Here is a 227,640-nt window from a genome sequence, read left to right on the forward strand (position 1 = left end):
AGACCTGGAGGAGCCACGACAAGGCAATATGGCGATTATGTGCTGAGCTGGATCGAAAACCCACATCTCAAGGAAGAATGGAAAAGGGCTTATGAGTCATTCATAGCAAAAGCGAGATCGGAGGGAAAATAAATGGTATACACTTCAAAGGGTAAACTATTTAGGGATGCTCTCCAGAGGCCTGGGCTGCTTTTCAGGCCGTGTGCCTATGATGCTCTCTCTGCTATATTGATAGAAAGAGCTGGCTTTGAAGTTATAGGAACCACTGGCTATGGGATAGCAGCAAGTTTGATTGGACAGCCAGATATAGGGCTAGTAAGCTATGGAGAGATGGTGGAGAGAGTTAGAACAATAATAGCTGCAGTATCTAAGCCTGTTGATGTTGATGCAGACACAGGCTATGGAAATGCGCTCAATGTATATTGGGCCGTATACAATTTCTCTCTAATGGGTGCAGGAGGGGTCAGAATAGAAGACCAAGTTTGGCCAAAAAGATGCGGACACATGGCAGGGAAGCAGATAATAGCGAAGGACGAAATGGTTCAAAAGATCAAAGCTGCAGTCAAAGCAAAAAACGAGGTGGATCCTGAAATTGTTATTGGAGCCAGAACTGATGCGAGAAGCGTTGCTGGTCTGAGTGCAGTTATTGAGCGAGGAAAAGCCTATGCTGAGGCTGGAGCAGATTACGTATATGTTGAGGCTCCTCAGTCGCTTGAAGAGCTAAAGCTTATTGTTAAGAGCATACCTGCTCCAATAGCTCTGAACATAATTCCTGGGGGGAGAACTCCACCGTTTACAGTTGAACAGCTGGAGGAGGCTGGAGTAAAATATCTTTCAATACCGATGATTGCCCTCTATCCAGCAACGAAAGCCATAATTGATGCTCTCAAGGTCTTCAGAGAAACGAAAGATCTCATGAAGCTAGCATCAATGGGAGTCAGCTGGAGCGAGTTCAATGAGATTGTGGGAATGAAAAAATGGAGGAGCATGGAGCTGGAGTTCTCAACGAAGGAAGATCTCATAGCAAGGTATGGAACTGACAATCTGGAAGAAATAATGAGAAGAGAAATGCTGGAAACTGAGTCAAAATGGAAGAAGTCAGAGAAGGGGAGCAACAGCACCTGAAAAGAGCAAGAGAGAGAAGAATAAGTATCCAATAAAGATCCCTGTAGCGAGGGGGACTCCAAAGCTGGCAATGATGTAGGAGTCATCTATTTTGTATTTTTCTGGATAGAGGGGATCGATTTCCACATTAGCATGGAGCCTCCTAATGCTAGAAGAAACAAGAGGGAAATAGAATTTTTTCCTGAAAAATTCCTCCTTGCTCATAACCTCTCCAAAAATGAAGTAGTAGGCCTTCCTCAAGCTCGTCATTCCAGATGTGAGGTTATTGAACAGCTGCTTTCTTCTAAAATTAATGATAATGTTCCTCATGATTATGAAAAGGGGGAGGAAGAAGGAAAAGGCAGTTGCAATGAAGCCAGGAAAAATTGGTATTCCGAAGAATAAGATTGGGAATGGATTAAGCAAAAATACATAGGATACAATGAAAGCATCACCTCTTCCCATGAGTCCAAGAGCTGAAAGCACGAATATCATTATGAAAGATATGAGGCCCACTGCAAGGTTAACTAGAGTTGGGAGGGGGTTTAACTCATAATATATGAAATTCACAGCTGCTGTTATAGGAATCATTAGATAGAAAGCCTTCGAGGATATTTCCCTTGTTTTCCAATCCTCATAGGATAAGTAAGAATAGTAAACTAGAGTAACAGCTAGAGAGATGAATATGAGCTGATTCATCTAACATCACTATTGCCTATACATTGTTGCAAATATCTGCTTGTCTTCGCATGAGATCCCCAGAACTACTTTCAAGCTCTTTTCCGGAATTTCCAATTCCTTCGAGAATCCCATGATGCCATCGTCCAGAACCCATCCAATTTTGCCGAGCTCATGAATAACAGCTCTGTCTGAAGTGTTGCATTTCTCGGATACCGTTTTCAGCTCTCTCTCTAAAAAAGGATTCTGCTTGCTGATCAGCTCTGCAGCTGCATTTGCTTCTTTTTCTGTGACTGGATGAACGATCACAACTTCTACATTCATCTTCAATATGGTAGCGTTGAATCTTTTTATAAAGAATCTGCTCATATTCTCCATATATTTCTCCCTACAGATAATAATAGGCAAAGGCCCAGTATTTATTTTCTATTTGTATAAGGAAAACCAACACTTCCTGATATTGACTGCTTGGTGAAACATTTATGAGTGTGAAGGGAGCTGATTGAAAGTCTATTTTGAAGAGCCCAATATTGCTGTTTCCCAGCCACAGATCCAGAGAATAGTAAGAGGAATCAGATGAGTATATTGGCTGAATCATTATGCTTGAGCTTGGAACTCTGACAAGTGGAGGGAGAACCCACTGAGCGCTATCGCTTATGTTTATGTAGGGATTTCCTAGATAAGGTATTCTTATTGTATCCTGAGTGCTGTAGAGAAATGAGCTTCCTTTTACCCCCAAGATCAGCGCGTAAATTGTGGAATTGGATTTGTATGTTACTTGGTAGATGAAATATTCCTGAGAGGGGTCAGCAGAAATTTTCAACAAGTTAAGCTGAGTGGAGCTCTCGGATATCATGCTCTGGATCTGCTGCTGGTTCCTCAAATTAGATGTCGAGGACTGTGCATATATCCAAAGGGCAGCACTCATTCCGAGAACTGCTGCCACAAGAATTATTGTAGATATGAGCTCGCTAGATCCCCTCATTCGTTCTTATCCCCTCGCATATAGCTGAAAGCCTATGAACTCCAGACCAAGTGTAACTTCATCGTTGTTCTTACCAGAACTACTATCGAATGTATATGGATCCCAAAAAGCCACTGCAACCATGTAGAGGTGAGGGATGTTGGGGACTCCAAGAGCCACGTTTATGGAAAATGAGGAAGTGCTCGGGGGCCATGTAGATTTCAGAGATGCTAGGTCCTGATATGTGAAGTTCTTCGAACTAACCACAGAATAGCTATTGTTCGCATCGAGAACCATGATTGAAAGCAGGGATCTATCAACAGCAGTTATTGTTTCGAGCTCATTGGCATCATAGACGCTATCGTGGAAGTATAGCGAAGCAACAACATTCACTCCAAGGTACTGAGTACCATTTATGGCAACTTGTGAGAGAATGATAACGAATGGAGTTGTTGTGTAGTCAACTGCTACGTAGGTTGGATTTTGGTTTACAGTAGTTGTGTCTCCATTTAAGTATGTGTCTGCTATTGTATATCCAATTTTTTGATTTCCTCCACCAGTACTTTTGTATGAAAAAGAAAGATCTTCAGTAGTGAAAATTAGCTCCGGATAACCATTTCCATCTGTGTCTGCTATTAAGAGGTATGGATCATATGTGCTTGGCTTTCCGGCAAGGGAGGTATCTATTCCGTAAAACTTCACGCTGTTCGCTGTGCCCTCAAGAATAATGGTTGTTGCTGGAGTTATGGCATAAAGACCTATATTGCTATCTACTTCATCAATGTTCCCGTAGTAGTATTTTCCTATTGCTTGAGTTCCATTTCTCCATGAATATGAAAAAGTTCCGCTGTACTGATTGTATGTGTAGTATTTAACTGAAATTTTTGTTGCATTGAGCCCATCTATCTTCACCCTCCACGCTGAATTATTAGCATTCCCATTGAGCCAGCTCGCCAGAAAATTATTGCTTCCAGAAGAGAGGACCCACGAACTTGTGTAAGTTATGTTGAAATTGCATCCAGTAGAGCTTATATTGAAGTATCCCCTCCCGTCATCAAGCTTGTCGGCCTTGGCTGCTGCAAGAAGAATATTAAATACTGGATACTGCTGATTTCTGTTAGGGTCATTTTCCCATTCCGGCTGATACCCTATGTAAGCATTTCCAGTTAAGTTCAATCTTATTGAAATTGTCACATTATCGCATTGAGCGTAAAGCACCATAGGATAAGCTGTATTGGAGCTCAAAGAGTTAAGCCTGAATACACCTCCTGAGAGAGCTCCACTTGAAATGAATGATCTTGTGGGAGTATTGATAAGGTTCAAGTCTATTTTTATTTTTCCACTGTTTATCTCGTCCTGCAAATTAGAGGTGAAAAATGTTACTGGGTTCAAAAGATAGCTCGTTCCATACTGATAATTGTTGGTGAAAGAGGAAACGATGCTCTGGGTTTCCTGCACGTATGCTATGGCTCCATCAACAGTGACCAAAGCTACTGGATAGTAGAGATACAGGGGAAATTTTAGCGTTATAGAGGAACCAGGGGAAATTGTTGTGTAAAGATCTCCTGTTAGGACACTCCCAGTGTATGAGGGAGAGAATTGAGAGAGAAAAGAAATTCCTGAGGAATTCATTGGAACCAAAATGAGATTGCCAGAGGAATTGAGAATCAAGTAAGATAATCTCTCAGCTGATGTGCCACCATTGTTTATTATAAGCGTTCCATCGGAGTAAAGGGTAAGCACCAGTGCCTTATTTATCCTGGTCATAGCGCTTCCAAGCATCTGATTTATGTTGGAAGCAAGACGCGTGGATGAAGTTATATAACTTTCCATGAGGGGGAATATAAGTGTTATGAGGATCACAACGAAAATTATTCCAGCTATTATATTGGCACTTGATTTCAAGGCTTCTTCCTCTAGTTATATATTTAAAAAAATATAAATTAAATTTAGCGCTGTTTCAGGAAACGACTGTGGGAGTTAATTCAATGAAATAGCTTCCCCCAGCATCAGTATATACAGTTATCTTGTACGACTTTCCTGGAGGGAAGTTTCCTGAGGGGGTTATCGTCAAATAGATGTCACTGCCAGCTTTCACTGTAATTGGAAGGCTTGTTGTAGTAGTTCCCAGAGCATATGTTCCGGCAATGTTTGTTGTATCTACTCTTACTGATATTATCTTAGAGTCAATGCTTCCCGCATTCTTTATATGTAAGTATATAACAGCATTACTTCCTGTTGAACTTACATTCATGTAGCTATCCGGCATTATCTGCAACTGCTCTCTTGAACCTGCTCCCCCTATCAGGCCTGACATCCACAGCGCCACTCCAACTGCTAGTGCTATAGTTACAGCCACTAGTATTACCGTTGCTATTATTGGTGAAATTGCCCTTTCCTTCAAGTTCTCACCTTTCTAAACTTATTCTAATTTAAATGGTAGGTTTAAAAAATGCCATGCGTATCATATTCTTTTTATATTTTTTGTCAATTTAATCATAATAAATTTATTTCTTTTCTTTCTTATCTAATCTTGTTTCTGATTGTAATATCTAATGTAACATTCATCTTGGAATTGAAAATAGAGGAATTAGCAAAATATTTATTGTTATGAGTGCTACTGCAACACTCGCAGCCGCCAAGATAGCAGAGTGCTTGAACCCGCCAGCCACTGATGTAGTTACAGACTTTCCAACCAGCAGACCTGCTAACCAAGAATTCAGAATAAGGCTCAAGAGCAGCTGAAAGGTTAATGTAGAAAGGTATATTGGATTTATTGCCATGGAAGATCCCACAGCACCTCCTGGACCCATAGGCTGCATTATGCTGATGGAGCTAACCATTAGATATATTATCATTACTGTTGACACTATGTTCAAAATCGATCCCAAGTATGGAAGAAAGGTATCGGTCCTCAGAGCTGATTTAAGCTGTGTCTCGAAGTCAGAGAGCCTTCTGCCATAAGAAGCTATTGTATCAAGAAGCTGCGGGGTTCCACCTCCATATTCTATAATATCAACTAGCATTCTCATTATTGTTCTCATGAACCAGTTCTTATATCCGAGAATTGCAAGCCTTACCGATCTCTTTATGTTTAATCCTATTTGAAGAGATGCGGAGAGCTTTTTCAGCACTGGGTTAAAGCTACCATAGTCCCTTGAGCTAAGATAGATTATGCTCTTTTCTGGATTGAGTCCTGCTTTTCTTATCTCTGATAAATCTGTAAGGAAGGAGCCAAGGTATCTCACTACCCCTCTTTCCCTTGTATCTATCCTTTTCCATTCAAGCATTGGGGGTATTGATGCTGCAATGAAGAAAAAGCCAATAGCGGAAATTGCTATCGTCATGTTTGTTCTATCTGGAGTAATGAAGGCTTTGTAGCCTCCCATAGCCATCAATATGGAGAAAATGAGTGCTCCTGAGGGAACAGATATAAAAAGCGAAAGATACGGCTCCAGGTAGGATACGTGATATTTCGGTAACGTTCCTCCAACAATCGCTATCATGAATATTGTCAACATGGGCATGAGTATAAAGTTGAACATTATTATCATTAGAGTGACATTTGTTGAAGTTCCAATGAATTTAGCCAGACCAGCCCCCTGTATTGCTATTACAATGTTTATCGTGAGCCCCACAAGAACGTAGATTATCATGTAGGTGCTCAATATTAGGCTAACTTTTTCCACAAGCTTGTCCATATCTCTCTCCTTTTCCTTGAAGTATGCTTCTGTCTTCAGCTGCAAGTAGTGGGAAACATCGCCTCCCCCTCTTATTGTGGAAGTATAGCCCATCATGAACTCTCTGAATTCTCTGCTGGGATGATTTTTGGCAACCATTTCTATAGCACTCAACGCATCCAGTCCAAGCACTCTCATGTTCCTCCTTATTAATTGAGCTTCTTTCTTTATTGCATGGAAGAGATCGGAATCAGCAACTGTTTCTATTACTCTTTCCGGGCTTATGCCGGAAACAACCATCGATGTTACATAGGAAGCGAAGAGGGGAAGCTCCGATTCAACCTCGTGAGCTCTTGAGGAGATGGCTGAACTGAGAAGTGCTATCTTAATTATAAAGAAGAGAGCAGGTACAAAGAGAACCAGGACGGGGAGAATGACCCCTAGCACTCCTAGAGAAGAATATAAGAGATTGTATCTTGCGAAGAGAACAATGGCTGCTATGATGGAAAAAAATCCAACTATAGTGGTGTCCATCAGCAGCTTTGAAGCATAAACCACCGGATGCGTGAATATCATAGCCTTGCTTAGCTTATCCTCCAGCTCGTAGGCTTTGGCAAGCCTCTTTCCCAAATTACCGAAGTAAACGAGAGAGAGCCTCTCATAGACAAGAGAAAAGGTAATTTTCCTTTCCTTTTTCTTAGGCTCCTCCAAGTTCTCCCCCTTCTTCTCTGCTTTTGAAAGAGAGAAGCCTCTCGTTTACCTCACGCATAAGCTCCTCGGGCTTCTGATAATATGTTCTCACAACTTTGGCTATATCAAGATAGAACCTCTTGTTCTCAATCCTCAAGTACTTTAGTACTCTCTTCCTCTTCTCGATCTCACCCATGATCCATTCCCAGTCCTTGCCTCTCAATTCGGCAATTTTCTTCAGCATTGTGCTTTTGGAGAAATCTGCTCTATGCTCATCCTTGTTTGGATCCCATCTGAAAATTTCCACATAGTCTCCATATTCAAGAATTTCCCACAGGTTCGTTATTCTTCTCACTATTTGGAGAGAGCCTTCTGGAGAGATAAGCATGTGCCTCTTGGTTACAAGAGCAAAGTTCAGGAAAGGTATGAAGCTTTTCGGCGTGTTCATTGGCTCGCTGGTTAGCCTGTTTATTGCCTGAACAACGTTCTCAGCATGAAGAGTTGTCAATCCCCCATGTCCAGTAGCAACTGCCTGCATGAGGGCATATGCCTCTTCTCCCCTCACCTCTCCAACAATTATGTAGTCTGGCCTGTACCTCAAGCTGACCTTAATTAGATCGAATAAATTGATTTCTCCAATTTTCTCTGTTCCAATTCCGTAGCTCTGCCTTGTCACAAGCTGGACCCAATTCTCCAGTGGAAGCCTGAGCTCAGGTGTATCCTCAATTGTTACGACTTTCATTGATGGTCTTATTAAGGAGGCTATGGCATTTAGAGCTGTAGTTTTTCCTGAACCCGTCACTCCTAGGACTAAACCTGTCATCTTGTGCTCTAGCATTATCCATAGATAAGCGGCCATTTCCTCTGGAAGGTTCTTCCAGCCTATCATGTCCACTAGGGTTATTGGATCCTCCCTGAATTTTCTGATTGTGAATGTGGATCCCTTCGTGGTTACTTCCTTTTTGAACGTTCCAGCCAACCTATGACCCCCGGGAAGTATAGCATCAACAATTGGAAAAGCTACGCTGATGTGCGCTCCTGCTAAGTGCGATAGCCTTACTAGAAAGCTGTCAAGAGCTTCCTCATCGTCAATTCTAATGTTTGTGGGGAGGCTCTCATAGTTTCTATGCCATACATATATGGGCTTCCCTACTCCATCACAGGAGATGTCTTCTATGTAGGGATCCCTCATTAATGGATCTACGTATCCATAGCCAATAACATCTCTTTCAATATAGTACATCATTTTAGCCCACGAAACTCCTGGAGTTTTGCCCAAGCGGATTGCATACTTCCTGAGAATTTCCCTTGCTTTTTCTCTGAAGTATGCCATTGTGTCTATTCCACTTGGTGGTGGCTGAAGCTCATGTATCATTATGTTTATCAATATACCATAGATCTTTCTCTCAAGCGGAGAAAGAGAAACCTCGTCTACCACATATAAATATGTTCCATCTTCCTTGTTGAACATTATCCTAGCATAGGCCCAAGGAGGATTCAATGGATATCTCTCTATTTCTTTGTAGCTCCCAGAAATCTCTATGAAAGCAGCTCCTCCTGCTCTCTGCATGTGATATAGTGTTACCCCTTCCTCAAATAGCTTCTCGAAGAATAAGGAGTCGTCTCCTATCTTATTGCTCGATGAAGGAGTTTCGCCTTTTTTCTTAATTTTGAGGGAAGGCAGTTCAGAACACCTCCTCCTCCAGCTCTTTCTGAGCTAGAAGGTCAAGCCTTCTCCTCACATACCTCCTCATGTACAGAATTAGGATTGCTGATACTGCAATAATGAGCATATATATCCCATATGCTTTAAAATATCCCAGCAGTGTGTAGCTCATTCTAATCTCGACAGTTTGCGGAGAAGTTGAGGATACATTCCACACTTGGACCTGGGGAACATAATCTGCCGCTCTGACTGTTATTTTGTATAGACCAAGAGGAAGATTCACTGTTATTTCCCCCGTATAATCAGAGATAAAGGTATATGAGTTGACATTGTCTATACCATCTATGTTTATAATGGCATTAGAAATTGGTGTTCCTCCTGACTGAAGAATCCTTACAGTTAATGTACCAACGATTCTCCTAACCCCTATTGTAATGCTGCTGTTATCATATAGAGAGATTGTTCTCTGAGTGGGGACATAGATTCCTCCCTGAACTGTCGCTACATATGTATTCGCAGGAAGCTCGAATACATACGTTCCATTGGCACCAACAACTCTTGTATAAGAAGATATTTTTACTGTGATTCCTGAAGCGGGTATGTTTGTGTCGAGATCTATAATGCTTATAGTTAAGGTATAGTTTCTTCTTACTAAGCTGAATTGCTTGACCATCTGAGAGTCTATATAATAGCTCGTCGCTAATTCATAGAAAGTTTTTGAAGTTATTTCATCTGCTGGAGAAATCAGAATGCTCATGTTCCCAACATCATTCAGGGTTACATATGCTATTGAATTGAAGTCGGTAGTTCCTTGATGAACGTTTCCAAGCGTGTCAATTATCTCAACTTTGAACGCTCCAGAAGCTGGAGAATTTGTTAATGAATCTATCACTTGTACTCCGAAAAGATAGCTCAGCCTAGCTATGTTCAAAATAATGTTTAGATTCTCTGGAACGCTGAAGGAATAGGAAATTGTAGGATAAATTGAGGAAAATTGGGGTGTGAGGGCTATCGTATATAATCCATATGTTATATTGAGCTTCAGATCCCCTTTTGAAGGTTCCCAGGAACCAATAGTAGCATTTCCTCTTTGAGGAACAAGATTGTAGCTGAAGTTCCCCTTAGGAGGCCCCCCAGTTAGGTTGTCAATCAGTTCAAAGGTAACAGTGAAAACGTGAAGAGGGAGGGAAATGTTGAACGTTCCATCTCCAGTTACTGAAAGCTTCACTGAAAGAGAATCATAGATATTTTGAGATGGAATAACTGTAAGAGTATAGTTGTCAGGTAGAACGTTTCTGAAGATCAGCGGCTTTTCACCTGTAGCATTTGAGACATACGTTATTTTTCCCTTCAGGATTGCTGAGAAGGACGTGGGTATGCTTCCATCCTCACCAAGAACGTTTATCTTTATGGTGCTGAGCGTTCTAGTTCTCAAATCCAGTGTATTGTAGGCAAAGATTTCCTTAATGCCATCGAGAACGAATGTCCGTGAAGGAGAAAAGAATATGAGTGTTTCATCGGTCCCGAACAGGGCTAAAGAGCCTTCTCCTACATAATATCCGAAGGAATCAGAAGTTCTGAGGATTGGCCAAAAAGTGTAGTTGCTCTGTGAATAAATGAGCGCACTCAAGTAATTTCCATCATAGGTGATAATAGATAGAGGAGACGTGGAAATTACCTTTACGAGGGTTGGAGATGAAGTTAGTTTATAACTATGAAAAACGTTATAGCCTTGCTGTGTCAGCTTCAATGCTACAAGAGTCCCGTCAGTGAAGCCAAGAAGAAGGTAGTTTCCTGAAGAATCGGAATCAAAGGCAGAGAGCTCAGTGCGAGAGTAAGTATCTCTTCCCAATAGGATTAGAGAGGGAGAAAGCCTATCTATGCTGAGGTAGCCACCTCTGGAAAGCAATAGAAGATATTTGAAGCCCAAGCTACCATCTTCAACCAGTAATCCCTTCACAGAGTCTGCCGTGAAGGAAATGCTGTTAATAACTTTTAGACCTGAGGGAGAGGGGGTTGCAAGGTAGAGCATGTAGTTTGTGCTTACATATGAAAGGTATATCAAAGGGAGAGATTGTGGAGGATAGGAAATTACATTCATTTTATTCAGCAGATCGCCTAGAGTTGAAGTATATAAATAGAAGAAATTTGGCTTTGATGAAGATATGTATATTGAAACTTGAGATGATGGAGTTTCTCCAGGAGGAACCCCGAATTGAACTAATCCATTTTCATCGGTTGTTCCAGTTAGGAGAAAGCCTGTATCTGTGAAGTTCAGGATTATCTTTATTCCAGAAATAGAAGTTTCGTTTGTTGCAGGAGACAGCTGTATGTATATTTTCCCCACGGGGCTATATATTGGGGAGCATAAAAGTAGGAGGTTCCCCCCATCTTTCCAGATATCCAAAACTTGATACTGCTGAACGTTTTCGGAGGTAGTGGAATATGAAAATGGTCTATAGGTGATCCATGAATCACTCATAGAATCGTATTGAATGAGAGAGCCGTCAGAGAAGAGAGCATATACATATCTGCTGGATAGTGCAAGCACTTTTGTGACTGAACCAAAGGATCCTTCAAACTTCTTTACAGTATAGTTCAACGATTCATCTATGAAGATGACCTCTCCTTTGCTTGTACCGATAGCTAGCAGAGGATAGCTTTCATCCACTGATGTGACTATTCCATTTATGGAATAGGTGAATTTTATTGCATTGTTGAAGTAATCGTATATTTGAATGTGGTCAGAGTCTGGCTGATAGAGAAAGGAAGAACCTCTGTTTACTATCCAGGGATTTGGAAAAGAGGCATCTATTCCATAAATGAATGGCTTTCCAACTGTTTTTTCCAGTTCATTTAGGCTTATTGATTCTATACTCTGCGATGAAGCTGTAATAGTAAAAAACGATAGAAGGAAAAAGATTGAAATGAGAATGAACACACGAGTAGTAAATGTCAAATTGTACAACCTATTTCGATGTTTTTATAATTATGTACTTTGGAATGTCGTTCTCGAGTATGAGAGATGCTGATACTTGAAGCTCAGGCGATGAAGGTATTTTCGAGAGGGCATTCTTCAAATTCCTATATGCTGTTAGTTTCCTGTTCAAGTTCTCTGAAAGAGACTCATAGAGATTGACCAAGGTCTCGGAAGGAGGATCAACCATTAGAAATATGTCTCCACCAAGATTGATTCCCTCATATGGCTTTTCCTGCGGCTTTATATTGAGAACTTCGTAGAACTTCTTTTTAACTTCAAGAGTTCCATGCATTAGATCAATCCTTCTCAGAATCTCTCCGAGCTCAGCGCTGATCTCTGCGATCTTTTTATCGGTGAATTGTTTTAGCTTGTCCAAGTTGTCAAATTCAATGAGTGTCGATGATGTGCTCAATTCTAACACCTCTTTCCCATTTATCAAGAAGGAGATCGTTCCATTCTTATTTAAATCTATTCATGATCAGTCTACGGGAGATGAGGAAGCCTTCTTGAATATTAGTGCTGAAGCTGCAGCGAGAATGCTCGCAATAAGAGAAGTATAAATTATGCCGAATTCGGAAATAACGCTGGCAAGGAAGGACCCAAGAATTGCTCCCAAGCTCGTCATTGCATTCATTTTACTGACTGATTCACCTTTCTTTTCAGGAGAAGCATGCATCATTGATATTACAGGGAGTGACGCAGATATGCCAGCCCAGGTTGCTCCAACAGCAATGTAGAGAACAGGAAATATGATTATGGGGTGAACAAAGTAGGTTAAAAGAGGAAGGAGAAATAGAAAAGGCCTTGTAGAGACCGAGAGAACGAGAACTTTCCATGTGTCATTCCAACTACCAACCTTCCCCTTTATGAAATCATATAGCAGTAGCGTTGTAAAGTTGCTAAGCAAGTACAAAGCGTATATTTCCTTATCGTTGTACTTGAAAATTTTCAGATATGCTGGCATTGGAGTGAAAAAAGTATTGATTGCTGTAAACAGGGCAACAGTGCCAATTAGTGTAAGCGTTGAGGCCCTTCCTATTTTTATTCTCAGCATTTTTCTCATTTCTCTTCCCGCTTCTCCGAATGATATGAGCTTCTCCCAATGCACGATTTCGCTGGGAAAGGATCTCACTCTTCCGACAAGATGGGAAAGCATCGGTGCAAGGGCAATTTTTTCCTGCATTTTTACCTTGAATTTTGGAGGGAGAAAAGCAGGAAGAGGGGTGAAGAAGAGCAGAATTGCCCCATTGAAGATGAGAATATACGATGAGGGGAGAGCTCCCATGAAGGCTGCTGTTAAATAGCCAAATATTGTTCCCAAGCTAACAAGTATATTATACCTCGTTACTGCAATGCTGTCCTTCATGAGGTAGCTGACGAGAGCTGCTGTAAGTGTGGGAGAACCAATAGCTGCGCCTGCTCCGAAGAAAGCATTCATGGATATCACAGCATAGGGATCAGGGATGATTCCCATAAGTAATGATGTAAGACCGATAGTGGAGAAGGATGTAATTAATAGCTCTACTTGAGATAGCCTTCTATAGGCTATTTTTCCATAATAGTAGCTCGTGATTGTGTAGAGTACGTTATAAACAAGCGTAGTTAGAGAGAGAAGTGAAGGTGAATGAGATAGAGAATAGACTCTCAGTCCAGAGGTCAGATTTATGACAGCAGTGGTGAAACTGAATGCGAATACGCTTGCTGATATTATCCACAGTGGCTTCTCCATATATATTGCTCACCGCTCTCATGGTCTCTCTGCTTCTTTCTAATGTTTGCGGTAGTTCCTAGCTTTGTTTGTTTCAGAAAGTTAATATTGGTTATCCGACATTCAGAGAGATGCTATTGAAGAACCGAGAAAGCAATTCCTCAGAAAACATGCGGCAGAAGGATGAAATAGTAGATTATTGTGAAAAATATGACAGATAGTGCTGCTGGTAACATGTATTTGTAGCTACTTGTGACTCCTCTATTAAAGTAATTTGCGGTGTAAATTAGGCACAGATGGGTTGGAGAAACAGTGTATGAAATATAGCTGCTTGTATATATTAATGAGGCCTCATAAATTGATAGAGGATGCATGGACGAGAGGATTGGAGCCATAGTTATTATTCCTGTGATGGGAGAAGATGTTAGAGCAGAAAGAATGCCTGGAAAGACTGTTTCAAGAACTATTGTTGGAATAGAGCTATTGTTTATGGTAGAGGAAATTGCCTTGGAGGCATCAGTGCTCATTATAGAGTGCTGCAAAAGCATTATCGAGAAGGAAGAGATTGTAAGAGAGACAACCATCTTGCTCTTCAGTGAGGCTATGAGATCGCGTTTTCCCTGTTTAAGTAGATAGATCAATAGCAGTATTCCTATTGAAATCCCAATTGGAATCCCAAAATTTCCAATCAGTTGATTCAGTGCGAGAGAGGCTACTATTGCACTCAGCATAGGGGTGCCGCTCCTCCAGAGGCTCACGGATGATGCATTGCTGCTTTTATAATCACCCTTATAGCCTCTGGTAAAAATGAGTCCATAGATTGCCATGAAGAGAGCAATTGGTATTTGAAGGACTGCCAATGCTATGGGACTTATTCCCATCGTAGCCGAAGCGACTATCAAAGTTTGTCCCATAGGATAGAAGAGAAAGAGGAAGTGTCTGAACCATACATTGAGGAAAATCATGAGCTCGTTGCTCATTCCCAAATTCTCTCCTATTGCTCCCACAATAGGTGCTGACATAAGTGCTCCTCCAGCTATTGGAAGCAAGCCAAGGACTGAAGGAATAAGAATCAATATTCCTCTTGGGCTTCTTATCTTAGAGGCAAGCGACCTACTGAGCTCAGTTATACCTCCAGATCTTCTATATAGCTCAGCTAGCAGAGAGATTGTGAGAGATGTTGCCAGAAGAAAAATTGTCCTGCTATCTGTTAGGGTTTCTGCTATTACCCTATAGAAGTTCATTCCAGCAAAATAAGCCAATAGGATTACAGATCCAGTAAGCAATGCAATGTTGATGTCCTTCCTCATTGCTACCAGCAATATTATGGTTGCAAAGGAAAATGCTATTATCGCTAATTCTATCATGATACCTTCATCTTTTACCTTCTAATTAAGAAAAAGAAAAAGGTTGCTGTTGGTTAAAAGCTTTTATGAGAAATCATGGAAGAAGCCTATGACCCATTTGAACTTGGGAAAAAAGTTGAAAGTGCAGTTTCAAGGAAAGTGAAAGATAGTGTGCTGAGAAAGTACTACAGATTCAGGGGAGGTTCATGGTATGGAGGAATAGCTACAGCAGATGTAATTGGATGCAACCTGAGATGCAGTTTCTGTTGGGGCTGGAGAGAAAGAGAGAGATATGAGTTCATAGGAGAAATGATGTCCCCCGAGGATGTTGTCAAGAGGCTATTGAGCATCTCTGAGAAGAGAGGATATGAAAGGATGAGAGTAAGTGGAGGAGAACCTACTCTGGTTTTTGAGCACTTGGTTCAGGTACTAGATGCTCTGAAAAAAGCATCCTCGAGCTATATTTTTATATTGGAGACAAACGGCCTCCTTCTGGGAAGGTTTCCTGAGTATGCTTCACTTCTCTCTCAATATTCATTTCTACATGTTAGGGTTTCAATAAAAGGATGCAATGATGAAGATTTTGAAGTTTTAACTGGAGCAAGAAGGGATTTCTTTCGATATCAGCTTCAGGCTCTGAAGAATCTCAGGGATTCGAATGTGAGCGTCCATCCAGCAATCATGATCAGCTTCAGCAAAAAAGAAGAATGTGAAAGGCTAAAGGATTTAATATATGAGATAGATGAAGCTTTTATTGGCAACATAGAAGAGGAAATTGTGATCCTCTATCCACATGTGAGAGAGTTGCTTAGAGTAAAAGGTCTCAGGCCAAGGATCTACACTGAACCATAAATGAAGATTCCGTGAATAGATTAAGAAATGCTAATTAGATTGGGGAACATTGGCTTGATATCAAGAAACAACTAATAAATTTCTGCTTGTGATTGAAATCCTTTGAAGAGAGGACGAGAAGTGCTTTAGTTTTTTTGAAAAGCTCGAGGATAAAATCTTTATTTTCCTGAAAAAGAATTATGATTGCGAGCATCTCTCGTAATTGGGCGGGGGTGCCCGAGCATGGTCAAAGGGGTCGGATTCAGGCTCCGATGGAGGAGTCCTGCGTGGGTTCAAATCCCACCCCCCGCACTCCTAAGAAATTGAGAGAATGTATGCAGCCGGGAAGCAGAGTCAAGATGTGCTTGGAGAATTTATATGTTGAAATGGCTTGAGAGCTGTGTTTTCTTAAAAGAGAAAGCTTGTTTTTATCATTTCTTCAAAAATTTCTCTATTTCAGCTCTTGTTGGAGATGATGACGAACCTGAGTGAAGGGATTTCAAGCTTCCAGCGGCAACTGCTAGCTCTAGACAGTCTCCCAGTCTTCCTCTTTCGATATAGCACCCATTGAAGACAGCATCAAATGCGTCTCCTGCTCCAGTGGTATCTACAGGTTTAATAATAGGGGCTTCTCTTGAAAAGGATTCTCCAGCAGTTATTACGGAGCCGCCTCTTGAGCCCTTCTTCAGGACCAATATAAAATTCTCCCTTTCAATTTTTTCTCTCAAGTAATTTTCTGTATTTGTTCCTATTACGCGCTTTGCCTCCTTTTCATTTAGAAAAACTATATCTGCTAATTCCATTGTTTTTCTTATTTCCTCTTCGTTCCCCAAAGTTTCTGTTCCTGGATCATATGATATTACCATTTTCTCCCTCTGGATTCCCAGAAGGTCTAGGGTATGTTTGAACAATTTGGGAGAGACGCTAGCAAAATGGACCACGTTGGGGATTGGCTCTGCCAATATGCCTTTCGCTGCTACTGCTGGAGAGAGAGATGAATTTGCTCCCCTGTAAGTTATAAGCCTTCTTTGCTCCCCTTCTACATTTATTATGGTAGAAAAGCCTGGAAGCTCATCCCTCATGAGAAAAATTGAGGAGATGTCGACCCCCTCAGATCTGAGCTCTTCCTGAAAACCTAGGTCAAAAAATAGCTTACCTGCTACACCGACTAGCCTCGAATGATGCCCAAATCTAGCTGCTGCAACAGAATAATTAAGCGCCCCTCCTCCCTTGCCTAGAGAAAAAGAATTAGCCTTGATAGCGTCATCTGGATCAGGCAACTTGCTCAGATGAATTGTGAGATCAATATTGATGTTTCCAACAGCAGCATGCAGGAAGTCTTTTCTTCCATTCATATATCTCACTTCAGTATTGATGGAAAGAACATTCTCTTTCCCTTTTGCTTCTTAATTTCATCCCATTCGCTGAGAATCTTAATAGCTTCGTTAGCGACTCTTATGGCACTGTCGATTCCTTTTCCGGGAGTAAATTCATTCGTTGCCCTCTGCGCAATAGCAGCACAGACAGCTCCTCCTCTTGCTCCATAGATGTTAGAAAGCGTCAAGATTGTTGAGGATTCCATTTCGAAGTTCAAAACATTTGCCATTCTCATATCTTCAATTATGTTTTTAGCAAAGGAGGGGAAATATCCTTTATAGCCTGGCCTGCTCTGTCCGAGATAAAAGCTGTCTGTTGAAGCTGTAATCCCCACCCAGTATTTGATCCCTAGAGCTTCAGCAGCCTCCACTAAGGCTAGGACTACTTCTGGGCTGGCTGATGCTGGATATTCAGGTATTACATATTGCTTGCTGGTCCCTTCGAGCCTCACAGCAGCTGTTGTGATAATTAGATCTCCTGTCTCAATATAAGGTTGGATTGCTCCTGTTGTGCCAACTCTTATGAATGTATCAGCACCAACTCTCAATAGCTCTTCCACGGCAATAGCTGTGCTAGGAGCTCCTATTCCAGTTGATGTAACGGAAATCTGTATGCCTTTATACTTTCCCGTGTATGTTGTATATTCTCTGTGTCTAGCTATCAATCTGCTCTCATCCCATGTTTGAGCAATCTTGTCAGCTCTAGCAGGGTCTCCTGGGAGAAGAACATATCTTGAGATCTCACCTGGGGCGACAGATATGTGATACATCCTGTTACTAACCGTTGGAGAATCAGCTCTCCCTCCGCTCAAGCGCATCACCATTAAGGCTGTAATTTTACATAACTTTTCTTAAAAGAGTTTTCATCCTCGTAGTAAACAACTACCTCTTTGATTACCTCCCTAGGCAGCTTTGTGTAATATCTAATTGATTGACCGGAATGAAGCTCAATTTTCTTGTCAACGGATTCGGTAATCAATCTTCTACCGCTCCTATCTTCCTCATTTTTCTTGAGGGGGGAGGTATAGATGTAGTAAGTGAACTCTATTTTCCATATAGTAACAGGTTTGTCCCCGCTATTTGTTAGATTGAGAAAGCCCTTATCATCAACCTCTATTACTATCAATGATCATTACCTCGCTCCAACCGGAAAACTCTTTATAATATGTTTATTGGGCATGGTTCTTATAAATTTAGGGAAAGACTTTCAGGAGCATTGTTCCAATTTCCATTTCCTTAACACTATTCGCAAAAGCGAGAGCATCGGATAGCCTCTTTGAGGATGAGGAGTAGATAGTGTAAAGGGGATCCCCTGCCCTAACTCTGTTCCCTATTTTCACGTAGAGTTTCACACCAGCGGATTTATCAAGGGGAGCACCAGCAAGCCTCGCAATTATTGTGAAGGCGCGGTTATCTATGAAAGTCACCGCTCCGCTTTTCTTTGAATAAATTGTTTCTTTGTAATCTCCAAGAGGTATATCTTCGGGTTTTTTGTTCGGATCCCCACCCTGGCACTCAACGATCTTCTTGAAAGCTTCATATGACTTTCCAGATACAAAAGCTTCCCTAGCATAGCTCTCTCCCTCACCGACATTGGCTTTTCCCGCAAGCTCGTAAATTGCTCCTGCTATATGCATAGCTTTATCCATTAGACTGGGAGATGCCTCTCTCTTTATTAAAGCTGTTAGAGCTTCCATAGCTTCGAGATTTGGACCAATTGTATATCCAATAGGCTCTCCTCCAAAAGTAATCAGAGCCTTCACATTCATGTTGAATTTTCCTCCTTGACGAACAAAAATGGAAGCAAGATTTTCAGCCTCCCTCTCTGTTTGAAGCTTAGCTCCATTTCCCACTGGAAGGTCTACAACGAGTCCCGTTATTCCCAGAGAGACTTTCTTTGAGAGGATGCTGGCAACAACCTGGGAAGGAGGATCAAGGAGGAGCCTTCTCTCAACCCTAACCATTATATCATCAGCTGGGGCCAAATTTAGCTGTCCAGTCCAAGCAATAGTTCCACCAGCTTTTTCCAGAGCCCTTTTTATTTCCTCCGTAGTGAGTGTGACGTTCGCAAGTGCTTCCATAGTATCTGCTGTACCGCTCGGAGAAGTGATTGCCCTGCTGCTTGTTTTTGGAACTTTGAGGCCAAGGGAAACTGCTGTTGGAACTGCCAACATGGCTACTTTGCTGTTCCCCGGGACACCCCCTATGCTGTGTTCGTCATACACAGGAAAGGGAAAGGTAATGCTGCTCCCTGTTTCCACCATAGCCCTTATGAGCTCATATGTTTCATCATCATCCATTCCAACAGTTGATTGGAGCGTCACAAATTCGGCTATCGCTGAATCGTCGAGCACTCCAGTTACCATGTCGAATATGAGCTTTCTGATTTCGGCAGCTTCGAGCTTCTTTCCGTTCATCTTTCTTTGGAGAATTGAGATGCTTTCCGATGCGTTAACCCCTTCTACAAGAACCTCTTCTCCATCCCCCAACTTGAGGATTTTAGCTGTTTCCCTAGGTATCCCTATCTCTCCTCTTGCTACAAGCTCCGAAGTTATCATTGGAGAGAATGCCATTATGGCTGCTCCATTCTGCTTTATGAGCAATCTAGATTCAATATCAATGCCGAGAGATTTAGCATCCTCTTGATGAATCAGAGCAACATTGCTAACAAATGAGAGATCCACTAGTCTGATTCTCATTTTTCTCAGCCCTAAGGGGTAGTATTTTGAAATATTAACAATTATAAAAGGTTTTCTCCTGCTTTTTCACTGAGTTCAGCAATGGCAATTTTAAGAGCTCTATTAAGAGCCTCAAGAGGCTCTCTGCCCTCTTCAACTATCAGCCTGTGGAGAATGCTATAGTGCTTTTTCAGCTCCTCCATGTAGATTTCTGCTTCGTTTTTATCGATTTGCCTATCTCCATCTCTATTTACACCGGGACATTCTTCGTCTATAGCAACCTTGTCCAACGAGAGCTTGAACAGAATCACAGGATAAAGCCTGCACTTCATTGGACGGCTATCATATACCTTGCAAAAAGTTTTTTCATTTCTGTCGAATCCTAAAAAGACGCATCTTCCCTTTGCATCCCCCTGGAGAAGCATGACAGGCATCATATCAGCGACAATAACTTTCACATATGTTCTCAAAAAGTCCTCAATATTCACGTCAACTTTCTTTGCTAACCTAACAGCATCATAGATTGTTAACGAAACATTTGGACCTGTCCCGCAGCAGAGATCGCAGCGAATGCATTCAAACTTGATTTTTTCTCCAATTCCTACTATCCTTAGCTTACCCAAATGTTCTCTTCATCTCCAAGAGAGAGAAAGAAGAAAGGGGAATATAAAAGATGAGAAGCATTCAATGGAGGGGCATTTCCCTTGCTACCCTCAGTATCAAAGGCAAGATTAGCTCTGATTCCTCCCACTTTCTCGCTCCGTATTCCCTATTTTTCTCATAGAGAGCTTCAGCATTGGCTCCTATGAATTTTAGGACAGAAAGAACAACAGCATCGGAATCAATGTTTGGCACCTCACTGTAAACAGCATCAAGAAGGCGAAGTGCCTTCTCCTCTGCTTCTCTATCTAAGTTCAATTTTCTCAGTTCATCTATTAGCTTTGATCTTGCCTCGATGTTATAAAAGCACATTTTGATAACCTAATGATCGATCGGAAAAATGTGTTAAGAATATATTGGCTGAATTGAAGAAAAATAAAGAGAAAAAGGATAATACTCCCGTCGGTAGAAAAAAGGAGAACTTTAAAAAATGAGCTTTCTCTGATTTCTGTAAATAGAGCTTTTGGGGAATACTCAATGCTTTCAGGCAATAAGGAGAAGAATGCAGTACTCTCTATGCTGCAGTCTTACACAGCAGAATGGGTAAAGGAAGTATTCGGTGAGCTCACAGAGCCGCAGGTTAAGGCCATACCCCTTATAAAAAGTGGAATGAATGTCTTAATATCAAGTCCGACAGGAACTGGAAAAACGCTAGCAGCATTTCTCGGCCTGATTGATGATTTATTTAGGGCTGCCCAAGAAGGTAAGCTGGAAGAAAAAATCTACGCCGTTTATGTTTCCCCTCTCAGAGCACTGAACAATGATATAAAGAGAAATCTGATGGAGCCGATTGAAGGAATTAAAAAAATAGCAAAGGAAAAGTTTGGGATAAATCTGCCTGATCTGAGAGTTTCCGTGCGGACGGGTGATACAACACAGAGCGAGAGACAGGCAATGCTGAAGAAACCCCCCCACTTTTTGATTACAACTCCAGAATCGCTTTCCTTGGTTCTCGTTTCTCCAAAGTTCAGAGAAAAGCTCAGAGGAATAAGATGGATAATTGTAGATGAAATTCATGAGATGGCAACATCGAAGAGGGGATCTAGTCTATCTTTAATGCTAGAGAGGCTCGAATGGCTAGCTGCTAGGCCAGTACAGCGAATAGGACTAAGTGCTACAATAGCTCCTCTGACTGAAGTAGCTAGGTTTCTAGGAGGCTACAATGATGATGGCTCACCCAGACCTGTGAAGATAGTGGATGCAAGATTTAGAAAGCCATTTGATATAAAGGTAATAGTTCCCGTGAAAAATCTAATTAGAGCATCTGCTGAGGAGCTCAATGATGCCATTTATGCGAAGATAGCAGAGCTCATAACACAGCATAGGACAACCTTGGTTTTCACTAACACGAGAAGCGCCACGGAGAGAGTTGTCTACAAGTTGAAAGCAATCATGAGCAACAGCTCAATGATAAGCATGGATGATATTGAAGCTCACCACAGCAGCTTGAGCAGAAACATAAGATTGGATGTAGAGGAAAAGCTGAAGAAAGGAGAGCTGAAAGTTGTCGTTTCTTCAACATCGCTCGAGATGGGCATAGACATCGGATATATAGATCTTGTTTTGATGCTGAGCAGCCCCAAAAGCGTCAGCAGGCTTCTGCAGAGGGTTGGCAGAGCTGGACATAGGCTCACAAATGTGAGCAAGGGAAGGATCATCGTTGTTGATAGAGATGATCTTGTGGAGTGCACGGTGTTGGCAAAGGCAGCGAAGGATAGAAAGATCGATAGGGCCTCGATACCTATTAAGCCTTTGGATGTTCTCGCTCAGAACATCGTTGCCATGAGCCTTGAGAGCAGGTGGAAAGTAGAAGATGCATATAGGTTAGTCAAGAGAGCCTATCCTTATCATGATCTCACGGAGGAGGAGTTCAGAGCAGTTTTGAATTATCTTGGAGGAGAGGAGAAAAGGCTCGAGGAGAACAATGTCTATAGAAAAATTTGGTACGATCCAAATGAGGGAGAATTTGGAAGAAAGAAAGGGGCAAGGATGATATACTATTTGAATCAGGGAACAATTCCAGATGAAGCGAAAATGAGGGTCTACCTGAAGGGAAAATTCTACATAGGAGATCTAGATGAGGGTTTTGTTCAGATTCTCTCTCCAGGTGATGTATTTGTTCTAGGAGGAAAAACTTACAAATTCAAGAAGATGAAAGGAAACAGAATTTATGTTGAGGATGCCAAAGGAGAGAGACCTACAGTTCCTTCTTGGTACAGTGAAATGCTTCCTCTCGCTTTTGATTCTGCCCTACTTGTTGGCGAATTTAGGAGAAGGGTTGCTGAAGCCCTTGAGAAAAATGGAATGGATGTGGAGAGAGCAGCAGCACTTGTCTCTGAGGAAATGGATGTGGACCTGGATGCAGCGAGGGATATAGTGGAATATATAAAGGAGCAATATCTGTTCACAGGAGGAATAATAGCAAGCGATAAAACCATTCACTTGGAAATATATGATGATGAGAGGGGGAGAAATTTAATTTTTCATACCTTATTTGGTAGGAGAACAAACGATGCGCTTTCTAGAGCATATGCATTTGTGCTTTCCGAGATGCTAAGGGTTCCTGTGAGAGTAACTGTTAGTGATAACGCATTTATGCTCTCTATTGCGGAAAAGGCTGATGTGGATTTTGACAAGCTATTGGGCAGCGTAGATTCAGAAAACATTGAGGAGATCTTGAAGAGAGCCCTATCCAATACCGAGCTTCTGAAAAGGAGATTCAGGCATTGTGCACAGAGGGCTCTCATGATATTGAGAAACTACAAAGGATGGGAGAGATCTCCTCATAGAATGCAGCTGAGCGCTCAGACAATACTGGAGGCTATAAAGAATGATCATTCTAATGTGGTCTTGAGAGAGGCTTACAGAGAAGTGATGGAGGACTACATGGATGTCAGGTCTGCAAAGCTCATAGTGGAGAGGATTAGGAAAGGAGATATTGAAGTTAAGATAACTGGGCCAAGTGATTTGCCGAGCCCGTTTTCCCACCATATAATAGCTATTGGCTATCAGGATATAGTGCTCATGGAAGATAGGAGAAAGCTGCTTCTGAGTCTTCACGAAAGAGTCGTTAGAAAGCTCAAGGAAAGAGGAATTATGTAGCCTTTTCTTCTGAGCTTGTCCTTTCCTCTGCATGAGGAGACTTGGAGGATGCCCCCATTTTTCCTATGCTAACTTCCAATATAGACAGCAAATAGCCTAAGAAAGAGCCGAGGAGAAATGTGTAGAGAAGAAAGTATGAATTGTTGTAGTAGTTGTAGAGAAGTGATGCAATTATTCCAGCTCCAACATATGAGGCTACGAAGACAAACGAGGCGAAAAATACCCTGGAAAGCCAGCTGAGAAGCATTACGGCAATTGTTGCCAGTATCAAGCTTGAAGTCTCGGAAATCCTTCCGCTGGTGATCTGCTTGATGAGAAATATGAATGTAGAGTATACTAATCCTAGCAGAGCTCCTCCTGCAAAGTCGCCTCCTTTTTCAGTGAGTATTTCCCTTCTTTTTTCAAGCACATCTTCAGTCAAGACGCAAGCACCCGATGATTCTTTTGCAGTTATTAAGGCTTCTCTGTATGGTTCATCAACTCTGTTTTGTGAGAATTTTGTTCAATATATTTTTATATTCATTATGCTATCAACCTTTTCCGCAATGGGAAGTATCTACATAAGCGCGCTGAAAGCCCTTAAACTTAACTTAGCTGATGGAGAAAATAAATTGATTTTCTAAGAGTATAGCAATTTTGATTTTTATCAATTCATTTATTGGCGTGTATTTAACTCAAGTTTATAATTTTTTCATTACATTGAAAAGAGATTGAGATGGGGGATCAGTTGTGAGGGTAGGAATAATAGGTTTTGGAAACATGGGGAGTGCAATAGCAAAAAGGCTCGTGCAACAGGGATATACAGTAGCAGGATGGAACAGAACGAAGGATAAAGTAACAAAAATTGAGGGCGTTGCTCCTCTTTCCTCTCAATGGGAAGTTTTGAAGAGCTCGGATATAACTCTAGTAGTATTGAGTGATGATGAGGCTGTCGAAAGTGTGATCCTTGAAAATGGGGAAATGTTGAGCAGTTTGCCGATGGGAACTGTTATAGCAAATGTTTCTACAATAACTCCATATATGAGCATGAGGCTTTACAGGGAGCTGAAAAGAAGAGGGTTGAAGTACATAGAGGCTCCAGTTCTCGGAGGTCCTCAGGCAGCTCTCTCAGGTTCCCTAATATCTTTGATAGGTGGAGAAAGGGAGATGCTGAATGTAGCTAGAGAGGTTTTCAGGGCTGTAGCCAGAGAGATCTTCTATGCAGGAGAAGTCCCAAAGGCTGCTGCTTTGAAGCTGGTGTTTAACTCTGGCACGTTCACGGCTGTTGAATTAATTGGTGAAATGCTTTCCCTAGCATCTGCTTGGGAGATAGATACAGAGCTGGTGAAAGAAATAGCCTCAAAGACTGTCCTATCTCAACTTTTCTCCACATATTTGGAAAGAGGACTAGATCAAAAATTCCCGCCGGGATTCTATCTCGATCTTGTAGCAAAAGATCTCTCATATGCATTATTGTCGAGCAGAAAAGGAAGCAGCTTTATTCCATCCATAGCTGGGGCCTATGAAGCATATATATCTGCTGCTAGATCTGGCTTTGGAAAAAAGGATTATGCTTCCATTATAAGGTATCTTATGAGGGGGGCTAGTGAGCAATGAGCTCTGAAGATGAACTCAAGAACATTCTCAACAAGCTCATATCAGAACTTCTTTCTAGAGCATCATCTGAAAATGAGGCTTTCATATATGAGGTTAATCCGACTTCTCCCAACGGTATATATTTTTTAAACGATGGGCATTGGAAACTCTATAGAGTTGACGGGCTTCCTCTTCATCCTGGCGAGCAGGGGGATGGAATATATGCTTTCTATTTTGATAACACCAAATGTGGCGCCTGCAGGAGATTTGATAGAGAGTGGTTCCCATTTGTTGAGAAGAACGCCACAAAGGCAAAGTTCTTCATAATCCTGTGCGATTGGTTTGCAAGGGAGTGCTCAAGCAAAGCTGCTTCATTGACATTCACTCTGAATGAAGTGAGGGCTTCTCCCACGACTATCTTCTTTAAGGTTTTAGGAGGGGAAATAAAAGAACAGGAGAGGATCGAGGGGGTAGTTCAGAGACAGAAGCTGGAAGAAGTTCTGGAAAGGCTGATCAGCAAGTAGTGGATCACTCTTTGGCTCTGGATGTGAGGAGGAATGCCATTCCTACTATAGCAACGAACATTCCAGCAGCAATTGGATATGTTATGTTCTGGTTAACAATGAAATAGCTAAGGATTGTAGCACCAATCGGTTCTCCAAGTGCTATTGAGGATACAATCGAAGCTTTTTCCATTTTAAGAAGATAGTTCATAACTGTGTGCCCTCCAATCATTGGAATGATTGCCAGGAGTAGAAGATATTCCCAGCTTTTCTCACCAACAGAGAAAAAAGATATTCCATACATTTTGCCTATTATGAATACTGTGGCTGAAGCGAAGAGATAAGTGGGTACAGTATATGAGCTTAGGCTCACGTTCTTCTTCCTTGCTATCCTTCCAAGGAAGAAGTAGCCTGCTGCCATAACAGATGCTGTTCCTGAAAGGAGGCTCCCTTCAATCAATTGAAAATTGAATGGAGAAAGAAAGGGATCCATCATTATAACAATTCCAGAAAATGCTATTAGCATACCGATTATTTCCCTCAATCTCAGAAGCTCCCTAAGAAAAACTCTCTCCATTACAGCAATTACTGCAGGATATGTTACAACTATTGTAGTGCTGAGTGATACTGGAATGAGAAAGAGAGATGTCATCCAAAGCAGGAAGTGCAACCCAAGAAATGCCCCGGAGAGAAGTGAGAAGAGGGAGAAGCTGAATGGGTTATTCCTCTCAATTACGATCGAATATAATGCTATTATAGCTGAAGATATGAAAAGTCTCCAGAAAGCAGCATGAAATGCTGTGACTCCTGATAATAGAACAAGAACTGAGGCTGAAGATATGCTGAGCCAGGCTATAAAGAGAAGTGCCGTTGTCTTTCCAACTTCCCTCTGCTTCATTCTTTTTCCCACAGAGCATAACTTTACAATTGCTTTAGAATTCAGAAAACAGTATAATTGAATAACTATAGTGAAAAATAAATAAATCGATCTACCATTCAATAACGATATAGCGGGGGTGCCCGAGCATGGTCAAAGGGGTCGGACTTAGGCTCCGATGGAGGAGTCCTGCGTGGGTTCAAATCCCACCCCCCGCACTCAATATAGTAGAGGATTACCGTTCATGAGAATGAAGAAGAATTAGAACTCCCTTGCTCCAAATGTTATTAATTTGTTTGAAATCAATGTTGAAACCAGAGGTATATTTGGAAATGAGAGAAAGCTGTGAGGGTGCTGCAGTTTTTATAAATCCTGAAAGCAATGAAGCAGTTGCTTCTCTGGAGATTCTTTGGAAGGAAGCAAAAGAAATTGATTTGAATCTTTTTGTCGCAGAGGAAAGCCTGAACGGTAGAGAAAAAGAGATCAACTTACCTGTTTTTCCGTTAGAAAAGATTAAGCCCTGCTGGAGCATTATAGTTGGGGGGGATGGTACTCTTCTCAAAGCAGTGCGATTCGATAGAATAAGAAATTCTGTTATAGCAACTGTGGGCTCCGGCAGGAGGTGCTATTACTTTGATATAACAACAAGAGAAATTGAGGGTCTTTTGAAGAGATTGGTGAAGAGAAATTTCATCGAGCAACATCTTTGGATGCTGGAAGCTAAAGGAGATGGGTTTAGAGAGAACTTCCTGAACGAAATAGTGATACATGGGGGAAGCATTAAAGTAATAGAGCTCAGAATATCAATAAATGGGGATGAGCTCTACAGACTTGCAGGAGATGGGGTAATAATAGCAACATCTTCTGGTTCTACAGCCTACAGTTTAAGTGCAGGGGGACCAATAGTAGATCCCCTTCTTTCTTCAATTGTAATCACTCCTCTCAGCTCCATGTCCCTTCATGCTAGACCAATAGTAGTAGATCCTTTTTCCACCATAGAAGTTGAAGTTCTGAAGAGAACAGGAAAAGAGAGAATGATCGTTGATGGTCAAGTTGATTTTCCAGTCCCAAGCAAAGTTGGAATTAGCCTTAACGAGGTACCATTGAGAATTGCCAGAGTAAGGTGGATGAGGTTCTATGAAAGAGTTCTCAGAGGAAAATGCAGTAATAATTTTTGATACAGCTGCCTTTCTTGCAGGCCTTCATCTGCTGATTGGAGGAAAAGTTGTTACAGTTGAAGAGGTGATCCAGGAAGTTAAAGACTCATACAGCGCTTCCAGGCTAGAGTACGGTGTGGAGGCAAACAAGGTGGAGCTATTGGAAGTGGGAAGGATCACGGTATCCTCAATCATTCCTGATGAGCTCCGTAGCAAGTTGAGCAGAACTGATCTGAAGATACTCCAGCTAGCTTATGAAATGAAGAAAAAAGGAAAGAATGTTGTTGTACTAACTGATGACTATGCTCTCCAGAAATCGCTTCTATTTTTGAAAATTGATTTTAGGCCAGTAAGGCATAGAGGCATAAAGGAAAAAAAGATTGACTAGCCCGTTATTTTGTAAATAATCACTGCTACAAATATCTTATCCGTGCTTGTGCTGTAAATAGGATCAACAACGATCCTGAATGGCTGCAGGTCATGGAATGGTTTGTCTTCTATTGTTGCGCCACTCACAAAGTCAATGAAGCTCACGTTCCCATGTATATCGAGGGGAGTGCCCCTCATTATTGAGGTATCGTTCATGTGATATACAGCATCTATCATCATTCTATATATAAGAGTGCTTTGCACGAGGGGATCTGTCCAGTTTGGTCCAACAACAGGATAGTTTGTACCCTGATATGGTATTGACTGAATAGCAAAGTAGGGAGAATATGCTGTGAGGTTTAGCCTTCCGCCAATTCTAAGCATCCATATGGACTTAGGTATATCTGCAAGTCCCACTGTTCCAGTATATATAGAGACGTATGGTCCTATTACCCAACTATCATTTGCTACCTGGTATGCTCTGAAAACATCAAAGACAGCAATATATGTATTGTTGGCAGGAGCTTTGAAGTCATTGAGTGCAATGCCTATGGTTTCATTCTCATTCTGGGCCGTGAGGGCCTGGGCAAGAAGTGCTATCTGTGTTCCGTTGATTGTTGCACCATCTGCTACTGTAGCCCTCCCAGTCATTACTGGGATCCAGTATCCGTAGTCCCACCAGGGCATGAAAACGCTGTTGGGTGCTGTTTCATTCTTTATCACATCAAGCGCATATATCCATGCCTTGTTTTCAACAGCCAGCCCTATTCCTCCAGAGAGTATGAGAGGAGGTGCCCTTGCCTGAACAATTGTTGTTGAGAGCTGAAATCCTCCAATAACTATGAGAAAGATCAAGATGCTGGTCCATACTATTATTCCTATTTCATCCACTTTTCTTGCATATTTCTTAGCTTTTTTCTCCTTCGTCTGCATCTGTATTGAAGCCTCGCTTATTCCAAAGCTCTTCGTGAGCAATTGCGATATGGGAGCTACACCCATGCCTCCTATAGCCGAAAGCATTGTGGCAACGAACATCAGCAAGTAAGATGCTCTGAGTCCCATGTATGTCACCAGGGGGACTAGGAAAACGAAGAGAATGTTGATTGGCTGTTTTTTCATGATAAATAGCCCATATACAAAGTAGACCCATGACAACAGCAATCCAAGAGCTGTCAACCTTATCATCATTGATAAGCTGAGTGTTTGGTGCTCAGAGACAGAGGCAACAAGTGGATTGTTTGTCTCTATTCCGAGAAAATAGTAGGCTCTTCCTGAAATGTCCAATAGGTTGAAGTAAATTGCAGTTAAACCCAACATGCCTACAGCAAGCAAGGTTCCTAAATATATAGTTCTCCAGGAGAGCTTTTCCTTTTTTCCGAAGGGGGTTCTGCCTAGAATATAATGCTCTGCAAATGCGATTGAATAGAGGGCGTAACCTCCAATTAGGAAGAGGCCTGCTCCTTTGATTATTGCAACGAAGGAGACCGTTGGGGAAGTTGACTGAACTAGAAGAGAGATCAAAAGAAAAGCACCGAGAAATAGCTCTTCTCTCTTTTCTGGCTGCTTCACAATTGGATAGAGACCCATGAAAATTCCTAGGATTAGGTCCACTATCTGGTATCCTCCCCAGCTCCAAGCAACCAGAGATAAAACAATTGCCGAGGTGATGGTATAGATCCACTTGCTCCTGTAAGCAGATGACTTTATCATTTTCACAAAGAGAAATAATCCAAGCAATATTGTCGGCTGGACCATTCCCAGCTTAACGAAGAAACCAGCATTTGTTCTATCAAGCGTTCCTGGAATAACGGCAGCAATGAAGGCTGAAAAGATGCCGGCTAGCTCGCCTCCGATCTCCCTGGCTAAAAGATATGAGAATAGAACGATGAGGGCTCCTGCTATTGGGGGTTGGAGAACTGACCACTGCAGAACGGAGAGCCCAAAAATCTTTGCTATAGGATACGTTAGAGCTGCGAGCATCATGTTGAAAGGATAGTCCGTATTGGTTATATCCCTTCCCCATGGGTACCAGAAAATGTGTGTAGCATTGTTAGATGCTGTGAGAGTGTACCAAGACGATATTCCATGCTCAACCAAGTAATTTGTGCCCCAGTACATAAAGTAGGGATCGGCCTCATCCAGATAGTAGCCATATAGGAAAATTCTTTGGATTCTTATGTAAAATGCAAGAAAAGCTATGAGAATGGAGATAATTGCTCCTAATATCTTTCTCCTTCTATAAAGCTTGTCGAGAAATGATAGCTTGGTCTCACTACTTTCCTTGGTTTTTTGCATTTTCGACATACTGCTCTCCTTAATTTTAGTGCTTTTTATCAATGAATATTAAAGTGGTTATATTGTTTTGCTGAAATCTCAAAAAGCTTTTTGTGCTTCGGTTGTCTAACTATTTTTAAACTTTTTCAGACCTACCTAATAATTTGGGGAAGCTGATCTTGAGCCTGGCCTTCGAGCTTAGGTATGAAATGATCACTTTGGAAGCGAAATTCGATTATTACATAGACGTTCTCAAAAGGGCCAGGGAGACAGCGGAGATTAAGGGAAAGAGTGGAAGTGCTGAAACAAACATATGGATACCAACGAAGGAAGTTCTGGATATTGCCTTGGTAAGAATGTCTATAGCTAAAAAAGCTGTGGAAGATGGAAGGAGAGGAGCTATACCATTCTCGCTGGCAGCAGCACAGCGCGAGCTTGAATCCCTCAGATATCAAATAGAGGGGAAGACCTGCCTTCCTTTTATAAAGAAAACAATAAATGTAGCAATAAGCGATATAATAATGAGCATAAATTCTGTAAGGAAGAAGGGAGAAGGCTTCTCAATTTAGCATGTCTCCACTTTGTTAGAGATTTGCTTGTCCAAACACAATTTTCCGGAGAGGACATCTCTGGCTTTCCTGCTCGCATAGAACAACTTCGAATTTTGTTAGGAACCTATCAAGACCATCGCAATAAGCAGAGTAACCCCTTTCAGCTTTCAGAACTTTCATGAGTGGGCAGCTGCTCTTGGGCTGCCTCTCAAGCATGTTGAGCATAAGGTCAGGCTTCTTGCTTATTATAGCTTCCTGCGGACCAGCCGCCTTATAGAACCTGCATGTTTTATAGCCTTCTCCGTCGCATTTTCCTCTCTCGTACATATCTGCTCCAAGAGAACCCAGAGCAGGGCTAGTGCACATTCCATTTTTGAAGTAGGGGCAGGGCATTCTTATCCCTCAGACGCGGGTTCGTTCTATCATAGACACTATCTCATCCCTTGATAGCTTCATCATTGGTTATTTTTTCTTTGAAATCTGGGCTATATTAGATCTTCTCTCTCAATGTTTACACATCCGTAGCTTGAACAAATAAGTCTTGGAACAAGCGTGTAACCTCTTCTTCCAAGTAAATAAGTGAAGCTTCTTTCCTCAATTTTGTTTTTATCATACACAAGCAAGATTGGTTGACATCCTTCGTCTATGCATGCTATTTTTTTTCCCAGAAGCTCCCAGCCACTCCAAAGCATCCTGAGCACTGTGCTCTCATCTATGGCAGTAGACCAGGTCATGAACCTGTAGAGAAGAAGAGATAGGGAAGAAAGAAAGAGGGGGGAGTCAAGTTGTTTTCCCGTACCTATCATGAGTTTCCAATAGGAACTTGAAACAAATTTTATCAGAGGAAAGTTGCTTCCAGAACCTGTATAGGATGCCTCCGCTGGCAAATGAGCAATCCATGAATGCTGCGATCTTATTGCTTCGACGTCCCTGTTTGTCAGCCAGTCTCCCCCAACAATAATAGTTTTTTCGTTTAGAAGATTCTCGCTGAGCAAATGGTCAATGGGAGTTTTTCCAGTCTTTTCGATGGAGCTAAAAAGCTCCTCGGAAGTCAGAAGTGTTTTTACAACAAAATAAAAATTGCTTTCTTCAAATCGTCTCTTCAATTTTTCTATATCGTTTTCATTTAAGCTTGAGACTCTTTCTATAAAGATCCCTTCTATGCAACCACTTTCCCTCATTTTTTCCTCTGAGAGTGATGCTTCCCGCTGCTCCAGAATGTTCATGCTTTCAGAATTCAGGGGACAGATAAGGAGAATATCTTCTTTTTTCCCATTGCTCCTCCTAATTCTGAATATTCCTCCCCCCCATCCAAGTATTAAGGAATCTCTGAAAAATGAGCGTTCGGTTGAGGAATCTATGCCATGAGAACTTATTGGAAAATCAGAAGAGTCTGAGAAACCATTGAAAAATGACTGAACGACAAATCCCTTTCTGCAGTCAAGAACCGTTCCACTCCTATCTCCTCTTGAGAAGCTAAGTCCTTCGTGGTCAATAAGCAATCTTTCAGCCTTAATCATCTTTGGTATTCCACGGCTTAGTCCAATTACTCCTGAGCAGCTCTCAAGCTGAATTGGAAGATGAACCAATGGGGGATCACCGATTGAAAACAGTGCTGCTATTGGAAAAATACTCGGCGATATTTTTAAAAAAAGATCATGGAATTCTGCTCAATATTATTTTAGCTGAGCCATTGTATTTGTGTATCTCCATGCTCATATCATGTATTCTATAGCTGCATACAGGGCACTTGTAATACGTTGATACTTTTTTCATCCCATTTCCGAATGTTTCCGTCTCCATTGAGAATTCCATCGTTGTGTGGCATCTTGGGCAGTTCATTAGCTCTTTGCTTAGCAACTCTCACACCTCTCATTTCCAAGTTTTCTGCTTTTGCCGTCCTCACTCACAAGAGTTTTGGACTCCCCAAACTAATAACTTTTTTTAGAAAAATAAGAGGTATGCAGGGAAAAGATAAGAACGGTATTCTGTTGATTCAAGAGGGGCGGGAGTTTGAGAAGGGATCTATTGAAGGATATTGCAATTGAAGTGGACTGCTGGAAGAATCCTGTTGGGAGTGTGGATATCATAGGAGATATTGCTATTCTCAGAATTCCTACCTGGATATATAGAGTTGAGGAAGATTGCCTCTCGAAAATTGCTGATTCTTTTCTAAAGAGAATTCCATATATAAAGAGTGTTTGGCTTTCAGCATCTCCAGTACTGGGAGAGAAGAGGACAAGGGAGCTGAAGCATCTTGCAGGGGAAAGGAGAACAGAAACCATATACAGGGAGCATGGGATTTCCTTCTTAGTTGATATTTCAAAAAGCTATGTTTCTCCTAGGCTAAGCTACGAGCATTTAAGAATAGCAAAGCTTGTAAGAGATGGAGAAGTTGTAACTAACTTTTTCTCAGGTATAGGAGGTTTCTCTCTTGTTATAGCGAAGAATTCAGGTGTAAGGCTTGTTAACTCGATTGATATAAACAAGGATGCCGTTGAAATGCAGAGAAAGAGCATTGAACTGAATGGCTTAGAGGGAAAGGTAAGAGTCTTTCTTGGTGATGCGAGAGAAATCTCCAGATTATTTTTAAAGGGTTCCTCGGATAGAGTTCTCTTTCCTTTGCCAGGAATAGATGAGAGTTTCTACAGAGCAGCAGTCGAGGTTCTGAGAGGAAATGAGGGTTACTTTCATGTATACGAGTTTGTGAATGTCAAGCAAAGTGAGGATGAGGCCATAGAGAGGAAATTCGATGATATTGGTAAAACGCTCCTCAGGCTTGGTTGGAGATCGGAATTAGTTTTCTTCAGAAAGGTTAGATCCGTTGGTCCTAGAAAGATACAAGTTGCAATGGACATTTTCTTGAGGAGAGTCTAAGTTTCTAATATAGTGGGAGCAATTCTCAATATTAAAGGGGAAAATTATTTTCTTCTGAAAATAGCGGCAAAGAATCCTATTGTATCGTGGAAGCCCGGAACAAATCTTGCCACAGGATGATCTGTAAGCTTTGATTGAGGAAAGGGGAAATTTGGATAGACCGGCTCCAGAGGTAGATTATTCAGGGCCCACTCAACTTGCCCCTCATTCTCCTCATATGACAGAGTGCACGTTGAATAAGATATGAGCCCTCCAGGCACAGTTATTCGTGCTGCTTCCTTCAGAAGCTGTCTCTGAAGGCTAACCAAGTTCCTTAAATCTTTTTCATTGAATTGAATGGAGAGTCTAGGTCTATTTCCAAGTCCTGTGCATGGGGGATCCAAGATGGTAATATCGGCCCTTATTTGAGGATGATCGAGAGATATGAATCTAGAGTCACCTTTTAAAGCTATAACACTAGAAGCTCCTATTCTGCTGAGCTCCTTCTTCAATCTAAGTATCTTATTTTGAGTATGGTCAAACGCATAATAGATCCCTTTCCCCCCAGTAATTTCATACAGGTGACCAATCTTTCCTCCTGGAGATGCTGTCATATCAACAAATATCCTGCCAGCTGGAGGATCAAGCATCCTGATTAGAAGCATGGACGGATAGGATTGATCAGTTATTATTCCCCTGCTGTAGGAATCAAGCTCCCTCACCTTGGGCATCTTGTATAGAGAGGAGACTACTTTTACTGCTATGCCCCTAGACCTTCTGTTCACTTCGTTTGGCTCTATCAATAAGATTCCTTTTGCTACAGGAATACCGTTTTCATCGGTTACAGTCACTTCATCACCCTTGCGAGCATTGATTAGTTTCTTCAAGCCAGGAAGATAGAGATCAGCTCCAAGCATGACTCTTTCAGCAGCTTCCCTCTCAGCAACCGCTATTTTCTCTGAGGGTTGAATTGGGTCTCCTGGTAAAACCTCGATATAAATTGCCTCGTCGAGTAATCCAGATTTCCTAGCCTGTATTCCCTCAAGCTTGAGAACCTCAATTGCTTCATCTGTGGATAACTTCAATCTGTTTATTCTCAGGAAGTATTTTCGCATGGGCTGAAACAATGAGCATAGCAGTCTCTTCGTGCTTATCCCATAAGCAGAGGAAACTGATTCGAGCGTGTTCTTTAGAGTTTTGGAGGAACCCAGATCACTTTCAAATCTCTCGCATAGATCAGTCAACTTCCAACTCCTCTAAGATCCTCGAAAAAGGGATTGCTCCCTCTCTTACTAACTTTATCTCATTCCCTGTTACATCTATTATCGTAGATGGTTTCCCAATCTTAGAAGGACCAGAATCGATTACCACGTCTACATCTCCTATTTGCTTAAGAGCACTCTCTGCTGTAGTTGGAGGTTCTCTTCCAGATATGTTCGCACTGGTCCCAACTATCATTCCTCCAATGAAATCAGCGAGGATTCTTGGAATAGGATGATCGGGGACTCTTATGGCTATCTTTCCCTCCTCATCGAGGAATTGGCTCAAGAAATTGATTGCTGGATATATTTTAATTGTTAGGCCTCCTGGCCAGAACTTCCTAGAGAGCTTCAGCATTGCGTCATTGGTCTGCGCTATTCTGAGAGCAACATTGATGCTTGAAATCAGAATTGGAAGCGGCTTTGCCTCCCTCTTTTTGAGCTCATATATTCTATTAACAGCATTTCTATTCGTCACATCGCATCCTAGACCATATACAGTATCCGTTGGATAAATGGCAATACCCCCTTTTGCAAGTATTTTTCCTGCTTGCTCAATTTCTCGGAGGGTTGCTCTAGCTGGATCAATTTTTAGGAAAAGCATTCAGTTCACCTTTCCCAGTTGATTCCAAATTGAACCATAGCTCATGTTTTTTATATGAGAGGGATTTTAAGCATGTGTGAACTTGCTCCTTTCAGCTGCTGTTATCAGCTTCTCCCCTTCTTTAGCTATTGATAGGGCTCCATCAATAGTTAGCCCAGCCTTCAAATATAGATCGCTGAGCGATTTCAGAACATCGTTATCTCCGCTGACCATAACCGTTATTAAGTAAATATTTTTCCAAGATGTATCCCTTCTCATCGTGAATTTATCCTCTCCGTCAGTTATAAGGAAAATAAATGCTCTGTTATTTCTCATTTGCTTGCCTACGTCCTCTAGAGCAACTCCCATCGCCTTTTTTATGTCTGTTCCTCCATTTGAGGCAATTTTAAGAACAGCCTCAATCATGCTGGGAAAAGAGCTCATTGGATTGTTGTACGGATATGGTTCCGAATCAAACATTCTCATAAATACGCTCATTCCCCTCATGTAGGCCAACCTTATGAAGAAGAGAGCTATGCTTCTAGACCAAATCAGCTTATGCCCTGACATAGATCCGCTCTTGTCCAGCAAAACATAGAGAATTCCTTTTTTGCTGATCTCCTTCTCTAGTGATATGAGACCTTCTCCATAGTATTTGGAAATGAAAAGATCTCTGGGCAGAGAGAACTCTCTGGGAAGGGCTCTTTCGATTTTCTTTGTCCTCCTATAGCCTCCAATTTCTTCGCCATGGAGGCTTGTTTCCTTCTTCATGTGTACGGTTTTTGGAAAGACATCAGTGAGCTTCTGAAGCAAATCGATAATTTCCTGTGCTTCCCTTACCTGCATTATGAGTTCTGTTAGATCAAGCAATCTTCTCACATCACCCTTTTCTCTGCTTGCTCCCCCACTGAAGCCTATGTCCTTGAGCTGTTTTGCTCTAGAAGTATAAGCTGAGGCCTGAGAGAGAGCCTGAGCCATAGCTCTTTCAGCTGTTTCCCTATCAGCAAGCTTCTCCTCTATTTGAATTTCTCCCTCCTTCTCTTTTTGAGCTTGGGGTGCGGCTTGTCCGCTCATGACATCCTTTTTTTCGCTTTTTCCACCATTCTCCGTCTCCTGTAGCTGAGGTCTTTTTCCTTTGCCTGGGCCCTCGAGCTCTCCTCTCCCCCCTTTGCCTTCACTCACTGAAGTTGTCAGGCTTTCAATCAGCTTTCTGAGGAACACTGTTGAGAAGATAAGTGACGTATGTTCATCCAATACTGTTGAAGCACGAGCTTTCATGAAATCGTTTGACGTCATGTATCTGTAGAAAATTAACCTTGCATTTTCAAGAAGCTCATCATTATTGTGATCAGAGAGCATTGGATGAGCTGAATAGTGAAGGAAGAAAGCATCGGTAGAAAGCAGAGTCAAACGCTCATTTTTCGAGGCTTGTGATGCTAGATCTTCTGGCAGCAATGAAATAATAAGCTTGGATATTACATTGTATATGTAATCCTTGTTAGTTATATTCAGAAGAAGATTTTGAAGCTCAGTCATTTTTGCTCTGTTCCTCTTTTAGCTTGGAAATTAGGTTTCTTGCCTCAATGACCTTCTCCCTCAAGCTGGAACTATACGATTCAAGCCTCCGGCTTTCACTTGCTCTCTCCAGAATAAGCTCTGATTTAGAGAGAACATCATCCAGCGCTCTTACATTTGATTCTGCTGGGACTGCTCTGGTTCTGCTGATTATATTGGAGAGCTCTGCTTCCAGAGTTTTGATTTGTCTTATCTTATAATCGTAGGATGAGAGGCCTACTTTGGCAAGAACTTCCTCAACCTTCTTAACTTCATCCTCTGTAGATGGTGCCGTTAACCTTATGGCATCTCCCAAAGAGTCAAGAGAAACGGTGCTTTCTCTATATATGAATGATATAGCAGAAGCCACAATCAGGGTCTTAACTTTCCTCCTATCGCTGAGCTCTATTGCCGAGCTCTTCAGCTCCGCAAGCACTTCCATGTATTTGTTGATAAAGGAGTCATTAGAAATGAGTTCTCTTGCTCTAGTTTTAACAATTTCCTGGATTCTCCTTATCTCCTCTGAAGTCAGAATGGGCTGAACCTCCCTATATTGATTTGTCTCAAGCAGTATGCCCTTCTCTAAAAGCTTTCTCCATGAATCGAAGCCCACGTTTCCATGGAAGTCCCTTATTGTTAACCTGTCATAGAGAGCAGCATCCTCGCTTTCAAGACTAACCTCGTTTGTTGCTGTATATATCGTCAATATTGGAGCTCTTATATATTCACTTCCATTGAAAACTCTCTTGTATAGTATTATATCCAGCAAGAAGTTTCGAATAGCGCTTGACGATCTGAATATTTCATCGAGGAATATAACCTCAGCCTCGGGAAGTCTCCCCCGTGTAATCCTAACATACCTTCCCTTTCTCAGGGCTGCAACATCTATGGGACCAATCAGCTCATCAGGTTCTGTGAATTTTGTTAATAAATAGTAAAAATACTTGGCGCTTATCAGCATTGAGAGGAGCTCAACAAGCTTTGTTTTTCCTGTTCCTGGAGGCGAGATGAAAACTGCCGGCTCACCGGAAATGAGCGCAGAAATCGCTGCCGTAACTTCTTTTTCTCTCTCAACAAGCTGCTGGTTCAGGCTATTTCTCAATGAATATATCTTCTGACTCAGAACTTCGTATTCATTCATTCCGCATTATCCTCTTTTTATTATATTTTTCAGTTAAGGGATTAATTTAAAATTGATATATAAAGAATGAAAGTTTTCTCACCTCTTCTGATATTGATGACCTCCTTCTAAAGAGATAAAGCTTCAGTTTGTAATTGAGATATGCTAGTAGAATTTTCGATATAACTTTATAACTTTCAAATTACCTGCTTTATAACTAGCAGGAGGTGCAGGACCTGCTAATATGGAACTTATAGGGCTGGAGCTGATGTTTGTTTGGTTCCTCAGAAAAAAATTTATAGGAAGAAAATTTCTGTGGCAATAGACATACTTAGCGAAATATCTGAGAAGATGATAGCTGATAGAGATAAAGTGATAAAGCTCCTGAAGGAAAAATATGAAGAATATAGGATATCGCCTTTCAGGGGGATCGCGCAGCCAGAGGATCTTTATGACAAGGAAATGGCAACTCTCTACGTTGTTGGAAAATATGGCATGGGTTTGGACGAGGATTATCCAGAGATATTCGAAAGGGTTTTTGAAAAGGAAAAGAAGTATGAAGCTTTTATTAATGCTATTATCCCCGAGCAGGGGAATGGAGATTCCAGAGCTAGACTGCTTGAAAAGCTAGGTTCCAGCGAGCTGTCCAGCAATGACGTTGCCAGAATTCTAAGGATCGTCTTCACAAAGGTAATTTTTGGCTTTGCCCAAGACGATGAGCTATTGAACCTAATGAACAAGATTGAGAAGTTCTTCCCGGAAAATGCAAAGGATGTTAGAAATTTCAAGAGATTCTTTATTGGTTTCAAGCTTGCTGAAATGATAGCAACAGGAGAAATAAGGAGCAGGGTTGAGAAGGAAGCAATGAAGCAGGCACTAGTTCTCAAGCTTGGAAGCGGAAAAACAGCACCTGATGATAAATATGTTTCAGTAATTGCGAGAAAAGTATTCAAGGTTCCTGGAGAAAAGATTGAGAAGCTTTTGAGCTTGGGGGAAAGTGGTGAAGAGTCAAGGAGGAGTAGAGGGGAAGAGGTTGCGACTGATAAAAAGGCTGACGGCTAATTCGGCTAAACTGAGTGTTGAGAACTCACCAATACCTCCTGTGAACTTGCAGGAAGGGGAGGTTCCAATAAGAATGGAAAGAGTGCTTCTATCCCCCTTAGATCATTTAGCTATTCAAGGAATGCTTCAGAGAAGATACTTGGGAACTTTTGGATTTGGAAAAGTGCTGGAGAGAACTTCTCAGGACATACCTGAAACAGCAACAATTTACCCAGCTAGCTGTGAGCACTTTCCGCTAATAGGGAGGGAGGGGACAGGAAGTGAAATATATCCCTATCCAGCAAAGATGATAAAGCATCCCAGAAAGTCTCTTGAGCTACCTGAAATGCAGTTCATATTCGACTCGGTTTTTACCATGGCTCATCTCTCAGAAGGGCAAATTCTCATAGTTGGAGGGGAAGGTCTACAAACAGTTCTGTTGAGCAACGTGCTCGAAAAAGCATATCTTGTTGGAGTGAAGAAGAGACTTAAGGGCATGGGAAACATCACTCTTCTTTCTGAAGATGGGATCCTCAATACAAAGTGGGACACGGTTGTGCTTAATAGCTTGAACTTGACTAGGGCAATTAACTTATTGAGAAAAATAAGGTGGAAGAAAATAGTAATTAACCCGCTTTCTGCATGTCTCTCAAGGCTCGTTCCTATCCCGCTCAATGGATCCTTTTCAGCTATTGTTGCCTTTCCATCGATCCTCAACGAGGTTTCAGGAGATTATGAAACTATGCAGAAAGCTGTGAACGAGAGCGGAATGCATGAGGAAATTTCATTGAGGGAATTGAATAGTGAAATTTCTGCTCCATATGTAACAGTGCTGATGAATGGTGAGTGAAGCTGAGAGAGTGTCGCAAATCTATGAAGATTATGAGCATTTTTCTACCTCTGTTGAATTCAAGTATATTGATCTACTCAATAGTCATTTACCTTTTATCTCTAAGTTTCATTCTTTTCATGCGATATCTGATGATCTATATCATTACAACACTCACCCTTTCCGCTTTTACTAACGCATTACTTTCAGTTATTGTCTATAGAAGTAGGGAAAATTACAGAGAAGATCTCTTATACGCTTCTGTCCTCTCCTTTCTAACGGCTGGAGGATACTGTGCAGTGAAAATGAGAGAAATCGATCAAAATGTTAGTTCTAGATGGATGTGGGCCACGATTGTTGCTTCGCTTGGATTCATGACATCTTTCTGGATGTATTACTTTCTAGATAAATGGTGCATCAGGTCGTATATAGATGATTTTTCCTTCTCTGTTTGAGAACTCGCATAGCATAAAACCTCATTTTCAAGCTGAAGAATTATTCCTGTCAACTCTGGCTAATTGAAGATGTTTTTGTCTGAGAAGCAAATGAAAAATGTTGAAAAAAGAGATCTCGTATAAAAGTTATAAAAGGACATGTTGGGCTTAACTATTCTACAGCACTTGGAAGTGTGAAAAATCAAGGTTTCCCAACCGGTTGGGGAAGGTGAAAATGTTTGGAAAAGTTTGGAAAAGTTCAGGATGCTTTTTCCCATGCAGAGAATGAAAAAATAAGAATAAGGGGATGGATATATAGAAAGTTTCATGTCGGAAAGAAGATTTTTCTATGGGTTAGAGATTCAAGCGGTTACATACAGTGCGTTGTTGAGGAGGAGAAGGTTGGAAATAACATATTTGCTCAGTTTGAAGAAGCAAGAAGAGAGAGCAGTGTTGAGATTGAGGGAAAAGTGAGAGAAGATCCGAGGGCGCCGGGTGGCAAGGAAATTGAAGTGTCGTGGGGAAAAGTTGTAGGATACAGCGATGACTTTCCAATCAAGGGAGGAGAGGGAGTAGAGTTCCTTTTGGATAATAGACATCTCTGGTTAAGAAGCATGCAGCTCACATATGTTATGAAGATAAAGCACTCAGTTTTGAAGCTACTTAGAGAGTTCTATGTGAATGATGGATGGTATGAGACAACACCTCCCATATTAACATCTTCTGCTGTTGAAGGAGGAGCTACCCTGTTCAAGGTAGACTATTTTGGGGAGCCTGTTTATCTCAGCCAGAGTGCCCAGTTTTATTTGGAAGTCCTCATATATAGCCTAGAGAAGGTCTTCTCGATAACTCCAAGCTTTAGAGCTGAGAGATCAAGAACGAGAAGGCATCTCTCTGAGTACTACCATTTCGAGGTTGAAGCTGCATGGATGGACATGGATGAGCTCATGAAAGTCACGGAGAAAACAATTGAGTATGTAGTACAGGGCGTTTTGGATGAGAGAAGTAGAGAGCTTGAATTGTTAGGAAGAAATGTGGAAGCTCTGAAAAGGGTAAAGCATCCCTTTCCAAGAATATCTTACACTGAAGCTATTGATATCCTTAGAAGAGAGGGAGTGCAGATAAACTGGGGAGATGATTATGGAGCAGATGAGGAAGCTCTGCTCACGAGAAAATTCGAAACTCCGTTTTTCATAACGCATTTTCCCAGAAGCATAAAGCCTTTCTACATGAAAGTAAGTGAGAATGATGAAAGAGTAGTCAAGGGTTTTGACCTGCTTGCACCTGAGGGCTATGGAGAAATAGTTGGAGGAAGCCAAAGAGAGGATAACTATGAGGTTCTTCTGAGCAGAATAAAGGAGCAGGGCTATGATCCGAAGGACTACTACTGGTATTTGGATCTGAGGAGATTTGGAAGCGTTCCACATAGCGGATACGGCCTTGGTGTAGAGAGAGTGACGATGTGGATATCTGGTCTGGAGCACATAAGAGATGCTATACCATTTCCCAGGTTCAGAGATAGAACAAAACCATAGATTTTTTGGAGGAACGAATTTGAGGCTCTGTGTCCTCTATACGGGAGGAAAGGATTCAACATACGCACTTCATCATGCAATCGTTTCTGGACATGAAGTGCTCTGTATATCTGCCGTTCAGCCTGCCTCGGAGGATTCCATGCTATTTCATGCTCCTGGAATCAAATACTTGAAGTTCTATGAAAATGCGTTCGGAATACCATCATATGTCATGAGCGGCTCAGGAAGAGAAGAAAGTGATCTGGAAGAGCTTCTGGTAAGGCTCAAGAGGGATTTTGAAATAGATGGAGTAGCTGTAGGTGCTATAGATTCTGATTATCAGTTCATAAGATTTTCATCAATTCTTCGTAGAAATGGTCTAAAGCTATATGCGCCTCTCTGGAGAAAAGATCAGGAGGAATATATGAGGAGACTACCAAGAGAAGGCTTTCATTATATTATCACAAAGATATCGACTTATGGCCTTCCACTTGAGTTTATGGGAAGAGAAGTAGATATGGAAATGACAGAGAAGATAATTCAGCTATCGAGAAAGTTCGGTTTCAATCCTGCATTCGAAGGAGGAGAAGCTGAAACGATGGTGATAGATGCACCTCTCATGAAATGCAGAATGGAGCTTCAGGGTAATATCGTGAGAGTCAGCATGTTCGAGGGGTATTACTCTATTTATTATATAAATTGCTTGAATAAGAGGATATAAGCTCGGAATAACCTTAAAAATCCTTTTGATGTATTAATGGCATGAAGATGAAGGGTCAACGAGATGGAACAGGCTGAAGAAAATCAGGAAAAAAATATGGAGGATATAATCGTAGGAAAGCACGTATATGGCAATCTATATTCAATGGACGAAGAACTTCTAGGAAATGAGGAGTTCCTTCGAAATGTTATGATTGAAGCTGCCAAGATCGCCAATGCTTCGATCGTAGAAGTTAAGAGCTGGTCTTTTCCAGGCAAGAAGGGTGGGGTTAGCGTAATAATTCTTGTAACAGAGAGCCATCTAGCCCTTCATACCTGGAAAGAGTATAACTATGCTACGCTGGACATCTACACATGTGGAGAGCATACGAGGCCTGACAAGGCATTTGAATATGTAGTAGATGCTCTGAAGCCAAAGAAGGTTGTCAAGCACAGGACTTTGAGATTGAGCAATATTGAGGCAAACAGATCCTTCTGAAGAAGTTTTTGAAGTTGAAAAAATTTGAATTTTTTTGCTGAAATCCCTTTTTTCCAAATTAGTAGAAAGAGATGTCTTTTGAGATTTTTCAGAAGAGATATAAAATCAGCGCCGGGGGGAGGGCTCGAACCTCCGGCCACCGGGTTAACAGCCCGGCGCTCTACCCGCTGAGCTACCCCGGCTATTTGCTGAAAAGAACTTAGACATAAAGGATATTTTAAGATTTACTCCTAACTAGATCTTTGTATATTAAGATAAGGGAGAATATCATGAGAATTGGTGTCCTTTCGGATACTCACGACAATTTGTCTCTTGCTCTCAAGTGGGCAGAGTTCTTCAAAAAGGAAAATGTGGATTTGTTGATTCATCTTGGAGACAACAACTCCCCCTTCATTTTCAAGAATATCTTCGATAAGTTCCAAGGCAGGGGATACTCAATTATGGGAAACAATGATGGAGACAGGATGCTTATGGTCAGACTTGCAGGCGCCTTCAATATAAAAATAGCTGAAGGGATAATGGTTCAGGAGATTGATGGGATGAGGTTTGTCCTCATGCATGGGTTTGGATCGCCGGAGCAAACAAAGCTGATTGTGGAATCGCTAGCCAAATCCAACAACTTTCAAGCCGTTCTATATGGTCACACACATGAAGCGGCTGTTGAAAAATTTGGGAATGTTCTCGTCTTGAATCCGGGAGAGGGGGGAGGAATTCTCACCGGAAAAGCCAGTGCCGCCATTCTGGAGACAAAACCACTCACAGCCAAGCTAGTTTATCTCTAGAGGGGGGCAGCCATAAGATAAGCGTCTTCCCCATCACTATAGTATCCTTCAATTACCTTTATTTTCCTGAAGCCCAGCTTCTCATAAAGCCTAATTGCCGGGTCATTGGACACACGAACCTCGAGGTAGACTTCTTTAGCACCATAGTCATCTCGCATGCTGCTCATTCCTCGCCTCATCAGTTCCTCACCTATTCCTCTTCTCCTATATCCTTCGAGAACTCCTATTGAAACGACATGCCCCTTCTTGACTATCAGCTTTCTAATGTAGCCTAGCCCAGTTTCAATTCTGTTCATTATGTAACCTACTATCTTTCCTTCAACTTCTGCCACAAAAAATGCCTTTCCCCAATTATCGAGATGAAAAACAAAGAAATATTCAGGGTAATTTTCCGGAAGTGTCTCAGCATTTACTTTTATAATTTGAGGAAGATCCGATTGGGTAGCATTTCGCACAATATAGATCTTCTTTTCCGAAGATTCCAACTCCAATTTTCCACACTTCCTCAGTGCTTTAGGTACTGCAACAGATATACTATTAGCAGCAATGTAGAGATAATTGCTGTTACTATTAAAAGATTTCTAGATATTTCTTTTGATGAACCCCAGAGAATTGGAATCGGCCCAATAAAAATTATACCACCGCTCTCAATTTCCCCACTGCTTCTAAGAGCGAGAGCTATTCCTCCTATCAATATAATTGCGAAGCCCACAAATATTAGGATCATCCCAATTGACAGGAGATCTCGCTCGATCAAGCTTTTTTCCCTTATTTTATTTTTAATCGTGTTCCCTAAAAAAATTGTCTTCAATTTCTATTTCTTTTTTTATTCCATTGAACCACTCTATCTTTATAGCCTTTCTCGGACAAAGTATAACACATGCGTAGCAAGCGATGCATTTTCTGCTGCTAGCTTTTACCTCGTTTGAATATATCGATAGAGCGTTGGTTGGACATATCTCGACGCATAACCCACAATTGTTACAGCTTCTTTCAATCACTACCTTTTTCTTTGGAAATAATGTTATAGTTCCCTTTATTGGATGAGCGTTTCGGAATTCACGGATTTTCATCCTTCCTCCTCACCTCTACTGCATAACATCCTTAGCATGCTTCTCACTGGTGATCTCAGCAATAATCTTTGAAGCCTTATGAGATCGAATCTGCTTTCCATCTTCTCCTCCATTATACTTCAATAGCAGCCTCTTCTTAAATTCCCTGAATTTTTGACCGGATGCTCCTTTGCTTTCTAAAGCATTTACCCTTATGCATTTACATCGCTCATGTTCAATTAATGAATCTAACTTAATAGGGCTTAGCGATTGCTAAGTCTATGCCCTTCTCTTTTTTGTGGGAATGTGAAGATGATGCTCACAGTTGGATTTTCAAGCCTTGAGCTCTAGCTCTCCAATTGTAAAAATTTCCTGGAATATTTGTGGTCTTGAATGGAGCTGTGTATACTTTATGCATGGCTAATTTTAGATTCTTCCGAACCAAAATTGAATAGAGAAGGCTTCTCCACGCTATAGCAATAAAAATCAATTAACCTCAATGAAGATCTATTTTTTTGAGAATTGCTGTATGATTTTTCTCTTTATTGACCACCTCAGCTTGTCAAGATAAGCGCCAAGCTGAGAAACACTCAGAACTGGAAGGAATGAGTTCCTCTCAAATGCTTTCCAAAAGCCCTCTATTCCCTCTTCAAGATCCATATCTATGAGAGTTTTGAATGATCCGATGCCTGCTAGCGTATGGGCATCACTGTTTGCTAGACAAGCCTTTCCCTTATCTTTAGCGTACTTGTAAGCTTTCCTATTGGAAATATATGAGGATGAGGCATTGAAGCACTCCATAGCTCTAAAGCTATTTGATAAGATCTCTAGTCCCATTTCACCAATTCCTCTTCTCAGCCTATCGAAAGGATGTGCTGGAACGAGTAAACAGCCAAAGCTCTCAGCTAACTGGATCAATTTATCGAGAGGTATGTTCCTCTCTATTTTAACAGGAGTCATGCAGTAGATGAGAACATCTCCCATTGAAGTTCTAACTTCGCTTCCAGGAACTAAAAGGATTTTCAGTTTCTTTTCCTCGACTTTTCTCATCGCTTCAATGGATCCCATGAATGTATCATGATCTGTTATCGATATTACCTCCAATCCTTTTTTGAGAGATTGAAGGAGAATTCTCTCTGGCTCTGGCTCTCCATCACTGTATATGGAGTGCATGTGCAAATCTGCTCTCACTTTGGGCAATTTGCATCCTCTTTCTTCGGAAATTTCCTTCGAGTTAAGTTTTTTACTGATCGGAGTTTAAAGGATCTTTGTCAGGATGAGAGCTTGAAAGAAGAAGAAAGAGGAGAGACATTAGCAGTTGATTTCAGCAGCAGGCTTAAATCCTTCATATCTGAATATGGGGAGAAAGGAAAGAAGGTTCTCAAGGCAGCATTGATCAGAGCTAGGGAAGTTCAAAATTCTGAGGAAAATGTTCTGGGAGATTTTGATTTTAGGGGAGTTAGGAAAATTCTCGAGAAATCCGGAGAGCAATACAACCCAGGAACAATATTAGGAATAATGGAGAAGAAGTATGGGATAATAGAGACTTCTTATAAGTCCAGCAAGCAACATTGGTGGAGATTCTACGATATATATACTGTAGAGAGAGAGCTTGGTTCTGACGAGAAGGAACAAGAGGAGGAAGAGGATTCATATAAAATAATAATGGCAATGTATGCTTCATTGGAGCCAAAAAGGCTGCTTGAGTCTCTCAGAAGGCTTTCAACGAAGCCCAAGCTTGACTATGTAGATAAGAAGTTGTTCAAAAAAGTTGCTTTTGAGGAGCTTCCACTCGTAGAGGAGGTTCTAAAGAAAATGGGAGAAATGGAGGGAAAATTCGCTGAGCAGATAAAGATTTTGAAGGAGATCGTGCGGATTGCTGAGGAAATATCCATTAAATTAATAAAGGAGCAGTGATGCAATAGATTCTAGGAAGGAAGGTAGGATAATTGAATATGAGGGAAAACAAGTCTTCTAGAATAAAGAGTCTTACTTTAAGAGCTAGAGCATCAAAGCTTTCGTTTTTGGAGCTAAATGGTGATGTTTCTAATGACTAAATACAGAGATCATAAAGAAGTGTATACAAGGGACTACTCTCGCTGGAGCGTCTATCCAAAAATACCTAGGCCAGAGGAGTTTGGACAGAACAACAGAATAGTGCCGGGCTCCATAGTAGTTGTTGAAATAAGCGATATTGATGAAAAAGGAAGGGGTGTAGGCATACTCAACAGAGTGAAGATACATGTAAATGGAGGATGCACTGTAGGAGATAAAGTTAAAGCAAAGATAATAGAGAAGAGAGATAATGAAGCTCTAGCCGATCTCATTGATATATTGAGGTGAACTGGTTGTCCCAGGGAGGAGAATCCCCTCGCCTGGAGGTTGTAACCATAGAAATACCTGAAGGAGCCAATATAATTGTCGGAAGGAGTCATTTCATAAAGAGCGTTGAAGATATATATGAAGCTCTTGTGACCAGCTCTACTTCAATTAAGTTTGGTCTAGCTTTCAATGAGGCGAGCGGGAAGAGGCTAATAAGATATGATGGAAATGATAAAGAGCTGATAGATGCTGCCGTGTCTGCTGCTAAGAGGATAGGTGCAGGACACATATTTGTTATATTTCTCAAAAACGCTTGGCCAATAAATGTTCTCAATGCACTTAAGAATGTCCAAGAAGTGGTAAACCTATATGTCGCAACATCCAATCCAGTACAAATTATTGTTGCTGAAACTAATCAGGGAAGAGCTGTTCTTGGAGCAGTCGATGGGTATGTCCCGGTAGGTATAGAGCAAAAAGAGGATGTGGAGGAAAGAATTGAATTTCTAAAAAAGATAGGATACAAAAGATAAGGCTGAGAGTGCGAGCGAGAAATCACTTGCTTTTTTCTTCAACAAACTCTTTAATAAGCTCGGCACCTATCTCTATATTTTCTCTTTTTGTGGCATAACTGAACCTGACGAAATCGCTGCCGTATTGTATAGAAAAGCTTCTTCCCGGGAGTATTAGAACTCCCTTCTCCCACAATAGCTTCATCACGAATTCGTCAATTGTCATGCCTGTTCTTCTCAATGCTTCGGTTATCCTGGGGAACATGTAGAAAGCTCCTCCAGGAAGATAAGCTTCAATTCCAGCTATCTCGTTCAGCTTTTTGTAAAGTATCTTTCTCCTCTCGCTGAACTCCTTTATCATCTCAAAAGTAGGAGAAAAGCTGCTTTCCAGAGCAGATATTCCTGCCCACTGAACAAAGTTTGGAGCACAGCTATAGACATTCACTGCCAATGTATCCAATAGACGAATCAATTCCTCTTTAGCAGCCAGATATCCCAGTCTCCATCCAGTCATGCTGAATGTTTTGCTGAAGGATTGTATCAGAATGGAATTTTCCTGCCATCCATCTATCTGCGTAATGCTATAGAAGTTTCCATCATAGATGAAATAATCATAAACCTCATCAGAAATGAGGGCTATGTTGTGATCCCTTGCTATTTCATATATAGCTTTTATGGTTTGCTTACCAAAAACGTTTCCAGTAGGATTATCAGGATTATTTATAACAATGGCACTGGTCTTCGATGATATTTTTTCCTTCAGGTCCTCCAAATTAAGCTCAAAGCCCTTGTCCTTTCCCAGCCATCTCATTGATACATAGATCGGCTTAGCTCCAAGGAATTTTGCTGTCTGTCCGTAGGCATAGTAAGATGGTTCCACGATTAGAACTTCAGAGTCCTTTGACACTACTCCTGACATGGCAAGAAATATGGCTGTCTTTCCTCCCGTTGTGACCAATATGTTTCTATAGTCAACGCCCGCTCCATATTTCTTATTGAGATATCTCGATATTGATTCCCTAAGCTCAGGTATTCCTGCAGATTCAGTGTATCCCGTCTTTCCCTCATCTATGGCCTTTTTTGCTGCCTCTTTTATATGCGAGAATGTATCGAAGTCTGGCTGTCCTATTCCAAAGCTGATTATTTTCTTTCCAGTTTTTTGCGCTACCTCCCGTGCCTTTGAGAGGAAGTAGAAGGCTTGCTCTCCTTCGAGTTCATTGAGTGCTCCGTTTATTTTCATGATTTTAACCTCACTCCTAATTTCCTTTTTTGATAATTTTAAATTTTTTCAACCTATTTCTTACCTAACAATAAAAGATATTATAGAAATTATGAAAGCAAAAAAAGAAAAAAATAATAATTTTTTCTGAGAAAAAAGCTGTCATTAAAAGCGATAATATATAGCTTGTGAATGTAAAATCATAATAAAGGAGTGCCGATCTAAGATAATTGGGATTGAAATTGCCGAGAAAGGCGAATAAAGCGAGAAAGGAAGAAGCTTCCCGAGAGGAAAGGGGGAAGGTTGAGGCTGTCGCGACTATTTCTCTCTACCAACCATATGTACTGGATCTGGGAGAGCTAGCCATTTATGGCTACATCCCGTTTGAGGAAAACCTCCAAACCGAGAAGATTGAATCAACATCGACGGTTGAGGCACTCAAAGAGGGGACGAGAATTCTTGAGAGGCTGAAAAACAGCATGAAGAATAAGGTAAAAGATGGTCTTCTTCTTATAGATCTCTCTGGAAGGGGGTTTACTATTCATTTAGGAGCATATATAAATGAACCAAAGTGGCCTGGGATTCTTCTATATAGGCCAGCTAGGCTGAATGGCGTTGGAAAGGTGATAAGGGAGGGGGAAAGGTGGGAGGTTAAATGGATAAGAAAAACTATGCCGAGGGAGTTCTACGTATATGAGGGGGAAATTAAATTTGCTGGAGAACCATTCGATATAGTCCTTGATACAGATCAGGGAATGAGGGTGATTTTTGCTGAGAAGAAATCCGTGGCAAATGGAGCTGAGAATTGAGGGCGCTAGAAAGATAGAAAAAATGTGCACTGGAATAAAAGCTTGTGAGGATATTTTGCTCGAGGGAGGCAGAGATATATCAATAGACTTCGATAGAGGGAGGATCTTTGCCTCAGGAAATATAAGCAGAGATGTGATTGAGGGATTCAAAAGCAGGTATGGAGAGAAGATTTCTCTTGTGCTAGAGGAAGATGAGGGAAGAGGAATCCCTCTCAAGGATGCTTATTTGACTTTTGCCGAGGAGTTCCATTTTCTGGGAAAGGAAGCATTAGAGCTTGTTGTAGGGAGAACAGCGATGGTAGGTATGGAGCACGCAGTCTTCATTACAGATGATGGTACTGCTATAGCTATCGAAGGGGAAAGGGATCGCGTGCTTTTTCCTCCTTCATCTCTATGCATAGCTATTCATACACACCCATCAATCAAGGATCTCTCTGCTTCAGTCTCGTGCTTCCCTTCAACAGCTGATCTCAGAAATGCAGTTAGTTTCTTTCTTGATGGGGGAATTCTTTTTGGTATAGCATGCAGAGGATTTGCGCTATACATTCAGAGAACGTGGATAGTTACAGATGAAATGCTGGAATCACTGGCTGATTTACCAAAAAAAGCGGAGAAAATTCTGAATTCATGGAGGAAGAGTGGGAGCGATCCGTTACTAAAGTTGAGAGAAATAGCTAAAGGACTTCCGCTCGAAATTTCTCTAAAACCACTTGATTAAAAATTCAAGATCTAAAATGACTTTTTATTGTGAGTTCTTCTCGTTCTTTGTTCAATCCAAGCCAAGCAAGTTCTTGATTATACTTATGAGAACATTGGAGTCCTTTTCCATAATTGAAAAAGGAATAGGCTGAGAAGGATATAGATCTGAGAGAGAGACTGTTTCCTTCTCAAGAGCATTCTCACTATATCCCTTCTCTATTCTATCAAGAATGAGCTCAGCTTCTTCCCTGTTAAGTATCCCAATATCTCTCTTTATTTCGGTCAGCTTTCTTGATGCTGTATATGTAGCTCTACTTATATCTATTCTGCTCATCCATAGGGTCTCGTAGTTCAACATTCCCCTCCAATCATAAGCGTTCTCCAACAAATTCATATGCTCTGATAGGCTCCTTGCTGTGATTATGTATCCAAACGATTCTGGATTATCGAATGCACGACTTCCTGGATCGATGAATGGTGCTAGAGGAGCCACGAAGAAATCAACCTTGTTTCTCTTCTCTTCTGGGAGTTCTTCGAGAAGGGAAGATATAAAGCGTGGGAGAGTTTCTGAGTCCTCAACTCTTTGCCTGGGTAGGCCAATTAAAAAGTAAATGTCCACTCTCTTGATGCCCAAACCGATTGAATTCTTAACAAAATTAAATAGGGAATTGTTTCCGTATGGCCTTCCATAGAGCTTTCTGACTTCCTCTATATGGGATTCAGGACTAATCTGAAAGTAAATATCGGCATCTATTGAGGATATTTTTTCTATGAGCTCCCTGCTTGGAGGTATGAAGAACTCGAAAAATATGGTTCTTGCTGATAGCCTTTCCTTCTTAATTTCCTCCAACAGCTTTTCCAGTCTACCTCTTCCCATAAGCTGTATGTCACCAACAAGGAAAATTGGCATGTCCATGTACTCGCTTATGCTCCTCATTTCATTAATGATTGCTCTTGGTGATTTTAGGGCCAAGTGTTTTCTTTTAAAATATTTTTCATATGCATACTTAGATCCACCGCAGGCAAGACAGTTGAAGTGGCATCCCTTGTAGAGAATTATTCCACCTATTGGATGCCTAATGAAATCGGCGAAAGGAAGCCAACCTACTGGATCCTTAGAACTGGAGAGGTTTTTGAACAGCTCGTGGTAATCTAATCCATAGTCACTGATATCATTTGGAACAAACGAAATAGGATTGACTCTTATCCTGTTTCCTTCTCTGAAAGCTAAGTTAGGTATGTCCTGAAGATTCTTACCATTGGCCAAGCTATCAAGAAGCCTTTCCATAGGAATTTCAGTCGTGTCTCCAAGAACGATGGCATCTATCCAGTCGAACTTGCTCAATATTTCCCTGTGAAAAATTGTAGCTGAAAGACCTCCCAGAACTATGAAAATGTCTGGTCTTTCTTTCTTTATCATTCTAGCAAGCTCTATGGATCCGTGAGAATGAACCATCCAATGAAGGTCTATTCCAACAACACCAGCATCGATGCTCTCAATATATTTTTGAAGATTAAGGCTCTCATCAAGAATCATTTTAGCTGCTAGATTGCTTATAGAAACTCTGTAGCCCTTTTTCATTAAGTGAAATGACATGGTGAGAAATCCGTAGGGGTACATATCAAATATCGGAGTTGAGGGAATAACATCACTTATAGGGCCGAACCTTCTCTTCTCCTCTCGAAAATATAAATAGCTTGGTGGGTGTATGAGCAGTAGATCCGCCTTCATTTTGATCAGTCTTCATATACTTCTCTGAATAGTTGATTTATTTTCATATTGTTATTATTTTTTAAAGTTAAATCAATAAATTTAAGTATTCTCCTGTTTCCTGAATATTGAGAAAGTGATCTCAGCTTCTCGTAAAGAACATCCTCGGTGAGCGTTTTGGAAGGATCTCCGTATGGTATGTCCTCATGCTCCTCTAAAACTGTCCCATTTTTCATTTTCACTCTGACAGTGACTGGATGCTTCTTTGGAAAGTACGCAGTATAGTCCTCACGCACTCTAACCCTAACTTTCTTCTCAATCTCTCTTACCAGCGGATCGCTCAGCGACTCAAATATTTCCTTAAGTCCAACCCATTTTTTCACTAATGCAGTTGCTGTGAGAAATGTGAGGCTGAACATGGCTTCCTCGAGAGTGGATGGGGAGACAACATCTGCAACTTCAGATGCTTCCTCAAAAACTTCTAGTTCTATGCTGTCAATGTTGTTCAAATCTACCTGGTTGCTCAGCTTTAGAGAAGCCTGAATGGTTGTGTGGCTGTTCCTACATGTTGGAAATATCTTGTAGCCTATTCTGAGAACTGCTGGTTCCCTCTCAGTCTGAGGATTATTTTCACATTGTTTCGATAGTATGCTGCATATTTTTTCCTCTACATCATACGTTTCCCTTGAGAGGCTTGTGAAGGCCTCGCTCATCATGTATGAGTAGTATCCAACAAGAGAAGCGTGAGCAGGACTCATGGGCTTTATTACAACAAGTCTATTGATGAGCGGCATAAAGCCTCCAGCATATGTAATTGCTAGCAACATAGAACTGAGTATGCTATCATCTTCTCTCTCATCAATCCAAGAGAGCATTGCGGCCACTGCTACTCCTGCCACTGTAGATGTATTGTGCCATGTTCTGTAATGAGATCTCCCTAGCCATCTGCCGAACTCCTCTGCTATTTGATATCCATAAATTATTCCTGCAGTTATTTCTTCCAGAGACAGGTCCTTTTTTTGAGCCAGGAGTACGGCGGAGGGGATTATCGAGGCTCCAGGATGAAGTATGCCCAGAGGAAGCCAGTCATCGAGCTCAAGCGAGTGAGCTGCGAAGGAATTCAGAACGAGGGCCGTGGTATCGTCTACCCTGATCATCCTTTCACCGAAGACGATAGCGTCCCCCCTGCCGCTCCCATTTTGAAGAAGAATTTCTCTCAGCTTTTTCACTCTCGAATCGATTGAGTGAGAAGCCATTGCTATAGAAATTGTATCTATAAGAGATGTGAGGGCAGCTTTGTGCTCTCTAAAGTTTGCTCTTTCAGCAATCTCTGCAGCATTGTCCAGAAGCTCTCTCAGCTTGCCCTTCCCCAATTTAAGCACCTCGCCAAAAAAACTAATTTATTTTTTAGCCGATCGAGGTTAATATTATCAAATAGAAAAAATACTTTCGGACAACTATTTATTTAAAGAGAGCAGCAAGATCCTGAAACAACAAATTGGTTGGGAGAGCACATGTCGTATTTCGAAAAAATAATAGAGAAGGAGCTGAAGGCTCCATCCGTGTTTAGAGAGAAATACAAGCTGTATCCAGAATATACTCCATCAGTGCTCCCCCACAGGGAAAAGCAGCTGAAGGAGCTCACCCAGAGGTTCAAAGGAATCTTCACATCTCCAGGAGAGGAGATGCTGAGGGTTGTACTCACCGGTTCCTATGGAACAGGTAAAACAGTAACAGCGAAGGTCTTCGGAGAGACCATCTCCTCCCTGGCTAGGAAAAAAGGCATTAATGTAAGGTACGTCCATGTTAACTGCTTCAAGTCCAGAACTCTTCCGCAGGTAATACATTCTATTTCATCTGGCCTTGGTATAGCTCTCCCACAGAGGGGATTAAGCGTTCAGGAACTTCTGAGGGGTCTGCTCGATGATCTTGAGAGAAAGAACGCCTATGCTCTCATTGCTTTGGACGAGTTCGATTATTTCATGATATCAAGTTCCATCAGCAATCCCCTATATACATTGGTCAGGCTATATGATGACTATTCGCTTGAAAGAAAGAGAGTGAACTACATCTTCATAGTCAGAGATCCAAGCGTACTTGAGTTGGGGGGCGAAGCTTCGAGCTCGTATTTCATGCATGATATCATATCTTTTCCCCCATATAGTTCCTCCGAGCTCTATGATATACTTCGTGTTAGGGCAGAGGAGGCCCTTTTTCCAGGTGTTATATCTGAAGAAGGACTGAGGTACATTTCTCTCCTTGAGGGGCATGATAGAGGGGGGCTGGGAAGCGCTAGAACGGCTCTTGAGATACTCGTGAGAGCTGGAGAGAGCGCAGACTCCGAGGGAAGAGGAAGCATAACAATTGATGACATAAGAAAGGCTCAGATTGTGGTTAGACCAGAAACTGCCCTCCTTCAAGATCAGCTTCAGTCCCTGGAAACTCATGAGCTCATAATCTTCCTTTCCATTGTTAAGGCTCTGAGGAGATCTGGAAGCAGTTTCGTGAGAATGGGGGAAGTTGAAAGTGTTTACAGGCAGATATGTGAGAGCTACAGGGAGAGAGCAAGGAAGCACACTCAGCTTTATACAAACATGATGAAGTTGAAAAGCATGGGAATCATAGTAGCAAGAAGCAGTGGAAGGGGATATAGAGGGAAAAGCACGCTTCTAGGCATAATAGGTGGGCCACTTGAGGAGCTGGAGAGGAAAGTGGAGGATCTCCTCAGCAAGCGAGGAAAGTGAGTGATGTTCAATAGCCTATGGAGAAGAGGCAAGTACAAAGTACTCAAGATAATCTATGAATATGGTGAAGTCAATATTTCGAGAATTGCGAGAGAGAGTGGATTAAATTACAATTACGTTAAGAAATACCTTAGAGAGCTAATCAACATGGAATTGGTGAATGAGAGGACTTTTGGGAGGGCAAAACTGTACTCCATAAACTATGCAAGTCAAAAGGCTCTGCTCCTAAGAGATGTTCTCGAGGCTCTTGAATGGATAGAGAAGTAACTTCTTACTGATCGCTATGGAGCTGAAGAAAGATGAAAAAAGTCATTATATTGGATGGATATACCGATGAGCCTGCCGGACTGGGCGTTCCTCCTTTCATAGATGTCTATCCAAGGTATATTGCTGGAGCAATCTGGAGCTCAAGTCCGGACACAAAGGTGATATACTACACAATTGATGAGGCTAGAAAGAATTTCTCATCGTTCTATTCAGAGGCTTCTACTTCCGAGATAACTGTGGTGATTGCCGGAGTAGTGGTACCAGGAAAGTACATTGGTGGAAGGCCCATAACACCTGAAGAGGTGAAAAGCATAGGGATGGTTCTTAATAATACATTCACCGTCCTCGTGGGCCCTGCTGCAAGATTCGGAATGGGGGAGGAGGGGGGTAAGCCCGCCATATCTCCGTCTAGCTTCAAAAATTTCTATGGAGCTGTAGTGAGCGGGGATCCAGAAATTTATATTAGTGAAGTAATGAAGCTCGGAGTCGAAAAGGTGGATGTGTGGGTAAAGAGGAAGAGCTATGATGAAGTGAATAGGTTTGCCACTGTTGGTGCCAAAATTGTCAGACAGCATCCAAATTATGCTTACAATCTCACAGCGGAAATTGAGACATACAGGGGGTGCAGCAGATGGATAGTTGGAGGTTGCTCATTCTGCATTGAGCCTCTCTATGGAAAACCAGTAGTTCGCCCTCCTGAGAAAGTGATAGAAGAAGTTAGGGCTTTGTATAGTGAAGGAATAAGGAGCTTCAGAATTGGGAGGCAGCCAGATATATTATCATATGGATCCACTGACTTGGGAGTAAAGGAAAACCCAGAGCCGAATCCGGAGTTTCTCGATTATTTCTTCAAGGGTCTAAGAGAAGCAGCTGGAAATTCTAATATACATGTGGATAATGCGAATCCCTCAGTTATTTCCTCCTACCCAGAAAAATCGAAGAAGGCCATTCTCAGCATAATGAAATATCACTCCCCTGGAGATGTGCTAGCTTTTGGTGTTGAAAGTGCTGACGAAGAGGTTGTGGAGATGAACAATTTGAATGTGACTTTTGAGGATGCTGTAAAAGCAGTGGAGGTTGTCAATGAAGTTGGGAGAGCTGTTGGGGAAAATGGCTTACCCCATATTCTTCCTGGGATAAACTTCGTTCTTGGCTTGCCAGGGGAGAGAGCTAAAACATATGAGCGAAATCTGGAGTTTCTGGATGAGCTTCTGAGAAGAAAGCTGATGGTTAGAAGAATAAACATAAGAAGAGTCCTCGTTATTCCAGGAACTAGGCTGCATTCAATGTGGAAGGAATCGATATTGAGTAAAAATGAGGAAAGGGCAAGACGATTCATTTGGTTGGTGAGGCACAAATACGATCCAGCTTTTCTGAGAATGGTTGTGCCGCCGGGAGCCATTCTGAGAAACCTATATGTTGAGAGAAGCGAGAGCTGGGGGAATACCTATGCTAGGCAGCTCGGGTCCTATCCAATAATGGTTGAGCTGAGAGGAAGGTTCAATCCTCCATGCATTTTGGATGCCAAGATCGTTGGTTATAAGGGAAGGAGCTTGAAGGGTGTTCCTGTATCACAATGTAGAACTAGTGAGATCTCTCCTCCCTAGTAACATAATTCATAATATCCCTGGCTAGAGATTCCCCAATGCCCTCTATACTTCTCAATCTAACTTCTCCAGCTTTAGCTATATCAGCAAGGCTCTTGAAGCCTGCATTATAGAGCCTCCTTGCCCTTACTCTTCCTATCTTTGGAATCTGTACTAATTCCACTAGATCTCTTTTAATGCCGTTTTCCACCCTTATGCTCAGCTCTCTTAGAAGTTCTACGTTCTCCCTTGCTTCAGGAACTATTTCGGCAAGCTTGCTTATAGCATATGCTATCCAGCTGGCTGATTCTATGTAGGAATATATGTCGCCCGGTCCTATATCATATCTGTCGCAGATTTCCTGCTCAGGGACCTCATTTATCCAGTCCAGTAGGAAGGAGGCAGTCTTCACCTCCTCCAATACTTTTTCATATTCTATGTCTCTTTCGTGGAGTCCGAGAAGCATCTCCGGAAAGAACTGAGTGAAGATCTCATCCATTCTCGCTAGCTCACCTCTTCTCAATCTCAATTTTGGCATGTCTGGAGAAGCTGCAATTAGGTGCATAACTGAGAACTCGGTAAGCCTCTTCCTTTTTCTAAAAGCCTCAATTGAGTATAGGGCTGTGAGGGGATCTATGTAGAGCTCAGCTACATGCCTACCAAGCTCCGTTGGTGAATAAAAAGAACCTGAGCTGATGATAAAATTTCCCTCGATAAGCATGTTCAGGGATTCGGAGACTAATTCCTTTATAAATTTATGCGATGACTGCCTATAGAGAAGGAGGCTTCTTATGTACTTCTCAATTCCTGAATCGTTTGTTCCCCCAGTAGCGACAATGTAAGATAGAAGATGGGTTCTGAACCTAAGGGGAGAACCCATTTTAGACTTGATTTTCTCTGGCTGTCCTCGAATGTATGTATCAAGGAGATCCTCGGCCTCTTTCTCTGTCCTTGCTATAAGTATTGCTTCTCCATATTCATCGTATCCTGGTCTTCCTGCCCTTCCAGCAAACTGCTTGTACTCGATGATCTTGATTGACTCGCTGCCTTCACCTGCTACGTATCTCTCTGAACTGTCAACTACAACTCTTCTCGCTGGAAGGTTGACTCCAGCAGCAAGCGTAGGGGTTGCTATTATAACTTTTATTCCTCCTTCTCTGAAGCCTCTTTCTATCTCTCTTCTCTGCTCAACAGTGAGTCCAGCGTGATGAAATGAAACACCCTTCTCTATTAGCTTTGAGAGCTCCTCATTCAGAGAAATAACTTCGCTGGATTTCTTTATCTTGTCAGCAATTTCCTCTGAGATGCTGTCAGGACCTATGCTGAGCTTTTCTGTGATGGATTTTGCAAGCGCAACAGCCCGCCTCCTGCTGTTTACAAATACCAGCACCTGTCCCCCTTCATTTATCGTATCGGAAACTAGATCGAGAACTGGAGAAGAAAATTTTTTCTTCACTTTCTTCACTTCACCATCTGAGAATCTGATTTTGCCATTGAGATATACCCCTTCCCTGAGAGGAACTGGTCTCCAACTGCTTTCGACGACATCTGCGGATAGCCATGAAGCTATTTCCATGGAATTCCCAACAGTAGCAGAAAGAGCGAGAAACTGAGAAGATGGAAGCAAGATTTTCAAGTTAGCAATTAGGCTCTCAAGCACCGGTCCTCTCTTCTCATCATCCAAGTAGTGAATTTCATCTATTATTATGAGAGAAACATCGTTTAGCCATGATGGTCTGTGTCTAACCAAGCTGTCCATTTTCTCATATGTGGTGCATATTATGTCATATCTCTCGAGCCTAGGTTCAGAGGAGTCATAGTTTCCAACTGTGAGTATTGTTCTAAGATTGAGATCCTCATAAGATTTGAAATCGTGGAACTTTTCGTCTGCAAGTGCTTTAAGTGGGCTCAGATAGACCACTTTTCCCTTTCCCTTCAGTATATGATCAATTGCTAAAATCTCCGCTAGTAAGGTTTTTCCGGAAGCTGTCTGGGCTGCCATCAATAGGCTTTTTCCATTGAATATTCCTTTTTTTACTGCCTCCTCCTGTGGAGGATAGAGCTCTTTAACTCCCTTTCTCTCCAGCTTCAGTTTTAAAATATTGTGAAGAGGGAGCTCAGAAAAAAGCATCAGAACCACCATTTATGCTCAGGAAATAGTGGAATAGCAATTCAGCTTTCTCTCCGAAATTATGCCCTCCCTCATCATCCTCCTAATTAGTTCCTCCATCTCCTTTTCTGTAATACCCTCGTGCTTTATTCTCTCGTATATTTCCTTTATGTTAGCACAGTCAGATCCAGTCTCATTCATTATTTCCTTTATTGTGTCCTCGATGAGCATCAGCTTCTCCTTCTTGCTCTTTGGAACACCAACCATGAGTGCATCTATATCTATTACTCCAGTCTCGCTTTGGTAGCCGACTTGATGCAGGAATACCTTCATGAGTCTTATTGCCTCATATGCATCTTCCTCAGTGACCTCGGTCTTGAGAGCCATCTTTGCGTGAGCTTCAGCTAGCCTTACAAGGGCTTCCAGTTGCCTGGGAGTTATTGATACCACACCAGCTTGAGCCTCGCTGCCCATCCTCCTCATTTCAACGAAGAAGTTCATAAGAGCTCTATTTGCTTCCTCCGTGAGAACCGGTCTAACATATCTCCTTGCGTAGCTGATGTATTTCTTCAGAAGATCCATGGGGATTTCAGGCTGGATAAGTTCTGCCTCCTTATGAACCTGAAGCATGTGTCTAGCAAGCATTGTATCATAGGTTGTTGAGGGTTTATCCTTCAAAATGAATATCAGATCGAACCTGCTTAAGATTGTCACGGGCAGGTTTACATTTTCTGTGACCGTTCTCTCCGCTATATATCTACCATATTTTGGATTCCCAGCAGCAACTACTGCAGCTCTAGCATTGAGCCTGGCAACTATCCCTGCCTTTGCAATGCTCACGGTATTGTGAAGGAGGATCCCATTGCTCAAAAATCTCCTCGTTGGCTCAATTGTTAAATCATATACCCATTCCTCTCCGCTGTTCTCGACAACATCTATGGCCTCTATGGAATGCCATGAAAGGGAGTTCAAAGCTTCTATGTCATTGAGAATGCTTTTCTTTTTTTCATCTGGCGGGATGTTTTCCCTGCACGAATTTACAAGCAGAGAGATCTCGTCTCTAACGGATGAATATGGCGAGGGGCATTTTATGGAAGTGAACAGTTTTTTATATATAGCATGCAGTTTCTCTTCTGGATAACTAGCTGAATCAGCTATTCCTGGCTCTCCGGGAACTATGGTTTTTTCCCTCAGCTGATCTGCCCTCAAAACTTTTATTCCTTCATCGCTGAGAATGAACACTGGATGCTCCGGTGTTACAATAATGCTATATCCATTTGAGTACTTTATCCTGTAGAATTTTCCTGGAGCTTTGTGCTTGCTGATCAGCGCTGGTCTCACCGTGAAGACCTTCCTTAAATCTGTTGTCCGCAGCATGATACTTTCTGGAATTCGTTCCAAGTATACTGTATCTCCAACTGTTCTAACAGGATTGCTCCCCATCAGCTCCTCAACATATTGGCCTATCCTAATTCTCTCTCCACTTGCCAGCTCAATAACAGTGCTTTCATGATAGCTTTGCTGCTCCATTGCTTCATGGATTGCCACTCTATCCTCCTCTCTCATCTTGTCTATCTCATCAATCAATGCTACACCTCCATCTGCTAGAACCATTGCTCCTGCTTCAAGATAGAAGTCGCCTGTTTTCTTATCTCTGATAACTGCTGCTGTCAGTCCAGCGGCAGAGGAGCCTTTGCCTGTTGTATAAACTGCTCTTGGAGCCAATCTGCTAACATACTGAAGAAGCTGGCTCTTTGCTGTTCCAGGATCTCCTATCAAAAGAATATGTATGTCTCCTCTAATTCTCATTCTATCCCTTGTTTCCTTGGGAACTCCACCAAAGAGAGCAAGAGCTATTGCTTCTTTCTCATCCCAGTGATCGTAGATAGCAGGGGCTATGCTTGCTATTATTCTCTTCCTCACCCAGGGATCCTTTGAGAGCTCTATTATCTTCTCCTCATCTTCTCTTGTGATGTCAACTTCCTCCAGAGTTTTTTGGCTGACGAGAATGTTGTTTGCCTCAAGCTCCAAGTCATAGAGAGTTTTTCCTTTTTCCTTGGGAGGAACTACTCTCAATATTCCGATCACCGTTATTCTATCGCCCGGTCTAGCCACATCAACTAGATCCCTTGATACAGTCACATCAATGCTTCTCGGTATCTGACCAGGCGGTATTTCTTCTGGTCTTTCCTGGACCACTATTCGCTGCCAATCAACATATTCGCCCTTCTCCGGTATTGGCTTGAATATTCCCCCCATTCCACATATTGGGCAAGTAAGAGGAAGCTCCAGAACATCTCCCAGCTCACCCTGCTCTCTTGGAGGCCATGGAAACTCTGCATTGCACTGTTTCAATTCCTCATTTGCTTTTTCCTTCTTTCTCGTAACGCTGATGTGCTTCAACATAGCCCTTATGAGCTTTTGCTTTACGGGGGACACTCTCACCAAAATCCCTTCAAGTGATATAAGAGTGTTCACATGCTCGCTCCTTATGCTTCTAATAGGAATATTCTCTGGAAGATTTGCAATTCTTATGAAAAGATCCTTTCTCTCCTCTACATATGAGGGATTCACTTCACTGACAACGCTTCTGAGAGCCTGGTTGAATTCACCCAAAGCTTTGTCTGGAGACTTCAGAAGATAATATGCTAGAGAATCATCCATGTAATGAATATCGATCCAATCAACTTGGAGTGAGGTTGCTCCATTGTATATCATTTGCTTAATCCGAGATATGTACTTCCTCTCCTCATTATTTCTCGAGAAATTCAAAAGAAAATCTCTGAACCTCTCTACATAGTCTACTGCTAGTAATTCCTGCTTCGCATTTTCAACAGTCAAAGACCCAATACCTCCTTCCATTCTTTGAGTCCGGACTGAAACTTTTCGATTAATATCAGCTCTTCTGGAGTGACCTTTGCTTGAAGAGAGGGAAGATCAGCATTTGTGGCTAGCATCGAGTTTACTAAGACATAGAGCCTCCTCGTTATTATCCAATTGAGAAACTCCATAATTCTCCTTTTTTCCTGTATATAATTGGGATCTGGGTTCGATTTCAAGATCTTTTCAAGATGTGCAAGGTGTTCTGAGCATATCCAGTAGAAGCTGTTCGGCAGTTGTTCTAGATCCTTTGGGGATCTCATGCTCCTGCTCTTGTACTCAATTTTTGAAATCTCCTCCAGGGAGAACTCGTTCCACTTTCTTTTCACTATTCCTTTGTCCTCAAGCATATTTGCATACCATCTGGGGAGCTCTATTTCATCCCCCTTTTTTACGCTGAGAGTGGTACCATTCGGTAATTTCAGAGTCTCAGCATCAGCCAAGACAATAGCCTTCACTGGAGATCTCTCGAATGCCTCCTTGAGCAGCAGCATTTCTTCCATCAATTTGCTTCACCTCAATCCACAGAGAAAAGATCAAGCATCTATAACTATATAAAAAGGAAGGACATTATTATGTTTATTACAGCTCTTAAAAACTTGTAGATCTGGTGGTAAGATTGTCTGGCGCTGATTCGCACTTACTCTGGGCTGAAAAGTATAGACCTAGGTCTCTCAGTGAGATAATAAATCAAGAGGATGTTGTTGTGAGATTGAAAAGATTTGTTGAGGAAAAAAACATACCACATATGCTCTTTGCTGGACCTCCTGGTACAGGAAAAACAACTGCAGCTCTTGCTTTTGCTCATGATTTATACGGCGAAGGGTATCAGCAATACATCCTAGAAATGAACGCTTCGGATGAGAGGGGTATAGAGGACATAAGAACTAAGGTGAAAGAATTCGCTAGAGCAAGAGTGGTGGGAACTGTTCCCTTCAAGCTCATAATATTGGATGAAGCAGATAACATGACAGCTGATGCTCAGCAAGCTTTGAGGAGGATGATGGAGAACTTTACCTCCACTAGCAGGTTCATTCTCATAGCTAATTATGCTAGCAAAATAATTGAACCGATCCAGTCGAGAACTGCTCTGTTCAGATTCACTCCATTGAGCAGAGAACAGGTTGTGAGTAGGCTGAAATGGATAGCAGAGAGAGAGGGGATTAAATATGAAGATAAGGCACTTGACGCGATCTATGAGATAAGCGAAGGAGACATGAGAAAGGCAATCAATTTATTACAGTCATCAAGCGGAGTCGGAAAGGTCACTGTGGAGGTTGTCTACAAAGTCATAGGTCTAGCACAGCCGAAGGAAATAAGGGAAATGGTGAGTAGCGCTTTGGAGGGAAGATTTGATCTGGCCAGAGAGCGCCTCAGGAGGCTAATGATAGATTATGGACTGAGCGGTGTAGATATAATAAAGCAAGTGCATAGAGAGATCTTCGGTCCAGATCTCCAGCTATCAGAAGAGCAGCGCCTTCTCATAGCTGATTATGCAGGAGAGATCCTATTTCGGATGGTTGAAGGAGCTGATGATGAAATACAGATGAATAGCTTTTTGGCTTGGCTCGTTCTTCTCGGTAGAAGAATATCGCAGGAATGATCAGGAATGTCCGCTGAGAGCTATATTCCATGGACAGTGAAGTACAGGCCAAGAAGCATATCGGAATATATCAACCAAGATGAGGCAAAGACACTGCTGTTAAATTGGATGAGATCCTGGGAAAGAGGTGCCCCAAGCAAGAAGAGCGTCATATTGTATGGCCCTCCGGGAGTTGGAAAGACTTCATTGGTGGAGGCTATAGCAGGAGATATCAATGCCGAAATAGTGGAAACAAATGCCAGCGATTTCAGGAGAAAGGAGGACATAGAGAGAAGGATAAAGCCTGCAGCAACAAAGATGACCCTTTCTGGAAAAAGGAGAATAATACTTATAGATGAGGTTGATGGGCTATCAGGGACGGCTGATAAGGGGGGGATCGAGAGTCTTCTTGAGCTAATATCCATAACCAAGCATCCAATAATAATGACTGCTAACAATCCCTTTCACCCAGATTTAAGACCCATTAGAGATGCCTCGACAACGATAGAGCTGAAGAAGCTTCATCAAAGAGATGTGATAAATGTTCTAAAGAGAATTTGTGAAAGAGAAAATGTTCAATGTGAGGAAGAAGCGTTGAAAATAATTCATGGGAAGAACGAAGGAGATCTAAGAGCTTCGATAAATGATCTCCAGGGAATAGCCCAGAGCTTTGGAAAGGTAACCGCTTCGCTGGCAAACGAGCTAATATACTATAGAGATAGGGAAATAAATCCATTTGATACGCTGAGAACGATCTTCACATCCAGGTCATCCTGGCAGAGCAAACTGGCAATCTCCCACTCACAGGTCGATACGGATTCCCTGATCGAATGGATCTCTGAGAACATACCCGTTCAGTTGACGGAACCTGAGGATATTTACCTAGCCTATCAATCTCTATCTAGAGCAGATGTGTACAGGGGAAGGATGAGGAGAACGCAGAACTATGACTTTCTCACCTATGTAGTGGATATGATTGGTCCCGGCATATCTCTATCGAGAAAGAGAACAAAGTTCAAATGGGTGAAATATGAGTTCCCGAAAAAAATAAAGATGCTAGGTGAAACGAAGAGGGCTAGAGAGCTGCGAGAAAGCGCTGCTAGGAAGATAGCAGCTGTTCTTCACTGTTCCAAGGAAACAGCGAAGAGCGGGATTTTTCCAATGCTCAAAGCAATGTATGCCATGAATCCTTCCAAGGCTCGGAGCATAATGGAGGGCTTAAAGCTCGAAGATGAAGAAGTCAGAGTGATAGTAGGAAAAGTCAAGGAAGATGAAGCTCATGGAGAGGAATTCATGGGTCCCAAGAAAAAAGAAGCTGCTCCCGAAGAATCTGAGGAGAAGGGAGGGAAGAAGCCCAGGAGAGAGAGGAGATCAGGCTAGAAGCAACTTCTTCTGCTGAATAAATTGATAGATGTCTATATGGGGTCATGACTCTGGATAGTATTAGTCTCTCCGCCTCAGCTTCCCCGCCTTCCCACTTGCTCAAATTTTCCTCAAAAGTTAAGCTCTCATCGTATTTACGAAAGAAGGAAACAAGCCTCCTGACGAAGTGATATATAAAAGATTCTCCTCGGATCCTCAAAATTAAGCTCTTTCCCCTATTTTCTATTTGGATGCTAATAAGCCTCCTATCAAAGTACTTTTGTGGAAACGAATCGATCTTGAAATTTTTGTAAAAATGCCTGAGTGTTTCAAGAGAGATAACCTTTTGAGCTGCTTCTCTCAGCGAGTCCACACTTGACCTGTATTTTTCAATAACATCGAAGTATACATATTCTCTCCATAGAGCCCAATATCTTATTCTGAACTGTGGAGGCAGAGATTGCCTGATCCCCCAAACTTTCAGTCCTGGACATTCTCTATTTAAAACTTCAGCAATTTTCTCCAGAGAGCATCCCTCTGGAAGCGATAGGGATATGATCTGCCCAAGCGCGCTGACTCCCCTGTCAGTTCTTCCTCCATGACTATATGTATACTTGGAAATCTCATCAAAGCAAGAACTATTTTTCATTGTTGATAATATGCATCCTTCTACGGTGGGGAGTCCTGGCTGGTATTGAAATCCGTGATAGTGTGTTCCAACATAGGAGAAAAGGATATATGAGATATGCCTCATTTCTTCTCCCGTTGAATTGCCCTCTCAATCCCCTTCAAGAGCTCCTCCAGATGCTTTCTCGTTACGTGGGGCATTACAACAGTCCTTATCCCCCTGCATTTTGCACCTCTGTACACATACAATTTCAGCTCAGCAAGCTCCTCAATGAGCTTTCTAGCGTCTATTTCTTCATCAGTGCTAAGGCAGGCAATAGGAACATCTGGACGGTTCACTGCCTTTCCTACTCTCATTCTTTCGGCCTCGCTGAGGAACCAGAGAGCATCGTTATAAGCTCTATTCGACATAGAAGCTATTCCGTCTTCTCCGTAATATGCTAGCGTAGCTAGAGCTGCTGGAGATGAGAAGCCAGGCCTTGTGCCAAGTAGACCAAACTGCTTTCCAGATAATATATACTCTACATCAAATGAAAGCGTCTTGAAAAGCTCCTCAGGAAGAAATATTATTCCTGAGGGAATGGGAGCTCCCAAGAACTTATGAAAGTCCACGCTCAAGGTAAATGCAAAATTTCTTGAATTGAGCCAGTTGATTATTCTGGAGTAATTGCTCCGATCAATGAATGGAAATGTGAAGCCTCCAAAAGCTGCATCTATATGAATTGGGATATCGCTATTTTCATCTATCAGCTCCCTGGGATCCTCTACGCTACCAAGCTCAGTTGTTCCCATCGTGAGCACGATCCCCGTTTTTTCGATATTATTCTTTTTCAATTCAAAGGCCTTGCCCTTTCCCGAAGCATCCGTGGGGAAAGTTATCTCTTTGAGATTGAGCAGTTTGGCTGCCTTCGAGATGCTATAGTGTGCCAGATCTGTATGAAGCACCTCTCGGATGCCTAGTGCTTCCCTAAAAGTATATAGAGCAAGAATGTTTGATTCTGTCCCTCCACTTGTTATAATTCCCTTCAAATTTTCAGGGAGGCTCAAGAGCCTTCTCGTCTCCTCTATAAGCTTATCTGTAATTTGCTGCAAGCTCTTGAATAGGGTTGGGTCTCCCAGATTTTTCGATATAAAGTGGACAACAACTTTGATAGCTTCAGGAGGAGGGGGTGTAGTCATTGAACCCAAGACTTCGCCGCTTTCATGCCTTGGATCCTCTTGCGACAAGTTGTATATCCATTCTATTATGTTATCTTTATCCAAAATTGTTATCACCCCAGTACAGGGCTAGAAGCTTATAGAGATCACAAGTTTAAAAAAGGTTAAATCGGCTTAATCTTGAGATATGGAAATAGAAGCTGTATTATCCCTAGTCCTAGCAGCAAGATAAGTATGGATAAAGCTATGTAGGAAGTTTTCAGTTTCATCTTCTGGTCGGAGCTACTGCCATCAGAGAAAAGCGCTGATATTAGCCTTCCATAATAGAAGCTGGAAATTCCGCTGTTTATTATTGCAATGAGGACTAATACCAGACTATATGAAATTGCTGATTCGAACAAATACAGCTTTCCCCAAAACCCTATGAGAGGTGGAAGTCCCAGGAGACTTAGGAGAAACAGTGCGAGAGATGCTGTGCTGGAAGAATCGCTCTTGTATAGACCCTTAATTTTTTCATATTGAGCAGCAATCCCCAGCTCTCCAGAAAAAAGAAATGCTCCTGATTTCGATAGACCATACCCAATCGTTTGAACAGCAATTCCTCCAGAAGCAAGATAAATTAGCTGTTCATCTCCTGTTGAAGCACCGTATAGCATGCCTACTACTCCGACGAGAATGTATCCGATCTGAGCTATGCTGCTGTATGCGAGAATTCTGGGGAATATGTTCGTTGTAAGGGCAGCTATATTCCCAAAAGTCATGGTGAGAATGCTTATGGCAGCAATGAATAATATTAGTTGGTAGCTTGGGCCTATATAGAACGTATAGTATATCATTCTTGTGAAGCCAAGAATTGCTCCCATTTTAGCGACTCCTGTTATGAGTGCTATGGCCTTCCCTTCAGCAGAGGAATAGACGTCTGGCATCCACCATTGAAAGGGAACGATCCCTAGCTTGAAGCCAACACCTGCTATCAGGAATGCTGATGCTAACAACAGAAGCTTTCCACTGCCATACCAGCTTGCTGAATATATGTTGTCTCCTGGCAAGTAGATGCCTGTGCCAAGCCACATAACTATGAAAACTGTAGACATAGCACCCATAAGAGCATACTTTATGGAAGCATCCGATGAAGTCTTTGTTTTACTCGCCGCTATAGCAGTATAGGATGAAATGCTCAAAAGAAGCCAAGCAGAAATGAAGAGAGCTATGGATGATGATGTGGCGAGCAAAAAGCTACCGAGCATTACCATGAAGCTAGATGATGAGAAGATTGCCATCTTCTGAGGACTGGAAAACTCAAGTGCAGTTGATGAGAGAACCAACTGAAGTATGAATGCCCCGAACATCATTGGGATAACTGCGAAGCCGTCATATACAATTATCCCGTTGAGGGCAGAGGAAAATTGGGATGTGATTGTTAGATAAGATATGTAGGATACGGCTCCTAGCTCCAGCAGTCCGAAGATCAGGGAGAGCATGACAATTTTCTTCCTGTCTCCATTAAATGCGAATCCCTGGAGTAAAATTAATACGGATGCTATTACGGGAATACCTATGACAGCTAGAGCACCAATATTATTCATGTTCATCATGATAACCACCTCACACAATCAGTAGCAATATGACCATGATTATCAGTCCAGCAATGAAGTAGAGAAGGTACGAGTAGAAATCACCGGTTAGAGGCTTTCTAAATCTTCTGCTAATTTCTCCTATTCCCCTTGGAAGCGAGTAATCGATGAGAAGATCCAAGCCCCTCTCAAAAAATCTATAGGTTCCTTCTCCAATCTTCAAAAATGCCAGACCTATATTGTAATAGAGCACATTGATTATCCATCTGTTCTCCAAAAATCCATTCAGAATGGGAAAAGATGAACAGATCTTCTTGGAATCTATTAGTCTGAAAGCATAAGCGGAGATGGAGAGGAGTATTCCAATTATAACAATAATTGTAGATAGAAGCACGGCAGAGATTTCTTCGGCTCCTATTACTGAAGTTGAGTGAGTGAAGGACTGCGATAGGAATTCGACCATCTTCTCACCGAAGAGAGGCCAAGCTACTCCAAGCCCAATCGAAAGCACTGCTAATATTCCATATGTAGATAGCACATATACAGGTGGTTCATGAACTTCCACTTCTTCCTTCCCTGGAAATCTGTAGCTGTACAAAAGGTATCTGGTTGAATAGAAAGCAGTGAAAAGAACAGTTATAATCAAGAGAGCCGTTGGTATGAATATTCCAGTGGATATATAGCTTTGAACGAGGGAGTCCTTTGTCCAGAACCCCAAGAATGGAGGAAGGCCTGCAAGAGATAGAGTTAACAGCCAATTGAGAGAAGTTGTGGTCCTCATCTTCCATAGATTTGGCCAATCATTGATGAACCTGCTCTCTCCAACATGTATGTAGATTCCTGCTCCGAGAAATAGGCCTGCTTTAAATACTGCATGAGCTATAAGATGAGCTATCACGAATGAAAGGACGAGAGAGGGATATGAAGAGAACATTGAAGCGCCTATTCCAGCAAACATGAAGCCAAGCTGGCTCCCAGTTGAATATGCCAGTATGAGTTTTGCCTCCCTTGCTACCAAAGCCATTGATGCTAGAGAGAAGGCTGTTAGTGCACCAATGATTAACAGAGCATAGTAGAAAGCTTGCACCTGTGTGAGCACGTAGCCTCCAAGCAAAGGATCAGTGCTAAAGAGCTCCCTTGCTCCATAGATAAATATTGGAGATATCCTCACCATGTAGTAGACTCCAGCTTTAACCATGGTTGCTGCATGTATCAAGGCGCTCACTGGGGTAGGACCAGTCATGGCAGTTACAAGCCATTCGTGAAGGGGGAACTGAGCGCTCTTTGCCAATGCGCCGAGAGATAGAAATATCATGACGGGGGTTAGAATCCCGGCTCTTGCTAGTTCAGCAAGGAGCTCAGATGATCTGGATAGAAGCTCGCTTATGTTGAATGTCCCCGAAAAAATATAGACTATGAAAATTCCAAACAGCATTAAAATATCTGGAACTCTAGTGAAGAGGAGAGCTCTCAATCCGCTCATGCTAGGATAGGAGAACATTGGGGTGTTTCCTACGTACTTTCCCTCTTCCCCTATCATTCTTTCTTTCTCATCGTGCCTCCAATGTCCTATGAGAGCGTAGCTAGCTAGCCCTGTCCCCTCCCATCCGAAGAATAATAGCAATAGATTGTCTGCAGATACGACCAGCATCATGCTGCCGACAAAGAAGGTGAAATATGTGAAGTATCTTCCGTATCCCTCGTCTCCATGCATGTAATATATGCTATAAATTCCAATTATCAGCGAAAGGAAAGAGACTAGTGCCATCATTACTGCTGTGTATGAATCGGTAAGGAAAGATATGGATAGGCCTATTTGAGGGAAGTTCCATAAATACAAAGGTCCACCGATCACTCCTATTATTGCGTAATAAAGAACAAGAGCTGAAGATATTGCTGAAACAGCTAGAGAAGCTATGCTAAGATATCCTGGAAGCTTCTTTCCTGAGCTCAGAGCGGCAATTATAGCTGAAAATATGAATGGCTGAATAACGGCCAGGACGTATAGGTACTCGGCTATCACCCATACACACCTCCCACGGAAGCATAATAGCTTTTCAGATATCCCACAAGAGCGTTAGCATATGCCGGGGCAATTACAAAAAGAATTACTGATGCTATGGAGAGGGCTATAAGAGTTCCAACTATAAGATGATTTTCTTTCGTCTTCTCAAACTTGGGTGGACCCTGGAATATTCTTTTGTAGTTATAGAAAGAATACGATATTGATATGGAAAATCCTATGAAGAGCAGAAATAGCACAAGCCAGCCCACATTTCCTGCTGCTGAAAAAGCATCAACCGATCCTCTTACTATGAAGAGCTCGCTCCAAAATCCAACAGTTGGAGGCATCCCGGTTATTGTGAAGAATCCTATGAGTGCCGAGTTCCCAGTAAGAGGTAGAGCCCTGAGCATTCCCCCCATATTTCTTATATCCCTGAGCTCGTTCTCATGATAAATAATAGATCCAGCGGACCCGAAGAGAACGGCCTTTCCAAAGGCATGTGCTATGTAGTGAAGTATGAGGCCAGCATATCCGAAAATATTTCCACTTGCAGCTGCTACTATTAAATATCCCATTTGTGATATGCTGCTGTAAGCTAGGAATCTCTTGAAATCTCTCTCATAGAGTGCGTTTAGCCCACCATAGATAATGGTTATTGTTCCCCATATTGCTAGGATAACCCTCACACTGTTGAATTGTTCTGGAAATAATGGAATGAGGAAGCGAAGGATCACGTACGGGCCAATTCCTATTAGAAGGGGAGAGAGGAGAGCACTTATGGGGGTAGGAGCTTCGGCATGGGCGTATGGGAGCCAAAGATGAAATCCAAAAGCTGCTGCCTTAACAAGAAGACCTATGAGCATTAGGGCAAAAATCAATTTCGCAACTTCATAGGATATACCGTTTAGAGAAATTATTTTCCCATTCGACAGAAATACGTTGAAGCTTCCTTCATAATATCCAAAAGCAAGAGAACCTACGAGAAATAGAACTGCTCCAATGTGGGTCCAAACAAGATATAGTAGAGCTATTTTTCTCCTATCTCCATATCCATAGTTATTAATCAGGATGAAGCTTGATATCAGTCCTACCTCTAGGAAGAGATAAAATTCAACCAAGTTAGTGGAGATAACGCTAGCGTACATGGATATGGCAAATATATAGTACAGAAGATAGAACAGCTTCAGGCCTGAAAGAACCTCCTCTCCCTCTTCTTTCAGCTTTCTACTCATATATGGATATGCGTAAATTGCAATGATCATGGACACTACAAGCACTGTAATTGAAATAGGGCCGGAAATATAGTCTAAGAGGAAATTGAATTCTCCAAGAAAGCTTCCGCTGAGAAATGCTCCATCGAGATAGCCGCTTCTTCCTCCAATGAATAATTGAATTGATGTGACCAGAATTAGGGGGAGAAACATGAATGATGCTGTTATGCTCACACTTCTCTCTCTCTTTGCTAGCATTGAAGCTACTACAACAATGAGAAGCGAGAGTGCGAGAGTGGATGATATTAGATAGTGAACTTGGGATGCATCCATGCTCTTCACCTCGCCTCCTCTGGAATTTCTCCTCTTGCTTCAGCTTCTCCATGAGTTCTGAAATAGAGAATAACAATTGATACGGCAATGAGAAGTTCTGCAGAAGCAATTAGGATAGATAGAAGGGAAAATATTGCTGATGCATAAGGGTAGATCGTCCCTATTAGAATTAAATAGAGGAGCGAGCCATTGAACATGACTTCGATGCCGAGCATCATCTTTACCAATGACCTCGATGAGAAAACCACTCCAAGTCCTAATGCTAGAAGAAGTGAGGCTGCTATTTTATAGAGTTCAATTAGAAGCTCGCTCATTCACTATCACCTTTCCTCTTTGCTATGTAGATTGCAGAAATGGCCGTGAACAGAAATGCGGCAGATATAATGAAAAGTTGAAAAGTGAAGTCTTCTGCTAGGAAAGCAGACAGAGTTGCAGCAGTAATCACAGTTGGTCCAACCTCGTAGCCTAACTGCTCCATAACCGTTGTGAGCAGGAAGTAGAACACTATAAATGCAATAACTGAAATGATTAGAGGCTTATAGATAGATTCTGACTTCACTCTCTGATCTCCCATCATTGAGAGCGAAACTATGAAGAACATGACAGATGCTCCAACATATACTATGAGCTGTGCTGCCGCAATTACTTGATATCCAAGAAAAGCTATAAGAGCTGAAACTGAGATGCCTATTCCTGCGAGCATGAAGGCATTATAAACGAGAGATTTTTCCTTTATCATGAGGGCTGCCAGAGCCCCGGATACAAATACTATTGAAGCTATGCTGAAATATATGCTCAGGGTAGGTATGCTACCTAATAGGCTCATAGATTAATCCCCTCTTGTCATCAACTTTTACTCTATACATCCTAACATTTCCTGTGAGCAATTGGGTATCAGGATCAACTGTGAACTTCTCTCCTATGTAGAGCATGCTTTCTCCGCTTTCGAAAACCACATCGTGAGTTCTGGCATGCTTCAGGGCATTTTCAGGACATATGTCTACGCAATATCCGCAGAAAACACATCTCTCATAGTTTATCGCCGGCCTGAGCTTTTTTTCCTGCGGTTGAAACATCTTCATTGCTGATGCCGGACATATTCTGGCACAGAGGGAGCATCCTATGCACTTCTGGTCATCAAGTACAATGAAGCCTCTATATCCCTCCTGTGGAATTTCCTTAACTATTGGATATCTATAGGTTATTCTTATCGGCCTTATGAACAGCTTCGCCCCAAGCATTATTGCCTTTAAGTGATTTCTGGCCTTGCTCAACAAAGAGAGATTTCTAGTAGAAACACTCTTCTCAACGTATTTTCCTCCCATCTAAATCACCTGCTGAATTGCTACAAATGCTGATCCCCAAATCAGTCCTGCTACAGCAACGAAAAACCAGAACTTCCATGCTCCTCCAAGTGCTTGATCTATTCTAAGCCTCCCGTATATTGCTCTAGTGAACACCATTGTGAGGGATACAACTATTGTCTTCAAAACAACTATTGTTCCAGGTAAAATGACATTCGAAATGAATGCATGACCAGGCAAGGCAATTAGCGGATACCATCCTCCGAGGAAAAGAAGTGTGAATATCAAGTTATAGACGAACATTCTTGTATAGGAAATGCCCATGCTCAACCCATAGAGCAAACCGCTGTATTCAGTATAAGCACCCATAACTATTTCGGCCTCTGCCTCAGCTATGTCAAAGGGAAATCTTCCAGTCGCCATCAGAACAGCTACATAGAACGCAACAGCTGCAATGGGATTTATAATTATCCCCCAGATCTTTTGCTGCGCTGAAACTGCTTCTATAAAATTGGATGTTCCGTAGATAATGACTGCTCCAACTGCTGAGAGGATTATTATGAGCTCATAAGCTGCGATCAGAAAGCTTTCCCTTGCTCCGCCTATTAGCGAGAACTTGTTATTGCTGGCCCACGCCGCCAATATGCTGAAAATTGGAGCCAGTGTGGTAATTGCAAGAGCTACAAAAATTGAGTTGTTCATTGGTGATGGAAGATATATTGGAGAAATGGGTATAGAGGCCACTGGAAGTAGGGAAATGACAAATCCTGCTATTGGTGCTATTAGATATGGAAGTGTATCGGCTGTTCTTGGAATGATTATCTCCTGGAATGTATATCTCATGAGATCGGCAAGCAGCTGGATTGCTCCTCCTATTTTTGGGGAGATTTCCAGCGGACCATATCTCATCTGGATCCTTCCAGCAATTTTTCTCTCAGCCCAAATGAGAATGATTAGAGCTATGAGAATCGTTATGAGGCCTGGGGCTATGAGTAAATAGAAAATTGGAGGCCATAGAATTAGATTTTTCAGAAAGATGATCACACCTTCAAGCATCACCTATCAGCCTCCGGCGGAAAATAGTCTATGCTTCCATAAATGGCAGGCAAATCTGCCAACCTCTCGCCCACTGGAAGATACTTGAACAAGATTGAGTTCCTGAAGGATGGAGTGACAACTCTGACTCTGTATGGCCTGGGATCTCCAGTGCTCTCAATGTAAAAGAATATCTCTCCTCTTCCCTCCTCAACTCTCCCATATGATCTACCTGGAGGAGGTCTCAAGTTGGCGAAGAGAGATGGAAGCTTGACTCTTCTCTCTGCATTTAATACATCTTTCATTTTACTGGTGAACAGCTTTAGATACTTTTCATTGAGTACAGGACCTTCTGGAATTGACTTCATGAGCTGTCTAAGTATTGATATGCTTTGCCTTATCTCATCGAATCTCTGGAAAGTTCGAGCAAGAGCATCTCCCTCTCTGTAAACAGGAACCTCGAAATCAACAAAGGAATAAGCCCCATAAGGCTCTTCGACCCTGACATCATAGCTCACTCCGCTCGCTCGTAGGTTTGGACCAGTTACTCCGAGCTCTATGGCTCTCTCCTTGCTCAGGACACCCACATTCTCAAGCCTGCTCCTTATTATTGGATTGTTGACGAACATTACCTCATAGTCCTTCAGCCTTCTCTCAATATAATTTAATCCTCTTTCCAGCTCCTCGAAGAAAGCTGGAGAAACATCCCTCCTAACGCCTCCAGGAATGTGATAGCTATGTGTCAATCTCGATCCAGTTATTCTCTCCGCAAGCTGTACCATTATTTCTCTATCTCCAAAGAACCACATATATCCAGTTGAAGATCCTATCATTATGGCAAATATCCCCATCCCATAGAGATGACTGGATATTCTGTTTATCTCGCTGAGGATGGTTCTAAGATATAAAGCTCTTGGAGGAACTTCTATACCGAGAAGCTTCTCCAGGGCAATGATATATGCCTGCGTTACGTTGCCAGCATCCAGAATAGCCAGCCTCTCAAAGAGAACTGAATTCTTTATCCATTCCTTGCTTTCACTTAGCTTCTCCATAGTCCTGTGAACGTAGCCTAGGTCTGGATCGCTCTCAACAATTATGTCTCCGTCCAGCTTCACAATTATTCTCATATGTCCGCTGCTGGGATGCTGAGGACCGAAGAATAGGATCATCGTCCTATCGTCTATTCTTTTGCTTAGAATTCCTCCTCCTATTTCACTTGCTTGGCCCACTCTTTACCTCCTCCCTTCTCCTCAACATGATGTCCTCTTCTGGAACCTTGAAGTCCTTGAGAAGAGGATGTACTCCTGCAAAGTCTTCAGGATCAAGGAGAATGTTCCTCAGATCTGGATGCCCTTCAAAATTTATTCCAAACATCTCAAAAGCCTCTCTCTCCTGGAACTCAACAGAGGGCCAAATCTTTATGAGAGAAGGCATTCTAGGTTCCTTTCTATCGAGCCTCACTCTTATTTCCAGAACCTTTGGTTGAAGATCCTTGACGCTGTAGCTGGAAACGTGTATTATAACATGTATTTCATTGGTCTTCGGGTAGTCAACTGCGCTTAGAGATATCACATGATCGTATCCCTTTTCCCTGAGAGAGCGCGCGATTGAGAGAATTTCTTGAGGATTTTCAACGAAGATCTGTGCTTCTTTAGCTTGGCTTGATTCCTTTGCTTGACCAACAGATTCGCCTGACATTATCTGCACCTCTAATCTTGAAGTACCTGCTTAGTAGCGAGTCTCAAGCTTGTCATTCTTTTCTGCAGTGTGCTCACTGCATTCGTAACAGCCTCAGGTCTTGGAGGACAGCCGGGAATGTAGACTTCAATGGGCAAGATCTCCCTAGGTCTAACAATGTTATAGCTATTGAAAAATATTCCCCCATCAATGGCACAAGCTCCCATGGCAACAACGAACTTTGGAGAAGGCATTTGTTCATAAACTACCTTCAAAGCTTTTGCCATTTTTCTGGTAATAGTTCCCTCTATAATGATAGAATTAGTGTTTCTCACATGAGTAAATGGCAGCGAGCCTAGCCTCTCAGTATCTAGCCTTGGGCCGTAACTGGCAGCGAACTCGCAGCCGCAGCATGATGTAGTGAAGTGAACAGGCCATATGCTGTATTTTGTTGCCCACTCTATAATCGGAGAGGCAGGCTTCAACAGAGGCTTTGTTATTCTTTTTATTGTTCTTTCCAGCGATGATAGGAGAGCCATTTTCAATCCCATAACCACTCATCGATTTTTTCAGACAGCTTGAGAGAGAAGAACAGAAAAGGTATAGATAGAACTACAACTGCCAGCAGAAAAGAGAGGAAATTCCAGGCATATAGCTTTGCTGCCGGAGATAAAAGCAGAAGTATCAAGACTATTGGCTCAAAGGATGCAAAAATTATGAAGAATCCAAGATATTGGAGGCCAAGCTTGACACGGGCATCATATTTTGGAATGTTTCCAGCATCGAATCTCGAAGTCTTTATTTCTCCTCCATTCTTCTTCAAAGCAAAGTAGAAGATACCTATAACTACAAGAAGGAGAAGCGTGATGAAAGCAGGAACTATGCCGAACGAGTATGCTGAGGTTATATTCAAACCTCACACCCAACGGCTGAATTATGATTAAAAAAGGCGTATATAAGTATTTTTAATATCGAAATCTATTTATAATTAAAAATTTAAAAAATTATTTCTTTAATTTATCAAATAGTTTTTATGGAGAGAGGAAATCAGAGACCTTTGGAGGCTCTGGTGGGAGACCCTTCCTCTCTCTTATCTTTCTGACAATATCTGACAATATGGAATCTGGAACTGGCGCCCATCTGCTGAATTCTAGTCCCCAAAATGCCTTTCCTACTGTAGCGCTTCTCAGCTCACTTGCCAAATCAAACGATTCAGCTACTGGAATTTCTGCTATTAGTCTTGTTAGATCCCCTGCTTCAGTGACGTTCAATATCTTGCCCCTCTTTTTCGTCAAGATCGCAGTTACATTGCCCAAATAGCTCATCGGCATTCTGATGTCTAGCTTCTGAATGGGCTCCAGTATGGTTGGCCTTGCTGAGAGCATTCCTGCAAATATGGCGTTTCTCACGGCAGGATATATTTGTGCTGGGCCTCTGTGAGCTGGATCTTCATGGATGACTGCATCATGAAGAACAACCTTCACTCCTCTAACAGGCTCTGCTGCCAGAGGTCCTTCCTTCATTGCTAGTCGGAAAGCTTGAAGAATTGTGTCCTTCACTTCTCTCAAGTACTGCAGACCAGTCGTCTTGTCTACAAATATGTTTATATTTTCATCAACCAGCCAGATTCTCCTTGCTTCATCATAGTCCCATGATGCCTTGTCCCTCAATATCTTTGCTCTGTCTCTGAAATCCTGATCGTTTGTTACCTGTCCCTCCTGTATCAGCTTTATTGTTTCATCGTTCAGAGGCTCCACGCCTATGTAGAATTTGTTGTGCTTGTTTGGGCTCTTCCCTTCGAATACGTCACTAACGCTCCTTATGCTCTCTCTATATACTATGACCGGTGGGGAAGTGGTTACTTCCACTCCGTAGTTGTCCTTGAGAAAGGTCAGAGCTATTTCCAGATGAAGGGGACCCATTCCAGAAAGCAGGTACTCTCCTGTTTCTTCATTTATCTTGACAACGAGGTTTGGATCCTCTATGCTTAACCTATGTAGGCTTTCGATGAGCTTTGGTAGATCCTTGGTGTTCTTCGGCTCTACAGCTACAGTCACAACAGGCTCACTAACGTAATGGAGTCTCTCAAATGGGGCCATCTCATCTTTAAATGCTATATCCACAACAGTTTCTCCTGCCCTTGCCTTATCTAGACCAAGGACGGCTAGAATGTTCCCAGCGCTTATGACATCGGCTACTTCTCGTGTTGGACCCATGTACAGGCTAACCTGCAGAACTCTCTGCGGAATTTTAGAGTTCACGAGCCATACTTCTTTCCCGCTCTCCATTTTGCCAGAGAAAAGCCTTCCAGTTGCCACGAGCCCAGCATGGGGATCCACCCTCATATCGCTGATCAGCATAACTGTTGGGCCATTGACATCCGCTTCCAACATAGCTTTGCCCAGAGGAGAGCTCACATCCCCCTTCCAGATCTTTGGAATTCTGTACCTCTGCGCCTCCCTGGGATTTGGAACGAATTTTATAACCATATCCAACAAGGCCTCAGCTACGGGAACTCTTCTGGAAAGCTCCTCTATTGCCTCCTTGCCTCTATTGTAAGCATCAATCACATCTGATAGCTTTAGGCCGGTTTTCATTGAAACGGGAATGGTGAATCCCCATTTTTCCTTGGCAGAACCAAATGCCACCTGTCCCTTTGCTGGATCAAGGAGCCATTTGTCTCTGAATTCAGGCTCAGCTTGACTCATTATCAGCTTGTTTACCTCTCTAATTATTTCTACGAATCTCTGCTGAATCTGGTTTGGCGTGTATTTGAGTTCTTTTATCAGTCTATCAACCTTGTTGATGAACAGAAGAGGCCTAACCCTTTCCTCGAGAGCCTGTCTGAGAACTGTTTCTGTTTGCGTCATTATCCCCTCAACAGCATCCACTACTACTATTGCTCCATCGAGAACTCTCAGGCTCCTGGTGACCTTCCCAGTAAAGTCAACGTGCCCTGGTGTATCTATAAGGTTTATGACATATGGTTTTCCATCCATCTCATGATACAAACTGACGTTTGCTGCCTTCACAGTTATGCCTCTTTTCTGCTCAACCTCAAGATAGTCTGTAGCAAGTGCCTCTCCTGCAACTTTCTGCGATATTATTCCAGCAGCTGCCAGCAAGGTATCAGAAGTTGTTGTCTTCCCATGATCCACATGTGCTATAATACCAATGTTCCTTACCTGCTCAAGATTTGACATCATCTTGAGTATATCGGGCACCATTTTGTATTTTACCATTGTCTTTATCACCCATGCTCAATTGGGCTCAGCAAACTCTCATGAGCTATTTATTTAGCTCAATGCTAAGCATTTATTTTAAAAAGATTATAAAGTATTTTTTCAAAGCTAATTCTTGAACTTATCAAAGAATTGCCTCGGCCCAAATTTATTGGATATTGGATCAATGAGATTTCTCCGAAGCACGCTTGGAAAGAGATTTGCGAATCTCGGAAATAAGCTTCTGGGCTTCATTTTTGCTCAATCCTTTCTCCAGCGCAAATATTAGGAAGTCCCTGTGACCCGCTCTCCTTGTTTTCACTATATCCTCAACAACGCTTGCAATCAATTCTTTCGATATATCATCCAGACTGCTTCTAAATTTCAAGATTATTCTTGTTTCTTCTTTCTTTGGTGAAACTACTATGGAGACATCGCTTCCAATTCTAAGAAGAAGATCTGCTACTTCTTTCTCATAGCTGCTGACAAAGGTCATAGAAATAATGAGATGATCTAGATCAGCAAGTGTTGTTCTCTGAAGAGCCTTGAGTCTGGCTATCCTGAGCGACCTATCCTCAATCCCTTTTCCCATGCAATTTCTTACCCTCTCATAATCTATTAGTGAAGAAATTTTTCCTGCCAATTCGAATGTCTTAGAAGTAGCTCTGAAAAATCTCGAAGTATCTGCCAATATTCCCATAAGGAGGAGAACAAGCGTCTTATGATTCCAAGCATTGGTTGGGAGGATCTGGGCGACTATTTCCGATGTTGATGTAGAGATTGAATCCCAATAGTAGCTGTTGACTAGTTGCTTGAGAGTGTTTGAAGAATGGTGATCTATTAGAAATGTATCCTCATTTTTCATGATGGCCTCCACTACTTCCTTTGGCAGCTGCGACTCGGATGCTGTATCTACAATAATAATTGAGGAGCTCTTCAAGAGGGATGCTTCCATCTCTATTCGATAGTTTTCTTCATTCAAATTAACTTGACATTTCTCTAGTGAATTAGAAGCATCGCTTGAAATGCCCATTGGAAAAAAGAGTAAAATTTCCTCACTGCTTTTCAAACCATTCATTTTAAAAAAACTCTTCAGAGCAATAGAAGATGCTATGGCGTCAAGATCAGCGCTTTTGTGAGTCAATATCACCAGGTTTCTGTTTCTCGTCGCCAAATCCTTCAGTTCTTTCTCCAGTACTGAGTTTATCTGAGAGCACCTCCAGTAATTTTTTTGCCTCATCCATTAAACCAGCAATTCTTTCCTCAGCAATAACGGATGGCTGTCTTTCCCTTACATCTACTTCAATTTCCGCTTTTATTTCTCCCCTCAGTTCATCTATATCGAGGGAAAAAATTAAAGAGAGGTCCCCTCCCCTTCTTTTTTTCCTCTCCAGAGCTCTTCCATATTCATCAAGCGCTTTTTCAACTATTTCAGATGTTTTCTCTTTCAAGGTTCAATACCAGTGGGGAATTATGAGCTGGAAGGACCAGCTCCTCTGCTCGTAGCTGTAGCAGCTCTCTGATAGTATTTTGTGAGTAATCCCTTCAATCTTTCCTGAAGAGCCCCTATTTGTTTCTTCAATTCTTCTTCATCTTTCTTGTATTTCTCAACAATTAGCTCATCCGTGCTCTTTCTGTCCTCAAGCTCTTTGACCAGCTTTTCTCTGTCTTCCTCAAAAAGGATATTCCCCACATTTCTATAGACTTTTGAGCCCTGTGGTAGAGATTGAAGAGCTTCGAGAACTCTAGATATCTCCTTGACCTCATTCTCTAGCAATACCCTCTGATTTGTCAAAAGCGTGTATTTCTCCTGCAGTTCATCCAACTGTTGAGCTATCTGCTCAATTTCCGGGGGAACCTTCTCTGCCATGATCCATAAACCTCCTTTCTAAAGCTCCTTCATGCCTTTTTCCCGGGAACTTAATATATCTTAGCATATTCTCTCTGTCTTCAACTTAGAAAATTTCCTTTTAGTTTCTCATTTGCTTTGTTCGTTGCTGTCTGGCCACTCTCCCTCTTCTTCTCTATTGAAGCCCTTTATCCCTTTTTCCTTCGATTCTATCATTTTTTTGGCTAATTCCGGATTGAGCCTGAAGTCCTCAGCCTTTTTCCCGGTAGAAGGGCCAAGAATCATGCCTTCTCCAGGCTTTATGTAAATTTCATGGGAGGATAGGTCGTGATTCGTCTGTCTCATCTTCTCTATTAGAACAAACCTTCTTAGCAATCCCTTCGAGAGTATCTTTTTGAACCTTATAATTCCATCTGCTATGTGTTCCAATCCAAAGCCATAGGCAAGGTCTGTAGTTACAGCATATTGGGAAATCAAATAAGCAGTGACATCCCATTTGTTCAGTACTCTCTTCACATAGTAGCTCATTTTCCTAGCCATTGCTGGCCTATCGATCCAAAATGCGCTCATGCTATCGACAACTAGCCTCGTTCTCCCATAACCTAGTTTCTTCTTTGCCTCAATAACTTTGCTGATTAGCTCCTCAATATTCACTTCATTGAGGGTCCACTCGTCCTCCTTTGACTTCATTAGAGCATCAATTATTATTAATTTAGAGTCTTCTATTCCCTTCTTGAAATCCATGTGAAATTGCCTTGCTTGAGCTATAATGCTCTCTCTGCTCTCCTCAGTTGTCACATATATGACTCTATCATTGCTCCTTATCCCTTCCCAAGCGAAGTGAAGGGAGAATATAGTCTTCCCAGTGCCTGGCTCACCTACAATTGAAATGAAAAAGCCTCTTGGAATGCCTCCCTCTATTAGCTCATCAAAGGATTTTATTCCTGTGCTTAGCCTCTCAATCATCTTTCTTCATGTCCCTTCTATGAGCTCCTTTAATTTTTTATTAAAATTTAAATTGTTGACCTAGATATTTTTGATGCCAAATGTGATTTTTCTTAGATCATTCAGATATAGCCGTGGAGTCCAGAGAGACCTTGAGAAGGTACAGATATGAATTAATCAAGGCTCTGAATCCGCTATCTGTTGTGCTTTCTATTGTTAGCTCCAATGCATTTTCTCCGCTCTGGCTGATTATAACCTTTCCCCTCTTTTCATCGGCCTGTGATGCCTCTTCTGGCTTCAAGGACAAAAAGAGGCTGTGTATGAGCTTCGAATTGCTTGAATGAATTGTTAGATTAAGTACGTATTTATTTACTTTCAATTTCTTCACCGAGCTCTAATGTTCTTCTTGGAGAAGTTATTTTGTGATATTTTATTATGGGACCCATGTTTAAGTTTCCAGGTAACTGCTTGAACTTTATGATCTTCAGGGAGGAATTTATGCTAATTTTTATATATTTTCCTTCAGGGGGAAGTGTTAACCCTGTTTGGAAAAGCTGATGAAGTGCAAGAATGAGTGCCCTAGTTTCCTCACTTGCTTCAGGTATTGAATCAACTATTATTTCCCTAATTTTCTCAGCCTCGATGCCGTGATGCCCTGCCTCGCGAGAAAGAGCGACTCCTTTCAGGAAAATTGTGTATGTGTGAAGAATTTTTTTCGAAGCCGATGCTTGAGAAAGATCATAGAGCCTTATTATTGATGGATTTCCCCTCATTTCTCCAATTACAGCCAAGGTCTCAGAATTTTCTGCTAGTGCTTCCTCAACAAGCTCCTGAAAAGTCATCTTACCCCTATTAAGCCTCACAAGCCATGGAGCCAATGAAGTTAAGTCCTTCACAAAGCTACGCGTTCTGGGAGATGGCTCTCTGGAAGTAGTTATGAGTACCTTTTTCTTCACTTTCATCATCTGTTGATAAAATCTGCTTGATTTTAGAAGTTGGGTTGTGCTAGCTTACTCTCTGCACTGTTTTTGGGAAGAGCTTGTTCAGACCGCTTCTTGGAACGTATGACCCCCCGGCCCATACCGAACCGCACTTCTTGCACTTCCATATTCCAACACTTATCCTCACAACCTTACCAGTAATCCCGCAGAAGGGGCATGTGTGTTCAGCATATCTCTTTTCCATAATTTCTTTGTACTGCTTCCTTAGAGTTGAACCGTATCTAGGACCAAATTTTCCCGCAATGCCAACCAATTTAGTTCTGCCCATCTCATACACCGTTCTCTGATTATTCTAATCCACCATCCATTAAACGAGTTAAAAACTGGGTTTATTAAGCTGATCTATGCTGATTCTCTTTGAAGTGTGTCCTCAATGCTTTCTTTTCTTTCATCTTGAGGTTTTTTGTCTGACAGAGCTCTTTCTATTTCCTGTAAATATTTCTGTGCTACTTTCCAAGCTAGATCAATCATAGCATCAATATCTCTCTCATCTAGGGAACCTGTTCCCATTTTCTGCATTCCTGCTATTACTCCTTCTTCCGTAAAGGATACGGAGAGCCTGGCATCTGATACGTATTCTTCCTCCTCAGTTGGATCAGCTACATAGTAGCTTCCAATTTTAGCAATTGTAGCAGTTATCACTTTTTTTGTTAGTTTCAGGTTGCCTCTATATCCTTCCTTTTTTGTCAAAAAGCCCAAATCGCCTATCTCATAGTTTGGTATCTTTGCTCTGGATAGAGCCACCAGAGTAGCTATTGCTGAGGCATCTATCAAGTTTCCCGAATGATTCAGGACATATATGTCATTCCAGACAACAAGCACTTTCTGTCCTGGCAATATTGCAAGGTCCTTGAGATCAATCGCCTTTGTCTCTCTGTAAGATCTGTCTATTATCCTTGCCAGCTCATAAGCGTTTTCATCAGGCGGCCCTGGCTCAAAGAGGGGGGAGGCAAGAGGGACAAATTCTGCATTTATCATAAGAACTCCCTCATCTGGCTGATCCGGATAAGGACTTCCGGGCTCCATTTTTATGCCAACAAGAACAACGGTATCTCCGAGATTGACGAGAGCTGAACCATCGCTTTTTTCTATATAGTCTGGAACTATGGAAATTCTTCTTATGTCATCCAATCCTCTTCCATCAGCTCGTTTCCCAACTTCCAGCAGCGAGAGTATTGTTTCTTTCTGTATCTTTGGTACTAGAGGATATGTGCTAGGAGTAACGCTCATGCGCTTTCAGCCTCCTTCTCTTCTTCAGTCATTCTAGCATAATTATCTCTGAGAGTCTGTTTTTGAATGAGGTATATTTCCCTAATTGCCTTCGTAGCCATTCTCAAGGCTTCCTTGAACTCATCTCTCGTGAGAGAGCCGTTCAGCTGCAAAAGCACTATCTTTCCTAAATTGGGCATCATGGCTACAGGCATATCAGCCTCCCCTCCACTATCTTCAGCTTCATTTATATCCAGCACAAGTTTTCCATTCACTTTACCTACAGCGACGCCTGCTATCAGATCCCTCATTGGTATTCCAGCATCAGCCAATGCTAAGCTAGCAGCAGTCAGACTAGTAGTCCTGGTCCCTCCATCAGCCTGTAGAACCTCTATGAAGATATCGATTGTGGTCCTTGGATAGAGTTCGGTGAATATTGATGATTCTAGCGATTCCCTAATAACCTTTGATAGCTCAACCTCTCTCCTCGTGGGAGCAGGTGACTTCCTCTCTGTTGTGCTGAATGGAGCCATGTGATATCTTACCCTCAAAATAGCCCTGTCTGGAAGGGTCATGTGTCTGGGAAGAGCTTCTCTTGGACCGTATACAGCTGCTATGACTGTTGTCTTTCCATAGGATACAAGAGCTGAGCCCTGAGCATTCTTGAGAACTCCAACGCTCATTGAAATTGGTCTCATTTGATCTGGTCTCCTTCCGTCGATTCTCAACCCGTCTTCATTTATTAGCTTCATATTTCCCTTAACTATTTCCTATCACCTCTTCTTGCTTTTTCCTCACGTATGAATTCCAAGATATTAGAGATGCCGATCACAGATATGTCAGAAGAATCGATCTTTTTCAACGCTAATATAGCTATGTCCTCCAGAATGGGATCTTTTCCATACAGCCAAATTCTGCCGTTGTTTCCAACGAAGATGCTGGTTTCGGTTTCTTTAGCGATCAATTCTACAAGGGTTCTTTTTCTAAATAGGAGTAAATTTGCTACTCTAGACGAGAGCTCAATGACCTTTCCTTGGGTAATTTTGCCGAGTCCCTTTCCTCTCATTGTGAGGACGGGATCTCTTAGTCTGTCAAAAGCAAGAACTCTTAGGAGAACGTGATCCCCTATGCTTAGGAACTTTCTCAATGTATCCACTGTTGCTTGAGTCTGCCTGAGAAGGGTCTCACCAACTGGAAGCTGCCCCTCATAGGGGCTATTTATGTCCACAGTCCAATATGTGGGACCAACATCGGTTATCAGTCCTACTACCATGTCATTCGGCTTCGGAATGTAAGCATGTTCCATGGGAATTAAGTAAACTTTGTCTTCCTTTATCTCTGCCAAGCCAATAATGCTTGAATAGTATTTGTTTCCTTCCTTGTATAGATAAACGCTGTTAGTTTCTATTTTTCCCTCAGCTATTAAATCTCCGGGAAGCACGATATCCCTCTGTTGTATGTAAAACACTGGCCTCGGAATTTCACTCAACTTTCAACACCTTTACGCTAACTTCTCCTTTTGTGAGTTTATTTAGCTTGTCTATAACCTCCTCCTGTAGTCCAGCTGGAATTTCCAGCTCGATCAGTACACTGCCGTCATTTTTCCAATCGACCTTGTGAGTTATTCCCAGGCTCTTTGCTTCACTGAATGCTCTGCTGGAATGCTCGGGGGGTATCGTAATCTCGAGAATGGCCCTTGCCATTTTTATTGGCATGAGCCTCGAGATCGCTTTAACAACAGCTATGGCCTGCTCTTCAACGGATTTGTAGATATCTATTCCAATTCTTGCTTCCTCCATTGCCTTCTCAATTCTCTGCGGCGGAATGGGGAGCTTTGTTTTTGGATCGATGGCATTTCTGGATATGTAAGTTACTATTAGTTTCTTCTTCGATTCAAGCATTTTCCTTCTCTGCTCGGTAGTAAGCTGGAGCTCTCCTTCCTTCAATATCTTCTCTGCTACAGTCTTGAAATCCTCTGTGCCAAAAACTGATTTTATGTCCTCAGGAGAGGCTTTTAGACCCTTCCTAACGTCCTTATAGATGAATTCGCTCTTGACTACTTCCTCAATGCCTGGTTTTCCGCTCTCTCTATATTGGAAAGCGAGATTGGGGTCGACTAATATTTCGAAGTGCTTTCCCTTGTGATCATATTTTGCTACAATATATTCTTTTGAGGACATCTCCTTTCACTTCAGCTCTTTTTCTAGGTTATTTATTACTAATATCTTTGCTTGTTTCACGTACATTATGAATTTCAATTTTTTCCTTTTAAAGAAATTTAGAGAGAAGTTCCAACTTACAGCACAAACAAAAAGAAAGATTATAAACTGTTGAGTTTGTAGAATATAGCAGGTTCAGAATGAGGCTGAGAGGGCAATGTCTTCAATTGCTCGAAGTGGCAAGCTAATAGATCTAGAAGACGGTATTACGCTTGAAGTGCTGGAGGAAAGGGAAAATTTCTTGATAGGAAGGAAAGAAATAGAGGGGATTGTTTATCATGGAGGCAAGGGAACCCCAGCTATTCCTTCACTCAGGGAGAAGATTTCCAAGAAGCTCGGCGTAGATTTGAAACAAACATACATACGATCACTTAAAACAGAGTATGGTGCTGCTAGGAGTAGGATCCTCCTTCATATTTACAAAGCACCCAAGCTTGCCAGCGAATATGAGCCAAAACACATAATTGAGAGGAATAAAACACTCCAGGAGGAAATAGAAGAAGCGGAAAAGAGGGGATAATTTCTTGGCCGAGATTCACAATCTCTATGAATTCGACTACAAAACTGGAAAAATTAGGCTGAAAAACAGGAAATGTCCAAGATGTGGAGGCATAATGGCTTTCCACAGGGAGCCAGTCCAAAGGTGGTATTGTGGAGCATGTGGCTACACGGAATTCTCAACGGGAGAAAGGTGAGGGTTTTAGGAATAGAGTCAACAGCACATACTCTTGGAATCGGAATTGCGCAGAATTACCCTCCATATATTTTGTCAAATGAAAAAAGCAAATATGAACCTGTCTTAGGAGGAATTCATCCCAGAGAAGCTTCAAGAAATCATGCTGAAAAGATAGGTGAAGTTCTAAAGAGCGCCCTCAATAAGGCAAATCTAACGATAAAAGACATTGATGCAATAGCGGTTGCCCTGGGGCCAGGAATGGGGCCATGCTTGAGAGTTGGTGCTACAGCAGCGCGAGCCCTAGCTTCCTATTATGATAAAAAGCTGGTTCCTGTGAACCATAGTATAGCACATATAGAGATTGGCAATCTTTTATCCGGATTCGAAGACCCATTAATCATCTATGTTTCTGGGGGAAACACGAGCATAGTAGCTTACGGACAGAAGAGATATAGAGTTTTTGGAGAGACGCAGGATATAGCTCTTGGAAATCTAAGAGATGTATTTGCAAGAGAAGCGGGAATTGCTCCACCTTACATAGTAAATGGATGGCATGCTCTCGATCTCTGTGCAAGAAGGTCTCAAACCAAGGAGATACTAGATCTGCCCTACATAGTAAAGGGGCAGGATGTATCCTATGCAGGTCTATTGACTTCCGCTCTGAAGAAACTAAGGGAGGGCTATAAGCTGGAAGATATCTGCTATTCTGTTGTTGAAATAAGCTTTTCAATGATTACGGAAGTTGCGGAGAGGGGCCTCGCACATACCAGGAAACAGGAAGTGCTTCTGACTGGAGGTGTATCGGCAAGCCAAATACTGGATGAAAAGGTCAAGCTCATGGCTGAAAGTCACGGTGCAAGGTACTATAACGTACCACCAGCTTATGCTGGAGACAATGGAGCAATGATAGCTTGGACAGGAGTTCTTGCATATCTCAGCGGAGTTTCAATAGATCCGCGAGAAGCAACTATCGATCAGCGATGGAGAATAGAAGAGGTAGAGATTCCTTGGAGAAACTGAAGATTGCCCCCCTATCATGGGGAGCAGAATCCAACTTATACCTGGGACATTATTTAGGAAGAAAGGTTGTGGTGAAGGAGAGAATCAGGAAACCCTACATGCCACCAAAGCTATCAGAAAGGTTAGTTAGAGAGAGAACAATTTCCGAGGCCAGAATATTATGGGAGGCAAATTTGATAGGTGTAAAGGCTCCTCTTCCTCTAAAGGTGGAACCTGAAGCCGGAGTAATAATAATGAGCTACATAGAGGGGAAACTGCTGAGAGATATGATTTTCGCTGGAGAAAACGAACAGCTAATCAGGGAAATAATGAGAATTGTAGGAGAATATGTTGCGAAGCTCCACAATTTTCATATAATACATGGCGATCTCACAACTTCAAACATCATCTATAAGACTGAAGCAGGTCCATTCATAATTGACTTCGGGCTAAGCTTCCGTTCAAAACGAGTTGAAGATAAGGCAATGGATTTAAGAGTTTTGGAGAGAGCCGTTGAGAGCACCCATCCTGAGCATAAAGATGAGCTAATGCCCCTTTTCTATGAGAAATATTTTTCGGAAGTAAATGAGAGTGAATTGATTGGGAAAAGCTTGGAAGAAATTAGACTTAGAGGAAGATATATAAAGGAGAGGCAGAAGCAATGAGGCTGTTTATCCTAACACACAACGATTCGAAATTCTCCGAGATCGCTGAGGTTCTACTAGAATATGGAATTGAAGCTATTCAGCTTAGAAAGAAAAAGTTCGAGATTCAGGCAGATGAAGTTTCTGAAATAGCTTTCAGAGCAGCAGAGCACGAGTGCAGAGAGCTCAACACTCCCATAGCTGTAGATGATACAGCACTATATATAGAGGCTTTGAGGGGATTTCCTGGGCCCTATGCAGAATATGTTTTTAGAACAATAGGTATTTCAGGTATCTTGAAGCTGATGGAAGGGAAAAATAATAGAAAAGCACGCTTCGTTACTGCTGTAGCATATTGCAATGGAAGATCTGTGAGGGTTTTTGAGGGGATCCTTGAAGGAACTATATCTGATGAAGCTAGAGGTGAGTTTGGTTTTGGATTCGATCCAATTTTTATCCCCGAAGGTAGTTTAAAGACTCTTGCAGAAATGACCATAGCGGAAAAAAACATGATCAGTCATAGGGCTGTAGCTTTTAGAAAGCTTGCTGAATGGCTAAATAATAATAAAGAATAAAATTCTCAGTTTTTCTTGAGCAATGATGATGGAAACCTCTTGACCGACATTAGGAATGACGAGGGTCTTGAGTTCTGAGCTACTTGTGGGGCATAAGCCCCATCTGCATGTATAGTAGGAAGAAAGCTATGAAGAACGTGATTGCTGATATTGGTATCCCCAGTTTTATCCATTTTATCATGCTTAGCTCCCCTATATGTTCTCCTCTCTTTTTCATTTTTTCCAGATATCCGGCCATAACTATGTTGGCAGTTGAGCCAATTATAGTTGCATTCCCCCAATATGTTCCAGAAATCAAGGAGATCCACCATATAGGAAAAGTATTCAAGGTGCCAACCATCGAATTGACTATTGGTATTGCAATGGATACAGCAAGGACGTTGTCCATTACAGAAGTTATTCCTCCAACAATTGCGCTTATTAAAAGCATTAGGTATATTATGTTTCCCTGAGTGACCTGCTCAACTTTTTCAACAATTATATTGGAAATACCTGTGTATTGGATTGTCCCCACGCTGGCAAATAGAAGCAGGAAATAGACCAGCGTCCACCAGTCAACTCTTCTCTCGACTAGATCTACGGCCTTCTCATGCTCAATGAACAGCGCTACTCCTGCTCCAAGCATAGCAACAGCAAGGAGAAGAGAGTTCTTCGGAAGATTGAAGTAGGCTTCTAGATGGTGATGAAGAATAAGACCAATGAGAACAGCAAGAAATAATGCGGTAGGAGTGTTTAGTTCTTTCTTATATTTTGCTAGCTCTTCAAGACCTCGCAGTTCTTCTTCATCGTGCTTCTTCTTTTTTGCAAGTTCCTTTTCCTCTCTGAAGTAGAATTCACCTATCAAAACAACCACAGCTACACTCACAAGGGCAATTGGAAAGGACCATCTTATGAAATCAAAAAATGTCAGTCCAGCTCTGAAGGCGATCAGCACACCAATTGGATTGCCTACAACAGTTGCGCTGCTGCCTATATTCGTTGTGAAGACTTCGAATATTGATATTGGCAGAGGATCTATGTTGTAATACTTGCAGACTCTTATGGTCAAAGCCAAAGTTATCAGAATGCTAGTTACTTCATCTACCAGCGCAGCAAGTATGAACGAGGATAGCAAAATTGAGGCAAAAACAAAACTAGGCCTATTAATCAGAGAGTATATCATTTTAGCTGTTATCCAGTCGAAGAATTTTCTTTCCTCCAGAAATCCGACAATTATCATCATTGAAATCAGGAATATAATCACATCAATATTGGAGAATTGAATTACATGGGGAATATCTATAACATCTGTAAAGAGGAGAAGAGAAACGCCTGCAAATGCGAAGGCTACTCTGAAGCTCCAGAAAGTGAATGATCCTCCTATGAACATTGCTAATGCTGTGAGGCTGACAACTTGCTTCAAATTCAGACCTGAAACCAGCGCGAGTAGGAAGACTAGTAGAATAACGGCAACTAGACCTATCACTTTAGTTCTAGTCGACGGCATCGAAATCAACTCGCATTAAAAAAAAGAAATTGTAATCTTTTATATATGTTTTTTCATAATAAAGGTTTAATCATAAAAAATAATAAATAATAAAACTAAAATTTTACAATTCGAAGGTGGGCCCGCGGGGATTCGAACCCCGGACCTCCCGGTTATCAGCCGGGCGCTCCAACCAGGCTGAGCTACGGGCCCGCATCAGGAATTATTGACTGAATTTTAAGTTTTAAAGCTTTTTCATTAAACAGTTCTTTTATAGTTTTTCGATTTCATTGATTGTCATGATAATAAGCATGGTTATTTGGAGGAAAGTTCCTAAATGTGTTAACCTTTTTAATTTCTGTTTTTATTGTTATGATTTAAAGGGTGTTGAAAATGAGCGCTCAGGGAAATGAGGAGAAAATAAAAAGTGCAATAATGATGCTCACTAAAATAGTCAACGATGCTAGTGTCCCAAGGAACATTAGGAGAGTCGCCACTGAGGCGATCAATCAGTTGAGTGTGAAGAACCTAAGTGCTGGAGTAAGAGCAGCCAACGCCATACATGTGCTAGATGAGATCAGCCAGGATCCGAACATGCCCGTGCATACGAGAATAGCTATTTGGAATATTGTTAGCTTGCTAGAAAACGTTAGAGATTGATAAAAGAGTTTTCAAGATATATGCAGTTCTACCTCACTGTTTCTGTTCCTTTAGCTTTCTGATTTCACTGATCAGCCTGGGAACTATTTCATACAAATCTCCAACTATTAGATAATCGCTGTACTCACCTATTGGAGCAGAAGGATCTATGTTAATTGAAATCACTGTTCCGCTATCCTTCATTCCAACAACATGCTGAGGACTTCCCGAGATACCTATAGCAATATAGACTTTGGGCTTGACAATGTTTCCACTGAAGCCAACTTGATGATCCCTGGAAATCCAGTCATCATCTACCAGTGGTCTCGATGCTCCCACAGTCGCTCCAAGCAAGGAAGCAAGCTCGTATATCATTTGTAGATCTTCCTTCTTCTTAACACCTCTACCAACAGAGACTATTAGCTCTGCCTCTGAAATGTTGACCTTTTCTCTTTCAAGCTTCTTTAGTACTTTATATCCTGTCTCTTCAAAGTTGTCGAGATATAATTCAAAGATTTTTCCCATTCTTCCGGGATCACTTTCAAGCGGCTTGAATGTTCTATATCTTACCGTGCTCATAACAGGCTTTGTTCTTGTGATTATGTAAGCGAATATGTTCCCAGAGAAGGCTGGCCTGACTTGAACTATGTTTCCCTTTTCGTCAACGAAGAGATCGGTGCAGTCAGCCGTAAGACCAGTTCTCAGATATGATGACACTCTCGGCGCCAAAGTTCTTCCGCTGTTAGTAGCACCGAACAGAACTGCTTCAGGTTTTGCTGTTTCAATGATTTTTATTAGGGCATTTCTGTGGGCGATCACGTCAAAGTCTTTTAGTCTCTCATCATCTATCAAATATACGATGTCTGCTCCTCTGTGTATTAGCTCGTTGGCCTTTTCTTTCACATTCCAGCCCGCGAGGGCTGCCGAAACCAATGTCCCCTTCTTCTCTGCGAGCTCTCTAGCTTTCGCCAAAAGCTCAAACGTCACAGGGTGTATGACTCCAGCGTGATTTTCAGCATACACCATTATCCCTTTATATTCATCCATGAGCTATCACCTACAGCATGCCCTCCTTCTTAAGGATCTCGATTATTTTCTGTATCCCTTCCTCAGGATTCAGAACTTGCTTATTCCTTGTTTTGGGCTTTGGAACTATTATCTTTGAAACAATCGTTGGAGAACCGCTGAAACCGAACTGTTTTATATCAGCAACGTCGGAAAGATAGTCAGCATTCCAAATTTCTATGTTGGCTTTTTTTGCCCTCAGCTTATCCTTCAGCAGTGGAACTCTGGGCTTTGCTGCCTCCTTAGTTACTTGAAGCAGTGTTGGAAAGAATAGCTCGATCTCGTACGGCGATTCCTGTTCTGTTATTACTCTAATCTTTTTCTCCTCAACTTCAAGAATCTTGCTGACATAGCTAGCATGGGGGATCCCGAGAAACTCTGCGACCTCGGGAGGAACCTGTGCCGTGTCTCCATCAACGCTCTTTTCCCCTGATATTATGAGATCGAAGGTACCAAGTTTCTTAATGGCACTGGCCAGCGCATAGGCTGTAGCCAATGTATCTGCTCCAGCAAATCTCCTATCGGAAAGAAGGATCGCTCTGTCGCACCCTCTTGAAAGGGCCTCTCTCAATGCATCCTGTGCATGAAGCGGGGCCATGCTGATAACTGTGACTTGCCCTCCAACTTTCTCCTTGATTTGCACAGCAGCTTCAATTGCGTGAAGATCAAATGGATTTATCTGAAGTTCACTGGATTCTCTCACGATTGTTCCTTTTTCAACGTCGAACTTTACTTTGTCCATGTCGGGAACGGGCTTCATAAGGACAACTATTTGCAGGGGACGCAAGCTTTAACACCTTTTAAATAATTTGAAACTGACTATATAAAAAAGATTATTTTGTTTATCTATTTTTTCAGCAAAAAGTATTTTTTTAGGTTTTTAAAAAACGAGTTCTTCAATTTAGATATTTTTAATTTAACCTTAAAAGTTCTGGTGAAGATTAAATCAGAAAATGGACTTCATTCATGAGGTTACTTTACAGCAAATGAAAGCCTGCCCATTTAGGACAAGAAAGAAATCAGATATATAATGGAATTGTTTTCTAAAAATAGTGTGGGATCTATTAATGAGTGTAGGCAAGTTTGATGCAGCAATAGTAGGAGGAGGACCTGCTGGAACCTCAGCAGCTTACTTTCTAGCAAAAAAGGGGTACCAGGTTATTTTGCTAGAAAGAGGAAAGACCCTTGGAAGCAAGAATGTCTATGGAGGAAGGATATACAGCAAAATAATAAAGGATCTCTTTCCCGATTTCGAGAAGGATGCGCCTATACATAGGTGGGTAAATAGAGAATTGTTTTCCATTGTTCAAGGAGGAGATTCTGTAACTCTCTCATATAACTCCAAAGATTCAAAATCTTTCACAGCTAACCTAACTGAATTCTGCTCATGGCTTGGAAAAAAGGCGGAGGAGGTTGGAGCGAATGTCTTCACCGAAGCAAAGGTCACAGCCCTCAGTAGAGATGGAGAAAAGGTTAATGGTATATATGTTGGTGAAGAGAAGGTTGATGCAGATGTTGTAGTAATAGCTGAAGGAGCAAACAGGCTCCTCTCAGAGAAAAGTGGTCTTGCTCCAACCCCCCCTCTTTCCTCTCTGGCCTTAGGAATTAAGGAGAGCATTAGGCTTGGAAAGGAGAATATTGAAAATAGATTATCTCTACAGGAGGGGGAGGGTGTTTCGTGGATGTTTCTAGGAGATTTCACAGAAGGTATTCCTGATGGTGGCTTTCTGTACACCTTCAGGGATTACTTGAGTCTTGGAGTAGTTGTTAGTCTTGGAGAAGCAGTTAGCGGAATAAAGGAACAGGCTTATTTATTCCTTGAGAAGCTCAGGAATCATCCCATGCTTGCAAATATTTTAAGAGGGGGGGAAACAATCGAGTACTCAGCCCACTTGACGATCGTCGAGCCTACAAGATACATGCCTAAGAAGCTATCTGGAAATGGGTATGCAATAATTGGCGATTCTGCTGGATTGCTTGGAAACCTTGGTTATACTTTCAGAGGAGTTGACTTTGCTGTTTTCTCCGGATATGCACTTGCTGAATCGTTTGAAAAAATTAGAAATGGGGATTGGGAGAGCTATGAGGAGTTTCTAAAGAGCTCATGGGTCTATAAGGAAATTCTCAGGTTTTCGAGGGCGCATGATTTAATGAAGGAGAAGAGGATGCTTGAATCCTATCCTTTGCTGCTGAACAAAATAATGAAGAGCATATTCGATTTGGAGGGACCGGCACCAAAACTGATGGAGGCTGTGCTGGACAACATAAAGAAGTCAAATTTGAGCCCTCTGCTCCTCCTAAGAGATATGATTAAGGCTGCGAGGGATCTCTGATGCAGGTGGAAACTAAAAAAATCAGAACTATAGATGAAATAATGAAGAACAACAAGTGGATCGTGGATGAAAAACCACACATAATAGTTGATTATGAGAAGTGCGGCAAATGCGACAAAAAGCTGTGTGTCGATCTATGTCCAGCAGGATGCTACACATTGCTGGCAGATGGAAGATTGAGCTTCAGCTATGAGGGCTGCCTTGAGTGCGGAACTTGCAGGCTGATATGCCCTAATGAGGCTATAAGCTGGAACTATCCAGAAGGAGGAAAAGGGATCCAGTATAGATATGGATAGGTGCTTCTTTTGAGCTCATATGCAAGGAAAGGGCTTAGACTGCTCAGATATCCTTTCTTAATAGATGATATCATGGATTATCTGAAAAAGAGGAACTATCTCCCCTCATCTGTGAATATAGCTGAAGCAGTGTCCCTTCTTGGAGCAGGAAGCAGAACAAAGGAAATAGTTGAGGACTCTATTAAGTTCAATCATTACAGAATTGAGGATGAGGAGACTAAGCTCCCCATGGAGGCGCTGGCTTTTCATGTTGCTCTTTTGCTAATGGTCAGAATAGGAGGAAAGTGGCTGGCAAATAGGTTAGCTGTCTCAGTGTCAAAGGCCTATAGGGGGGAGCTCCAGCAATTAGATAGAAGAGAGCTCGAAATTTTAGCTGAACTTCTGGGCATAAAATCAAAATACCATGAATATGCAGAATCGGTCAAGCTGAAGTCGAAAATTCTGAGAGGATCCTTTGTCGAACAAAGCTTTCCGATATCTCTCAGCTATACTGAATATTTGAGAGCGGCCCACAGATTAATGGGAGATGCTCGATGGAAACTATCCAATCAAATGCTAGTAGGGGGAAAAGTTTACCTAGACAGGAGAAGGTTTGAAAGGATCCTCGAGGAAAGAATTGCTGAAAAAATTTCCTATATTGCTGAGAAGTATTTGGAGCTCACAAAGGTACCTGAGCTTCCAAGCCCACTAAGGGAAATAGAATCCAGCTTGAAGGAATCATTGGGGAAAATAATAGAAAGTAAAGAAAAGTCTTCTTTAAACAATGTGGGAAAGCTCCCAATTTCATACGAATCCTTCCCTCCATGTATAAAGAAAATATATGAGAGAGCAACCTCAGGTGAGAACCTGAGTCATGCTGAGAGATTTTCCCTTGCAACATTCATGCTTTCGCTGGGCGTAAACGAAGAAGCTCTTCTTGAGATATTTAAGCATTCTCCAGATTACAATGAAAAGATAGCGAGGTACCAAGTGGAGCACTTAATGGGAAAAAGAGGCAGCAAAACGAAATACAAGCCATATAGCTGTGCGAAAATGAGGACGCTCTCGCTCTGCGTGGCCGATTGTGGGACAAAAACGCCTATGCAGAAGTATTACATCAATTTGAAGGGAGGAAGGAAAAGCATTGAAAATAAGGGTAGTCCTGTTTGATTTCGATGGAACAGTAATAGATACTATGGGAGAATATGCAGAATCTGCCAGTAATATATTAAGTGAGGAAACTGGAATCGATAAGGAAAGGGCAAAAGAACTGTACTTGAGAACTGCTGGAAGGGATTTTTTCACTCAGTTAAGGCTGATTGGATTTGAAGGAGGGGTTGCCCAGAGAGCATACATGAGATTTATTGAGGAAAAGAGAAAAATTTTAAGGAAAAAAGCTATTTCATCCTATGCCATCGAACTCATCAATGATATCAAGAAGATGGGAATAATAGCTGCTCTTTCCACGAACAACGAGTGCAGCTTAATTTACGAAATTCCTGGTATCCATGCTTTCAGCGAAATCCTCTGTTTCGACGGCTTGGATTTCAGAAAAGGATACCCCCATCTGAAGAAGCTTCAGGAGAAATATTCTGTTAGAGAGGAGGAAATTCTTTTCATTGGAGACAGCGATTATGATATTGATACGTACAGCCAGCTTGGCTTGAAAAGCCTGAAAACGAAAGGTATTTTTGATGAGCATGAGGCTAAAAGATTATTGGAGGAAATCAAGAGGATTGCAGATGGTTTGTAGGAAAAATAGAGGCAGGGCCGTTTCGGAAATTGTAGGTATTCTCTTGGCTACCTTAGTAGTTATATCTATAGGGACAGTGTTTATCCTTAGACTAAAAGATGTTCAAGCTTCCTGGTCCTCAGTAATACAGAATCTTATTGGAAATGCCAACTATATAAAGACCGAGCCGAATTTTGGAATTGTCTATTCATATTTGAATATAACGAGTAACTCCTTAGATGTATTTCTCAACATTGCTCCTGGAACTTTGACGATATCTTCAATATACATCAATGGATATAGGATAAACCAGCCCCAGGTTACAATTCTCGTTGATGGACAGCCTGTAGCAATTAGCCAAAGCGGTGAGTTCTCTCTCCTAGGGGGAGATGCTCATAGGATAACAATACTCTTGAGTCAATCTCAAATCAATCAGATATCTTCACAGGGAACGAATTTATTGATAAAAATAGTGAGTAAAGCTGGGATAGAGCAAAGCTCCACATTGGTAGTTCTGTCTTAGAGCGCAGAGCAACCCAAACATACTTTTATAATTACGCTATAATTCCATTTTAATTTAGAATGAATGACAGCAACTCGCTATAGTTTCATATAGATAATCCTTTAGGTTTGAATCAACCCTGCTTGCTAGTTTCCTCACTTTTCTCGCATTAACAAGCTTACCATGTGGTCTGAGACCTCCTCTCTGTGAGCGAGGTATGTGGAGCAATTCGTGAACTGCTATCTCTGCCAGTTCATTGGATCCCAGACCATCTACCCTCTCACACAGAAACTCTATGGTATACATTGGGGGAACAGAATGGGCAATCTGTATGGGAATGGGAAGACCAAATATCCTTGCATAGGCTTTTGCTCTAGCTCCACGGCTTACAACCACGCCTATTTTCGCTTTCATATCAATGCCTATTTCTCTTGCTATTTGAATCATTACGCTTCCTGCTATGTCACATGTTTTATACCTAATTCTCAGCAACGATATCATCTCTTCGGGATTTCATTATACTTACTTTGAAAGAAAAAGGTTTTTCAATGAATAAAGTGCTCTCATCCTTTTGAATTCCATATCTATGTTTGAAAGGCCATTCTTATATAAGGAGAAAACTAGATACCTAATGTTCTGAGTAAGTCGAAGAAGAACCCGCTTTTTCCCAAGGCTCTTCTCAGAGCTTCTTGGGTAAAATCTCCCAGTCCAAATTTCACTAGCCATTCTTTTGGAACGCTCTTCATGAGCTTCCTCCTGAGCTCTCTAGGCATCTTTCTCAGGCTTCTGAGAACTCTTGCTTGAAGCCGATTTGCAAAATAGAGATGGGATCCTTCCATTAATTTCCTGTAGTTGATGTTGTTGTTTATTGATTCATATAGAATTCTTGAGCTCATCATAGATGTTCTTATTCCTTCCCCCGTCAGGGGGAAAACAGAGCCTATCGACTCACCTACTGCGAACACCCTTTCTACTGGATTGGTTTTTTCTAGCTCTATGCCTCCAGAGATTATCTGTGCCCCTCTAATTCTTTTCACTATGTTGGAATTCAGAGCACCCTTCAATCGAGGGTCACTTCCAATAAATGCAGTTAGTCTATCTATTAGGGAATAGAAGTTTTCCTGCCCTCCAACCCCCACATTTATTCCTTTTTCTCCCCAAGGAAAGATCCAATAATATCCAAGCAATGAAGTATCAAAATGGATCTCGATCATATCCTCTTCAAAATTTGTGTTTGTTTTTTCAAGTGTGACCTCAACAGCATTGATTCTGTCCCTGCTTGCCAGGCTCCAATATATTCCGTTGGATATTACCACATAAGCATTATTCAAGCTTTTCAGCTTTGAAGGATAATCCTCATACTTCTTCTTCACGACATCTATTCCTTCAAGAAGATAAGAAATTAGTCCCTCCTTATCTACTGTCCATCCCCACAGCTCTCCTCTATTTTCTGCTTTAAGCTCACCATCTATGAATGCTCTATAGCCTCTGATTTTGCTCAAAACAAATTCATCGGGTATATTTAGTAGAGATTCAATTTGCTTTGGAACTCCCATTCCACATGGTTTTGTTGAATACCTTGGCATACTTTCGTAAACGCTTACTTTATATCCAGAATCGCTGAGTAATCGGGCAAGAAAGGCTCCTGAAGGTCCTCCTCCAATTACAATGAAATTATCTTCTCCCAACTTAGACCCCCTTCCTCAAGGATCTTATTAGCAACGAACAAAGGCAGTTTTTCCATGACTTCGGATAGCTTTGCTTCTCCAGCATGACTAGCAATTTCTCTTGTTCTGTTAAGAAAAGAACTCAGCCACGGCTTGGCCTTTTCAATAAGTGTATTCCAATCGGACTTCTCTCCTTCGATTTTAAGCCAGCTCATCATTTTATCAGCAAATGGAGGTTTCGCCCGAGACTTCTCAAAATACTCTCTTATATCGAGAATATCATCACTTATCTGATATATGTAGCCTAAATACAAGCCGTAGTCTCTGAAGGTTATCAATAAATCCTTCCTCCCGGAAGCAATAGCAGACAGCATCAGGCTGAGTTGGAACAAGCTAGATGTCTTCAAAGCAATTATTTCCAAGTACGTTCTCTTTGTTTCAAAAACATCTGCTATTTCTCCTCTTGTAACTTTTAGCCAAGTATCTACAACAAGCTTGACAGCATCAAAGCCAAGATATTCGACGCCTTTTATTGCAAGAGGGATAAGTAAATTGCTAACAAGAACAGTCTTTGAGAGACCTTTCGCTATCCAAGCTGATGGTCTTCCTCTCCTCATAACATCTTCATCAATTATGTCATCAATTGCTAAGCTGCACGAATGAACTAGCTCCAATGATGCAGCAGCAGGGATACCGTATTCGTAATCTCCTTTCAGCAACTTCAGGAAATAAAGCATCAGCAATCCTCTTATTCTCTTTCCACCCTCGGATATGTATTTGGATACCTCAATGGCCTCTGTATCCACATCCCTCTCAAGTAGTGAGTTCAAAAATTCATCTAATACCGGCCTGTTCATCTCGAAAAAATCCTCAATCTCGTTTGATAGCACTCTGCTCATCCTGCTCCACTCAGATATATTCAAAAAGGTTCTGAAAAAATTAATGTATAAATGGCTTTTTTTAATGTTTGTTTAGTTCCAGATTCTAAAATAGCAATAGACTGGTTTTAAAGCTTCGGATCGTTCTTTTTCTTTTATTCAAATAAGATGTAAAAGAGTTAGTTAAATTTCTTGAGATGTCAAGTGATTTTTCATTCTCAGTGAGAGAGCTCATAATCATAGGCAGATTTACTGCCTCATCCGGTTTGCTTATCATCATTGCTCTCAAGATATCTCACTGAATGGGAGTAAAGGTAATTGATGAGAGTATCAGGAGAAGTGTGAAGATCTGTACAAAGAAGTTCAGCGTTTTTGCAGTATTCCCGCTGAACTTCCAAGCTATTATATCATTCACAAGCTTTCCTCCATCTGTTATGAAAATTGGTGCTGCGTTTATTATAGCGAGGCTTATGTTTATGATGTATAAGTAGAAAAGCAGATTGGTTAGAGGGAAGTAAAGAAAGTCTGGAATAGGAGATGGGGCTCTTGCCTGCTCCACTGTAATTCCTATTCTTGAGAAATTTGATGGCTTGTAGACCAATTTCCAAAAAGTCGTATTGGTCTTCGGATCATATACAGTTATATTAAACGTTGCTGAAACATTAGCATATTTTGATATAATTGGAGATATGTCTCCAGGAGTTGCTATTTGAGTTCCATTTATAGCCAATATTACAAGTCCTGGGTTCAAGCCAGCTTGCTGGGCTGGATATCCATCATCTGTGGAAACAATCGAGGCGCCTGGAATGGCTACAGATATTTGTGAGAGAACAAGAAGAAAAATGAGTCCGGCTATAAAATTAGAAGCTGGTCCAGCAGAGAGAACCTGAGCCCTTTTCAGTCTTCCAGCTGAATTGAATTTCTCCTCGTCGGGCTCAACAAAGGCTGCTGGTATGAATATCGATAATATGAAACCAACAGACTTTATTGGAATCCCTACAGCTCTTGAAGCGATAGCATGGGCTAGCTCATGAATTGTTGCTGATATTCCTATAGAGAAAAGAACGTATATTATTGCCGTTCCAGTTATGGTAATCCCAGGTATTATTGGGACTAGGCCGCCGGTGGCCTGTGTTGATATAAATCGGCTTGCTACAACACCTAGTATTGTATAGTAAAAGAGGAAGAGAGAGAGAAAAGTCAGGAGAATTCCTGCATATAGAAAGGGCCTCAGCCATTTCTTTCCTGCTATCCTCTCGAGGAAGGATAGAGTTGTTTCCTTTTTATAAATAATCATAATGGGATTAACTTGTAGATCTTTCATTCTCTTTTTAAGAAAATTGAATATTAGAAGGATGGTTCCCCAGTATAAAGCTATTGCCCCTACTATTTCTAAAGTTGTTGCCATGAGCTATCCGCATATTAATTCTCGCTTTCACTCTTTTATAATTTCGACTATTCTTCTCAACAGATCCTCCTCATATGGCAATCCAACAAATGCGGGCTCTCCATTTATTGCTATTGCAGGTACACTCATCACGTTGTATTTGTCCGCTATATCTGGGTTCTCATATGCCTCCACTGTGTCAGCTCTTATGCTGCTACCCCCCTGCTTAAATGACTCAAATGCGAACATATTAGCCAGCAGTGCAGCATAGGGGCAGTATGGACAGCTGGGGGTTATTACCACTTCTATGTGAACTGGCTTCCCTAGCTTTGCTATCTCCTTTTTCGTTTTTTCCTCCAATCCTGATTCATTCTCGCTTATTCTTATTATCGTTTCAACAAGGCTCCTTATTTCTTCTCCAGAAGGTATGCCCAGATACCTAATTCTCCCATCGAGAAACGCCACTGTAGGAGTTCTATCAACTTTGTATTTTTGAAACTCCTGAGGATTTGCATCCTTATCGTATACCTCATAGCTTAGCAGTTTCTTTCCATTAACAGTAGGAGCAGCCTTGACGAAGTTCTCAATGAGCTTAATAGTTTCCCTGCAGTAGTAACAGTTTTTCCTTACAAATATCTTTACATTGACCTCAGATTTCATATCTCTTAGCGCTTCCCCCAGAGCTTCCATAGTCTCTTCGTCTAGATCTCCTCCAGGAACCATTGGGTTTTCCGTATCAAGTTCTGTTATCTCATTGGATTCCATTGCCAACACCGCGAACAATCTTTTTTAAAAATAAGAAGATTTTAAGCTTTAAGTATTGTTTTTTTAACACTCAATCGCTTTATAAAAATGAGATGCACAATAGAGTTCTCAGTATATACAAGAAGTTTAATTTAATAAAATAGACTTTAAACTGGGAATTGAAATATGCTGTTGACATGTAACAGCAAAAAAATAGCTCTAGTCCATTCATCAATTAGATCTTGCTTAGCGGAAATTCTGTTAAGTAGAGGGTTATCTGCTAGTAAGGCTGGTAGGCTTCTCAGGATCTCTGGCTCAGCTGTTATGTATTACAGAAAGGGGAGTCGGGGTGGACTTCTAAAGAAAAGCATAATGGAAAATCCGAAATATAGAAAAGCGCTGGAGGAAATAGCAGATCTGCTTATAGAGGATGACGAGAAGGGGGTTCTCTATCCATTAATAGAGGAAAGCATTTGCAGGCTATGTAAAGATGTAAGAAAAAACGTGCTTGTTGAAGATTGAAATATAGGTACCTAGCTTAGATATTGGATTCGAACTCATTCATCTCTGAGATGATCCCCTGTATTCTCCCGAAGAGCTCCTCCAGCCCCTCTTCGCTTGTGCTTGAAACTGGAACAAAGTCGAATCCCACATCAAGAAGAAGATTGGCAAAGCTCTCAATTAGCTCTCTGGTTGATGCTCTTTCCAGTTCCGAAACTCTCTCAATTATTATAGTTGGATCATCTCTTAGTTCATATAGCTCATCTAGGTGCTCTCTATCCAAAGTATCTACCTTTGTAATCGCATTTATCTGTGGAAAGCTGTGTCTGAGACTGACACTATAGGAGAGCAAAAGCATGGAGATTAAGCTATCAATCCTTGTCGCAAAAACAGCATCCACTAGAAAAACCACTACTGTCCTGTTTTTTGGGGCAATTCTCTCTATAAGCAAGTTTCCAGTTGGTCTATATGCAAAGAGCTCCATCTGACCTGGAGTATCCAGCAGGTTATATTCACTCTCTACCCGTTCTATTTCTTTGTGCACTTCCCCTATTTTTGTGAACAAGTAATCCATGCTCACTAGAAGGGCGCCGTTCGGACCCAGTCCTCTGCTTATAGCTATATCTCGCGCATTAACAAAGGTCCTAACATCAACATCAGGGCTATACGGAATGCTCTCAATTGCTGGATCTAGGTTTATCCTTGACACGCCTATTCCATTGAACTCTAGCCAGTCTCCCAAGGATTGAGTTAGTGTTGTTTTTCCTGAACCAGCAGGTCCTATGAAGACTATATACTTACCTCTTCCCTCCACTTCTCCTCACCACCACGTTCAATTTATATCCGCAATATGGACATCTTCCCTCTTCATCCAGAACATTTCTTTTGACAAAGAAGCCCTCCCTCTCTATAACAACATTTCCACATTTAGGACACCGAGTGCTCTCTAGTGGATGTCCCCATACATTACCTATATAAACATGCTTGAGGCCAGCATTTCTTGCTTCAACAGAAAGCTCTTCGAGCTTTTCAATCTCCGTAGGGGGTAGCGAAGTTAGTTTATAGCTGGGATAAAATCTGAGAAGATGGAACGGAACCTCCTCGCTTAGCTCTGAGGCTATCCAGCTCGCAAGCTTTCCCAAATCACCCTTGTTATCCCCAATTCTTGGGACTATCAAGTTTGTTATCTCTATGAAGATGCGCTTTTCCTTCAGTATCTTGAGGAATTCATAGATAGGTGATGGATCGGGAACGCTCATATATTTTCTATAAAAATCAGGATTTCCGCTGGCCTTGAAATCGACCGTGGCTGCATTTAAATATGGATAGAACTCCTCTATGGCTTCTGGGCTCATGTACCCATTTGTTACTATGGTGGTAAAAAGACCCTCTTTTACTGCTAATTTTGCTACATCGTACATATACTCATAGAAAATTGTAGGTTCATTGTATGTGAAGGATATACCGTCGGCCTTGTACCTTTTAGCAATCTCCACAATTTCTTCAGGTTCTCTGAACTCACCATATAGCCCTCTCTCCAATCTCGATTGACTGATTTCCCAATTTTGACAGAACGAACAGAAAAAGTTACAGCCTACTGTTGATATGGATAGTACCCTTGAGGAGGGCATGTAGTGCATCAGAGGCTTTTTCTCTATGGGATCCATTGCTATTGCTGTGAGGAGCCCATAAACATATGTATAGAGAGTGCCTCCCTCGTTCTTTCTAACTCCACATACTCCAAATTTTCCTGGAGCTATTATGCAGTATCTGCTGCACAAATTGCATTTGACATATCCCTTTGAATTGTATCGGATCCAATGCTCTGCTACTCTCTTGTTCTTGCTTATTGCCATTCTTGCTCCTCCCTCCTCAATAGTTCAATTCCTTTCATCAGAAGATTTTTATTGACCCATTTTTTATCAGGCTCTCTGAGGAAAACCTTCTTTTGGCATCTTGGACATTTTGTAGAATCAGAAAATTGACTCACTGAAGAAAAGAAATTTTTGAATGAAATTAAGGGAAATCCACAGCTTAGGCATCTAGTTGAGGCAGAATCGGAGGAACCAAACCAAAAATCGTGGATATAGATGTTTAGATTTTTTGAACTTATGAAGCTGCTAACACCAATTGGTTTTAGAACAAAAATGTGTATTGGAATGCTAGAAATGTTAAGATAGAGTTTCAAAGTGTTTGTTAGCTCTTCTCTGCTGTTAACTCCAATATGCACTTCGATCATTGGTAAATCCTCCAAGGTCCTGCCCTTAAAGTGCGATAAGAAAGAGGCATTCCTTTCAGCTTCTCCTTTTAAATATAGAACAAAGTACTCAACATAGTTTTCAACAAAGCTGAAATCATTCAATGAAGCTGGTGCTGCTATGCCAAGATCTATGGATTTCTCTTCGGCTATCCCCCTCATAAAAGAAAGCTCCTCTTCTGTGGGATGGGAGCATTCTATTAGATGAAGCATGGAAGGTGAGTATTTGTCTATGAATTCTTCCAAGGAGTGCACATTGAATTCTATTTCTTTCAAACTTCCCAAGATGTACCATGGAGGGACCTCCGACTGTAAACAGGATGCTGAGAACAGTACTAAGATTTTCCTAAAAGCTGAATAGTGAAACATATATAATCTTTCATTGAGAGTGAGAAATGCCCCACTAAATAGCATTTTCATCACTGCTCTTCAGCAGTTTTTCTATCTATAATTACTCTATTACCAATTTCAATTTTGATTATTCGATGAATTGGAATTACTGAGCCTTCCTTCAGAATTATCTGGTCAAATTGGGTTATTTCATCTATCTGATCCCCCGTTATAACTCTGGTTCCCCCCTCCACAAGCCTATCCCTAATGAATATCTTGTATTTCTCCTTAAACGTAGAGCCGCGAATTTCCTTGAGAACTCCCAAAATAGTCCTTCTAGTCATAAGAAGATTCCTCTCCCCGCTGTTCAGCGGGGAAATATGCATTATTTGTTTCTCATTACTTCCTAATAAGCTGTTTCTTCTATCTCGTAGCTGTTCTTTTTCTTTGAAAATGGAGGAGTTTCTGAGAAGTTTAGAGCTGCATTCCAGGCTGGAGCTTGTTTAAGCTATGAGCACGTCTTGAAAGCTTTGCTCCCTCTTTATACAGCATATAGTTCTGGGATATGCTAATTTCCATAGCTCCTACGCGCTATCTCTTTAATAAAGAGGGGTGTTTTTTAAAGTGCCAACTAAATTCAGAGTGCTCACCCCAAGAAGTATATATTGCTGTGGCTTCCTCTCCTTTTCTGAAGCAAATTTTTCAAGTGAAGCGTGTTGAGCAGATTTTCAGCTAAGCCTTCACCGAGAATGCTTGAGATGTCTCCCGCTTCAATGCAGCCATTGAGTCTCAGAGAAATGCTGATCTTTTCTGAAACAATCTTGGAAAGCTCTCCTTTGAGAAGCGGAAAGAAGCTCCTGATATATCCATCTATGACTGAAGCACTAACTTCCGCTGGGCGACAAATTGAATATATTCTATCGTTCTCTACATATCTCGATAGAAGCCTGAGTTTTTGAGGTAATGAATCCAGAGATATTATGATTCTAGTTTTTCTCTGAGATGGATTGCTCTGAATCATTTCTCTTAGTTCCTCCAACATTGCTCTCGAAAAGGCTCTGAGTCTGTAGTTCTGTACTTCATTGGTCAGCGCTTCTGCCTCCTCAATGTTTGCTGAAGCTATTACAGCGTCATTTTTCCAACTCGAAAAGGTTGCATGCTCCTTTAGGGCAAAGGAAAGGCTGTATGTCAAGGAAGTCATGTACTTCAGTATGAATAGAGAGACGAAGCGATCGAGCGGAAATATTCTTCCTGTTCCTATCTTCTTGAGCTCCTTTTCTGCAGCATCTAGATAGCTTAATATGCCTCCGAAGGGCTTTTCTCTGCTTCGTCTATGAATTGTTCGCAGAGGGCAAACAATTCCCCTATTAAATGGACACCTGGAGCTTCCCATGTATCTCGGGCATTCTAGCTTCTCTCCCTTAAAGATGCATGTTGGACCGAATTTAGGAACCAATTCGACCGAATATGTGAGCTTCCTATATGCCTTGATTATATGAAATGAATATGCTGCTGTGAAGGGTATCAGTGAGGAGATTTCTTCGTAGGGAAGAAGAAAGCTCCCATTGTTCTTTATTCCATGAATCTTAGATACAATAACAGTATCTTCTTTCACAAGAACTCCTAGATGAACACCTCCTTCCAAAGAAACAAGATCTATTTTCTTCCCAATATCTTCACCTAGCTTTTGAAATACTTCTTTGGAACTAAGGGATTCTTGGAGGAGGAGGTATCCTTTCTTAGCTGCTGCAGGCTCCAAATTACTTCCGAAAATTTCCGAAAGGAGAAAAGAAAATTTTTCAGGACTTGAATAAACTATTTTTCTGTTTTTTCCCCCAACAAGAGTGAAGCCCTTGGAGCATTTTCCCTGATCCAGGCAATCTGCTATCCTGCGCAAATATCTTGAGAGGCTGAGCTCAGGCAATATATTCTCATTGAAGCCCCCGCATATCCTCAGATAGCCTATCTCTCTGCATTCCTCTCCATCTATATCTTCAGCTGACAAGTGACTCAATCCTGCCTGATACTCGAATAAGCATATCGAAAGTATTTTTTGCCAGAAGGATCTAAATTTTTTTCCACTGTTTTTTCAATGGAACTGGGTGTAGCAATTGAAAATACTAAGAGGAGAAAAGAAGCTGAAGAAAGGTCTGGTAAGGGTGAAAATGGAGATTGATGATAATGGAAGAATTGAGAGTATTACCATAACAGGGGATTTCTTCATGATTCCCGAGGATTCTCTATGGAAGCTGGAAGAAGAGCTGATTGGAGCAAAGCTTGAAAGAGAGGAGATTTTGAAAATTATTAAAAAAGTATTCGAGGAAACAAGAGCAACACTTGTTGGCTCTTCACCAGAGGAACTTACTGAAGCTATCTTGGAGGTTGAGGAAATTTGAGCGGTGAGCTTAGAGTAGTTCTCACAGAATACCCGGAAAATTCCTATATGAACATGTCCTATGAGGAGGCCTTCTTTCTGAGCAGATGCAATGATTGGTCCAATGATATTCTAAGGATATGGAGAAATGAGAATGCTGTAGTTATTGGAATCTTTCAGAGGGCAGATGAAGAGGTGGATCTGGATTTTGCCAGAGAAAAAAACATTCAGGTTGTCAGGAGATTCACAGGTGGAGGAGCTGTGTATCATGATCTGGGAAATATCAACTTTGCTCTCTCCACGAAGATCCCTTCCAGCATGCCAAGAGGGGTTGACTTTCTCTATGAAAATCTAATAAATGGAGCGCTGGAAGCCTTAAGGCGTTTAGGATTCTCGCCAGCAAAGGAAAACATCAATGATATTGTGATAGAGGGAAAAAAGGTGATCGGGGTAGCTGGAAGCCTGAGAGGAGATTGTGCGTTTCTGCATGGAGCTATGCTCTTCTCAACAAACCTGAGCACTCTTTCGAGAGTTCTAAAGGTTCCCCTAAAAAAACTCCAGGATAAAAAGATTGAATCTGTGAAGTACAGAGTATCAACAATTTCTCATTTGAAGCCGGAGCTTAGGTCAAAAGATGTGATCTCTGCTCTTATAGATGGATTTTCTGAGACCCTCGATTCTAGAGGTTATTATTTTGACATGCCCTTTGAAAAGGAGATAGAGTTGGCCAGAAAGCTCTATGCAGAGAAATACTCGACAAGCGCTTGGAACATGGAAAGAAGAAGGCCTTAATACCCTTCGAATAATCAGGTTAAATTGTCAGGAGGTAGGGTATCATAATGGTTCACTGGATTTACGAAATAGCAGATAGTGTTGAGAAAAGGGCCAGAGAGAGGGGGATCAAGGAAATCACACTCAACGGTGGGCTATCAGTTTCAGGTCTTCAACATATAGGAAGGCTTAGAGGAGAAGTGCTGATTGGAGAAGCTGTTAGGAGGATCTTGGAAAAAAGAGGATATAGAGTTAAGCAGCTCATTGTTCTCTATACACAGGATGCTTGGAAGGGAAAAGAAGGGCAGCTGAAACAATTTGAAAGAAACGAAGGAGAAAAGTACATTGGACACCCTCTAATTAGAGTTCCTGATCCGCACGGATGCCACGGCAACTGGGTAGAACACTACTGGGAAGATTTTGGTGGAGTGCTAGATAAGTTCTCAGATGGGAAAATAGAAATTGTAAAAACAACTGATCTGTATTCTAGAGAACTGAAAGATGTGGCCAAGGAATTCATTGAAAAAAAGGAGCTTACTAGATCTGTTGTGAACAAATACAGAGGGAGAAATCCCTATCCAGAAGATTGGATACCAATAGAGCCAATATGCGAAAAATGTGGGAGGATAGATACTACAAAAGCTGTCAAAATAGACGGAGAGTTTGTGGAGTACAAATGCAGAAACTGTGGATATCAAGGACGGACAAAAATTGATAATGGTAAGCTGAACTGGAGGCTGGAATGGTCGGGGATCTGGAAGGCTCTCAGAATTGATTTTGAACCATTCGGAAAAGACCATGCCACCCCCGGAGGAAGCAGAGATAGCTGTGTGGAATTAGCTCGAACCGTTTTGAACATTGAGCCTCCGATAGGGCTTCCCTATGAATGGGTTGCTATAAGGAAAGATGGAAAGGAAATGGACATGGGCTCAAGTGATTTTATTGGAATTACGCCCAGAGATTGGCTCTCTATCGCCCATCCGGAGGTTCTCAGGTATATATACTACTTCACTCCTCCCAGAAAAAGAATTGTCATTGATCTCGAAGAAATTCCGCAGTACTATGAGCTCTTCTATAGAGGAGAGAGGTCGTACTTTGCTTTGAAAGAAGGAAGGGAAATGGGGGATGAAGATAGATATGCTGCTGAGAATTATGAACTATCATTGCTAGGCGAGCCTCCAGAAAAGCTTCCATTCCAGTTATCATACTACACAGCAGCTCTTCTGGTTCAATCACTTCCAAAGGACAACTTCACTGAAGCGGCAATGAAGAGGCTCAGATCCTCTAAGATTATTCCAGAGGAGCTATCAGAGTTCGAAAAGAAGAGGATATCAGAAATATTGACGAAGGCTCTAGTTTGGGTGGAAAGAATTGCTCCTGAACAGATAAAGTACAGCATATCCCCGGCTATCCCATCTGAAGTTAGGAGTGCACTGAAGTTCAGAGATTCGCTGATTGAATTAGGAAAGAGAATAATTTCGCTTGAAAATTGGAGCGAGGATGCTATAAAAGAAGCAATGATTAACCATACATCGAACATGTCAGTAGATGAGAGAAAGGAGTTCTATAGGGAATTTTATATTGTCATGCTTGGAAAGGAGAGCGGGCCTAGAGCTGCGCCGCTGCTCTCAGCTCTTGGAAAGGAAATAGTGAAGAAGAAGCTTTTGGAAGAGCTCGAGAGTAATTGAGCTTGTAACTGCATCAAGTTCGCTAAATTGAAGCTTTTTCGACTGCTTCAATGCAGGATATGCCGGAGCCTAACTCCATCAATAGCTTCATTATTTCGCTTTTTTCTGTCTCTATATTGAGGACCACTGCCAGAGGCAGCGCCGGAGTGAAAGGATAAGAAGCATATCTAAGTGATGCCGTTCTTCGCGCTTGCCTTCTCAATGATCTGACTATCTGGAGCTCAGGACTTTCACCTTTCTCGACAGTACCACCATATTGAGTGATTATTTTGGAAAATAGCTGAGCTATCCCCTCACTCTGAATAGATTCCAGTATTTCCTTGCCTCTCACTCTGCATCCTCTTGCTTTCTCTATTATCGAGGTCGTTACGCGATTGCTTCCATCAATTCTCACGGCATTAACTGAAAGAAATAGAATCTTCTCATCTATATAATAGCAGAGAGTATCTAAAATCTCCTGCTTCCTAATTTGATTAAGCTCAGATACTTTCCTATTAAGTAATTCTATTATATTCAAAAAGAGAGAGAGCTGAAATGTGCTGATTCCTCCTCCTTCTTCTAGAGATTTCAGAGATTGGAGAAGTGCTTCCCTAATTTCTTTTTTGCTAACTATTTTTTGAATCACAGTTTTTATTTGAGGCGGTGAGCTTCCAAGGGTAAAGGCAGTTTGCTCCACCAGGTTTCTAAGCAATTCCCCTTCATTTTTTGGCATTGCTGAAATAGCTCTTGAGAGATCTCCCGTGGACTCGAATATTTTTATTCCCAATAGAACTGAAGAAATTTTCTCCCACGATAGAATTATTTCTATTATTTCTTCTGCTTCTGTTGGAGCTAGCTCTAATATCTTCTCCACCCTTTTTTCTGCTGCCAATTCCAGCTGAGCAGAGAGCTCCATGAGGTTTCTTATCCCTGCTGGTATGTCATAGCCATGATCTCTTAGAATCTGCGCAATTTTTTCTGGTGCTTCTCCTTCACATATTTCTCTAAGTGACTGCTGTGTGAAGAACTTTTCCTTCTGTGCATAAAGCTTTGGAAGAAGATATTGGTAAGTCTTCAACCATAACCCCCCAGAAACCTTTCCACGACTTTTTCAACAGCAGCTTCCATTTTTTCCTTGGCTTTCCTCTCTAAATCGTCAAGCACTTCTTTCTCTCTTTTTCCATATTTTTCCTTTAATTCAGCTGTTTTTCTTTCCTTCTCTCTTTCTAGCTCACTTTTAGCATCCTCGATTATTGACCTTGAAAGCTGTTCGAGGCTTTCCAAGGTCGATTCAGCTAGGGAAATTAGCTCTTCTCCCTTTTTCTTATATGTTTCCACTTCCTCCGTGACGCTATTCTCAAAATTTACAAATGCCTTGATTACCTGGGAAGCTCTTTTCATGTTTTCTCACCTGAGGTTTTTCTCAGGAAGACCATGATGTAACCACTGAAGACCTTCTGAAAAAAAGCTGGTCTGATCGCACCTCCTTCTCTCTCATATTCTCTGCTCATGATCTCCAGCACTTTGTAGGGGTAATATCTTTCTATTACTCTTGGATCATTTAAGGTCTTTAATATTTGGTTTACGCTTGGAACAAATACAATAACTCTTGCAGAGGAGCTAAGAGATGAATATATGGAAGTCATTGCCTCCCATGGATCGGGAATGTCGAGAAAAAAGGCATCGAACCCCTTTTCGTCAATGCCCTTTCTTATGTCTTTTACAAATATTCTATCTCTAACATCATAGCCAAGTAGCTTCAAATTTTCAATTGCCGTTGTGGCCATATCATCCCTAATTTCATAACCGTAATATTCTTCCTTATTTCTGATAGCTTTTAGAATGTGGGCTGTAAGGAATCCTGAGCCCACTCCTGATTCCCCTACCATGCTTCCGGGACCTATTCCTGAAAGAGAGATCATTATCGCAGCATCCTTCTCATAAATGACCTGACTTTTTCTCCTGAACAAGTTATAGACTACTTCCAGATATGATGGTTTCTGAAACATAACCTTGAAACCGGTTGAAGTTTCTATAGATTCTCCCCAATTCCTATTCAAAATGTCATTGTGCCTCAGAATTCCGTACTTAGTCTGAACAACCTTGTTCCGCTCAAGAATGATCACTCTTTCCTCTCCATTTGGAAAGATGATGAGAGCTGCTTCACCCTCAGCTGGACTCTCTGGAATCATGCTTCTCACCAGCGATGTGAATGCCAACGGGAGAGGTGGAATCTTTTCCATAATATCCTTTCAATAGCTCCCTAGCAGCATCCTTCAGGTACTGCATCACATCTATATCTCTCAAGTGAAGAGATCTTGATATTTCTTCCCATGACCTCCCTTGAAGGACTTTCTGGAGAAGTATGATCTCCTCCCTCTCTCCAAGCCTTATGATTTCCCCCATATCGCTTTCGAAGTAGAATCTAGCCAGTTCCCACATGATATCGCTGACAGCTTCATATGTCATTGGCCCGTAAACATATATCCATAGCCTATCAATATCCATTTCGCTCATTTTTGGTGGCTGAGATTTTACCTTATTAGTGCTTCTGATAATAGAAATTGCCACATCGCTCTCTAGATCTTTGTAAACATCCCTTAGGCTTTTGACTAATTTCCTCTTCATGTACAGTCTTCCTAATTCCACTATTTCCTTAGCCACACTGCTCAATCCTTTGAGCACAATAACCGTGTATTCCCCACTGATCGGATTTCTATCTGGACTCATGTGGATTGGCGTGAATCCGTTCTTAATCCAGAAAGACAGCAGCTTGTTATTTACTCCGAAGCCACTGCCAACCCAATCCATACCCATAGCTGTTGCTTCCTCTACTAGCTTCTTGAGAGCAAAAGATCCTATCCCTTTGCTCTGGACCCTTGGATGCGTGGCAATTCTCACAATTCTAATTCCTCTCAGAAATCCCATTTCCCAAATTCTGATATGTTTTAAAACTCTATCTGGAATTATGTTTCCTGGTATTTTGTTTCCTCTCAGTAGTGTGTCAACAGTTTGTTCATCCAGCCCCCCTTCCACTGCAAGCTGCAGTGAGCATAGAACCTTCCTGCTGTTCTTAGTCATAACTGCTCTTATGAGGTGGTGAGGTGCATCCGCAAGCATCGCCAGATCGTCAGGCTGGTTTCTATAGTGAGCCAGAACGTATATGCCGAAGATAGACCTAAGCAATTTTTCTTTTTCTTCAGTAAACAGCTCTTCGGGTCTGATTGAAACGTACTCCAGATCCCCTCTCTCTATATCTTGAATGTCGTTCTCATCCAGCTCATCCGGCTCAGCATCCAGCAGAAGTGTTCTATAGAGCCACTTCTCCACTGGATCCTCTTCCCCGTATCTTATCGGAGTTTTCAGCTCGCATGATGAAATTTCGATGTTCTTCATATTTTTCAGCTCTCCCAGAAATCTCACCGAGAAGCCCCTTCCTCCTCCCTCATAGCCATGCAATGTAGCAGAAAAGGCTATTCTGTCATGGGATTTTAGAATATTCATCAGAAGAGGAACATGAATGCCTGAGGCCTCATCTACGGCCACGATATCGCCCTTGATCTTCGGAACGCTCAGAGGAGACCAGTATTCTATTGAGAAAAACGGCCCTTGGAGCTCAATTATGTTTCCTCCTCTCTGAACGGCATTGACTTTATATCCAAGCGCTTCTGCTGCCTTTTTCGCCAGAAGAAAGAGAGACTGGACATTTTGAGGCTCAGGAGATGTAACTATTATTCTAACCTTGTGCTTGAACTCCTTCATTGATTCTGCTATTCCAATCAATCCAATTCCAAGCGCACATGATTTCCCTCTTCCTCTATCAGCAGTTATTAGAACTACCTTTTTCCAACCTTTCCTTGGTTTGTCTATGAGCGTCTCCAGCGTAACTGCCGCCATAACCTGGTCTGTGGTTAGGGCAAGTTCGTAAAGCTTCCTGGGAAATTTTGTTTTCTCTGGAATGGATTCTTCTATGTTCTGCTCCTTCTGAGGCCTTTCAAGTTTTACCTTCGCATTCTTAACAATTCTGTCGCTCCCCAAATCATATATATAAGTCCCTTCAGCTTTCATGAGAGTCCGTATGAACCATGATATGAAGACATGTCTGGGCTCGGAATAGCCGGGTACTAGCAATCTCTGCTTGAATATTGTCAGCTTATTTCCCCAACTATTGAGGTCAGGAGCTATGAAGATTACTATTCCTCCTCCTCTCACTGTCTCCACCAGTCTACCAACATCATTAGGCCTCAAGTCATCTGATAGATCGAGCACCAATGCGTCGAATGTGGTTCCCAAATATTTGTCGCTCTTTTCATAGATGTCTATTCTTCTCTCTTCCCCACTTTCCTTTCCCTTTTTCCTCATTTTCAAGAACTGTCTGAATACTTCCTTTCTTATTCTGGATTCTTCGAGCTCATCGTGATATATATATAGAACTCTGGCCTTCCTGCCAGTTAGCTTTCGAAGCTCAAGAGAGTATTGGTGGATTATATAGGCTGCATAAAATCCCTGTTTACCTGGATCGCCTCCAGATAGAACTATGAGCCTTCTGTGCCTGCTCTCAAGATATCTTTTAGTGTTTCTCCTTATTTTACCTGAAAGTTTCTTTAGAGATGGAGAAAGGCTCTTGAGCAGTTCCGCTATTTTCTCTCTGGAGATCTCCTCGATCTCCCTTCGTCCAAGCAAAAATCTTTTACCTCCAGAAAAAATTAGAGAGTTAGCCTCTTAAGCTGCTTGGCCAATCTCTCATATTTTTCAATGTCTTCTTTCGTTAGCGAGGGCTGAACCTGCTCCATTGCCTTCAGGAAGTACTTCATATCTATTGCTCTAGCCTCCAGTTTTTCCCTTAGAGCAAGCATAACTGCCTCTCTAACGAGAGCTTCGAGATCAGCTCCAGTATATCCTTCAGTCATCTCTGCCAGTTTCTCCAAATCTACGTTTTGTGCTAGTGGAACTCTCTTTGTGTGAATCTTCAGTATGCTCAATCTAGATTCCTTGTTGGGTGGAGGAATGTATATGAGTCTATCAAATCTTCCAGGCCTGAGAAGAGCTGGATCTATGATGTCCGGTCTGTTGGTAGCAGCTATTACTACAACGTTTGTCAGAGGCTGAATTCCGTCCATTTCAGTCAATATCTGGTTTACGATTCTGTCCGTAACGCCACTACTATCATATCTAAGTCCCCTAGCTGAGGCAATAGAGTCGATTTCATCGAAGAATATTATGGTAGGAGCAACCTGCCTTGCCCTCCTGAATATCTCCCTTATTGCCTTCTCGCTCTCTCCAACCCACTTGCTCAATATTTCTGGACCTCTAACTGCTATGAAGTTGGCCTCACTCTCAGTTGCTGCTGCCTTGGCAAGCATTGTCTTCCCAGTTCCAGGAGGACCGAACAGGAGGATCCCCTTCGGCGGCCTGATTCCCATGGAATCGTAGATGTTTGGATATTTGAGGGGCCACTCAACTGCCTCCCTAAGCTGCTGCTTCGCTTCCTCCAGCCCTCCTATATCGCTCCATCTCACGTTTGGCACTTCAACATAGACCTCTCTTATCAGCGATGGGCCTACATCCTTCATTGCAGATAGGAAATCGTTCCAACTCACCTTTAGCTCCTTGAGAATTTCGGGCCTTATTGGCCTATTTACATCGATTTTCTTCTCTTCAATGAACCTCCTTATAGCGTTCATAGCAGCTTCCTTAACCAGTGCTGCTATATCTGCTCCTGTGAAACCGTGGGTCATTGAGGCTATTTTCTCCAAATCTACGTCATCAGCCAAGGGCACGTTCCTGGTATGAACGAGGAGAATTTCCTTCCTTGCTTTAACATCTGGTGGGCCAATCTCTATTTCTCTGTCAAATCTTCCTGGCCTTCTGAGAGCAGGATCAACTGCATTTGGCCTATTTGTAGCACCAATAACAACAACTCTTCCCCTCTCTTTCAATCCATCCATAAGGGTGAGGAGCTGGGCAACTACCCTTCTCTCAACCTCTCCTGTGACCTCCTCTCTCTTTGGAGCAATGCTATCAATCTCATCAATGAATATTATTGAGGGGGCATTCTCCTGGGCCTGCTGGAATATTTCCCTAAGCCTCTGCTCGCTCTCTCCATAGAACTTGCTCATTATCTCTGGACCGCTTATAGCTATGAAGTAAGCTCCAATCTCATTTGCGAGCGCCTTGGCAAGCAGGGTTTTTCCTGTACCTGGAGGACCATAGAGAAGCACTCCTTTTGGAGGCTCAATTCCAAGATGCCTGAAAAGCTCAGGCTGCCTCATAGGCAGCTCAACGATCTCCCTTAGCTTCCTCTTTGCTTCCTCAAGGTCTCCTATATCCTCCCAGGTTACTCTCGGTACCTCTCCAGCCTCCACTATGCCCTTTTCCGGCTCTTCTTTCAATATAAGCTCGGTAGATGGAGTTACATACACATTTGCCGTTGGTTGAGTAGAGGTTACAACCATTGTGAGTTCTTCACCGAAAGGAGAGAGGGGGATCTGAATTGTCTCCCCTCTCCTTAGGGGTTTACCTTCCAGCTCCTCTTTCAAATATGATGCAAGGTACTCTAGGTCAATTGGGAATAATCTTATGTTTTCCACTGGAGCAAGAGTTACTTTTGTAGCTGGAGAGGCCTCGGCTTTCCTAACAGTTACGGTCTCTCCAACACTGACTCCAATTGCCTTTCTTAGAAAGCCATCTATTCTAACAATATCTTTGTCCTCATCCTCGGGATAGGCTGGCCATGCCTGTGCAAGAACATTTCCCTTGCTTCCTTCAAGCTCTATGAAATCTCCGGTATTCAGACCAAGCTTCTCCATAATCTTCGTGCTTATCCTGGCTCTTTTTCTTCCTACATCTCTCGACCTTGCTTCACCAACAGTGAGCTTTATTTCCTTCTCCAACAAGAATTCACCCTACTTAATATTATTATGAATTAATAATAATTTTAACAAGCCTTTATTTTTTGATTTCACTTTATTCCTGCTTTTCCTTTTCCTCAATGGGCTCAACTATTAGAACTGGTCCCTCCTTTGAAAGTACTATGACGCTTTCTCCAGGCTTTATATATCCTTTTTTGCTCTTTGCTTTCCAATATTCTCCCTGTACTTTGACATACCCTTCCTCTTCCGGAGATATAGGATCTATTGCTGTTCCCTTGAGCCCCTCGAACTTCCACTCGAATGGTTTTTTCCTCCTAACCTTTACGATTTTATATACGACGAACGCAGTGAAAGAACCGAATGCGATGCCTATTCCATATGCAGCATAAAGGAATGACATGGCATACTGCTGCCCGAATGAATAACCCGTTCCTGTTGGCAAAAGAGCTATCCCAAGGACTAGCATTACTATGCCTGTCCCACCGACTATTCCAAAGCCAGGAAGAACGGCATGCTCAATGAATATGAGAAGCAGGCCGAGCAGTATTAGAAGGACTGAAGTTGCGCTTATGCTGTAACCACTTCCGAGAAAGCCTAAAAGCATCAAGAGAAGCCCTATTGGTGTTACAGCAAGGTGTCCTGATATAATGCTGAAAAGGAGTATCATCATCCCCAAGGAAAGCAGTAGGGTTGATATCGTTGGATCTGAAAGCGCATGTACTAGGTAGTGTCTCAAGCTCATGCTAACATATTCAACGCTTGCTCCATAGGTGTTCAATGTATAGTTTCTATTCAATGCTGGAACATAGACCGTTGTTCCGTTCATCTGCTGGAGAAGCGAATCAAGAGTTGGTGCCACATAATTTATTACTCCATTGCGAAGCGCAGAGTCCGCCCCCAAGTTGAGGTTCTCTGTAACAAACAGATGAATAGCTGTCAAGTTCCTTCCCTTGTTTCCAGCATGCTCATCAAGAAAAGTCAGTATTGGATTGATAATTTTGGATTCATTGGTGGGAGTATATTCTCCAGTTGTTGGATTATATTCAATCGGCTGCATAGATCCTATGATGGTTCCCGGCTGCATGGCAGCTATGTGACATGAGACTAAAATCATTGTTCCAGCGCTTTCAGCCCATCTATCTACCACATAGCCAACAACCGGAATCGTTGAACTATCTATGGAGGTTACTATATTCATTGCTGAATCGAGCAGACCTCCTGGAGTATTGAGCATTATTACTAAGATTGCATTCTGAGATTCGGCATACGAGATTGCCATTGATACGTAGTCTTCAACTGCAGTATCGATAACTCCAGTTACCTTTATGACCACTACTTTTTGCCCTATAGTTGGGTTCTCTTGAGCAAGTGCAGGATGCTGCAGCGCATTGCTTGCAAAGAAAAATAGAAAAATGACAAGGAGAACCGTTATGCTCCTTGAAAAATTGTATTTCAAATCAATCATCTTTGCTATTTCCCTTCACTCCTCTTTTTTGCTTGGAAGCTGCCTGGTCAATCCTATAAGAGTTCCCAAATTCTCGCTTCTGGACTCAGGGGTTACAACTATCAGATTCTTTTCCCTAGCTATTTCAATTAGAGTTTGTAGCTCTCTCAATCTCATTGCCATTGGATGAGTCTCGTAGAATGTTGCTGCCTCAGACATGATGCTTGCGCTCTGTCTCTCTCCCTCGGCCTCAATTATTCTAGCTCTCCTGAATCTCTCGGCCTCGGCCTGCTTAGCTAAAGCTCTGAGCATGGTTTCAGGCAGCTTTACTTCCTTCAGTGTTACTGCAGTGACCTTTATTCCCCAAGGATCTGTGAGCTCGTCGAGTATTGCCTGTATTCTCTTGTTTAGCTCGTCTCTTTTTGATAGAAGATCATCTAGCTCCACCTGGCCTATTATATCTCTCAATGTCGTCTGTGAGAGCATTAGAACAGCATATGAATAGTTTTCGACTGTGACTATTGCCTTGACCGGATCAATTACTTTGTAGTAGATAACAGCATCAACACCCACTGAAACGTTGTCTCTAGTAACGCTCTTCTGCTCGGGCACATCTACAGCTACTATTCTCAAATCAACTTTTATCAGTCTATCCACAAAGGGAATGATGAGGAATAAACCGGGACCCTTTGCCCCCATCAGTCTTCCCAATCTGAATATGACCGCTCTCTCGTATTCCCTCACTACCTTTACTGACATGGAAAGCAATATGATTACGAATATGAAGACTAGAAGGATAGCTGACAAATTGCTTATTAAAACCGATGAAATGTCCATTTTTATATCCCTTTTATAATTTGCCTGTTCGTATATATATCTTTGTAGATTAAGTTTTTCCTTATTTTTTTAATTAGAAAAAAACTTAATTTGATTTTTTCCATTGTTTTCAAACAATTTTATTTTTAAAAATACAGCCTGTTCCTGCTTCAGCAAATTCCGTGAAAAGTTTTAATTAACAGGAATCTTAAAAAAAATTGAGGAATGTAGCTTGCTAAACGAAGAAATGGAAAGAATGAAAAATGAAATAATAAGCTTAATTGATGAGAATGCAAGCAATTGGATAAAAGCAGCATTCTTTTCAGACGAAGTTATTGAAGTTATAATGGAAGGTCTATATTCAAAATGGGAAGGAAACAATGAAGAAGGCAGGCCAATTGATTATGCTACAGCAGATCAGCTGAAGATTATGCTGAAAAAAGCCCGACACTATGCTTCAATGAGCCCAGAGGAAGCAATGAGATTGGTGCTAAAAAGAATGGAAGAGTGACTTTTTCATAATGATTGAAACTGCTTTTTAAAGCATTTCTAGCATCTTTTCTAGGTCCAAAAAGGTGCAGTTTTTAAATTGGAGTTATAGCTGAAGAGCTGCCTTTACCCTTTCTCCGATTTTTTCCGGAGATATTACAAACACAAACTTTATGTCGTCTGCGAGCTTTCTTGGAATGGATTTCTCCAGATCAGCATTATCAGTTATTAGTATTCCTTTCCTCTCACTGTCTATTAGCATGAGTATGAAGTTGAGAAGCTCAATATTGCTTTCAAATCCTCTCTTTCCTATTATGAATTTCACCAAGTAGCCTTCGCCCTTCACATCTGCTATAGCATCGGGGAGGTACTGCATCCCGGTTTTTCCCAGAATGGTCTTGCCTGTATATACCTGTAGACCTGCCTTAGATAGCTCTCCAACATACCACGAAAGCTGCTCCGCGTACTGTCTTGTACCTGCAGACATGGCAAGCATGTTGCTTAGGGACTGTAGAGCAGAATATGCTAGGACTCCGGTTGAAGTAAGCTTAACGAGCTTTTGCTTACCGATTGAGACTTCTGTGATTAGTCCTCCTCTTTCAAGAATATTGAGGTATTTCTGTAGCATCTTCGAGTTCATGTTGGTCTTGTACATAAGATGGGTTTTTTTGATACCTTGTTCCCCTCCCGATACAATTACGCTCATCATTTCATTCAAGATTTCTGTATCTGTTCTATATTTCCTTTCGTCCTTTGCCAGACCGCTTATGGCTCACCAACCTCTCAAATTTTTATTACTTTTTTATATATCATATTAGAACATAATATATATTTCTCTTTGTTGAACGTTCCTATTTTATGTTTTGAAAAGAACCCTTTCAACGCTCCTCTGAATTTGAGAAACTCATTCTACTTCAGAGCTGAACCTGCTTCAGCTGTTCTACAACATAGCTCTTCAGCTCCTCAAGAGACCTCTGGGGAGCTATTATCTTTCCTTCTTCCATCTGCTTGATCATAAGAGGTGTGGGTCTTCTTCCATCTTTGCACAAAGGTGGTGATGATGTCCAGGGAACAACATAGTGCTCTGTTGGTGAACATGCATAGAGCTGCTTCGCCCCGGGAAGCTTTCCTCTCTTGCTCCTTGGAATCCATCTTCCTTCTTCCTCAACTTCAACTATGTCCATGCTTATGTCTATGCTTGGGGGAAAAGCAATTGACGTGCCAACTCCAAATCCATCCGCAATATCTCTCAGCTCAATCAGATCGCTCTCATCTAACCCACCGCTGACAATAATCTTCACATCTTTGAACCCTTCTATGTCAAGTGCCCATCTAACCTCCTCGACAATTTTTTTCATGTCCCCCCTCCTGGAGCTGGGAGTATCGAGCCTAACTCCCTGTAATCTCTTTCCCAAGGTTCTCGCTGCTAACAATGCCTCCGCCCTCTCATCCCAAAATGTGTCAACAAGCATAATGCGTGGAACCTTAGGATCCATGTATTTATCAAAGCTCAGCCATGCCTTTGACTGATCATTGAAAACAATAATTAGGCTATGAGGCATTGTTCCCGTAGGCTCCAAATTATTGTACTTCTTTGAGAGCACACCGCTAACAGCATCCACTCCTCCTATATATGCTGCCCTATCAGCCATTGGGGCTAGAGCTGGATGAAGGCTTCTTATCCCAAAGAACAGGAGAGTTTTGTTTCCCGCTGCTAACCTCATTCTAGCAGCCCTAGTTGTTATGGACGAGTAGTGCCTCAGTATGCCAAGAACTATTGACTCCATTTCAGCGAAGTCGTAATATTTCCCCTCAATTAGCATTATTGGCTCTCTCTCGTAGAAAATAGTTCCCTCCGGCAGAGAATAGATATCTACAGCTCTTCCCTTCATAACATAGAGAGCTTCCTCCAGACCACTGAATACAGCCCACCTGTAGCCCTCTGGGAGCCCATATACGTGAAATTCAGCCCTTACTTTTATGTCCTTCAACCCTTCCTTCTCAAGAATTGTTTTTACTCTTGTGAAATAAACATCCGTTGCCTCTCCATCAATGATCTCCTTTTCATTTGCTATATATAGCCCCATTCTATTCCCCTCTCTACGCTCAAAAACACATCCAACAAGTTAAAAATTAAAGAGAAGGTGTTTATAAGATATGCATTAGTAGCTGCTGGTAAATTTCAGTTTTTAAAAAGTTTTCTGCAGATGAGAATTTTGAATGAGAAAGACGAAAATCTGTCAAATCCTTTTGAATTTGTTTATTTTCTGCCCTTTTTTCTGATGTAGAACCATGGCCCCTCTATTCTTTCAGAATTGCATTTTGGACATTTCGATGGCCTCTTCACCTTTTCCCTATCCCTGAATGTATAGCCACATGTCAGGCATCTTGCTGGGATCATTTCGACTATTTCTGAGTTCCCGCTCCTCTTCCTCACGCTCCTCATAACATGTTCGAGATCAGTGTGAATGCTGTTCACTTCTCTTCCACTAAGTCCGAGTATTTTTGCTATCTCCTCTGCCGTCAGCGGCTTCTCAGCTTCCACGAGTATTCTATAGATTTTTTCCCTTCTTGTTAGAAAATCCGAACCGATCATGTTTTTTTCCCTGAAATTCATGGAGTCTCTCGGTCCGTGAATTCTTCATCCCATATAAGGTCAGCTCGCTGAATTCCGATCATCCTCCACTCCCGTTTTTAAATTGAATCTTCGGATGGGCAATTTAAGATGAGAGGCAACATTTTTTACTGCCCAGGCGAATTCAGCGCTTCCAATGCTTCTCCTGAATTTCAGCTTGTTGTATTTCATTCGTAGAAGAATCCTCCCATTTTCGTCAATTACATCCACGATGCCCTTCACTCTTCCTCTTGGATTTCTCACGAGCCTGACTTTTACTATAACTTCCCCGGAGCGGGGCGGTTTGGGCTGAATAATGGTAGATTCTCCTTCCTTGTATAGAGGAGGAGCATTTCTTTTTTTCAGAGGATCTATCTCCCTTACCTCGCTCCTCGAAACATAGAAGGCATTCTCATAGTAAGCATGCTTTCCTGACTTGCTCTTTGATCTCTCCCTCCTGATCTCAATTGACAATGTCTCTCCCCTATTCTATGAGAAGAACTTCATCTCCAAGTTTTACACTATTCAGTTCCTCAACTACAACAGACATGCTGTATGATGATATATCAGCTGTAAAAATCACTTTGTTTTTTATTCTGATTTGCTTTATCTCTGATTCCTTTCCAAAAATGCTTCGAGAGAGCAAGTTCCCTCCCTCGGTAGAATATTCAGAAATCTCCACTATAAAGCTCCCATTCTCGCATTTTATGTTCAGAATTGCTGTCCTTCCCATCAAAATTCACCCTCCTTTTTCAGGACTTTTAATTAGACCTATTTCCTTGAGAATTAAGGGAAGGAGGTCCTTCCCCCTCTCGAGAATTCCGAAGCTTCCACTTCTGCATTCGACTTCATTGAATGTCAATATTCCGTCTGATTTTATGCCTTGATAGTATAGCAGAAATGGCACAGGAGAATCGCTGTGTGCCCTCAGCTGACAGGGGGTTGCGTGATCCGATGTAACCAATATTGCTATTTCTCCATCTTCTAGCTTATTCACTAAGCTTCCGAAGAAATACTTATCAATTTCCCCTATTATGTTTGCTTTTAGCTCGAGATTTCCATCATGGCCAGGCTCATCTGGTCCCTTCAAGTGCACATAGACTACATCTGATCTTTCCAGAGCCTCCACTGCCTTGCGTGCTCTGTATTTATATTCACCTTCTCTGTTCTTTCCTTCAGGAGGGGGAAGTGTGATAACATTCATTCCTGCTGCTTTTGCGATTCCTATCTCAACTGGCATCTCAACTAGTGCTGTGAACTGAAGGTTTCCAAATTTTGATGATAGGCTCTGAAGCACTGGAGATTTTCCCCCTCCATCTCTCAAAAGCACAGCATTTGCTGGGGGAAGACCTCTATTTATTCTTGAACGGTTAACTGGATGCTTATCTAGAATATCTATTGCTTTCCATGTAAATTCATTGACAAGCTCACAGGTCCTTCTGTTCTCCTCTTTCCCTAATAGAGGAATGCACTGTGAGATCTTATTTTCAAAGCTGCTTGCCGAAATTGAGATCTTTCCCCTTCTAATATAAGCAGGATCTGTGTTGCCTACTTCATCTCCCAGGTCAAATTTCTCACTACCTATGACAACAACAACTCTATGTCCCACGCTTGCTCTAACTCTAGCATATCCTCCGTTCAATGTAATCCCATCGAGAGAATTTGCCAGGCTCTCAGCTTCCTCTCTTGTGAATATTCTTCCGGCTCTTCTGTCCAATATTCTTCCAGTTGAGGGATCAACCGTAGCAAAGTTTCCTCTGAAAGCCACCTCTCTTCTCTCTGCTAATGAGAGACCAACACCCAAAGCCTCTATAGGTCCTCTCCCTGGATGATCCCTGTCTGGATCGTAGCCCAGAAGCGATAAGACTGCAGCATCGCTCTCCGGTGGTATTCCCCTTCCGATCGTGAAAAGCATCCCACATTTTCCCTTTCTCGCAAGAAGATCTATGTTGGGCTTCTCCGATACCATGTACGCAGTTCTCCCAAGAGAGGGATCACCTGCTGCTCCATCAAGTACAACATATAGGAGCTTCAAGACATTCACCTCCAATCCATCATGGATGAGATAGCTCCCGGGATCTCTCTAACCAGCATTTCAGATGTGAAAAATTCTCCATACCTCTCAAATAGTTTGTCTCCTGCATAGCTGTTGATAAAGGATGCTATGCAGGCTGCATGAAATGGAGTTGGGGTTCTTTTTGAGAGAGATGCAATGAGTCCTGCTAGGACATCCCCGGTTCCTCCGATGCTCATGCCAGGATTTCCTCCCCTTTTCTCTCTACATTCGCCTTTGAAGCAAATGTAATCAATCGGACCCTTCGATAAGACAATGGATTTAGAGGATATCGACAGCTCCGAAGCATTCTTCTTCCTGTCTTCACTTTCGGCTATTCGGTACCCCCTTAGAAGGAGAGATAGCTCCCCTCTATGAGGGGTAATCACAAATCTACTATCAAGCTCAGGAGCATATTCTGAAATGCATTTGAGAGCATCAGCATCCACAACTATTGCCCTCAAAGACTGCTCCGACCTCATCCTCTCAATTATTTCTTTTGTGAAAGAGCAAGTTGATTTGTTGTAGCCCATCCCAGGTCCAATAACAGCGGCACTCGATCTGCGAACAAAGTTCATGACAAAATCTGCATTCTCTGGGGAGAAATAATGCTCTCCCACTCCAACAGCAATAATTGATGGGGAGAAAGAAGCTACTATTTGCTTAATGGAGCTGGGCACAATTGTGAATACAAGGTCAGCTCCAGAAGCGAGAGCTGCTAGGGAGGCCAGCGAAGGAGCTCCAGAATATTCAATCGATCCCCCTATGACAGAAACTACTCCTCCATCCCCCTTCTTGGCATCCTTTGGCTTTCTTGCTAGAAAGTTTCTGACATCTCCTGGTCCTACAATTATCTCTGCTTCATCGGGTATGCCAATATTGCATATTTCGATGTTTCCACTATACTCCTTATCCTTGAGTAAGCCTGGCTTTAGAAAATGCATTGTGATTGTATAAGAAGCTCTAACAGCGGTTGGCTTCCCGTCATGGGTAGCAGGAATACCTGTATCTGGGTCTATTCCACTTGGTATATCTATTGAAACTATTGGTAGAGAGGAGGAGTTCATGAGCTCTATTGCTCCAGCAATGGGCTCTCTCAGCTCACCTCTCACTCCAGTTCCCAAAATAGCATCCACTATGAGCTTTGCATTTTCCCTTGTCAAGCTAGGAAGGTGTTCATAGCTAAGTATGTTCAACTTGTTTCCTTCAATTTTCCTAAGCAACATGAAATTTCTCTTAGCATCCTCATGGGTGATTTGTTCCTCACTGAATAGTGTTACCAGTGCTACCTTGTATCCCATTGAAGCTAGATGCCTAGAAGCTGCAAAACCATCTCCTGCATTTCCCCCCTTTCCAGCAACGACAATGATTTTTTCATTGAACTCACCAAATGTCCTTCGTATAAACTCAGCTACGCATTTGCCAGCATTTTCCATCATAAGTATTGTGGGCATTCCAAGCCATTGTGCATTTTCCTCTATTGCCCTTATTCTCCTGCTCTCATAGACTTTTCCAAACATGCTCTCACTTCGTTTCGATTCTGAGATCCAGGCCGAATTTCTGTGCTGCCCTCTTTATTCGCTTCAGCCTCTTGCTCAACAATCTTGCTTCCTCCGAGGGCACTCTGAGTATAGCTACACCATTAGATATCTCGACTTCCGCATTAGGAGCCAGGGTCTCAAGCTGTCTCTTTATCCTCAAATCCTCTGTTCTCTTTCCTTTCCTTATTGGAACCACAACCGTCTGCTCACCGAAGGTGTATATTTCGTACTCCAGCTCTCCGCTCAGGAAGTCCCTAACTTCAACTACGGGTCTGGATAGCTCCGCCTCCTTCAACCCTGTAGGGAGCTTGACAGTCATTGATACTTCGTAGACCTTTGATATTTCCCCTTTGTCTATGAATATTACCGTGTCTATTATGCTTGGAATTACTCCCAGCTCAACTCTTCCTATGAATCTCTGTATAGCATCTATTGGAGAAGTTGCATGGAGAACCCCAACCATTCCTATTCCGGCAAGCCTCAGATCTACATATAGCCTGAAATCCTCATCTCCCCTCAGCTCATCGAAGAATGTATAGTCAGGCCTGCTCAGCAGCATAATATCGTGCAGCTCATCCTTTTCAGCAAAGTTCTTGCTGTATTGGACAATTTGTGGAGAGAGCCTCATGTCTCTTGGAGATTCTATCGTGTTTACAACTTTCCCATCACTTAAATAGAATTCCGCCAGTGCTTGGGCAAATGTTGTTTTTCCCATGCCAGGAGCGCCAGCAATCAATATTCCTTCGGCCTTCTTTCTGAACCTCTCTATTAGCTTCTCAGGCGGTCTGTAGTCCTCAAGTTTTAGCTTGACTATTGGTTTCACAGCTGTTATCATCCACTTGCTGCTAAAAGGTGGTCTGGCTATAACGATTCTATATGAACCAAGCTGAACTATCGTGCTTCCCTTTCTATCGATTTCCACAAAGCTGTCTTCCCTGGACTTTGCTGCTTCGATTATCTCATCGAAAATGCTCTGCATTTCGCTTCTAGTCAGAATTTGGTTTGAGATCCTCTCATATGCCCAAGCTCCAGGCTTCCCCTTCTTTGCCATTGGATAATTATCTTCAACCAAGTGGATGCTCATCGTAGATTCATCGAAGAGCTTCTCTATTTTAAGAGGAGATTCTGTTCTCTCAGAATAGAATAGAACGCTTATCCCGATGGAAGAAGCTAGTTCTGCTGCCACACTGCTTCCAGAGACTATTGCACATCCTCTCTGAAGGGCTATCTCCCTTACTAGAGCTGAGAGAGATGCCTGATCTTCCTGATAGACCTGGCGCTGTGGGGAAAATAGATCTATGTTGATTATACCAGAAGAGGCAAGATCCTTTAGCTTTCTCAGCTCCTCAAGTCCAGCTATGCCTACAGCTTTTCCTTCACTGGCCTCTTTTTCAATGAGGGTAAGAATAGGGGATAAAAGTATGATTGTCGATCCCTTTGGTATTGACCCTGCTTTTACGAGCCTACTGACTATTCCCTGCACTATTGCCGAATAATCGGCTACATACGCTGTTTCAACATTTCCAGCTGCTGTGAAGAAATTTCGGTACATGTTCCTTCGAACACCCTTGCTATAAATCATGTTTGAACAGTCAAATAATATGAATTGAGTTATGAAGATTTAATAATTTACTGAATAATAGTTTCATGAGGCTGGACGGTGTGGAATGGGAAATAGAAGGAGATAGCAGTTTCAGGTATTTGAAGATTATCCTGGGAAGGAATGAAAAAATTGTGGCAGAGCCAGGGGCCTTTCTAATGAGCAGGGGAAACTTTCACGTTGAAACAAGCAGTGGAGGTGTTGTGAATGCAATATCCAGATCTCTTTTTGGTGGTGAGTCCTTCTTTCTCAACACTTTTACTGCTTTAGAAGATGCCGAAATATTTCTGGCACCATCTCTTCCAGGTGATATTAAGCACATTCCTCTTGATGGAAGGAAAGGAATAATAGTTAAGGATGGTTCCTTTTTGGCTTCCTATGGTCAAGTAAAACTGTCTACTGCTTGGAAGGGTATCACGGGAGCAGTAGCAGGAAGCGGCTTTATTTGGCTGAAGGCTGAGGGGATCGGGGGGATCTGGGTATCTTCCTTTGGCTCAATAATTGAAGTCGATACGAAAGAGGGGAAAAAGCTCATTGTAGACAATGACCACATCGTGGCTTTTGACGATCAGCTAAAGTGGGAAGTGAAAAAGTTCAAGGGGATAAAGTCCTTCTTATTTGGAGGAGAAGGCTTTATAATTGAGCTTTATGGAAATGGAAAAGTGCTCGTTCAAACAAGAAATTTGAGGGCTTTGGCTTCCGCATTGGTGCCATTTCTCCCAAAGAGGTAGGCCACATGTCCTCTCTGAGAGCATATGCTGAGATAATGAGGATCCCAAATTCGCTCATGATGGGTTTAGCTGTAATTGTTGGAATGGTGATCACGGATCCCAAGTCACTAATTATGCCTGGAGCTTTCACAAAAGTTATCTTGGGCTTTCTGGTTGGATTTCTGCTAACCTCCTCATCCATGGTTTTCAATGATTATGCAGATAGAGAGATAGATGCTATTAATGAGCCCTCGAGACCAATACCAAGCGGGAGAGTGGCCCCAGCCGTTGCTCTATTTTACGGGTTCATCCTGGGCTTTTTGGGGCTGCTCCTCTCCGAGATGACTGGGTCAAGCACTCTGTTTTTGGCCGCGCTAACCTTTGCTGTGGCACTTCTCTATAACTTTAAGCTGAAAAGGTACGGCTTCTTAGGAAATCTATGTGTAGCTTATACGGTTGCTGTTCCGCTTTTATACGGATCCCTATTATCCTCTGGAATGAATCTTAAAGTTCTTCTCTATGCATCGATGATTTTTCTTTCAATTGTCGGTAGGGAGATAACAAAGGGAATAAGCGATGTTGAGGGGGATTCGAGAAAGGGTGTGAGGACTGTTGCTGTTAAATATGGAAGCAGGACCGCCTCATTGCTGGCTTTTCTCTTTTTCCTGGCAGCTATCTCCCTCTCCCCTCTCCCATTTCTCCTGGGCCTAACAAATTTTCCATATTTGATCTTAGTTTCGATAACTGATGCCATGCTTTTCTATTTATCTTTGTTGCTTGTGAAGTTTCCTGATAGGAAAACGGCTAAGATGGTGAAAAACAGAGCACTAATAGCCATGGCAGTTGGCCTCTTGGCTTTCGCTTTGGGCTCAATTTAGAACTTATATCTCAATTTCCACATGTGCTGCCGAGCTCATTGGAGGTTCGCTATCCTTTATCTGGGATATTATGAATTCGTTTGGATCACTCATTGCTTCATCCATACCCAGTACTGCTTGAAGAATATCTTCCTCAGATGGAGGTTTCCCGCTAGCAATGAGGCGGCCATTAACATAAATTGAGGGAATTTCGGATGTCAGTGGAAATGAGCCTGCACTCAGATTGATGTAAGTGCTTTCCACTTCCACATCAATGAGATAGCTGATTAGGAGCTTTTTTTTAGCTTCAAGAACAGTCATGAGAGCTTGAGAGCTCGCCTCGCTCCAGTCCATTATAATTGCTATTTTTGGAGAAACCTCGCCTCTAAAGCCTTCCGATGGAATGGTGTGGCGAGCAGTTTTCAATTGTCCAACCACCTTCTGAGCAAGAAGCATAACTTCACTATGAAAGATCTCAGGTTTCTTCTAGTTTTAAAAGGGAAAAGACACATTTTTTAAAGAAAAATAAAAAAAGGCTTTGTGCTGTTAATTTGTTTTATCCGATGAAATGAGCTCCTTAAGCTTCTTGTATTCCTCAAGAAAGAGCTTACCCTTCTCTGTAATGTAGACCTTGCTGTCAATAATCAAATGTCCTTCCCTTTCAAGTTGCTTGAGATATTTCATCATTATCTTATAATCCAGTAGGGCCCTGTTTGCTAGATGTGTCAGTTTTATGCCATCACTCGGTATTGATGAAAGAATGTCATATATTATTTCCAAATAATTACGTTTCTGTCTGAGCGGTATTTGCGAGCTTTCCACAAAGTTGATCCTTCTTTCCTCCATCATGAGACCCCTCATGTTTTTGTAACAGTAGCTCAATTACAGATTGTGTTCTACATAGATATAAAAAATATCAATGTACATGGTATTTTTCACAATAAGTAAAAGTAATATATTTATATTTTCTCTAGAAAATCAAGCGAATAGGCTTTCTCCGCATCTTCCCTTGTAACTTTCACTCCTCCACTTTCCATTCTTGTTGCCGAATCTAAAGGTACAAGCCTCCATCCCTGCTTTCTATCGAAATATACTGCTATTAATCCAATTGCGTTTGAGCCTGCCCTCTTTACCCATTCCAGAACCTTCTCGACCTGATGCTTTTCTATGTAAACAGCATTACTGCTTCTTCTCGTTTTCACTTCAATAACGAGGATCCTGTTGTTCTTTGCAGCTATTATGTCAGGCTGATAGGTTTTCTTTGCCTTGGCTCCGCTTGCTGGTGCCCTTATTGTTGCATAACCCATATCCCAGAGCTTCCTGACCAGATCCCTCTCCTTCTGAAATCCCCTTCTTCTGTTCTTTCTGTGATAGTCGCTCATTTTTTTCACACTATAAAATAATTTTATGTTATTTTTGTTCCTGTTCTCTCTTTATCATTTCCTCTACTATATCATAGCCATATATAGCTTTAAGCTGCTCTCTTCCTTCCTTTGTAATCATTCTTGGAGACCATGGAGTTGATAAGTCTAACTCTACCCTAACATCTTTTGCCTCTGGGACTCTGTTCCTTATTTCGTCCTCCACGGCAGAAGATAAACTAGTCATTAGGGGACAAAAGGCTGTTGTTAGACCTAATCTTATGAAGACGTCTCCCTCGTCGCTTATTTTCAGTTCATAAATCAGGCCAAGATCGTAGACATTGACAGGTATTTCAGGGTCGTAGACTTGCCTCAGCGCCTCTATGACTTTCTTTTCCAATTCTTCCTTATTCATGGTATAACTCCGAGAGTTTGCTTATCTCTTAAAATAATATATCTTAAATTTATATTTAAATCGGCTTATTCTTTGGATATCTCATCAAGAACTTGTGCAAGAAGCCCCCTAACTTTGTTGATCTTCTCCTGCAGTTTGCTTATTTTCTCTTCAGCCTCCTTTAGTTTTTTCTTAGTATCATCTTCCTCATGAGAGAGGTGAACGTTGGATAGCTCTAGGATTCCTCCGCTAGCTTTAATCTTTTCATAGGTTTCCTTCACTAGCCTGGATGCCTCAGTCTTTCCACTCAGATGATTTCTAATTGTGACCTCACTCCTGCCAAGCTCATCTGCAATTTTCTCTACTGTATATCCCCCTCTTTCTCTTGCCAATGAACCTGCTGCCACTACAAGTGAGTCGAGCCAGGTTAATCTATCCTCTGATGTTCTAATTTTCTCCAATACATCCTCTCTGAGGAGGGTCCCGATCAGTAGAGCGAGCTCAAGCTTCCTAACTTCTTCCTTACCCATCGGCTTGAGAGGTATGCTCTCGCTCATTCTATTTCACACCCCCAAAAATCCTTTTTTAACTTTATTTAGTAGGTTATAACCTATAAAGATTTTTCTGAAAGAAATTTCAGTCTAAATAATTTAGGGAAAATAGAAAGAAATCATTCTGATTTTTTCATTTTTCTTTTCAGCAATATGAGAGATAGTGAGGGGGTCATTACTAAGAGAATTGCTCCCAAAATAAAGAGAAAAAAGCCAGGTGTTTCATTTAAACCAATTATAACTGAAATTCCTATGAGAAAGAAGGCGATGAGAAAGAAAGGGATCTGAAGGAGAAAAAAATCTCTAAGTTGTTTTTTTGCCTTTTCTCTACTCAATTTTACCACCAAGAACTCTAACAATTTCTAGCAATCTTTCCTTAATTTTAACAATATCTTTCTGAAGATCCTCGGCACTGTTGGAGGAGATCATTATCTGGACTACTATGTAAGGTTCTCCTTCCGTTCCTCTTGGATGGGTCTTTATATATGCCCGGGGAAAATCCCTGACTAATGAGTTGAGATATGGCGCTATTGCTGATTCCATTATCCCCCTTATTCCAAGGGTTTCCTCTGTAACAAGATTTCTATTCCATACAGAGAGCTTAGGCTCAATCCATTTCTCGAATATTGAAGTCATTTCCTTGGGAACACCAGGCAGGGAAATAATATAGGAGTTTCTAGCTTTGAGGAGCATACCAGGAGCAGCTCCAACAGGATTTTCCAGAGGAACAGCGCCTCTGGGCATTTTTGCCATTTTCAGTCTTTCCTCTGTCAACTCCTTCCCCAACTTATCATAGTAAGATTTGACCATCTGAAGAGCTGAGTCATTTATCTCAAGCGGAAGAGATAGTGCTCTGGATATCATTGTGAGTGTTGAATCATCATATGTTGGTCCGAGTCCTCCAGTTGTTATGATTACCCCCACACCTTTTTCTATGCCCCTAATCAGCTCTTCCTTGAATTCTATATAGTCATCTGGAACAACGATTACTCTTCTGACAGCATAACCCAGAAAAGTCAGTTTTCTTGCTAGCCAGCTCGCATTTGTATTCTGTGTGAATCCTGTGAGTAGCTCTGTTCCTAGGTTTACTATCCAAGCGTTAAAATTTGCTGGAGGTTCTTCGAAGTTGAGCGTATTCTTCACCCTTTAAGGAGGAGAAGATCATCCACATGAGTAACATCTTTAAGTGTGTATCCATACTTCCTCTCAAGAAAGGCCCTTCTAAGCTCCTTGACATCTGCGGATACCTTATCTGGATCCTCCTTCAATATCAGTATTCTCTTCATCAGGTTTGCTATCTCGATCATTTCCCCTTTTCCCATTCCATACCTCGTCATTTCCTGAGTACCGAGTCTTATTCCGCTGGGATTCTGCACAGCATCTGGAGGATCGTTTGGAAGCAAGTTCTTGTTGGTAATTATGTTTGCCCTCTCCAGGAGCTCAGCGCACTTCGCTCCTCCCCCTTGCTTAGAGACATCAATCACCACCTGATGGCTCTGCGTATAGCCGAGGTTCTCTCCAAGAACCTTGAACCCCTCTTCTGCTAGTGCCTCAGCAAGAGCTCTAGCATTGTCCACTATTGCAGAAGCATATTCCTTTCCAAACTCCATCATTTCCAGATGGGTCACCAATGTAGCTGGGATTCTGTGCAGATGATGATTGCTGAGGAAGTAGGGAAAGATTGTCTTGGAGACTGCCTTGTAGAGGGATTCATCGCTAAATGCTATCAATCCTCCTTGTGGACCGGGGTATGTCTTATGCGTGCTAGCAGTCACCACGTCTGCTCCTTCCTTCAACGGATTTCTCCATTTTCCTCCTACTATCAATCCAAAAATATGAGCGGCATCATACACGACTTTAATGCCCTTTTCCTTTGCAGCCTGTGATATCTCCTTCACTGGATGGGGGAATAGATACATGCTTCCGCCAAGCACGACGAACTTGAAGTTCTCCTCTCGCAGCATCTTAACTGCTTTGTCCACATCCACATTCATCCTCTCCTCATCATATGGCATGTAGACTTGTGTCATGCCTAGTGCTCCAAGTGTGCCGAACTTCGTGTGGCTCACATGGCTCCCGGCTTGAACGGGGGCTATGAGTGCTCTGTCCCCCGGATCCCCTAGAACTCTGAACACAGCAGCGTTAGCTATTGTTCCGCTAATTGGTCTTGTCTCAATGTACTGAGTCTCGAGAGATTTTCCTATCATTTCTGAGAGCATTATTTCTAGGTCATCAATATACTTTGTTCCCTGATAGTACCTCTTTCTCGGTTTCCCCTCAGCATACCTGCTCATGAAGTCACTTAGGTAAACAGCCTCTGCCAGCTCGCTCATGACGTTCTCGCTTGCTATTAAGTTGATTGACTCCTTTCTTCTCCATCTGTTGTTCAAAGCAACTTTTGAGACAACATCATCAAGAATTTTTCTTGTGTCAAACAATATCCTCACCAGATACAGTTTAACAAATTATTAATAAAATAAAATAAGTATTTTCATCTGTTCTGAAATTGATACAGTGCTATTCACTGCTGCAGTCAGGCTGAGGGACATCGATGTTCTTTATGGGTTTTCCCTCCCTTGTAGGAGGGGCAAGCCAATCTACAACTTCATGAATTCTTGGATGAACCACTGTTACAATAACGGGACCCAATGGTGATTCATTCTCATTGCTCACAAACGAGATCCTACCAGCTGCTAGTGCCTGTTTGTGCATGAGAAAAGTGAGCGTGTCCCCATGGATCCCGCTCAATAAATACTTTCTGGCCGAATCGAGGATCCTCTCTCTTCTGAGCATGCTATGTAGCTTAGTTAGTGATGATAGGCAGGGGGAGGTTGCTAGAGCAACCCTTCCCATCTCTTCGCCCTCAATTCTTACGTCTGTGGAAGTTATTATGGATTCTATCAGTTTCAGTATCACTTCTTCCTTCTCAGTTGGTTTTACAGGTACTTCCACGCGGACTCTGAATTGCATTTTTCTATCCTCTCCATGTTTTTTTCTAGAGCGATTTCAACATCCCTTTTTGTACCTTCGTTAATGATGAGTGTATCGCACAGCGCCAAGACAGTCCCAAGTCCAAAGGAGAGCTCCTTCATGTCTCTCTGGAGAAACTCCTCGAACTTCATTGGATCTCCTGGCCTGTTTCTCTCCCTGATCCTCTGGAATCTAAGCCAAGGAGGAGAGTATAAGGCAACAACATGAATGCAGTTCCAAACTCTTCCGAAATATTTTATTTCATGTATGCTTCTCACTCCATCTATAACAATGGGGGGTTCAGTATCCTTGATCCTCTCTATCAATAGAGCAGCCACGCCTGCTGGACCGTATTTGCTCCTTATCTCCTCAGCTATTCTTAGCATGTTCTCCTGTGTTTTTTCGACTCCTCTCTCATCAGCAATTTCTCTAACCACATCACCCATGCTGAATGATTTATATCCTTTCTTCCTCAGATATGATGTTACGATAGATTTTCCTGAACCAGGCATCCCAGCCACAAGGACAACAGCTTTACTGCCCATGTAGATCTTCCTCATGTGAGCAAGGGAGAGAGCAAACATTCAAGAGCTGGATTTATGCGAAGAGTTAAAAAATTTTGACATGAGGAGGGGTGCTACTGCTTTCTAGGGGGTGTGCGAGGACGAGAGGGAGTTGGTTCAAGATCTTCATAGCTCTCCTCATGTTCCTGGTAAGTATCATCTCCAAATTTAAGAAGCCTTTTTTTCTCTGCATATTCTTTTAGAATGTTCTCATCTAGGTCATACAGCCTCCTATCGTCAACATCGATTCCTTTGCTACGAAGGAAATCCAATAGGTCGTCCAGCAATCCAGCACTGAGAATTATCTCTATTATTTCATCCTTAGAATGAATTTCGCTCATTATTTTCACCATCCGAATTCAGCAATGCGAACTTGCCGACTAGAAAAAGGAATCTCTTGCTCAAGGTTTATTAAATTTATTAAAGTTAGTCAAACATAAACTTTCCTCTGTAGTAGAGTTTTTCTAATCTATCTAGCTCGTTTGAACTCCTCAGCCCGATGGTGATATGTTTGGCCAAGTGCAGCAGAGCAAGACTAATTGAGAACAAATTTGTATGTGAGGATTCTCAAGAGAGAATAGAGTTCCTGGATGGACTGTACAGGACTAAGAAAGGATCAATGAAGGTTTCCGATGAGGAAGGGAAAGAGCTGGACTGGCTGGAGATAATGCGCATCAGGTCTAAAAGTGATGCCAATTCATGGATAATTTTTTCGGTTTATTATGACCTTAGAGAGAGGGGGAGAAGCGTGAGAGAGGGTCCTTTTCCCAATACGCTGGAGCTAGTTTCTGAGGGAAAGCCCTTCGCTCTTGTTTTTGTCGTTGAGGAAACCATAAAGTTCAAAGTGAAAGTTCTATCCGATTGGCTCGATCTATCGAGAAGGTTTGGAAGAGAAGTAATTATAGCTATAGTTGATAAGCATGGAGATGTGTCCTATTACACTATGGAGAGATTCTCATAGCTCTCCATTTATTATGGTTTGTCTCCTAGAAACCTTCTCTCCATCAATTGTTAATTCCCTTCCCTGTATAGCATGATTTTCAGAATTCTAATCGTGCTTGGAAAACAGAAACAGCTTTTTCCTAACTATGAGATCAATTTCCAGGAGATCCCTCTCTAACAGAGGAAGGGTTAAAGCGTTTTTGTCAGTTACTTTTCCCTCTTCCTGGTTTATTTTCAAAGATTCTATATAGAAAGGTGGATGGATCCTCATTCTCAGGGAGCTCAGAGACGTGATGGGGTTTGAAATTTCTGCTTTGATTCTCCAACCTCCTTCCTGCTCCGCAATCTCCAGATTTCTCACTAACAAGCTGGGGGGATCTATCCTGACATCCGGTGCGATATCTGAGCAAATTGGGATAGGAAAGTCAATTAGAGATCTAAGTCTATGAATTAGGGAGAATTCAGGAATGTGTGAAAATGTCATATATGAGGGGGCTCTGGTTTCGATTATTATTTCCTTTCCCTCATCTCTGACGAGAATTCCCTCTGAAGATGCAGCTGTAAATGTTCTAAATGGCATGTTTACTGAGATGAAGTTACTAACTATGCTTTCATTCAGTCTGTCGCTTACAACGGCGTAGGGCTGTATCCAATAAACTCTTGGATTAACTACGCTTTTTCTTATCGATAATTCTATGTTGGGGTCTACGTAGTACTCTTTTTTATCTGTATCGGAGAGAAGAAGAGCATTTTCACATAACCAGATTGGAGCCCCCCAATAAGCTGTTTGAAGACAAGAACCTAAGTTTTCTGCAGAAGCCCACTGAGGAAGTTTTGGACCTTCGGTTCTTTTTTCTCCATCTATTGCGCTTATGCTCTTAGAATCGCTCTTCTTGAAAATAGATCTTCCTTCTCTCTTTATAAAGAAGAGCTTGTCATCAAACCTAACTGCTGTCCAGGTTTTATAGATATTCGGAAAATAGAGATAGTCAGTATCTGAGGAGCAATTAAAGTTAAATTTTGCTCTGTTAGGTCTCCAGCCTGTATTTCTTAGAGGATCTTCCTCCTCCAGCCACACTCTTTTGTCCCCATCACACTCTTCAAGAAACTCTATATGATCGCCATTCCAATCAACTATACCGCAGATACCTTTGCTGGTTAGCTTTTTCACTATGAGGTTTCCTTCATATGGGTTTCTTCTAATGATCTTCAGAAGCTCCCTGAAGCCAAGCAATGGATCTTTTTCATTTTTCAACTATAAACCCTCCTAGACTGTGAAGTGCGCATTCTCTTAAAAATTTGTCCTACTTTCCTTTCAACATCAGGCTATTGTTTAAAAAAAGTTTTTATTGCTGGAGCTTAGACTTAGCTTTTCCTTTTTATCTTTTCGGCTTCCAGCTCACCCAGGCAAGATCCCATGTTTTTAAGCAACTCCACCAAGTATCCCAGTCCTTTCTGAACTTTGGGATCTCTCATTTCTTTCAGAAGTCCTAAAATGCCCAGGCGGGGAGCCTTCTGGGGTGATGATGAGGAAACCGTGCTTAGGAGGCATAGTGCTGTATCCTCTGTATTCTCTTTCAAGTCAGCTATCTTGTCCGAATTCAACCTCCTGGAGGCCTCAAGCATAGCTCCAAGCAGGACTCCCAGCCTAAGAAGGCTCGTATCAGCCTGCATCCCGGAAAGCGCCTTCTGTGAGTCGGATAGCATTTCCTTCAGCATTCCCAGAATACCAGATTTCTTTAGCTCTACAGCTATTTCCAATAGATCCTTAATGGCTTGAATTTCAATTTCATTGGAATCGGATTCCATGACTATCACCTATCAAAATTTAAATCTATCAAGCCAACCCTTGTAGAAGCCACGCTTCACCAATCTCATTGCAAAGTTCTCAGCGATATTGTAGCAGTTGCTCCAATCATATTTCTCTCCTTTGAGCTCAATTTCACAGAGGCCGAGAAAACCCTTATCACCGCAATAAGCTACACATGCTACTGGATGAATTTCATGTATATCCTCCACTCCGTACTGCTCATTTAAGAACAAGGTGGCTGCTTTATATGTTGCAGTGTCAACGAAGACTCCAGCAGTTCCAAGCCCGACTGGAGGCATTGAATGCTCCCCTGTCAGGAAAATGTTCTCATGTTCAGGGTGTCTGAAATCCTTTGTCCTCGCCTTCACGAATCTTTTGTCTTCATCAAACAGAAATACAGGATCTTCGAGAACTTTTGGAGGCCTTGGAGGGGGAACTTTTATCAAGAGATCATAATTTTCCTCATAGTTCCTAGTTATTACTAGTTTCCTTTCATCATCAACCCTCTCAATCCCATCGTGAGTTTTTATTTCAATTTGATGCTTTTCAAAATACTTCTGCCAGAGATTGCCTATATCCTTCCCTAGAGCCCATGAAATGTCTCTTCCATCATGGATTTTTGGACTAAGTATTAGGATCTCTGCCTTAATTCCTCTTACCTGGAACTTGTGTCCAAGAACTGTTGAGAACTCCATTGGATATATGCCACATCTGAAAGGCAGTTCTGGAACTGTCAGCACAACTTTTCCTCCTCTGAAATTCCTTATGGCCTTGTTCAGCTCCAGAGCACTTTCCGGTTCATAGTTATGAAAACCAGCTCTCTCATATCCAGGTATAGCATCCCATCCATTCCTCAAGCCGAGAGTAACAAAGAGATATTCGTAGTCCATCGTTCTTCCATCATTTAGATGAACGCTGTTCTTCTCTGGATCAATTTTTGTGGCTTCACCCTTCACAAACTTTACGCCATAGCTCTCTAGAGAATAAAGCGGGGCTCTTGTCTCATCGATGGATATCCCCTCCAGAGCTATATCCATCCAAAGGGGAGGCATGTAGTGCCATTCATCCCTGTTTATTACCACGATGTCCATGTCCAGATTGTGCTTCCTCTTGGCATCAGCCAGCGCAAGAGCAGCAACTACTCCACCAGCTCCTCCTCCCAGAATAACAATTTTCTTTGACAATCTCATCACCCTTCATATTTGGATTCGATTAATAATATAAAAAATTACAGTGTGAATATGATAGCTGGAGTCGTGCAATCTTTAAAGGAGTTTAATTTTGTGAAGTTTTTCAAGATTTTTTACGCTTCACTTTCCCTTCAATCCTGTATGGGTTCTCGGTGCTATTCCTAGAATTAACTGTTTTTTGGGGCTGATGACCGCTTCCCGCGAAATACATTTAAAAGCAGTTAGACAGAGTATTTCTAAGATAATCCCGGTGGTATTACCTAGGGAATTGCCCGTTTTAGTGCGATTTTTGTTTTTAATTCTAATGAGTGCTCAATGGTAATATAGAGCTGTTCTTGGTAATACTGTTAGCATAACTTCTAATTATTATATAGTATATTATGCTAGTTTTGGTGATATCTTGCCAATCGTATATAGATGCAGAAACTGCGGATATGTTCTTCACTATTTACAGAAGGTTGGACAGGATTACATAGGGATTCCTTCAATTAATGAAATAATGAGCAAGCATGGATACATATGTCCTAAGTGCAAGACAAAGCTCTCCAAACCATCTCAGGAAGATATTTTGATTACCACAATAGCAGTTGCTAAGAAAAGGGGAATGATACCTGTAAGAATAGGTGGTTCATACTACGTTCCAATGAGCATTTTAGACAAGCTAAAGGGAGAGGGCTTAGTGGAGGAAGAAAGCTAATTACTTGGAGAGAATGTGACTTATTTTTTCCAGAATTTTTTCATCCGGTTTATTGAGTTTTCTCAGTTCCTTGTAGGACTTAGCTATTTCCAGAAGTTCTCCAATGTCTTTTTCGGATAAACCCAGCTTTTCTTTCAGAGTAGATGAGATGATGTTTTTTGAAAAGAAGAGCTGTGAGAGAACTTGAGTTAGATTGGATGCACTCCTACTCACACTTGCGCTTCCGAAATCTATGAAAATTGGGGTTTCCTCAACAAAAATGACATGTTCTCCTACTCTGGAGAGCTCTCCATGAGCGATCCCAATGTTATCCAGCTCTACTGCTGCCTCAATCAGATTAATCAGCTTCCTCGATAGCAATTTTGGCTCATCCTTATCCACAATTTCCTTGACAATATTTCCACTAATCCTTTCCATCAGGATGCAATATCTTGTATTCGCGAAGGCTCTAGGAGCTATTCTCTTTTTGGATTTCCAGCTGATAAGCCTGAGAATGTTTGCTTCTCTGTCTGCCCTGAGCATTCTATCGGTTCTCGAAATTTTGAGAACGAGATCGTCCTGAAAAAGAAAAATCGCAGAATCTGTTCCCTTAGAGAGAAACTCGAGCTCTCTTTTTTCCATTAGTAGAACGCTGCAGTCCCAGGTAAGCATTTGGCATTGCTCTTTATGGTGTGGAGGATAGCAAATCGAAGTGGCCATATTACCATCGTACCATCTTATGAAAAACTTCTCTTATATTTCATGACCAGAAGATCCTTTTCGATTGAGGTAGGAAGAAGAATGAAGACGGAAAGCATATAGCATAAGGTTACATATCATTGAAGCCAGAGAGGTATAAGAAATTTCTACTATCTAAGAAGCAGTGCTTGCCTATATTTCTACGCATCTCATTGAAAGAGAACTCTTTCCTCAGTTTCTCCCCTTAGTTCCTGGAGATATCTGGGCAACAGCCACCTGGGCTTTCCAATCTGAAAAAGGAGAAGCCATCTAGATGCTTCATCCTCTGCAGACATCTTTTCGCTATTCAATCTGTACAGTCTAATTTCTCCACTCTTCAGATCTCCAGCCAAGACCTCATCTAGCCTATCTTTTAGGAGCTGCAGAGGAGACCTTTTGTAGCGGATGTAAAGGGCATGAAGTCTTCCGTCATCTTCGAACCATGGTCCAGCCATTGGAATAGTCATGTACTTTTGAAGAAATTCAATGGAGTTCTCCTTTGTAAAGAAGGGAGGACCATTAATGCTGCCTAAGGGCTCCAGCATCTTTTCCTCGATTAAGCATGCTATAAGCGCTCTCTCTCTTTCATCTGTCCAGCAGTCACAGCGAATGACATTGAAATTGTTTCTCTCTAGGATTCCTCGAATTGATTTGGATGACCTCTTGAGCTCCCCCCAGAGAATGTCCGGATGAGGTGTGCTCTTTAGCTTGACATCTAGGACAACTGTGTGGTCGCTGTAAATTTCCAGCGGCAATTTTTTCGCCTCTTCGAGAAGAAGCAGCTCCGTTTTCTGTGAGAAATAGTACAAGCTGGGTCTTTCTAAATAGAGAGTTGAAGCGAGAGAAAGTTCTGCCATTTTTTTCCGTGTTAGAGCAGCAGCTACATTTCTTAGGGGATCGGCTGGATCTGGTAGTATCATGGGTGATTCTGGGTATCTTTTTCTGAGCTGCTTGATAGTATTCTGATCTGACTCAAAGCTAATAATTACATGAGATCTCCATTTGGCTGCTTCATCCAGCAGTTCTCTGAAGCCTCCAAATTTAATAGTTAAAAGCTCAGCAAGATACCCGGAAAAGCCTCCAACCTTAACTTCTGCACCATACACACCTGTTCCCTTCATGAATGCCTTGACTAGTCTTATCTCATCTCTCAAATTCTCATCAGTGTGCTCTAGAACAAATTTTGTATGCAGGGGGGTTCTATCAACAGCTGTCCTTGGTCTACCGCTCTCCTTCATTTTCAGTGATGGGACAATGTCAATGTTGAAACCATCCTTAGACAAAGTCAAATAGGGATGCTCAGCATATGAGATTCTGGGATTTAGATCCGCCATTTCCTTAGCTGCTTTTTCAACGATTTTCTTGAAATCCTCCCTAGACATTTCCTCTTCAAATATTACGAAGATGTCCATTTCCGGATCATTTCTGAGCCAGGTGTCCTTAGCAATGCTCCCTTGAAGGCGAATATCGAAGGGAGAAGAGTAGTTTGATGAGAGTATTCTCTGCATTCTCTCCCTTATGTCTTCGAAGGCTTTCTGAGCTCTTTCCTTATCTTCATCTCTCGGCTTTACCCATCTCAGAACTCTCAGCTCTGGTTCGGCAATGGTCATGGAGGTTCATCCGAGCATTTTTTGAATGAAGAGATCCTTATATATTGGACCCTTTGGAGTAAGAATGCTCTCCTTCAGCTTTATTTCATTGAATTCCTCATCTCCAAAAACCATATCAGCATTTTTCTCTATGAAGGAAGCAAGCTTTTCAATGTTCCTTTTTCCCTTAACTCTCCCCAAGGTTAGATGTGGAACAAAGTTTCTCTCTTTTTCAAAACTAATCCTATGTTCTCTCAATGCAGATTCAACTTTTTTCTGTAGCTGCACTATTTCCTGAGAGCCTCTTTTTATTCCAACCCAGACAACTCTTGGAGAATGGATCGTCGGAAAAGCCCCCATTCCTACCAGCTGGGCAGAGATTGGAGGGCTCACTACTTCGCTGATTGCTGATTTGATCTCCTCAACAATATCCTCCTCTACCTCCCCTATGAAGACAAGCGTTATGTGTAGGTTCTCAGGCTCAACCATCTTTATTGGAACTCCCAGATATTCGATGGATCGCTCTATTTCTATCAGCTTGTTTATCAAGGCTGGATTTTTCACCTCAACTGCTATGAAAACTCTCTTCAATGTTTATGCGCCTCAAGAGATCTATGCTCAGATTTAGCTTTTAAGCTCTATTGAAATTCCGCAATATGAGATAATGAAAAAGAATAGTTTAATAATCTTCTAAAGGAATTTTTTAGCGGGTTAATTTAGAAAGGTGCATGCACATGGCAGACTATCTAGAAGAGCTGAGAGATAAAATATCTCTGAAGCTAAATGAGAAAGGAATCAAAATCCTTCCGAGAACAGGAATGTTGAGGTTGGTGAAGGATAACGAAATTGTCATGGTCCTTTCGGACAAGGGCGACTACATCGAAATGAGCTATAAGGGACAGACCTACAAGTATGATAAGTGGTACACAAAGCCAGAGCACTTGGCCCCAGTAATATTAAGGCAGTTTGGGGCTGAATGAAGTTGGAATTCAGTTTCACCTGTCCAAACTGCGGCTTTACCTCCAAGAAACCTACCAAGGATTGGAAATGCCCCAACTGTGGAGCTCCACTGAACGCTATTGCGAAGAGGACCCCCAGAATAAGAAGCATTTTGGGAGAGGGAAATACCCCATCATTGAAGGTGAGAAAAGAGAATAGGGATTTGATATTCAAGCTAGAATATCTCAATCCATCGGGAAGCTTTAAGGATAGGGGGACAGCCTTCACAGCTCAGTATTTCCTTGCGAAGGAGAAGTGCTCCTCGTTTGTCGAGGACTCCTCTGGGAATACCGGTGTGTCAACAGCAGCATATGCTGCAAAGCTTGGAATTAAAGCAAACATATTCGCTCCAAAGACAATTGCTCCTACAAAAGCCAAGCTGCTCTCTCTGCTAGGAGCAACGCTCCATATAACCGAAACTAGAGAACAAGCATATGAAAGCGCTCTGAGAATGATTAGAGAGGATAGCAGTGCATGCTATATAGGGCACATGGTGAACCCTCTATTTAATTTTGGGATGTCGTTCATGATTGAAGAAGTTCTCAGAAGTTGGGGAGGAGGATTTACAGATGTCGTCCTTCCTCTGTCTTCAGGCACCCTGCTTCTTGGAATTTATCAAGGTTTTCAGAGGAATCTAAAGAGAAATGGTTTCATGCCAAAGCTCTGGGCTGTGCAGCCAACCAGGATAAACTATTTGAGAGGAAAGGCCAAAATAGTGAGAGATGCCTCAGGTCCCTCAGATCTAGCAGATGCCCTTGTTGTCTCCAATCCCCCCAGGCTGAATGACATAGTCAGTGCCATAAATTCCTCAGGAGGAGGAGCTATCATTGTCAATGATGAAGACATTAAGTTTGGGATGAGAGCTCTCTACTCCATGGGACTCCTCGTCGAACCTTCAAGTGCCGTGATATGGCCTGCGCTCGAGCACTTGGAGAAGAGTGGGCTTATCGGAAACAAGGTCCTCGTCCCTCTGACAGGTTCTGGACTGAAATATATAGATTTAATCAATTTGTGATAACAATAGATGTTTTTTAAAATCTAGATTGTTATCAATTTGGGAAAAAAGCTTCAACAGTGAAAACCATGTCTCCATACGAAAATTGTATTTCCTTTGAAAATGCTGGATCGATATTTCAATTGAGTTTCTTCCTCGAAGAAAAGCATTAGATTTGAATAAATGGAGAGAAAATGCTAAATTATAACTGTTTCATTAAATCATAGTAATTGAATGAAAAATAGCTAAAGGCAATGCTCTAGCACTGGTAAATTCAGAGCAGAGAAAATCCATGTTCATTATAAAAATAATTAGGGAGGAGTTGGTGGCTGTAGATGTCTCAAGAAACCGCTAGCGAAAAGGAGTTCGAAGAAATAATTGAGAAACTGAAATCAAATACTGAATTGCTTATTTCAACAGTTGAGCTGCTCCTCTACCTATACAAGAAGCAAATGGAGGGGAGAGATGAGATCCCTCATATAGGAGATAGGATAAGTTCAGCCTTTAACAGTATAGAGCTTGCTGCCTATGATTCCAACATCTCGCAGAATCTGATCAAGAATATTGAAGCTTGGAAAACAATTGAGGTTGATGTTGAGGGCAAAAAGAGATCTATCTTGCTCTTCTTAGTTGATTTTAATATTCTAAGCATAAAGGAAGTTGAAAGAGTTATTGTATGTCCTATATGCAGCTCTCCAAGAGTGAGGGTGGTATTGCTTTGTCCTTATTGCGGATCAACGAATGTTGAGCCAAGTGAGATTGTCCAGCATTTCCTATGTGGATATGCAGGACCAAAATCTTCCTTCTTCTTTGGAGAGAAAATGATATGCCCAAACTGTAAGCAAAATGTAACCGAGAGAGATCTCAAGAAGCTTGGAAAGAGCTTTTATTGCGAATCATGCAGGAGGATATTTCGCAGTCCATCAGTTAAACTCATGTGTTTGAATTATTTAACAACTCTTCATCAGAAAAACTATCAGTTTGAATTGGTTGACTCAAAAATAAGGAAGCTTTATGGCTATATCCTTACGAAAAAGGGAGAGGATTTGATTTTCGATGGGAGGATGCTGCTAGAGGCCCTCTCAGCTCTCCTTCCTCCAGCTTCCGGAATAAATATTCTGAGGGGGGCTGAGGCAAAGGAATTCATCGAAAGAAAATACAACCTCAGGGATGTTGAGTTCTCAGCAATAGCGGTTAGGAATGAGAAAGTAGCAGCAATTGATATATTGGGAAAGGATCCTCTGCCATCAATACTGAAATCAGGAATAACTTCTTCGCTGAAAATTCCATACTTAGTAATCGCACACCCAGAATCGCTTAGATCTCTGACCAGCGTTGAGAAGGCCTATAGCAATGTGAGGATAAGGAGTATAATATCAGCTGACCTCAATGATTTGAAAAACGAAATTCTCTCTATGCTTTCATGAAATTCAAGCGTTTTTCCTTGCTGCTATAGTTCATGCCTGGCTGAACGGGCAGAACCTAGAATATATGCAGCTCCTGCACTCCCAGTTCCAGAGTGGAACTTTCTCCTTGCTTAAATGCCTTCTCACCAATTCTGCTAAATCTATATTAGCTGAGGATACTGAGTACTCGGCGAACCTGTCTGGAGTCACATAGATTAGCGTTCCTTTCGTCACTCCAGTCATCTTCATGTAGATTTTCAACTGCATCATGTGATGTTCATGCGGGAGTCCTATGCCCGATCTCGCTGTCTTTATTTCAACAATGCTCTCGGGAGAGTAAGCGTCAATTCTTCCCTTGATAGTGTAGAGCTCTCCATCTACATTCACATCGAGGGAAAATTCCTTCTCGATTTCATATCCCATATCACTCAATTGCTCTTGAATTCCTCTGTGGACCATATCTCCCAAAATCATATATGGCTCGAATTGAAAGGAGAGCTCAGTGTACTCTCTCCTGTAATCCCTCTTCAGAGGACAATAAGTTAGATCGGTTACATATATGATTTTTGGATTTTTCATGTCGGATATTCTTTCGTTGTAATCCTTCAGCCTCTCTATATAGAATTTCTTCAAAAGAAAAGAGAAAAGTTCTGAAGAGCTTGAATCTGCACTCAAACTGCTATCCCTTTTACCAGCTCTCAATTCCAGTTGGCTGCTCCGAACTAATAATATCTCTGCTCCATTTTATATAGTTCAATATGGAGATCAGCGCCCTTCTGGCTTTGCTTTCCTCAATGCATCTTGTTCTAAATGTTTCTCCATCTCTTCCAATAGCTACAATCATCTTTTTCCTTGAATCTTCACAGTTCACCAGCTTTGCCTCAGATAGCTTATTTCCTAGGGCCATTGATTCCAGCTCTATAATGCTGTAGCGTTTCTCATCGGAGCCCATATTGAATTCACCTCATGGAGTCTTTTTCAAAAAGCCCTGATCCTCCCGTTTAAATAAGTATTAAGAAATAAATAAAGTTATGAGAGGGGCCAGGTTGAAGAGAACGATAACAATCAAGCTCTCAGATGAAATACTGTCAATGATCGATGAGCTTGTTGCATCAGGTAAATACAAGAATAGGTCTCAGGTTCTGGTCAAAGCGCTTGAGGATTTTGTTATAAAGGAAAGATTTGCTGTTTCCTATCTTCCAATTGTGAATGATGAGGAGAAGGCAAAAGGAACTGCCTGAAGTTCGCTTTAAATGCCCGAGCTTCGTGAGGGCTCTCCAGAAAGCGGTTTTTTCAATGAAAGCAAATATTTATTTTGAGACATCTCTAGATTGGGACCAAAGATATTCGAAGTAGACTCTACCCAAATCGACGAAGTAAGCATGATCTGACCATAGACCGGAGAGCCTTCCTCCATTGCGAAAAACGAGCATGATTCCTCCTCCTATGATGCCACTTCCGAACATCTCTTTTATCACTCTCAGCTTGGTCTCTTTGAGCTTCACTTGGCCTCTGAGCGATTCAAGTACATCCCTTGTGAGGAGAATTCTTGCCCTTTCTCCCCATAGCGCAGAAATGAGTTCGAGAATTTCCTCTTCAAGAAGCTCCTGGTGAGCTATGGCGATGGAAATCTCCTTTCCCTTCCACTCGAGCATCTTTTTGAAAGATCTGTGAATTTCTTCCTCTCCTATGAGGACAATTTTGAATAGAGGTGACTGAGCTGATGCTACCCTCTCGATCAATGGAATTAGCTTTTCCTCTATTTCCAGCATTCTGGTTTCAATATTCCTTTTTGTCTCCTCCCATATCTCCTTTATGCTGACTGAATAGAACTTCCGTGGTCTCCCCTCTCCTCTCAGCACCCAACCCAATCTCTCTAGTTTTGATAGCGAGTCGTATGCCTTGGAGTAAGGAATGGAGAGAGACTGCGCTATTTCTCTAGCTGTTGAGGGGCCAGTTGTCAGTAAATACAAATATATGTTGATCTCCCTCTTCCCTAAACCCATGAGATGAAGAAGCTTTGTCATTGAGCCAATTTCTGCTGAGATGAGATCAAGGGGATTGAAACCATTTTCACTCATTGAGGAACAACCTTTCCATGCTGGTTATGCTCTCTACGTTCACAATAGGTATCATTAGCCAGCCTGGTATGCTTCTTTCTGAAAATTGAACCTGCTCTCCCCCTTCTACTACTCTATAGGCTAGGTATGGAGAATTTTTGCATCCCTGCATGGAATCCCCGCATTCATAGAAGAACACAATCGGAAGGCCCCTTAGCTCAAAGTAGTTAGGGAATGAAAGCAAGATGAAAATCAGTGTCCTTCCTTCAATAGTTATTCTGAAGATGTTCCTTGGAGGTGACATTGGAGAAGATGATGAGGCAGCCAGCCTAGCAATATCAGATATGCTCGAAACTTTAATGCCTAGAGATTTTTTCAGAAACTCCATTTTATTCCTCCTCCGTTAGCTCTTATTCACTTCTCTCGGGGACATCTCAGGATTGGTGTCATTCCTCATTTTTCAGAAATACCAACCCTCATCATTGTTGCCCCATATTAAGTTATATGCGTCGGCGGGGTCTATAAGAATTACTTAAGAAGACCGTGGTTGTGAGAAATCAATTCATAACTTGTATAGAAAGCCTCAACAGAAAATTAAATAAACTCGCATGAAATAATACGTTGTGCTCAAGTGTGCTCAAGCATATAGAAAAGAGGTGCTTACATTGCCTGTGAAGGATCCAGTGCTGGTAAACATTGTGGCAAAGAGAGTCCTTGATAAAATGGTGTGCAGAAGGTGCGGTGCCCTTAATCCAATTGGAGCAACGAAGTGCAGAAGGTGCGGAAGCAAGAGCCTGAGGCCCAAGAAGAAGAAGCTGGGCATGAAGAAAGGCTGATCCGCAAAATTAATTTTTGCTTCTATCTGAGAATACTTTTGAGCCGGGGTGGCCGAGCGGCCTAAGGCGGCGGGCTGCAGATGGTGTGCTTCAATAAAGCCCATTGGTTGAAACCCGTTTTCTCGCGGGTTCAAATCCCGCCCCCGGCTTTTATTTCGTTCTTCGTGTAAAGGTGTGGGTTTTGAAATATGTGAATATTGGGAAAAGTGGAATAAAAGCGAGCGTTATAGGCCTTGGGTTCTGGCAACTTGGATCCAAGCTATGGGGGAAGGGAGGGAATAATAAAGAGAGAGCATTGAAAATCATTCAGAGAGCTGCTGAGCTTGGAATAAACCTATTTGATACTGCTGAAATATATGGCATGGGTGAATCGGAGAGAGTGCTGGGCTATGCGATTCGGAATCTGAGCCTCAAGGAGAGCGCAATCATCGTTTCTAAAATAGCAGGCTTCAGAGTTGAAAGAAAAGACATTGAAAAGAGCATTAAAATGATTAATTCCAGAATTGGGAGAGAAGTAGACATAATTCTTCACCATTGGCCTCCAGATAGAGGGAAAATATGCAATGTAGTCCAAGCTCTGGAGCAAATAGTTAAGGAGGGAAAGGCTCACTACTACGGTCTCTCCAACTATGGTGATGAGGCTCTGAGATTTGTGCTGAGCTGCACAAAAAGCTTGGAGCCTGTTGCGGATGAGCTTCAGTATAGTCTTGGCTACAGAACCATAGAGAGAGGGACAATGGAACTGCTGAAGAAAAACAACATTTCTCTAATAGCCTGGAGTCCTCTCGCCAAAGGAGCGCTTGCTGGAGCAACAGCTAAAAGCATTGTTCAGAGGGCAGACCCTGTTTTCAACGAGATAAAGAAAGAAGCTGTGTTGAATGAGGTGTTGGAAAACCTCGCTAGAAAGAGGGGTGTAACCAGAGCTGCTATTTCACTATCATGGATAGTATCAAAAGGAGGGATCCCTATTCCTGGAACCATGAATGAGAGAAGGGTTGAAGAATATGCTGCTGCAGGAGAGATCGAGCTAAGCGCTGATGAGATAGAAGCTCTAGATAGAGCTTCATCCAAGTTTGTGAACTTATGGGGAAATAATTATCTTCAGCCAAGGCCTATTGTGAGTCTTCCCAAGGCTCTTCAAGCTCTCCTAGTAAATCTCATGAGAGGAATTTAGCTTCCTATTTTTCCTCCTTCTCCTTTTCTTCTCTTTCCTCTAGCTGCCTCTTGAGGTTTCTGAATATTAGGGAGAAGAGCTCAAAAGAGTATTTTTGATCCTGCATTGATCCTTTCTGAGCATAATTCTGTAGCTCCAATATAACGACCTTTTCTTCTTCTCCCTTCTTTTCTTCTTCTCCCCTTCGACTCTCAAGGGATATCTCTTCGAGCAATCCCTCGGAGGGATCAAATATTAATGTTGGCAGTTCTGCCATTGTTTGCTCCTGACTCTTCGCAATACCACCAAGCGAAATTACAGGCAAATTGTTCTCCACGCTCCTCGACTCCAATAGCTTTTTCAGTTTCTTGTCAAAGACTGGCTCTACTCTTGGAAAGCCAACAAGAACGGTGGAGCCAAGTATTGTGAGTCCCCTTGCTATTTCAGGAAACAAAATATCTCCCTCAATCATTATCCCATATTTCTCTTTCAGATCGAAGTACTCTAGCGTTCTTCCCTCCGAAAAGCCAAGCGTCCTGTCGAGAGGACTCAGGACTATTTTTCTGTATCTCCTCATGAAGGATCCTGCCGGAGAAATAATAAATGAGGTGAGAAAAACTTTTGGTCCGGCCCTCTCGATTATAGGTCCAGCTATAATGAATATTCCGTTTGCTACAGCAAGTGTGGAGAGAAAGCTTGCTGTTGGACCAGAGGGTATTCTCTCTGCATGATTCCTTATTATGGATTTTATCTGAGCTGGGCTGAAGAAGGAGAAAATAGGTCCGACATTTATCATTGATGGTAAAATTATTGCTTTTGCTCCTCTTTGCTTAGCCTCCTGAACAACTTTCTTGGTCTTCTCAAAGTTAACTTTTTTCGACATAAGCTTTAAGGACATGTGCGCTATTGCTATTCTCATTTTCTCTATTCCTCCATACCTTCCACTCGTTTTATTTCTTCATATAGCTCAGCAATTACATCCAAATAGTTTATTCTCCCCTCGCTTATTTTGTCCATCTTGTTTTCCAGGGCTCTCGTCCTCTCTTCACTGACCATCTCTTTAAATTTCTCAATCAAATAATTAAAAATATTTATGCCTAGCTCCGTTGGAATTAGCTTTCCATGCTTTTTGCTCTCGATGACATATCTTCTTTCCTGAAGCTTTGATATGATAGTAGCATATGTGCTTGGCCTTCCTATTCCCCTTTCCTTCATCATAGCCACAACCTCTCCCTGTGTATATAGAGGTAATAGCTTCTTCCTGTAGTATTTAATACTGCTTACTTCAAATTCACCCTCAGCAAAAGGAGTCTCCAGCTTTAGTGTCTGATACATTTCGAGGAATCCGTGCTCAATAATTTTGTTAGTAAGTACTTCCCTCTCCTCTCTGATCTTATTGAATTGTATTTCTACTCTCTGACGAATAACTTCCGCATGCTTCATTTGAGACGCAATGAATCTTTTGAAGATGAGGTCATAAAGCAGCAAGTGTCTATTCGTTGGTAGCTTCACGAATTCTATTTCTCCCTCCTCAATAAGTCTTACAAGCTCCTCTCTACTGAATGGCTTTGTAGGTCTAATTGCCTCATGAGCCCCTCCCTCCCCCCATGTTCTTGGAACGAAGCTATCCTTCCATTTTTCCCCCTTTACCCTCTTCAGATATTCTCTCGCTATTTCTATTCCAGAGCTTGATACCCTGGTGCTATCTGTCCTGTGGTAGGTAATGAGCCCTAGCTCGAAGAGATCTTGGGCAAGCTTCATAACTTCTGATGATGAAAATCTGAGGATCCTGTTGGCCTCAGAAATTAATGTATCCGTTGTGAATGGGGGAGGGGGGGATAATTTCACCTTTTCCTCATTGACGATCCTTACTTGAAGCTTTTCTCCTTCTCCTTTTTCAAGTCTATCCTTGACCAGGAATTCAAAAGTTCTCATTTTCCCGCTTATATTAACGTCAACCGAGCAAACTAGCGATGTGCTCTTCAGGTAATTGTTGTATCGTTCAACTATCCAGCCTAGAACCGGAGTTTGCACTCTCCCTGCAGACAGATTCCTGTTCTCTCTGCAATTCGACATCCCTTTTTTCCTGCATAGTTCGATCCAAAAATCTGTTTGAAGCTTACGGGAAAGAGAGAAACCTATCCACCTGTCCTCAATGCGTCTGACTATTTGTGCCTTCACAAGTTTTTCATCGATAAGCCTCTCATTTTTCAAAGCCTCCAAAATTGCCTTCCTAGTAACCTCATGAAACTCTATTCTCCTAATCTCCCTGCTCAGTGGCCTCAGAAGGGCTGCAACATCCCAGCCAATTTTCTCTCCTTCTGCATCAGGATCTGTGGCTATAAGTACCTTATCGTATTCTGTCACAATATCTCTTAGAGCTCTGATTGTTTCATCTTTGTCGAAAATGTTAGTATTGTTGCAAATTGGGCATGATGTTAATTCTTCTACAAACTGATGTCCACATTTTCTACATTTCTTTATTGTCGAGTAAACTGGAATGAATATTTTTCTGCTATCATCATAGAGAACTCCGTAGAGTTCCTTCTTTAGCTTAGCATATTCAGCAACATCACTTTCAGCCCTGGGGACAAGATCGAGAATGTGTCCTTCGGTTGAGGTTATTGATAAGCTGATATTTCCTATTGAGACCTCGTAGATTCTTCCTCCGCTCGGAAGTATTCTTATGCTCGGTTTTCCAAAAAAGGAAGCTATAGTTCTCGCCTTGTTCGGAGATTCAACAATCATTATGGCTGTCTTTACAAGCTCTCTTATTCTTGGAGCTTCCCTGCCTTCAAGCGTATCAATGAGCTTCTTTCTATCCCTATCCACCTCCTCAATTGTTCTCTGAAGCTTCTCCTCTCTTAGCTGGAGAAATTCGAAGTTATCTATATAGAAGGAGAGGATCCTCTGGAGGGAGAGGAGCAGAGGTAATTCGGAAGAGTCAATGAGCGTTATAGCCAGGCCCTTTGTGAGACCTCCAGCATAGAGCCTGCTAGTCCTTCCAGTTGCCTGAATGTAAGTTTTGGCATCTGGCATGATCAAATAGGTAATATCGCGGTGCTTCTCAATGAAAATTTCCCCACTTTCCCTCAAAGCCCGCAGGACCCTTTCATCCTTGAAAGCTTCTCTAAGAAAGTCCTTCGCCTGGTTTAGCTGTTTTCGAATACTTTCAAGCTCTGCACTCAATTTTGAATCCGAGGAGAGCATCTGCAGTGCGGATGGAGAGAGCCTTCTAATTATCTTTCTCAGGGGAACTAGTATTTTTTTAGCCTTATATGAGATTGCTGGAATTTCTGACTCAGAGATTATAGAGAGCAACCTTAATGCATTGAAGGGGTGCGCCTCTTTTAGATCCAGAGAAAACTTGAACCTAGGCGGAGAGGTAAATACAGCATACCTTATCACAGCAGGAAGATCGAGTCCTCTGACCATGACTCCATAGTAGGTAGCTACTCCAACCAGGACGTCTAGCTCGCCTCTCTGAAATGCGCTGAGAATTCTGTGGGATTTTGAGTGAAAAGATTCAGCCTTTATTCCCTTTTCCCTAAGCCTATTTACCAGATCTTCAGCATAGCTCACTCCCATGTCTGAAGGAACAAATATTAGTCCTCCTTTCCCAAGCCTCATCACGAGCTCTGCTACTTTTTCCTCCAAGTTGGACTTGTCTACTATTTCATAGAAATCATCAACATTCCTGAATAGCTCTGTTCTTCCTCCTATCTGAAAACCGAGGAGTTCCCTGAAGAGCAAAGCCCTGGATCCCCTAGCCCTCCCAGTAGCACTGCTCACTATCAGATTGCTCTTTATTCTCTTCTTTGCTCCATCTAGTTTGTTCAAAATTTCATTCAGCCTTTTCTCATCTTCATCATTTCCATGACCAGAAGCGATCTTCCTTTTGAGCTTGATGGCTTCCATCGCAAGCTCTATCTCCTCACTGCTGAATCCCACTACATGGAGAGTGCTATCAATGCTCTTCTTGCTTCGAAGAACCGAATCCACGTCATCTATGAATATTAAATCGAAATTATAGGATGAAAGGTTCTCGCTTCTCGATATCATGAATTTTGATGTTGTTATCAGTATGGAGAAGCTGCCGTTATTTAGCCTTTCCAAAGCAGCCTTTTTCTCCGACTGCTTCAGACTTCCATGGAGGCAAAGTATCCTATCACTATCAACAGCATTGATTTTGTTGTTAAATGCTGATAGCTTCTCGCACATTTGAATTACAAGTGGTGTTGTGGGAAAAACAAGATAGCTTTTTTTGCCCTTCATGGCAAAGTAGAGAGCCAAGAGGAGGCCAAATGCTGTTTTTCCTATCCCTGTTGGAGCTATGATTGAAAAGCTCCTTTTCTCGAAAACTCTCCTTGCCCATGCTAGCTGGGAGCTCCATGGAGGAAAGCCGAGAGCTCTCTCAAATATTGATTTGAACTCGTCAGTTTCTTTCTCCACCAAGAGCTTTTCCCTAAGATTTTTTATCGTTCCTGCTTCTTCCAGAGCTTTGAAGAGATCCTCTGGCTTCAGCTCCGAGTAAATGCCTGGAAGGCATTTCTCACAGGCAAGTCCCTTGTTCAGCCTATCATCAGATATTGGTCCTCCACAGTTTGGACACTGCTTCAGATATATCCCGAGCCCTTTTGGCATTAAATTTCATTCCTCCAGCTATTCAGATTAAGACCGGGGATATATTTGACCTTATACTCCTAAATAAACGAGCATTCTTTGAAAAAAGAGTAGATGGAGAAGCTTAAAAAACCCACTTTCAGATAGAAAATGATGACCGCTAGATGATGTGGAATCCGGGAACTGAGCAATGATGTTTTATTTATTCGGTCGCTTCTGATGCGGTCCTTCTCTTCGAAGTTTGCGAAGGGATATGGAAGCTTTTTAAAAAACCTGAGGAGGTAATATATAGCAGAGCAAGGTGTGCGTTTTGAGAAAAAACAGGCAGCCGAGCAGAATAAGAACTGTTTTCAAGGATCCAGTGCACAACATAATTCCAGTGAATGAATATGAGTACACAATACTGCAGCATCCTATACTCAATAGGCTCCATGGAATAAAGCAGTTAGGATTCACATTTTATGTGTATCCCCAAGCAAAGCACTCCAGATTCGAGCACTCCATAGGAGTAATGCACATAGCTGGAAGGATAGCAGATGCTATTGAAGCGAATTCGCCTGACAAGACAGATGCTCTGCTCAGAAAGAGGAGCACATACCAGGACTTTAAGCAGATTGCTAGACTGGTTGGACTTCTTCACGACGTTGGGCATCTCCCATACAGTCATATCACAGAAATGCTGGTATCTGAAGCGGCATCCAGGGGAGAGACCTCAGAGGCCTTTGAGAGGGTGCTGAAGGAATCGAAGGAGAGAGGATTGAAGCTTCATGAGTATTACTCGTGCTTATTCGCTGAGAAGCTGACCAATGAGATAAAAAAAGAGAAGGATCACGGCAAGCTTTCGAGATATCTTCTCTCCGCATCACATGTTCTATGCAGATCGAAGTACGGTGATCCCATTCTCTCTCCTGCTGGCATTGAGACCATAGCAAAAATAATATCTGGAGATATACTTGATGCTGATAAGATAGATTATTTGGCAAGAGATGCTTACAACACAGGATCAACTTATGGCATAATTGATATAGAGAGAATAATAAGTGGTCTGGGGCTAGCGCTATATGACAATGAGCTTGTCCTCTCTGTTCCATCCAAGCTTCTTAGCTCCATCGAGGAGCTCTACTATGCTAGATATATGATGTACAAGTGGGTCTACTTCCATCACAAAGTTATTTCACTGGATTTAACATATAGAAGCCTCCTTTCTGAGGTCTCAAAGAGGTGGAGTGCAATAAGGAAAAAACTGTGCCGACTCTTTCCGAAAATTCCTTCGAATTTCTGGGACCTCTTCCTTCCTGAAAGTATCTGGAAGTCCTCTGTGAAGTATGGGTACAGGATAGATGATAGCTTCATAGATCTCATCTTCAAAGTCTCCGCCTCGAGCACCATGCCTCAGCTTTCCACGCTGTCAAGGGGAATACTTGACAGAAGGCTACCACTTTTCTCGGTGCTAAAAAGGGAGGAGGATCTCATTTCAGCAATTAACAGCATATCCAAAGAGGAGGGAAGAGATATTGATGCTCTTTCCACTCTGGACTCTCTCTCCGAGGTCTTCTCTCTTCTTATCAGAGGAGGAGAAAATGCTTGCTCCAAGCTAGCTGAAAGCTTTCTCAGCGAGGATCATGACTGTTGCAGCTCAGCTATTTTACCAAATGAGAAGCTCTCCTGCATTGCTGAGAAATATATTGAGAAAGAATTGGGACACACCCACTTCAGAACTCGAAGTTTGCGTGTATATGTTTCTCCTCCAATCTCACTGCAGGGGGAAATTGGGAAGATAATTCTATCTTCCGATAAGCAGATGATACCAATATTGAGATCCTCTCTCATTCTGAGGGAGATCATGAGGTTGGGTTCAAGACCTCTCGTTTATGTTTATTCCGAAGAAAAGCTGGATGAGAATGAAAAGAACTCTGTCAGAAAGCTAATAGGAGAATTTCTAATAAATCTGGAGCGTGGTCTTCGAGAGGGGAAATGGAGGGATGAGGATCCTACTGAGAACTCTGGGGTGCGCACTAAATAGAGGAGATAGTCTGGTAATTAGGGATAGCTTGGAGAGGGCTGGCCACTCCTTTGTGGATGATCCGCATCAAGCAGATGTAATAATAGTGAATACATGCGCAGTTAGATCTGACTCTGAGCAGAAGAGCCTGAAGCTTATCTCGCGACTGACCTCGGAGAATCCAAAAGCTAAGCTCATAGTTACTGGCTGCTTAGCTGAAGTCAGCCCATATTCCATTTTGAGGCTTTTTCCTGAAGCTTCTTTGATTTCACCATACCGAGTTGGTGAAGTTGTTCACGTTTTGGACAATGGTCAGAGGCTTCTCCTTGGATACAGCAGCGAGAAAAGGGAGCTTATGCCGATATCTGTCATGGGAGCAATTGCTATATTGCCAATAAATGATGGCTGCCTGGGAAACTGCAGTTTCTGTGTAACAAAGAAAGCTAGGAGGATTCTCTCCAGCAAGCCTCCCTCACTTGTGCTGCACTCAATAAGAGATGCTGTCAAGAAAGGTGCCAGAGAGATCCAGCTTGCGAGCCAGGATGCCGGAGCCTATGGAGTGGATCTCGCGGGGAAAAAGCTGCTTCCAGAGCTAATAGAAGCAGTTGATAGAGAGGTTCCAGGAAAGTACATGATAAGAATAGCTATGATGAACCCCGATACTATCCGAGACATAATTTGGGAAGTTGTGGATATGTACAGATCAGAACATGTGTTCAAGTTTGCCCACATACCACTTCAAAGTGCTGATGACAGTGTTCTAAAGCTAATGAACAGAAGGTATACACTCCAGGATTTCATGGGTCTTGTGGGCATCTTGAAAAGGGAAATACCCGGAATAACAATCGCAACGGATATACTGATTGGACATCCTGGTGAGGATGACGCTGCTTTCAAGAAGACGCTGGAAATTGTTAAGAGTGGCCTGCTCGATAGAGTTCATATAGCTCAGTATACACAGAGGCCGTTCACGTACTCGAGCAGGATGCAGCAGGTCTCTGATGGCGAAAAGAAGAGTAGAAGCAAGCTTCTGGCAGAGGTGCATTCCAAAGTTGCGCTCGAAAAAATGAAGTCATACATTGGCAGAGAAATTGAAGGATTTATTGTTGAGAGGAGCACGACAAAACAAACGTTGACTGTTAGGAGCAAAAACTATACAAGCATAGTTGTGCCAGATACTGGAGAATATGCTTTGGGAGATGAAGTTGTTGTCAGAGTTGAGGAGGCAACGCACTTTGATCTCAGGGGGGTAATTGAAAGGAAAGTAGAGTAGTATGATTGAGGTCTCTTACTTCAGCTCTTTGGCTTCAGCTCATCGGCAATTTTCTTGGCCTTCTTAATGCTTCCAACAGTTTTCAGGGGGAATATGAGCATTTTTGAACTTCGGTCCTTCCCTGCCAAATAGAAAGAGGCTATCAGCTGGTCTACCACTTCTCTTCTGCTTCTCAATATACCAATTTTTCTCTGCTCATCGTAGAATATGAGCGAAATATGAGAGAAGGATAGAAAAGGCTCCCCATAGAGCTTTGAAACAGCTTTTCTTATTCTCTCCTGTATTTCTTCCCTTCCTATATTCTCCTGCGATATAACTGAGAAAACTACGTATCTCTTTCGTATTCTTTTCTCCAACTTGAACGGATGTACTCTGGTACTAGTACGTTCTATAAATTGAAATCTATTGGTTTTTTTCTTAATTTTTCTAATTTCAAGGAATAGCGCTGCTGATATGACTAGATTAACAGCGATAGCAGCAGAAAGAACAAATGTAGATGTATCCAACTCTATTTTCCCTCCTTTCCAAAGTGCTTCGAATATTTGCTGAGAACCCATTCTAGCTTGCTCCCGTCCATTATTGAGAGAGCCATCTCCCTTGTTAAGCCTGTTTGAACCAACATGCTAAGAACGATCTTTGGGTGGGCCAACTCGCTCAGCTCCCTTGCCCCGCTATAGATAACCATTCCTATGGAGTATTTTACTGAGTATTTCGTTAAATATGAGAGCCACCAAACGTTTCGTAAGTCATCCTGGATGCTGGATAGGCTGAAACCAAGGAGGCTCCTTCCAACCTTCAAAAGCTTTGCTTGATTCGAATCAAGATATTGTGCTAGTTTTGGAGAAATCTCCACGATATGGATCCTGCTGTCTCTGCTGAAAACTCTCAACGCTCCTGCTCCATTTGCCCGGGCTATATTGAGAGCATCGTTTTTCCTTATATTGTGAAGAATTTCTTTTGCCTCTGCCTCGGTGGAGGCAGAAACAGCTCTCACGGGAAAAACTGAGATTTCCTCTGAACTTATGTTAGAAGGAAGAGATGAATAGTCCACTCCTACTGCTCTATAGCCAAAGAGTTTTTCTGCTTTTAATATATCATTGAGATCCTTCGGGCTCCTGGGGGTCACATATGCATCTAAAAGGAGCAAGATATTATCTCCCTTTCAGCTTTTCATTGAGGAATTCATCGATCGATTGAACTGATGAGAATCTTATTACTACCTTAACAACCTCATCGCTGTCGCTAATGACAAGCTTGTTTTTGAGCAGCATATGCTTGCTGAATCTTAGATGCAGCCTCTTTTCATCTTCTATTCTGCTGGATTTAGTAAGAAGGAGAATGTTTTTTGAATAGTCATCAATCGATTCAAAAATATACTCAGCAACATGTTCGGGATCAGCTAGAGATTGAATTCTCATGAGGGTTATTTCATTTCCATGGTGTCCCCTTGATCTGATTTTCTGGATCTCGGCTCTTTCTCTCTCTAGAGGGGGGAGAAGAGCTAACATACATCTCTCCACTTTTGCCTCGTCTTCGGTCATGTGCTTAATTGCTGAAATTTCTATTGACAATACTCTCTTCATTTGGAAAGCCCTTCTCTCTAAAAATATGTGGAGAAGAAATTAAAAAGGTAGGGGATTATTCACTTGATATCTCCGCCGTGGAACCTCTCCAGAACATCTGCAGGCGCTATGAGCCTTGCTCCTCTGCTTGCCTCATGTCTCTTCTTCTTCTCTCTCTCCTTTTGCTTCTTCTTGAACTTGTATGCTACCGTGTTCTTCAGTCCTCTGCTCTTTCTGAGACCCCTCATTTTCTTGCCTGCACTTGTCAAGGCCCTGAAGGCTCTTCCACGATTGCTCGGTTCTGCTATCCATTTTAGCTGCGGGTCATTTTTTATTGATGGGTGATTCGGATCTACGAGGATTACCTCATACCACTTGCTCTGCCCGTCTTCTCCCACATAGTAGCTATTCAGAACCTCCATGTTCGGATACTTCTTTGCTGCCCTCTCCTCGGCAATGAGCCTCAAGCTCTTAGCGACAGCGTAACCATAAACTCCGTACCTCTTTGGTCTCCTTCCCTTGTTAGGTCTAGGTCTCCTCTGTCCCCCCTTTCTGACTCTGACTCTCACAACTATTATTCCCTGCTTAGCTTTATAGCCAAGAGCTCTTGCTCTGTCCAGCCTTGTTGGCTTGCTAATTCTTATGACCTTTACCTGTCTTCTCCATCTTATCATTCTCTCTCTGAGAACTCTGCCAAATTCTCCTGCATATGGCCTCTTCCACTGCAGTGATATGTAGTGATATGCGGACTTGGCCATTTGATATGCACCAACGATTAAACAGCTATCTAGTAGTTTTTCAAAAGCGTTTATAAGGTTAACAGGGGATGCGAAGGATATTCCAATTCGTGAGCTCTCCTTTATCCCATAGCGGACGTTATGTTCATGAGCTCTGGTCCTGTTGTTGTTCCACCTATGAGAATTCCGCTATTGTTCATGACTATTCCAACCTTGACAAAGCCAACTCCTTCATTGACTGTTGCATGTACTGTAGTGACCTTGAGCTCATTGCTTATCATCAGAGCTTCAGAGTCATTTATCATTGGATGTATGAATGCTAGCTTATCGTTCGTCACAATCATTGAGCCAACTATTGGAAGACCTAGGTAGGACCTCCTGAAAACGGTCAAGCCAAGCGAGGATGATATTTCCTTCTCAGCATCCTTCTCAAATGAATCGGAAATGTATGCTGCCTTATTGTTCACTGAAATTAAATTACCCAATGCCGTGTGCTTAGTTTTAATAATAGCAATTCTTATGGATCCTTCAAGAACTTCTTTCAGGGAATCGAGCTCTTCCTGCTTTATTATATCTGGAATCAATAAGCAGGAATCATTTCCAGCAACCAGCACTCCGATTATGTGCATCCCTGCAATGGTTGTCTCAACCGGATCAACCTGAAGCGTATCAGCTATTGCCCTCTTTGTGGCCTTGGAGATGTTAGGAGGAACAAGTGCTATCTTGTTGTTAGCAAAAAGAAAGACACCTATGTTCGGGTTTCTATATATGTTGAGCTTTGAAATATTCATGAATGGTAACACCGTTGCCGTAGGAAATTCTCAATTGGCTATAAAATAATGATATGAAACGTATAAATATAGTTTTTTGATTTATTATATTCCCTTTCACGCAGAAGATTGCTTGCTCTCTTCCTTGATCGGCTCCGGAAGTGTTACTTTGACAAGTTTGGGGATCCTCACCGTCTTCCCATCCTTTGTCTTTATTTCCTCCGATTCTTCAATTGATATAAGCACTTTTACCTTCCTTGGAGGTTTCTCAATCCCTCTTTTCCAGATGAGTTTGTTCAGCTTCTCATCAATGAGCACTCGCTCTGCATGGGTTCTCCTCTTTATCAGATCCCTCAAATATCTCACTGCCCGTGCTGCTCTCTTTGTTCTTCTAGTTGTGTATACCTTTGATAGATTAAGAGTTAGCTCCAGCCTGTTGCCCTTCATTACCAGCTTTCACCTCATACCTTTAGCTTTGTTCTCCTCCAATTCCTCCTCTTAAAATTGAATCTAACTTTTCGCAGGGTTTTCACAGATACCCAGACAGGAATGGGTTGGTTTGATTTCAGTGCCTTAGCCAGCCTTAACTTCTTTCCAAGAGGCTTGTAATGAGCCATAAATTAAACACCCCTGGTCTATTCCTTCTCCCTAATTTTTATATTATAATCCTTTCTGGATCGGGAATAGATGTCCTGAAGGATTTCCCTGAGCTGCTCATCAGATATTGGCTCAGAAATTCTGCCGCTCTGAGCTAGCAATATCAGCTGCTCCTCTATAAGCTGGGCTATCTCTGGTCGAACTAGCTTCACATTATTAAGCCTGTTCCTTGCCTCAGGCGTCAAAATTTTCCTCAGGATCTCTTGCTTTTGTGCCTCGAGCTCTGCTCTTCTCCTCCTTTCTTCCTCCGCACTCATTCTTCTCTGGAGCTCCAACAGCTTTCTCCTCTGAATTTCAGCCAGTTCCTCGTCGTATTCCTCTTCTCCCACTTTTCTACACCCTTATTATTGCATCTTTTGGCAGTATTGAGCTATTAAACTTCGCCTCTCTCTATTCAAAATATCTTTTCAGCTCGGGATTCCTCTCTACTAGCTCCTTCATTATCTCCTTGCTTATTCTATCGAGCATTGAAATTGCTGTTGGTGTGAGCTTTCTTCCGGCTCCCGGAACTCTCATCACCAAACCAGCAGATTCCAGCTGCTTCAAAATGTTTCTTATGATTGACCTGGATGCCCTTCTGAAGTGTGGGGGACTGCTTCCAAATCTCTTCCTTCCTCCATAGATAACGCTGAATGTACCTATTCCCACCGGCTCAGCTGACCTATATAGCTTCCTTAAAATCGATGCTGCTCTTACATACCACCAATCTTCCTGGACTGGAGGAAATTCCTTGCCGCTCCCGGTTTTAACGAATCTTGCCCAATCTGGAGGAAAGATCTTGCTTCCATATTCTTCCTTCAGCCTTACAGCTACTCTCCTTATCAACTCGTCAGCAGGCACTTGCATAACTGAAACCATTTCTTTCACCTTATGTGCTACCTACTGTTTCATGCAGCACGGGTTTACTTGCTGTTCAAGGTTTTTATATTTTAATACTGCTTGAAATTGAGTCATTCCCCAAAGGCTCTATCCCCAGCATCTCCCAGGCCGGGAACTATGTAGCCCTTCTCATTGAGCTCTGGATCAACATCTATTGTGTATATCATGGAGCTGGGATAAGCCTCGAGGAACCTCCTTATTGCTAGCTCAGTTGATATGACGTTAGCAAGTATTATCCTTTTTGGCTTTGCCCCCCTCCTCATCAGCTCGTTCATAACTGCTATAGCTGTTGAACCTGTGGCGAACATTGGATCGGCGATTATCAAATTATCATCTGAGTTTATCTTTGGAAACTTCACATATTTTATTTCTATGTTGAACCACTTGTCAGAGCTCATTCCAAGCTCTTCAACTCTTCTGGCACTGACTACTCCCTGCCTTGCTCCGGGTATTATCTTTATCATTCCCTCAACCAGGGGCATTGATGCTCTTAGCACCTGAACTATCACTACATTATCCATGTCAGGTATCCTGATGCCAGATGCTTTAACTCCGAGGGGAGTTTCCACAGTGGTTTGTTCGAGTGGAAAGTCTTCCACAATCCTGTAGGCGAGAAATATTCCTAATCTTACAAGACCTCTTCTGAACTCAATTTGCTTTGTGTTCTTGTCTCTCAAGGTTGTTAGAATTGCTTTTGCCAGAGGATGAGTTACAAATTTTACCCTTTCATCAAATTCTATTCTCAAGTCAAGCACCTTTCTTTTTTTGAGAATCAGGCATTATAAGATTTCTCATTGCTTCAGCCATTGTTTTTATAAATATGAAGGAGTTAATGCAGATGCTTAACTTAATGTATTCGAGCTCAAAATACACAACTATATGCTAACGAAAACAATATGAAAGGAACATTTGCATCTGAAAATTTTATCTGCTCTGTGATACTATTAGCTTGGCTGCCTCTGGGTCGTATTCCCAGTTCTGAGGTAGAACTCCCTTCCTCTTGTAATAGGTTGCCAGTCTCCTTATTTTGGACTCGACCTCCTGAAGCCCTTTCTTCACGTTTTCATCCTTTGGATGTTCGGACAGATGCCTCCTTATGTTTACAGCCCTTCTCATCAGATTGTAGAGGTCCTCAGGAATGGGGGGAAGCAGCTTTTTTTCCTTCAGTATCTGGGTTATTTTTTTGTTCGTAATCGATTTCACGAGTGGTATTCCATATTGGTCTCTCAGAATTATTCCTATCATTGATGGAGGGTAGCCCCTTCTTGCCAATTCAGCAACGAGCTCCTCCACTTCCTCTGGCTCCAAGCGAAGCCATTTAGGCACTCCCACCCTGACAGGACGCATGCTGTGAGATTTTCCCTTTTCTCTCGATTTGTTCATAGCATCTCAGCCCTTAAAGCATCTGCCAAAAAATTGGCCTTTTGAGATTATAAGCATTCTGATCGCGCTGACCTAAATTCCGCACTAAAGTGCAGGGTTCCTTGGGAGGCTTAGAGCTGCATTCTTAGCGAAGAATTGGTTAAGCTCTGCACAAGGTCTTATAGAATCACCTCTACCCTGCATAATGCAGAGCTAATGGAAATGCTATCCTTCAGAGTTTTTGGAACATATAGAGCTTAAAACCTTACCACACCCTCTCCGTCCTAAAGAGAGGAAGCTTTCAGTCGCAAGATTAAAAAGAAACGTGTTTTAGAGGAGCTCCGATGGCGAGAAGAAGATTCTGTATTCTCTCTCAAAGCTCTCCTTCGAATCTGAAGCATGTACTACGTTTTCCTGTATGTCCAAGGCATAGTCTCCTCTGATTGTACCAGGAGCAGCCTTCCTACCGTCCGTTGAGCCTATCATCAGCCTAACAACATCGATCGCCGAATCTCCCTCAAGAACCATAACAACTACTGGTCCTCTGGTAGCAAAATCAACCAGATCCTTGAAGAATGGCTTCTCCCTATGGGGTGAATAGAGGGATTCTGCCTGCTCTCTGGACATCTTCAGCATCTTCAGAGCAACAATTCGGAAGCCTTTTCTCTCGAATCTTGATATGATCTCCCCTACAAGCTTTCTTTCCACTGCATCTGGCTTGATCATGAGAAAAGTTCGCTCAAGCGCCATGGAAATTTACCTCCCTGCTTGAGAGGCCCTAGCTGTCCACTTGAGCTTCTCTGGCTTTCTGTTCATTACAATCATGTTCTTGTAGCATTTCCTACTACAGAACCACTGCACGCTTCCGTCCAATCTGACAAACATGAAACCTGTTCCCGGAGCAATCTCCTTCCCGCAGAATGAGCATTTTATGAGTTTGGGCATCTAGCAACTACCTCCTCTCATTTTCCTGAGAGCCTTCTTGCCTCTCTCTCTGTTTCCCTTAGTATCAGGATATCTCCTATCCTGACAGGACCCTTTACGTTCCTAGTGAGTATCCTTCCCTTGTCCCTTCCTTCAAGAACTCTGACTCTGACCTGAATGATCTCTCCAGTAACCCCAGTCCTGCCTATTATCTGTATGACTTCAGCTGGATAGCCAAATTCTTCTATTACAGCGGATCTTTCCTCCTTCAAACTCATTTTTGCTTTACCTCGTCAATCATTCCTAGGTTTATCCCTCAGATTATAAATTTTGAGGTTATGAAAAAATTGTGTTGATTTTTTCCTCTCAGCTAGACTTTGACTTGAGCTCGCTTACCTTAGATATTAGATCATTGAGCTCCTGCTTGGCTTCTCCTGGCTCAAGAACAGCGACAGCAGCAGATTGAACTTCGATACCAGCGGCTTCTCCCAGCCTCTTCTTGCTAGGAACGTAAACGTATGGTATCTTCTTCTCCTCGCAAAGCAGGGGAAGATGGGCAACTACTTCAGGAGGATCGACGTCCTCTGCAATAACTACGAGCTTGGCAACTCCCCTTTCAACAGCCTTTGTTGTCTCGTTTGTCCCCTTCTTCACCTTCCCTCCCGAGGACCTTGCTTTTTCGACTAACTTGTATGCCTGTTCTGCAAGCTCCGGTGGAACTTGGAATCTCACATAGAAAGGTTTTGACATGGTCTATTCATCTCCCTCTCTCATTATTCGAGGGGGCTTATTTCATCCCCAAAGAGGCTATGTCGAAATGGGGTTTATTAGTTTAAGCTTGCACTGGATCACTAAAATGAGAGAAATTTCATTCGTGAGTGTAGATGAAGGTTGCTACTGGAGATAGGGATTTCAGGACAGCAAATCCGATTCTCACAAGTTGAACATTTTTTCCAAGGAAATTCCGCAGCTTTTCTCCATCCTCCACTGCCCCCTCCCTGTAGTCTGGGCTTTTACTATTACTTTTTTTATTAGTATCAAATATTGTTGCCAGCTTTGCATTCTTCTTCTGCACCCACTGAACAATGCTTAGCTCCTTTTCCCTAGCATATGAAAGCTCCTTGGATATCATCACCAGCTTTCCACCATCTATTCTGTAGTTTCCAAGCTCCATTAGTCTGAGCTCTCCATTCCTCTCCTTCAGAGCGTATTCATAGTCTTGTTTCGATATCAATATTCTATCGCCCGAACAAACGGTGAATTCTCTGCTACCCAGCTCTGCCCTATCAGGATGATAGGGGATCCTGGTTGTGATGCAGCCTTCCTCTTCCCTGTTCTCTATTATCAGCTCAATTGGCTCCTCAACGAACATCAGTCTAGGAGATACCGGATCGATTATCTTCCTGTTCTCCGATGCTAAATTTGCGAAGCTTATGCTTGCGTCGGATTGCTTAGCTCCAACGGTCATTATCACGCTTCTAATTGCCTCTGCTTTTATTCCTCTCTCTCTCAGACCCATTATGGTTCCGAATCTCGGATCATCTGGGCCTGAATATGCGCCTCCGCTCTCCTTTAATATCTTCTTTATCTGGGACTTGCTCATTATGAATTCTTCCAGCCTGAGCCTTCCAAGGTGAATGGCTACTGGCTGCCTCCAGCCAAGATGATCAAATAGATGTTTCTGCTTCATTGTGTTCTGAAGGTGCTCCTTTCCTCTAATGATGTGGGTTACTCCCATGAGATAATCATCGACAGCACTAGCAAAGTTGTAGGTTGGCCAAACGATGTATTTTGATCCTACAATTGGATGCGGATATCTCTCGGTATTGATAATTCTGAACGCTACCCAGTCTATTAAGCTCTTATCGCTATAGCTCAGATCGGTTTTAACTCTGAGCACTGCCTCTCCTTCCTTATAGTAACCGGAAAGCATTCTCTCAAAAAGCTCCAAGTTATGCTCAGGAGGCTTATCTCTGTTTGGATGGATTTCTCCTTTGCTCAGCATTTCCTCATAGTTCTCCTTAGTGGTATCGTCGACAAAGCCTCCTCCTCTCATGATGAGCTCTTTAGCAATTTTATAATATATGGGAAGCCTCAAGCTCTGGATATATTCCTCATCCCACTTTACGCCTAGCCATATTAGATCCTCCCTTATCTGCCTGTAAGCATCAACCATTGGGGTCTTTATCCTTGGATCTGTGTCTTCAAATCTCAGGATGAACTTCCCGTTGTACATCCTAGCATATTCGTAACTCAAAATTGCTGGCCTCGCATTTCCCAAGTGTATGACAAAATCAGGGTTTGGAGCGAACCTTGTTGTTATTCTCTCAAATTTATCAACATCTGGCAAGGGAGGCAGCCTCTTTGCTTCCTCCTTCTTTTCCTGTTCGAGTTTGATCTCGGGAAACTCGCTCCTGAGCATCTCCTCCTGCTGCTGTCTGCTCATGGAGTTCACTTTCTCAACAGCTCTAGATACAATTTCCACCACTTCCCTAGCCCTAGTCTTCAGCTCTGGCTTTTCTCCGAGAACCTTTGATACGACTGCACCAGTTTGGGCTTTTCCTTCATGCTTTATAGCATTTATAAGTGCATGCTTCAGTGCTATTCTCTCCAGTCCATCCCCTTCCTCCATGCCTGCTCAACACCTTTGCCTGATCCTCTGTATTAAAAACAGAATATATTTCTCTGATTCAGAGGCATATCTTGCTGAACAAGACTAATAACCGTTTCCAACCATAAATTTCTGCAGTTTTTGCTAACATGTTTTTCTTTCTTCTCCAAGCTTCACATTAGCTATTATCACTCTGAATGAAAGTCATGGAAATTTTTCCAGCTAAATAATCTCTGGGCTTTCCACACAGCTTCCCAGGCTGATTCCAGACATCCTGCAGAGACTAAAAAACTCAACATAGAACAGACTTCTCATACTCAAACGGAGAGGCTGATTTCTCTGCCAATTTCAGTTCATACAGCTTCAATGAAGTATTTTGGAAATAATCATTTTCTCCTCTTAATGACAAGATACGCTATGTCCCTAAGGAGAACTAGATAATCATCTTCAGCAAATCCCTTCAAGCTTTCCAGATTTCTCAGCGCCTCCTCAACAAGCCCTTCAGCTTTCCTCCTTGCATACTCGAGAACACCGAGCTTCTCCATGATCTCAGCAGCTTCTCTATACTTTTCTCTTTCCAGATCCTTTTTTCCAAGGACATTCTCGATTGTTCTCCTATCATCACCGCTTGCCAGCTCGAGTGCCCTCAGAACGAGAAGAGTCTTCTTCCCTTCCCTCAGATCGCTATAAACAGGCTTTCCTGTCTCCTCCTCTTTTCCATAGATTCCCAGTATATCATCTACTATCTGGAAGGCCAAACCGAGATTCTTTCCGAACTCTGATATCTTCTTCAGCTCCCTCTCTTCTGCTCTCCCCAGAACCGCTCCTATATATGTTGATGCCTCAATTAGGGCAGCGGTTTTTTTGTATATCATTTCCATGTACTGCTCCTCACTCACTCGATCGATTTTCTCGAACATCATATCAAGAGCCTGCCCCTCAGCAACAGTTATGGATGCCCATGCTAGCTTTCTTGAGGCTTCAATGCATCTGTAGTTGCTCAATCTCTGTGTGCAATAAGAGAGGGGAACATGGAGGCTAAGGGAGAAAAGAAGATCTCCAGCCAAAATTGCCACTGGAACACCGTAAAGCTTGTGAACTGTCGGAACACCCCTTCTATATTCATCGTTGTCCATTATATCGTCGTGAATTAGAGTGAAATTGTGAAATAGCTCAACTCCAGTAGCAAAGGGTAGCAAATTCTCCTCGCTTGCCCCAAAGGCAAGACCGCTAGCAAAAACTAGGGCTGGTCTGAGCCTCTTCCCTCCTGCTCTAAATATATGAAAGGAGGCACTGTAGAGCTCCTCTGGATCCCCTTTTATGCTGAGAGCGGTGTCATTGACCATTTTTGCTACTTTATTGAAGAATTCTCCAAGCTCAATCAAGCTTCTTTCCCTCCATTTTATGTTTTTTTCCAATGAAATTAACATTTTCATTGTAGCTCCTTGAAGAAACGGATATCTCCCTCTGTGAAAGCCAGGAAAGTATTTTTGGTCCAAGAACTACTGGCACTTTCTTCAAATCGTCAATGCTCCTTGCTCCAACCAAGAACATAACTCTCTTCAGAAGATAGATATAGCCAGACACGAGGTCCCTGAGCTCCTTATCGGAGAAAGCAACTGCTTTCAATGCTGGGAGGGCAAATCCTGCAAGGTCAGCGCCAAGAGCCAGCGATTTTGCAACATCCAGGCCGCTCCTTATCCCTCCGCTGGCTATTATAAAAAGATCTTCCGAAACGCTCCTCGCCTCTAGTATTGAGATTGCTGTGGGTATACCCCAGGAAGCAATCTCCTGAATTCCCGGAATTTCGATCCTTTCTCCTTTCTTCTTTCTTCTGATTATCTCGACCTTTACCCAATTTGTTCCTCCAGCTCCCGAGATGTCGAAGATCTTTACTCCAGCTCCAGCCAGCATGCTGACAGTCTCCCTTGACATTCCACTCCCAGTTTCCTTAACTATTATGGGCACTTGAAGAGAATCTACGACCTTTTCTATTTTCTCCAATATTCCCCTTAGGTCTGTGTCTCCCTCGCTCTGAAAGACCTCCTGAGCAGGATTCAGGTGAATAGCGAGAGCATCGGCCTCTATCATTTCAACTGCTCTTTCAGCTATTTCCACAGCTCTATTTCCAAGCTGCTGAGCGCCTATGTTTGCTATGACTGGTACGCTCCTTGCCTCCTCCCTCACAACCTTGTAGGTCCATGCAAGCTCCGAATTTTCCAGGGCAGCCCTCTGGCTTCCCACTCCAATAGCTATCTTGAGTTCTTCAGCTATTCTTGCTAGGTTCCTGTTTATTTCTCCAGCAGCATGATGCCCTCCAGTCATTCCTGTTATCATGAGTGGAGAGCTTAGGCGCTTTCCGAGGAATGATGTTGAGGTGTCCACTTCATGAAGGCTCATCTCTGGTAGGGATCTGTGTATGAGATTCACTTCTCCAAAGAGGGTATCTCCTGCTTCAACATCATCCGAGAGAGCGATGATTATATGATCCAATTTCCTCTCAGCAGTGCCCATACAATCACCATTTCTCGCAACATATAGCGCTTTAGTTGTTAAATTTAAATGTTTTTATGAAGTTCACTGGAAAGCTCTCATATTATCCTTGTACCCCTCACATCAGCTCCAAGAAGTGCTCCCAGCACTCTTTCCTCAATTCTTCCATTGATTATAAGGACTTCTGGTCTTTGAGATAGAGATGAGAGATAGCTGTAGATCTTCATAATTTTCCCCAACAGCCCGCTAGTCACATCAACTGTTCCGTTACTCGTGAAGCTTATTTCACTGATGATTTTGGGTATGTCCTCGGCTCTAATTGTCTCAATCAAGGTTAAAGGGTTCGAAGGATTTCTCATAACGCCATCCACATCTGTAGCAAAAATTATCCTATCGGCTCCGATTCTGCTTCCCATCATGAGAGCCAGATCATCGCCTGATATGATCTTGGGTTCGCATCCCCTTTCTCCAAGCACAACATCTCCAAATGTAACTGGCAGCAATCCTGCATCAGCAGCCTCATAGAGAGGCTCGAGGGAACAGTTGAACCTTGATTCTCTGCAGGAGTAAAGGCACATGCTGTGGGGAGGATAGGTGACTGCTCTGAGCCCAGCTCTTAGCAAATGGGTCATCACAATGCTGTTGAGATTCATCATGGCAGAGGAAATGCCTGGAACGGAAGTTGGGTGAAGCTTCCCATGCTTATCGATCTCGCTCTTGGCAGCTACATGCCCAAAGGATCCACCTCCGTGGACAACTAAAATTAAAGCACCTTTATCTTGAGCCTCTTTCATCCTTCTCGCCAGAGATTGAATGATTTCCTCTCTTGCTGTGTATGCCTTGGCCTTATCAGTTATCAGGCTTCCTCCAAGCTTAAGAACAACTTTCATTTTTTTCTGCCACCCCCTATTCTGTAGAAGCACAGGGCTGATGGAGTGTCAAAAGAGTAAACCCCTTGTCTCATCGTTGGAACGCCATACATATAATGAAAAAGGGAATTTATGCCCCTCTCTGAAAGATTCCTCTTCTCCTCATTTTCCTCCAGGATTGATTCATAGTGATCAAAAAGGAAAAGGGAGTTCATTTTGGCTATGAGATCCGCCATCCTCTGCTCCAAAACAGGGGCATTTCCAATTCTCAACCTTTTCTTTGGGTAAACATCAATGGGAGGAGTGCTTATTTCCCTCAACTCAGAGGCTGAAAAGAGAAGAGATATCTTCTTCCTCGTGGCAATGGAAAGAGATTTACCAAGATTCCTGAAAAAGCCCAAACGCTCAGATAGGATCCCCTCAACTATCTCGTCCTTATCCTCATCCGAAAAGCTCTCCTCATAGTACTGTGAGGTTAGATCTATCAGCTTGAGAAGAGAGGAGACAAGCATTGATGGGATGAAGCAGCTGTGCTCCGTCTCCACATATACCCTGAGGAGAAAGGAATCGGGAAGGGCTTCCTTCACGATAACGTTCATGGCATTTCTCAGCTGGCGAAGCGCTTCTCTACAAATTTTCCCCTCTATTTTTACTGCCCTCTTTCCAGATCTCGAAATATTCAGTTCCACTGCGAAAAATGCTGAAGTTTTGTATATGAGGATGTGAGGATCCCTATCGGGGACTGGAACAAATAGAGGCAGATATAGGCTTTCCAAACTTTTCATCAATATCACTTTCTAAGGGAAAAGCGAGCAGAGAGATACCCAACCACTGCATCCCTCTCTCCTGTCACATCCCCGGATGTTGCATATTTGAGTAGCTCCGCTCTGCCACCGAGGATTCTTGAGAGGTGCATTAGAACCATAACCCCACCAGGACCACACATTGAGACATCGTTCTTCACAATATGCTCGAAGAACTTTCTAGTATCTCCTTGTGCTATCTTCTCGAATGTTTCCAGATCTTTTTTCATGACAAGATCGTGGGGTTCGTAGTGCGACATATCTGTGCTAGCAATGAATATAGCGTCTCTGCCAAGCTTCTTTACTCCCTCCAGCAGCTCCTCAGCAAGGGCCTCAGCAGTCCTCGGAGACTGCTCCTTCATGGCAATAGGAAGGATCCTTGGCGCTTCACTATAGATGAACTGAATGAAGGGGAGCTGTACCTCAATGCTATGCTCGTAGAGATGGGCGCTGAACTCTGGCAGAGCTACCCTGGAGTTGGCTATCATGTAATCCCTCAGCTCAACATCTACTTCAACCCTTCCAAGAGGTGTCCTCCAGTACTTCCATGGAGCAAGTGATACGCTGGGACCTAAGCCTGTGTGGTTTGGACCTATTATGATTATGGTCTGCGGCTTCTTCTCCCTTGAAAGAGATAGGTACGTGTGGGCTGCCACAGGACCAGAATAAAGATATCCAGCATGAGGCGAAATATATCCTATTGATGCTCTCTCAGTTCCAGCAACCTTCTCTGGAAGATTGCCTGGACCTATAGGATGAAGAAATGCCCTCCTTATCTGCTCTTCAAGCGAGCTTCTCCTCAGCTCATAGAATGTTCCAGCAGCTACGGGTTCCCGCTCTGGCTCAACTGTCAAGCCTTTCCACCAATTTTTGTTTCGAAGGCATCGGGCGACTCAGGAAGATCTGCATTTGGAAGCAGCTCTCCCCTCTCTCTCAGAACCTGACGCGTCAGAATCCAATAGAGAAGGGCAAGGCTCCTTCTTCCCTTGTTGTTGGCAGGAATTACGAGATCTATTCCCTCTATCCTGTTATCAGTATCGCTGAAAGCTACTACAGGAATTCCTATTCTGAAGGCCTCTGTTATAATCTGCTGATCCGCCCTAGGATCTGTTACAAGAACCAGCTCTGGTTCCATGTAGTACTCCAAATGCGGGTTGGTGAGGATCCCTGGGATGATTCTGCCAGTTATGCTCTTTGCCCTTGTGTACTGAGAAAACTTCTTGACGGATTGATGCCCGTACTGCCTAACGCTGACTGCTACTACCTTTTCTGGCTCGTATCTAGCTATCATCTTGGAGGCAACTCTCAGCCTCTCATCTATCTTCCTCACATCCAGCACATAGAGACCATCTGGTCTTATTCTGTAGACGAACTCCCTTATTGCCTTGTTGCAGACATACGTTCCTATATGCACTCCCGCTGCAAGGTACTGATCAATTGGTACTAGAAGCTCGAGAGCATGGGACTCTATTTCACTCTTCATCTTGCTTTCTTCATTTGACAATGGAATCACCTCATGGGCTTGAACTTTATCACTTGATCTATCAACTCAACATGTGAGATGAGGGTTCTTCTGCAGCAATACCTCGTAACTCCCAGATCATCGAGCACCTTGTCTGGGTCTTCTCCATTCTCAACCCTCTGCTTGAATGGCTCCCAAAGATGCCCTATGGGCTTTCCGCATGTATAGCATCTCACCGGAATAATCAAAATTCATCACCTGTAGGACTTCTGCCACCTTCTTCTGGCGCTGTACCTCATGTACTTTTCTGGCTCGGTCTGTCTCGGATCCCCAGCAAGCATTACCCTGTCATACTCGAGAAATATTCGTTTCAGCTGCTCGCTCTCAAAGAACTTCACAAGACCTCGGGATATAGCAGTCCTCACAGCATCAGCCTGAGCCATTACTCCTCCTCCATTAACTCTAACAACAATATCAACCTTTCCCCTGAGCTCACTTCCAAGAAGCATTATTGGCTCCATAACTTTGTTTCTGAAAAGCTCTATTGGATGCAGCTCAAGAGGAATTTCGTTTATGTAAACCCTTCCCTTTCCTTCCTTTATTAGAGCTCTAGCAACCGCAGTCTTTCTCTTTGCTGCTGAAAGGACAAACTTCATGCTTTTACACCCCATCCTAGAGCTCTTGCGAGCTCACCAACAGTTATTCGCTTGGATTTCAGCTTTGAGGAATCTGCCTCCTCTAGCCTCAAGAAATTCCTTCCCTCCAGCTCTTTGGGAATGCCTATATAAACTTTCAGGTTCTTATATGCTTCCTTCCCTCTTGGCTTATTTGGAAGCATGCCCTTCACTGTCCTCTTTACTATACCAGATGGAGTTCTTGGCCTCCTCATTCCCTGCTTTTCGGGATTTCTGAAGGTCCTCACCTTCCATAGGTTTCTGTATCCCTCAACAACCCTCTTCATGTCGCCGCTCAGAACAGCCTTTTCAGCATTGACTACTGTAACCTTCTTTCCCTGAAGCAGCATCTTTGCTATTGTGGAGGCCATTCTCCCCAATATTAAGCCTGAAGCGTCTATGAAAACTTCCTCTTCCTTTGCCTGCATGCCTATCACCATTGCTACTTGATTATTTTGATCCTTGATCCTTTCAACTGCGAAGCAATTTCCTGTGAGCTAGCAGTTTCTCCAAGTAAAAGGATTCTGCATCCTGCACTGTTCAATTTCTCAAATGCTTTCTGCGAAAAGCTCTCAGCAATAACAGTAATTTTCTTCTCAATCTTACCAGCACCGAGGACTTTTCCAGGAACAATAATTACCTCTCCACTGCTTGAATACCTGTTTATCTTAGACAGATTAACTGCAATTCTCCTTCTCCTTGGAGAGCTGAGGAGCTCTGCAACTCTCTCCCATAGGCTTTGACCTGTTTTAGCAGAGAGGCCTCTCAGTCCTCTTATAACCTTTCTCCTGTGTAAGTTCGTTGTTCCCGTCCTGCTCATTATGCCTCACTCTCTATTTTGTTCAGTATATCCTCAAACTGCTTCAGCTTCTCCCTCAGTACCGAGAGGGAGAGCCTAATAATTGTCTGAGGGGAAAGGGATCCTGTTGACTCCAGCCTTAGAATCCTCTCATTATCAAGATAATTAACCTTAATGCATCCCCTGCATTCCTTCTCCTCGCAGAATCTCAGAATGCTTGTATTCGAAAAATTTTCAATCTTTATTTCCCCCTTCTTTTTCCTCGAGATCTCCTCCGCGAGTTCTTGACTGAAGCTTGATATGCACTTTAGGCAGGCTGTGCTATCCTGGCAGTAGGATAAATCATATTCTACCAGGGGAATAGATAGGAGGAGTGAAAGCGAGACTGGACTCCACTTTATGTGCTCCTTCCCTCTTCCTAGCCTTAGCTCGAGCTCTACTGCTATCTTCTGCCCTTTTCCAAGAACTATTATGGGGATCTCAGGTATGGCTGGATAGACTTGGGGATCCTCGAGCCTTATGTCCCTTGCATAAACTACCTTTTTTTCGCTGTCCTGATTTGAGACCTCGAGATAAGCCCTTGTATAGCATCCCTCGCACTGAGGGCACTCCATGCATTTCTCCGGTGAGCCATACTTCTCTATTGCCTCCTCGCTGTGGAATGGAATCATCGCTAATCTGTGAGCAAGCACCTCGTCATGGAGAATTGAGTTATTCTCCAGAACCAGCACGCTGTCGACAGCCATTGTCGGGACCTCCTCTATCATCAGCCTTCGCACAGCTGAGAGCAGCTCAGTCGGAGCTCCCACCACTCTTAGCTCAGCAGTTTCTCCCTTTACTGAAACGCTCTTGATTTCCATAGACATGACCTTTTGAATGCTCTCTTAGACTCTCCTTCCTCTTCTTCCTCCAGGTCTCCTTGTGGAGTCGTGCGGTATGGGAGTAACGTCCTCTATTCTCCCTATTATGAAGCCAGATCTTGCCAAAGCCCTTATTGCTGCCTGCGCTCCAGGTCCTGGAGTTTTAAGTCCATGTCCTCCGGGTGCTCTAACCTTTATGTGAATCGCCGTTATGCCTCTCTCCATAGCCAACTGTGCAGCTCTTGAGGAGCTTATCATTGCTGCATATGGAGAGGGCTTCTCCCTGTCAGCCTTAACAACCATGCCGCCTGAAACTCTTGAGGCAGTCTCTGCTCCAGAGAGATCGGTAATATGAACTATTGTGTTGTTCAAGCTTGAGTAGATATGTGCTATACCCCACTTTAGCTCTCTAGAAGAAAGCGCCATTGCTCTCACCTCGCCTCCTCAAGCATCTTTCTGAACGGACTTCCGGGAAGTATCTCGACAAGATCCTCCTCAGCCCTGCTTACCAAGTATCCGGGACTTGTAACCCTCCTACCTGCAATTCCAATGTGACCATGAACTATGAGCTGTCTAGCCTGATATGGAGTTCTTGCCAAACCCTTCTGATATACTATTGTCTGAAGTCTCCTGTTGAGGATCTGCTCAACTGAAATTGAAAGGAGATCATCCAGCGTTGACCTCTCTCCAACTATTCCCAGAGCCACAAGCCTTCTTATGAGCCCCTCTTCCTCAGCCTTTCTTGCAGATTCAGGCAGTGCCTGAAGCTGCCTTGCCCTGTGCCTGATCTTCCTGGCCATTGTCTGGGCTATCCATATTTCCCTCTTGTTTCTCAGGCCATATTTGCCCATGATTCTCATTTCTGTTTCAAGTCTTGCCTTATCCCAGGGATGCCCAGGACCACTCCACTTTTTCCTGAGCTTTCTCGGATCGCCCACTCAGATCACCCCTGCCCTCCAGGCTGCTGCTTCTTGCCCTTCTTTGAAACTCCCACCGTCACTCCGAGCCTTCCAGTTGTATGGGTTCTCTGTCCTCTAACCTTTAGGCCCAGAGCATGCCTAATTCCCCTCCAGCTCTTGATCTTCTTCTCCCTCTCTATGTCCTGCTTAACCCTGAATATTAGCTCTGAGCCAATCAGATGGAAATCCTCCCCAGTCTCTATGTCCTTTCTCCTGTTGAACATCCAGGAAGGAAGGAGCTTTTCTTCGTGAATGCTCGAAATGGCTCTTTCTATTCGCTCTATTTCCTCATCGCTCAAGAAGCCAGTCCTCTTCTCTGGATCTATGTTCAGCCTCCTGAGGAGAGTGAAAGCAGTTGTATAGCCTATGCCCTTAATTCCAGCAAGGCCGTAGGCTAGCTTCTTCCTTCCATCAAGATCCGTGCCAGCTACCCTGACTATGTAGCGGAATCCCTCCTGTTCTGCAGACATGTGAAATCTACGCTCCTGTGAATTCTTTATACATAACCATCAGCTTGAGTATGCGCTTAAGTTATATGGAGTAAAGGGTTTTTATATTTGATTTTTGCTGCTATCAACATTTATTTAACCTTTCCATAAAAATCAAAAAAGATCTTTTTTTCCTCATAACAAAAAAGCAGCTGAGAAAGCAATGTCTGGGAAGAAGCTAAGAGTGAGCAAAGAGGAAGTGCTGAAGGGAAGCATATACAAAACAATGATTAAGCTTGGAATACCTCTTGCGCTCTCGGAAATGGTTCAGGTACTCTATGATTTGGCAAACGTATTCTGGCTTGGAAGGCTTGGAAAGGAGGCAGTTGCAGCTCCATCTGCATCCTGGCCTCTCATCTCCACTTTCATGGCTGCAATGAGTGGATTGCTCGCTTCGGGAATTTCGCTTGTTTCTCAGTACAAGGGGGCTGATGATGTGGAGGGAATGAAGAAGAGCGTTGGGCAGGTATACTTCTTGGGGATAGCTGCCAGCATTGTCGCGAGCATCCTAGGCCTTCTCAGCATTCCGCATTTACTCAGAGCAATAGGAATACCTGATGACACTTTTCCCTATGCCCTCTCATACTCTAGAATATTCTTCATAAGTACCATATTCATTTCGCTCTGGGAGAGCTTCAGAGCAGTTGTATCGGCAAGCGGCAATACAGTACTTCCAATGAAGCTGAATGCCTTCGGTATAGCCATGAATGCTTTGCTGGATCCCTTTCTAATATTGGGCCTCGGGCCTTTTCCAGCTTTAGGAGTAGAGGGAGCAGCAATTTCAACGCTGATCTCCAGATTCATTGTCTCAATAGTGTCGCTCAGGATAATAACAGGAGGATCAATTGGTGTGAGGCTTGAGAGGAAATATATGAGGCCGGACAAGCAGATGCTGAAGCTAATGCTCAAGATCGGTGCTCCTCTATCTCTCTCCTGGCTCATGGACGGGCTTGGATTCACCGTGCTCACCTCTATAATAAGCATGGAGGGCAGCACTGCCCTAGCAGGATGGGGAGTTGGGGATAGGCCAATGAACCTTCTTCACTTTGCAGTGATAGGTTTCATAGGAGCCACGAGCATAATGGTTGGACAGAGCCTTGGAGCAGGGCTTCCAGATAGGGCTAGAGAAATAGCAAAAAAGGCTCTAGTCATTGTCTCAATAGTAGGTTTGCTGGGAGGAATCGCATTTGCAGCTTTTGGAAGATCGATAGCTCTCTCCTTCATAGATGATCCCGATGTTGTTGAAGCTGCAGCAGAGTTCTTCCTATATATGGGGCTCACGATAGTTTTCTTCGAGATAATACAGCTGATGGGGGCCGTAGCACAAGGCAGCGGACACACCAGGTTCATGATATTCATAAGCTTAGTCAGAATATGGCTTATAAGAAATCTCCTAGCTTATTTGCTCGGACCTGGCCCCATTGGGATGGGAATTAGGGGAATATGGATAGGAATGTCCCTGAGCAATGTGATTTCCGGAATATTTGCTCTAGCCTGGATAGTAAAAGGAAATTGGTGGAGAGCAGTAATAAAGTGAAAGATCTTTTACTTGAGAACTTTCTCTCTGATCTCATCGATCCATTGAGAAGATAGGGACTCGTAGAATGCCTTCAGCAGCTCAACCGAGTTGTGGAGATCTCTCAGATCCAGCAATTCTACCTGGCTGTGAATGTACCTTGTTGGTATGCTTATCGTCCCAGCAGGAACTCCCTCCTTGTTGAGCTGAATAGCTGAGGAGTCAGTTGTTCCTCCCGTGAGAACCTCTGCCTGGTAGGGGATCCCCCTGCTTTTAGCAACAGATATGAGCCTCTCAAGAATTTTTGGATGCGTGAGAAGGCCAGAACCGCTTCTTCCATCAACAATTTTTATTGCAGGACCCTGCCCTATCTTCGCAACAGCCTCATGCTCCTCGACATCTGGAACATCGTTGGCAGTTGTTGTATCGAGTGCAATGGCTATGTGTGGAGATATCTGGAAGGCGCTCGTTTTTGCTCCCTTCAAGCCAACCTCCTCCTGAACCGTGGCTACGAAGTAGAGAGTAACTTCCTTAGGCTCAGACTCTATGAATGCCTTTAGAGCAGCAACAAGGCCAACCCTGTCATCTAGAGCCTTCCCAGTCACTCTGTACTCTGTGAGAGATACAAGCTCCTGGTCAAATATAATCCTGGAGCCCTTCTCAACTCCAAGAGATAGAGCCTCATCCCTGGAAGAAGCCCCAATGTCTATGAAGAGCTTGTTCATCTCAATGACCTTCTTCTCCTCCTCTGGAGTTATCAGATGAGGAGGCTTAACTCCTATGACACCTTTTATCCATTTCCCGCTGCTTGTCCTCACCCTTACTCTGCTGCCTGGGAGCACCCTCTCATTCCATCCCCCTATTGGAGAGAATCTCAGAAAGCCCTTATCATCAATGTGCTTCACTATCAAGCTTATTTCATCCATGTGAGCAGCTATCATCAGCTTCCTGTCCGATTCACCTCTCTTCAGAGCTATAACGTTTCCCATGGAATCAATCCAGAGCTTGTCGGAGCTATCCCTCAAATCCTCTATCAGAATGCTTCTTACCTCGTCTTCAAGGCCGCTTGGGCCATTTGCATCTGCATATTTCTTTAGGAGAGAGAAGTATTCACTATAGTTAAACTGTTTCATCCAAATCATCCTCGCTCTATTTGATTTTTTCGGGTAGATTAAATTTTTATTCTTATTTCGTGAAATCATCCACAGAGAAATGCCGGGGTGCCCGAGCGGACTAAGGGGCTGGCCTTGAGAGCCAGTTCCCCATTGGGGGAGCGCGGGTTCAAATCCCGCCCCCGGCGCCTAGACTCCTCGTGAACCTTGCGATTTCTTCCAAGGAGCCAATAAACTTGTCTCTAGGCTGACCTCCTCCCCGCCCTAAGGGGCGAGGCTTTCGGGATTGTAAAAAGCTATTCACTGGGAAGGTATTGTGGTTCTTGCCTCTGGATAGATCTCCAGGACTTTTCTAACTATTTCCTCCTGTATTAATGGAAGCTTGGATGCGTTTACAAGCTCCAAAACAACATCGAAAGCATACTCGTTTTTCCCGGCCCTCATGAGTATCTCCGGATCTGATGCCAGCTCCGGCCTTACGAGAGATGCTATCTCCCTAAGCCTATCTATAACTTCCACTGGATTCCTGCTCTGTGGAAGGAGAAAGGAAATGATATGAATCGATCCTATGTGCGTAGTTCTGTTAACTATTATTGAGGATGCAAGCTTTGTATTAGGAATAAATATTCTTTCCCTCTTTGCGCTCTCCAGAACTATTCCAGATTCTTTTTCCTCTATGACCCTGCCATACTGTCCATCAACCTCTATCCAATCTCCCAACTTGATCAATCCAGTTCCCCTCACAGCATACTGCGCTCCCCAGTTTCTCAGAGAATCGGAGAATGCTATTATGAGAGCGAGCCCAACAAGAAGGAGAAGGGTGGTTAGTATAGATGCCTCAGGAGATATGATTGCAATTGCGATTAGAGCTGCAACAAGATATATGATATACCTGATTACATCCTCTATCTCCTTCCTCACTCTCCTATCCATGGATCCAGCAACCCTGTCAAGTATGCGGGATATGTACTTGGTAAGGAAGTATATTGCTAATACGAAGGCTCCTGCGGCGAGCAGCCTCAGGAGGAGGAGAACAACAGGGCTTTCAAGCAGGCTCAAGACTTTGCACCTCCATTCAAAATATTCTCCAAATATGCATGAGCACTGCATAGATCGCTGGAAATATGTGTTGCATACCTCTCCAGTCCATTGGGGATGTTCCCCCTGTCTATGAGAATGAATATATCGGTCTCGAAGTGCATGCAGAGGTCTGGAAGGGAGTCACCTATACCTATGCTGGGCTCCCTTTTCATTTTTCTTGAAACCTCCCTCTTGCAAACGGGACATCTAATGCACCAGGGGGTTTCTATTATGTTGCTTCTGAGCAATACTCTTCCAGTTATCTTATTACTTTCATCGACATCCAGTATGGGGGCATGTATTTTAACTCTATTGAGAAAGCCCATATTTGATAGTATCGCCTCAGCCACCTGCCTGTATGATAGCGTAACAATATTTACCTCAAAGCCCCTCTTTATGAAAGATTCGATGATTTCCTTTGAGCAAGGGCTCATCCTCGTCTTTCTTGCTGCACTTAGCACATCATCCATTCTTCTTCCAGCTAGAATTGAAGCTATCTTTCTTGACTTCTCCTCTTCAGGTATAGGGAGCTTTAGAATCTCCAGAGTCCTTCCCATCAGACCTAGCTCCCTATCTATGACCTGTATGCTCCTCTCCTCAGTCAATGTCATGTCGAGATCGATGAACACGCTCATTTTCCTATCCCCTCGCTCCTTTCAGAATATCCATGAGCTTCTTGAGAATCTCTCCGGATCTGCTCTTCTTGACAGCTATCTCCACAATGTCCCCCCTCACTATCTCTCTGATATCCTTCTCTCTACCGTCGCTTAGGGAAAAAGCAGCTATGCTCTTCACACCATCCATCTTCGGGATCTTCTCAAATATTGAATCGATTAGGGAAATTGAGTTCACAGGTCTCAGTACTATGAAGTTCATGCTCATGCTTCTAGGGAGAACAAGCTCAGTTGGCCTATCGATTGAGAGAAGGGCTTTTACCTCATTCACAACTGAATCGACTGGGCTGAGAACAAAATCTGATCCGCTGCTGTACAAAAGCTCAACATTCATAGGATTATTTGCAAGAGCTATAACGAGGGGGACTGAGTAGTGCTTTTTTGCCCTCTCAACAATGCTGGCATTTAGCGCATCAGAGTCGGTCAGCGAGAAGAGGGTATCCGCAATTCTTATTCCAGCATTTTCCAGTGTAAGGCTTTCAGTCAAAGGGCCGTGGACTGCTCTTCCAGAAACTAGCTTGCTCATCACCTCAGCAACCTCAGGTGAGCGCTCAACAGTGTAGATGATTCCGCTGGGGTCAGACTCTCTTATTGCCTTCAGAATGAACATAGAGAAGTGAGTGGATCCTATTACAATGTGCCTCAAGGAATCTCAGCCTCCACAGCTTTCATCTTCATCTCAGAAAGCATTCTCTCTTCTTCCATCCTCGACAGCTTTCCATCCTTCACAGCTCTTCTGAGTATTGTTTCAGCTACCTCATACGCCATTTCAGTTAGCATCGGAAGGGGCTTCATATCGTGATCCTTGTAGCCAAGATGCCTCTCAACAATCCTGAATCCGCTTCTGAATATATCTATTACTATTCCTATGTCAACACCCCAGCCAAGCTCCCAATCAACTGAGGAGAAGGCATCTCTAGTTCCCGCAATTTCTCCGCTGAGAGGCTGAGAGAGCTTTGCGAGCTCTGGATAGAACATCCTGAGAAGGGGCTTAGCTACAAGTTCTGTCACCCTACCTGATGCCCTCTCGAAGGTTCCCTTAACGAAGTCCGCCTCCCCCCTTCTGAGGGGATCTATGAGCTTCTCAATGAATTCAACAGAGAGATTCTTGATGTCTGCATCAAGGAAAGCAATTATGTCTCCCTTCGAGAAGTAGAAGCCATCCCTCATGGCAACGCCCTTTCCAGGATATCTCAGAAGGCTCTGATAGACTACCCTAGCTCTATTTCTCCTAGCTATCTCTGGAGTGCCATCAGTGCTCATTCCATCTACAACTATTACTTCTCTAACTCCCTGAACCTTTCTAGCTATCTTTATCGAGCGAGAAATGAACCTGGCTTCATCCTTAGCTGGAAAAACTATGGAGATGTCCATCTTCAATCCTGAATATTCTGGATAGAAGAAGAAATTAAAAGTTTAGGAAAAAAAGTTATGATATAGTTTTATAAATTAATTCTTTTACTTTGAGGGGGCAGCTGTAGTTGCAAGAGATTTCTTGAGGGTGCTGTAGACAACGAACGTTATGGCTATTGCAACGAGCACTAATATCAGGGTTATTATGCTGACATACAGAGCATTGCTGGCATTGCTGGAGGCACTTGCTGCTGCTGATGAAGCGTTGGCTGCTGCGCTTGAAGCGCTCTGTGCTGCACTCACAGCACTATCGATCTTGGAGCTCAGAGCATTGACTGCAGAAGCTGCAGTGCTTGCTGAGTTCGCTGCGTTCTGTGCATTGGTTGCTGCGCTCTGTGCTGCGCTGACAGCTGTGTCGATCTTTGAGCTCATGCTGCTAACCTGCGTTGATATAGTGCTTAGCTGGGATGCCAAGTTATTCACAGCAGTATTAATTGTTCCGACCTGCGTGCTTATCTGATTGACTGTTGCTGCCATTGAGTTGAGGCTGTTCTGAAGTCCTGAAACAGCTGTTCCCACATTGCTTATAGCGCTATTTAGGCTCTGAACTGCTGAGTTGAGGTTATTCTGCAGCGTTGTGAGCTGAGATGAGACTGAGCTTATTGCGCTGCTGAGGCTGCTTGCTGCACTGTTAACTGCATTAGTTATGTTGCTCACTGCTGCATTGACATCCATCACAGTGGCAAGCTTTGTGAGGTTGTTGATTACATAGACGTAGCCTGGATCTGTTGAGTTTATAGTCGTTCCAAGGGCATAGGCGAAGGATATAGCATAGGCTCCTGGCTCAAGCACTGGGATATAGAGTCCCAGTGTGCTTGTGAATGGACTGACGAGCAGACCATTAGCATTAGCGCTCCATCTCTCAACGTTTGTGGTTAGGGCCATCACTGCATCGGTTCCATTGAACAGCACTGACAGTATTGAGACTCCTGGAGTGAATCCTGTTCCTATCACTCTGACTATTCCAGGTCCTACTAGGACTGGAGCAGCGTTTGTGTTGAGATCAAGCAGCAATAGCTTTGGAACAACATTCACTGGAGAGTTGTAGAATGCTGTTGTGTTGAAGAACTGCAGTGTTAGGGTTCCGAAGGATGCTCCAGTAGCTGTAATACTGTATGAACCCTGAGGAACGGTTGGAACCACGAAAGTGGCAGAAGCTGCACCTGTACTGTCAGCAGTTGCTGTTGCTATTGGTATTGAGCCGAAGTATATTGTAACTGTTTCACCTGGGTTAAGTCCGTTGAGGAACACGCTTATCTGATCTCCAACGTAGTCACATCCACCATTGTACACAGCACACTGATCGCAGAACTTCAAGCCTGTGTACTGCCCGCATGGACAGACTGTTAGCGTGGCATTGTTGTATCCAGCATAAGCATTTGGAACAGTCTTTGGCAATCCTGTGAGCGGGTTGACTATCTCAAAGTATCCTTTTGATCCAATTATGATGGCAGCTGAGTACTCATATCCCCATGCATCCCTTCCCCATATGTAGTGAGCTCCGAATGGTATGTTTGTGCTTGGAAGAGTTACCGTAAATGTTAAGTTGCCATCCTTTCCGAGCGTTACTGTTGCAAGTATTACTGTCCTATCAAGTGAAACTGTTAGTGTGTTCTTCCCGCTGTATCCCCATGCTGCTCCTGGACCGTATCCATATGCTGTAATTGTCAGTGTGCTTCCTGGAAGTGCCGATGTTGGAGTTACTATGAGAATTGGCCTCACTAGATAGTAGGTGTTGGGGAATGGAAGATATGTCATTCCTGTTGGTGTCATCGTGACGGTGAGCTGATCATTGTAGGTTGTTGCATTTAGAGGAACTGTTACGGATACGCTTATTGACCATGAGATGCCAGCATCTGTGAATGAGGGGATTGAGGCTGATGCTGCTCCATTGCTGAACGTCAGAGTGCCTGTAAAGGTCTTCACTGTACCAGTATCAGTGTTGTTATATGTTACTGTGTAGGTGCTGTTTGTTGGAACAAATGAAAATGCATCGAGCTCCATCTGTATGAGGTTGGTGTAGTTGTAGAATATTACCTGGTAGAGGAAAGTGCCTGTAGCTGAACCTGTTGCGTTAGTTATACCCGTACTCGTTACATTGAACAGTAGAGCAGACACATTGGCATTTATGCTACTATCCCAAGTTGTGTTTACTGCCTGGGAGAAGATCTGAACCGTTGGGGATGCTGAGAGGTTGTAGAGAGCAAACATTACTGCTGTAGCATTGTACAACATACCGGTTATTTCGTATGTATATCCTCCGCTCGTGAAGTCGATTTTCAGTGTCTCAGTCTTTGTGTAGGACTGCGCTGCCGTCTGCTTCTGATATGCCCAGCTACCTGCTATGTTGAAAGTTGCTGTGACAGTTGCGTGTGTTCCCACATCGTTGTATATGGTTGATGAGGATATCGTTAGAGTGTCAGTACCGAATTGAACGTTTGAATGTGAGGCCGTCTCGGTCTTAGATATTGGAGTCTCAACCACGTTAAGCGTGTATAGCCCTGCAGTCATGTTTGTTGGGAATACGTTATATAAGTTGCTAAATGTCCAGTATCCTGTGTTGTCAGTTTGTTTGGGAGAGCTCAGTGTTGTGAAGTCGAAGTAGTAGAAGACATTTGTGAAGTTGGTGTTTGTGAAGTTCACTCCTGCTATGTTTACATTTGGATCAAAGCTGTATCCTGTGAGAGTTATGCTAGTTAGGTCAGAATCAATTCCGTTACCGTTGTTCGGAGTGATTAGTAGGACAGGAAGTATTGTAATTGTCCCTGGTTTTGCATAATCGGTATAATTTAAACCAGCTACATTATAGAAAGTGACGCTATATGTTCCTCTTGGTATTCCAGTTGTTGAATTGAGGCCTGAGTTTGGACCTGAAAGAATCAACGTTGTAGTATTTGTACCATCAGTTTTAACGGTTAGAGGTGTGGAGAAGACATATTGCCATGTAGAGGGCCCTGTAAATAATAGACTGTAGATTATTGAAGAAGGGGTGGCTCCATATATGTTAACTGTAGCATTTATTGGATTTCCATTCTGATCAACAACAGCTGTCTGAATTGGTGTGATAACTATCTTTGGATACACTTTTAGGGATGTAGAAGTATTTGTGAAGGGTCCTGTTAGGAGTATGTAAACTGCTGGTGGACTTGTTAAATTAGGCAATGATAGGGGTAGGGTCAGAGTTATTGTGTAAGTTCCTGTTGTAGGGGCATTGAACGTCTGAGATGCCCACACGGTTTTCCCAGCAGTATCGTTAGCTAACTCAACTGTGTAGCCTCCAGCTAAATTGACTTGAATTGTTACTGTTATTGGCTCTCCAGGATATGCGTTTCCATCTGAAGCTGTTCCTGTAGCGCTTACTATTGTCGCTCCTCCTGTTGTTTGTGCTGTAGCAGTAGGTATGGTTAATGCTCCCACCAACAGAATTGGTAGGAGTGCAAGTACTATTAGCTCAATTTTTTCCGTATATTTCATGACACGGATTTACCTCCGTCGTTTTCAAATAATAGTTGAGAAGGGTATTTAAGAAGTGTGTGTTTTTTTGTATACAAAAAGGAAATAGCAAAGAAAAAATGCTTTCAATTGAGAAAATAGCATTTTGTCCCCTAGCCTCTGTGTGCCTAGAGAGAAGCCTAGGAGGCAACAAAGTTTATTTGAGGACTTGGTCCTACTCCTGAATGTACAGCTAACTGGAGAACAATCGTCATGACTTCGGTGAGAATGCCTCTTTTGAGCTAGAAAAAATAATCGTGCAGGTTGAGAAAAAGATCAACGAAGCTCTATCGAGTAATGAGAAGATCGAATATCTATCATTCGTTTCAGATGGAGAGCCTATACGCAATAATAATCTTGGAAAGTTTTTCTGAAAAGCTTTGGGATCCCAATAGCATTCTATTGAATTCTTTCTTCGTCTGAAAAAGATGGAAAAGGATGATGAGAAGAGCAGTTCTTGTTTCTCTCGTAATAGATGCAATTAGAGAAGAGTTTTAAGAAGAATAAGTAGACCGCACAGAGATCTAAGCCTGAATGCCATACTAAAAAGGATATAACAGGATCCTTCTCACTGAAACAATGCTGATAGAATGGAATTGAGCATAAAATGGGTTTGAGAGAATATTAGAGCTCCTCAGCAATCTGAGAAGTCATTATGGTGCCCACATAGCTGTTCCTACGAGACATTATGGAGAAAGGTGGTTATGGCTCAAAAGGAGAAATTGAGAAATAAACATATCAATCTCTCGTAGAAGATGGGAAGAGGGGATCTAGCTTCAAATAGGCTATAATAGAATGTTTTTGATTGTTGATGAGAAGAATATGTTCTGAACATAGTATCGTTTCATCTAATGAGGAAAGAAGCTTTGGTGGAGTCCTAAAAAAGGTAAATGCTGAGTGGAGTTGTTGAAGATCTCCTGACAAAGAGAGAATGTGGAAACGAATATTTTGGGAAAGAAATAATGCTTGGAAGAATATCGAAAGCCAATTCTAACCTACAAATCTTTAAAACTTATTATAAAATATCTTCAAAATAAAGTTTTTAGTCTAATGCTGTGTAAAGTATCAAGAAGCTGGTTGTCATGTCAGATAGGGAGAGGAAGAGAAGATTTCTCGCTATCTCCGAGGATGTTATAGTGGAAGCAATGAACGTTGGAGAGAGAGTTGGAATTCCGTTCACCGCACTTATAGAGAACATATTGAGCGATGTTCTGAGAATAATGAAGTACAAGCCAGAGATATCAAGCGCAATAGCATATGCAGATTCGATGGACGATATTCTCAGACTCGGAGGTGTCGTCCTACCTTGGGAAGTGGTTAAAAAGGTCATAGAGAACATGAGCGAAGAGGAAAGGAAGGAGATGATGGATGAGCTCTACAGAATGTCCTCCTGGTACGCAGAGCTTGCCAAGGTCAAAAGGGGTTCCTCCCTCCTCGAGCTCAAGAACACAATATCGATATGGATCCCCTCGGCTAATCTGGACATAGCAGAGGAGGACGGAAGCTACAAAATAATTGTTTCATTTAGAGACTCGCAGTCCTCGCTTCTGGACTTCGCTGAGAGAATAGTTGAGGGACTTCTAAAGGGCTATGGTCTCAAGATGATTGGGAAGGAAAGAAAGTCATCTCTTCTAGTATTCAAGGTGACTGGTTTCTATGAGTAGAAGCAGAAGAACTGTAGCTGTGGAGAAGGAGCTCGTTGAGGAGCTCTCCAGGTATGCAAGGGAGAGGGGGATGAGCCTGGCTAATTACATAAGATCAATATTTTCCTCAGCAATTCATGCTGAGAGGGTTGGCTTCTATCCTCCCAATCTTGTTAAAGAGGCCCTTGGATATGAAATGCTCAGGAGGCTCGGCTTCATATTGGTACCCCCCTCTCTGCTTGAAGGTAGATCAATCGATGAGCTAGATGGGTTTGGTTCCAGTGTTGGAAGGGCCCTGCTCGAGCTGACTCCTGAGGCGAAGGACATATTTGAGAGCTATGCCCTCAGCTTGAAAATTGCTTTTCCAAAGGGGAACTCAATTCTCCTACCTCCATTGAAGGGATCAGCAGCAAGGCTCAGAGCTCTGCTGATTGGAATGGCGAAGGGACTGGGATTCAGGGTAGAGGAGGATGGGGAGATCGCTGTCATATATCTTGATGGCTCTTCTCGCTGATGATGCTCAGTGCCTCTGATGCTGTAACAATTTCAGCTCCATATAGGGACTTCATCATCTGGAGGCCTCTGCTCTGCCCCTCCTCGCTTATTGCCTCCACCAGCTCTCTTGGAACAATGATCCTGTAGCCTCTGTAGAAGGCATCAGCAGCAGTGTGCAATACGCATATATCGGTGCTTATTCCAGTGAGGATCAGAGAATCGACTCCTAGCTCCCTCAGCAGAAGATCGAGATCTGTCATGAAGAATGCGCTGTACCTCCTCTTGTAGACAATGAAGTCCCCATTTTTTGGTTTAAGCTGATCAACTATCTCTGCCCCCTCGCTTCCCCTCATAGCATGCTCTCCCCATACTATCAGCTCACGATCGATGCTTGGAATGTGGGAGTCCACGGCATATATTATGGGGACTCCAAGGCTCCTGGCATTTTCCAAGAACTGGGCTAGGGGATCCACTATCTTGAGAGCCCTTTGGCTTCCGAGCTTTCCTGTGACGAAGTCCTTCAGCATGTCGATGACAAGAACAGCTGTCCTCCCCTTCCGCTTCTCCTCATACAGCGATACTTTCTCTATGTTTCTTTTTTCCCCTTCCTCTGGCTCCCCCACCGATGTCCATGCCTTCAGTATTTCCCTCGCAAGTATATCTGTTACAAGCCTTCCACTCATCGCGAGAACATTAGCATCATTCCAGAGCCTGGCTCCTCTGGCTGTTTCCGGGTCATTGCAGAGGGCAGCTCTTACCCCCCTCACTTTATTTGCCATTATGGATACTCCTGTTCCCGTATAGCATATAACTACTCCCCAATCAACCCTTCCTGAGGATACTAGCTCTCCAACCTCCCTTCCAACATCGGGCCATGGCTCCCCCCTGCCTGTTTTGAGGGAACCTACTTCAACTACATCGAAGCCATTTGATCTGAGAAAATCAACTGCAGCTCTGGCTGCAGCATAGAGATCATCGGATCCAACAGCAACTCTTCTTCCAAGGGGCAATTTGCGCACCTCAATCGGCGGGAATGCTCAATCCTCCATCCATTATCAAATTTGATCCGGTGAATCTTGGAGATGATTTGCTCAGCAGAAAGGCAACAGCCTCTCCAACATCCCATGAGGGTCTTGGCTCAGCAGATCCCAGCTTGATCTCCAGATCCTCTGGTGATGAGGGATCATGCGATGTTGGTCCTGGGGAAACGCTGTTTACCCTAACGCCATATTTCAACATCTCCTTGGCCAGCCTCTTCACCAGCCACAGCTGCGCACCCTTGGTAGCTGCATAAGCTGCGTTTCCCGCAACTATTGTGGAGGGGGAAGCTGCTATAACAACTATGCTCCCCTTTCTTTCCCTGAGATCCTTCAGCAGCTCCTTAACCGAGATGAATAGTCCCCTGATGTGAAGGAAATACGCCTTGTCCAGCGTATTTAATTCAAGGCTATCCAGCTCCTCGAGAGAGAAAAAACCTCCCGCATTGTAGACGAGAGCATCTATTCCAAGTAGAGCATTCCTAGCCTCCCTAAGTGAACTGACAAGGGATCTCTCATCCATAGCATCTGTTCCAATGGCTATGCACTTCACCTTCAATTCCTCTGCCTCCCTGCAAATTTCGTTTAGTCTATCCATGCTTCTTGAGAGGAGAGCCAGATTCCAGCCTCTTGAGGCGAGGGAAAGAGCTATTGACCTTCCCATTCCAGTTCCCACGCCTATTATTACTGCATTTCCTCTTCTTTCCATGCACCACACCACCTCTTCATTTTGCTGATATGCTATTTCTATTTAACGCACTCCTCCAAGCTCTCTCTCTAGCTGCTCTAGAAAGGCCTTAACAAAAAGAGCTCTTTCATTGGCAATTTTCCTCCCCAATTCAGTATGCATTTCCTCTGGGAGCTTCAATATCTTCTCTCTGAAGTGCTCTATGCTCTCCTCAATTGTCCTTCCCATTTCTCCTGCATATTGGAAAACTCTGGCCACTCCAACAGCTCCAAGTGCATCAATTTTATCGGCATCGCTCAATATCTTAGACTCAATGCTGCTTTGCTCCCTTTTTTCAGAGAAGCTGTGAGATGAAATTGCCTCGAGAACTCTCTTTACCTTTCCTTCTTCTACTCCCATTCCCCTAAGGATCTCCCCTGCAAGTGCAGCGCTTTCCTCAGCATGATTCCTGCTGCTCTTCCTCCTCGATGAATCATGCAGAAGGCAAGAGGCTCTGAGAATGAACTCGCTGACCTCATCTTCCTCTGCTTCAGCAATTCTGAGAGCAATAGCTAAAACTCTCTCTATATGCTCTATGCCGTGAGTTCCATGCCTTGGATAGATCAGCTTGGCAATCCTCTCTATCCTCTCTATTTTATTCCTTTCATCCTCGCTCATTTTCCTCAGCATCATGTCTCCCCCATTACAGTTACAACAATTTCCCTCTCGCTCCTTGGACCGTCGAGCTCAAGGAAGAGAATGTTCTGCCATGTTCCTTTTCTCAGCTTACCATTTTCCACGGGAATAGCTCTGGAGCTTCCAATGAATGAGGATGCTATATGAGAGGAGGCATTGCTATCAATGAGATTGTGCCTATATTCAGCATCTCTTGGAAAAATCTTTTCCACAAAGTTCACTAGGTCTTCAAGAAGCCCAGGCTCGTTCTCATTGAGAACTATCGCTGCAGTTGCATGAGGTGCAGTAACTAGACAGATTCCCCTCCTTATCTTGCTCTTCGCAACGAGCTCCTCCACTTCTTTGCTTATGTCAATGATCTGAATTCTTCTGCTAGTTTTCAGCTTTATGCTGAAGTTCTCAACTGAAAAGGTCAAGCTTATCCCCAGGGCAATGATATTAACTTTTCAGAAGAAAAAGGCTTTGGTGTCTGGATGGAAACAGATAGAAAGGATTTTTTGATTGGCAATTTGAAAATCGTGAGGATTCCCCACGGCATTTTGAGGACTAATAGCTATCTGATCTACTCAGCTGGGAGAAAAAGTGCCATTCTCATAGATCCAGGGGAAAATTCCAATGCTGTAGAGGAGGAGGTAAAAAGAAGCGGGCTTGAAATAAAAATGATTGCCCTGACTCATGGACACTTTGATCATGCATGTGCAGCTGGAGAATTAGCCAGAAGTCACGGGGCAAAAATAGCGATGAGCTCGAGGGATCTATTCTTTCTGGATCTGGATAGAAAGGCCATGGAGAGCTTTGGCTTAAAAAGCTCCAGCTGCTCATTCTGGGCTGATATTGACCTATCGAATGAAAATGATTTGAGTGTGGAGGGGTTGAAAATGAGAGTCCTGAGAGTTCCAGGCCACTCTCCAGGAAGCGTTTCTTTCCTAATTAACGATGGAGAGGCCTGCTTGACAGGGGATACGCTCTTCAGAGGTTTTGTGGGCAGGACTGATTTTCCAGGAGGGAGCGAGGATGAGCTTAAGAAGAGCCTAAGAACTTTAGTTGATTTGCTGGGAGATCAGGCGCTCATCTTGCCTGGGCATGGTCCTGAAACATCAATGAAGAATGAGAGAAAATGGCTTCTCGAATGGATTGGATATTAGGAGGGGAAACAGATGTCGAGCATTCCAAGAATTGTTATCATGGAGGCATCTCCAAGAAAATATGGCAACTCTGCAAAGCTAGCATATGTTGCTGAGAAGGGGGTGATTGATGAGGGTTGCTCAGCTGAAATTGTCTGGATAGCTGATCTGAGCATAAAGCCATGCATAGGATGCGTTTCAGATGATATAATGGAGTGCAAGTTTCCATGCGTTATAAATGATGACTTCAACTCCTTTGCGCAGAAGCTCATATCTTCAGAGGGAATAATAGTCTCCACTCCAATATACTGGTACATGGTTCCTGGACAGCTGAAAATTCTTCTGGACAGGATGACAAGCCTAGAGAACATGCTCCTTCACTCTGGAAGAAGCCTGCTCGATGGAAAGGTTGCTGCCTTCATTGCTACTGGAAACGATGCCGGGACATCCATGGCAATTTCCTATTTGATGGATGTCTTCAATAGCTACGGATGCCACATACCTGCTTGGGCCCTTGCATATCACCACTCCTATGATGATGTTCTTGAAAATGGATTTGCTGTTATCGATGCTTACAATATAGGAAAGAACGTGTGCAGGCTATCAAAGATATTGAGGAGCGTTAAAGATGATCCCTGGTACACCTTCGATGTTGATGTTGAGGAGCTGAGAAAATTTGCTAGGAAGAGAGCAGAGTCTCAGAAAGGAGAGCTGCTAGAAAACAGGAGGAGGAAAATCAATGGAGAGTAGGGAGAGACCCTACATAGGGGTTGGAGCCGTTGTGTTTGATTCCAGGGGCAGGATTCTGCTGGTCAGGAGGGGATATCCTCCACAGAAGGGGAAGTGGGCAATCCCAGGCGGGCATCTTGAGCTTGGAGAAACTATTTTCGAGGGAGCGAGGAGGGAGCTTCTCGAGGAAACAGGATTGGAAGGAGAGCCAAAGTGCATAGTAAATCTTGATGAGCTGATTGTGAGGGATTCCAATGGAAATGTGAAGAAGCATTTCGTTCTCATAGATGTTCTCTTTGACAGCATCTGGGGATCTCTGAGAGCTGGAAGTGATGCAGTTGAGGCTAGGTTCTTCGATATAGAGGAAATAAAGGAGAGCGCTGAGGTCTCCTTCTCCACAAGGACCTTTCTGAGAAAGCTTCTGAACAATGAGCTATACTGCATAGAAACCTATGTCAACCAATATGCTGAGTAGTTCTCACTCCCCCCCCCCCACCAACACTCTCTAATTCTGTGCGCTTTATTGTCACAACTATTATACCATCGCGCTTCTCAACATTCCAATTCCCCTCATTGCCAAGAGCTGCTGAGCTTATCCCTCTGAAAAGCATGTATAGGAAATCCATGCTTTCCTTGTGATCTATTGAGAGGTTTATTATGAGCCTTTTTTCCTTCTCGTTTCCCCACTCTGGAAATATGTTCGTTTCTCCTACAAAGAGTGTTGCTAATCTCTCTATCAGTACAGCAGGATCATTCTGCTTGAATCTCGCACGCGCAACTTCATATATGACCTTGCCCAGCTGCTCCACGTCCTCGAGAGGAATTCTTGGTGGCTGAAGGCGAAAGCCCATGGTCTTAAGCGTGTCAAACAGAATCAAGTCGAGAGCTATATTTTCTGGCTCGTTTATCTTTGCCTTGTAGAGGAGGAGATAGGTTTCAAGGGCCTTATTTGTCAAATTATACATGCTCATGTTTCTTTTCTTTGCTAGCTCGAGAAGCTCCTCTGCTATATTTTGATCTGCTGCTATGATTTTCCTGCTAAAGGGCAATTCTCTGTGCCACCTATCATAAATATTATTCTACATGGATTATATTTAAAACTTATATCAAAATGCTATTAGAAAATGTCTAGTTTTTTACAGGTTTCTTGAAAAAATGCTAAAGTTTTTATATTGATATTTTCGGAAAAATAAGAGGGAATTCGCTTGATAGATATTGCTAACAGCATGCTACTCTCCGATTTGCTCGTGGCTGTGCTGCTGCTAGTCTACAGCTTGTTCATCATATTCGTCTTCACAAAAAGAATCTATTCGTACATGATCAAGAGAGGCTTCGGGGAAAAGAGAGCAGCATACTTGAACAGAAAAATTGTTCATATTTCTATCGGGGGATTTGTCTCTGCAGCAATACCTTTCATTTTTCACTACCCCTTTGTCCCAGCGCTAGCTGCCTGGATCCTGGGGTTTTACTTGTTGTATAGAAGAGAAAAGGGCTCTCTAATGTACTGGTTTCAGGTTAGGGAAAATGCATACGAAGTTAACTTCGCATTTGCATGGGGAGCAGCTGTCCTAGCTCTCTGGACTGCTCTGGGGAATCCCTTTGTTGCAATGCTTCCTCCAATGCTTGTTAGCTTTGGAGACGGAGTAACGGGGATAGTTAGGAATCTCATGTTCAAAAGGAGAACTAAGCACTGGGCTGGAAATCTCGCAATGGCCCTTCTAATGGTACCTATTGGCTTTCTATATGCAGGAGCGGTTGGGGTATTGGCTTCTCTAATAGCATCGTACATAGAGAGGTTTGAATTTGGAATAATCGATGACAATGTTCTAATTGTTCTATCCTCGAGCCTGATTATTCTGGGGGCCAGATTAATTTAGCATTGCTGCTACTCCAGCAGGGGTTCGAGTATTGGCTTAAGTCTCGTGTAGAGGGCAGAGGCCCTTTCCTTTCCAAGAAGTGCCCTTCCTATTTCTCTCAAATCGCTTAAGGTAATTATCTTCAGCTTTATGTACAGGACATAGGAAAGAGAGAGAAGCAGCATCCCATATATCCAGCTCAATTTAGAGAGATAGAGGAGGAGGCCAATTGAATATGGCACGCTGAGAACTATTATCAAGCTCCTTCTATCGAAAAACACATTTGCCTTCTTAGCCCTTTCGTAGAAGTACAGGGTTCCCATGATTGTTCCTATGACGGTTGTTATGGCAACTCCTGTGCCCCCAAGCATTGGTGCAAATATGAAATAGAGGAACACCCTTGGAAGATTCGTGAATGTCCCGCCCCAGAAAATTGAAGAATAATCTCCATATGCATAGAGAAGGCTCGTCACAAAGCTTGTATATGCAACAAGAGGGGAAGAGAGCAGAAGAATTGTTAGTGCCGGCCAACCTGCAGAGAGATCCTCTCCGAAAAGAGTCAGGAAAAGCTTTGGATATATCATAACAAATACTCCTATGGGCATCATGAGGGCAAGGCTGAGTCTGAAAACCCTTGCTCCCGTCCTCTTCCTTCCATCGGACATTCCACTAAGAACGGGAAGGAGGAGGCCGTTCATTGCATTGGATATCATGATAACAACATTGGAGAGCTGTGAAGCGATATAGTAGGCACCAGTCTCCAGGCTTCCAATCGAGCCGTAGAGGACAAGGATCCCCATCCACTGGCCAACTGTTGATATCAAACCTGGTGCCCAGCTGGGAATCCCTGCCCTGAGGAGCTCCTTAAGCCTATCAATGGAAAAAGTTGGATGGAGCTCGGCAATTCTCAGAGACTGAGCAGCATTGATCATTCCCTGGAGGAGGGAATTCATCATGTAGCCAACAGCTACCCCCTTCCAACCAAAGCCCAACTCGAAAAGAGATATCCCGAGGATGAACTTTATAGCTACTGAGATTATGACGGAGAGAAATATTCTTTTTGTCTGGAGAGCGCTCTGAAGGAATGAGCTAAAGCTCCCAAGAAACGAAAAGAGGTTGAAAATAGCAGCGAAGAGCATCATGCTTCTTGAGTATCCATATGCACCAGGGAAAAAGTATCCGATGGCTAATATAGTTAAGCTCCCCATTGTATAGACTAAAAGAGAGAAAATTGAGGCAGTCCAGAGGTATTCGGTTGCGCACTTTCTGGGATTTTCATCGATTCCCAGGCAATATCCAGTGAACCTGCTGAGACCTGTATTAATTCCTAGGTTCACCAAACCTCCAACAAGAGAGGAGAGGCCCACAACAACTGAGAGAATGCCAACGATCTCTCCTCCTCCTAGCCTTGATATTATCATCCAGAAGAAGAAGCCCTGAAGATTGCTGACTATTGTTGAAAGATAGAGCCAGAGAGCTCCAGAGAAAACCCTTCCAATTTGGCTTTCTCTCTCCAAATCAATCACTTTCCCCGACAAGTCTCAGCTCTTAGTCCAAGATCCTCTCTCTTTTTCTCAAAATAGATTTATAGAGCTTAATTAGGTGTTTGGACTCAAAGTCAACAACGTCACTGCAGGCTGCGCCCAAAAATACTCCAACAACTACATCGCTGGTCCAGTGAACTGCTAGGAAAATTCTGGAAAAAGATATTAAAATTACATATGACCAGCCCAAAAGTGCCCAGAGCCTTCCCTTCTTCGATAGAAAATAGGATGCAACTGATGCTCTGGAAGAATGACCTGAGGGGAAGGAATAAACATCGGAGAGGAGGGAGAAGATAGAAGGTGAAGATACCAGTATTTCTCCTGGCCTTGGCGAAGCAGTGAAATATTTGAGCGCCAAAGTTATTAACGATGTCAATACGAGCGCTGATACGAAGTTGAGAAGTTCTATCCTGAATCCTCTAAACTTCATCAGCTGATATATTGCAATCAATACTATGACAATTGCAAATGAATATATGCTGGCCGTTTCTGTAATTATCCTCATGACAATGTTTTCGGATGATGGGAAGAGCGAATAAATGCTTTCGTCTATGCCCCTGAATGCCCCCAGCTCTCTCGCAGCTATGAGTGCGAGCGTTGCCGCAACCAGCAGAGCAGCTCTGGCTGCCCTCCATCTTTTATTCTTCAAGCTCAATGCACCGTTGACATGCTCTTATTTAATCCAGTTAATCTATTTTTAAATTTGAGCAAAAATGAGGTATCCTGGAGTTAGAATTGGAGAGATTTTTCTCAATGCATTGAAAAATGAGGACCCTGAAATTGAGGTAGAGGAGAGCGTTGCATCTGTTTCCCTTCCTGGGGCTCTGGGCAAGTATCCAGGAGTGATATTAACCGAGGATCCGCTTTCTCTTCTGCTAATTTCAGCTGGCACAAGCTGTGCTATATCTCTTTCTCCAACAGTGGGAGAATCGGCTCTTGCATCATCCGCAGCATTCTTGGGAAAAAAACTAGCATTTCTCAGCTCCTATTCAATTTCAGAAGGAGAAATAGAGCTCAAAGTTCCCGAAACAATGTTCGATAGCTGCCTAGCTTATTTGAGCGATCCCAACTTTCCAACGGGAAGGATTCTCAGCGTGGAGGAAGCTGAAGCTCTTATGAAATTTTTCGACTTCCTCCTGATAGACAGCACATATTCCTTCATGCTAAGAGGAAATGAGGGAGACCTCATAAGGAGAGAGCACGAAGCCCTTCTAAACAAATCCAGAGACAATTTAGCTTTCATTCTCAGGCTGCACAAGACATATGGCTTGAAAAGGTACCCAGCCTATCTAGTGATATCCAGCTCTCATAGATTTCTGGAGACGCTGCTTATGCTGGTAGGATGGACCAGAAATGGGATCTCCTCAGCATATATGAAAATTCTTTCTGATCCGATAGTTAGGGAAAGTGTTAGGAAAAGCGCTCAGATGCTGAACGAGGCTGCTTCTTATCTTAAAGAGAGCTTGAGGAAGCTGGGATGGGAAACTGTTCACTCCGATATGCCATACTTTCTGATAAAGGGCAGCGGCACGCTTCCAAGCAGTATCCGAACAATGAAGTTGAATGAGTTCGTTGGAATCAGCCGTGAATATATGCTTGCTATGCCCATGGACTCTAGCAATTGAATATTTACGAAAAATATTTTAATATTGACATATGGAAAAAATCACGGTTGACAACCATGGGACAGAGCGAAAAGGAGCTTCTGAAAGAGGCAATAAAGCTCATACATAGGGGAGAGAGCATAGAGAGCATAAAGGCAAAGTATGGAGATCTTCTCCAGAAAGTGAACCCAGTTGAGATCCCAGTGATAGAGCAGGAGCTCGTGAGGGAGGGGCTTCCCATTCAGGATATTCTGAAGCTTTGCGATCTCCATGTAGAGCTTTTCAGAAGCGCTCTAGAGGCAAAGGAGCTCAGGAATGTTCCCAGAGGTCATCCCCTTTCCAATCTATTGAGGGAGAACGAGCATATCTTGAGGAATGCGGAGGGCCTAGCTGTTCTATCTCAAGCTCTTTTAAAGGGAAATGAGGAGGAAAGAAGGAGGATTTTGGACTCTTTGAAGAGGTACATTTCAGAGCTGAAGAAAATAAGGATCCATTATAGGAAGAACCAGATGATCCTATTTCCTTATCTTGAGAGGAGAGGTATAAATGCCATTCCCAGAGTTCTATGGGGGAGAGAGGATCAGGCTATAGTTAAGATAAGAGAGCTTGAGAAACTTCTGGAGCAGGACAGCGAAAAATCATTGGAAAAAATAGCTTCCCTTTCCTTGGAAATTTCGAGAGAGATAGCTGATTTGGTCTTCAGAGAGAACAAGATTCTTTATCCAACTCTCTGGTCTCTGCTCAGTGATGGAGAGTGGGCAGCAATAGCTCAGCTGAGTCAGGAGCTAGGATATGTTGTTGCTCCAGAGGTTGATGTGTGGAGAACAGAGGAGGAGCCAATTTTTCCCTATCAGTTAAGCGAGGATGGAGGAAAAGTTGTTCTGGAAAAACTTCCTCCAGAAGTTAGAGGCCTTGTTGAATCAGCTGTATTTGAAAGCTTTGATGTCAAGAGAGAGGGAGATATTGAGCTGAGGACTGGATTTCTCTCCAGGGATCAGCTCGAGGGAATCTTCGATTCTATTCCCCTAGAGCTAACATTTGCAGACAGCAATGACCGCATAAAGTTCTTCTCCAAGTCAAGATATATGGGGGGCTTTCCAAGGAGCAAGAGCATAATTGGAAGAAGGCTGGAGTTCTGCCACCCGCCGAGGCTTGAGAACTATGTCCGTCTTAACGTGAATTTGCTGAAGGAAGGTAAGCTGCCATACAGAGAGTTCTGGACTAGGTCTGGAGACAGAATATTGAGGGTTATCGTTGCAGGGATAAGGGGAAGGGACAACGAATATCTGGGAACGCTCGAGATTGTTGAGGACTTCACAGAAGTGCTGAAGAATCCAGAGGAGATAGTGAAAAAGATAGTGGTGCTCTGAGATGATGAGCCCCTTTCTCATAGCATACCGCTATGTGCTGCCAAGCATAAGGAGATATCTTGTAATTGAGCTTGCAAGGAGGGGAAGGAGCGAATATGATATTGCAAAGATGCTAGGAATATCAGTGAGCGCTGCTTCGAGATATATAAATGGGAGGAGGGGTGCTCTGCTTAATTTAGAGAGCGATGATATGACAAGGAAGGAGATAGAGAGGCTAGCTTCCGAGCTGGAGAAAGGAAAAGATGTGGATGTTGAGGAAAAGCTTCACATTATAGCAGCATCACTGCTCTCGAGAAAAGTTCTCTGTCCATTCCACTATGAAATGGATCCCTCTCCTCCTCCAGCCAATTGCTCGGTCTGCTCCACATTGTTTGCAAAGTAATGCTATTTTGCATAGATCTTCTTCAAGGCTTTTTTTGGATCGTGCTTCTTTCTGCTTGTTTGCTTGTGCTTGACTTTTCCCCTCTCTCTACTCTTCCTCAAAGTGTTGTGCTTCTCAATGCTATGAGCATCTTTTTTCTCCGGTGTTCCTAAATTCTCATCACTGCCTTCAGTCCTAGGAAGTTGCTCAATTTTTCCTCCTTGTTCGTTCAGCTGCGATGAATTGGAGATTGTGGAACTAGGATCACTTTTATTAAATTCCGGATTTTCCAAGCTAAAGGCTTCTCTCTTTATAGAAGCTGATTCAATACTAGCTGCTTCACCTGAATTTTCCTCAGCAGTCCTGTCTTGTTCATCTGATAAGGAAGAAATCTGGGATCCTTCATTGCTATATGTCGTTCCGCTAACATTTATCCAGTTGATTGCTGCGAGAGCTATCAGGCCGAGTATTAAAGCCAATCCGAGATAGCCCGGACTGATGCTCAGCTCCACCAGAAGAAGTATGGATAATGCTGCCAATGCTATGAAAGAACTTGCCAATATCTTATCTCTTCTCCATACTTTTGCCATTCCTGCTCAGCTCTTCAATTTTAAATATGCATAGTTTTAACATTCCTGGATGCAATTAGAGATTGTTTAGAGTATAAAAGAGGGAGGACTAATCATGGATGAAAGATCTTTCAGAGAGCATATTGATAGATGGGAGTCCCTTGCTCTGAACGGAATAAATGAGGGAGGAAAAGTCGAATGCGAAATGGATGGAAGGATAAAGAGGATCATATTTGCCGGCATGGGAGGATCTGGGATAGTTGGGGACTTTTTCCTAGATCTGGCCCATCACTATAGTTTTCCATTCGATATATATTCTGTAAAGGGCGATTACATCCCTTTTCCAGTCAGCTCTGAGGACCTGGTTGTTCTCCTCAGCTACTCTGGCGACACAATGGAGACTCTCTCTATATTCAACCAAGTCAGAGAGACAGCTAGGGTTTTAGCAGTTACTAGTGGAGGAATGCTCCTCTCTCTTTCCATGGCCTCCCCACCTGCTTGCGCAATAAAGCTATCAAAGGGGCTTTTTCCAAGGCTGGATCTTCCTGAAATGCTATATGCAGTTTCCTCATTCCTCTCAAAGAACTTTGGAATAAGATTTCTCTCGAGAGAGAGGCTGCTTAGCTCTCTCTCAGCATTTAGATTGGACTTGAGGGAAGAAGTATTGAATGCAGCGAGATCGATTTTCGGATATTTTCCAATCTTCTTTGCTTCAAGACCATATGCATCTGTTGCTCTTAGACTCAAGAACGACCTTTCTGAGAACTCAAAGATTTATTCCTCTATTGAAATTATCCCAGAAGCAATGCACAATACAATAGAATCGCTATGGAAGCTCAGAAACAATCACAAGATATTTTTCGTAGCAGGAAGACATGCCTTTGGCGACATCTTTGTAAGGGCTTTTTCCGAAGTCCTCGGAGATAGGATAGACAAGGTGCTTCTTAGGGGAGATGACTTAATCTCAGAGCTAATTTATGGCTATAGGCTATCAGCATATATTAGCCTTGAGCTCTCTTCACTCTCTAAAGTTAATCCTGTTAAAACTGAAGCGATAGACAGATACAAGATGTCGCTCAAGAAAATCCTTGAAGAAAATTGATCTCACCATGTTCTTGGATAGAGAGACCTTTCGATTATAACCTCCTTCATCTTAGCAATAGGCTTCTCTTCAATTGCTGCCTTCTCCATATCTGTCCTGAAAATCTTGGCTGTTCCAACTAGCTCTCCTCTAGCCGTTAGTACAGCAGCTGCTCCTCCCTGTTTCAGATCCTCTGTATAGGCAATAATCCCCCCAACACCCAAGGGTGCTCCATGTGCAACAGCTGAAACAGCTGTGTCCTTAACAACAATTATGGGAAGTCCGCAGGATAGCACCTCAGCAGGATATATTATTCGATTCAGCTCATCTTCTTTTCCCTCACTTCTCCATAAATAAACAGCCTCACTGAGCCTCTGCATCGATACGCTCATGTTCTCGGTGAACGGTCCAGATCTAGTTCTTCTCAGCTCTCTCATGTGTGCTCCTGCTCCAAGAAGAAGGCCCATATCATGGCATAGCTTCCTCATATACGTACCTGCATCGCACAGAACTCTCATTAGAACGTGCCTTCCCTTCACTTCCAGCACATTGAGCTCATGTATCCTTCTCTTTCTTACCCTTCTCCTCACGTTCGATCTGACAGGTGGCCTCTGGTAAATCTCTCCCCTGAACTCATCTGCAACTTTCCTTATTTCCTCCTCACTCACCTCAGAGTGCAGCTCCATGACGCACACATACTCCTTCATGCTATGCACAACATCAGGCATTACCTTTGTTGCTTTTCCCAGAGCTATGGGTAGTACACCAGTCACCTGCGGGTTTCCCCGGGATAGCTATCCCTCTAGGGTCCCGCCGTGACCTGCCTTATTCACGTTGAGCATTCTCTTAACATATGCCACAATCTCATGGCTAGTTGGTCCAGGGGGCTTGTCCACGACGATTATGCCATTCACTAGCTTTTTCTCTACAGTCTCTTCATTAGAGCTCAGCGGCTTAAGCGCTTTGATTTTCTCTGAGAGAACTTTCCATTCTCTTCTCTCACTGCAGAACTGGGAAAGCTTCCTGTCTATAAATTCCAGGACTTCAGCAGATTCCATTTCCATTCAACTTTCACCTTTTTTCACTTCAACATTTCCAGAATAAATCTGTTTTAGAAGAAATAATTTCTGTTGATGATGGAGGAAAGAAGTAGGCTTTTAGGCTCTCAGAGGAGAAAGCGAAGGCAGTTTAATCTTCTCTCTCATGAACGACGTCAGTCCAGCAGATTCCAATGCCCTTTCAACGTCCTCATCGCTTGCCCCTTTTTCTATATTTATTTTCTGCTCCAAGGGCTCCACATGGTTAACGTTGGTTCTCCTCCTCCTCACACCGGTGAGCTTCTTTGGTCCAGTAACTACTACAAAATTCTCATCGATTATATCCACAATAACGCACTTCCTTCCAGCTTCCCTTCCATAGGTCTTAACACATATCCTTCCTATTTCTATTGCTGGCATGGGAATTCAGCACCTCTCTCGCAGAAACTGTTATTGTTCTAAGGCTATTAAATTTGTTCGCTCTCCTAAACTTAAGTTCTTTTTCTCCTCCTGAATATATCAACAATTCTGTCAATGATTGCATTGACTTCCTCTATGCTCATGATCTCTGTGCTGAGAGTGAGATCATATATAGAGAGATCAGTTATGTCAATGCCATATAGCCTTCTGAATCTGAGAGCATGGCTGTATTCTCTCTGGGCTGTTTCAATGAAAACCTCTTTTTCATCCCTTCCCTCTCTCGACGCTATTCTCTTGACTCGGGTTCTGATGCTGGCATAAAAGTAGATTTTGAAATCTGCGATATTCTTAACAACCCATGGTACTAAGTGTCCCTCTATAACAACGTTGCCCTTCAGAGCTTCCTCCAAGCTCCTTTTGTCAACATAGTAGTCAATCCATTTTTCCTTCTCTGCAAGCTTGTTGAGGTCAACTAGGCTAATCCCAAGCTCTGAGCTCATCTCTCTGAATATGGCTCCTGCGCTTTTGTACTCCAAGCCCAAAAGATCAGCAATCCTCTTTGCATAAGTAGTTTTTCCGCTTCCTGGAGGACCTCCAATGGCAATAACGGTCCCGCTTTTTTTCAAGCTAAAATCACACCTCAGATTTCATGAGGATCATTGAAAAAGCAAGTAATAAAAAAATAGCATGAGAAGGAGGGCTAAGATGCAGCCATAGCCTCTCTTCTCACTTCCAATTTGATGAAGGATGAAAGGCACCTGTGGCAGAGAACTCCTCCGAAAAATCTGTTGGGCCTCTTCTCTGAAAGAGAAAACGCTCTCATTCTATATGATGAGAAAACTGGGACTCCTCTCAGCTCCCCACCGCAGACAGCACACCTTGCCCTTCCCTTTCTTCTCAATCTGACGTGAATTACAGTTTTTCCTCCAGGAGTTCTAACTCTTATTCTTGCTCTTGTCCTGCTTCTCATGGATGGCCTAACCATGATGAGCCACCATGAGACCTCCTCTTAGATTGTATCAATTACCCTTAATATTGACTCTGCTGCATCCTTGGCCTTTCCTCTCTCGTTCTCAACATACAGCACACTGGCTCCCACGAGAACAGCACTTGATATAGCAGCAGTCCTAGCAAAAGCCATCAGATCTCTTATCTCTTCTATTCCCCTCTCCTGAATATCTTTCCTATTCCTCGTACTATCTTCCAGCTGCCTCCTCAGGATTTCCTCTGGAGGCGCCTCGATGACTACAATTACATCTGGGAGTAGCTCAGAAACAACATGGCCTGGAAGGCCTGGCCATAAACCGCTTGATGTCTTTACTATCGCATGGGTATCAACCAAAAGGATGCCTCCATTTCTCAGAACCTCTTTTGCCCTTTCGGAGATATCCCTCGCAGCCATTTGCTGCAGCTTGATTTGAACTCTGTGGGATAGCCTTCTTATCTGATCCCTCGATAGAACTAGGCCGTCTGAAATTGCCCTTTTCAGCATATAGTCCCCGAAATTAGCTATCAGAAATTCAGTTCCTCTTTGTTTCAGCAGGGAGGAGAGCTCATTTATGACTGTAGTCTTTCCAACTCCCGGAACTCCTGTAACTATTATGGTTTTCACTGTCCTATCTGACATTTCAACTCACTCCTCAGACTTTTTGAAAAATGTGATAGCTACTCTCCCATTATCCTGCTCAGAATGGGATATGCTTCAAGGGCTCTCTCTCTAGCTATCATAGCGTAGTACTGATTGATTATTCCAACAGCAAGAAGAATCCCTGTCCCTGAGCCGTATGCTCCAAAGATGTCTGCCAGTATTGCTATGAGAGCCACTATTATGCTGCTCAGAACAGTCAGCGGATATATATACTTAGCAAGCATTCTCTCGAATACCTTCGGATTCCTCCTGACTCCCGGTATGTCTAGCTCTCCCTTAATTAGCCTGTCAGCCTGCTCAGCCGGTCCAAGGCCAGCTATCTCGACCCACATGTAGCCAAATAGTATTGAAAGAGCCATCCAAGATAGAGTGAAGATGAAGAGCTTTCCAAGATCAGCAACAGCAGTGCTAAATCCTCTTGGAGGACTCAAGTAATATGTAAGCGTTGTGAGTATTTCATAGCCAATATTGCTCGTCCCAGAGATCGAAGCAAGTGCATTGGAGAATAGCTGAAAATCTGAAACTATTATTCCAATGAGAAGAATTGGTATATTGGTCACATATAGGAACTGGAGGGGTATTTTGCTCCTTATTCCTCCATACTTTTGGGCTGTAACTGGAACCTCTACTCTCATTCCTTGAAGGTAAACCAGAACGATTATTGTTATGAATGTGGCTATAAGACCTATGAGGTCGGGAAATCCGTTTCTAGCCACTATGCTTGTCAAATTGCCCTGAGAACTAGCCTGTATTATGTAGGGAACAAGGCCTATCTGCTGCGTGTACTGAGGAGTGTATCCAAAGAGATCCCAGAACATGGTCTTGGCCACTCCAGCCAATATAAAGAGAGATATGGCGCTTCCAATTCCCCATCCTTTTTGGAGCATCTCATCGAATACCATGACGAGGTAAGTGGCAAATGTTAGCTGGAGAACAACAGCTATCCTAATAGCCCAAGACGCCTGGGATCCTGTTATTGGGTTTCCTACATATGGCCAATATCTACTTGCTAGGACATATGCGAGGGCCTCAAAGATTCCAAAAAGAAGTGAAAGTGTTTTCTGGGCTTGGGTAAAGGTTCTCCTGTCATCTGGATCGCTCAAATCAAGGTCTATTAGCTTAGCTCCCACTAGAATCTGCAGTATAAGTCCACCTGTGACAATTGGTCCTATTCCAAGCTCCATAAGGGTTCCTATGTTGGCTGCAAAAAGTATTTGAAACAGCGATATCTGTGATTGCTGTGTGGTTGTCACCCCGTAGAGAGGGGTGTCTGCCATTATAAGATAGAGGATCAGAACAATCCCTGTCAGCAAAAATCTTCTGTATAAACTCTGCTTTCTAGAGGGCTTGTGGACCGTGGGAAGATAGCTGGCAATTGAAGCTAGAGTCTGAAGGACCCCCATCAAGCACACTCTCATTCTGAGGCTTCTTCTAATAGCTTCACTTCTCCACCAGCAGCTCTTATCTTCTCAACAGCATTCTTTGAAGCCTTTTCAACGATAACTTCAACTGGCACTCCTATCTTTCCAGTACCAAGGAGCTTCTTTATTCCGAGCTTCTCCAAATTAACCACATATTTTCCGCTTTCAATTGAAACCCCTTCTCTGTTACCTCCAAGGAGAAGTTCTTCCAGCTGCAGTAAGTTTATGCTCTTTTCTTCCCCTAGCTTCTCCTGCGGACTGGTAAATCCATGCTTCCCTATCCACCCTGGAGCATACTTTCTCATCCAGCTTTCCTTGTGCTTAAGCATACCAGCAGCTCCTCTTCCTCCCTTGGAGCCCTTTTTCCTATGCTGTCCTATTCTTCCCCAGCCCATTGTCCTTGTTCTTCCCCTCAGCTTTCTGCTCTTCTTCCTGAATCTAACTGCCATTTGAATCACCGTCAGGCCATTCTGAGGATGAGCTCATTTATCGAGCTCCCTCTATATCCGAGCTCGCCACCAACTTTATACTCTCTCCTCGTGCTTTTTTTAAAGCCTCCCTTTGGGGGATGGAGCCTAAATACTGGCTTTATCTTATCCTGCTCGTGAAGCTTTATTTCTCCTCTAGTTATTTTTTCTGCAAGCTCACTAATGGAGTTCAAACCAAATAGTCTTTTTACAGCCTCATCGCTGATTCTCCTGTTGCCCAAGAGCCTCCCTCTCTTCCTGAGAACTATCTCCAGAGTTCCCTGATCGATTTCCCCCCATGTAACAAGATGCCTGACCTTGTTCAGCATGCCCTCCAGTCCTGGAAGATCGCTAGGATATAGCGCCATGCTGTACTTTCTTGTAAGCCTAAGGAGCTGAAGAGTTCTCTCTTCCTCTTTCTTAACGTTCACCCTTCCCTTTATTCTAATTACAGCCAGCAATCTCTTGCCCTCCTGTCCTACAATAGTGCCTTCAGCCTCCAATTTTTCTCCCCCTACTTTCTCCAGTCCTCAACTGTAACGAACTTATATGTGTTCTTAAGAGCATTGTAGGTTGCCTTTGCGAAGTTATAAGTAGTTCTGGTCTCCCCATAAGTCCTGGACCATACGTCCTTTATCCCAGCAAGTCTCAGCACTGTTTTTGCTATATCTCCTGCTACAAGGCCTGTTCCCTTTGGGGCTGGATATAGAACTACTTCAACGCTGCCACTCCTACCAACAGTTCTGAAGGGTACGCTATGCGAGGTACCACATAGGCACTCCCAGCTTCCGCATCCCCTTCTGACCGGTACTATGTTCAATTTCGCATTTATTATTGCCTTATCAATTGAGAACCTCAGCTGCTTGGCCTTTCCTGTACCTATTCCAACGAATCCATCCCCATTTCCTATTACGACTACGGTCTTGAATCTGGACAGCTCTCCAGCATCAGTCTGCTTTTGGACAATTCCAACATCTATTACTTCATGCTGCAGGTTGGGAAGCAGATAATCGACTATTTCTGGCTCTAGAATAGGGAGGTTCTGCTCGAAGAGCTCCTTCAGATTTGTTATCTTGCCTTCCTTAACCATTTTTCCGACTTTTGTCTTTGGAACCCACTCCTCAATGGATGCTCTCTCTTCCTCAATTGACATTGCTACCACTCCCCTCCTTCTCATCAATATTTCTTAGAACTTGTTCAAAGTGTTTTGGATAATCGGAAGGGTCCAGTCCCCTCTTCAAGAGAAGGGAAAATATCCTGCTAAACTTTTCAGGCGAGGATTCCTTGAGTTCCCTCGCATATGATGCAACATGCTCTCCTTTTATTCTCTCAGTGCTTGGTAGAACTTCCTCTGAAACCGGTACTTTTAGCCCTGCATCAATTGCCCCCTTTATGACTGCGAATACTCTGCTCTCCTTCACCGGTGACCTGAGGCCAATATCTGGAATAGCTGCGGAAATTCCCCTTTTCATTGCCCGTTTTCCAAGCAGATAGCCTGTCAAATATGCTGCCATTGTTGATGCTCCAGAACCAAGCCATCCATAGGACTTGAATAGCTCTATGCTGTGCGCAGAGACCCTAACTATATCTCCTCTTGGATCGAAGTCTACTATTTTTGCCTCGATGTACTTGTTCGTTCTTCTTATAACGAGCCTACTCCTCCTTGAAAGTACCTGTATGTATCTCTTCCTGTAGTTTGTCTTTCCTTCCCTTCTTCTCCTTCTGGCTACCTTGTATCTTGCTCCTCCAACCATTTCAGCTTACCTCCTCACAGCCATTTCTTTCTCGAGGTGCATTCTGAGATCGGAGAGAGAGTTGAAGGCCCCTCCTTTTGCCAGGTTGTAATATTTTCTATACGTCTTTGCGTCAATCGCTTTCTTGTCTCTCAGATACTTCAGATATGCCCTCATTTTTCTTATCCTATTTATCCATGCCCTCTTAGGATCCTGTCTTGCCGTTTTTTTGCCCTTTCTAGAGCCGTATCCTCTCCTCTCGCTCTTGGACTTCTCTCTGAGCCTTCTCCACCTTCCTCTGCTGTTGGATTTGGGAGGAACAGCAGTTATGATCCCCCTCTTTATCAGCCTTCTAATGTCTTCAGCAGTAATTGCCGATTCGACCTCCTCCAGCTCTTCCTTCCCTGCATTAATTCTTATCCTGGATATACCAACGTTCAGAATTTCTGCAGCCATTCTCTTCTGCAGCGTGAAGTCGGTCAAGCTACTCAACCTCCTTTTCATTTGCTATTTTGAAGCCCTTCTCCCTCAGAAGTCTGGTCAGCTCCATCCTCTTCTTCTTTCCAAGCTTTCCGCTCAGATAGATGATGTGCTTCTTTGGATCCAGAGAGCTCAGCTGGGAGACATTTTCAACAACTGCAGGAAACAGCCCAGATGGATGGACACCTCTTATTATTTCTGGATTTTTATATCCTATTTCAACCGATGGAGGAAAGCCCTTGTACTTAAGTCGCATTTTGTTGTCGATTCCCTTCGGCTTTCTCCACCTATCTCTGTTCTTGAACTTTATGAGCTCGTGGAAGAGCCTCCTGTGGAATTCTGGCTTATCTTTCTTTAATCTAAGTCTAAGCACCTTGAGCTCGCTCATTCTCAACCACCTTTCTCATATATGTAAATTCCATCCATGAAGACCCTGCGATCGAATTCGCTTATTTTTGTAGCTCTCTCAATGTTGGCTGCTGTTTGACCAACCGCTTCTATGTCAATTCCCTCTACGATTACATCCTCCTTTGTGGCCTTCACTGTGACTCCAGGAAGTATCTCAGCTATTCTTGGAGACTTTTCTCCGAGAAAGTTCTTTATCAGAACTTTGTTCCCCTTCACTTCAACTGAAATTGGGAAGTGAGAGAATACAATTTTTAATTTATATACATAACCCTTTCTTACTCCCTCTATCATGTTCTTAATATGGGAGGAGACTGTTCCAACGAGCGCCTTCTTCTTTCTGTTAGCGAAATTAGCTTCAACTATGACTTTCCTGTCCTGTTGATATATCGATATTCCCAGAGCATGAGAGAAGTCTCTCTCAATCTTACCCTTCGGTCCGCTGACAATCACTTTCTTTCCCTCTATTGATACAGAGACATCCTCAGGAATATCAACAGATCTCAAAGCCCTCACTGCCTTGACCATTTTATTTTTCCCCTCCTAGTATACGTAACCTAGAATCACTCCACCAGTTCCCTTTTCCAATGCTTCTCTTGAGGACATTATGCCCATAGGAGTTGAGAGAATTAGGACCCCTATTTCTCTGGATGGAAGCTTCTTTTTTATCCATGTTGGTAAGTTGGTGAGCTCATATTTCTTTATGCTGTACCTCGGCTTGATAGCTGCAGCCCTGTTTATCCTTCCAAGCAGCTGCACTTTTACCTTGCCCTGCCTTCCATCATCTATATATTCTATCTCACCCAAATATCCCTCTCTCTGAAGGAGCCTGAGAACTTCTATGATCATTCTGGAGGCCGGGGCTATAATTGCCTCTTTCTTTGCCCTTTTTTCACTGTTAGTTATTGAATTGAGAGCATTAGCGAGTGGATCCACTACTACCATTTCTGATATCACCTCTCAACTGAACTTTCTGAAGCCCATCTCATATGCTACCTCACGGAAGCACTGCCTACATAGGTAAATATTATATCTCCTAATAACTCCTCTTCTGGAACCGCATCTCTGACATTTGATCACAGCCTTTCCGTACTTTCTTTCCCTTGGAGATACGTATTTTGTCAAAGCAAACACCTCAGACAATTCTCACACTGAATTGGGAGACCAATAGAGCTGCTGCCTCATCCTTCGTAACTCTATGTCTTCTGGGGATCCTCTTAGCCCTTTTTATCTTTCTCCTTGAAACCCTATAACCAGGCCTCTCTATTGTTATGCACACATCCATTCCAAAAACCCCTATTTCTGGATCATATCTCACTCCTGGAATGCTTATGTGCTCCTTAATTCCAAAGGATACGTTCCCGAAATCATCAAAGCTTGAATATTTTATTTTGTTCCCCACAGCGTCAAATGCTTTCTTCAGGAATGATATAGCCTTTTCGCCCTTGAGTGTAACTGCAACTCCTATATTCTCTCCTCTCCTGATTCCAAAGTCTCTAATTGTCTTCTTTGCCTTTCTGAAGCTGGGCTCCTGTCCTGTTATCTCCTTTAGAACCTGGGCAATTCTGGCAAGCCTCTCGCCTCCCTGACCAAGCCCCACGTTCACTGTTACCTTGACAATTTTTGGCTTTCGCATTGGGTTTCTCTCCCAGCTCCTGAAGATCTCCTGGAACCTCTCTTCCAATGCTTTCGAAACTGTACTGCTCATGTCAAATCACCTATTCCAGCTTAACAGCTGGAGATTCCCTCCCAACTACGTATATGTAATTAAGGCTTGTTTGAACGAGCGAGGAATCCTCTCCCCTGATTGTGACAAGGCTCATTTTCTTTCTTGCTCCCCTCTTTATCTCTACTATTTTTCCCCTTGCTCCTATGTTCTTTCCTCCTATGACGACAGCATAAGAGCCTTCAGCCAGAGGGAAGTAGTCCACCGGGCTCATCTCAGGAATTCTCACTAGCACTGTGGACAAAACTGTTGGCTGTCCATTGATTGAGAGCTCTCCTTCTCTAAAGATAATATTGCTTCCATCGAACAGATTCAGCTGGGTCAACCCTCCTCTTACAGTTGTCTTGTTCTCTATTCTCAGCGGCTTTAGCCTGGATTCTTCCTCATTTATTTCCACGGGTTTCAGGAAAATTCTCTCATCTGGAACTAGACGGTAGAACTTCTTCACCGGAACTACTTCGATGACATCCATAACTCCCACGGGAAAGCTGAAGTCCCTTCTCACTCTCCCATCAACCTTTATGAGCCCTCTGGAAAGTGCTTTTCTGACCTCTTTTCCGGTTAGAGCTAGCTTCAAAACATCCCTTATTAAAACTCCCAGTGGAATTGCCCTCTCAATTGGATGGGGTCCAGGGCTTGGCTTAGCTACCCAGTGCCTTCCTTTTACACTTATTGGCCAGAAAGTTGGAGCCTCGTAGCTCCTCAGATGCTTACTTCCACCCATTCTGGTCACTGCTTCTCCCCCTCCTCCTTTGTCTCTTCTGCCTCAACGGCCTTTCCGCTCCTCTTCTCAATTATCTTCCTTCTCTCCTTGTCTTTCAGATCAAGCTTCGTTATGATTACCTTGCTGGCATGGATTGGTATGAATGAGGGTGTTCCACTTGCCTTCTCTCTTGTAAGTCCCTCAATAAAGATCCATCCCCTCTCTCTATTGACCCTGGTAACTTTTCCTTCCTTGCCTCTGTTGTCCCCCCTCACAACCTTGACTGTATCTCCAACTTTAACAGGCATATTTCTGACACCATACTTCTCTCTGAGCTCCTTCGAGAGAGGAGCGGTTACTAGTCTATTCCTCAAGTGAAGGGGCATGTTAAACAGCGCTTTTCTTTGCTTTTTCGGTTGAATGCTTTTAGTGATCGACATTTCCACGTTCACCTCACACTATTATGGATGCCATGTTAGCTATCCTAGGCCATCTCTCAACAGCTTCTCTAGCAACTGGACCTCTAATTTCGCTTCCCTTCAGTGTTCCTTCTGGGGTTATTATTACAACTGCATTGTCCTCAAAGCTAACCCATGTGCCATCGCTTCTCCTATAGGGTCTCCTCTGTCGTATAACTACAGCAGGAAGGACCTGCTTTCTCATCTCTGGTATTCCTTTCTTAACTGAGACGATCACCTTATCTCCTACTCCAGCCTGAGGGACTCTTCTCAATCTCCCCCTGTAGCCGGGAACTCCTATTATCATTGCCACTCTTGCTCCGCTGTTATCTGATACATTTACATATGAGCCTACCTGCAGGCCTTGTGCTACTTTTATTCCAGAGAGGGCAACTGCTCCTCTTTTGACCATGTATTTTCACCTCACCTTTCCAAGCACAACGAAGGATACAGTTTTGCTGATGGGCCTTGTTTCTCCGATTAGAACCTTGTCTCCTACCTTGACTTCCACGCATGGAGGCAAATGAGCGTGAATCTTGCTCCTTCTCCTCTCGTATCTTCTGTACTTTCTATCGAAAATCATGTAGTTGTGCTCTATCACAACTGTTCCATCCATCTTGTCCGAACTTATCACTCCCTCTATAACGAGTCCCCTGACCTTTATAGTTCCATGAAATGGGCAATTGGGATCCTCGCATTTCTTCGAGGGGATCTGAATGCCCTCAATGCCAGGATTCTTCTCCTCCTTTTTTCTAGGCATCAAAGCCACCTCTTTCCCGTTCTTAAGATTTCCTTTGTTCTCTCCTCGGGTCTGCCGAGGATATCAATACCGGATATTACTCTCTCGTCTTTTCTTCCTGGATTGATTCTCAAAACTATGTTCCACTTCAACAGCTTCAACTCCTTTCCTTTTTCAATTAGTATGATTGTGTTCTTGGTCTCTCCAGCAATTATTCCTCTTCTCTTGTTCAGAGATGGATCTGCTGAGCTCATGACCTCTGCCTCTGCTCCCAAAATTTCCGAATATGTGGGAAGTCTCACTTGCCTTCACCCTGCTTTTTTCTTTCCTCAGACTCTATGGTCAGTATTCTGGCTAGGGTCTTTCTAAGTGGTCTTATCTTTCCAGGATTATCGATAGTCCCTATGTGTGCTTGCATAACCAGCTTCATCAGCTCAACCCTAATTTCGTTGAGCTTCTCCTTTCTCTGCTCCGGGGTCATCTTCCTTATCTCATCCGGACTGAGGCTCACTGCTGTTCACCTCCTGCTGCTCTTCAGCTGGCTCTTCCTTCTTCTCTTCCTTAGGCTTGGCCTCAACTTCCTCCTTCTTCTGAATGAATTCCTGCAAATTTATACCAGCTTCCTCTGGAGTGCGTATAAGCAAGGTATCCTTCGTTCTCTGCGGCTTCACTATTATGACCTTCACACCATAAATTCCAGGCTTGAGAAGGGCATGAGCAACTGCTTTGTCAACGATATAAGTTACCTGTTCACCAGTCTTGTAAATTTTCCCCGCCCTGAACTTCTCGTATCTGGCTCTCTCGCTTGTTATTTTTCCGCTTATTATTATTTCCGCTCCTATTGCTCCAGCACTCATTATTCTCTTCAATGCCGCGAAGGCAAGCCTTCTAAAATGAAAGCCCCTCTCCAGCGATACGGCCAATCTAAAGGCAACAACTCTCGCATCCAGGTCAGGATTTTCGACTGGCATTACAGTTATTTGAGGATTCTCCAAGCCAAAATAATTTTCAAAAATTGTGGAGAGATTCTTTATTGTTTGGCCCCTTCTCCCAATTATGAGAGCGGGTCTTTCTACCTTTATTACTACTCTGGTACCCAGAGGAGTCCTGTACACATCGACTCCCGAATATCCTGCTCTATAGAATTGTCTTGCCAGGTATTCGTCAACTTTAACAAGAGACATTGACTTCTCGATGAAATATCTCTTCACGTTTACCATAACCTTCTCACCTTCATGCCTCCTTAACTACTATTTCTATATTGGAGTGTCTTCTGTACTTTGGGGTTGATCTCCCAAAAGCTCTTGGCATGTACCTCTTCAGAACGAAGCCCTTCTTGACAGAGATGTGAATTATTCTGAGCTTCTCGACATCTAGATCCTTTCCCTCTGCATTCGCCTCAGCGTTCCTTATGAGCTTCAACAGTATCTTGGCTGCCTTCACTGGGTATTTTCCCATTGGGATCCCCCATCTATCACTCAAACCGCTCTTGTGGGGTATCTTTTTGTTATGAGTCCAGTTTGGAACAGGCTCCTCCAACCTGATTACCTTCTCCAGGAACTTCTTCGCATCTTCTGTCCTCATTCCCTTTATAGCATTAGCTAGGTTGATTACCTTCTTGGGGCTTATCGGCGCATCCCTTGCCACAGCCTTAGCAATAGAGCGCTCATCCTCAAACTTAACACTGTATCTCCATGCTCCCATTGATATCTACCTCACTTGAGAGCAGTGAACATGGAGCTCCTTGTTGCCTTAAGGCCAGGCTCTCCATGCTTTACTGATTTGGTTGTTGGAGAGAACTCTCCAAGCCTTTTTCCTATCATTTCTGGAGTGATCCTGACTGGAACAAATTCCTTTCCATTGTAGATAGCTATGGTTAGACCAAGCATTTCAGGTAAGATTATCATGCTCCTCTGATGAGTTCGGATTATCTTCTTTGAGGTCCTTCGAGCTTTTCTTATTTTCTGAAGGAGCTTGATCTGCTGGGGGGTGAATCCCCTTATAATGCTCCTCCTTTCTCTCGATGGAAATAGCTTCACTAAATCATCCATTGGAACATCGATGAGCTTATCTATAGTATACCCTCTATACCTTATTCCTTTCCACTCGCTATCTATCTCTATGTTGCTCATACCATACTTCCCTTCTGAATTTTTTGGATTAAGCTTGAGGTCCAATAGGACCAGTGCAAGTTTAAACTCGCGTAAAAACGTTATTGATTCCCGGTTTATAAGTCTGACCTTGAAGCTATATATGGTTGATAGTATAGGATTCCTGCAGCATTAAAGATAAGCTTGAACCTCAGCATCAAGAACTTCCTTGAGCTCATTAACGTGTTTTTCCGTTGTATAAACAAATATCTTAATGTTCTTTCTCCTTAACCTATTTATCACATGCACATAGGATTCGTCTGCAACGGTTTGCTCCATGTCGCTCACAATTATCAGATTGTCTCCAGGCTTCAGCGCAGCCTCAACCTTTCTCAGGGCCCTTGAAATATTAGTGTATCCAGATGTGCCGGCAGCGATTATCTCCTCTATTAAATGCAGCTTGGAATGCCATTTTTTCATTGATATTTGCTTTACATCCTCATCGAAGAGATAGATTCTCTTCAATGTATCGTATAGAGAAGCTACGAGGGCCACAGCCTTACCATAATGTTTTCTCATGCTATCGCTCTTGTCAATCAGAAGAACTGCCTCCTTCTTTCTTATCCTGCCAATGTATACGGGCACTGGATAATTATTTCTCATTGTCAAGTAGACTGTCCTTCTGACATCGAACCTGGACTTTCTCTGAACGCTTCTTATTTTTCTTCCTCTCTCGCTTTTTTGTCTAGCACTATTCATCATGCTGTACGCTATTTGCTCTGCCAGCGATCTTTTGCCCTTCATAATCAGGTACTTTATGACATCTGCTGTGAACTCCTCTCCCATTTCTCTTGAAAGCACTGAGAGAGCCCAAGGAAGCTCTGGATTATATGCTAATTTCCCAATAGTTCTCTCAATAAACGAATACCTGTTCCCCAGGGATCTACCCTCCTCGCTCTCATAGGATCCCTTTCTCTTCTGGGATGCTCTTGCTATATGATCTTTCAGAAGTTCAAGATAAGCCTCGTTTCCAGTTCTATAGTAATTTCTGAGCATTTCTATCTTTCTGTATATATTCAACTTCTCGAAGTTCTCTATGGTATCCAGCTTCATTCTCTTCAACTTCTTGAAACTCATCTTTTCCATATCTTTCCAGGTAAGCTCATACCCTTCAGTTCTTCTCCTTTCTGTTGTTTTCCTCCTTTCCTTCCTCTCCCTTTTTTCATGTGGCGCTTCCTTTTTTTGCTCTTCAATTTTCCTCTTGTATGGAGAGCCTCTGAGGACTTTCTCCAGCTTCTCGACGTCCTCCTGCCTTTTAGCAAAGACGCTGAGCAGAACCTTTGAGAGGGGAAAATAGTTGTAGTGAGTTAGCATCCTCGCTGTTCTATATAATCTTATAGCTTTCTCAATCTCCCCCGAGCTAATTTTTGCTCCCATCTCTCTCATAGCATGTGCTATTCTGACTATCTTCTCTATTTCCTCATCATCATTGAATGAAAGATCCTCTCTTGCTGAGGTCATAGCTCAGCTATACCCTCCTTTCCAAATGCATTTTCACTATCTCCATTATGATGCTCTCTTCTTCTGGTCTCTTCACAAGGGTAGCCTTAGCTCCATCTATTAGATCCTCGCTCCTAACCTTCTCGTGGTTTCTCAGTTGAGCTATCCTGGCACTTATTCCCATCCATCTGACGCTATCGGCTACTCCAGGTCTGTAGAGAAGGTCGGTTTTCCTTATTTCCTCTATAGCTCTGAGCGCTGCTAACACTGTATCCTCATCATACAGATCAACAGCTCTTCCAAGCCTCAGTTTCAATATCTCTAGCTCTTTGTTCAAGGTAGGATATCCGAAGGTTATCCTGACTACCCTGCGCATAAATGCATCGCTGAGCTCATTTTGAGCAAGATCCTCTGGATTGCTTGTAAATATTATTTGAAATCCCTCTCCAGTAGCTCTGTAGACTTTCTTCAACTCAGGGATGATTATTCGCCTTTTGTCTATGATGTCTAGAAGCAAATTTTGGAACTCCTCGCTGCTTCTCCTAATTTCATCAATCAGTATGCCGCTGTCCAAGATTAGAGAAGCTAGAAGAGGTCTGGGGACAAAGGAGTTCTCGTTGAAACCTTCTTTGTATGCTCTGAGTGGATGGAAATCGCCAATAACTCTATATTCATCGTAGTTCTCACTGCATGGCAGCACGAAAGCCCTTCTGCCTGCCCATAGCGTTAGCAGTGCCTCTCCTATTTCCGTCTTTCCGGTACCCGGAGGACCTTCAAACAGAACTGGAAAACCCTCAATGAAAGAGGAAAAGACGAGCGTTATTACATCCTCATCCACCAGCAATTTGTACTTCTCTCTCAGAACCCTGGCTGCTTCTCTGGGATTTCGTACGCTGGGCATCCTCTCATATGCCTTGTCATAAATTTCATAAACTTTTTCCACTATGGAGTCCTGAGTCTCTATGGACTCTTCCTCCATTTTTTCGGTCATTTTTTCCACTTTCTCAACGATCTGGAGAACTGCTTCAAGATAAAAAATTGAGTTCAAACGTTAATATAATCTACTTTGATACCTCTCTCCTTTCCGATAATTGAGCTAACAATTTCCACTATTTTTTTCTCCAGGCCTGGTTCCAATGACTCTCCTTTAAATTCTATGTATCTGAATTCCTTCACGAAAGATCTGTGCTCAATAGGCTCCATCCCCATCAGATTGGATAGAATTTCCTTTATTTTGTTGTGCTCGTCATCATAGAATGTCGTATAGAAAATTCTGTAAGCCTTCGTCAAAGATAATCACCTGCGGTCTCAGTTTGCACCCCTCATCAATGGGACCTCAGCAAATGTAGTGCGATCATTCCGCAGAGGGGCTATTGAGTTCTCTGGACTTTTCCTTTTCTTCTTCCCGTTCTTCTAGCAGCTATATGCCCTACTTTTCTTCCTGGCGGCGCTCTTCTTGAGACTGTTGTAGGTTTGCTCTCAGATTGGTGGCTTCCTCCTCCAAAAGGATGAGAAACCACGTTCATAGCAACTCCTCTGACCTTAGGCCACGGTCTGGATTTTGCCTTCCATTTGTAATAGGCATTTCCAGCCTTCATGAGAGGCTTCTCTATTCTTCCTCCTCCTGCTGCTACTCCAATCGTTGCCCTCGAACGAATGTCTATCTCCTTGATTTTTCCGCTGGGAAGTACCACTGTTGCCGTAGCTAGGCTCTTTCCCGTAATCTGAGCATATCCCCCTCCAACTCTCACCAGCTTTCCACCATCTCCAGGCTTGAGCTCAATATTGAAGATCTGCGTACCCTCCGGAATCGACGAGAGAGGAAGTATGTTTCCGTTAGCGACCTTCGCCTGTGGACCTATTTCAATGATCTGCCCTACATAGCTACCTTCCGATGCTGGAGAGTAGAAGACCTCCCCGTTCTCCAACTTTATTTCTGCTAGAGGCGTCCAGCGTCCAGGGTCATGAACTATATTTGTTATGATGCCCCGAAATGTCCTATCCAACGGAAGCTCGGGATACCTAGCTGGAGCAACTCTAAGATGAGTTGGAGCTCTGAATGTGGGGGATCCCCTTCCTTCCCTCTGTGATAGAATCTTTTTTCCCACTCTTTCTCACCTCACAGGAGACCAAGCCTTGTTGCTATTTCCTCTGCATTGAATTCGGGATGTAGCTTTATGAATGCCCTCTTCTCTCCCCTCATTGTTATCAGTGTCCTAACTTTTTCCACTCTCACTCCGAATCTCCTCTCGAACTCTTCCTTTATTTGGAGCTTCGTAGCATTTCTCTGCACAACGAAAAGCAGAGTATTGTATTTCTCTATATAGTTAATTGCCTTTTCAGTATGCACCGGATAAAGCAGAACCTGCTCACTACTCACTCTTTATCACCACCAAGCCTGAGAATCTTTTGTTCAGCTCCTCCAAAGCTCCATTGCTTATGACTGTAAGTCTTCCTGGAACTCCTCCAGGAGCTAGCATGGCTACAGAAACATCTCTCGCATTAGAGACATCCACACCGGGGAAGTTCCTGACGGCTCTAGCAAATGGGCTATTTGCTGACTTTAAAATGAACAGAACGCTTCTGGGCTCGACGTATCTTCTTCCTCTCATCTTCCCCTTTCCTGCCCTTATCCTCGTCCTTTCATATGATCTCTCTATATCTTCCCATACTCCAATTTTCCTCAGAAATTCCCTTGCAAGCAGAGCCCTGTTGATATTCGATTCTACATCGTCCTCAACTATGATTGGTAGGCTGTCTCCGTGATAAATGTGTCCTCTTTTGAGAACAAGCTCCTTGTAAGATGTAGCAGCCAGAGCTGAAGCTGTAGCCAATCTTTTTTCCTTCTTGTTTATTTCCTCATGTATCTTCTCTTCCACCCTGGGAGGATGCGCTAGCCTCCCTCCAACGGTCATATTGGCCAATGCTCCAATGGAGGTATCTGGAATTCTAGGAACTCTTGCTAGTCCCCTCCCTACCCCAAGACTTACTGCTGGCGTTCTCTTTCCAGCCATTGGATCCCTACCCTTTGGCTGAAGTCCTGCTGTGAACTCTGATAGAAATGCTCTTTTCACCAGATCCTTCCTCACCGGGATGCTGAAGATTGAGGGCAATGTAATGTTCCCCTTGGCTTCTCCTGAAGAAGAGAAGAGAATGGTTTGTTTGGGCAGTGGTTTAATTATTAGTACCATTCGGCATCACCTATATCTCTCCAATTCCATGTATGTATGTTATCCTTGGAGCACCTTCCGGAACAAATGGAGCAGGCCTAATAGGATATCTCAAAATAATAGGTCTCTTTCTTGGTCCTGGGACGCTTCCTGCAAGAATGACGAAGTCGCTCTTTATTAAGCCATATTTGTGCCATCCGCCAGGAACATTGAACTTCTTCAGCAGTTCCTCTCCATGCTTTGAAACATCTCCTATATAGATTATCCTCTTATTGTAGTCAACTCTTTGATGGAATCCCATCTGCCCTGCCTGAGGAGCTGTTGAGACAGAACCGAATCCTGGTCCTCTTGCTCCTATCTTCCTTGCAGCCTTTCTGTGCTTGTGCCATCTTGGAAGCACTTTTATGCCAAACCTCTTCACTGGTCCCTGGAATCCCTTGCCTTTTGTTATCCCAATGACGTCGACAAAGCTACCATTACTGAATATCTCCGATACGGTAAATTTCCTGCCAAGAGATGATGTGGCGAACTCGAGCTGTTTCTTTATATCTGTTCCTGAGAGGGCAACCTCAATTAGCTCAGGTTTCTTCTTTGATATCCCTCCAGCAAGCATGGGTTGAGAGAGCATTAGGGCTCTCAGCTCAACTATTCTCTCAAGCGATGACTCTATTTCCTCGAGCTTCTTTGAGGAGCTTTCCTTGCCTGGGTTGAATCTCTTTATTAGCCTTTCTATGTTTGCAGAGGAAAGGACTGAGCTATCAGCCCACACATCTGTGAATGGTTGCTTTCCATGGTTAGTGTCAAATTCATATGCTCTAAATCCTGCAAGAATCATTGGAGGAGTTTCCAGTATTGTTACTGGCATGAATATTTGCTTCCCATATGTCAGAGATGTTCTTCTATCATCTATTATCATGGAGTGAGTCATTCCCACTTTATATCCAAGGAACCCTACAGGGAATATTTTTTCATGTGATACTGTTGGCCAGCTTCTCACCCTGCCTAGGATTCCCTCAGCTCTCTTTCTCGGCCTTACTGCCAGGCTACCCCTTCGTGGGGCACTCTTCTTTCTATGTCCCATGGTTCACCATCTGCCGAGAGTAGCCCGGATCCCATTTCTTTTTCCCGGGTCTCTCTCCAAGCTGTTTCTAAAGAGAAGTTTATAAAAGCTTCGATGGTTGTGTTGCTTCGAGACAAGAATGACAAAACCATTATTATAAAACATCAACGAAATAAACACATCACTTAACTTTATTAATGATCCTTCTCTCTTTTTAGCATTCAGTTCATTTCTATTTCTTGATGAGCGCTACAGCTTCTATTTCCACCTCGAAGTTCTTCGGTGGTTTCGCACTTACAACCGATCTAGCTGGCTTGTGCTCTCCCATTATCTCTGAATAGGCTTTGTTGAAAGCATCAAAATTTGAAATGTCGCTGAGAAATACAGTGACTTTCACTATGTCCTCGAGTCTGCCTCCAGCCGCCTCAACTACTGCTTTCACGTTAAGTAGGCACCTCCTTGTCTGCTCTTCTATATTTCCACTAATTGGCTGCCCAGTTTGGGGATCGATGGGAACCATTCCGGAAATAAATAGCAGACTGCATGCCTTACCATCATTGCAACTCAAATTATCAATTAGAATGCCCTGCGAATAGGGGCCTATTGGTTTTGGGGCATCCTTTGTATATACTACTTTAATCATGGTCTCACCAATACTATCTTCAAGTTTCTAAATATAAATTACCCTATTTATCATTGAGAAAACTTCAAGATGGAAACAACTGATAGAACTATTGGAATCGCTTCCTCTGTCCTCACAGTTCTTGTACCTTGATTCATCACGAAATTATATATTCCATTGAAGTATTCGTTTACATCTATAGAAAGCTCCTTTGCTATATCATACAGCCCCCTGTATGGCTCTCCGAAAACCAGTGTAATTTTCCATCCGCTTGTTCTCATGATCTCGCTAACTCTGCGGAGATTCTCCCATATCGGTTCGCCCAACCGTGAAGTTCCAATGACCGCCCTGGTTCCAGCTACTCGCTTCAAATATGAGTGAAGATAGCCAACGTTTTTGACTTCATAACCAATCCATTCATCAGAAGACTCTATTCTTTCGACCTTGAGAGGATGAGCTGAGGTCACCCTAAAAAGGAAAACATCCCCCACCTTAATTCTGTTAGTTTCACTGGCTTCCACCCAAGTTGGAGCTCTGAGGCCAATATCAACCAGGATCCTCCCCCTTTCAACTTTTTCAACTAAACCTTCCCTAAGCTCTCCTTCTCTAGGGCTTGGCTTGACGGTGTGGGTTGGTGACTGCAAGGGATAAGCGAGACCAAGGTATTTCAGTTCCTTTCTTTTTCCATAAATTTTCCTCCTCAGATAGGGAGGAGTCCTAAAAACATTCAAGAGAAGGGCGAATCTTTTACTGGGTTCAAAGCACTCTTTCTTCCTCCTGCTCCTATAGAGAAGGATGCGTGATACCCTGAATATCGAGGCATATCTGGCTATGATATTTGCTTTTATTGTTTCCCTAAGAATATCAGGCTCATTCTCCAATGTGCAGTATGGGAGAAGAAGCTCAATATCTATGGGAAACACACCACCTAAGAAAAGGTATCATGAAATGTCATGAGGATTTCTTGGTCTGACCTCCTCCTTTCTTCGCACCTTTCTTTGCCTTTTCCTCTGCACTGGTCTCGGACTTTTGTGCCCTCTCTCCTGCGCTGGAAACTCCCATGAACAGAGTTGTTCTCTGCCTTCCTCCCATCTCAAACAACCTCAATACTGTTTTTAACTTCAGAGTTAATTTAAATTTTGGGGGCGATGAGCTATTTGCCGAGTGCCAACAGAGGGATGACGAGAGAAGCTGAGCGATGCCCCCTTTACTGAACCAAATCATGCAGTTTTATATAACAATGAGATAATTGAAAATAAGCGGTGCATATTCATGAGCTCAGAGCATCATAGAAGAATTTCTCCACTAGCTAAAATTGGAGCTGGAGCTATCATAAAGGAAAATGCAGTAATAATTGGAAAATCAACAATTGGGGCGAGAAGCTATGTAGATTCCGATGTGATTGTAGGATACCCAGTAAGAAGGAGAATAAAGGACATGCAGGCAGGCAATATTTTCGATTTTGAGACGGATGGAAGCTATGTAGGAGAAGAATGCTTAATCAGAAGCTTCTCTGTTATCTATGAAAGAGTTAAGATTGGCAACAGAGTTGAGACAGGACACAGAGTTTTGATAAGAGAAGACACAGAGATAGGTGATAATAGCATAGTAGGAACTGACACGGTCATCGATGGTAGAGTTAAAATTGGAGAAAGGGCAAGAATTGAAACAGGCGTTTATATTCCTCCTCTGACAATCATAGGAAGAAACGTCTTTCTTGGGCCAAGAGTTGTATTTACGAATGACAAATATCCTGTAAGTACAAAATGGATAGGGGTTGTGGTTGAAGACGATGTTGCTATAGGAGCTAACTCCACAATCATAGCAGGTGTTAGGATAGGAAGAGGATCTGTTGTTGCATCAGGAGCAGTTGTGACCAAGGATGTTCCTCCCAACGTCGTTGTTGCCGGTATTCCAGCAAGGATTATTTCCAGTAGAGATGAGTACGAGAGGAAGAAGAAGGAATATGAGAGCTCACCAATCGGGATGAAAATATAGGAAAATCATGCTAGTCTATTGGTCCCAATACTTCCTGTTTTTAATATAGTTCTTTTCCTCATCATAGAGGGCTTCAATGAAATTCTTCCATCCGAGCTTGAGTTTTGAGAGGGCTCTCGATGCTGACCTAGGGCCAACTCCGTATGGAGCAAGTGCAATCACCGCATTTTTCCCATAATTTATTACAAGCTTTGCTCTCTTTACAGCTTCATCGAAATATTCCTTTTTCTTTCCATCGAGTTTTTTCTTGTTCAATCCTTCCCTCACTGCAGTCAGAAATTCCAAGTTTCCTGGAGGAATTGGTACTACTGCCCTGGAGCGGCACTTTCCACACTCTATTATCATGGGTAGATCCTTTATCTTGGACCTCCATTCATATCCGCAGCTGAGGCACTTCATTATTACCTCCTTCTCCATTATCCTCATCTCCAGAGTCTTCAAAGCAAGCTCTCTCGGTATCCCTTCTGCTGCATAGGAAATTGGATTTTCTCCTCTTATACTATGAAGCGTATAGGGGCTAAGTCCTCTTACAGGCTGCTTGATTATCTTTATCCATCCCTCTCTTATCCCTCTGAGAAGCTTGAGAACGACTTCCATATCTGTTTTTTCGAACATTATCTCTCTCAGAGCCTCCTCTCCCACAACAGTATCTTTGTAATATCTCAGAATCTTCTTTGAGTCCTTAATGCTATAGTTTTCCCCAAGCGCACCCATTTTTCTAGCAACGAGAATCATCCTATATCGGAATGCATTGGATTCCTTTATGGCACTCCTCAGCATCTCATCAAGCTCATATTCTTTCTGGGAAGCAAGGCCATATATGCTATCCTCGAGATTCTCGGTCCTCAATAATGAAGATTTCTCTATGAATAGCTTATAAGGATCGCTCTTTATAGATACCCCTCCTCCCATTCGTGATAAAATATACTTTCCGAGAATTAGTGCTAGTGTGAAGTTTCCCTTAGTGCCCAGAGGAACATGGATTACTGTCAAAGATTCATCTTCCCCTTTTTCCACAACGAGATGATCAGGATGAGGTAGGATAAAGCCTCTTTTTTGCTGCTCTCCACAAACGCGCATGATGTTTTCGTATACCGTAGAGGTTAGAGATCTGTACTCTGCTCTAATTTTTTCGAAAGGTTCCCCATAGCATATCCTTCTTAGAAGGGAAATAGCTTCACGTGCCACATTCCTTGATACAGGAATTAGATCTCCCGTCCATGAGGGGGGCAATCCCTTATGCTCTTCCACTTCCTCCACAATAATTCTATCATCTTCGATGCTGAGAACCTTCCATTCTCTTCCTCTGAGTATGAAAGTTCTATCGTTCTCGAGCTCAGAGAAAACAAACTCAGCATCGAGAGAACCAACAAGCTCGTTATTTACTGTCATTACAGGTACCTTTCTCGTATCTGCTATCATGTTAGTTGAGTAGTAATACTCCCTTGACCTATAGCCTGGAAGGATTTCTCCATTCTCACTTATTTTCAACAAACCTATGTTCGAGGCAAAATTCAAAATTTCATTGAGCTTTTCTCCAGAAAGATCTTTGAAAGGATATGCCTTTCTCAGCACTTCCAGAATCTCCTCCTCTCTCCTAGCATCACCAGCCAGGACCATACCAACTGCCTGATGAAGTGCAACATCTAGGGGCTCCCATACTATATTCAGATCCTCGTACTTTCCTTCAAATGCCCTTCTAGCTATAACAACGGATTCAAGCATATCTGTTATATCATGAATAGAGAATATAGTTCCTCTAGATATCGATCCCAGTCTGTGCCCGCTCCTTCCAATTCTCTGTATCAAGCGAAGAACCTGGCGAGGTGAATTAAATTGAATTATTTGGTCAACTGCCCCTATATCAATTCCCAGCTCTAGGCTGGATGTAGCTATTATGCCCTTCAGCGATCCTTCCTTCAGCTTCTTTTCAGCTTCAGTACGAACGCTAGCTGATAGGCTTCCATGATGAACTTCCACATCCTTGTAGCCCAGCTCCCTGAATTTGTAGGATAGAAATTCGGCTGTATCCCTAGTGTTTGTGAATAATATTGTGCTTTTTTTCTGCTCCATTATTTTTCTAAGCTCCTTAATCACTTTGTAGTTGATGTCTTCACTCTCATTTTCTTCAAAGGGGATGGAGCGTACATCGATTATCATTTTCTTCATTTCGTTCTCCTTTATCTCTGCACATTCTGAACAAGAAAGGAGCTTTTTCACTGTATTGAACTTTGATATAGTTGCAGAAATAGCAACGAGCTGAAAAGAGCCAATTTTTTTCCTCAGTCTCTCGAGAACTACCGAAAGCATTGCTCCCCTTTCATTCTCAATCAGTTCATGGACCTCGTCTATGACTACCCATCTTATATCGGAAATGATGTTTTTGAAGGCTCTGTGAGTTACTATAATGGAAAAGCTCTCTGGAGTTGTTATGAACCAGTGATGCTTCCCTTCAGTGAATTCCCTCCTCTCCTTCCTCGATGAATCCCCGTGCCTGACAATGCTTCTCAGACCCATTTCATTTGATATCTCCCTCATTCTAACATAGATATCTCTATTCAGGGCCCTCATTGGCGTTATATAGACCATCAATGGATTCCCTTTCCAGCTGTTCTGTTCAACCATCATAGAGAATATTGGGAAAAGCGCTGCTTCGGTTTTTCCGCTACCAGTTGGAGCTGATATTATTACGCTCTTTCCCATGAGTATCAGTGGTATTGACTTCTCCTGAATCGGAGTTGGTTTAATGTATCCGTATTTTTCGAGAACTGCCTGTAGTTTTGGATGCAGGTCTCTGAAGACTTCCGAGCTCTTAAGCACCTTTCCGAACCTCTGAATTTTTGGAATTTTTTCGAAGCAATAGCAGCATCGAATTTTTATTTTCATTTTTCAGAATATTAATCTGAGTCCATTGTAAAAACAAGCACATTTTCAGGTGAGAAAAATGAAAGTTCTAATAGCTGGAGGTGCTGGCTTTCTTGGATATGAAGCAGCAAAGCACTTCGCGAAAAAGGGGCATAAAGTAATATTGTTAGATCCAGCAGCAAATCAGAATCAAATTTTGAGCGAAAATGTTGAGATAATTTCCGATTCTATAAAAAACATAGAGAATTTTGGAAATTCTATTGGAAAGACTGACCTAATAATTCACTCAGCCTGGGATTTTACCGAAGATGTTAAAAGAAGCATCAACGAGAATCTTCTAGGAACTCTGTCACTAGCGGAGTTCGCTCTGAGCTCTGGCTCCCGAAGGTTTGTTTTCTACAGCAGCTCAGTTATCTATGGAAAGCCTGTTTCCATTCCTATTGCTGAGGAGCATCCTTTGAATGTGGAGGAATCAAGGGCCCCTCTCCATGCACTATTGAAGCTATATACGGAGAAGCTTCTCTTGCATTACCACGCTTATAAGCATCTTCCTTTGACCATCTTCAGGATTTGGTGGAGCTTCAATGATGAGAGAGCTCCTGGAAAAACATACAGAGAAATTTTGGCAAAAATCAAGAAAGGAGAAAGGATCGAGGTCCCTGCCGGAGCAGGGGGAAGCATAGTCTATGCTCCCGATCTTTCTCTGGCAGCAGAAAAGGCACTAGAAACAGAAGAAGCGAATGGAAAGATATTCAATGCTGTGAGCTTCTTTTTTGAATGGAGTGAAGTGCTAAGGAAAATAGCAGAGAGAGTGGGCTCTAGGTCAGAAATTGTTGAAACTAGAGGCGAATGGAATGGACCAGGATTTCTAGAAGGAAGATGGCAGCTCGATGACTCAAAGATGAGAAGAATTCTTAACATAAATGTAGATGCAAATGAGAGGGAAAAGAAGTTCATCGAAGTCTCCCTAAAGATGCTGGAAAAGCTTCCATAGTCCTGACTTTACTCATCTGAAAGCTCATTTCTAAGAACTATGTTTTTTTTCCCTGTCCTAAAAAAGTGAAAATCCTTCAGAAGAGGGAGTTAAAAAAAATTATTTTTGTGCGGGCTGTGTTGGCTGGGCAGGAGGAGTAGGAATAGCTGCTGCTTTTTTCTTCGGCTTCTTTAGAATCCATGGATTAACGAGTACTGCTGCTATCAAAGCTCCAATGCCAAGGCCAATTATAGAGTATGTGTATGTTCCAAAGGTAACAAGCAGCCATGCTGTTATGTATCCTGAAATAAGCCCTCCCCAGCTCTTTGCTGTGTAAGTTATACCATAGTTGGTGGTAGCATATCTTGGACCGTAGAAGTCCCCTATAAATGCTGGATTGAAAGCGAAGACTGCCCCTGCAAATAGCATTGCGAGAACTACGAAGGCAGCAAACCCGGTTGGATTGGTGGCCGTTAGACCAAGAGCTATCATGAAAACTCCAGCTAGAGCATAGAATAGAGTTGCAGTGAGTTGCCTCCCAATATAATCGGAGATCCATCCTCCAAGTATTCTGCTAAATCCATTTGCCAGAGGATATGCTACCAAGACAAAGTTCAATATTGTTGCGGGAATCTTGTTCTCCTTAGCCATAGGTTTCACTTGCGCACCAAACAGTAGAGCGATTGCTGCTACTATTGTGAAAGAAATGTAGATCAGCCACCACTGTGGGGTCTTTAGCATTTCATACCATTTCCAGTTCACTGTATCCTCCTTCTTCTCCTCTTTCTTTTCTTCCTTCTTTTCCTCCGTCTTTTGCTGCTTCTGCTGTTGCTGCTGTACGAACTCAGGGTACTTGTAGAAGAATGTAAAAGGCAATATGAATATCAACATCAGAATTCCAACATATAGAAAGGCGGTTTTTGTTCCATAGTTAGTAATCCATGCCTGGAAGGGTAAGTTGAATATTGCTGTTCCAGCACCGAAGCCGAAGGTTACAATTCCAGTTGCCAGTCCTCTTCTGTCAGGGAACCACTTCACTGCTGTTGCTGCTGACATCCCATAGAGCATGCCTACCCCAATTGAGCCAATTGTGTAGTAAATATACAGCTGAATGGGAGAGGTTATTGTAGAGCATAGGAGAAAGCCCAGGGAAACAAGCAGTCCAGCCAATATTGCTATATTTCTTGGGCCAATCTTATCAGCAAAATAACCAGAGAAGGGCTGGACAAATGTAGCAGCATAAGTATAAAGTGTGAAGGCAACTTGAATTGTGGTCATCGACCACTTCAGATCCGTGTTCAGACCGGAGGCAAAGAGCGACCAGGAATATTGATATATGCTAATGAACATCATCACTATTACTGCTCCAACCAACACAACCCATCTTTGCTTATACTTGGTTACATCCAAAGAAAATCACCCATGAAATTTTTGTTAGTTATATTCTCTATTAAAAAATTTCTATTATAATGGAGTGGGAAAAAAATATTAATATGGTACAACTAATCGTCCCACCTTAGCGGATTCTTCCCAGAATACCCATTCCTCCTCTATCATCTTGTCCAGCTTATCCATATCCTCTTCCTTCAGATGGCTGAATCTTCCCTGCAGAGTGAGATATTCCCTCACGTGCTTCCTCGGCTTTGGTCTATAGTTCAGCTTGAAGTGACCCTCGATCTGCTCCCACAGAGCCCACATTCCCGTCTCAATTGCCAGCCTCGATAGATTCACGGTATCAGCAGGGGATGAGAACCATCCCTTGGGGCATGGCAACAACACATGTATCAACGAGGGACCTCCTGAGTTCAATGCCCTTTGAACTTTGTTCATTAGATCAAGGGGGGGCCACAGCGTTGCCGTAGCTACATACTTCACCTTTGGATGTGCTGCTGCTACGAGAGCCATGTTCTTCTTAAGCCTTGTATTGCCGATAGGCTTGACTTTTCCTGCTGGTGTGAATGTTGTTGTTGCTCCCCATGGAGTTGTGCTCGATGCCTGTACTCCTGTGTTCATATATGCCTCATTGTCATATACTACATATAGCAGTCTCTGATAGTCGTATGACAGACCCATTGATAGACCAGAGAAGCCTATGTCTGCCATAGCACCGTCTCCACCCATTACAACAACGTTTATGTCCTCAAGCTTTCTCTTTCCCTTCAGCATCAGAGTTCTGAGAGCTGATGCTACTCCTATTGCTGCTGCTCCTCCTCCTCCAAGCTGCGTGTGATGCCATGGAACCGAGTATGGTGAAGTAAGGAATTGGTGGGCATTGGCTACATACATGCATCCTGTTGGTCCAATAAATATGGTATTAGGTCCTGCTGCTTTCGATATCAATCTGTATCCTAGAGCTGGCCCACACCCTGCACAGGTTCTTCTCCCTG

The 227,640-nt window shown here is 42.7% G+C and carries 263 protein-coding genes and 6 tRNA genes (2 of these 269 running past the window's edge); 72 read left to right on the forward strand and 197 right to left on the reverse strand.

What is annotated here, in order from left to right:
- Together QXR92_01535 and QXR92_01540 are read left to right on the forward strand one after the other, a co-directional pair.
- A protein-coding gene (locus tag QXR92_01535; GenBank protein MEM0318692.1) for an isocitrate/isopropylmalate family dehydrogenase crosses the window boundary here: on the forward strand, positions 1-132 show its final stretch. The gene continues 1,098 nt to the left of window position 1, outside the view; the window shows 132 of its 1,230 coding nt (coding positions 1,099-1,230); the start codon falls outside the window, past its left edge; it ends in the stop codon at positions 130-132.
- A complete protein-coding gene (locus QXR92_01540) occupies positions 133-1,125 on the forward strand; it encodes an isocitrate lyase/PEP mutase family protein (protein ID MEM0318693.1) in 993 nt (330 codons plus the stop codon).
- Here the strand turns inward: QXR92_01540 and QXR92_01545 are convergent.
- The 11 genes from QXR92_01545 to QXR92_01595 all read right to left on the reverse strand — a co-directional run bounded on the left by QXR92_01545 (position 1,099) and on the right by QXR92_01595 (position 14,837).
- On the reverse strand, positions 1,099-1,803 hold the full coding sequence (locus tag QXR92_01545) for a hypothetical protein (protein ID MEM0318694.1): 705 nt from the start codon (positions 1,801-1,803) through the stop codon (positions 1,099-1,101). The two genes, QXR92_01540 and QXR92_01545, sit on opposite strands and share 27 nt — an antisense overlap.
- A gap of 9 nt (positions 1,804-1,812) precedes the next feature.
- Positions 1,813-2,160 (reverse strand): hypothetical protein, encoded by a 348-nt coding sequence (locus QXR92_01550; protein MEM0318695.1) that lies wholly within the window; start codon positions 2,158-2,160, stop codon positions 1,813-1,815.
- A gap of 10 nt (positions 2,161-2,170) precedes the next feature.
- Entirely contained in the window at positions 2,171-2,767 is a 597-nt protein-coding gene (locus tag QXR92_01555) for a hypothetical protein (GenBank protein MEM0318696.1), read from the reverse strand.
- A 6-nt stretch (positions 2,768-2,773) separates the two neighbouring features.
- A complete protein-coding gene (locus QXR92_01560; GenBank protein ID MEM0318697.1) occupies positions 2,774-4,651 on the reverse strand; it encodes a hypothetical protein in 1,878 nt (625 codons plus the stop codon).
- 55 nt (positions 4,652-4,706) lie between these two features.
- A complete protein-coding gene (locus QXR92_01565) occupies positions 4,707-5,150 on the reverse strand; it encodes an archaellin/type IV pilin N-terminal domain-containing protein (GenBank protein MEM0318698.1) in 444 nt (147 codons plus the stop codon).
- A 160-nt stretch (positions 5,151-5,310) separates the two neighbouring features.
- Positions 5,311-7,137, reverse strand: coding sequence for a type II secretion system F family protein (locus QXR92_01570; protein MEM0318699.1), 1,827 nt, complete (start codon positions 7,135-7,137; stop codon positions 5,311-5,313).
- Positions 7,124-8,686: a type II/IV secretion system ATPase subunit gene (locus QXR92_01575; protein ID MEM0318700.1), complete on the reverse strand. Its 1,563-nt coding sequence runs from the start codon at positions 8,684-8,686 to the stop codon at positions 7,124-7,126. Before QXR92_01575 ends, QXR92_01570 begins: the two co-directional genes overlap by 14 nt.
- A gap of 115 nt (positions 8,687-8,801) precedes the next feature.
- Complete coding sequence (locus QXR92_01580; protein MEM0318701.1) at positions 8,802-11,741, reverse strand: carboxypeptidase-like regulatory domain-containing protein; 2,940 nt, start codon at positions 11,739-11,741, stop codon at positions 8,802-8,804.
- A gap of 10 nt (positions 11,742-11,751) precedes the next feature.
- Positions 11,752-12,174: a hypothetical protein gene (locus tag QXR92_01585; protein ID MEM0318702.1), complete on the reverse strand. Its 423-nt coding sequence runs from the start codon at positions 12,172-12,174 to the stop codon at positions 11,752-11,754.
- A 66-nt stretch (positions 12,175-12,240) separates the two neighbouring features.
- Complete coding sequence (locus tag QXR92_01590; GenBank protein MEM0318703.1) at positions 12,241-13,491, reverse strand: MFS transporter; 1,251 nt, start codon at positions 13,489-13,491, stop codon at positions 12,241-12,243.
- A 140-nt stretch (positions 13,492-13,631) separates the two neighbouring features.
- A complete protein-coding gene (locus tag QXR92_01595; protein MEM0318704.1) occupies positions 13,632-14,837 on the reverse strand; it encodes a DUF401 family protein in 1,206 nt (401 codons plus the stop codon).
- A 75-nt stretch (positions 14,838-14,912) separates the two neighbouring features.
- Between QXR92_01595 and QXR92_01600 the strand changes: the two genes are divergently transcribed.
- Entirely contained in the window at positions 14,913-15,668 is a 756-nt protein-coding gene (locus tag QXR92_01600; protein ID MEM0318705.1) for a radical SAM protein, read from the forward strand.
- Positions 15,669-15,874: 206 nt separating this feature from the next.
- A tRNA-Leu gene (locus tag QXR92_01605) sits at positions 15,875-15,959 on the forward strand.
- Positions 15,960-16,078: 119 nt separating this feature from the next.
- On the opposite strand, the gene QXR92_01610 is transcribed toward QXR92_01605, so the two are convergent.
- From QXR92_01610 to QXR92_01635, 6 genes are all read right to left on the reverse strand, one after another.
- Positions 16,079-17,002: a PfkB family carbohydrate kinase gene (locus QXR92_01610; GenBank protein ID MEM0318706.1), complete on the reverse strand. Its 924-nt coding sequence runs from the start codon at positions 17,000-17,002 to the stop codon at positions 16,079-16,081.
- Positions 17,003-17,007: 5 nt separating this feature from the next.
- Positions 17,008-17,841 (reverse strand): uridine phosphorylase, encoded by an 834-nt coding sequence (gene udp, locus QXR92_01615; GenBank protein ID MEM0318707.1) that lies wholly within the window; start codon positions 17,839-17,841, stop codon positions 17,008-17,010.
- Between the two features lie 5 nt (positions 17,842-17,846).
- Positions 17,847-18,149 carry a hypothetical protein gene (locus tag QXR92_01620; GenBank protein ID MEM0318708.1) on the reverse strand — a complete coding sequence of 101 codons (303 nt, stop codon included), beginning with the start codon at positions 18,147-18,149 and terminating at the stop codon, positions 17,847-17,849.
- 67 nt (positions 18,150-18,216) lie between these two features.
- Positions 18,217-19,722, reverse strand: coding sequence for an AMP phosphorylase (locus QXR92_01625; GenBank protein MEM0318709.1), 1,506 nt, complete (start codon positions 19,720-19,722; stop codon positions 18,217-18,219).
- A 41-nt stretch (positions 19,723-19,763) separates the two neighbouring features.
- A complete protein-coding gene (locus QXR92_01630) occupies positions 19,764-20,324 on the reverse strand; it encodes a YkgJ family cysteine cluster protein (GenBank protein ID MEM0318710.1) in 561 nt (186 codons plus the stop codon).
- A 61-nt stretch (positions 20,325-20,385) separates the two neighbouring features.
- Positions 20,386-20,673: a hypothetical protein gene (locus QXR92_01635; GenBank protein ID MEM0318711.1), complete on the reverse strand. Its 288-nt coding sequence runs from the start codon at positions 20,671-20,673 to the stop codon at positions 20,386-20,388.
- A 165-nt stretch (positions 20,674-20,838) separates the two neighbouring features.
- Here QXR92_01635 and QXR92_01640 point away from each other — a divergent pair, with 165 nt between their 5' ends.
- A complete protein-coding gene (locus QXR92_01640) occupies positions 20,839-23,463 on the forward strand; it encodes an ATP-dependent helicase (protein ID MEM0318712.1) in 2,625 nt (874 codons plus the stop codon).
- On the opposite strand, the gene QXR92_01645 is transcribed toward QXR92_01640, so the two are convergent.
- Entirely contained in the window at positions 23,456-23,884 is a 429-nt protein-coding gene (locus QXR92_01645) for a hypothetical protein (GenBank protein ID MEM0318713.1), read from the reverse strand. The two genes, QXR92_01640 and QXR92_01645, sit on opposite strands and share 8 nt — an antisense overlap.
- Before the next feature lie 308 nt (positions 23,885-24,192).
- Here QXR92_01645 and QXR92_01650 point away from each other — a divergent pair, with 308 nt between their 5' ends.
- Both QXR92_01650 and QXR92_01655 read left to right on the forward strand, forming a co-directional pair.
- Positions 24,193-25,059: an NAD(P)-dependent oxidoreductase gene (locus tag QXR92_01650; protein ID MEM0318714.1), complete on the forward strand. Its 867-nt coding sequence runs from the start codon at positions 24,193-24,195 to the stop codon at positions 25,057-25,059.
- The gene (locus QXR92_01655) at positions 25,056-25,562 is read left to right on the forward strand and encodes a hypothetical protein (GenBank protein ID MEM0318715.1); all 507 of its coding nucleotides are present in this window, start codon (positions 25,056-25,058) and stop codon (positions 25,560-25,562) included. Before QXR92_01650 ends, QXR92_01655 begins: the two co-directional genes overlap by 4 nt.
- A gap of 4 nt (positions 25,563-25,566) precedes the next feature.
- Here QXR92_01655 and QXR92_01660 read toward each other — a convergent pair whose 3' ends face one another.
- Complete coding sequence (locus QXR92_01660) at positions 25,567-26,439, reverse strand: DMT family transporter (GenBank protein MEM0318716.1); 873 nt, start codon at positions 26,437-26,439, stop codon at positions 25,567-25,569.
- 112 nt (positions 26,440-26,551) lie between these two features.
- Between QXR92_01660 and QXR92_01665 the strand changes: the two genes are divergently transcribed.
- The 3 genes from QXR92_01665 (at position 26,552) to QXR92_01675 (ending at position 27,963) form a co-directional block, all read left to right on the forward strand.
- Positions 26,552-26,636, forward strand: a tRNA-Leu gene (locus QXR92_01665).
- A 114-nt stretch (positions 26,637-26,750) separates the two neighbouring features.
- Entirely contained in the window at positions 26,751-27,596 is an 846-nt protein-coding gene (locus QXR92_01670) for an NAD(+)/NADH kinase (protein ID MEM0318717.1), read from the forward strand.
- The gene (locus QXR92_01675; protein ID MEM0318718.1) at positions 27,556-27,963 is read left to right on the forward strand and encodes a hypothetical protein; all 408 of its coding nucleotides are present in this window, start codon (positions 27,556-27,558) and stop codon (positions 27,961-27,963) included. Before QXR92_01670 ends, QXR92_01675 begins: the two co-directional genes overlap by 41 nt.
- On the opposite strand, the gene QXR92_01680 is transcribed toward QXR92_01675, so the two are convergent.
- A complete protein-coding gene (locus tag QXR92_01680; GenBank protein MEM0318719.1) occupies positions 27,960-30,248 on the reverse strand; it encodes an STT3 domain-containing protein in 2,289 nt (762 codons plus the stop codon). The two genes, QXR92_01675 and QXR92_01680, sit on opposite strands and share 4 nt — an antisense overlap.
- 149 nt (positions 30,249-30,397) lie before the next feature.
- On the opposite strand from QXR92_01680, the gene QXR92_01685 reads away from it, so the two are divergent.
- Positions 30,398-30,787: a hypothetical protein gene (locus QXR92_01685; GenBank protein ID MEM0318720.1), complete on the forward strand. Its 390-nt coding sequence runs from the start codon at positions 30,398-30,400 to the stop codon at positions 30,785-30,787.
- A gap of 15 nt (positions 30,788-30,802) precedes the next feature.
- Here QXR92_01685 and QXR92_01690 read toward each other — a convergent pair whose 3' ends face one another.
- From QXR92_01690 to QXR92_01700, 3 genes are all read right to left on the reverse strand, one after another.
- Positions 30,803-31,162: a hypothetical protein gene (locus tag QXR92_01690; GenBank protein MEM0318721.1), complete on the reverse strand. Its 360-nt coding sequence runs from the start codon at positions 31,160-31,162 to the stop codon at positions 30,803-30,805.
- A gap of 92 nt (positions 31,163-31,254) precedes the next feature.
- Entirely contained in the window at positions 31,255-32,358 is a 1,104-nt protein-coding gene (locus QXR92_01695; GenBank protein ID MEM0318722.1) for a hypothetical protein, read from the reverse strand.
- Between the two features lie 67 nt (positions 32,359-32,425).
- Entirely contained in the window at positions 32,426-32,629 is a 204-nt protein-coding gene (locus tag QXR92_01700) for a hypothetical protein (GenBank protein MEM0318723.1), read from the reverse strand.
- 153 nt (positions 32,630-32,782) lie between these two features.
- Between QXR92_01700 and QXR92_01705 the strand changes: the two genes are divergently transcribed.
- Positions 32,783-33,646, forward strand: a complete 864-nt coding sequence (locus tag QXR92_01705) for a hypothetical protein (protein ID MEM0318724.1) — start codon at positions 32,783-32,785, stop codon at positions 33,644-33,646.
- 44 nt (positions 33,647-33,690) lie between these two features.
- Here QXR92_01705 and QXR92_01710 read toward each other — a convergent pair whose 3' ends face one another.
- The 4 genes from QXR92_01710 to QXR92_01725 all read right to left on the reverse strand — a co-directional run bounded on the left by QXR92_01710 (position 33,691) and on the right by QXR92_01725 (position 38,162).
- On the reverse strand, positions 33,691-34,869 hold the full coding sequence (locus tag QXR92_01710; protein MEM0318725.1) for an RsmB/NOP family class I SAM-dependent RNA methyltransferase: 1,179 nt from the start codon (positions 34,867-34,869) through the stop codon (positions 33,691-33,693).
- The gene (locus QXR92_01715; GenBank protein ID MEM0318726.1) at positions 34,862-35,488 is read right to left on the reverse strand and encodes an L-threonylcarbamoyladenylate synthase; all 627 of its coding nucleotides are present in this window, start codon (positions 35,486-35,488) and stop codon (positions 34,862-34,864) included. Before QXR92_01715 ends, QXR92_01710 begins: the two co-directional genes overlap by 8 nt.
- A gap of 66 nt (positions 35,489-35,554) precedes the next feature.
- The gene (locus QXR92_01720; protein ID MEM0318727.1) at positions 35,555-37,003 is read right to left on the reverse strand and encodes a VWA domain-containing protein; all 1,449 of its coding nucleotides are present in this window, start codon (positions 37,001-37,003) and stop codon (positions 35,555-35,557) included.
- Positions 36,996-38,162, reverse strand: a complete 1,167-nt coding sequence (locus QXR92_01725; GenBank protein MEM0318728.1) for an AAA family ATPase — start codon at positions 38,160-38,162, stop codon at positions 36,996-36,998. Before QXR92_01725 ends, QXR92_01720 begins: the two co-directional genes overlap by 8 nt.
- 255 nt (positions 38,163-38,417) lie before the next feature.
- Here QXR92_01725 and QXR92_01730 point away from each other — a divergent pair, with 255 nt between their 5' ends.
- The 6 genes from QXR92_01730 (at position 38,418) to speD (ending at position 43,157) form a co-directional block, all read left to right on the forward strand.
- The gene (locus QXR92_01730; GenBank protein ID MEM0318729.1) at positions 38,418-39,203 is read left to right on the forward strand and encodes a DUF2192 domain-containing protein; all 786 of its coding nucleotides are present in this window, start codon (positions 38,418-38,420) and stop codon (positions 39,201-39,203) included.
- Positions 39,142-40,032 carry a hypothetical protein gene (locus QXR92_01735; protein MEM0318730.1) on the forward strand — a complete coding sequence of 297 codons (891 nt, stop codon included), beginning with the start codon at positions 39,142-39,144 and terminating at the stop codon, positions 40,030-40,032. Before QXR92_01730 ends, QXR92_01735 begins: the two co-directional genes overlap by 62 nt.
- 131 nt (positions 40,033-40,163) lie before the next feature.
- Entirely contained in the window at positions 40,164-40,466 is a 303-nt protein-coding gene (locus QXR92_01740) for a hypothetical protein (GenBank protein ID MEM0318731.1), read from the forward strand.
- Between the two features lie 218 nt (positions 40,467-40,684).
- On the forward strand, positions 40,685-41,980 hold the full coding sequence (gene asnS / locus QXR92_01745) for an asparagine--tRNA ligase (protein ID MEM0318732.1): 1,296 nt from the start codon (positions 40,685-40,687) through the stop codon (positions 41,978-41,980).
- 19 nt (positions 41,981-41,999) lie between these two features.
- Positions 42,000-42,680, forward strand: coding sequence for a diphthine--ammonia ligase (locus tag QXR92_01750; GenBank protein ID MEM0318733.1), 681 nt, complete (start codon positions 42,000-42,002; stop codon positions 42,678-42,680).
- Positions 42,681-42,743: 63 nt separating this feature from the next.
- Positions 42,744-43,157, forward strand: a complete 414-nt coding sequence (speD, locus tag QXR92_01755) for an adenosylmethionine decarboxylase (protein ID MEM0318734.1) — start codon at positions 42,744-42,746, stop codon at positions 43,155-43,157.
- 109 nt (positions 43,158-43,266) lie between these two features.
- Here speD and QXR92_01760 read toward each other — a convergent pair.
- Positions 43,267-43,339, reverse strand: a tRNA-Asn gene (locus tag QXR92_01760).
- An 87-nt stretch (positions 43,340-43,426) separates the two neighbouring features.
- Between QXR92_01760 and QXR92_01765 the strand changes: the two genes are divergently transcribed.
- Entirely contained in the window at positions 43,427-43,939 is a 513-nt protein-coding gene (locus QXR92_01765; protein ID MEM0318735.1) for a metallophosphoesterase, read from the forward strand.
- On the opposite strand, the gene rimI is transcribed toward QXR92_01765, so the two are convergent.
- The 3 genes from rimI to QXR92_01780 all read right to left on the reverse strand — a co-directional run bounded on the left by rimI (position 43,936) and on the right by QXR92_01780 (position 46,182).
- Entirely contained in the window at positions 43,936-44,430 is a 495-nt protein-coding gene (gene rimI / locus QXR92_01770; protein ID MEM0318736.1) for a ribosomal protein S18-alanine N-acetyltransferase, read from the reverse strand. The two genes, QXR92_01765 and rimI, sit on opposite strands and share 4 nt — an antisense overlap.
- A gap of 14 nt (positions 44,431-44,444) precedes the next feature.
- Complete coding sequence (locus QXR92_01775) at positions 44,445-44,696, reverse strand: DUF131 domain-containing protein (protein ID MEM0318737.1); 252 nt, start codon at positions 44,694-44,696, stop codon at positions 44,445-44,447.
- Between the two features lie 802 nt (positions 44,697-45,498).
- Entirely contained in the window at positions 45,499-46,182 is a 684-nt protein-coding gene (locus QXR92_01780) for a PHP domain-containing protein (GenBank protein ID MEM0318738.1), read from the reverse strand.
- A 93-nt stretch (positions 46,183-46,275) separates the two neighbouring features.
- Here QXR92_01780 and QXR92_01785 point away from each other — a divergent pair, with 93 nt between their 5' ends.
- The 3 genes from QXR92_01785 to QXR92_01795 all read left to right on the forward strand — a co-directional run bounded on the left by QXR92_01785 (position 46,276) and on the right by QXR92_01795 (position 47,843).
- Positions 46,276-46,908, forward strand: a complete 633-nt coding sequence (locus QXR92_01785; GenBank protein MEM0318739.1) for a hypothetical protein — start codon at positions 46,276-46,278, stop codon at positions 46,906-46,908.
- Between the two features lie 132 nt (positions 46,909-47,040).
- Positions 47,041-47,334: a hypothetical protein gene (locus QXR92_01790; protein ID MEM0318740.1), complete on the forward strand. Its 294-nt coding sequence runs from the start codon at positions 47,041-47,043 to the stop codon at positions 47,332-47,334.
- Positions 47,335-47,339: 5 nt separating this feature from the next.
- Complete coding sequence (locus tag QXR92_01795) at positions 47,340-47,843, forward strand: adenosine-specific kinase (protein ID MEM0318741.1); 504 nt, start codon at positions 47,340-47,342, stop codon at positions 47,841-47,843.
- A gap of 22 nt (positions 47,844-47,865) precedes the next feature.
- Here QXR92_01795 and QXR92_01800 read toward each other — a convergent pair whose 3' ends face one another.
- Complete coding sequence (locus tag QXR92_01800) at positions 47,866-49,062, reverse strand: pyridoxal phosphate-dependent aminotransferase (protein ID MEM0318742.1); 1,197 nt, start codon at positions 49,060-49,062, stop codon at positions 47,866-47,868.
- A 221-nt stretch (positions 49,063-49,283) separates the two neighbouring features.
- Here QXR92_01800 and QXR92_01805 point away from each other — a divergent pair, with 221 nt between their 5' ends.
- Together QXR92_01805 and QXR92_01810 are read left to right on the forward strand one after the other, a co-directional pair.
- The gene (locus tag QXR92_01805; GenBank protein MEM0318743.1) at positions 49,284-49,850 is read left to right on the forward strand and encodes a hypothetical protein; all 567 of its coding nucleotides are present in this window, start codon (positions 49,284-49,286) and stop codon (positions 49,848-49,850) included.
- Entirely contained in the window at positions 49,810-50,568 is a 759-nt protein-coding gene (locus tag QXR92_01810; GenBank protein MEM0318744.1) for a hypothetical protein, read from the forward strand. The genes QXR92_01805 and QXR92_01810 overlap by 41 nt, the downstream gene beginning before the upstream one ends.
- 51 nt (positions 50,569-50,619) lie before the next feature.
- Here the strand turns inward: QXR92_01810 and QXR92_01815 are convergent, their stop codons facing one another.
- Positions 50,620-52,281 carry a TIGR04190 family B12-binding domain/radical SAM domain protein gene (locus QXR92_01815; GenBank protein ID MEM0318745.1) on the reverse strand — a complete coding sequence of 554 codons (1,662 nt, stop codon included), beginning with the start codon at positions 52,279-52,281 and terminating at the stop codon, positions 50,620-50,622.
- A gap of 5 nt (positions 52,282-52,286) precedes the next feature.
- On the reverse strand, positions 52,287-53,633 hold the full coding sequence (locus tag QXR92_01820) for an MmgE/PrpD family protein (GenBank protein ID MEM0318746.1): 1,347 nt from the start codon (positions 53,631-53,633) through the stop codon (positions 52,287-52,289).
- 141 nt (positions 53,634-53,774) lie between these two features.
- On the opposite strand from QXR92_01820, the gene QXR92_01825 reads away from it, so the two are divergent.
- The 3 genes from QXR92_01825 to QXR92_01835 are packed head-to-tail and all read left to right on the forward strand — an operon-like array spanning position 53,775 to position 56,878.
- Complete coding sequence (locus QXR92_01825) at positions 53,775-55,004, forward strand: ORC1-type DNA replication protein (GenBank protein ID MEM0318747.1); 1,230 nt, start codon at positions 53,775-53,777, stop codon at positions 55,002-55,004.
- Between the two features lie 3 nt (positions 55,005-55,007).
- On the forward strand, positions 55,008-55,271 hold the full coding sequence (locus tag QXR92_01830; protein MEM0318748.1) for a winged helix-turn-helix transcriptional regulator: 264 nt from the start codon (positions 55,008-55,010) through the stop codon (positions 55,269-55,271).
- Positions 55,272-55,303: 32 nt separating this feature from the next.
- On the forward strand, positions 55,304-56,878 hold the full coding sequence (locus QXR92_01835; GenBank protein ID MEM0318749.1) for a radical SAM protein: 1,575 nt from the start codon (positions 55,304-55,306) through the stop codon (positions 56,876-56,878).
- On the opposite strand, the gene QXR92_01840 is transcribed toward QXR92_01835, so the two are convergent.
- From QXR92_01840 to QXR92_01850, 3 genes are read right to left on the reverse strand one after another with little or no spacing between them, the layout of a single operon-like run.
- On the reverse strand, positions 56,856-58,988 hold the full coding sequence (locus QXR92_01840; GenBank protein MEM0318750.1) for a DEAD/DEAH box helicase: 2,133 nt from the start codon (positions 58,986-58,988) through the stop codon (positions 56,856-56,858). The two genes, QXR92_01835 and QXR92_01840, sit on opposite strands and share 23 nt — an antisense overlap.
- An 18-nt stretch (positions 58,989-59,006) precedes the next feature.
- Positions 59,007-61,808 (reverse strand): AAA family ATPase, encoded by a 2,802-nt coding sequence (locus QXR92_01845; GenBank protein MEM0318751.1) that lies wholly within the window; start codon positions 61,806-61,808, stop codon positions 59,007-59,009.
- Positions 61,805-62,350: a hypothetical protein gene (locus QXR92_01850; protein MEM0318752.1), complete on the reverse strand. Its 546-nt coding sequence runs from the start codon at positions 62,348-62,350 to the stop codon at positions 61,805-61,807. Before QXR92_01850 ends, QXR92_01845 begins: the two co-directional genes overlap by 4 nt.
- Positions 62,351-62,466: 116 nt before the next feature.
- On the opposite strand from QXR92_01850, the gene QXR92_01855 reads away from it, so the two are divergent.
- Positions 62,467-63,450, forward strand: coding sequence for a replication factor C small subunit (locus tag QXR92_01855; GenBank protein MEM0318753.1), 984 nt, complete (start codon positions 62,467-62,469; stop codon positions 63,448-63,450).
- Positions 63,451-63,456: 6 nt separating this feature from the next.
- Positions 63,457-64,809, forward strand: a complete 1,353-nt coding sequence (locus QXR92_01860) for a replication factor C large subunit (GenBank protein MEM0318754.1) — start codon at positions 63,457-63,459, stop codon at positions 64,807-64,809.
- Here the strand turns inward: QXR92_01860 and QXR92_01865 are convergent.
- The 25 genes from QXR92_01865 to QXR92_01985 form a co-directional block, all read right to left on the reverse strand.
- Positions 64,721-65,545 (reverse strand): hypothetical protein, encoded by an 825-nt coding sequence (locus tag QXR92_01865; GenBank protein MEM0318755.1) that lies wholly within the window; start codon positions 65,543-65,545, stop codon positions 64,721-64,723. The genes QXR92_01860 and QXR92_01865 overlap by 89 nt on opposite strands.
- Positions 65,542-66,681: an aminotransferase class V-fold PLP-dependent enzyme gene (locus QXR92_01870; protein MEM0318756.1), complete on the reverse strand. Its 1,140-nt coding sequence runs from the start codon at positions 66,679-66,681 to the stop codon at positions 65,542-65,544. Before QXR92_01870 ends, QXR92_01865 begins: the two co-directional genes overlap by 4 nt.
- A gap of 59 nt (positions 66,682-66,740) precedes the next feature.
- Positions 66,741-68,171: a proton-conducting transporter membrane subunit gene (locus QXR92_01875; protein ID MEM0318757.1), complete on the reverse strand. Its 1,431-nt coding sequence runs from the start codon at positions 68,169-68,171 to the stop codon at positions 66,741-66,743.
- A gap of 10 nt (positions 68,172-68,181) precedes the next feature.
- Entirely contained in the window at positions 68,182-70,173 is a 1,992-nt protein-coding gene (locus tag QXR92_01880; protein MEM0318758.1) for a proton-conducting transporter membrane subunit, read from the reverse strand.
- Positions 70,170-71,699: a complex I subunit 5 family protein gene (locus QXR92_01885; GenBank protein ID MEM0318759.1), complete on the reverse strand. Its 1,530-nt coding sequence runs from the start codon at positions 71,697-71,699 to the stop codon at positions 70,170-70,172. Before QXR92_01885 ends, QXR92_01880 begins: the two co-directional genes overlap by 4 nt.
- Positions 71,700-71,704: 5 nt before the next feature.
- The gene (locus QXR92_01890) at positions 71,705-72,013 is read right to left on the reverse strand and encodes an NADH-quinone oxidoreductase subunit K (GenBank protein ID MEM0318760.1); all 309 of its coding nucleotides are present in this window, start codon (positions 72,011-72,013) and stop codon (positions 71,705-71,707) included.
- Entirely contained in the window at positions 72,010-72,525 is a 516-nt protein-coding gene (locus tag QXR92_01895; protein MEM0318761.1) for an NADH-quinone oxidoreductase subunit J, read from the reverse strand. The genes QXR92_01890 and QXR92_01895 overlap by 4 nt, the downstream gene beginning before the upstream one ends.
- Positions 72,509-73,024, reverse strand: a complete 516-nt coding sequence (locus QXR92_01900; GenBank protein ID MEM0318762.1) for an NADH-quinone oxidoreductase subunit I — start codon at positions 73,022-73,024, stop codon at positions 72,509-72,511. The genes QXR92_01895 and QXR92_01900 overlap by 17 nt, the downstream gene beginning before the upstream one ends.
- A complete protein-coding gene (gene nuoH / locus QXR92_01905) occupies positions 73,025-74,059 on the reverse strand; it encodes an NADH-quinone oxidoreductase subunit NuoH (protein MEM0318763.1) in 1,035 nt (344 codons plus the stop codon). It abuts the gene before it with no gap.
- Positions 74,059-75,267 carry an NADH-quinone oxidoreductase subunit D gene (locus QXR92_01910; protein MEM0318764.1) on the reverse strand — a complete coding sequence of 403 codons (1,209 nt, stop codon included), beginning with the start codon at positions 75,265-75,267 and terminating at the stop codon, positions 74,059-74,061. Before QXR92_01910 ends, nuoH begins: the two co-directional genes overlap by 1 nt.
- Complete coding sequence (locus QXR92_01915) at positions 75,251-75,736, reverse strand: NADH-quinone oxidoreductase subunit C (protein MEM0318765.1); 486 nt, start codon at positions 75,734-75,736, stop codon at positions 75,251-75,253. Before QXR92_01915 ends, QXR92_01910 begins: the two co-directional genes overlap by 17 nt.
- 11 nt (positions 75,737-75,747) lie before the next feature.
- Positions 75,748-76,266, reverse strand: a complete 519-nt coding sequence (gene nuoB, locus QXR92_01920; GenBank protein MEM0318766.1) for an NADH-quinone oxidoreductase subunit NuoB — start codon at positions 76,264-76,266, stop codon at positions 75,748-75,750.
- The gene (locus QXR92_01925) at positions 76,257-76,628 is read right to left on the reverse strand and encodes a hypothetical protein (GenBank protein ID MEM0318767.1); all 372 of its coding nucleotides are present in this window, start codon (positions 76,626-76,628) and stop codon (positions 76,257-76,259) included. Before QXR92_01925 ends, nuoB begins: the two co-directional genes overlap by 10 nt.
- 118 nt (positions 76,629-76,746) lie before the next feature.
- Positions 76,747-78,957: an elongation factor EF-2 gene (locus tag QXR92_01930; protein MEM0318768.1), complete on the reverse strand. Its 2,211-nt coding sequence runs from the start codon at positions 78,955-78,957 to the stop codon at positions 76,747-76,749.
- A 163-nt stretch (positions 78,958-79,120) separates the two neighbouring features.
- Positions 79,121-80,176: a DHH family phosphoesterase gene (locus QXR92_01935; GenBank protein ID MEM0318769.1), complete on the reverse strand. Its 1,056-nt coding sequence runs from the start codon at positions 80,174-80,176 to the stop codon at positions 79,121-79,123.
- On the reverse strand, positions 80,061-80,387 hold the full coding sequence (locus QXR92_01940) for a hypothetical protein (protein ID MEM0318770.1): 327 nt from the start codon (positions 80,385-80,387) through the stop codon (positions 80,061-80,063). Before QXR92_01940 ends, QXR92_01935 begins: the two co-directional genes overlap by 116 nt.
- A 20-nt stretch (positions 80,388-80,407) precedes the next feature.
- Positions 80,408-80,806 carry a prefoldin subunit beta gene (locus QXR92_01945; protein ID MEM0318771.1) on the reverse strand — a complete coding sequence of 133 codons (399 nt, stop codon included), beginning with the start codon at positions 80,804-80,806 and terminating at the stop codon, positions 80,408-80,410.
- Between the two features lie 108 nt (positions 80,807-80,914).
- Positions 80,915-81,751, reverse strand: coding sequence for a KaiC domain-containing protein (locus tag QXR92_01950; GenBank protein MEM0318772.1), 837 nt, complete (start codon positions 81,749-81,751; stop codon positions 80,915-80,917).
- Positions 81,752-81,848: 97 nt separating this feature from the next.
- Positions 81,849-82,109 carry a KEOPS complex subunit Pcc1 gene (locus QXR92_01955; protein MEM0318773.1) on the reverse strand — a complete coding sequence of 87 codons (261 nt, stop codon included), beginning with the start codon at positions 82,107-82,109 and terminating at the stop codon, positions 81,849-81,851.
- Positions 82,096-82,686, reverse strand: a complete 591-nt coding sequence (locus QXR92_01960) for a hypothetical protein (GenBank protein ID MEM0318774.1) — start codon at positions 82,684-82,686, stop codon at positions 82,096-82,098. The genes QXR92_01955 and QXR92_01960 overlap by 14 nt, the downstream gene beginning before the upstream one ends.
- A gap of 49 nt (positions 82,687-82,735) precedes the next feature.
- Positions 82,736-82,999, reverse strand: a complete 264-nt coding sequence (locus QXR92_01965) for a 50S ribosomal protein L37ae (protein ID MEM0318775.1) — start codon at positions 82,997-82,999, stop codon at positions 82,736-82,738.
- Between the two features lie 74 nt (positions 83,000-83,073).
- Complete coding sequence (rrp42, locus tag QXR92_01970; GenBank protein ID MEM0318776.1) at positions 83,074-83,961, reverse strand: exosome complex protein Rrp42; 888 nt, start codon at positions 83,959-83,961, stop codon at positions 83,074-83,076.
- The gene (gene rrp41 / locus QXR92_01975; protein ID MEM0318777.1) at positions 83,958-84,692 is read right to left on the reverse strand and encodes an exosome complex exonuclease Rrp41; all 735 of its coding nucleotides are present in this window, start codon (positions 84,690-84,692) and stop codon (positions 83,958-83,960) included. The genes rrp42 and rrp41 overlap by 4 nt, the downstream gene beginning before the upstream one ends.
- A gap of 11 nt (positions 84,693-84,703) precedes the next feature.
- Complete coding sequence (gene rrp4 / locus QXR92_01980) at positions 84,704-85,429, reverse strand: exosome complex RNA-binding protein Rrp4 (GenBank protein ID MEM0318778.1); 726 nt, start codon at positions 85,427-85,429, stop codon at positions 84,704-84,706.
- A complete protein-coding gene (locus QXR92_01985) occupies positions 85,422-86,120 on the reverse strand; it encodes a ribosome assembly factor SBDS (GenBank protein MEM0318779.1) in 699 nt (232 codons plus the stop codon). Before QXR92_01985 ends, rrp4 begins: the two co-directional genes overlap by 8 nt.
- A 196-nt stretch (positions 86,121-86,316) precedes the next feature.
- Between QXR92_01985 and QXR92_01990 the strand changes: the two genes are divergently transcribed.
- Genes QXR92_01990 through QXR92_02010 form a run of 5 tightly spaced genes read left to right on the forward strand, consistent with a single transcriptional unit; the run spans position 86,317 to position 89,053 of the window.
- Positions 86,317-86,679 (forward strand): hypothetical protein, encoded by a 363-nt coding sequence (locus QXR92_01990; GenBank protein MEM0318780.1) that lies wholly within the window; start codon positions 86,317-86,319, stop codon positions 86,677-86,679.
- Between the two features lie 4 nt (positions 86,680-86,683).
- Positions 86,684-86,854: a 30S ribosomal protein S27ae gene (locus tag QXR92_01995; protein MEM0318781.1), complete on the forward strand. Its 171-nt coding sequence runs from the start codon at positions 86,684-86,686 to the stop codon at positions 86,852-86,854.
- Positions 86,818-87,855 carry a KEOPS complex N(6)-L-threonylcarbamoyladenine synthase Kae1 gene (kae1, locus tag QXR92_02000; protein MEM0318782.1) on the forward strand — a complete coding sequence of 346 codons (1,038 nt, stop codon included), beginning with the start codon at positions 86,818-86,820 and terminating at the stop codon, positions 87,853-87,855. Before QXR92_01995 ends, kae1 begins: the two co-directional genes overlap by 37 nt.
- Positions 87,843-88,499: a Kae1-associated kinase Bud32 gene (locus QXR92_02005; GenBank protein ID MEM0318783.1), complete on the forward strand. Its 657-nt coding sequence runs from the start codon at positions 87,843-87,845 to the stop codon at positions 88,497-88,499. Before kae1 ends, QXR92_02005 begins: the two co-directional genes overlap by 13 nt.
- Positions 88,496-89,053: an XTP/dITP diphosphatase gene (locus QXR92_02010; GenBank protein MEM0318784.1), complete on the forward strand. Its 558-nt coding sequence runs from the start codon at positions 88,496-88,498 to the stop codon at positions 89,051-89,053. Before QXR92_02005 ends, QXR92_02010 begins: the two co-directional genes overlap by 4 nt.
- 79 nt (positions 89,054-89,132) lie before the next feature.
- Here the strand turns inward: QXR92_02010 and QXR92_02015 are convergent, their stop codons facing one another.
- Both QXR92_02015 and QXR92_02020 read right to left on the reverse strand, forming a co-directional pair.
- A complete protein-coding gene (locus QXR92_02015; GenBank protein ID MEM0318785.1) occupies positions 89,133-90,539 on the reverse strand; it encodes an SLC13 family permease in 1,407 nt (468 codons plus the stop codon).
- A 117-nt stretch (positions 90,540-90,656) separates the two neighbouring features.
- Positions 90,657-90,731, reverse strand: a tRNA-Ile gene (locus tag QXR92_02020).
- Positions 90,732-90,911: 180 nt separating this feature from the next.
- Between QXR92_02020 and QXR92_02025 the strand changes: the two genes are divergently transcribed.
- Positions 90,912-91,178 carry a UPF0147 family protein gene (locus QXR92_02025; protein ID MEM0318786.1) on the forward strand — a complete coding sequence of 89 codons (267 nt, stop codon included), beginning with the start codon at positions 90,912-90,914 and terminating at the stop codon, positions 91,176-91,178.
- Positions 91,179-91,211: 33 nt separating this feature from the next.
- On the opposite strand, the gene QXR92_02030 is transcribed toward QXR92_02025, so the two are convergent.
- Positions 91,212-92,204, reverse strand: a complete 993-nt coding sequence (locus tag QXR92_02030; protein ID MEM0318787.1) for an electron transfer flavoprotein subunit alpha/FixB family protein — start codon at positions 92,202-92,204, stop codon at positions 91,212-91,214.
- A gap of 10 nt (positions 92,205-92,214) precedes the next feature.
- Positions 92,215-93,009, reverse strand: a complete 795-nt coding sequence (locus QXR92_02035; protein ID MEM0318788.1) for an electron transfer flavoprotein subunit beta/FixA family protein — start codon at positions 93,007-93,009, stop codon at positions 92,215-92,217.
- Positions 93,010-93,289: 280 nt separating this feature from the next.
- On the opposite strand from QXR92_02035, the gene QXR92_02040 reads away from it, so the two are divergent.
- The 5 genes from QXR92_02040 to QXR92_02060 are packed head-to-tail and all read left to right on the forward strand — an operon-like array spanning position 93,290 to position 97,085.
- Positions 93,290-94,555 (forward strand): FAD-dependent oxidoreductase, encoded by a 1,266-nt coding sequence (locus tag QXR92_02040; protein ID MEM0318789.1) that lies wholly within the window; start codon positions 93,290-93,292, stop codon positions 94,553-94,555.
- Positions 94,555-94,851, forward strand: coding sequence for a 4Fe-4S dicluster domain-containing protein (locus tag QXR92_02045; GenBank protein MEM0318790.1), 297 nt, complete (start codon positions 94,555-94,557; stop codon positions 94,849-94,851). Before QXR92_02040 ends, QXR92_02045 begins: the two co-directional genes overlap by 1 nt.
- 9 nt (positions 94,852-94,860) lie before the next feature.
- On the forward strand, positions 94,861-96,000 hold the full coding sequence (locus QXR92_02050; protein ID MEM0318791.1) for a hypothetical protein: 1,140 nt from the start codon (positions 94,861-94,863) through the stop codon (positions 95,998-96,000).
- A complete protein-coding gene (locus tag QXR92_02055) occupies positions 95,975-96,583 on the forward strand; it encodes an HAD hydrolase-like protein (protein ID MEM0318792.1) in 609 nt (202 codons plus the stop codon). Before QXR92_02050 ends, QXR92_02055 begins: the two co-directional genes overlap by 26 nt.
- Positions 96,573-97,085 carry a hypothetical protein gene (locus tag QXR92_02060; GenBank protein MEM0318793.1) on the forward strand — a complete coding sequence of 171 codons (513 nt, stop codon included), beginning with the start codon at positions 96,573-96,575 and terminating at the stop codon, positions 97,083-97,085. Before QXR92_02055 ends, QXR92_02060 begins: the two co-directional genes overlap by 11 nt.
- 54 nt (positions 97,086-97,139) lie before the next feature.
- On the opposite strand, the gene QXR92_02065 is transcribed toward QXR92_02060, so the two are convergent.
- The 5 genes from QXR92_02065 to QXR92_02085 form a co-directional block, all read right to left on the reverse strand.
- Complete coding sequence (locus QXR92_02065; protein MEM0318794.1) at positions 97,140-97,556, reverse strand: putative metallopeptidase; 417 nt, start codon at positions 97,554-97,556, stop codon at positions 97,140-97,142.
- A gap of 128 nt (positions 97,557-97,684) precedes the next feature.
- Complete coding sequence (locus tag QXR92_02070; GenBank protein MEM0318795.1) at positions 97,685-98,752, reverse strand: NAD(P)/FAD-dependent oxidoreductase; 1,068 nt, start codon at positions 98,750-98,752, stop codon at positions 97,685-97,687.
- The gene (locus QXR92_02075; GenBank protein MEM0318796.1) at positions 98,728-99,630 is read right to left on the reverse strand and encodes a polyprenyl synthetase family protein; all 903 of its coding nucleotides are present in this window, start codon (positions 99,628-99,630) and stop codon (positions 98,728-98,730) included. Before QXR92_02075 ends, QXR92_02070 begins: the two co-directional genes overlap by 25 nt.
- A 274-nt stretch (positions 99,631-99,904) precedes the next feature.
- Positions 99,905-101,017 (reverse strand): site-2 protease family protein, encoded by a 1,113-nt coding sequence (locus tag QXR92_02080; GenBank protein MEM0318797.1) that lies wholly within the window; start codon positions 101,015-101,017, stop codon positions 99,905-99,907.
- A 27-nt stretch (positions 101,018-101,044) separates the two neighbouring features.
- Positions 101,045-101,761 (reverse strand): thioredoxin family protein, encoded by a 717-nt coding sequence (locus QXR92_02085; GenBank protein ID MEM0318798.1) that lies wholly within the window; start codon positions 101,759-101,761, stop codon positions 101,045-101,047.
- Positions 101,762-101,926: 165 nt separating this feature from the next.
- On the opposite strand from QXR92_02085, the gene QXR92_02090 reads away from it, so the two are divergent.
- Positions 101,927-102,262: a hypothetical protein gene (locus QXR92_02090; protein MEM0318799.1), complete on the forward strand. Its 336-nt coding sequence runs from the start codon at positions 101,927-101,929 to the stop codon at positions 102,260-102,262.
- A 16-nt stretch (positions 102,263-102,278) separates the two neighbouring features.
- Here QXR92_02090 and QXR92_02095 read toward each other — a convergent pair whose 3' ends face one another.
- The 5 genes from QXR92_02095 to QXR92_02115 all read right to left on the reverse strand — a co-directional run bounded on the left by QXR92_02095 (position 102,279) and on the right by QXR92_02115 (position 106,833).
- Positions 102,279-103,055, reverse strand: coding sequence for an ATP/GTP-binding protein (locus QXR92_02095; protein ID MEM0318800.1), 777 nt, complete (start codon positions 103,053-103,055; stop codon positions 102,279-102,281).
- Positions 103,039-104,097 carry an AmmeMemoRadiSam system radical SAM enzyme gene (amrS, locus tag QXR92_02100; GenBank protein MEM0318801.1) on the reverse strand — a complete coding sequence of 353 codons (1,059 nt, stop codon included), beginning with the start codon at positions 104,095-104,097 and terminating at the stop codon, positions 103,039-103,041. The genes QXR92_02095 and amrS overlap by 17 nt, the downstream gene beginning before the upstream one ends.
- Positions 104,088-104,783, reverse strand: coding sequence for a hypothetical protein (locus QXR92_02105; GenBank protein MEM0318802.1), 696 nt, complete (start codon positions 104,781-104,783; stop codon positions 104,088-104,090). Before QXR92_02105 ends, amrS begins: the two co-directional genes overlap by 10 nt.
- Before the next feature lie 134 nt (positions 104,784-104,917).
- A complete protein-coding gene (locus tag QXR92_02110) occupies positions 104,918-105,172 on the reverse strand; it encodes an RNA repair domain-containing protein (GenBank protein ID MEM0318803.1) in 255 nt (84 codons plus the stop codon).
- Positions 105,173-105,474: 302 nt separating this feature from the next.
- Positions 105,475-106,833 carry a hypothetical protein gene (locus tag QXR92_02115; GenBank protein ID MEM0318804.1) on the reverse strand — a complete coding sequence of 453 codons (1,359 nt, stop codon included), beginning with the start codon at positions 106,831-106,833 and terminating at the stop codon, positions 105,475-105,477.
- A 106-nt stretch (positions 106,834-106,939) separates the two neighbouring features.
- On the opposite strand from QXR92_02115, the gene QXR92_02120 reads away from it, so the two are divergent.
- The 3 genes from QXR92_02120 to lysS are packed head-to-tail and all read left to right on the forward strand — an operon-like array spanning position 106,940 to position 109,661.
- The gene (locus QXR92_02120) at positions 106,940-107,224 is read left to right on the forward strand and encodes a lipoate protein ligase C-terminal domain-containing protein (protein MEM0318805.1); all 285 of its coding nucleotides are present in this window, start codon (positions 106,940-106,942) and stop codon (positions 107,222-107,224) included.
- A complete protein-coding gene (locus tag QXR92_02125) occupies positions 107,221-107,994 on the forward strand; it encodes a biotin/lipoate A/B protein ligase family protein (protein MEM0318806.1) in 774 nt (257 codons plus the stop codon). The genes QXR92_02120 and QXR92_02125 overlap by 4 nt, the downstream gene beginning before the upstream one ends.
- 47 nt (positions 107,995-108,041) lie before the next feature.
- Positions 108,042-109,661: a lysine--tRNA ligase gene (gene lysS, locus QXR92_02130; GenBank protein ID MEM0318807.1), complete on the forward strand. Its 1,620-nt coding sequence runs from the start codon at positions 108,042-108,044 to the stop codon at positions 109,659-109,661.
- Between the two features lie 22 nt (positions 109,662-109,683).
- Here lysS and QXR92_02135 read toward each other — a convergent pair whose 3' ends face one another.
- The 7 genes from QXR92_02135 to QXR92_02165 form a co-directional block, all read right to left on the reverse strand.
- Complete coding sequence (locus QXR92_02135) at positions 109,684-110,718, reverse strand: V-type ATPase subunit (protein ID MEM0318808.1); 1,035 nt, start codon at positions 110,716-110,718, stop codon at positions 109,684-109,686.
- Positions 110,715-111,041, reverse strand: coding sequence for a hypothetical protein (locus QXR92_02140; GenBank protein ID MEM0318809.1), 327 nt, complete (start codon positions 111,039-111,041; stop codon positions 110,715-110,717). Before QXR92_02140 ends, QXR92_02135 begins: the two co-directional genes overlap by 4 nt.
- Positions 111,038-111,832, reverse strand: coding sequence for a hypothetical protein (locus QXR92_02145; GenBank protein MEM0318810.1), 795 nt, complete (start codon positions 111,830-111,832; stop codon positions 111,038-111,040). The genes QXR92_02140 and QXR92_02145 overlap by 4 nt, the downstream gene beginning before the upstream one ends.
- Positions 111,810-114,323, reverse strand: a complete 2,514-nt coding sequence (locus tag QXR92_02150) for a tRNA(Met) cytidine acetyltransferase TmcA (protein MEM0318811.1) — start codon at positions 114,321-114,323, stop codon at positions 111,810-111,812. The genes QXR92_02145 and QXR92_02150 overlap by 23 nt, the downstream gene beginning before the upstream one ends.
- A gap of 23 nt (positions 114,324-114,346) precedes the next feature.
- Positions 114,347-116,533 (reverse strand): CDC48 family AAA ATPase, encoded by a 2,187-nt coding sequence (locus tag QXR92_02155; protein ID MEM0318812.1) that lies wholly within the window; start codon positions 116,531-116,533, stop codon positions 114,347-114,349.
- Between the two features lie 73 nt (positions 116,534-116,606).
- On the reverse strand, positions 116,607-117,968 hold the full coding sequence (locus QXR92_02160; protein MEM0318813.1) for a nodulation protein NfeD: 1,362 nt from the start codon (positions 117,966-117,968) through the stop codon (positions 116,607-116,609).
- Between the two features lie 24 nt (positions 117,969-117,992).
- Positions 117,993-118,793, reverse strand: a complete 801-nt coding sequence (locus QXR92_02165) for a slipin family protein (protein ID MEM0318814.1) — start codon at positions 118,791-118,793, stop codon at positions 117,993-117,995.
- A 211-nt stretch (positions 118,794-119,004) separates the two neighbouring features.
- Between QXR92_02165 and QXR92_02170 the strand changes: the two genes are divergently transcribed.
- A complete protein-coding gene (locus tag QXR92_02170; protein ID MEM0318815.1) occupies positions 119,005-119,283 on the forward strand; it encodes a hypothetical protein in 279 nt (92 codons plus the stop codon).
- 84 nt (positions 119,284-119,367) lie between these two features.
- On the opposite strand, the gene QXR92_02175 is transcribed toward QXR92_02170, so the two are convergent.
- The 8 genes from QXR92_02175 to QXR92_02210 form a co-directional block, all read right to left on the reverse strand.
- Positions 119,368-120,030: a winged helix-turn-helix domain-containing protein gene (locus QXR92_02175; protein MEM0318816.1), complete on the reverse strand. Its 663-nt coding sequence runs from the start codon at positions 120,028-120,030 to the stop codon at positions 119,368-119,370.
- A gap of 145 nt (positions 120,031-120,175) precedes the next feature.
- Complete coding sequence (locus QXR92_02180) at positions 120,176-121,348, reverse strand: nicotinate phosphoribosyltransferase (GenBank protein ID MEM0318817.1); 1,173 nt, start codon at positions 121,346-121,348, stop codon at positions 120,176-120,178.
- Between the two features lie 173 nt (positions 121,349-121,521).
- The gene (locus QXR92_02185; protein MEM0318818.1) at positions 121,522-121,857 is read right to left on the reverse strand and encodes an HTH domain-containing protein; all 336 of its coding nucleotides are present in this window, start codon (positions 121,855-121,857) and stop codon (positions 121,522-121,524) included.
- 60 nt (positions 121,858-121,917) lie between these two features.
- Positions 121,918-122,349 (reverse strand): hypothetical protein, encoded by a 432-nt coding sequence (locus QXR92_02190; GenBank protein ID MEM0318819.1) that lies wholly within the window; start codon positions 122,347-122,349, stop codon positions 121,918-121,920.
- A 10-nt stretch (positions 122,350-122,359) separates the two neighbouring features.
- Entirely contained in the window at positions 122,360-122,608 is a 249-nt protein-coding gene (locus QXR92_02195; GenBank protein MEM0318820.1) for a hypothetical protein, read from the reverse strand.
- A gap of 6 nt (positions 122,609-122,614) precedes the next feature.
- The gene (locus QXR92_02200) at positions 122,615-123,910 is read right to left on the reverse strand and encodes an alkaline phosphatase family protein (GenBank protein MEM0318821.1); all 1,296 of its coding nucleotides are present in this window, start codon (positions 123,908-123,910) and stop codon (positions 122,615-122,617) included.
- 5 nt (positions 123,911-123,915) lie between these two features.
- Complete coding sequence (locus QXR92_02205; GenBank protein ID MEM0318822.1) at positions 123,916-125,448, reverse strand: NAD(P)H-hydrate dehydratase; 1,533 nt, start codon at positions 125,446-125,448, stop codon at positions 123,916-123,918.
- A gap of 4 nt (positions 125,449-125,452) precedes the next feature.
- Complete coding sequence (locus QXR92_02210) at positions 125,453-127,021, reverse strand: PINc/VapC family ATPase (protein ID MEM0318823.1); 1,569 nt, start codon at positions 127,019-127,021, stop codon at positions 125,453-125,455.
- 110 nt (positions 127,022-127,131) lie between these two features.
- Here QXR92_02210 and QXR92_02215 point away from each other — a divergent pair, with 110 nt between their 5' ends.
- Together QXR92_02215 and QXR92_02220 are read left to right on the forward strand one after the other, a co-directional pair.
- Positions 127,132-127,800 carry a TIGR00266 family protein gene (locus QXR92_02215; GenBank protein ID MEM0318824.1) on the forward strand — a complete coding sequence of 223 codons (669 nt, stop codon included), beginning with the start codon at positions 127,132-127,134 and terminating at the stop codon, positions 127,798-127,800.
- Positions 127,801-127,805: 5 nt separating this feature from the next.
- Entirely contained in the window at positions 127,806-128,657 is an 852-nt protein-coding gene (locus QXR92_02220) for a UbiA family prenyltransferase (protein MEM0318825.1), read from the forward strand.
- Positions 128,658-128,660: 3 nt separating this feature from the next.
- Here the strand turns inward: QXR92_02220 and QXR92_02225 are convergent, their stop codons facing one another.
- From QXR92_02225 to QXR92_02275, 11 genes are all read right to left on the reverse strand, one after another.
- The gene (locus tag QXR92_02225) at positions 128,661-129,062 is read right to left on the reverse strand and encodes a hypothetical protein (protein MEM0318826.1); all 402 of its coding nucleotides are present in this window, start codon (positions 129,060-129,062) and stop codon (positions 128,661-128,663) included.
- 120 nt (positions 129,063-129,182) lie between these two features.
- On the reverse strand, positions 129,183-129,482 hold the full coding sequence (locus tag QXR92_02230) for a winged helix-turn-helix domain-containing protein (GenBank protein MEM0318827.1): 300 nt from the start codon (positions 129,480-129,482) through the stop codon (positions 129,183-129,185).
- 113 nt (positions 129,483-129,595) lie between these two features.
- Complete coding sequence (hjc, locus tag QXR92_02235) at positions 129,596-130,018, reverse strand: Holliday junction resolvase Hjc (protein MEM0318828.1); 423 nt, start codon at positions 130,016-130,018, stop codon at positions 129,596-129,598.
- A gap of 28 nt (positions 130,019-130,046) precedes the next feature.
- The gene (locus QXR92_02240) at positions 130,047-130,412 is read right to left on the reverse strand and encodes an iron-sulfur cluster assembly protein (protein MEM0318829.1); all 366 of its coding nucleotides are present in this window, start codon (positions 130,410-130,412) and stop codon (positions 130,047-130,049) included.
- 65 nt (positions 130,413-130,477) lie between these two features.
- Positions 130,478-130,948 (reverse strand): transcriptional regulator, encoded by a 471-nt coding sequence (locus QXR92_02245; protein MEM0318830.1) that lies wholly within the window; start codon positions 130,946-130,948, stop codon positions 130,478-130,480.
- Positions 130,949-131,061: 113 nt separating this feature from the next.
- A complete protein-coding gene (locus QXR92_02250) occupies positions 131,062-131,277 on the reverse strand; it encodes a hypothetical protein (GenBank protein MEM0318831.1) in 216 nt (71 codons plus the stop codon).
- On the reverse strand, positions 131,270-132,085 hold the full coding sequence (locus tag QXR92_02255) for a nicotinamide mononucleotide deamidase-related protein (GenBank protein MEM0318832.1): 816 nt from the start codon (positions 132,083-132,085) through the stop codon (positions 131,270-131,272). Before QXR92_02255 ends, QXR92_02250 begins: the two co-directional genes overlap by 8 nt.
- Positions 132,082-133,380 (reverse strand): serine hydroxymethyltransferase, encoded by a 1,299-nt coding sequence (locus QXR92_02260; GenBank protein MEM0318833.1) that lies wholly within the window; start codon positions 133,378-133,380, stop codon positions 132,082-132,084. Before QXR92_02260 ends, QXR92_02255 begins: the two co-directional genes overlap by 4 nt.
- Positions 133,381-133,459: 79 nt before the next feature.
- On the reverse strand, positions 133,460-133,912 hold the full coding sequence (locus QXR92_02265; GenBank protein ID MEM0318834.1) for an RNA-binding domain-containing protein: 453 nt from the start codon (positions 133,910-133,912) through the stop codon (positions 133,460-133,462).
- Positions 133,879-134,457, reverse strand: a complete 579-nt coding sequence (locus QXR92_02270) for an AAA family ATPase (protein ID MEM0318835.1) — start codon at positions 134,455-134,457, stop codon at positions 133,879-133,881. The genes QXR92_02265 and QXR92_02270 overlap by 34 nt, the downstream gene beginning before the upstream one ends.
- Positions 134,458-134,549: 92 nt before the next feature.
- The gene (locus QXR92_02275; protein ID MEM0318836.1) at positions 134,550-134,816 is read right to left on the reverse strand and encodes a hypothetical protein; all 267 of its coding nucleotides are present in this window, start codon (positions 134,814-134,816) and stop codon (positions 134,550-134,552) included.
- Positions 134,817-134,986: 170 nt separating this feature from the next.
- On the opposite strand from QXR92_02275, the gene QXR92_02280 reads away from it, so the two are divergent.
- The gene (locus QXR92_02280; GenBank protein ID MEM0318837.1) at positions 134,987-135,436 is read left to right on the forward strand and encodes a hypothetical protein; all 450 of its coding nucleotides are present in this window, start codon (positions 134,987-134,989) and stop codon (positions 135,434-135,436) included.
- An 87-nt stretch (positions 135,437-135,523) separates the two neighbouring features.
- On the opposite strand, the gene QXR92_02285 is transcribed toward QXR92_02280, so the two are convergent.
- The 3 genes from QXR92_02285 to QXR92_02295 form a co-directional block, all read right to left on the reverse strand.
- On the reverse strand, positions 135,524-136,672 hold the full coding sequence (locus tag QXR92_02285) for a hypothetical protein (protein ID MEM0318838.1): 1,149 nt from the start codon (positions 136,670-136,672) through the stop codon (positions 135,524-135,526).
- Positions 136,673-136,782: 110 nt separating this feature from the next.
- Positions 136,783-137,226 (reverse strand): DUF1641 domain-containing protein, encoded by a 444-nt coding sequence (locus QXR92_02290; protein ID MEM0318839.1) that lies wholly within the window; start codon positions 137,224-137,226, stop codon positions 136,783-136,785.
- A gap of 12 nt (positions 137,227-137,238) precedes the next feature.
- Positions 137,239-138,411 (reverse strand): FAD-dependent oxidoreductase, encoded by a 1,173-nt coding sequence (locus QXR92_02295; protein ID MEM0318840.1) that lies wholly within the window; start codon positions 138,409-138,411, stop codon positions 137,239-137,241.
- Between the two features lie 406 nt (positions 138,412-138,817).
- Between QXR92_02295 and QXR92_02300 the strand changes: the two genes are divergently transcribed.
- On the forward strand, positions 138,818-139,114 hold the full coding sequence (locus QXR92_02300; GenBank protein ID MEM0318841.1) for a hypothetical protein: 297 nt from the start codon (positions 138,818-138,820) through the stop codon (positions 139,112-139,114).
- Here QXR92_02300 and QXR92_02305 read toward each other — a convergent pair whose 3' ends face one another.
- The 3 genes from QXR92_02305 to thpR all read right to left on the reverse strand — a co-directional run bounded on the left by QXR92_02305 (position 139,115) and on the right by thpR (position 142,011).
- Positions 139,115-139,765 carry a hypothetical protein gene (locus QXR92_02305; GenBank protein MEM0318842.1) on the reverse strand — a complete coding sequence of 217 codons (651 nt, stop codon included), beginning with the start codon at positions 139,763-139,765 and terminating at the stop codon, positions 139,115-139,117.
- A 236-nt stretch (positions 139,766-140,001) separates the two neighbouring features.
- Positions 140,002-141,441: a CCA tRNA nucleotidyltransferase gene (cca, locus tag QXR92_02310; protein MEM0318843.1), complete on the reverse strand. Its 1,440-nt coding sequence runs from the start codon at positions 141,439-141,441 to the stop codon at positions 140,002-140,004.
- Positions 141,442-141,447: 6 nt separating this feature from the next.
- The gene (gene thpR, locus QXR92_02315) at positions 141,448-142,011 is read right to left on the reverse strand and encodes an RNA 2',3'-cyclic phosphodiesterase (GenBank protein MEM0318844.1); all 564 of its coding nucleotides are present in this window, start codon (positions 142,009-142,011) and stop codon (positions 141,448-141,450) included.
- 143 nt (positions 142,012-142,154) lie between these two features.
- On the opposite strand from thpR, the gene QXR92_02320 reads away from it, so the two are divergent.
- From QXR92_02320 to QXR92_02330, 3 genes are all read left to right on the forward strand, one after another.
- A complete protein-coding gene (locus tag QXR92_02320) occupies positions 142,155-142,400 on the forward strand; it encodes a hypothetical protein (GenBank protein MEM0318845.1) in 246 nt (81 codons plus the stop codon).
- Positions 142,401-142,402: 2 nt separating this feature from the next.
- The gene (locus tag QXR92_02325; protein ID MEM0318846.1) at positions 142,403-143,434 is read left to right on the forward strand and encodes a pyridoxal-phosphate dependent enzyme; all 1,032 of its coding nucleotides are present in this window, start codon (positions 142,403-142,405) and stop codon (positions 143,432-143,434) included.
- A 314-nt stretch (positions 143,435-143,748) separates the two neighbouring features.
- Positions 143,749-144,840 (forward strand): hypothetical protein, encoded by a 1,092-nt coding sequence (locus tag QXR92_02330; GenBank protein MEM0318847.1) that lies wholly within the window; start codon positions 143,749-143,751, stop codon positions 144,838-144,840.
- Between the two features lie 30 nt (positions 144,841-144,870).
- On the opposite strand, the gene cas4 is transcribed toward QXR92_02330, so the two are convergent.
- Positions 144,871-145,494 (reverse strand): CRISPR-associated protein Cas4, encoded by a 624-nt coding sequence (gene cas4, locus QXR92_02335; protein ID MEM0318848.1) that lies wholly within the window; start codon positions 145,492-145,494, stop codon positions 144,871-144,873.
- A 13-nt stretch (positions 145,495-145,507) separates the two neighbouring features.
- Positions 145,508-145,771: a hypothetical protein gene (locus QXR92_02340; GenBank protein ID MEM0318849.1), complete on the reverse strand. Its 264-nt coding sequence runs from the start codon at positions 145,769-145,771 to the stop codon at positions 145,508-145,510.
- 94 nt (positions 145,772-145,865) lie between these two features.
- On the opposite strand from QXR92_02340, the gene QXR92_02345 reads away from it, so the two are divergent.
- Entirely contained in the window at positions 145,866-146,060 is a 195-nt protein-coding gene (locus QXR92_02345; GenBank protein ID MEM0318850.1) for a ribbon-helix-helix domain-containing protein, read from the forward strand.
- A 69-nt stretch (positions 146,061-146,129) separates the two neighbouring features.
- Here QXR92_02345 and QXR92_02350 read toward each other — a convergent pair whose 3' ends face one another.
- Together QXR92_02350 and QXR92_02355 are read right to left on the reverse strand one after the other, a co-directional pair.
- Entirely contained in the window at positions 146,130-146,900 is a 771-nt protein-coding gene (locus QXR92_02350) for a helix-turn-helix domain-containing protein (protein MEM0318851.1), read from the reverse strand.
- Entirely contained in the window at positions 146,893-147,267 is a 375-nt protein-coding gene (locus QXR92_02355) for a hypothetical protein (protein MEM0318852.1), read from the reverse strand. The genes QXR92_02350 and QXR92_02355 overlap by 8 nt, the downstream gene beginning before the upstream one ends.
- Positions 147,268-147,550: 283 nt before the next feature.
- Between QXR92_02355 and QXR92_02360 the strand changes: the two genes are divergently transcribed.
- The 3 genes from QXR92_02360 to QXR92_02370 all read left to right on the forward strand — a co-directional run bounded on the left by QXR92_02360 (position 147,551) and on the right by QXR92_02370 (position 148,889).
- Positions 147,551-147,715, forward strand: a complete 165-nt coding sequence (locus QXR92_02360; GenBank protein ID MEM0318853.1) for a 50S ribosomal protein L40e — start codon at positions 147,551-147,553, stop codon at positions 147,713-147,715.
- 42 nt (positions 147,716-147,757) lie between these two features.
- Positions 147,758-147,864: transfer RNA gene (locus QXR92_02365), tRNA-Cys, on the forward strand.
- A 41-nt stretch (positions 147,865-147,905) separates the two neighbouring features.
- Complete coding sequence (locus tag QXR92_02370) at positions 147,906-148,889, forward strand: aldo/keto reductase (GenBank protein MEM0318854.1); 984 nt, start codon at positions 147,906-147,908, stop codon at positions 148,887-148,889.
- 4 nt (positions 148,890-148,893) lie between these two features.
- On the opposite strand, the gene QXR92_02375 is transcribed toward QXR92_02370, so the two are convergent.
- Positions 148,894-149,787 carry a carbon-nitrogen hydrolase family protein gene (locus tag QXR92_02375; GenBank protein MEM0318855.1) on the reverse strand — a complete coding sequence of 298 codons (894 nt, stop codon included), beginning with the start codon at positions 149,785-149,787 and terminating at the stop codon, positions 148,894-148,896.
- A gap of 5 nt (positions 149,788-149,792) precedes the next feature.
- Positions 149,793-153,512 (reverse strand): reverse gyrase, encoded by a 3,720-nt coding sequence (rgy, locus tag QXR92_02380; GenBank protein ID MEM0318856.1) that lies wholly within the window; start codon positions 153,510-153,512, stop codon positions 149,793-149,795.
- A gap of 289 nt (positions 153,513-153,801) precedes the next feature.
- On the opposite strand from rgy, the gene QXR92_02385 reads away from it, so the two are divergent.
- Positions 153,802-155,514: an HD domain-containing protein gene (locus tag QXR92_02385; GenBank protein MEM0318857.1), complete on the forward strand. Its 1,713-nt coding sequence runs from the start codon at positions 153,802-153,804 to the stop codon at positions 155,512-155,514.
- The gene (locus QXR92_02390) at positions 155,474-156,766 is read left to right on the forward strand and encodes a tRNA (N(6)-L-threonylcarbamoyladenosine(37)-C(2))-methylthiotransferase (protein MEM0318858.1); all 1,293 of its coding nucleotides are present in this window, start codon (positions 155,474-155,476) and stop codon (positions 156,764-156,766) included. Before QXR92_02385 ends, QXR92_02390 begins: the two co-directional genes overlap by 41 nt.
- A gap of 20 nt (positions 156,767-156,786) precedes the next feature.
- Here QXR92_02390 and QXR92_02395 read toward each other — a convergent pair whose 3' ends face one another.
- From QXR92_02395 to QXR92_02540, 30 genes are all read right to left on the reverse strand, one after another.
- Positions 156,787-157,323, reverse strand: coding sequence for an Rpp14/Pop5 family protein (locus tag QXR92_02395; GenBank protein ID MEM0318859.1), 537 nt, complete (start codon positions 157,321-157,323; stop codon positions 156,787-156,789).
- The gene (locus QXR92_02400) at positions 157,275-157,913 is read right to left on the reverse strand and encodes a hypothetical protein (protein MEM0318860.1); all 639 of its coding nucleotides are present in this window, start codon (positions 157,911-157,913) and stop codon (positions 157,275-157,277) included. Before QXR92_02400 ends, QXR92_02395 begins: the two co-directional genes overlap by 49 nt.
- Before the next feature lie 4 nt (positions 157,914-157,917).
- A complete protein-coding gene (locus QXR92_02405) occupies positions 157,918-158,349 on the reverse strand; it encodes an RNA-binding domain-containing protein (protein ID MEM0318861.1) in 432 nt (143 codons plus the stop codon).
- Between the two features lie 59 nt (positions 158,350-158,408).
- The gene (locus QXR92_02410; protein MEM0318862.1) at positions 158,409-159,086 is read right to left on the reverse strand and encodes a 50S ribosomal protein L15e; all 678 of its coding nucleotides are present in this window, start codon (positions 159,084-159,086) and stop codon (positions 158,409-158,411) included.
- A 101-nt stretch (positions 159,087-159,187) separates the two neighbouring features.
- A complete protein-coding gene (locus QXR92_02415) occupies positions 159,188-159,856 on the reverse strand; it encodes a translation initiation factor IF-6 (GenBank protein ID MEM0318863.1) in 669 nt (222 codons plus the stop codon).
- A gap of 96 nt (positions 159,857-159,952) precedes the next feature.
- Positions 159,953-160,282, reverse strand: a complete 330-nt coding sequence (locus QXR92_02420) for a 50S ribosomal protein L31e (GenBank protein MEM0318864.1) — start codon at positions 160,280-160,282, stop codon at positions 159,953-159,955.
- A 14-nt stretch (positions 160,283-160,296) separates the two neighbouring features.
- Positions 160,297-160,452, reverse strand: coding sequence for a 50S ribosomal protein L39e (locus tag QXR92_02425; GenBank protein MEM0318865.1), 156 nt, complete (start codon positions 160,450-160,452; stop codon positions 160,297-160,299).
- 18 nt (positions 160,453-160,470) lie between these two features.
- Entirely contained in the window at positions 160,471-160,821 is a 351-nt protein-coding gene (locus tag QXR92_02430; protein MEM0318866.1) for a DNA-binding protein, read from the reverse strand.
- 61 nt (positions 160,822-160,882) lie between these two features.
- Complete coding sequence (locus QXR92_02435) at positions 160,883-161,350, reverse strand: 30S ribosomal protein S19e (GenBank protein MEM0318867.1); 468 nt, start codon at positions 161,348-161,350, stop codon at positions 160,883-160,885.
- 92 nt (positions 161,351-161,442) lie between these two features.
- Positions 161,443-162,117: a uracil phosphoribosyltransferase gene (gene upp / locus QXR92_02440; protein ID MEM0318868.1), complete on the reverse strand. Its 675-nt coding sequence runs from the start codon at positions 162,115-162,117 to the stop codon at positions 161,443-161,445.
- A 178-nt stretch (positions 162,118-162,295) separates the two neighbouring features.
- Complete coding sequence (locus QXR92_02445) at positions 162,296-162,754, reverse strand: 30S ribosomal protein S15 (GenBank protein MEM0318869.1); 459 nt, start codon at positions 162,752-162,754, stop codon at positions 162,296-162,298.
- A gap of 309 nt (positions 162,755-163,063) precedes the next feature.
- On the reverse strand, positions 163,064-163,483 hold the full coding sequence (gene ndk / locus QXR92_02450) for a nucleoside-diphosphate kinase (GenBank protein ID MEM0318870.1): 420 nt from the start codon (positions 163,481-163,483) through the stop codon (positions 163,064-163,066).
- Positions 163,484-163,489: 6 nt separating this feature from the next.
- The gene (locus tag QXR92_02455; protein MEM0318871.1) at positions 163,490-163,678 is read right to left on the reverse strand and encodes a 50S ribosomal protein L24e; all 189 of its coding nucleotides are present in this window, start codon (positions 163,676-163,678) and stop codon (positions 163,490-163,492) included.
- A 17-nt stretch (positions 163,679-163,695) separates the two neighbouring features.
- Complete coding sequence (locus QXR92_02460) at positions 163,696-163,935, reverse strand: 30S ribosomal protein S28e (protein ID MEM0318872.1); 240 nt, start codon at positions 163,933-163,935, stop codon at positions 163,696-163,698.
- Positions 163,936-164,023: 88 nt separating this feature from the next.
- Positions 164,024-164,407, reverse strand: a complete 384-nt coding sequence (gene rpl7ae / locus QXR92_02465; protein MEM0318873.1) for a 50S ribosomal protein L7Ae — start codon at positions 164,405-164,407, stop codon at positions 164,024-164,026.
- A gap of 118 nt (positions 164,408-164,525) precedes the next feature.
- Positions 164,526-166,289, reverse strand: coding sequence for a glutamate--tRNA ligase (locus QXR92_02470; GenBank protein MEM0318874.1), 1,764 nt, complete (start codon positions 166,287-166,289; stop codon positions 164,526-164,528).
- 365 nt (positions 166,290-166,654) lie between these two features.
- Complete coding sequence (locus tag QXR92_02475) at positions 166,655-167,653, reverse strand: polyprenyl synthetase family protein (GenBank protein MEM0318875.1); 999 nt, start codon at positions 167,651-167,653, stop codon at positions 166,655-166,657.
- A complete protein-coding gene (fni, locus tag QXR92_02480) occupies positions 167,646-168,782 on the reverse strand; it encodes a type 2 isopentenyl-diphosphate Delta-isomerase (protein ID MEM0318876.1) in 1,137 nt (378 codons plus the stop codon). Before fni ends, QXR92_02475 begins: the two co-directional genes overlap by 8 nt.
- Before the next feature lie 77 nt (positions 168,783-168,859).
- Entirely contained in the window at positions 168,860-169,651 is a 792-nt protein-coding gene (locus QXR92_02485; protein MEM0318877.1) for an isopentenyl phosphate kinase, read from the reverse strand.
- Positions 169,648-170,415, reverse strand: coding sequence for a hypothetical protein (locus QXR92_02490; GenBank protein ID MEM0318878.1), 768 nt, complete (start codon positions 170,413-170,415; stop codon positions 169,648-169,650). Before QXR92_02490 ends, QXR92_02485 begins: the two co-directional genes overlap by 4 nt.
- 5 nt (positions 170,416-170,420) lie before the next feature.
- The gene (gene amrB, locus QXR92_02495) at positions 170,421-171,287 is read right to left on the reverse strand and encodes an AmmeMemoRadiSam system protein B (GenBank protein MEM0318879.1); all 867 of its coding nucleotides are present in this window, start codon (positions 171,285-171,287) and stop codon (positions 170,421-170,423) included.
- A complete protein-coding gene (rpsB, locus tag QXR92_02500) occupies positions 171,284-171,946 on the reverse strand; it encodes a 30S ribosomal protein S2 (GenBank protein ID MEM0318880.1) in 663 nt (220 codons plus the stop codon). Before rpsB ends, amrB begins: the two co-directional genes overlap by 4 nt.
- Positions 171,943-172,143 carry a DNA-directed RNA polymerase subunit N gene (locus tag QXR92_02505; GenBank protein MEM0318881.1) on the reverse strand — a complete coding sequence of 67 codons (201 nt, stop codon included), beginning with the start codon at positions 172,141-172,143 and terminating at the stop codon, positions 171,943-171,945. Before QXR92_02505 ends, rpsB begins: the two co-directional genes overlap by 4 nt.
- Positions 172,144-172,149: 6 nt before the next feature.
- A complete protein-coding gene (locus QXR92_02510; protein ID MEM0318882.1) occupies positions 172,150-172,551 on the reverse strand; it encodes a 30S ribosomal protein S9 in 402 nt (133 codons plus the stop codon).
- Positions 172,548-172,997, reverse strand: coding sequence for a 50S ribosomal protein L13 (locus QXR92_02515; GenBank protein MEM0318883.1), 450 nt, complete (start codon positions 172,995-172,997; stop codon positions 172,548-172,550). Before QXR92_02515 ends, QXR92_02510 begins: the two co-directional genes overlap by 4 nt.
- Before the next feature lie 14 nt (positions 172,998-173,011).
- A complete protein-coding gene (locus QXR92_02520; GenBank protein MEM0318884.1) occupies positions 173,012-173,389 on the reverse strand; it encodes a 50S ribosomal protein L18e in 378 nt (125 codons plus the stop codon).
- Positions 173,389-174,228, reverse strand: coding sequence for a DNA-directed RNA polymerase subunit D (locus tag QXR92_02525; protein MEM0318885.1), 840 nt, complete (start codon positions 174,226-174,228; stop codon positions 173,389-173,391). Before QXR92_02525 ends, QXR92_02520 begins: the two co-directional genes overlap by 1 nt.
- A 24-nt stretch (positions 174,229-174,252) precedes the next feature.
- Positions 174,253-174,654 (reverse strand): 30S ribosomal protein S11, encoded by a 402-nt coding sequence (locus tag QXR92_02530; protein ID MEM0318886.1) that lies wholly within the window; start codon positions 174,652-174,654, stop codon positions 174,253-174,255.
- A 5-nt stretch (positions 174,655-174,659) separates the two neighbouring features.
- The gene (locus tag QXR92_02535; GenBank protein ID MEM0318887.1) at positions 174,660-175,166 is read right to left on the reverse strand and encodes a 30S ribosomal protein S4; all 507 of its coding nucleotides are present in this window, start codon (positions 175,164-175,166) and stop codon (positions 174,660-174,662) included.
- A gap of 5 nt (positions 175,167-175,171) precedes the next feature.
- Positions 175,172-175,657, reverse strand: coding sequence for a 30S ribosomal protein S13 (locus QXR92_02540; GenBank protein ID MEM0318888.1), 486 nt, complete (start codon positions 175,655-175,657; stop codon positions 175,172-175,174).
- 181 nt (positions 175,658-175,838) lie between these two features.
- Between QXR92_02540 and QXR92_02545 the strand changes: the two genes are divergently transcribed.
- The gene (locus tag QXR92_02545) at positions 175,839-177,212 is read left to right on the forward strand and encodes an MATE family efflux transporter (GenBank protein ID MEM0318889.1); all 1,374 of its coding nucleotides are present in this window, start codon (positions 175,839-175,841) and stop codon (positions 177,210-177,212) included.
- 8 nt (positions 177,213-177,220) lie between these two features.
- On the opposite strand, the gene QXR92_02550 is transcribed toward QXR92_02545, so the two are convergent.
- Complete coding sequence (locus QXR92_02550) at positions 177,221-178,324, reverse strand: M42 family metallopeptidase (protein MEM0318890.1); 1,104 nt, start codon at positions 178,322-178,324, stop codon at positions 177,221-177,223.
- Between the two features lie 81 nt (positions 178,325-178,405).
- Between QXR92_02550 and QXR92_02555 the strand changes: the two genes are divergently transcribed.
- Positions 178,406-178,491, forward strand: a tRNA-Ser gene (locus tag QXR92_02555).
- 112 nt (positions 178,492-178,603) lie between these two features.
- Here the strand turns inward: QXR92_02555 and QXR92_02560 are convergent.
- The 5 genes from QXR92_02560 to QXR92_02580 all read right to left on the reverse strand — a co-directional run bounded on the left by QXR92_02560 (position 178,604) and on the right by QXR92_02580 (position 184,944).
- Positions 178,604-179,362, reverse strand: a complete 759-nt coding sequence (locus QXR92_02560) for a mechanosensitive ion channel family protein (GenBank protein MEM0318891.1) — start codon at positions 179,360-179,362, stop codon at positions 178,604-178,606.
- Positions 179,359-180,018, reverse strand: a complete 660-nt coding sequence (locus tag QXR92_02565; GenBank protein MEM0318892.1) for a haloacid dehalogenase-like hydrolase — start codon at positions 180,016-180,018, stop codon at positions 179,359-179,361. Before QXR92_02565 ends, QXR92_02560 begins: the two co-directional genes overlap by 4 nt.
- Positions 180,019-180,022: 4 nt before the next feature.
- Positions 180,023-180,703, reverse strand: a complete 681-nt coding sequence (locus QXR92_02570; GenBank protein ID MEM0318893.1) for an NAD(P)-binding protein — start codon at positions 180,701-180,703, stop codon at positions 180,023-180,025.
- Complete coding sequence (locus QXR92_02575; protein MEM0318894.1) at positions 180,700-181,431, reverse strand: glycosyltransferase; 732 nt, start codon at positions 181,429-181,431, stop codon at positions 180,700-180,702. Before QXR92_02575 ends, QXR92_02570 begins: the two co-directional genes overlap by 4 nt.
- Before the next feature lie 84 nt (positions 181,432-181,515).
- Positions 181,516-184,944 (reverse strand): hypothetical protein, encoded by a 3,429-nt coding sequence (locus QXR92_02580; GenBank protein MEM0318895.1) that lies wholly within the window; start codon positions 184,942-184,944, stop codon positions 181,516-181,518.
- A 1,100-nt stretch (positions 184,945-186,044) separates the two neighbouring features.
- On the opposite strand from QXR92_02580, the gene QXR92_02585 reads away from it, so the two are divergent.
- Together QXR92_02585 and QXR92_02590 are read left to right on the forward strand one after the other, a co-directional pair.
- On the forward strand, positions 186,045-186,626 hold the full coding sequence (locus QXR92_02585) for a hypothetical protein (protein MEM0318896.1): 582 nt from the start codon (positions 186,045-186,047) through the stop codon (positions 186,624-186,626).
- On the forward strand, positions 186,619-187,119 hold the full coding sequence (locus tag QXR92_02590; GenBank protein MEM0318897.1) for a hypothetical protein: 501 nt from the start codon (positions 186,619-186,621) through the stop codon (positions 187,117-187,119). The genes QXR92_02585 and QXR92_02590 overlap by 8 nt, the downstream gene beginning before the upstream one ends.
- Here the strand turns inward: QXR92_02590 and QXR92_02595 are convergent.
- The 4 genes from QXR92_02595 to QXR92_02610 are packed head-to-tail and all read right to left on the reverse strand — an operon-like array spanning position 187,091 to position 189,916.
- Positions 187,091-188,110 (reverse strand): isochorismatase family protein, encoded by a 1,020-nt coding sequence (locus QXR92_02595; GenBank protein ID MEM0318898.1) that lies wholly within the window; start codon positions 188,108-188,110, stop codon positions 187,091-187,093. The genes QXR92_02590 and QXR92_02595 overlap by 29 nt on opposite strands.
- A gap of 10 nt (positions 188,111-188,120) precedes the next feature.
- On the reverse strand, positions 188,121-188,846 hold the full coding sequence (locus QXR92_02600) for an SDR family oxidoreductase (protein ID MEM0318899.1): 726 nt from the start codon (positions 188,844-188,846) through the stop codon (positions 188,121-188,123).
- Positions 188,847-188,888: 42 nt separating this feature from the next.
- Positions 188,889-189,482, reverse strand: a complete 594-nt coding sequence (locus tag QXR92_02605) for an HD domain-containing protein (GenBank protein ID MEM0318900.1) — start codon at positions 189,480-189,482, stop codon at positions 188,889-188,891.
- An 11-nt stretch (positions 189,483-189,493) separates the two neighbouring features.
- Entirely contained in the window at positions 189,494-189,916 is a 423-nt protein-coding gene (locus QXR92_02610) for a secondary thiamine-phosphate synthase enzyme YjbQ (GenBank protein ID MEM0318901.1), read from the reverse strand.
- Positions 189,917-189,973: 57 nt separating this feature from the next.
- Between QXR92_02610 and QXR92_02615 the strand changes: the two genes are divergently transcribed.
- The 3 genes from QXR92_02615 to QXR92_02625 are packed head-to-tail and all read left to right on the forward strand — an operon-like array spanning position 189,974 to position 191,828.
- Positions 189,974-190,645, forward strand: coding sequence for an MBL fold metallo-hydrolase (locus QXR92_02615; GenBank protein ID MEM0318902.1), 672 nt, complete (start codon positions 189,974-189,976; stop codon positions 190,643-190,645).
- 12 nt (positions 190,646-190,657) lie between these two features.
- The gene (locus QXR92_02620; protein MEM0318903.1) at positions 190,658-191,374 is read left to right on the forward strand and encodes a flavodoxin family protein; all 717 of its coding nucleotides are present in this window, start codon (positions 190,658-190,660) and stop codon (positions 191,372-191,374) included.
- The gene (locus QXR92_02625; protein ID MEM0318904.1) at positions 191,364-191,828 is read left to right on the forward strand and encodes an NUDIX hydrolase; all 465 of its coding nucleotides are present in this window, start codon (positions 191,364-191,366) and stop codon (positions 191,826-191,828) included. Before QXR92_02620 ends, QXR92_02625 begins: the two co-directional genes overlap by 11 nt.
- Here QXR92_02625 and QXR92_02630 read toward each other — a convergent pair.
- A complete protein-coding gene (locus QXR92_02630) occupies positions 191,809-192,402 on the reverse strand; it encodes a hypothetical protein (protein ID MEM0318905.1) in 594 nt (197 codons plus the stop codon). The genes QXR92_02625 and QXR92_02630 overlap by 20 nt on opposite strands.
- A gap of 156 nt (positions 192,403-192,558) precedes the next feature.
- Here QXR92_02630 and QXR92_02635 point away from each other — a divergent pair, with 156 nt between their 5' ends.
- Complete coding sequence (locus QXR92_02635; GenBank protein MEM0318906.1) at positions 192,559-193,230, forward strand: dolichol kinase; 672 nt, start codon at positions 192,559-192,561, stop codon at positions 193,228-193,230.
- An 8-nt stretch (positions 193,231-193,238) separates the two neighbouring features.
- Here QXR92_02635 and QXR92_02640 read toward each other — a convergent pair whose 3' ends face one another.
- Entirely contained in the window at positions 193,239-194,726 is a 1,488-nt protein-coding gene (locus QXR92_02640; GenBank protein MEM0318907.1) for an oligosaccharide flippase family protein, read from the reverse strand.
- A 31-nt stretch (positions 194,727-194,757) separates the two neighbouring features.
- Positions 194,758-195,402: a phosphatase PAP2 family protein gene (locus QXR92_02645; GenBank protein MEM0318908.1), complete on the reverse strand. Its 645-nt coding sequence runs from the start codon at positions 195,400-195,402 to the stop codon at positions 194,758-194,760.
- A gap of 64 nt (positions 195,403-195,466) precedes the next feature.
- On the opposite strand from QXR92_02645, the gene QXR92_02650 reads away from it, so the two are divergent.
- Genes QXR92_02650 through QXR92_02660 form a run of 3 tightly spaced genes read left to right on the forward strand, consistent with a single transcriptional unit; the run spans position 195,467 to position 198,109 of the window.
- Positions 195,467-196,378, forward strand: coding sequence for an aminotransferase class I/II-fold pyridoxal phosphate-dependent enzyme (locus QXR92_02650; protein MEM0318909.1), 912 nt, complete (start codon positions 195,467-195,469; stop codon positions 196,376-196,378).
- Positions 196,379-196,434: 56 nt separating this feature from the next.
- Entirely contained in the window at positions 196,435-197,727 is a 1,293-nt protein-coding gene (locus tag QXR92_02655) for a DUF438 domain-containing protein (GenBank protein ID MEM0318910.1), read from the forward strand.
- Between the two features lies 1 nt (position 197,728).
- Positions 197,729-198,109 (forward strand): hypothetical protein, encoded by a 381-nt coding sequence (locus QXR92_02660; protein ID MEM0318911.1) that lies wholly within the window; start codon positions 197,729-197,731, stop codon positions 198,107-198,109.
- Positions 198,110-198,111: 2 nt separating this feature from the next.
- Here the strand turns inward: QXR92_02660 and QXR92_02665 are convergent, their stop codons facing one another.
- Positions 198,112-198,678 carry a hypothetical protein gene (locus QXR92_02665; GenBank protein MEM0318912.1) on the reverse strand — a complete coding sequence of 189 codons (567 nt, stop codon included), beginning with the start codon at positions 198,676-198,678 and terminating at the stop codon, positions 198,112-198,114.
- A gap of 94 nt (positions 198,679-198,772) precedes the next feature.
- On the opposite strand from QXR92_02665, the gene QXR92_02670 reads away from it, so the two are divergent.
- Positions 198,773-199,759, forward strand: a complete 987-nt coding sequence (locus QXR92_02670) for an SIS domain-containing protein (GenBank protein ID MEM0318913.1) — start codon at positions 198,773-198,775, stop codon at positions 199,757-199,759.
- 2 nt (positions 199,760-199,761) lie between these two features.
- Here the strand turns inward: QXR92_02670 and QXR92_02675 are convergent, their stop codons facing one another.
- From QXR92_02675 to QXR92_02850, 36 genes are all read right to left on the reverse strand, one after another.
- The gene (locus QXR92_02675) at positions 199,762-200,511 is read right to left on the reverse strand and encodes an RNA-guided pseudouridylation complex pseudouridine synthase subunit Cbf5 (protein MEM0318914.1); all 750 of its coding nucleotides are present in this window, start codon (positions 200,509-200,511) and stop codon (positions 199,762-199,764) included.
- A gap of 21 nt (positions 200,512-200,532) precedes the next feature.
- Positions 200,533-200,802 (reverse strand): hypothetical protein, encoded by a 270-nt coding sequence (locus QXR92_02680; GenBank protein MEM0318915.1) that lies wholly within the window; start codon positions 200,800-200,802, stop codon positions 200,533-200,535.
- Positions 200,803-200,895: 93 nt separating this feature from the next.
- Positions 200,896-201,195 carry a 50S ribosomal protein L14e gene (locus tag QXR92_02685; GenBank protein MEM0318916.1) on the reverse strand — a complete coding sequence of 100 codons (300 nt, stop codon included), beginning with the start codon at positions 201,193-201,195 and terminating at the stop codon, positions 200,896-200,898.
- A gap of 71 nt (positions 201,196-201,266) precedes the next feature.
- On the reverse strand, positions 201,267-201,821 hold the full coding sequence (locus tag QXR92_02690; GenBank protein ID MEM0318917.1) for an AAA family ATPase: 555 nt from the start codon (positions 201,819-201,821) through the stop codon (positions 201,267-201,269).
- Positions 201,822-201,895: 74 nt separating this feature from the next.
- Positions 201,896-202,180 (reverse strand): hypothetical protein, encoded by a 285-nt coding sequence (locus QXR92_02695; GenBank protein ID MEM0318918.1) that lies wholly within the window; start codon positions 202,178-202,180, stop codon positions 201,896-201,898.
- Between the two features lie 24 nt (positions 202,181-202,204).
- Positions 202,205-202,822: an adenylate kinase gene (locus QXR92_02700; protein MEM0318919.1), complete on the reverse strand. Its 618-nt coding sequence runs from the start codon at positions 202,820-202,822 to the stop codon at positions 202,205-202,207.
- Positions 202,823-202,860: 38 nt separating this feature from the next.
- On the reverse strand, positions 202,861-204,246 hold the full coding sequence (secY, locus tag QXR92_02705; GenBank protein MEM0318920.1) for a preprotein translocase subunit SecY: 1,386 nt from the start codon (positions 204,244-204,246) through the stop codon (positions 202,861-202,863).
- Positions 204,247-204,257: 11 nt separating this feature from the next.
- Complete coding sequence (locus QXR92_02710; GenBank protein ID MEM0318921.1) at positions 204,258-204,713, reverse strand: uL15 family ribosomal protein; 456 nt, start codon at positions 204,711-204,713, stop codon at positions 204,258-204,260.
- Positions 204,714-204,724: 11 nt separating this feature from the next.
- A complete protein-coding gene (locus QXR92_02715) occupies positions 204,725-205,234 on the reverse strand; it encodes a 50S ribosomal protein L30 (GenBank protein MEM0318922.1) in 510 nt (169 codons plus the stop codon).
- An 11-nt stretch (positions 205,235-205,245) separates the two neighbouring features.
- Positions 205,246-205,884 carry a 30S ribosomal protein S5 gene (locus QXR92_02720; GenBank protein MEM0318923.1) on the reverse strand — a complete coding sequence of 213 codons (639 nt, stop codon included), beginning with the start codon at positions 205,882-205,884 and terminating at the stop codon, positions 205,246-205,248.
- Complete coding sequence (locus tag QXR92_02725) at positions 205,874-206,485, reverse strand: 50S ribosomal protein L18 (protein ID MEM0318924.1); 612 nt, start codon at positions 206,483-206,485, stop codon at positions 205,874-205,876. Before QXR92_02725 ends, QXR92_02720 begins: the two co-directional genes overlap by 11 nt.
- A 6-nt stretch (positions 206,486-206,491) precedes the next feature.
- Entirely contained in the window at positions 206,492-206,947 is a 456-nt protein-coding gene (locus tag QXR92_02730; GenBank protein MEM0318925.1) for a 50S ribosomal protein L19e, read from the reverse strand.
- 1 nt (position 206,948) lies between these two features.
- Complete coding sequence (locus tag QXR92_02735; protein ID MEM0318926.1) at positions 206,949-207,332, reverse strand: 50S ribosomal protein L32e; 384 nt, start codon at positions 207,330-207,332, stop codon at positions 206,949-206,951.
- A 2-nt stretch (positions 207,333-207,334) separates the two neighbouring features.
- Complete coding sequence (locus QXR92_02740; protein ID MEM0318927.1) at positions 207,335-207,877, reverse strand: 50S ribosomal protein L6; 543 nt, start codon at positions 207,875-207,877, stop codon at positions 207,335-207,337.
- Positions 207,878-207,892: 15 nt separating this feature from the next.
- Positions 207,893-208,294, reverse strand: coding sequence for a 30S ribosomal protein S8 (locus tag QXR92_02745; GenBank protein ID MEM0318928.1), 402 nt, complete (start codon positions 208,292-208,294; stop codon positions 207,893-207,895).
- Positions 208,295-208,309: 15 nt separating this feature from the next.
- Positions 208,310-208,474, reverse strand: coding sequence for a 30S ribosomal protein S14 (locus QXR92_02750; protein ID MEM0318929.1), 165 nt, complete (start codon positions 208,472-208,474; stop codon positions 208,310-208,312).
- 10 nt (positions 208,475-208,484) lie between these two features.
- Entirely contained in the window at positions 208,485-209,057 is a 573-nt protein-coding gene (locus tag QXR92_02755; protein ID MEM0318930.1) for a 50S ribosomal protein L5, read from the reverse strand.
- Positions 209,058-209,067: 10 nt separating this feature from the next.
- A complete protein-coding gene (locus QXR92_02760; GenBank protein MEM0318931.1) occupies positions 209,068-209,799 on the reverse strand; it encodes a 30S ribosomal protein S4e in 732 nt (243 codons plus the stop codon).
- 5 nt (positions 209,800-209,804) lie between these two features.
- Complete coding sequence (rplX, locus tag QXR92_02765) at positions 209,805-210,218, reverse strand: 50S ribosomal protein L24 (GenBank protein MEM0318932.1); 414 nt, start codon at positions 210,216-210,218, stop codon at positions 209,805-209,807.
- Between the two features lie 13 nt (positions 210,219-210,231).
- The gene (locus QXR92_02770; GenBank protein ID MEM0318933.1) at positions 210,232-210,648 is read right to left on the reverse strand and encodes a 50S ribosomal protein L14; all 417 of its coding nucleotides are present in this window, start codon (positions 210,646-210,648) and stop codon (positions 210,232-210,234) included.
- 6 nt (positions 210,649-210,654) lie between these two features.
- Entirely contained in the window at positions 210,655-210,996 is a 342-nt protein-coding gene (locus tag QXR92_02775) for a 30S ribosomal protein S17 (protein ID MEM0318934.1), read from the reverse strand.
- Positions 210,996-211,277, reverse strand: a complete 282-nt coding sequence (locus QXR92_02780; protein ID MEM0318935.1) for a ribonuclease P protein subunit — start codon at positions 211,275-211,277, stop codon at positions 210,996-210,998. Before QXR92_02780 ends, QXR92_02775 begins: the two co-directional genes overlap by 1 nt.
- Positions 211,274-211,486, reverse strand: a complete 213-nt coding sequence (gene rpmC / locus QXR92_02785) for a 50S ribosomal protein L29 (GenBank protein MEM0318936.1) — start codon at positions 211,484-211,486, stop codon at positions 211,274-211,276. Before rpmC ends, QXR92_02780 begins: the two co-directional genes overlap by 4 nt.
- Positions 211,467-212,195, reverse strand: a complete 729-nt coding sequence (locus QXR92_02790; protein MEM0318937.1) for a 30S ribosomal protein S3 — start codon at positions 212,193-212,195, stop codon at positions 211,467-211,469. Before QXR92_02790 ends, rpmC begins: the two co-directional genes overlap by 20 nt.
- A 13-nt stretch (positions 212,196-212,208) precedes the next feature.
- Entirely contained in the window at positions 212,209-212,679 is a 471-nt protein-coding gene (locus QXR92_02795) for a 50S ribosomal protein L22 (GenBank protein ID MEM0318938.1), read from the reverse strand.
- An 11-nt stretch (positions 212,680-212,690) separates the two neighbouring features.
- A complete protein-coding gene (locus QXR92_02800; GenBank protein ID MEM0318939.1) occupies positions 212,691-213,107 on the reverse strand; it encodes a 30S ribosomal protein S19 in 417 nt (138 codons plus the stop codon).
- A 150-nt stretch (positions 213,108-213,257) separates the two neighbouring features.
- Entirely contained in the window at positions 213,258-214,586 is a 1,329-nt protein-coding gene (locus QXR92_02805; GenBank protein MEM0318940.1) for a VWA domain-containing protein, read from the reverse strand.
- A gap of 7 nt (positions 214,587-214,593) precedes the next feature.
- Complete coding sequence (locus tag QXR92_02810; GenBank protein ID MEM0318941.1) at positions 214,594-215,556, reverse strand: MoxR family ATPase; 963 nt, start codon at positions 215,554-215,556, stop codon at positions 214,594-214,596.
- A 53-nt stretch (positions 215,557-215,609) separates the two neighbouring features.
- The gene (locus tag QXR92_02815; protein MEM0318942.1) at positions 215,610-215,855 is read right to left on the reverse strand and encodes a hypothetical protein; all 246 of its coding nucleotides are present in this window, start codon (positions 215,853-215,855) and stop codon (positions 215,610-215,612) included.
- 80 nt (positions 215,856-215,935) lie between these two features.
- A complete protein-coding gene (locus QXR92_02820; GenBank protein ID MEM0318943.1) occupies positions 215,936-216,673 on the reverse strand; it encodes a 50S ribosomal protein L2 in 738 nt (245 codons plus the stop codon).
- An 11-nt stretch (positions 216,674-216,684) separates the two neighbouring features.
- Positions 216,685-216,945 (reverse strand): 50S ribosomal protein L23, encoded by a 261-nt coding sequence (locus QXR92_02825; protein ID MEM0318944.1) that lies wholly within the window; start codon positions 216,943-216,945, stop codon positions 216,685-216,687.
- On the reverse strand, positions 216,938-217,756 hold the full coding sequence (rpl4p, locus tag QXR92_02830) for a 50S ribosomal protein L4 (GenBank protein MEM0318945.1): 819 nt from the start codon (positions 217,754-217,756) through the stop codon (positions 216,938-216,940). The genes QXR92_02825 and rpl4p overlap by 8 nt, the downstream gene beginning before the upstream one ends.
- A 10-nt stretch (positions 217,757-217,766) precedes the next feature.
- Positions 217,767-218,816 (reverse strand): 50S ribosomal protein L3, encoded by a 1,050-nt coding sequence (locus QXR92_02835; GenBank protein MEM0318946.1) that lies wholly within the window; start codon positions 218,814-218,816, stop codon positions 217,767-217,769.
- A 211-nt stretch (positions 218,817-219,027) separates the two neighbouring features.
- Positions 219,028-219,438: a Rid family detoxifying hydrolase gene (locus tag QXR92_02840; protein ID MEM0318947.1), complete on the reverse strand. Its 411-nt coding sequence runs from the start codon at positions 219,436-219,438 to the stop codon at positions 219,028-219,030.
- A 50-nt stretch (positions 219,439-219,488) separates the two neighbouring features.
- Positions 219,489-220,340, reverse strand: a complete 852-nt coding sequence (locus QXR92_02845) for a putative RNA uridine N3 methyltransferase (protein ID MEM0318948.1) — start codon at positions 220,338-220,340, stop codon at positions 219,489-219,491.
- A 28-nt stretch (positions 220,341-220,368) separates the two neighbouring features.
- Positions 220,369-220,509: a hypothetical protein gene (locus tag QXR92_02850; GenBank protein ID MEM0318949.1), complete on the reverse strand. Its 141-nt coding sequence runs from the start codon at positions 220,507-220,509 to the stop codon at positions 220,369-220,371.
- A 180-nt stretch (positions 220,510-220,689) separates the two neighbouring features.
- On the opposite strand from QXR92_02850, the gene QXR92_02855 reads away from it, so the two are divergent.
- On the forward strand, positions 220,690-221,415 hold the full coding sequence (locus tag QXR92_02855) for a DapH/DapD/GlmU-related protein (GenBank protein ID MEM0318950.1): 726 nt from the start codon (positions 220,690-220,692) through the stop codon (positions 221,413-221,415).
- A 15-nt stretch (positions 221,416-221,430) separates the two neighbouring features.
- Here QXR92_02855 and QXR92_02860 read toward each other — a convergent pair whose 3' ends face one another.
- Complete coding sequence (locus QXR92_02860; GenBank protein MEM0318951.1) at positions 221,431-224,235, reverse strand: DEAD/DEAH box helicase; 2,805 nt, start codon at positions 224,233-224,235, stop codon at positions 221,431-221,433.
- A gap of 124 nt (positions 224,236-224,359) precedes the next feature.
- Between QXR92_02860 and QXR92_02865 the strand changes: the two genes are divergently transcribed.
- Complete coding sequence (locus QXR92_02865) at positions 224,360-225,274, forward strand: NAD(P)-dependent oxidoreductase (GenBank protein ID MEM0318952.1); 915 nt, start codon at positions 224,360-224,362, stop codon at positions 225,272-225,274.
- A gap of 99 nt (positions 225,275-225,373) precedes the next feature.
- On the opposite strand, the gene QXR92_02870 is transcribed toward QXR92_02865, so the two are convergent.
- Both QXR92_02870 and QXR92_02875 read right to left on the reverse strand, forming a co-directional pair.
- Positions 225,374-226,663: an OFA family MFS transporter gene (locus QXR92_02870; GenBank protein MEM0318953.1), complete on the reverse strand. Its 1,290-nt coding sequence runs from the start codon at positions 226,661-226,663 to the stop codon at positions 225,374-225,376.
- A 78-nt stretch (positions 226,664-226,741) separates the two neighbouring features.
- Positions 226,742-227,640 carry the 3' portion of a thiamine pyrophosphate-dependent enzyme gene (locus QXR92_02875; protein MEM0318954.1) on the reverse strand. Its footprint extends 61 nt past the window's final position, so 899 of the gene's 960 nt are visible here — the last part of the coding sequence; its start codon lies off the right edge, out of view — the gene reads right to left on this strand; its stop codon occupies positions 226,742-226,744.

This window comes from Fervidicoccaceae archaeon (genome assembly GCA_038734945.1).
In the GTDB taxonomy this organism is placed as follows: Archaea; Thermoproteota; Thermoprotei_A; order Sulfolobales; family Fervidicoccaceae; genus ARK-14.

What these genes read in the sequence shown, in the direction of transcription:
- QXR92_01540 (MEM0318693.1), top strand. Translation starts at nt 133, where the DNA reads ATGGTATACACTTCAAAGGGTAAACTATTTAGGGATGCTCTCCAGAGG.
- QXR92_01545 (MEM0318694.1), bottom strand. Translation starts at nt 1,803, where the DNA reads ATGAATCAGCTCATATTCATCTCTCTAGCTGTTACTCTAGTTTACTAT.
- QXR92_01550 (MEM0318695.1), bottom strand. Translation starts at nt 2,160, where the DNA reads ATGGAGAATATGAGCAGATTCTTTATAAAAAGATTCAACGCTACCATA.
- QXR92_01555 (MEM0318696.1), bottom strand. Translation starts at nt 2,767, where the DNA reads ATGAGGGGATCTAGCGAGCTCATATCTACAATAATTCTTGTGGCAGCA.
- QXR92_01575 (MEM0318700.1), bottom strand. Translation starts at nt 8,686, where the DNA reads ATGCAGAGAGCAGGAGGAGCTGCTTTCATAGAGATTTCTGGGAGCTAC.
- QXR92_01590 (MEM0318703.1), bottom strand. Translation starts at nt 13,491, where the DNA reads ATGGAGAAGCCACTGTGGATAATATCAGCAAGCGTATTCGCATTCAGT.
- QXR92_01595 (MEM0318704.1), bottom strand. Translation starts at nt 14,837, where the DNA reads ATGATAGAATTAGCGATAATAGCATTTTCCTTTGCAACCATAATATTG.
- QXR92_01600 (MEM0318705.1), top strand. Translation starts at nt 14,913, where the DNA reads ATGGAAGAAGCCTATGACCCATTTGAACTTGGGAAAAAAGTTGAAAGT.
- QXR92_01610 (MEM0318706.1), bottom strand. Translation starts at nt 17,002, where the DNA reads ATGAATGGAAGAAAAGACTTCCTGCATGCTGCTGTTGGAAACATCAAT.
- udp (MEM0318707.1), bottom strand. Translation starts at nt 17,841, where the DNA reads ATGCGCTTGAGCGGAGGGAGAGCTGATTCTCCAACGGTTAGTAACAGG.
- QXR92_01625 (MEM0318709.1), bottom strand. Translation starts at nt 19,722, where the DNA reads ATGAGAATCAGACTAGTGGATCTCTCATTTGTTAGCAATGTTGCTCTG.
- QXR92_01635 (MEM0318711.1), bottom strand. Translation starts at nt 20,673, where the DNA reads ATGTGCTTTTATAACATCGAGGCAAGATCAAAGCTAATAGATGAACTG.
- QXR92_01640 (MEM0318712.1), top strand. Translation starts at nt 20,839, where the DNA reads ATGCTTTCAGGCAATAAGGAGAAGAATGCAGTACTCTCTATGCTGCAG.
- QXR92_01655 (MEM0318715.1), top strand. Translation starts at nt 25,056, where the DNA reads ATGAGCTCTGAAGATGAACTCAAGAACATTCTCAACAAGCTCATATCA.
- QXR92_01660 (MEM0318716.1), bottom strand. Translation starts at nt 26,439, where the DNA reads ATGAAGCAGAGGGAAGTTGGAAAGACAACGGCACTTCTCTTTATAGCC.
- QXR92_01670 (MEM0318717.1), top strand. Translation starts at nt 26,751, where the DNA reads ATGAGAGAAAGCTGTGAGGGTGCTGCAGTTTTTATAAATCCTGAAAGC.
- QXR92_01675 (MEM0318718.1), top strand. Translation starts at nt 27,556, where the DNA reads ATGAAAGAGTTCTCAGAGGAAAATGCAGTAATAATTTTTGATACAGCT.
- QXR92_01680 (MEM0318719.1), bottom strand. Translation starts at nt 30,248, where the DNA reads ATGTCGAAAATGCAAAAAACCAAGGAAAGTAGTGAGACCAAGCTATCA.
- QXR92_01690 (MEM0318721.1), bottom strand. Translation starts at nt 31,162, where the DNA reads ATGCCCTGCCCCTACTTCAAAAATGGAATGTGCACTAGCCCTGCTCTG.
- QXR92_01715 (MEM0318726.1), bottom strand. Translation starts at nt 35,488, where the DNA reads ATGCTTTTCCTAAAAATTGATCCAGCTAGAGCAACCCTCCGAGAAATT.
- QXR92_01720 (MEM0318727.1), bottom strand. Translation starts at nt 37,003, where the DNA reads ATGACTGAGCTTCAAAATCTTCTTCTGAATATAACTAACAAGGATTAC.
- QXR92_01725 (MEM0318728.1), bottom strand. Translation starts at nt 38,162, where the DNA reads ATGAATGAATACGAAGTTCTGAGTCAGAAGATATATTCATTGAGAAAT.
- QXR92_01740 (MEM0318731.1), top strand. Translation starts at nt 40,164, where the DNA reads ATGATCTATATCATTACAACACTCACCCTTTCCGCTTTTACTAACGCA.
- speD (MEM0318734.1), top strand. Translation starts at nt 42,744, where the DNA reads ATGGAACAGGCTGAAGAAAATCAGGAAAAAAATATGGAGGATATAATC.
- QXR92_01765 (MEM0318735.1), top strand. Translation starts at nt 43,427, where the DNA reads ATGAGAATTGGTGTCCTTTCGGATACTCACGACAATTTGTCTCTTGCT.
- QXR92_01790 (MEM0318740.1), top strand. Translation starts at nt 47,041, where the DNA reads ATGACTAAATACAGAGATCATAAAGAAGTGTATACAAGGGACTACTCT.
- QXR92_01800 (MEM0318742.1), bottom strand. Translation starts at nt 49,062, where the DNA reads ATGAAAATAAACGGAGCACTCAATGAACTCGAAGGAGAGCAAGCCTTC.
- QXR92_01815 (MEM0318745.1), bottom strand. Translation starts at nt 52,281, where the DNA reads ATGAAGGCGGATCTACTGCTCATACACCCACCAAGCTATTTATATTTT.
- QXR92_01825 (MEM0318747.1), top strand. Translation starts at nt 53,775, where the DNA reads ATGTCGTATTTCGAAAAAATAATAGAGAAGGAGCTGAAGGCTCCATCC.
- QXR92_01830 (MEM0318748.1), top strand. Translation starts at nt 55,008, where the DNA reads ATGTTCAATAGCCTATGGAGAAGAGGCAAGTACAAAGTACTCAAGATA.
- QXR92_01835 (MEM0318749.1), top strand. Translation starts at nt 55,304, where the DNA reads ATGAAAAAAGTCATTATATTGGATGGATATACCGATGAGCCTGCCGGA.
- QXR92_01840 (MEM0318750.1), bottom strand. Translation starts at nt 58,988, where the DNA reads ATGCTTTTTTCTGAGCTCCCTCTTCACAATATTTTAAAACTGAAGCTG.
- QXR92_01850 (MEM0318752.1), bottom strand. Translation starts at nt 62,350, where the DNA reads ATGGAAGAAATGCTGCTGCTCAAGGAGGCATTCGAGAGATCTCCAGTG.
- QXR92_01860 (MEM0318754.1), top strand. Translation starts at nt 63,457, where the DNA reads ATGTCCGCTGAGAGCTATATTCCATGGACAGTGAAGTACAGGCCAAGA.
- QXR92_01865 (MEM0318755.1), bottom strand. Translation starts at nt 65,545, where the DNA reads ATGAGGCATATCTCATATATCCTTTTCTCCTATGTTGGAACACACTAT.
- QXR92_01875 (MEM0318757.1), bottom strand. Translation starts at nt 68,171, where the DNA reads ATGATGAACATGAATAATATTGGTGCTCTAGCTGTCATAGGTATTCCC.
- QXR92_01885 (MEM0318759.1), bottom strand. Translation starts at nt 71,699, where the DNA reads ATGGATGCATCCCAAGTTCACTATCTAATATCATCCACTCTCGCACTC.
- QXR92_01890 (MEM0318760.1), bottom strand. Translation starts at nt 72,013, where the DNA reads ATGAGCGAGCTTCTAATTGAACTCTATAAAATAGCAGCCTCACTTCTT.
- QXR92_01895 (MEM0318761.1), bottom strand. Translation starts at nt 72,525, where the DNA reads ATGAGCCTATTAGGTAGCATACCTACCCTGAGCATATATTTCAGCATA.
- QXR92_01900 (MEM0318762.1), bottom strand. Translation starts at nt 73,024, where the DNA reads ATGGGAGGAAAATACGTTGAGAAGAGTGTTTCTACTAGAAATCTCTCT.
- nuoH (MEM0318763.1), bottom strand. Translation starts at nt 74,059, where the DNA reads ATGCTTGAAGGTGTGATCATCTTTCTGAAAAATCTAATTCTATGGCCT.
- QXR92_01915 (MEM0318765.1), bottom strand. Translation starts at nt 75,736, where the DNA reads ATGTCAGGCGAATCTGTTGGTCAAGCAAAGGAATCAAGCCAAGCTAAA.
- nuoB (MEM0318766.1), bottom strand. Translation starts at nt 76,266, where the DNA reads ATGGGATTGAAAATGGCTCTCCTATCATCGCTGGAAAGAACAATAAAA.
- QXR92_01930 (MEM0318768.1), bottom strand. Translation starts at nt 78,957, where the DNA reads ATGGTAAAATACAAAATGGTGCCCGATATACTCAAGATGATGTCAAAT.
- QXR92_01935 (MEM0318769.1), bottom strand. Translation starts at nt 80,176, where the DNA reads ATGAGGCAAAAAAATTACTGGAGGTGCTCTCAGATAAACTCAGTACTG.
- QXR92_01945 (MEM0318771.1), bottom strand. Translation starts at nt 80,806, where the DNA reads ATGGCAGAGAAGGTTCCCCCGGAAATTGAGCAGATAGCTCAACAGTTG.
- QXR92_01950 (MEM0318772.1), bottom strand. Translation starts at nt 81,751, where the DNA reads ATGATTGAGAGGCTAAGCACAGGAATAAAATCCTTTGATGAGCTAATA.
- QXR92_01965 (MEM0318775.1), bottom strand. Translation starts at nt 82,999, where the DNA reads ATGGGCAGAACTAAATTGGTTGGCATTGCGGGAAAATTTGGTCCTAGA.
- rrp42 (MEM0318776.1), bottom strand. Translation starts at nt 83,961, where the DNA reads ATGAGCGTTACTCCTAGCACATATCCTCTAGTACCAAAGATACAGAAA.
- rrp41 (MEM0318777.1), bottom strand. Translation starts at nt 84,692, where the DNA reads ATGAAGCTAATAAATGAAGACGGGTTGAGAATCGACGGAAGGAGACCA.
- QXR92_01985 (MEM0318779.1), bottom strand. Translation starts at nt 86,120, where the DNA reads ATGTCCTCAAAAGAATATATTGTAGCAAAATATGATCACAAGGGAAAG.
- QXR92_01990 (MEM0318780.1), top strand. Translation starts at nt 86,317, where the DNA reads ATGTCTTCAATTGCTCGAAGTGGCAAGCTAATAGATCTAGAAGACGGT.
- kae1 (MEM0318782.1), top strand. Translation starts at nt 86,818, where the DNA reads ATGTGGCTACACGGAATTCTCAACGGGAGAAAGGTGAGGGTTTTAGGA.
- QXR92_02010 (MEM0318784.1), top strand. Translation starts at nt 88,496, where the DNA reads ATGAGGCTGTTTATCCTAACACACAACGATTCGAAATTCTCCGAGATC.
- QXR92_02015 (MEM0318785.1), bottom strand. Translation starts at nt 90,539, where the DNA reads ATGCCGTCGACTAGAACTAAAGTGATAGGTCTAGTTGCCGTTATTCTA.
- QXR92_02025 (MEM0318786.1), top strand. Translation starts at nt 90,912, where the DNA reads ATGAGCGCTCAGGGAAATGAGGAGAAAATAAAAAGTGCAATAATGATG.
- QXR92_02030 (MEM0318787.1), bottom strand. Translation starts at nt 92,204, where the DNA reads ATGGATGAATATAAAGGGATAATGGTGTATGCTGAAAATCACGCTGGA.
- QXR92_02040 (MEM0318789.1), top strand. Translation starts at nt 93,290, where the DNA reads ATGAGTGTAGGCAAGTTTGATGCAGCAATAGTAGGAGGAGGACCTGCT.
- QXR92_02045 (MEM0318790.1), top strand. Translation starts at nt 94,555, where the DNA reads ATGCAGGTGGAAACTAAAAAAATCAGAACTATAGATGAAATAATGAAG.
- QXR92_02060 (MEM0318793.1), top strand. Translation starts at nt 96,573, where the DNA reads ATGGTTTGTAGGAAAAATAGAGGCAGGGCCGTTTCGGAAATTGTAGGT.
- QXR92_02075 (MEM0318796.1), bottom strand. Translation starts at nt 99,630, where the DNA reads ATGAGCAGAGTGCTATCAAACGAGATTGAGGATTTTTTCGAGATGAAC.
- QXR92_02080 (MEM0318797.1), bottom strand. Translation starts at nt 101,017, where the DNA reads ATGGCAACAACTTTAGAAATAGTAGGGGCAATAGCTTTATACTGGGGA.
- QXR92_02085 (MEM0318798.1), bottom strand. Translation starts at nt 101,761, where the DNA reads ATGGAATCCAATGAGATAACAGAACTTGATACGGAAAACCCAATGGTT.
- QXR92_02090 (MEM0318799.1), top strand. Translation starts at nt 101,927, where the DNA reads ATGCTGTTGACATGTAACAGCAAAAAAATAGCTCTAGTCCATTCATCA.
- amrS (MEM0318801.1), bottom strand. Translation starts at nt 104,097, where the DNA reads ATGGCAATAAGCAAGAACAAGAGAGTAGCAGAGCATTGGATCCGATAC.
- QXR92_02110 (MEM0318803.1), bottom strand. Translation starts at nt 105,172, where the DNA reads ATGACTAGAAGGACTATTTTGGGAGTTCTCAAGGAAATTCGCGGCTCT.
- lysS (MEM0318807.1), top strand. Translation starts at nt 108,042, where the DNA reads ATGGTTCACTGGATTTACGAAATAGCAGATAGTGTTGAGAAAAGGGCC.
- QXR92_02140 (MEM0318809.1), bottom strand. Translation starts at nt 111,041, where the DNA reads ATGAAAAGAGCTTCCCAGGTAATCAAGGCATTTGTAAATTTTGAGAAT.
- QXR92_02145 (MEM0318810.1), bottom strand. Translation starts at nt 111,832, where the DNA reads ATGATTCCAGAGAGTCCAGCTGAGGGTGAAGCAGCTCTCATCATCTTT.
- QXR92_02165 (MEM0318814.1), bottom strand. Translation starts at nt 118,793, where the DNA reads ATGGACATTTCATCGGTTTTAATAAGCAATTTGTCAGCTATCCTTCTA.
- QXR92_02180 (MEM0318817.1), bottom strand. Translation starts at nt 121,348, where the DNA reads ATGGGGCTATATATAGCAAATGAAAAGGAGATCATTGATGGAGAGGCA.
- QXR92_02185 (MEM0318818.1), bottom strand. Translation starts at nt 121,857, where the DNA reads ATGATCGGTTCGGATTTTCTAACAAGAAGGGAAAAAATCTATAGAATA.
- QXR92_02195 (MEM0318820.1), bottom strand. Translation starts at nt 122,608, where the DNA reads ATGGGAAGGACAGCAATTCTGAACATAAAATGCGAGAATGGGAGCTTT.
- QXR92_02205 (MEM0318822.1), bottom strand. Translation starts at nt 125,448, where the DNA reads ATGTTTGGAAAAGTCTATGAGAGCAGGAGAATAAGGGCAATAGAGGAA.
- QXR92_02210 (MEM0318823.1), bottom strand. Translation starts at nt 127,021, where the DNA reads ATGTACCGAAATTTCTTCACAGCAGCTGGAAATGTTGAAACAGCGTAT.
- QXR92_02220 (MEM0318825.1), top strand. Translation starts at nt 127,806, where the DNA reads ATGTCCTCTCTGAGAGCATATGCTGAGATAATGAGGATCCCAAATTCG.
- QXR92_02230 (MEM0318827.1), bottom strand. Translation starts at nt 129,482, where the DNA reads ATGGAGGAAAGAAGGATCAACTTTGTGGAAAGCTCGCAAATACCGCTC.
- hjc (MEM0318828.1), bottom strand. Translation starts at nt 130,018, where the DNA reads ATGAGCGACTATCACAGAAAGAACAGAAGAAGGGGATTTCAGAAGGAG.
- QXR92_02240 (MEM0318829.1), bottom strand. Translation starts at nt 130,412, where the DNA reads ATGAATAAGGAAGAATTGGAAAAGAAAGTCATAGAGGCGCTGAGGCAA.
- QXR92_02245 (MEM0318830.1), bottom strand. Translation starts at nt 130,948, where the DNA reads ATGAGCGAGAGCATACCTCTCAAGCCGATGGGTAAGGAAGAAGTTAGG.
- QXR92_02265 (MEM0318834.1), bottom strand. Translation starts at nt 133,912, where the DNA reads ATGCAATTCAGAGTCCGCGTGGAAGTACCTGTAAAACCAACTGAGAAG.
- QXR92_02270 (MEM0318835.1), bottom strand. Translation starts at nt 134,457, where the DNA reads ATGGGCAGTAAAGCTGTTGTCCTTGTGGCTGGGATGCCTGGTTCAGGA.
- QXR92_02275 (MEM0318836.1), bottom strand. Translation starts at nt 134,816, where the DNA reads ATGAGCGAAATTCATTCTAAGGATGAAATAATAGAGATAATTCTCAGT.
- QXR92_02290 (MEM0318839.1), bottom strand. Translation starts at nt 137,226, where the DNA reads ATGGAATCCGATTCCAATGAAATTGAAATTCAAGCCATTAAGGATCTA.
- QXR92_02305 (MEM0318842.1), bottom strand. Translation starts at nt 139,765, where the DNA reads ATGCTTACCTGGGACTGCAGCGTTCTACTAATGGAAAAAAGAGAGCTC.
- cca (MEM0318843.1), bottom strand. Translation starts at nt 141,441, where the DNA reads ATGACCATTGCCGAACCAGAGCTGAGAGTTCTGAGATGGGTAAAGCCG.
- QXR92_02320 (MEM0318845.1), top strand. Translation starts at nt 142,155, where the DNA reads ATGGCAGACTATCTAGAAGAGCTGAGAGATAAAATATCTCTGAAGCTA.
- QXR92_02330 (MEM0318847.1), top strand. Translation starts at nt 143,749, where the DNA reads ATGTCTCAAGAAACCGCTAGCGAAAAGGAGTTCGAAGAAATAATTGAG.
- QXR92_02340 (MEM0318849.1), bottom strand. Translation starts at nt 145,771, where the DNA reads ATGGGCTCCGATGAGAAACGCTACAGCATTATAGAGCTGGAATCAATG.
- QXR92_02350 (MEM0318851.1), bottom strand. Translation starts at nt 146,900, where the DNA reads ATGAGTGAAAATGGTTTCAATCCCCTTGATCTCATCTCAGCAGAAATT.
- QXR92_02355 (MEM0318852.1), bottom strand. Translation starts at nt 147,267, where the DNA reads ATGGAGTTTCTGAAAAAATCTCTAGGCATTAAAGTTTCGAGCATATCT.
- QXR92_02375 (MEM0318855.1), bottom strand. Translation starts at nt 149,787, where the DNA reads ATGAGAATAGCAATAGCGCACATGTCCTTAAAGCTTATGTCGAAAAAA.
- rgy (MEM0318856.1), bottom strand. Translation starts at nt 153,512, where the DNA reads ATGCCAAAAGGGCTCGGGATATATCTGAAGCAGTGTCCAAACTGTGGA.
- QXR92_02390 (MEM0318858.1), top strand. Translation starts at nt 155,474, where the DNA reads ATGAGGATCCTACTGAGAACTCTGGGGTGCGCACTAAATAGAGGAGAT.
- QXR92_02395 (MEM0318859.1), bottom strand. Translation starts at nt 157,323, where the DNA reads ATGGGTTCTCAGCAAATATTCGAAGCACTTTGGAAAGGAGGGAAAATA.
- QXR92_02405 (MEM0318861.1), bottom strand. Translation starts at nt 158,349, where the DNA reads ATGAAGAGAGTATTGTCAATAGAAATTTCAGCAATTAAGCACATGACC.
- QXR92_02410 (MEM0318862.1), bottom strand. Translation starts at nt 159,086, where the DNA reads ATGGCCAAGTCCGCATATCACTACATATCACTGCAGTGGAAGAGGCCA.
- QXR92_02415 (MEM0318863.1), bottom strand. Translation starts at nt 159,856, where the DNA reads ATGAATATTTCAAAGCTCAACATATATAGAAACCCGAACATAGGTGTC.
- QXR92_02420 (MEM0318864.1), bottom strand. Translation starts at nt 160,282, where the DNA reads ATGAAGGGCAACAGGCTGGAGCTAACTCTTAATCTATCAAAGGTATAC.
- QXR92_02425 (MEM0318865.1), bottom strand. Translation starts at nt 160,452, where the DNA reads ATGGCTCATTACAAGCCTCTTGGAAAGAAGTTAAGGCTGGCTAAGGCA.
- QXR92_02435 (MEM0318867.1), bottom strand. Translation starts at nt 161,350, where the DNA reads ATGGTTTCAGTTATGCAAGTGCCTGCTGACGAGTTGATAAGGAGAGTA.
- QXR92_02445 (MEM0318869.1), bottom strand. Translation starts at nt 162,754, where the DNA reads ATGAACAAATCGAGAGAAAAGGGAAAATCTCACAGCATGCGTCCTGTC.
- ndk (MEM0318870.1), bottom strand. Translation starts at nt 163,483, where the DNA reads ATGGCGCTTGAGCGAACTTTTCTCATGATCAAGCCAGATGCAGTGGAA.
- QXR92_02455 (MEM0318871.1), bottom strand. Translation starts at nt 163,678, where the DNA reads ATGCCCAAACTCATAAAATGCTCATTCTGCGGGAAGGAGATTGCTCCG.
- QXR92_02460 (MEM0318872.1), bottom strand. Translation starts at nt 163,935, where the DNA reads ATGAGTTTGAAGGAGGAAAGATCCGCTGTAATAGAAGAATTTGGCTAT.
- rpl7ae (MEM0318873.1), bottom strand. Translation starts at nt 164,407, where the DNA reads ATGTCAAAACCTTTCTATGTGAGATTCCAAGTTCCACCGGAGCTTGCA.
- QXR92_02470 (MEM0318874.1), bottom strand. Translation starts at nt 166,289, where the DNA reads ATGGAGGAAGGGGATGGACTGGAGAGAATAGCACTGAAGCATGCACTT.
- fni (MEM0318876.1), bottom strand. Translation starts at nt 168,782, where the DNA reads ATGGGCACTGCTGAGAGGAAATTGGATCATATAATCATCGCTCTCTCG.
- QXR92_02485 (MEM0318877.1), bottom strand. Translation starts at nt 169,651, where the DNA reads ATGAAAGTTGTTCTTAAGCTTGGAGGAAGCCTGATAACTGATAAGGCC.
- QXR92_02490 (MEM0318878.1), bottom strand. Translation starts at nt 170,415, where the DNA reads ATGAAAAGTTTGGAAAGCCTATATCTGCCTCTATTTGTTCCAGTCCCC.
- QXR92_02510 (MEM0318882.1), bottom strand. Translation starts at nt 172,551, where the DNA reads ATGAAGTTTGTCCTTTCAGCAGCAAAGAGAAAGACTGCGGTTGCTAGA.
- QXR92_02515 (MEM0318883.1), bottom strand. Translation starts at nt 172,997, where the DNA reads ATGCAGGCAAAGGAAGAGGAAGTTTTCATAGACGCTTCAGGCTTAATA.
- QXR92_02520 (MEM0318884.1), bottom strand. Translation starts at nt 173,389, where the DNA reads ATGAGCAGGACGGGAACAACGAACTTACACAGGAGAAAGGTTATAAGA.
- QXR92_02525 (MEM0318885.1), bottom strand. Translation starts at nt 174,228, where the DNA reads ATGGAAATCAAGAGCGTTTCAGTAAAGGGAGAAACTGCTGAGCTAAGA.
- QXR92_02530 (MEM0318886.1), bottom strand. Translation starts at nt 174,654, where the DNA reads ATGGCGCTTTCTTCTAGAGAGCTAAAGTGGGGTATAGCACATATCTAC.
- QXR92_02540 (MEM0318888.1), bottom strand. Translation starts at nt 175,657, where the DNA reads ATGTCTGCAGAACAGGAGGGATTCCGCTACATAGTCAGGGTAGCTGGC.
- QXR92_02545 (MEM0318889.1), top strand. Translation starts at nt 175,839, where the DNA reads ATGTCTGGGAAGAAGCTAAGAGTGAGCAAAGAGGAAGTGCTGAAGGGA.
- QXR92_02550 (MEM0318890.1), bottom strand. Translation starts at nt 178,324, where the DNA reads ATGAAACAGTTTAACTATAGTGAATACTTCTCTCTCCTAAAGAAATAT.
- QXR92_02565 (MEM0318892.1), bottom strand. Translation starts at nt 180,018, where the DNA reads ATGAGCGTGTTCATCGATCTCGACATGACATTGACTGAGGAGAGGAGC.
- QXR92_02575 (MEM0318894.1), bottom strand. Translation starts at nt 181,431, where the DNA reads ATGGACATCTCCATAGTTTTTCCAGCTAAGGATGAAGCCAGGTTCATT.
- QXR92_02580 (MEM0318895.1), bottom strand. Translation starts at nt 184,944, where the DNA reads ATGAAATATACGGAAAAAATTGAGCTAATAGTACTTGCACTCCTACCA.
- QXR92_02585 (MEM0318896.1), top strand. Translation starts at nt 186,045, where the DNA reads ATGTCAGATAGGGAGAGGAAGAGAAGATTTCTCGCTATCTCCGAGGAT.
- QXR92_02590 (MEM0318897.1), top strand. Translation starts at nt 186,619, where the DNA reads ATGAGTAGAAGCAGAAGAACTGTAGCTGTGGAGAAGGAGCTCGTTGAG.
- QXR92_02600 (MEM0318899.1), bottom strand. Translation starts at nt 188,846, where the DNA reads ATGGAAAGAAGAGGAAATGCAGTAATAATAGGCGTGGGAACTGGAATG.
- QXR92_02605 (MEM0318900.1), bottom strand. Translation starts at nt 189,482, where the DNA reads ATGAGCGAGGATGAAAGGAATAAAATAGAGAGGATAGAGAGGATTGCC.
- QXR92_02615 (MEM0318902.1), top strand. Translation starts at nt 189,974, where the DNA reads ATGGAAACAGATAGAAAGGATTTTTTGATTGGCAATTTGAAAATCGTG.
- QXR92_02620 (MEM0318903.1), top strand. Translation starts at nt 190,658, where the DNA reads ATGTCGAGCATTCCAAGAATTGTTATCATGGAGGCATCTCCAAGAAAA.
- QXR92_02625 (MEM0318904.1), top strand. Translation starts at nt 191,364, where the DNA reads ATGGAGAGTAGGGAGAGACCCTACATAGGGGTTGGAGCCGTTGTGTTT.
- QXR92_02650 (MEM0318909.1), top strand. Translation starts at nt 195,467, where the DNA reads ATGAGGTATCCTGGAGTTAGAATTGGAGAGATTTTTCTCAATGCATTG.
- QXR92_02655 (MEM0318910.1), top strand. Translation starts at nt 196,435, where the DNA reads ATGGGACAGAGCGAAAAGGAGCTTCTGAAAGAGGCAATAAAGCTCATA.
- QXR92_02660 (MEM0318911.1), top strand. Translation starts at nt 197,729, where the DNA reads ATGATGAGCCCCTTTCTCATAGCATACCGCTATGTGCTGCCAAGCATA.
- QXR92_02665 (MEM0318912.1), bottom strand. Translation starts at nt 198,678, where the DNA reads ATGGCAAAAGTATGGAGAAGAGATAAGATATTGGCAAGTTCTTTCATA.
- QXR92_02670 (MEM0318913.1), top strand. Translation starts at nt 198,773, where the DNA reads ATGGATGAAAGATCTTTCAGAGAGCATATTGATAGATGGGAGTCCCTT.
- QXR92_02680 (MEM0318915.1), bottom strand. Translation starts at nt 200,802, where the DNA reads ATGGAAATGGAATCTGCTGAAGTCCTGGAATTTATAGACAGGAAGCTT.
- QXR92_02685 (MEM0318916.1), bottom strand. Translation starts at nt 201,195, where the DNA reads ATGCCAGCAATAGAAATAGGAAGGATATGTGTTAAGACCTATGGAAGG.
- QXR92_02695 (MEM0318918.1), bottom strand. Translation starts at nt 202,180, where the DNA reads ATGGTTAGGCCATCCATGAGAAGCAGGACAAGAGCAAGAATAAGAGTT.
- QXR92_02700 (MEM0318919.1), bottom strand. Translation starts at nt 202,822, where the DNA reads ATGTCAGATAGGACAGTGAAAACCATAATAGTTACAGGAGTTCCGGGA.
- secY (MEM0318920.1), bottom strand. Translation starts at nt 204,246, where the DNA reads ATGGGGGTCCTTCAGACTCTAGCTTCAATTGCCAGCTATCTTCCCACG.
- QXR92_02710 (MEM0318921.1), bottom strand. Translation starts at nt 204,713, where the DNA reads ATGGCAGTTAGATTCAGGAAGAAGAGCAGAAAGCTGAGGGGAAGAACA.
- QXR92_02720 (MEM0318923.1), bottom strand. Translation starts at nt 205,884, where the DNA reads ATGTCAATTGAGGAAGAGAGAGCATCCATTGAGGAGTGGGTTCCAAAG.
- QXR92_02725 (MEM0318924.1), bottom strand. Translation starts at nt 206,485, where the DNA reads ATGGTTGGAGGAGCAAGATACAAGGTAGCCAGAAGGAGAAGAAGGGAA.
- QXR92_02735 (MEM0318926.1), bottom strand. Translation starts at nt 207,332, where the DNA reads ATGAGCGAGCTCAAGGTGCTTAGACTTAGATTAAAGAAAGATAAGCCA.
- QXR92_02740 (MEM0318927.1), bottom strand. Translation starts at nt 207,877, where the DNA reads ATGGTCAAGGCAGTGAGGGCTTTGAGATCTGTTGATATTCCTGAGGAT.
- QXR92_02745 (MEM0318928.1), bottom strand. Translation starts at nt 208,294, where the DNA reads ATGGTAGTAGTGGATCCACTCGCTAATGCTCTCAATTCAATAACTAAC.
- QXR92_02755 (MEM0318930.1), bottom strand. Translation starts at nt 209,057, where the DNA reads ATGAGCAGTACAGTTTCGAAAGCATTGGAAGAGAGGTTCCAGGAGATC.
- QXR92_02760 (MEM0318931.1), bottom strand. Translation starts at nt 209,799, where the DNA reads ATGGGTGGAAGTAAGCATCTGAGGAGCTACGAGGCTCCAACTTTCTGG.
- rplX (MEM0318932.1), bottom strand. Translation starts at nt 210,218, where the DNA reads ATGTCGATCACTAAAAGCATTCAACCGAAAAAGCAAAGAAAAGCGCTG.
- QXR92_02770 (MEM0318933.1), bottom strand. Translation starts at nt 210,648, where the DNA reads ATGGTCAAAAGAGGAGCAGTTGCCCTCTCTGGAATAAAAGTAGCACAA.
- QXR92_02775 (MEM0318934.1), bottom strand. Translation starts at nt 210,996, where the DNA reads ATGCCTAGAAAAAAGGAGGAGAAGAATCCTGGCATTGAGGGCATTCAG.
- QXR92_02790 (MEM0318937.1), bottom strand. Translation starts at nt 212,195, where the DNA reads ATGGTAAACGTGAAGAGATATTTCATCGAGAAGTCAATGTCTCTTGTT.
- QXR92_02795 (MEM0318938.1), bottom strand. Translation starts at nt 212,679, where the DNA reads ATGGGAGCATGGAGATACAGTGTTAAGTTTGAGGATGAGCGCTCTATT.
- QXR92_02800 (MEM0318939.1), bottom strand. Translation starts at nt 213,107, where the DNA reads ATGAGCAACATAGAGATAGATAGCGAGTGGAAAGGAATAAGGTATAGA.
- QXR92_02805 (MEM0318940.1), bottom strand. Translation starts at nt 214,586, where the DNA reads ATGACCTCAGCAAGAGAGGATCTTTCATTCAATGATGATGAGGAAATA.
- QXR92_02810 (MEM0318941.1), bottom strand. Translation starts at nt 215,556, where the DNA reads ATGACCGAAAAAATGGAGGAAGAGTCCATAGAGACTCAGGACTCCATA.
- rpl4p (MEM0318945.1), bottom strand. Translation starts at nt 217,756, where the DNA reads ATGGTACTAATAATTAAACCACTGCCCAAACAAACCATTCTCTTCTCT.
- QXR92_02835 (MEM0318946.1), bottom strand. Translation starts at nt 218,816, where the DNA reads ATGGGACATAGAAAGAAGAGTGCCCCACGAAGGGGTAGCCTGGCAGTA.
- QXR92_02840 (MEM0318947.1), bottom strand. Translation starts at nt 219,438, where the DNA reads ATGATTAAAGTAGTATATACAAAGGATGCCCCAAAACCAATAGGCCCC.
- QXR92_02850 (MEM0318949.1), bottom strand. Translation starts at nt 220,509, where the DNA reads ATGGGAGGAAGGCAGAGAACAACTCTGTTCATGGGAGTTTCCAGCGCA.
- QXR92_02855 (MEM0318950.1), top strand. Translation starts at nt 220,690, where the DNA reads ATGAGCTCAGAGCATCATAGAAGAATTTCTCCACTAGCTAAAATTGGA.
- QXR92_02865 (MEM0318952.1), top strand. Translation starts at nt 224,360, where the DNA reads ATGAAAGTTCTAATAGCTGGAGGTGCTGGCTTTCTTGGATATGAAGCA.